167 protein-coding genes, 1 tRNA gene, 1 other RNA gene, 1 pseudogene, 1 CRISPR repeat array, 2 riboswitches and 2 other annotated features are annotated in these 172,587 nt (G+C 35.3%); of the genes and pseudogenes, 118 read left to right on the forward strand and 52 right to left on the reverse strand.

The window, feature by feature from the left end:
- Positions 1–528: 528 nt before the first annotated feature.
- The 6 genes from CBF37_RS03065 (at position 529) to CBF37_RS03090 (ending at position 6,713) form a co-directional block, all read left to right on the forward strand.
- Positions 529–602 (forward strand) — tRNA-Arg (locus tag CBF37_RS03065).
- A 95-nt stretch (positions 603–697) separates the two neighbouring features.
- Entirely contained in the window at positions 698–1,891 is a 1,194-nt protein-coding gene (mtnK, locus tag CBF37_RS03070; protein ID WP_240626651.1) for an S-methyl-5-thioribose kinase, read from the forward strand.
- A gap of 1 nt (position 1,892) precedes the next feature.
- Positions 1,893–2,945 carry a s-methyl-5-thioribose-1-phosphate isomerase gene (locus CBF37_RS03075; protein WP_125983256.1) on the forward strand — a complete coding sequence of 351 codons (1,053 nt, stop codon included), beginning with the start codon at positions 1,893–1,895 and terminating at the stop codon, positions 2,943–2,945.
- Positions 2,946–2,958: 13 nt separating this feature from the next.
- Complete coding sequence (locus CBF37_RS03080; protein ID WP_125983257.1) at positions 2,959–3,621, forward strand: L-fuculose-phosphate aldolase; 663 nt, start codon at positions 2,959–2,961, stop codon at positions 3,619–3,621.
- A gap of 147 nt (positions 3,622–3,768) precedes the next feature.
- Positions 3,769–4,236, forward strand: a complete 468-nt coding sequence (locus CBF37_RS03085; RefSeq protein ID WP_125983258.1) for a CtsR family transcriptional regulator — start codon at positions 3,769–3,771, stop codon at positions 4,234–4,236.
- A 5-nt stretch (positions 4,237–4,241) separates the two neighbouring features.
- Positions 4,242–6,713 (forward strand): ATP-dependent Clp protease ATP-binding subunit, encoded by a 2,472-nt coding sequence (locus CBF37_RS03090; RefSeq protein ID WP_125983259.1) that lies wholly within the window; start codon positions 4,242–4,244, stop codon positions 6,711–6,713.
- 95 nt (positions 6,714–6,808) lie between these two features.
- On the opposite strand, the gene CBF37_RS03095 is transcribed toward CBF37_RS03090, so the two are convergent.
- The 3 genes from CBF37_RS03095 to CBF37_RS03105 all read right to left on the reverse strand — a co-directional run bounded on the left by CBF37_RS03095 (position 6,809) and on the right by CBF37_RS03105 (position 10,629).
- Positions 6,809–7,564 (reverse strand): YibE/F family protein, encoded by a 756-nt coding sequence (locus CBF37_RS03095; protein ID WP_125983260.1) that lies wholly within the window; start codon positions 7,562–7,564, stop codon positions 6,809–6,811.
- Positions 7,561–8,673, reverse strand: a complete 1,113-nt coding sequence (locus CBF37_RS03100) for a YibE/F family protein (RefSeq protein WP_165866620.1) — start codon at positions 8,671–8,673, stop codon at positions 7,561–7,563. The genes CBF37_RS03095 and CBF37_RS03100 overlap by 4 nt, the downstream gene beginning before the upstream one ends.
- A gap of 138 nt (positions 8,674–8,811) precedes the next feature.
- Entirely contained in the window at positions 8,812–10,629 is a 1,818-nt protein-coding gene (locus CBF37_RS03105; RefSeq protein ID WP_125983262.1) for a M3 family oligoendopeptidase, read from the reverse strand.
- A gap of 118 nt (positions 10,630–10,747) precedes the next feature.
- Between CBF37_RS03105 and CBF37_RS03110 the strand changes: the two genes are divergently transcribed.
- From CBF37_RS03110 to CBF37_RS03160, 11 genes are all read left to right on the forward strand, one after another.
- On the forward strand, positions 10,748–11,263 hold the full coding sequence (locus CBF37_RS03110; protein WP_125983263.1) for a VanZ family protein: 516 nt from the start codon (positions 10,748–10,750) through the stop codon (positions 11,261–11,263).
- 70 nt (positions 11,264–11,333) lie between these two features.
- On the forward strand, positions 11,334–12,059 hold the full coding sequence (locus tag CBF37_RS03115) for a YebC/PmpR family DNA-binding transcriptional regulator (RefSeq protein ID WP_125983264.1): 726 nt from the start codon (positions 11,334–11,336) through the stop codon (positions 12,057–12,059).
- A 109-nt stretch (positions 12,060–12,168) separates the two neighbouring features.
- On the forward strand, positions 12,169–13,131 hold the full coding sequence (gene comGA / locus CBF37_RS03120; RefSeq protein WP_125983265.1) for a competence type IV pilus ATPase ComGA: 963 nt from the start codon (positions 12,169–12,171) through the stop codon (positions 13,129–13,131).
- A gap of 28 nt (positions 13,132–13,159) precedes the next feature.
- Positions 13,160–14,140, forward strand: a complete 981-nt coding sequence (gene comGB / locus CBF37_RS03125; protein ID WP_276309131.1) for a competence type IV pilus assembly protein ComGB — start codon at positions 13,160–13,162, stop codon at positions 14,138–14,140.
- Positions 14,137–14,478, forward strand: a complete 342-nt coding sequence (gene comGC, locus CBF37_RS03130; RefSeq protein WP_125983267.1) for a competence type IV pilus major pilin ComGC — start codon at positions 14,137–14,139, stop codon at positions 14,476–14,478. Before comGB ends, comGC begins: the two co-directional genes overlap by 4 nt.
- 9 nt (positions 14,479–14,487) lie before the next feature.
- A complete protein-coding gene (comGD, locus tag CBF37_RS03135) occupies positions 14,488–14,955 on the forward strand; it encodes a competence type IV pilus minor pilin ComGD (protein WP_125983268.1) in 468 nt (155 codons plus the stop codon).
- On the forward strand, positions 14,942–15,238 hold the full coding sequence (locus CBF37_RS03140) for a hypothetical protein (RefSeq protein WP_125983269.1): 297 nt from the start codon (positions 14,942–14,944) through the stop codon (positions 15,236–15,238). Before comGD ends, CBF37_RS03140 begins: the two co-directional genes overlap by 14 nt.
- Complete coding sequence (locus CBF37_RS03145) at positions 15,228–15,668, forward strand: hypothetical protein (RefSeq protein ID WP_125983270.1); 441 nt, start codon at positions 15,228–15,230, stop codon at positions 15,666–15,668. Before CBF37_RS03140 ends, CBF37_RS03145 begins: the two co-directional genes overlap by 11 nt.
- The gene (locus CBF37_RS03150) at positions 15,628–15,993 is read left to right on the forward strand and encodes a hypothetical protein (RefSeq protein WP_125983271.1); all 366 of its coding nucleotides are present in this window, start codon (positions 15,628–15,630) and stop codon (positions 15,991–15,993) included. Before CBF37_RS03145 ends, CBF37_RS03150 begins: the two co-directional genes overlap by 41 nt.
- A gap of 96 nt (positions 15,994–16,089) precedes the next feature.
- Positions 16,090–17,127 (forward strand): class I SAM-dependent methyltransferase, encoded by a 1,038-nt coding sequence (locus CBF37_RS03155; protein ID WP_125983272.1) that lies wholly within the window; start codon positions 16,090–16,092, stop codon positions 17,125–17,127.
- A gap of 3 nt (positions 17,128–17,130) precedes the next feature.
- Positions 17,131–18,321 carry an acetate/propionate family kinase gene (locus tag CBF37_RS03160; protein ID WP_125983273.1) on the forward strand — a complete coding sequence of 397 codons (1,191 nt, stop codon included), beginning with the start codon at positions 17,131–17,133 and terminating at the stop codon, positions 18,319–18,321.
- Between the two features lie 89 nt (positions 18,322–18,410).
- On the opposite strand, the gene CBF37_RS03165 is transcribed toward CBF37_RS03160, so the two are convergent.
- From CBF37_RS03165 to CBF37_RS03180, 4 genes are all read right to left on the reverse strand, one after another.
- A complete protein-coding gene (locus CBF37_RS03165; protein ID WP_125983274.1) occupies positions 18,411–18,887 on the reverse strand; it encodes a universal stress protein in 477 nt (158 codons plus the stop codon).
- 23 nt (positions 18,888–18,910) lie between these two features.
- Complete coding sequence (locus CBF37_RS03170; protein WP_125983275.1) at positions 18,911–19,180, reverse strand: hypothetical protein; 270 nt, start codon at positions 19,178–19,180, stop codon at positions 18,911–18,913.
- Between the two features lie 46 nt (positions 19,181–19,226).
- Positions 19,227–19,416, reverse strand: a non-coding RNA gene (gene ssrS / locus CBF37_RS03175) — 6S RNA.
- Between the two features lie 64 nt (positions 19,417–19,480).
- A complete protein-coding gene (locus CBF37_RS03180) occupies positions 19,481–20,755 on the reverse strand; it encodes a replication-associated recombination protein A (protein WP_125983276.1) in 1,275 nt (424 codons plus the stop codon).
- A 229-nt stretch (positions 20,756–20,984) separates the two neighbouring features.
- On the opposite strand from CBF37_RS03180, the gene CBF37_RS03185 reads away from it, so the two are divergent.
- The 4 genes from CBF37_RS03185 to CBF37_RS03200 all read left to right on the forward strand — a co-directional run bounded on the left by CBF37_RS03185 (position 20,985) and on the right by CBF37_RS03200 (position 26,402).
- Complete coding sequence (locus CBF37_RS03185) at positions 20,985–22,763, forward strand: oleate hydratase (RefSeq protein WP_125983277.1); 1,779 nt, start codon at positions 20,985–20,987, stop codon at positions 22,761–22,763.
- Positions 22,764–22,906: 143 nt separating this feature from the next.
- The gene (locus tag CBF37_RS03190; RefSeq protein ID WP_125983278.1) at positions 22,907–23,866 is read left to right on the forward strand and encodes a Dyp-type peroxidase; all 960 of its coding nucleotides are present in this window, start codon (positions 22,907–22,909) and stop codon (positions 23,864–23,866) included.
- Positions 23,867–24,015: 149 nt separating this feature from the next.
- Positions 24,016–24,417, forward strand: coding sequence for a TMEM175 family protein (locus tag CBF37_RS03195; protein ID WP_240626652.1), 402 nt, complete (start codon positions 24,016–24,018; stop codon positions 24,415–24,417).
- Between the two features lie 404 nt (positions 24,418–24,821).
- Positions 24,822–26,402, forward strand: a complete 1,581-nt coding sequence (locus CBF37_RS03200; RefSeq protein ID WP_125983279.1) for an ABC transporter transmembrane domain-containing protein — start codon at positions 24,822–24,824, stop codon at positions 26,400–26,402.
- Positions 26,403–26,438: 36 nt separating this feature from the next.
- On the opposite strand, the gene CBF37_RS03205 is transcribed toward CBF37_RS03200, so the two are convergent.
- The 5 genes from CBF37_RS03205 to CBF37_RS03225 are packed head-to-tail and all read right to left on the reverse strand — an operon-like array spanning position 26,439 to position 29,981.
- On the reverse strand, positions 26,439–27,035 hold the full coding sequence (locus tag CBF37_RS03205; RefSeq protein WP_125983280.1) for an alpha/beta hydrolase: 597 nt from the start codon (positions 27,033–27,035) through the stop codon (positions 26,439–26,441).
- A gap of 13 nt (positions 27,036–27,048) precedes the next feature.
- Positions 27,049–27,657, reverse strand: coding sequence for a flavin reductase family protein (locus tag CBF37_RS03210; protein WP_125983281.1), 609 nt, complete (start codon positions 27,655–27,657; stop codon positions 27,049–27,051).
- Positions 27,644–28,558, reverse strand: a complete 915-nt coding sequence (locus CBF37_RS03215) for a VOC family protein (protein WP_125983282.1) — start codon at positions 28,556–28,558, stop codon at positions 27,644–27,646. The genes CBF37_RS03210 and CBF37_RS03215 overlap by 14 nt, the downstream gene beginning before the upstream one ends.
- Complete coding sequence (locus CBF37_RS03220) at positions 28,545–29,528, reverse strand: ring-cleaving dioxygenase (RefSeq protein WP_125983283.1); 984 nt, start codon at positions 29,526–29,528, stop codon at positions 28,545–28,547. Before CBF37_RS03220 ends, CBF37_RS03215 begins: the two co-directional genes overlap by 14 nt.
- A gap of 18 nt (positions 29,529–29,546) precedes the next feature.
- On the reverse strand, positions 29,547–29,981 hold the full coding sequence (locus CBF37_RS03225; RefSeq protein ID WP_125983284.1) for a MarR family winged helix-turn-helix transcriptional regulator: 435 nt from the start codon (positions 29,979–29,981) through the stop codon (positions 29,547–29,549).
- Between the two features lie 224 nt (positions 29,982–30,205).
- Here CBF37_RS03225 and CBF37_RS03230 point away from each other — a divergent pair, with 224 nt between their 5' ends.
- Positions 30,206–30,655, forward strand: coding sequence for an ASCH domain-containing protein (locus CBF37_RS03230; protein WP_125983285.1), 450 nt, complete (start codon positions 30,206–30,208; stop codon positions 30,653–30,655).
- Positions 30,656–30,715: 60 nt separating this feature from the next.
- Here the strand turns inward: CBF37_RS03230 and CBF37_RS03235 are convergent, their stop codons facing one another.
- Both CBF37_RS03235 and CBF37_RS03240 read right to left on the reverse strand, forming a co-directional pair.
- A complete protein-coding gene (locus CBF37_RS03235; protein WP_125983286.1) occupies positions 30,716–31,153 on the reverse strand; it encodes a GNAT family N-acetyltransferase in 438 nt (145 codons plus the stop codon).
- A complete protein-coding gene (locus tag CBF37_RS03240; RefSeq protein WP_125983287.1) occupies positions 31,146–31,334 on the reverse strand; it encodes a hypothetical protein in 189 nt (62 codons plus the stop codon). The genes CBF37_RS03235 and CBF37_RS03240 overlap by 8 nt, the downstream gene beginning before the upstream one ends.
- Before the next feature lie 230 nt (positions 31,335–31,564).
- On the opposite strand from CBF37_RS03240, the gene CBF37_RS03245 reads away from it, so the two are divergent.
- Complete coding sequence (locus CBF37_RS03245) at positions 31,565–32,146, forward strand: TMEM175 family protein (protein ID WP_125983288.1); 582 nt, start codon at positions 31,565–31,567, stop codon at positions 32,144–32,146.
- 244 nt (positions 32,147–32,390) lie between these two features.
- Here CBF37_RS03245 and CBF37_RS03250 read toward each other — a convergent pair whose 3' ends face one another.
- Complete coding sequence (locus CBF37_RS03250) at positions 32,391–32,573, reverse strand: hypothetical protein (protein WP_125983289.1); 183 nt, start codon at positions 32,571–32,573, stop codon at positions 32,391–32,393.
- 263 nt (positions 32,574–32,836) lie between these two features.
- Between CBF37_RS03250 and CBF37_RS03255 the strand changes: the two genes are divergently transcribed.
- From CBF37_RS03255 to CBF37_RS03290, 8 genes are all read left to right on the forward strand, one after another.
- On the forward strand, positions 32,837–33,352 hold the full coding sequence (locus CBF37_RS03255; RefSeq protein WP_165866621.1) for a DUF3013 family protein: 516 nt from the start codon (positions 32,837–32,839) through the stop codon (positions 33,350–33,352).
- 18 nt (positions 33,353–33,370) lie between these two features.
- Positions 33,371–34,318: a 50S ribosomal protein L11 methyltransferase gene (gene prmA / locus CBF37_RS03260; protein WP_125983291.1), complete on the forward strand. Its 948-nt coding sequence runs from the start codon at positions 33,371–33,373 to the stop codon at positions 34,316–34,318.
- Between the two features lie 4 nt (positions 34,319–34,322).
- Positions 34,323–35,075 (forward strand): 16S rRNA (uracil(1498)-N(3))-methyltransferase, encoded by a 753-nt coding sequence (locus CBF37_RS03265; protein ID WP_125983292.1) that lies wholly within the window; start codon positions 34,323–34,325, stop codon positions 35,073–35,075.
- Between the two features lie 103 nt (positions 35,076–35,178).
- Complete coding sequence (locus tag CBF37_RS03270; protein WP_125983293.1) at positions 35,179–37,401, forward strand: RelA/SpoT family protein; 2,223 nt, start codon at positions 35,179–35,181, stop codon at positions 37,399–37,401.
- A 12-nt stretch (positions 37,402–37,413) separates the two neighbouring features.
- Positions 37,414–37,860 carry a D-aminoacyl-tRNA deacylase gene (gene dtd, locus CBF37_RS03275; protein ID WP_125983294.1) on the forward strand — a complete coding sequence of 149 codons (447 nt, stop codon included), beginning with the start codon at positions 37,414–37,416 and terminating at the stop codon, positions 37,858–37,860.
- A gap of 467 nt (positions 37,861–38,327) precedes the next feature.
- Positions 38,328–39,812, forward strand: a complete 1,485-nt coding sequence (locus CBF37_RS03280; RefSeq protein ID WP_125983295.1) for an AcpB/EbpR/MafR family transcriptional regulator — start codon at positions 38,328–38,330, stop codon at positions 39,810–39,812.
- A gap of 159 nt (positions 39,813–39,971) precedes the next feature.
- Positions 39,972–41,489: a glycerol kinase GlpK gene (glpK, locus tag CBF37_RS03285; RefSeq protein WP_125983296.1), complete on the forward strand. Its 1,518-nt coding sequence runs from the start codon at positions 39,972–39,974 to the stop codon at positions 41,487–41,489.
- Between the two features lie 28 nt (positions 41,490–41,517).
- On the forward strand, positions 41,518–42,237 hold the full coding sequence (locus CBF37_RS03290; RefSeq protein WP_125983297.1) for an MIP/aquaporin family protein: 720 nt from the start codon (positions 41,518–41,520) through the stop codon (positions 42,235–42,237).
- Positions 42,238–42,393: 156 nt separating this feature from the next.
- Here the strand turns inward: CBF37_RS03290 and CBF37_RS03295 are convergent, their stop codons facing one another.
- Complete coding sequence (locus CBF37_RS03295) at positions 42,394–43,707, reverse strand: N-acetylmuramoyl-L-alanine amidase family protein (RefSeq protein ID WP_125983298.1); 1,314 nt, start codon at positions 43,705–43,707, stop codon at positions 42,394–42,396.
- Between the two features lie 127 nt (positions 43,708–43,834).
- Positions 43,835–44,044 (forward strand) — a binding site (T-box leader).
- Between the two features lie 59 nt (positions 44,045–44,103).
- Here CBF37_RS03295 and aspS point away from each other — a divergent pair.
- The 4 genes from aspS (at position 44,104) to CBF37_RS03315 (ending at position 50,168) form a co-directional block, all read left to right on the forward strand.
- Positions 44,104–45,873: an aspartate--tRNA ligase gene (gene aspS, locus CBF37_RS03300; RefSeq protein ID WP_125983299.1), complete on the forward strand. Its 1,770-nt coding sequence runs from the start codon at positions 44,104–44,106 to the stop codon at positions 45,871–45,873.
- Between the two features lie 46 nt (positions 45,874–45,919).
- Positions 45,920–46,795, forward strand: coding sequence for a YitT family protein (locus CBF37_RS03305; protein WP_420824160.1), 876 nt, complete (start codon positions 45,920–45,922; stop codon positions 46,793–46,795).
- Positions 46,796–46,890: 95 nt separating this feature from the next.
- A complete protein-coding gene (locus CBF37_RS03310; protein ID WP_125983300.1) occupies positions 46,891–48,831 on the forward strand; it encodes an alpha/beta hydrolase family protein in 1,941 nt (646 codons plus the stop codon).
- Positions 48,832–48,947: 116 nt separating this feature from the next.
- Positions 48,948–50,168 carry an ammonium transporter gene (locus tag CBF37_RS03315; protein WP_125983301.1) on the forward strand — a complete coding sequence of 407 codons (1,221 nt, stop codon included), beginning with the start codon at positions 48,948–48,950 and terminating at the stop codon, positions 50,166–50,168.
- A gap of 46 nt (positions 50,169–50,214) precedes the next feature.
- Here CBF37_RS03315 and CBF37_RS03320 read toward each other — a convergent pair whose 3' ends face one another.
- The 5 genes from CBF37_RS03320 to CBF37_RS03340 are packed head-to-tail and all read right to left on the reverse strand — an operon-like array spanning position 50,215 to position 54,597.
- Positions 50,215–51,288 (reverse strand): ABC transporter substrate-binding protein, encoded by a 1,074-nt coding sequence (locus CBF37_RS03320; RefSeq protein WP_125983302.1) that lies wholly within the window; start codon positions 51,286–51,288, stop codon positions 50,215–50,217.
- Between the two features lie 12 nt (positions 51,289–51,300).
- Complete coding sequence (locus CBF37_RS03325; protein ID WP_125983303.1) at positions 51,301–52,125, reverse strand: ABC transporter permease; 825 nt, start codon at positions 52,123–52,125, stop codon at positions 51,301–51,303.
- Positions 52,122–52,931 carry an ABC transporter permease gene (locus tag CBF37_RS03330; RefSeq protein WP_125983304.1) on the reverse strand — a complete coding sequence of 270 codons (810 nt, stop codon included), beginning with the start codon at positions 52,929–52,931 and terminating at the stop codon, positions 52,122–52,124. Before CBF37_RS03330 ends, CBF37_RS03325 begins: the two co-directional genes overlap by 4 nt.
- 17 nt (positions 52,932–52,948) lie before the next feature.
- Positions 52,949–54,037, reverse strand: coding sequence for an ABC transporter ATP-binding protein (locus CBF37_RS03335; RefSeq protein WP_125983305.1), 1,089 nt, complete (start codon positions 54,035–54,037; stop codon positions 52,949–52,951).
- A gap of 17 nt (positions 54,038–54,054) precedes the next feature.
- On the reverse strand, positions 54,055–54,597 hold the full coding sequence (locus tag CBF37_RS03340; RefSeq protein ID WP_125983306.1) for a helix-turn-helix domain-containing protein: 543 nt from the start codon (positions 54,595–54,597) through the stop codon (positions 54,055–54,057).
- A 180-nt stretch (positions 54,598–54,777) separates the two neighbouring features.
- On the opposite strand from CBF37_RS03340, the gene CBF37_RS03345 reads away from it, so the two are divergent.
- Complete coding sequence (locus CBF37_RS03345; RefSeq protein WP_125983307.1) at positions 54,778–55,776, forward strand: YhdH/YhfP family quinone oxidoreductase; 999 nt, start codon at positions 54,778–54,780, stop codon at positions 55,774–55,776.
- 461 nt (positions 55,777–56,237) lie between these two features.
- Here the strand turns inward: CBF37_RS03345 and CBF37_RS03350 are convergent, their stop codons facing one another.
- Complete coding sequence (locus tag CBF37_RS03350) at positions 56,238–57,680, reverse strand: M20 family metallopeptidase (RefSeq protein WP_125983308.1); 1,443 nt, start codon at positions 57,678–57,680, stop codon at positions 56,238–56,240.
- A gap of 214 nt (positions 57,681–57,894) precedes the next feature.
- On the opposite strand from CBF37_RS03350, the gene CBF37_RS03355 reads away from it, so the two are divergent.
- Positions 57,895–59,139, forward strand: a complete 1,245-nt coding sequence (locus CBF37_RS03355) for a chloride channel protein (protein WP_420824157.1) — start codon at positions 57,895–57,897, stop codon at positions 59,137–59,139.
- A 36-nt stretch (positions 59,140–59,175) separates the two neighbouring features.
- On the opposite strand, the gene murB is transcribed toward CBF37_RS03355, so the two are convergent.
- Positions 59,176–60,081, reverse strand: coding sequence for a UDP-N-acetylmuramate dehydrogenase (gene murB, locus CBF37_RS03360; RefSeq protein ID WP_125983309.1), 906 nt, complete (start codon positions 60,079–60,081; stop codon positions 59,176–59,178).
- Between the two features lie 195 nt (positions 60,082–60,276).
- On the opposite strand from murB, the gene CBF37_RS03365 reads away from it, so the two are divergent.
- The 3 genes from CBF37_RS03365 to CBF37_RS03375 are packed head-to-tail and all read left to right on the forward strand — an operon-like array spanning position 60,277 to position 62,415.
- On the forward strand, positions 60,277–61,029 hold the full coding sequence (locus CBF37_RS03365; protein WP_125983310.1) for an exodeoxyribonuclease III: 753 nt from the start codon (positions 60,277–60,279) through the stop codon (positions 61,027–61,029).
- A 13-nt stretch (positions 61,030–61,042) separates the two neighbouring features.
- On the forward strand, positions 61,043–61,870 hold the full coding sequence (locus tag CBF37_RS03370; RefSeq protein WP_125983311.1) for a hypothetical protein: 828 nt from the start codon (positions 61,043–61,045) through the stop codon (positions 61,868–61,870).
- An 11-nt stretch (positions 61,871–61,881) separates the two neighbouring features.
- On the forward strand, positions 61,882–62,415 hold the full coding sequence (locus CBF37_RS03375) for a 3'-5' exonuclease (RefSeq protein ID WP_125983312.1): 534 nt from the start codon (positions 61,882–61,884) through the stop codon (positions 62,413–62,415).
- 22 nt (positions 62,416–62,437) lie between these two features.
- On the opposite strand, the gene CBF37_RS03380 is transcribed toward CBF37_RS03375, so the two are convergent.
- From CBF37_RS03380 to CBF37_RS03395, 4 genes are all read right to left on the reverse strand, one after another.
- A complete protein-coding gene (locus CBF37_RS03380; protein WP_125983313.1) occupies positions 62,438–62,971 on the reverse strand; it encodes a GNAT family N-acetyltransferase in 534 nt (177 codons plus the stop codon).
- Entirely contained in the window at positions 62,961–63,449 is a 489-nt protein-coding gene (tsaE, locus tag CBF37_RS03385) for a tRNA (adenosine(37)-N6)-threonylcarbamoyltransferase complex ATPase subunit type 1 TsaE (protein WP_125983314.1), read from the reverse strand. The genes CBF37_RS03380 and tsaE overlap by 11 nt, the downstream gene beginning before the upstream one ends.
- Positions 63,450–63,540: 91 nt before the next feature.
- A complete protein-coding gene (gene pta, locus CBF37_RS03390; RefSeq protein WP_125983315.1) occupies positions 63,541–64,524 on the reverse strand; it encodes a phosphate acetyltransferase in 984 nt (327 codons plus the stop codon).
- A 157-nt stretch (positions 64,525–64,681) separates the two neighbouring features.
- Entirely contained in the window at positions 64,682–65,368 is a 687-nt protein-coding gene (locus CBF37_RS03395; protein WP_125983316.1) for a uracil-DNA glycosylase, read from the reverse strand.
- A gap of 130 nt (positions 65,369–65,498) precedes the next feature.
- On the opposite strand from CBF37_RS03395, the gene CBF37_RS03400 reads away from it, so the two are divergent.
- From CBF37_RS03400 to CBF37_RS03410, 3 genes are read left to right on the forward strand one after another with little or no spacing between them, the layout of a single operon-like run.
- Positions 65,499–66,368, forward strand: coding sequence for a Cof-type HAD-IIB family hydrolase (locus tag CBF37_RS03400; protein ID WP_125983317.1), 870 nt, complete (start codon positions 65,499–65,501; stop codon positions 66,366–66,368).
- A gap of 52 nt (positions 66,369–66,420) precedes the next feature.
- Positions 66,421–66,936, forward strand: coding sequence for an LURP-one-related/scramblase family protein (locus tag CBF37_RS03405; RefSeq protein ID WP_125983318.1), 516 nt, complete (start codon positions 66,421–66,423; stop codon positions 66,934–66,936).
- A 30-nt stretch (positions 66,937–66,966) separates the two neighbouring features.
- Positions 66,967–67,875, forward strand: coding sequence for a magnesium transporter CorA family protein (locus CBF37_RS03410; protein ID WP_125983319.1), 909 nt, complete (start codon positions 66,967–66,969; stop codon positions 67,873–67,875).
- 33 nt (positions 67,876–67,908) lie between these two features.
- Here CBF37_RS03410 and CBF37_RS03415 read toward each other — a convergent pair whose 3' ends face one another.
- Complete coding sequence (locus tag CBF37_RS03415; RefSeq protein ID WP_125983320.1) at positions 67,909–68,565, reverse strand: Crp/Fnr family transcriptional regulator; 657 nt, start codon at positions 68,563–68,565, stop codon at positions 67,909–67,911.
- Between the two features lie 306 nt (positions 68,566–68,871).
- Here CBF37_RS03415 and CBF37_RS03420 point away from each other — a divergent pair, with 306 nt between their 5' ends.
- Entirely contained in the window at positions 68,872–70,077 is a 1,206-nt protein-coding gene (locus CBF37_RS03420; RefSeq protein WP_125983321.1) for an MFS transporter, read from the forward strand.
- A 65-nt stretch (positions 70,078–70,142) separates the two neighbouring features.
- Positions 70,143–70,328, forward strand: a complete 186-nt coding sequence (locus CBF37_RS03425; protein WP_125983322.1) for a hypothetical protein — start codon at positions 70,143–70,145, stop codon at positions 70,326–70,328.
- Between the two features lie 292 nt (positions 70,329–70,620).
- On the opposite strand, the gene CBF37_RS03430 is transcribed toward CBF37_RS03425, so the two are convergent.
- Complete coding sequence (locus CBF37_RS03430) at positions 70,621–70,881, reverse strand: hypothetical protein (protein WP_125983323.1); 261 nt, start codon at positions 70,879–70,881, stop codon at positions 70,621–70,623.
- Between the two features lie 498 nt (positions 70,882–71,379).
- Here CBF37_RS03430 and CBF37_RS03435 point away from each other — a divergent pair, with 498 nt between their 5' ends.
- From CBF37_RS03435 to CBF37_RS03450, 4 genes are all read left to right on the forward strand, one after another.
- On the forward strand, positions 71,380–72,315 hold the full coding sequence (locus CBF37_RS03435) for a sugar-binding transcriptional regulator (protein WP_125983324.1): 936 nt from the start codon (positions 71,380–71,382) through the stop codon (positions 72,313–72,315).
- 96 nt (positions 72,316–72,411) lie between these two features.
- Positions 72,412–73,086, forward strand: coding sequence for a deoxyribose-phosphate aldolase (gene deoC, locus CBF37_RS03440; protein WP_125983325.1), 675 nt, complete (start codon positions 72,412–72,414; stop codon positions 73,084–73,086).
- Positions 73,087–73,350: 264 nt separating this feature from the next.
- Positions 73,351–74,400 (forward strand): endonuclease/exonuclease/phosphatase family protein, encoded by a 1,050-nt coding sequence (locus CBF37_RS03445; RefSeq protein WP_125983326.1) that lies wholly within the window; start codon positions 73,351–73,353, stop codon positions 74,398–74,400.
- A gap of 172 nt (positions 74,401–74,572) precedes the next feature.
- Complete coding sequence (locus CBF37_RS03450; protein ID WP_125983327.1) at positions 74,573–75,586, forward strand: lipoate--protein ligase; 1,014 nt, start codon at positions 74,573–74,575, stop codon at positions 75,584–75,586.
- A gap of 18 nt (positions 75,587–75,604) precedes the next feature.
- On the opposite strand, the gene CBF37_RS03455 is transcribed toward CBF37_RS03450, so the two are convergent.
- Positions 75,605–76,510 (reverse strand): DMT family transporter, encoded by a 906-nt coding sequence (locus tag CBF37_RS03455; RefSeq protein ID WP_125983328.1) that lies wholly within the window; start codon positions 76,508–76,510, stop codon positions 75,605–75,607.
- Between the two features lie 99 nt (positions 76,511–76,609).
- Between CBF37_RS03455 and CBF37_RS03460 the strand changes: the two genes are divergently transcribed.
- From CBF37_RS03460 to CBF37_RS03525, 14 genes are all read left to right on the forward strand, one after another.
- Positions 76,610–77,266, forward strand: coding sequence for a Crp/Fnr family transcriptional regulator (locus CBF37_RS03460; RefSeq protein ID WP_125983329.1), 657 nt, complete (start codon positions 76,610–76,612; stop codon positions 77,264–77,266).
- A gap of 408 nt (positions 77,267–77,674) precedes the next feature.
- Entirely contained in the window at positions 77,675–78,718 is a 1,044-nt protein-coding gene (gene sppA / locus CBF37_RS03465; RefSeq protein ID WP_125983330.1) for a signal peptide peptidase SppA, read from the forward strand.
- Position 78,719: 1 nt separating this feature from the next.
- Positions 78,720–79,250, forward strand: a complete 531-nt coding sequence (locus CBF37_RS03470; protein ID WP_240626653.1) for an RDD family protein — start codon at positions 78,720–78,722, stop codon at positions 79,248–79,250.
- Positions 79,251–79,252: 2 nt separating this feature from the next.
- The gene (locus tag CBF37_RS03475) at positions 79,253–79,705 is read left to right on the forward strand and encodes a DUF4064 domain-containing protein (protein WP_125983331.1); all 453 of its coding nucleotides are present in this window, start codon (positions 79,253–79,255) and stop codon (positions 79,703–79,705) included.
- Between the two features lie 156 nt (positions 79,706–79,861).
- A riboswitch (Fluoride riboswitch) is annotated at positions 79,862–79,920 on the forward strand.
- A 24-nt stretch (positions 79,921–79,944) separates the two neighbouring features.
- Positions 79,945–81,216, forward strand: coding sequence for a phosphopyruvate hydratase (gene eno / locus CBF37_RS03480; RefSeq protein ID WP_125983332.1), 1,272 nt, complete (start codon positions 79,945–79,947; stop codon positions 81,214–81,216).
- Positions 81,217–81,407: 191 nt separating this feature from the next.
- On the forward strand, positions 81,408–82,577 hold the full coding sequence (locus CBF37_RS03485; protein WP_125983333.1) for a betaine/proline/choline family ABC transporter ATP-binding protein: 1,170 nt from the start codon (positions 81,408–81,410) through the stop codon (positions 82,575–82,577).
- An 11-nt stretch (positions 82,578–82,588) separates the two neighbouring features.
- A complete protein-coding gene (locus CBF37_RS03490) occupies positions 82,589–83,227 on the forward strand; it encodes an ABC transporter permease (protein WP_125983334.1) in 639 nt (212 codons plus the stop codon).
- Positions 83,228–83,229: 2 nt separating this feature from the next.
- Entirely contained in the window at positions 83,230–84,162 is a 933-nt protein-coding gene (locus tag CBF37_RS03495; protein ID WP_276309132.1) for an osmoprotectant ABC transporter substrate-binding protein, read from the forward strand.
- Complete coding sequence (locus CBF37_RS03500; protein ID WP_276309128.1) at positions 84,162–84,833, forward strand: ABC transporter permease; 672 nt, start codon at positions 84,162–84,164, stop codon at positions 84,831–84,833. Before CBF37_RS03495 ends, CBF37_RS03500 begins: the two co-directional genes overlap by 1 nt.
- 272 nt (positions 84,834–85,105) lie before the next feature.
- The gene (gene cas9 / locus CBF37_RS03505; RefSeq protein ID WP_125983336.1) at positions 85,106–89,119 is read left to right on the forward strand and encodes a type II CRISPR RNA-guided endonuclease Cas9; all 4,014 of its coding nucleotides are present in this window, start codon (positions 85,106–85,108) and stop codon (positions 89,117–89,119) included.
- A gap of 9 nt (positions 89,120–89,128) precedes the next feature.
- A complete protein-coding gene (gene cas1, locus CBF37_RS03510; RefSeq protein ID WP_125983337.1) occupies positions 89,129–89,995 on the forward strand; it encodes a type II CRISPR-associated endonuclease Cas1 in 867 nt (288 codons plus the stop codon).
- Complete coding sequence (gene cas2, locus CBF37_RS03515) at positions 89,992–90,333, forward strand: CRISPR-associated endonuclease Cas2 (protein ID WP_125983338.1); 342 nt, start codon at positions 89,992–89,994, stop codon at positions 90,331–90,333. The genes cas1 and cas2 overlap by 4 nt, the downstream gene beginning before the upstream one ends.
- Positions 90,323–90,973: a type II-A CRISPR-associated protein Csn2 gene (csn2, locus tag CBF37_RS03520; RefSeq protein WP_125983339.1), complete on the forward strand. Its 651-nt coding sequence runs from the start codon at positions 90,323–90,325 to the stop codon at positions 90,971–90,973. The genes cas2 and csn2 overlap by 11 nt, the downstream gene beginning before the upstream one ends.
- Positions 90,974–91,101: 128 nt before the next feature.
- Positions 91,102–91,863: a CRISPR direct-repeat array (repeat unit 36 nt; unit sequence GTTTTAGAGCTATGCTGTTTTGAATGCTTCCAAAAC).
- A gap of 460 nt (positions 91,864–92,323) precedes the next feature.
- Entirely contained in the window at positions 92,324–92,530 is a 207-nt protein-coding gene (locus CBF37_RS03525) for a hypothetical protein (RefSeq protein ID WP_125983340.1), read from the forward strand.
- A 387-nt stretch (positions 92,531–92,917) separates the two neighbouring features.
- Here CBF37_RS03525 and CBF37_RS03530 read toward each other — a convergent pair whose 3' ends face one another.
- From CBF37_RS03530 to CBF37_RS03545, 4 genes are all read right to left on the reverse strand, one after another.
- Complete coding sequence (locus CBF37_RS03530) at positions 92,918–93,895, reverse strand: helix-turn-helix transcriptional regulator (protein WP_125983341.1); 978 nt, start codon at positions 93,893–93,895, stop codon at positions 92,918–92,920.
- The gene (locus tag CBF37_RS03535) at positions 93,895–94,425 is read right to left on the reverse strand and encodes a hypothetical protein (protein WP_240626654.1); all 531 of its coding nucleotides are present in this window, start codon (positions 94,423–94,425) and stop codon (positions 93,895–93,897) included. Before CBF37_RS03535 ends, CBF37_RS03530 begins: the two co-directional genes overlap by 1 nt.
- Positions 94,426–94,662: 237 nt before the next feature.
- A complete protein-coding gene (locus CBF37_RS03540; protein WP_125983343.1) occupies positions 94,663–95,964 on the reverse strand; it encodes an L-cysteine desulfidase family protein in 1,302 nt (433 codons plus the stop codon).
- 344 nt (positions 95,965–96,308) lie between these two features.
- Positions 96,309–97,070 carry a DeoR/GlpR family DNA-binding transcription regulator gene (locus tag CBF37_RS03545; RefSeq protein ID WP_240626655.1) on the reverse strand — a complete coding sequence of 254 codons (762 nt, stop codon included), beginning with the start codon at positions 97,068–97,070 and terminating at the stop codon, positions 96,309–96,311.
- A gap of 174 nt (positions 97,071–97,244) precedes the next feature.
- Between CBF37_RS03545 and ulaG the strand changes: the two genes are divergently transcribed.
- Genes ulaG through CBF37_RS03580 form a run of 7 tightly spaced genes read left to right on the forward strand, consistent with a single transcriptional unit; the run spans position 97,245 to position 102,848 of the window.
- Positions 97,245–98,312: an L-ascorbate 6-phosphate lactonase gene (ulaG, locus tag CBF37_RS03550; RefSeq protein ID WP_125983344.1), complete on the forward strand. Its 1,068-nt coding sequence runs from the start codon at positions 97,245–97,247 to the stop codon at positions 98,310–98,312.
- Between the two features lie 22 nt (positions 98,313–98,334).
- A complete protein-coding gene (locus CBF37_RS03555) occupies positions 98,335–98,799 on the forward strand; it encodes a PTS sugar transporter subunit IIA (protein WP_125983345.1) in 465 nt (154 codons plus the stop codon).
- 12 nt (positions 98,800–98,811) lie between these two features.
- The gene (locus CBF37_RS03560; protein WP_125983346.1) at positions 98,812–100,296 is read left to right on the forward strand and encodes a PTS ascorbate transporter subunit IIC; all 1,485 of its coding nucleotides are present in this window, start codon (positions 98,812–98,814) and stop codon (positions 100,294–100,296) included.
- 18 nt (positions 100,297–100,314) lie between these two features.
- On the forward strand, positions 100,315–100,614 hold the full coding sequence (locus CBF37_RS03565) for a PTS sugar transporter subunit IIB (RefSeq protein ID WP_125983347.1): 300 nt from the start codon (positions 100,315–100,317) through the stop codon (positions 100,612–100,614).
- A 14-nt stretch (positions 100,615–100,628) separates the two neighbouring features.
- Positions 100,629–101,267, forward strand: a complete 639-nt coding sequence (locus CBF37_RS03570; RefSeq protein WP_125983348.1) for a 3-keto-L-gulonate-6-phosphate decarboxylase UlaD — start codon at positions 100,629–100,631, stop codon at positions 101,265–101,267.
- A gap of 8 nt (positions 101,268–101,275) precedes the next feature.
- A complete protein-coding gene (locus tag CBF37_RS03575) occupies positions 101,276–102,136 on the forward strand; it encodes an L-ribulose-5-phosphate 3-epimerase (RefSeq protein WP_125983349.1) in 861 nt (286 codons plus the stop codon).
- A complete protein-coding gene (locus tag CBF37_RS03580) occupies positions 102,123–102,848 on the forward strand; it encodes an L-ribulose-5-phosphate 4-epimerase (RefSeq protein ID WP_420824158.1) in 726 nt (241 codons plus the stop codon). The genes CBF37_RS03575 and CBF37_RS03580 overlap by 14 nt, the downstream gene beginning before the upstream one ends.
- A gap of 438 nt (positions 102,849–103,286) precedes the next feature.
- Here CBF37_RS03580 and CBF37_RS03585 read toward each other — a convergent pair whose 3' ends face one another.
- A complete protein-coding gene (locus tag CBF37_RS03585) occupies positions 103,287–104,654 on the reverse strand; it encodes a peptide MFS transporter (protein ID WP_125983350.1) in 1,368 nt (455 codons plus the stop codon).
- 20 nt (positions 104,655–104,674) lie between these two features.
- Positions 104,675–105,559 carry a proline iminopeptidase gene (gene pepI, locus CBF37_RS03590; RefSeq protein ID WP_125983351.1) on the reverse strand — a complete coding sequence of 295 codons (885 nt, stop codon included), beginning with the start codon at positions 105,557–105,559 and terminating at the stop codon, positions 104,675–104,677.
- A gap of 689 nt (positions 105,560–106,248) precedes the next feature.
- Here pepI and CBF37_RS03595 point away from each other — a divergent pair.
- Together CBF37_RS03595 and CBF37_RS11595 are read left to right on the forward strand one after the other, a co-directional pair.
- Positions 106,249–106,812, forward strand: a complete 564-nt coding sequence (locus CBF37_RS03595; protein ID WP_125983352.1) for an LOG family protein — start codon at positions 106,249–106,251, stop codon at positions 106,810–106,812.
- 92 nt (positions 106,813–106,904) lie between these two features.
- Positions 106,905–107,051, forward strand: a complete 147-nt coding sequence (locus CBF37_RS11595) for a hypothetical protein (protein WP_165866622.1) — start codon at positions 106,905–106,907, stop codon at positions 107,049–107,051.
- Between the two features lie 170 nt (positions 107,052–107,221).
- Here CBF37_RS11595 and CBF37_RS03600 read toward each other — a convergent pair.
- Together CBF37_RS03600 and CBF37_RS03605 are read right to left on the reverse strand one after the other, a co-directional pair.
- A pseudogene (locus CBF37_RS03600) lies at positions 107,222–107,536 on the reverse strand (transposase); the annotation flags it as partial.
- Positions 107,527–107,724, reverse strand: a complete 198-nt coding sequence (locus CBF37_RS03605; protein WP_125983353.1) for a transposase — start codon at positions 107,722–107,724, stop codon at positions 107,527–107,529. The gene CBF37_RS03605 and the pseudogene CBF37_RS03600, both read right to left, overlap by 10 nt.
- A 174-nt stretch (positions 107,725–107,898) precedes the next feature.
- On the opposite strand from CBF37_RS03605, the gene CBF37_RS03610 reads away from it, so the two are divergent.
- The 10 genes from CBF37_RS03610 to CBF37_RS03650 all read left to right on the forward strand — a co-directional run bounded on the left by CBF37_RS03610 (position 107,899) and on the right by CBF37_RS03650 (position 115,893).
- The gene (locus tag CBF37_RS03610) at positions 107,899–109,260 is read left to right on the forward strand and encodes an SIR2 family protein (RefSeq protein ID WP_165866623.1); all 1,362 of its coding nucleotides are present in this window, start codon (positions 107,899–107,901) and stop codon (positions 109,258–109,260) included.
- A gap of 302 nt (positions 109,261–109,562) precedes the next feature.
- Positions 109,563–110,090 carry a hypothetical protein gene (locus CBF37_RS03615; protein ID WP_125983355.1) on the forward strand — a complete coding sequence of 176 codons (528 nt, stop codon included), beginning with the start codon at positions 109,563–109,565 and terminating at the stop codon, positions 110,088–110,090.
- Positions 110,091–110,215: 125 nt separating this feature from the next.
- Positions 110,216–110,383 (forward strand): hypothetical protein, encoded by a 168-nt coding sequence (locus CBF37_RS11600; RefSeq protein ID WP_165866624.1) that lies wholly within the window; start codon positions 110,216–110,218, stop codon positions 110,381–110,383.
- A gap of 98 nt (positions 110,384–110,481) precedes the next feature.
- On the forward strand, positions 110,482–110,847 hold the full coding sequence (locus CBF37_RS03620) for a hypothetical protein (protein WP_125983356.1): 366 nt from the start codon (positions 110,482–110,484) through the stop codon (positions 110,845–110,847).
- A gap of 359 nt (positions 110,848–111,206) precedes the next feature.
- Positions 111,207–112,541 carry an FtsK/SpoIIIE domain-containing protein gene (locus CBF37_RS03625; RefSeq protein ID WP_240626656.1) on the forward strand — a complete coding sequence of 445 codons (1,335 nt, stop codon included), beginning with the start codon at positions 111,207–111,209 and terminating at the stop codon, positions 112,539–112,541.
- A 153-nt stretch (positions 112,542–112,694) separates the two neighbouring features.
- Positions 112,695–113,030, forward strand: coding sequence for a hypothetical protein (locus CBF37_RS03630; protein ID WP_125983413.1), 336 nt, complete (start codon positions 112,695–112,697; stop codon positions 113,028–113,030).
- Positions 113,031–113,178: 148 nt separating this feature from the next.
- Positions 113,179–114,156 carry a Replication initiation protein gene (locus tag CBF37_RS03635; protein ID WP_125983357.1) on the forward strand — a complete coding sequence of 326 codons (978 nt, stop codon included), beginning with the start codon at positions 113,179–113,181 and terminating at the stop codon, positions 114,154–114,156.
- Between the two features lie 30 nt (positions 114,157–114,186).
- Positions 114,187–114,459 (forward strand): hypothetical protein, encoded by a 273-nt coding sequence (locus tag CBF37_RS03640; protein ID WP_125983358.1) that lies wholly within the window; start codon positions 114,187–114,189, stop codon positions 114,457–114,459.
- Between the two features lie 47 nt (positions 114,460–114,506).
- Positions 114,507–114,701: a DUF3173 family protein gene (locus CBF37_RS03645; RefSeq protein ID WP_125983359.1), complete on the forward strand. Its 195-nt coding sequence runs from the start codon at positions 114,507–114,509 to the stop codon at positions 114,699–114,701.
- Positions 114,694–115,893 (forward strand): tyrosine-type recombinase/integrase, encoded by a 1,200-nt coding sequence (locus CBF37_RS03650; protein ID WP_125983360.1) that lies wholly within the window; start codon positions 114,694–114,696, stop codon positions 115,891–115,893. Before CBF37_RS03645 ends, CBF37_RS03650 begins: the two co-directional genes overlap by 8 nt.
- A 14-nt stretch (positions 115,894–115,907) precedes the next feature.
- Here the strand turns inward: CBF37_RS03650 and CBF37_RS03655 are convergent, their stop codons facing one another.
- From CBF37_RS03655 to CBF37_RS03670, 4 genes are all read right to left on the reverse strand, one after another.
- The gene (locus CBF37_RS03655; protein ID WP_125983361.1) at positions 115,908–117,518 is read right to left on the reverse strand and encodes a KAP family P-loop NTPase fold protein; all 1,611 of its coding nucleotides are present in this window, start codon (positions 117,516–117,518) and stop codon (positions 115,908–115,910) included.
- Between the two features lie 114 nt (positions 117,519–117,632).
- Positions 117,633–119,180, reverse strand: coding sequence for a glutamine-hydrolyzing GMP synthase (guaA, locus tag CBF37_RS03660; RefSeq protein WP_420824159.1), 1,548 nt, complete (start codon positions 119,178–119,180; stop codon positions 117,633–117,635).
- Positions 119,181–119,220: 40 nt separating this feature from the next.
- Positions 119,221–120,144, reverse strand: coding sequence for a type I pantothenate kinase (coaA, locus tag CBF37_RS03665; protein ID WP_125983363.1), 924 nt, complete (start codon positions 120,142–120,144; stop codon positions 119,221–119,223).
- 24 nt (positions 120,145–120,168) lie between these two features.
- A complete protein-coding gene (locus CBF37_RS03670) occupies positions 120,169–120,702 on the reverse strand; it encodes an acyl-CoA thioesterase (RefSeq protein WP_125983364.1) in 534 nt (177 codons plus the stop codon).
- A 103-nt stretch (positions 120,703–120,805) separates the two neighbouring features.
- Between CBF37_RS03670 and CBF37_RS03675 the strand changes: the two genes are divergently transcribed.
- The 4 genes from CBF37_RS03675 to rpoC all read left to right on the forward strand — a co-directional run bounded on the left by CBF37_RS03675 (position 120,806) and on the right by rpoC (position 129,508).
- On the forward strand, positions 120,806–121,366 hold the full coding sequence (locus tag CBF37_RS03675; RefSeq protein ID WP_165866625.1) for an SGNH/GDSL hydrolase family protein: 561 nt from the start codon (positions 120,806–120,808) through the stop codon (positions 121,364–121,366).
- 4 nt (positions 121,367–121,370) lie between these two features.
- Positions 121,371–121,973, forward strand: coding sequence for a class I SAM-dependent methyltransferase (locus tag CBF37_RS03680; RefSeq protein WP_125983366.1), 603 nt, complete (start codon positions 121,371–121,373; stop codon positions 121,971–121,973).
- Positions 121,974–122,252: 279 nt separating this feature from the next.
- Positions 122,253–125,828 carry a DNA-directed RNA polymerase subunit beta gene (gene rpoB / locus CBF37_RS03685; RefSeq protein ID WP_165866626.1) on the forward strand — a complete coding sequence of 1,192 codons (3,576 nt, stop codon included), beginning with the start codon at positions 122,253–122,255 and terminating at the stop codon, positions 125,826–125,828.
- A gap of 32 nt (positions 125,829–125,860) precedes the next feature.
- A complete protein-coding gene (rpoC, locus tag CBF37_RS03690) occupies positions 125,861–129,508 on the forward strand; it encodes a DNA-directed RNA polymerase subunit beta' (protein ID WP_125983368.1) in 3,648 nt (1,215 codons plus the stop codon).
- Positions 129,509–129,560: 52 nt separating this feature from the next.
- Here the strand turns inward: rpoC and CBF37_RS03695 are convergent, their stop codons facing one another.
- Positions 129,561–130,268: a prepilin peptidase gene (locus CBF37_RS03695; protein ID WP_125983369.1), complete on the reverse strand. Its 708-nt coding sequence runs from the start codon at positions 130,266–130,268 to the stop codon at positions 129,561–129,563.
- 130 nt (positions 130,269–130,398) lie between these two features.
- Here CBF37_RS03695 and CBF37_RS03700 point away from each other — a divergent pair, with 130 nt between their 5' ends.
- From CBF37_RS03700 to CBF37_RS03720, 5 genes are all read left to right on the forward strand, one after another.
- Entirely contained in the window at positions 130,399–130,866 is a 468-nt protein-coding gene (locus CBF37_RS03700) for a Dps family protein (RefSeq protein WP_125983370.1), read from the forward strand.
- A gap of 315 nt (positions 130,867–131,181) precedes the next feature.
- Positions 131,182–132,033 (forward strand): PRD domain-containing protein, encoded by an 852-nt coding sequence (locus tag CBF37_RS03705; RefSeq protein ID WP_125983371.1) that lies wholly within the window; start codon positions 131,182–131,184, stop codon positions 132,031–132,033.
- 127 nt (positions 132,034–132,160) lie between these two features.
- Positions 132,161–134,047, forward strand: coding sequence for a beta-glucoside-specific PTS transporter subunit IIABC (locus tag CBF37_RS03710; RefSeq protein WP_125983372.1), 1,887 nt, complete (start codon positions 132,161–132,163; stop codon positions 134,045–134,047).
- Between the two features lie 32 nt (positions 134,048–134,079).
- Positions 134,080–135,549, forward strand: a complete 1,470-nt coding sequence (locus CBF37_RS03715; protein ID WP_125983373.1) for a glycoside hydrolase family 1 protein — start codon at positions 134,080–134,082, stop codon at positions 135,547–135,549.
- A gap of 90 nt (positions 135,550–135,639) precedes the next feature.
- Positions 135,640–136,491 carry an HAD family hydrolase gene (locus CBF37_RS03720; protein WP_125983374.1) on the forward strand — a complete coding sequence of 284 codons (852 nt, stop codon included), beginning with the start codon at positions 135,640–135,642 and terminating at the stop codon, positions 136,489–136,491.
- A 52-nt stretch (positions 136,492–136,543) separates the two neighbouring features.
- Here the strand turns inward: CBF37_RS03720 and CBF37_RS03725 are convergent, their stop codons facing one another.
- From CBF37_RS03725 to serC, 7 genes are all read right to left on the reverse strand, one after another.
- Positions 136,544–136,912: an iron chaperone gene (locus tag CBF37_RS03725; protein WP_125983375.1), complete on the reverse strand. Its 369-nt coding sequence runs from the start codon at positions 136,910–136,912 to the stop codon at positions 136,544–136,546.
- 100 nt (positions 136,913–137,012) lie between these two features.
- Positions 137,013–139,685 carry a YfhO family protein gene (locus CBF37_RS03730; protein ID WP_125983376.1) on the reverse strand — a complete coding sequence of 891 codons (2,673 nt, stop codon included), beginning with the start codon at positions 139,683–139,685 and terminating at the stop codon, positions 137,013–137,015.
- Positions 139,686–139,805: 120 nt separating this feature from the next.
- Entirely contained in the window at positions 139,806–141,053 is a 1,248-nt protein-coding gene (locus CBF37_RS03735) for a glutamate-5-semialdehyde dehydrogenase (RefSeq protein WP_125983377.1), read from the reverse strand.
- Entirely contained in the window at positions 141,053–141,871 is an 819-nt protein-coding gene (gene proB, locus CBF37_RS03740; RefSeq protein ID WP_125983378.1) for a glutamate 5-kinase, read from the reverse strand. Before proB ends, CBF37_RS03735 begins: the two co-directional genes overlap by 1 nt.
- 22 nt (positions 141,872–141,893) lie before the next feature.
- Positions 141,894–143,138 carry a DUF1015 domain-containing protein gene (locus CBF37_RS03745; RefSeq protein ID WP_125983379.1) on the reverse strand — a complete coding sequence of 415 codons (1,245 nt, stop codon included), beginning with the start codon at positions 143,136–143,138 and terminating at the stop codon, positions 141,894–141,896.
- A gap of 14 nt (positions 143,139–143,152) precedes the next feature.
- Positions 143,153–144,334 carry a 3-phosphoglycerate dehydrogenase family protein gene (locus tag CBF37_RS03750; protein ID WP_125983380.1) on the reverse strand — a complete coding sequence of 394 codons (1,182 nt, stop codon included), beginning with the start codon at positions 144,332–144,334 and terminating at the stop codon, positions 143,153–143,155.
- Positions 144,331–145,410 (reverse strand): 3-phosphoserine/phosphohydroxythreonine transaminase, encoded by a 1,080-nt coding sequence (gene serC, locus CBF37_RS03755; protein WP_165866627.1) that lies wholly within the window; start codon positions 145,408–145,410, stop codon positions 144,331–144,333. Before serC ends, CBF37_RS03750 begins: the two co-directional genes overlap by 4 nt.
- Before the next feature lie 357 nt (positions 145,411–145,767).
- Between serC and CBF37_RS03760 the strand changes: the two genes are divergently transcribed.
- The 13 genes from CBF37_RS03760 to CBF37_RS03820 all read left to right on the forward strand — a co-directional run bounded on the left by CBF37_RS03760 (position 145,768) and on the right by CBF37_RS03820 (position 158,150).
- Positions 145,768–147,735 carry a KUP/HAK/KT family potassium transporter gene (locus CBF37_RS03760; RefSeq protein WP_125983414.1) on the forward strand — a complete coding sequence of 656 codons (1,968 nt, stop codon included), beginning with the start codon at positions 145,768–145,770 and terminating at the stop codon, positions 147,733–147,735.
- A 151-nt stretch (positions 147,736–147,886) separates the two neighbouring features.
- Positions 147,887–148,414, forward strand: coding sequence for a dCTP deaminase/dUTPase family protein (locus tag CBF37_RS03765; protein ID WP_125983381.1), 528 nt, complete (start codon positions 147,887–147,889; stop codon positions 148,412–148,414).
- An 81-nt stretch (positions 148,415–148,495) separates the two neighbouring features.
- Complete coding sequence (gene radA / locus CBF37_RS03770; RefSeq protein WP_125983382.1) at positions 148,496–149,866, forward strand: DNA repair protein RadA; 1,371 nt, start codon at positions 148,496–148,498, stop codon at positions 149,864–149,866.
- Positions 149,867–149,881: 15 nt separating this feature from the next.
- Positions 149,882–150,994 (forward strand): PIN/TRAM domain-containing protein, encoded by a 1,113-nt coding sequence (locus tag CBF37_RS03775; protein ID WP_125983383.1) that lies wholly within the window; start codon positions 149,882–149,884, stop codon positions 150,992–150,994.
- Between the two features lie 91 nt (positions 150,995–151,085).
- Positions 151,086–152,549 carry a glutamate--tRNA ligase gene (gene gltX, locus CBF37_RS03780; RefSeq protein WP_125983384.1) on the forward strand — a complete coding sequence of 488 codons (1,464 nt, stop codon included), beginning with the start codon at positions 151,086–151,088 and terminating at the stop codon, positions 152,547–152,549.
- Positions 152,547–152,756 (forward strand) — a binding site (T-box leader). Its footprint overlaps the gene before it by 3 nt.
- A gap of 54 nt (positions 152,757–152,810) precedes the next feature.
- The gene (epsC, locus tag CBF37_RS03785; RefSeq protein WP_125983385.1) at positions 152,811–153,356 is read left to right on the forward strand and encodes a serine O-acetyltransferase EpsC; all 546 of its coding nucleotides are present in this window, start codon (positions 152,811–152,813) and stop codon (positions 153,354–153,356) included.
- Positions 153,340–154,752: a cysteine--tRNA ligase gene (gene cysS / locus CBF37_RS03790; protein WP_125983415.1), complete on the forward strand. Its 1,413-nt coding sequence runs from the start codon at positions 153,340–153,342 to the stop codon at positions 154,750–154,752. The genes epsC and cysS overlap by 17 nt, the downstream gene beginning before the upstream one ends.
- Positions 154,752–155,159 (forward strand): Mini-ribonuclease 3, encoded by a 408-nt coding sequence (locus CBF37_RS03795; RefSeq protein ID WP_240626657.1) that lies wholly within the window; start codon positions 154,752–154,754, stop codon positions 155,157–155,159. The genes cysS and CBF37_RS03795 overlap by 1 nt, the downstream gene beginning before the upstream one ends.
- A complete protein-coding gene (rlmB, locus tag CBF37_RS03800) occupies positions 155,149–155,967 on the forward strand; it encodes a 23S rRNA (guanosine(2251)-2'-O)-methyltransferase RlmB (RefSeq protein ID WP_125983387.1) in 819 nt (272 codons plus the stop codon). The genes CBF37_RS03795 and rlmB overlap by 11 nt, the downstream gene beginning before the upstream one ends.
- Positions 155,968–155,986: 19 nt before the next feature.
- Positions 155,987–156,508, forward strand: a complete 522-nt coding sequence (locus tag CBF37_RS03805; protein ID WP_125983416.1) for an NYN domain-containing protein — start codon at positions 155,987–155,989, stop codon at positions 156,506–156,508.
- Between the two features lie 91 nt (positions 156,509–156,599).
- Positions 156,600–157,202, forward strand: a complete 603-nt coding sequence (locus tag CBF37_RS03810) for a hypothetical protein (protein WP_125983388.1) — start codon at positions 156,600–156,602, stop codon at positions 157,200–157,202.
- Positions 157,203–157,388: 186 nt separating this feature from the next.
- Positions 157,389–157,640 (forward strand): Veg family protein, encoded by a 252-nt coding sequence (locus tag CBF37_RS03815; protein WP_206168032.1) that lies wholly within the window; start codon positions 157,389–157,391, stop codon positions 157,638–157,640.
- A 51-nt stretch (positions 157,641–157,691) separates the two neighbouring features.
- Positions 157,692–158,150, forward strand: a complete 459-nt coding sequence (locus CBF37_RS03820) for a low molecular weight protein-tyrosine-phosphatase (protein WP_125983390.1) — start codon at positions 157,692–157,694, stop codon at positions 158,148–158,150.
- A 17-nt stretch (positions 158,151–158,167) separates the two neighbouring features.
- Here the strand turns inward: CBF37_RS03820 and CBF37_RS03825 are convergent, their stop codons facing one another.
- On the reverse strand, positions 158,168–158,617 hold the full coding sequence (locus CBF37_RS03825; protein ID WP_125983391.1) for a YueI family protein: 450 nt from the start codon (positions 158,615–158,617) through the stop codon (positions 158,168–158,170).
- 162 nt (positions 158,618–158,779) lie between these two features.
- Here CBF37_RS03825 and CBF37_RS03830 point away from each other — a divergent pair, with 162 nt between their 5' ends.
- The 10 genes from CBF37_RS03830 to CBF37_RS03875 all read left to right on the forward strand — a co-directional run bounded on the left by CBF37_RS03830 (position 158,780) and on the right by CBF37_RS03875 (position 168,302).
- Positions 158,780–159,736 (forward strand): ABC transporter permease, encoded by a 957-nt coding sequence (locus tag CBF37_RS03830; RefSeq protein ID WP_240626658.1) that lies wholly within the window; start codon positions 158,780–158,782, stop codon positions 159,734–159,736.
- Positions 159,723–160,700, forward strand: coding sequence for an iron chelate uptake ABC transporter family permease subunit (locus CBF37_RS03835; protein WP_125983393.1), 978 nt, complete (start codon positions 159,723–159,725; stop codon positions 160,698–160,700). Before CBF37_RS03830 ends, CBF37_RS03835 begins: the two co-directional genes overlap by 14 nt.
- The gene (locus tag CBF37_RS03840) at positions 160,701–161,459 is read left to right on the forward strand and encodes an iron ABC transporter ATP-binding protein (RefSeq protein ID WP_125983394.1); all 759 of its coding nucleotides are present in this window, start codon (positions 160,701–160,703) and stop codon (positions 161,457–161,459) included.
- 22 nt (positions 161,460–161,481) lie between these two features.
- Positions 161,482–162,477 carry a siderophore ABC transporter substrate-binding protein gene (locus CBF37_RS03845; RefSeq protein WP_125983395.1) on the forward strand — a complete coding sequence of 332 codons (996 nt, stop codon included), beginning with the start codon at positions 161,482–161,484 and terminating at the stop codon, positions 162,475–162,477.
- A gap of 111 nt (positions 162,478–162,588) precedes the next feature.
- Complete coding sequence (locus CBF37_RS03850) at positions 162,589–163,215, forward strand: DUF1054 family protein (RefSeq protein ID WP_125983417.1); 627 nt, start codon at positions 162,589–162,591, stop codon at positions 163,213–163,215.
- 118 nt (positions 163,216–163,333) lie between these two features.
- Positions 163,334–165,340: a methionine--tRNA ligase gene (metG, locus tag CBF37_RS03855; RefSeq protein ID WP_125983396.1), complete on the forward strand. Its 2,007-nt coding sequence runs from the start codon at positions 163,334–163,336 to the stop codon at positions 165,338–165,340.
- Between the two features lie 79 nt (positions 165,341–165,419).
- Positions 165,420–166,187 carry a TatD family hydrolase gene (locus CBF37_RS03860; RefSeq protein WP_125983397.1) on the forward strand — a complete coding sequence of 256 codons (768 nt, stop codon included), beginning with the start codon at positions 165,420–165,422 and terminating at the stop codon, positions 166,185–166,187.
- Positions 166,188–166,760, forward strand: coding sequence for a ribonuclease M5 (gene rnmV, locus CBF37_RS03865; RefSeq protein WP_125983398.1), 573 nt, complete (start codon positions 166,188–166,190; stop codon positions 166,758–166,760).
- 1 nt (position 166,761) lies between these two features.
- Complete coding sequence (rsmA, locus tag CBF37_RS03870; protein ID WP_125983399.1) at positions 166,762–167,649, forward strand: 16S rRNA (adenine(1518)-N(6)/adenine(1519)-N(6))-dimethyltransferase RsmA; 888 nt, start codon at positions 166,762–166,764, stop codon at positions 167,647–167,649.
- Between the two features lie 77 nt (positions 167,650–167,726).
- Positions 167,727–168,302 (forward strand): hypothetical protein, encoded by a 576-nt coding sequence (locus CBF37_RS03875; RefSeq protein WP_125983400.1) that lies wholly within the window; start codon positions 167,727–167,729, stop codon positions 168,300–168,302.
- Positions 168,303–168,708: 406 nt separating this feature from the next.
- On the opposite strand, the gene CBF37_RS03880 is transcribed toward CBF37_RS03875, so the two are convergent.
- Positions 168,709–169,815, reverse strand: a complete 1,107-nt coding sequence (locus tag CBF37_RS03880) for an ABC transporter ATP-binding protein (RefSeq protein WP_125983401.1) — start codon at positions 169,813–169,815, stop codon at positions 168,709–168,711.
- Between the two features lie 143 nt (positions 169,816–169,958).
- Between CBF37_RS03880 and CBF37_RS03885 the strand changes: the two genes are divergently transcribed.
- The 4 genes from CBF37_RS03885 (at position 169,959) to CBF37_RS03900 (ending at position 172,417) form a co-directional block, all read left to right on the forward strand.
- Positions 169,959–170,345, forward strand: coding sequence for a methylglyoxal synthase (locus tag CBF37_RS03885; protein WP_125983402.1), 387 nt, complete (start codon positions 169,959–169,961; stop codon positions 170,343–170,345).
- 50 nt (positions 170,346–170,395) lie between these two features.
- Positions 170,396–170,499: riboswitch (THF riboswitch) on the forward strand.
- A 41-nt stretch (positions 170,500–170,540) separates the two neighbouring features.
- Positions 170,541–171,071, forward strand: coding sequence for a folate family ECF transporter S component (locus tag CBF37_RS03890; RefSeq protein ID WP_125983403.1), 531 nt, complete (start codon positions 170,541–170,543; stop codon positions 171,069–171,071).
- Positions 171,072–171,148: 77 nt separating this feature from the next.
- Positions 171,149–171,838, forward strand: a complete 690-nt coding sequence (locus CBF37_RS03895; protein WP_125983404.1) for a YjjG family noncanonical pyrimidine nucleotidase — start codon at positions 171,149–171,151, stop codon at positions 171,836–171,838.
- A gap of 75 nt (positions 171,839–171,913) precedes the next feature.
- Positions 171,914–172,417, forward strand: coding sequence for an LURP-one-related/scramblase family protein (locus tag CBF37_RS03900; RefSeq protein WP_125983405.1), 504 nt, complete (start codon positions 171,914–171,916; stop codon positions 172,415–172,417).
- Positions 172,418–172,587 lie beyond the last annotated feature (170 nt).

The following is a 172,587-nucleotide window of genomic DNA, read 5'->3' on the forward strand; positions in this document are numbered from 1 at the left end:
CTTTTAGGATCAGCGAGTGAATGTGGTGCATAAGGGAGACTTTTTCAGTGAGCCTTTTAGGCTCAGGCCGGCAATAGAGGCTTTCAGCCGAAGAACAAACCTCCAGTTCACACTGGAGGTTTTGATTGTCTTTAAAACTAAGTAATATTCTATATATAATTTCAAAAGCTTCTATATCCGTAAGCTATTCTTTTGATTAGTTTAATTTTATTATATATAACTTTCTATGAGTTCGATAGAAAATGGAATTTGGAGATATTTATCTTGTTTATTTTTAATAGATTTCATTTGTCAAATTAAGCTAGACAAAATATCTGTTTTGAATTGTACTAGACAATATAGTTGATAGGTGTTATTATCAATGAGAAGTAGTTTTATGTTTTTTCATAATGATGTAAAATATTTATTTATTGAAGATGTTAGTATGTTATTGCTTTATTTTAAAAGTAGATGTGATTAATATCAAATAATTTTGAGAAAAATTAATCATTTTGCTTAGTCAAATTTCACTCCTCAACATTATGAACTGCACCCATAGCTCAATTGGATAGAGTGTCTGACTACGGATCAGAAGGTTAGGGGTTCGACTCCTCTTGGGTGCGTTAGGTTTTAGTGTAAAAGCATTTATGTTAAGTTATTCTTAGCGTGGATGCTTTTTTAGTTGTTTGAAATGATTTTATTTGAGAGGGTTGGTAAAATGTCTGAGAAATTTAGTATTGATAGTTTGGAGAGTTATGTAAAAGCTAACACTGATTTATTTGCACCTGATGCACTGTTATTAGTTGAAGAAATTGGCGATGGCAATATTAACTATGTATTCAGCGTAACAGAAGTAAAAACGGATATCAGTTGTATTGTTAAATACTCAGACCAGTATTTGCGTTCATCAGGCCGCCCGTTAAGCATTGACCGTAATCGTATTGAAGTTAAGGCTTTACAGATTGAGCATACATTTGTTCCAAATGCTGTTCCTGAAATTTACTATTATAATGAGGAAGATGCCGTTATTATTATGGAAAATATTTCGGCTTATAAAAATTTACGGCATCAATTAGCAAAGCGATTAATATTTCCAACACTTGCTGAAAAAATCAGCGATTTTTTAGCTGAGACACTCTTAAATACGACGGATCATGCGTGTGTGTCTAAGTTAAAGAAAGAACGCTTGAAAGAATTTATTAATATTGATATGTGCGATATTAGTGAGGATTTAGTATTTACAGAGCCATATAATGATTATAAACAGCGTAATGTGATAACATCTGGAAACGAAGAATTTGTATTGAAAAATATCTATCAGAATACTGAACTAATAAACGAAGTTGCACAGTTGCGTGATCAATATATGAATAATAGTCAATCTTTGCTGCATGGAGATTTACATTCGGGTTCAATCTTTATAAATGAACAAGGTCTGAAGGTAATCGATCCTGAATTTGCCTTTTATGGGCCAGCGGGTTATGATATCGGCAATGTATTAGCACATTTAATTTTTCCTTATATTCAGAATCAATATTATCAAACTGACCGAAAATTTGAAAAATGGTTAGTTATTACAATTAGTGATGTATTTGATTTGGTTTATCAGAAACTTAATCAACTATATCAAGAAAAGGTTAAACTGTCTTTATATCAAAGTACGATTTATCGGCAAAAATATTTAGCTGATGTAATGTCGGATGCTTTAGGGTACACAGGCACAGAAATTATTCGCCGAGTTATTGGTGATTCGAAAGTGGCAGAGTTAACGACAGTACCAGATTCGATTGATAAACTAGCAATGGAACGTAAATTATTGGTGATTGCGACTCAGCTGATTGTTCAGCGGAAATCATTTGTATCAGGACAGGATGTTATCACATGTTTGAATACACAGAAAGAGGGACGATGATATGTTGCGAGCAGATGAAGGGATGCCTTTTTTATTGAAATATGAAAATGTTGCTTGGTACGAAGATGGCAAAGTTAGAATTCTCGACCGACGGATTTATCCGACAGAGACCATCTTTGTCGAATGTCGGACGCATCAAGAAGTGGCACAAGCAATTCATGATATGGTAACACAAAGTGCTGGACCTTATACGGCAGCAGGCATGGGGATGGCTTTGGCAGCTTATGAAGCACGAGGTAAATCAGAACAAGAGCAGATAACCTATTTAACACAGGCAGCTGAAACTATCGGTTATGCCCGACCAACGACGGCAAATCGCATGATGCAGATTACAACCAATTGTTTACATGCGGGGGAGCAAGCTCTTAAGCATGACAAAAATCCAGTTGAAGCAATTGTTGAAACTACCGTGGCTTCGTTAAATCGCCGCTACTCGATTATGGATATTGTCGGACACTATTTGTTAAAACAGATACCTGATAATGGAACGGTTTTAACACAATGTTTTGGTGAAACGATAGTCGGTACGTTACTGCGTGCAGCTAAAAATGCGAATAATGATTTAAAAATTATTTGTGCAGAGACAAGACCTTATTTGCAAGGGGCCCGCTTGACTGCAAGTTGTGCCGCGGATTTGGGATTTGACACAACACTGATTACAGATAATATGGTCGCCTATGCGATGGAAACACAAAATATTGATGTGTATACATCAGCAGCTGATACGATTGCTCGTGACGGTCATATTGCTAACAAAATAGGTACGAATCAAATTGCTTTGTTAGCACAGCATTATGGTATCCCGTATTATGTGACGGGAATTCCGGACCAAGATAAGTATAGCTGTGAAGACATAGTGATTGAGCAGCGGGATCCGCAGCAAGTTTTGACATTTCGGGGTACGCCGATTGCTTTACCTGATGTCAAAGCAATTTACCCATCATTTGATATTACCCCGCCGACTAGAATCAGCGGGGTTGTAACGGACAAAGGAATCTATTCGCCCTTTAGTTTAGGCAGCTATTTTGAAACAGATGTGACACAATTTTATTAAGAGGAAGTGCACTATGAGATACATGGAATTACGAAAGCAATTGGTAGACTACGGAAATAAAATGTTAGATGAAGGGTTGACAACAGGAACTGGCGGAAATCTAAGTATCTATGTTCGAAAAGATAAAGTGATGCTGATCACACCTAGCGGAATTCCCTACCATAAAACAACACCACAAGATATTACTGTATTAACTTTGGATGGGGATGTTATTGAAGGAGATCGAAAACCATCAAGTGAATACGACATGCATCGAATTTTTTATCAAAATACTCACAATGTAAATGCGGTTGTTCATACGCATTCAGAATATGCTACAGTTTTTGCGTGTTTGCAAGAAGATATTTTACCAATCCATTATATTATTGGGTCGATAGGAAAAAGAATTCGTTGTTGTCCGTATGAAACGTTTGGAACACCGGAACTAGCTGAAGTAGTTTTTGATACAATTGGTGAAGACAAAGGGTTATTATTAGGTAATCATGGGACGATTGCTGTTGGAAAAGATTTATGCGATGCATTTTCTATAGCCAAAGATATTGAATTTATGGCAAAGTTGTATTACCGAACAAAAGCCATTGGGACACCAGTGGTATTAACTGACACACAATTAGATGATGTGATTGAGAAGTTTGGGACATATGGGCAGTCACGCACATATGGACAAGAAAATTAAGTAGATTAAGTCAAAAGATCTGTAGTTGGTGTACAGGTCTTTTTTAATAACTATTAAAATTTTTTATAAGCAATCGAATTACTGTTACTTGGATAGGGTTATCTGATATAATAAAGGTCAGATATAGTCAATAAAGGTGGTGTGTTTATGGATAATCGAAATATGTCTGATATGATTGAGTCGTATTTAAAAGAAATTCTAGCAGCCACTAATCAGATTGAAATAAGGCGCTCAGAAATTGCTGAAAGATTTGATTGTGTGCCGTCTCAAATTAATTATGTAATTAATACACGTTTTACGATTCCTAAAGGTTATAAAGTGGAAAGTAAACGTGGTGGTGGCGGTTATATTCGTATTTTAAAAATAGAGTTGTTAGCAAATAGTGATGATTTAACACATTTTACTGAATTAATCGGTTCAGAGTTGACAGAAAGTGATACAAAAGCACTACTGAATCAGTTGTTTATTCACGGTTGGATATCTGCCAGAGAAATGCATTTTTTTATGGTGCTGTTAAATTCAAAAAGTTTGCTTTCGTTAAATGGTGGCAGTACGATGAGAGCACAAATGATGCTGGAACTATTGGAGCATCTTAGTTATGAAGATGGGGAGTGACGTATATGAGAGATGAATTATTTACACAACGCGTAAAACAGGCTTTAGCGTATGCACAAGAATCTGCAAAGATGACACATCAAGATACAGTAGGAACAGAGCATATTCTTTACGGACTTGCTCGAGAAAGTCAAGGTATTGCTGGTAAGGTGTTAGACGATTTTTCAGTAACACCAGATCGTGTTTTGGATATTATTTTTGAAGAAATGCCGTACTCAGATAATAAGCCGATTCGTTTAGGTGAATTACTACCCTATTCACCACGTGCTAAACAGTTGCTGAAGTTTTCTGAAGATGAGTCGCGAAAACTGGATGCCACAGGTATTGGAACAGAGCATGTTTTATTAGCAATGTTAAGTAATGAAATTATTGCTGCGACACAGATATTGATTAATGAGCAAATTAATTTAGGTATGATGCGCAAAGAGTTATTCAAGCGTATTGGTATTGATAAAGAAGCAAATAATGGTCGTCAACGAGTGAAGAAAGATAATATGGGAAATGAAAAAACACCGATGTTGGATTCATTAGCTCGTGATATAACTGAATCAGCTCGTCGTGGTAAACTGGATCCTTTAGTTGGGCGTCAAATTGAACTTGATCGATTACTTCAAGTGTTATCTCGACGCACAAAGAATAATCCCGTATTAGTAGGTGAGCCAGGTGTCGGAAAAACAGCAATTGTAGAGGGACTTGCACAACGTATTGCAGATGGCAATGTCCCTGAAGAGATGTTAGATAAACGATTGATGATGCTTGATATGGGCTCAGTTGTTGCTGGTACCAAGTATCGTGGTGAATTTGAAGGCCGTATGAAAAAGATGATAGATGAAATCTATAATGAAGGAAATATTATTTTGTTTATTGATGAAATTCATACGATGATAGGTGCAGGTGGGGCTGAAGGTGCTATTGATGCATCAAATATCATGAAGCCGGCTTTGGCTCGTGGAGAATTACAAACAATTGGTGCGACAACATTAAATGAATATCAAAAATACATCGAAAAAGATGCTGCTCTTGAGCGACGCTTCGCCAAGATTATGATTGAAGAACCAACGGCAGATGAAACGGAACAGATGCTACAAGGACTACGCAAACGATATGAACAGTTTCACCGCGTACGAATTACAGATGAAGCTGTTCAAGCTGCTGTACACTTGTCTGCACGATATATCACAGATCGTCAATTACCGGATAAGGCAATTGATTTAATTGATGAGGCAGCCGCGCATGCCAAATTACGTTTATCAGCAGAAGAAACACCGGTGCGTAAACAAGAATTATTGGTGAAAGAAATCATCGGGCGTAAAGATCAGGCTATTCGTCAACTTAATTTTGAAGATGCTGCAGCTATTCGTGAAGAAGAGAAAAAAGCTGTTTCTAAATTAGAAAAAATGGTAGAGAAACATGGACCTAAGTCAAATGAATATCAAACGCAAGTAACGGATGAAGATATTGCCAAAGTGGTTTCTCAGTGGACTGGAGTACCGTTACAAGAAGTTGAAAAAACGGAGAGCGATCGTCTTTTAGATTTAGAATCTGTCCTGCATCAACGTGTTGTTGGTCAAGACGAAGCGGTTATTGCTGTTTCAAAAGCTATTCGTCGTTCACGCAGCGGGTTAAAAGACCCTAAACGACCTATCGGTTCATTTATGTTCTTAGGACCAACAGGTGTCGGTAAAACAGAACTGGCTAAAACTTTAGCTGAAGAAATGTTTGGTTCGGAAGATGCGTTGATTCGGATTGATATGTCAGAATTTATGGAAAAACACACAACCAGTCGGTTAGTCGGATCGCCTCCGGGTTATATTGGACATGATGAGGGAGGTCAGCTAACTGAAAAAATTCGTCGTCGCCCTTACTCGGTTATCCTATTTGATGAGGTTGAAAAAGCACACCCTGAAGTCTTTAATGTCTTATTACAAGTGTTGGATGATGGACACTTAACAGACTCGAAAGGACGTAAAGTTGATTTCAAAAACACTGTAATTGTGATGACATCCAATATCGGTGCTACATCACTGCGAGATGAAAAAACAGTTGGTTTTGGTTCTGCTGATGCCTCCCATGATTATAAAGCGATGAAATCACGTATCTTAGAAGAATTGAAAAAAGCTTTCCGTCCGGAGTTCTTAAATCGTGTCGATGAAACAGTTGTCTTCCATCAATTAAGTAAGGAAGAAATTCATGAAATTGTTAAAATAATGAGTCGTTCGATTGTGGACCGATTAGCGGAGCAAGATATTACGCTAAAAATGACAGCCGGAGCAATTGATGTTATCAGTAAAGAAGGATTTGACCCAGAATATGGTGCGCGGCCAATTCGCCGAGCACTTCAAAAAGAAGTGGAAGATCGCTTAAGTGAAGTACTGCTTTCAGGTGAAGTAGAAGCTGGTGATACTATCACTCTAGGTTCTGCCAAAGGTGAGATATATTATAAAGTTAAAAAGAAAAAAGAAGTTGTACTGAGTTAAATAAGATAAATCATCCAGCTATTCAGATTATTGAACAGCTGGATGATTTTGTTTATTAGTGTGTGAATAACAAAAAAATATAAGATAAGGCTACTTCATTCATTATCGGTTGTTTCTTGTTTGGTCATCAGGTAAGTTGTAATCGGAATGGTTAAAATAATACTAATACCACTGATTATAATACTAACCCATTCGGTGACAATCAGTTTAGAGTTGAATAAAGCAGTTAAGGAGTAATTTAAATCAGTGATCCAGATAAAAACAGCCAACTGTCCGCCAACGATAGCAAAGATAAGTGTATTCAGTGTTGACCCTAAAACATCCTTGCCAATCGTTATTCCGGATTGATACCACAATTTTTGCGAGATGCTAGGGGATGTCTTTTTTACTTCTGAAAGCGCGGAAGCAATGGAAATAGCGACATCATTAATAGCACCGACGAGACTCATAATTAGAACGGATACGCTGACTGACACAAAAGACACACCGATATCTAAAGAGTACATGTCCATCTCCATTAGTTCTTCGCTTGGTAACCCCTGCAGATGCATCGTTGTGACGGCTAAATAGATGACTCCGAGCATTAAGAGTAAAACTATCAGGCTGCTGAGAAAGGCATACTTTGTTGCGGGATGATACCCGTTGATAGCAAACAGATTCATGGCGCTGATTAAAATACTCGCTGATAAGGTTATCCAAAAAACAGAAAATCCCCAGTGGATTAAAATAACGGCGGTAAACATGATGAATAGATTAATAATTAAAACAATGAAGGTATTGATACCTGTGCGTCCACCAATCCACCACATCAGACCGCCGAGGACTAACAGCAATAGTAAATTGACACTCATATTTTTCCTTCCTTTACTTTTGAAGATAATATGCGACTTGCTAAAAAAATGGTAATCGGAACGGTTAAAACAATCCCGATACTGCCGACTAATGCTCGAGCCAATTCAAGGGAAAGAACGATGGAAAATGTATAATTAAAAGACATCTGATTTTTTAAAAAAATAATGATTAGGGGGATGGCGCCACTTAAGTAAGAAAAAATCATGATATTTATCATGGGACCAGTGATTTCACTGCCAATTGAATAGCCCGCTTGTTTCAAATCTTGTTGGTTAAGAGCTGAATTATTTGCAGCTATCTCAGTCAAAGATGATGTAATGGTGACTGCGATATCCATTACACCGCCTAAGCAGCCGATAAACAGACTGGTTAGAAAAATTGTATGTGCAGGTCGTGTAATCAATTCCATTTCTTCATAATGCAATCCCTTGTGCTGTAATAAAGTAATAACAATAAAACCAATACAGAAGGTTAAATACGTACCGAAAAGTGTTGCAATCCCGGCGATTTTTGTTTTCTTTGAATAACCGTTTAATAAAAATAATGTGCTGAAAATCAGTACGGGACTAATTATTAAAAATAGAGGAAGTAATAATTGGTCATTTTGACTGCGATATACTAAAAGTGCTGTGCCGATTAATACGCTGTTTAAGCATAAGCTGATAAACGTAAATATGCCTTGTCGACCAGCGACAATGAAAAGCAGTAAGACAAACAGCAAAGTCAATACAAACAGAGATGTATCACGTTTGGCCTCAACAATTGTTAGGCTGGGAAGAGGATTCTGTGTGCCGGTAACGAATAGTTTATTCCCCTTGCGATACTGCTGATTCTTTATTTGAGAAGCGGAAAAGGTATTGGTTATGTCAAATGTCTGATTTTTTAAAGAACCATTAAGCAGTTTAACTGTCAATTGTTGGGTGATATGTGACTCCTTATTCCCTTTTTCGTCAGTGACTGCTTTCGGCGGTTCATTTTTCACGTGGATTACTTGTGCCAGTGTATCTTGCTGGTACAGTTGAGAAGACAGCGAAACAAAAACTAAACCGCCTAAAAAACAGAGAATGACGCTGCTGAAAAAAAGTGTGATGCGTTTATTTTTAGACAAAAAAATTCACTCCTAAACTGTCAAAATAAGTTAGTCAAAGTGTATCATAGTTAGAAAGTTGATGGAAATTTTCCTGACAGTTTTTCAGTGTATTAAAAAAAGTCTGAAAGATATCTTTCAGACTTTTCAGCAGTTCATTTAGTTAATGTAATCGTTGGTTAACTCGATAAACTCAGCGACATCTTTTTTAATCATGTTGATTCCAGCTTGCCAGAAATCAGCTTTAGTTAAATCAACACCTAAATGTTTTTCTGCGAGTTCTTCAGTGTTCATAGACGCAGTATCACGGAGTAAGGCGATATAATCGTCTTCAAAGTTCGTACCTTTTTCTTTCGCAAAGGCATAGATTCCCATACTGAATAAGTAGCCGAATGTGTACGGGAAGTTATAGAACGGTACAGAATCGATATAGAAGTGCAATTTACTTGCCCAGAAATGCGGATGGTAACTTGCTAACGAATCGCAGTAAGATTCTTTTTGAGCTGCAACCATTAATTCTGTGATATCTTCATCTGTCAGTAGCTGTTCTTTACGTTTTTTATGGAAATTATCTTCAAAGATAAAACGTGCATGGATATTCATAAACATGGCAATGGAATTTTGGATTTTAATATCCAATAGATTAACTTTTTCTTCAATTGAAGCTGCTTGCTGCAAGGTAGCGTCGGCAACGATTAATTCTGCAAAAGTACTTGCTGTTTCAGCAACGTTCATTGCATAATCCTGACTGATAGTTGGTAAATCCCACATCACATGAGAATGGAAGGCATGCCCTAATTCATGTGCAAGTGTTGCTACTTCATTGATTGATTCACCATAAGTCATAAAGATACGTGATTCTTGACTTTCTGGGAGTCCGGTACAATAGCCGCCAGGACGTTTGCCAGGACGATCTTCAGCTTCAATCCATGATTGTTCGAACGCTTTTTTTGCAAAATCAGACATTTTAGGACTGAATTTATTAAAGTTTTCAATAATAAATTCAGCGGCTTGGTCAAAAGAGTAGCGCTTTTCTTTAAAGTCACCAATTAAGACAGGAGCATCTTGGTCTTGCCATTCCATACGCTTTTTACCAAACAGGTTAGCTTTGCGTGTTAAGAAATCAACGAAAGGTTGTTTATTTTCACTGATTGCTCCCCACATAGCTTGCAGTGTTTTTTTAGACATGCGGTTATATTCTAAAGGGATTTCCAGATGATCGGTAATACCGTGGAGTTTATTGGTTGTTAAACGGAAACCATCTAAATGATTTAGCGTGTCGGCTAAAATAGGCGCTTCTTTGGCCCAAGCCGCTTCCCATTTATTAAACAGATCTTTACGGACGTTGGCATCGGCATCTCCCATCATGCGGTTGAATGCTTGACCCGCCGATAAGTCCAGTGTTGTACCATCTTTTTCTGTAAAAGGAATGGTTATTTGAGCGACAATTGTATCATAATGTGTGCTCCAACCTGTTAAGCCGTCATTGGTCAATTGGTTGATAATCGTTTCTTCAGCTTCGCTTAATAGCCGCTGACCGCGTGTTCGCATTTCATTTAAATTAAATGCTACACCTTGCTCTTGCAGCAGCGGAATTGCAAGTAGCTGTTTCCAAGCGTCATCAGACATTCCAGTTAATTTTTTAACTAAAATAATATGACTGTTGTCAAATTCGGTAATTTTACCGTAAATTGCTGCTAAAATAGTTCCAGCCTTTTTGTTGGTAACATCAGCAGACTGAATAGCTGTTACGTAGCTGACTAATTGAGATAAGCCTTTTTGTGTTGTTTCGATTGTTGAGAAAATCTGATTGAAATCAGCAAAATTCGGAGTGTCGGCCTCAACATTCCAGTTCTTTACTAAGCCGTCAAATTCTTTTAGTTGTGTGTCAAGTAGTGATAGCCGATCAGATAGTTCTTTTGACTCGACTCCGCCGTCAAATAGTGAATCTAAGTCCCAAGTGATTGAATATGTCATGAATATATAACCCCTTTCTAATATTATTATCATTATACATGATTTTATCTTATCTGCACTAGTCATTGAAATGAGGGAACTGACAGGTTAAGATAGGTATACTATAAGGAGTGACTTGATGAAACATATTTCAAAAGAAAAATTATTTTTACTTATTGCTATGGCTGTGATGATTGTTTTATTTTTTAGTTCGTCACAAACGTATGAACAGCAGTCACAAGTGTCTTTGCTAGCAAAGGTATTAAAAAATGAGCCGTTTAAAGGCTTTTTATCAAAGTTTTCATTTTCATATGGTGGTTCACCTGTGAGCATTGAAGCGGATGGTTATTTTAAATTTGTAGAATTTTTTATTCGAAAAGGAGCACATTTTCTGACATTTTTTGTGTTGGGGGGATCGTTGTGTTTAGTGTTATATCATAAAACAAGAAGTTTATTTATTTCAGGGTTATTCGGCTGGCTGAGTGCAACGGGTTATGCAGCTTTAGATGAGTTTCACCAAATGATTACCGGGGGACGGACGCCGCTGTTTCAAGATGTTGCGTTAGACAGCATTGGAGCGTTAACAGCTTGTGTTCTGGTGATGCTGATTACCTGGCTAAAAACAGGGAAAGTTAAATCAAAGCGTAAATCATAATTTCTGTAATTTGTAGACAAATATATGGTAAAATGTAGAAGAGTCAACTAATTAGAAAGAAGGGATTAGAATGTCAGGACATTCAAAGTGGAACAATATCAAGGGTAGAAAAGGCGCACAAGATGCGAAACGCGGTAAAGTTTTTCAAAAATTATCACGTGAAATCTATATGGCTGCCAAAGATGGAGGCCCTGATCCAACCGCTAACCCTTCGTTACGATTAGTTTTAGATAAAGCCAAAGCGGCTAATATGCCGAATGATAATGTCGATCGGGCCATAAAGAAAGCAACATCATCAGGTGAAGGTGAAAACTATGATGAAGTCATTTATGAAGGGTATGGTCCTGCAGGCGTTGCAATTTTAGTTCATACATTAACGGATAATCGCAATCGGACATCAACTAACGTACGGGTTGCTTTTAGACGACACGGCGGTTCAATGGGTGAGTCGGGCTCAGTGGCCTACATGTTTGACCGAAAGGGTTATATCGCTATTGAACGTGAAGGTCTTGATTTAGATGAAGATGCTATGCTGTCAGCAGTGATTGATGCTGGTGCGGAAGACTTGCTTACATCTGATGAAGTATTTGAAATCTACACAGAACCAGCAGATTTTCCGGATGTACGAGATGCTCTTGAAGTGCAAGGATTAATATTAGCACAAGCTGAATTAACCATGGTCCCACAAAATTTGATAGAAGTCTCTGATGCAGATAAAAATAAAATTGAGGCTATTGTTGATGCCTTAGAAGAAGATGATGATGTGTCAGAAGTCTTTACTTCTGCTGATATTTAACAATTTGATTGAAAAACTCCTTGAAAAAGGGGTTTTTTTATTATCCAATCGATTGATTGAAAAAGAATATCTAAATAATTTCGAATATTTATGATGAAAGGAGGATGTCATGTCGGTAAAAAAAATGGCGCGTCGGATCATCTTACAAGGAGAAAAACAGCGGATCAGTGATATCTATGTTTTACCTGCGGGCAAGGAAGAATATCAAATTTCATTCAGATATCATCAACAGACAAGCCTTTATCAGAAACTATCGGTAGAAGAAGGCGAACGACTAATTTTATACTTTAAGTATTTGGGCGGTATGGACGTGTCTGAAAAACGCCGCGTACAAGTCGGCAGCGGTAAAATAAAATTAACCGAAAAGCATCAATGTCGTATCCGTTTATCTACTGTTGCTGATTTTATGAATCGGGAAACTTTGGTGATCCGCTTGTTGTATGATTGGTCAAAAAAGGCAGACCTCAAGTATCTTTTGCCAAATCAGCGCCAGCAAATTAAACGGGCTGTCGGTTTAAATGGACTGTACCTTTTCTCAGGACCAACCGGTGCTGGTAAATCAACAACAATGTATCTTCTTGCCAAACATTTGCAGCGTGTTGATGGTAAACAGGTTATTACAATTGAAGATCCTGTTGAAATTGAGGATACACAGTTTTTACAGTGTCAGGTGAATGAAGCGATTGGCTTGACTTATTTTGAGTTAATCAAGGTCTGTTTACGACACCGACCTGATTTATTGATTATTGGCGAAATACGAGACAAGGTCACTGCGGAAATGGCAATTCGTGCGGCATTAACTGGACACTTAGTATTTTCAACAGTTCATGCAAAAGATAAGCATCATGTTGTTGATCGTCTAGTTGATTTAGGGGTCTCAAAGCTAGAGTTAACTGAATGTCTGCGTGGCATAATTTATCAAGAATTGATTAAAATGAAAGACCTGTCCTATGCAGTTTTGTACGATATGACATTTGACGGGGTAGAGGTGGCTAATTGGGAAAAAAGTTTACAGCAAGCGTACGATTTGGGGAAAATTACACAAAAAACTCAAACAAGATATTTGGTGTAGAGGCTTAACAGCTAAAGAGCGGCTAAAGCTGATCTGCTTCTTAAGTGAGTTGCTGTTGAGTGGTTTTACACTTGAAAAAAGTTTGGTGTTTATTGAAACGATTCAGCCCAAGCGGAAAAAAGAGTTGATTAGCGTCAGACGGCAGTTGGGCCACGGCTATCCGTTGAGTGTCTGCTTAAAGCGTATCGGCTTTCAAAATAGGGAAACCGCACAACTACAATTTGCCGAAATTCATGGTGAATTTCCTCAGACATTAGAGCGGATTGCGACCTATTTAAAGGATGTACAGCAACAAAAAGATAAAATGAAAAAAACACTGACGTATCCATTGCTATTAGTCACTTTTTTGATTGGCATGATGTTAGGACTACGTTGGTTCATTCTACCACAACTCTCAAGTTTATACGCGGGTAAGCAGTCGACAAATATCGGTTTGATGTTTATTGAGTACTTGCCGTATATCATGGGTGGTTGTGCTATCCTCGGTTTGTTAAGTATCGGAGTGATTCGCTACTATGTAAAGCATACAGATCCAATTCGTAGTACTAATTTATTCTGTCGTTTGCCTATCATCGGCTTGTATTTAAAAGAATATCATACTTCTTTATTTGCAACAGAATGGGGACAGCTCTTGTTAATGGGGATGGAGTTTCGCGAGATAGTCGTCATTATGGAGGGTACCGGATATACTCCGTTAATGCAGGCAATGTCAGTGCAGATAAAACACCGTTTAGAACAAGGCTACTCTATTAGACGGGCAATGAGGGACTGGCAGTTTTTAACACCGGAGCTGTCATTAATTATTCAACATGGTGAGATGAAAGGGCAGTTAGGTCAAGAATTGGTCATATATGGTCAGGCCGCTTGGTACCAGTATATTCAACGAATTGAAAGAAGCATGGTATGGTTTCAACCCATATCTTTCCTGCTTATTGCATTGTTGATTGTTTCGGTTTATGCAGGGCTGTTGCTACCGATTTATCAGGGAATGGAGGGACTTACTGGATGATGGAAATTAAGAAAAAGCGTTATGAAGCATTTACTTTGTTGGAAATGTTGGTTGTTTTATTCATTATTGCCGTTTTATTATTATTATTTGTACCTAATCTAATGAAACATCGTCAACAAATTGTTAAAAATGAGCGTGCAGGTCTGGAAAAGGTGATTGAAACACAAGCAGAAATGTATTTTATGGACACAAAAAAATATCCTGAAAGTTTATCTGCTTTGCAAACTGCAGGCTACTTAACAGAAGAACAATTTAAAAAAGCTGATGAACACAAAATAGTATTGCCTAAAGATACTAAAAACACTGAAGCACCTATTGAACCAAACAGAAAAGAATAACAACTAAATATGAATGACAAATATCAAGGGTTTACTTTAATTGAATTGTTGGTAGTTTTGGTAGTCAGCACTTTTTTCTTACTGTGTCCGTTATTTATGCTCTCGGGCTGGTCAGAGCAATTAACTAACGAACATACGTTGCAGCAGTTTGAACGAAATTATTACCGAACACAATATCATGCGATTGTCACGGGTAGATCAACAGCTATACACGTTGATTTTAAAGGAGAACAGACAATTTTTTTTAGATACCGATTACATGGACAACCAAGTAGCAGTAAAACTAAAGAAACAATTTTAAAATTTCCAACAACATTATTTATTAAAGAAGCTGGATCGGTAATTGATTTATCAGGTTCAGGAGCTCCAAAAACAATTCATAAGTTTGTTTTTAGAGATACAATAAAAAATGAAGATATTATTTATAAAACACAAATCGGCAGCGGAAAGTTAGTGAGACAAAATGAGAAAAACTAATTATCAAGGTTATATCTTATTTGAGGCCTTAGTAGCGTTTAGTGCGTTGGTTGTTTATTTAGGACTACTGAGTTTAGCAGTCACGGGTCAAATTCATCATGAAGAAGAGCAAATAAAGCAGGCAAAGTTGGCTGCTCATGCCTATGATTTAATAAAATTACAAAGAAAAACAGATGTGGTCGATTCAATCAAGCAGCGAGAAAGTATTCAGATCAAGCAGCTGACACCAAAGGCACTTGAAATCAGCCAGTTGAACCGGAAATTAGTGATTTATGAAGAATAATCAAGGGTTTACACTATTCGACTGTTTATTGGCTTTGTTGATTCTTACAATCAGCCTGTTATTTACAGTACCTTTGGTTAAACAAATTCCGCAATTTAAACAGCGGATGCTACGTCGAACTGACATTGACTATGAGCTAGGGAAAATTCAACTGCAGAATATCGTTTACGGGAATCCAATTGCCTCATCAAATAAAGCACAAATAGAATTGATTAATAAGAACCTTCTTAAAGAAAATGAAAAGCTAAAAGAAGAAAAAATAGTCATCAGTTATTATGCTGAAAATAAGACAATTCGTCGGAAACAAGGACAGCATTATTTAATGATGAATATCGAGGAAGTCACATTTAGTCGATTGGATGATGCGGTGCAGGCGGAGGTTAAGACGAATGAAAAAGAAACGCATACGTTTTACTTGTATACAGAATAACCATCAGGGCGGTATTTTTTTAGGTATGCTGTTGCTATTGATACTGCTGAGTACACTGTATTTATTTTTGATTGAAGGAAGTATTGCGCGCCAGAAGTTTTATCGGGATATGGAAAATTATTATCAAGCTATGTGTTTAATCGCTCTTGCGGAGCAAAGAGCAGAAGTCCAGCAAGATAAATTAGTACAGAAATCTGCTGTTGTTTATAATATTGGTAAAATCGAAATGAAACAGCTCGATACTGAAGGAATTGTTCAGATTACGGCTACATTAAACAATGATTTCGTGATTATGAAAAAAATTAGAATAAATTCACAAGAATAAGAAAATATTTTCTTATTCTTTTTCTGTATTTTAAACCTTGAATTATTCGTTTTCATTCGCTAAAATAAAACAGTAAAGGACTTTTGTTATTATGGGATGGAAGAGGTGACAGGTGTGTCTCAAACTGATATCGAAAAAGGCTTTCAATTAATTTGTGAATCAGTTGGAGCGTTACAAGAAGCACTAGACACGTCTTTTTTTGATGCGTATATTGAGAATCAAGAAAATTATCTTGATCAGCAGAGTGTTCGAGTGATTGATAATGTACCAACAAAAGAAGAAACAGCAGCAATAGAAGCGGTTTATCAACGACTTAACAGCTTGTCATTAACGGCCGAAGATAAACGAAAAGTGACACAACTTGTTTTATTACAAGGACTGAAAGAAGAAAAAATCCAGCCAAACCATCAATTAACTCCTGATGGAATAGGTTTTTTGTTTGTATATCTGTTGGAACAGCTGGCAGCTGATAAAAAGAGCCTAACTCTTTTTGATCCAGTAGTGGGTACAGGCAATCTGCTTTATACCATTATGACTAATTTGGCATTAGCTGGTTATCAGACAAAGAGTTATGGTGTCGATGCGGATGAAACATTGTTGAGTATTGGTTCTGTCAATAGAGACTGGTGTGAATTAGATACTGAACTGATTCACCAAGATAGTTTGCACCCATTGCTGATTGATCCGGTTGATTTTGCTATAGCAGATTTACCAGTCGGTTTCTATCCAGATGATGAGCGTGCAGCAGCATATAAAGTGGCGGCGCAATCAGGACACACATATGCGCATCATTTATTAATGGAACAAGCGATGGCGCATGTAAAAGCAGATGGTTTCGGTGTCTTCTTAGTACCGACTAATTTTTTAGAGACTGATCAAGCAGGTGAACTAAAAAATTGGTTGTTGAAAGATGTTTATTTACAAGCAGTCTTGCAGCTACCGGCTGTACTGTTTAAAAATAAAGATACGAGCAAATCAATAATTATTATTCAAAATCCAGGTAAAACAGCTGCTCAAGCCCAAGAAATTTTGCTGGCTGAATTGCCGTCATTAAAGGAAAATCAAGCGGTTATTTCCTTTATTAATCAATTTCGCTCATGGCGAGAAAAAAACATACTAGTTGAGGGAGAATAAGAAATGTCTAAAACAATTGCAGTTAATGCGGGAAGTTCAAGTTTAAAATGGCAATTATACACAATGCCGGAAGAGGTTGTTGTGGCAAAAGGAATCGTCGAAAGAATCGGTTTAAACGACTCTATTTTCACTATTAAATATGGTAGTGGTGAAAAATACGAAGTTATTAAAGATATTGAAGATCATGAAATTGCTATTCATATGCTACTGGATCAATTAACAGAATTAAAAATTATTGAATCATTAGAAGAAATCACAGGTGCTGGACACCGTATTGTTGCTGGTGGCGAACACTTTAAAGAATCAGCAATCATTGATGATGCCGCATTAAAATTGGTTGATGAATTAGCAGAGTTTGCACCATTACATAACCCTGCAGAAGCAAAAGTTATTCGTGTTTTCCAAAAACTATTACCAGATACATTAAATGTTGGTGTATTTGATACATCATTCCATACAACAATGCCAGAAGTAAACTATTTATACAGTATTCCAAAAGAGTATTATGAAAAATTTGCTGCACGTAAGTACGGTGCGCACGGAACAAGCCACCGTTTTGTTTCAAAACGTGCTGCTGAATTACTAGGTAAACCAATTGAAGAAACAAAAATTATTACCTGTCATTTAGGCAATGGTGCTTCTGTTACAGCAGTTGATGGCGGTAAATCAGTGGATACGTCAATGGGCTTCACTCCGTTAGCAGGTTTGACTATGGGAACTCGTTCAGGTGATATTGATGCATCATTATTACCGTACTTAATGGAAAAATTAAATTTAACCGATATTAAAGATATGATTGACATCTTAAATAAAAAATCTGGACTATTCGGCTTATCGGGAATTTCAAGTGATATGCGTGATTTGTTAGCAGCAGAAGAAACAAATAAAGATGCGAAAGTAGCTATTGAAATTTTTGAAGACCGTGTGCGTAAGTATATCGGAAGTTATGCTGCAACAATGAACGGTGTTGACGCTATTGTCTTTACAGCAGGTATCGGGGAAAATGATATTGAGATGCGTGAGAACGTTATTCATGGTTTAACTTGGTTTGGCTGTGAAATTGATAGAGAAAAAAATAATGTTCGCGGTAAAGAAGTTGAAATTTCAACAGCTGATTCAAAAGTAAAAGTATTCTTAATCCCAACAGATGAAGAATTAATGATTGCTCGTGACGTACAAGCATTACAAAAATAATGACTATTTAAAAGAAGTGTCTTTCGGGCACTTCTTTTTTTGTAAACAAAAAAACCTGCAGCTCAGAGAGTACGACAGGCTTTTAAAAATTATTTTTTTGTTCTTTTTTGAAGCAGATGATTGTCTAAATCAGTTCGTACAATTAAAACATCACAATGGGCGTGACGGGCAACGTAACTGGATACAGAGCCGATTAAAATTCGTTCTACAGTATTTAAACCTGTCGCTCCAAGTAAGATAAGGTCGATATCGTGTTCTTGTTGAAGTTCTTTGGCAATTAAAATCTTTGGTGAACCATACTCGATAATATACTCTGCTTGATTAACACCGATTTCTTTAGCATAGTTGATGTAAGAATCTAATGTCTCTTTGGCGATATTTGCTGCTTCTTCAGCCAGTGATTCATCAAAAGAAGAGACAGATTCAAATGCACGAATATCAATGATATGAGCAATAATTAGTTCGGCATTATTCCTTTTAGCGACTTGTGCAGCTTTTTTAAAGGCGAACTCTGCTTCGTTAGATCCGTCGACTGCCACAAGGATTTTTTTGTATTCATTCAACATATTAAACACCCTTTCTTCATCAGTTATTTCCAGTTTTTAGCTAAATTGATACCAAAAACAGCAGAGATAACTAATATTATAATAACATAAATTAAGGAAATTATGCGAGATGTGATGAAAATTCCAAGTGGAATACCAATAATCCCTAGGGTGAAGAAAGTCTGATAAAAAGCTTTAATTGTCTTAGTGTTACTTTGGGTGAATAGGATAAGCAAATCATGCTGATGCCTTTTCATATACCAACCTATTCCTAATAAACATAAGGCTAGGATAAGGATTAATAACTGAATCAAGTTAAGCCACTCCTATATAATTATTTATCATTTTTTGCATAAAAAAAGAATATCCGCAGATGCCGTTATGAGTGTTGTGAGGTTGAACCCGCTGTATATGCAGGTGGGAATCCTGATTACTAGATCAAACTACCAAGAGAAAAGGCATGTTTTCCCATAGCGATACTTAGATTCCCAATGTGTAATGATTTGTTCGGTCAACACTATTAAACACTCGGCGAACATCGCAGATATCTTATGTATTAATACTAACACACGATAAACTATTCATCAATTAATACTCATGGTCTATAATAAATTTTAATTTTTTCGTGCTTGATTTATCTTATCATATTGTTGTGCCAAAACATTTTCATACTTTCCTGTCAATTTTGGTATGTAGTAGTGTGTACCGACTAATTTATCAGGTAGGTATTGCTGTTTGACCCAACCGTTAGTGAAACTATGTGGGTATTGATAACCAATGCTTCGACCTAATTCTTTAGCCCCTTGATAATGACCATCCTTTAAATGACTTGGGACCTCTCCAAATTTTCCATTGTGAATATCAGCTAATGCGCGGTCGATACTTTCAACACTAGAATTCGATTTTGGTGATAGGCATAAATCAATAACTGCTTCTGCTAGTGGGATGCGCGCTTCAGGTAGTCCAAGTTTTTCGGCTGCTTGTACAGCCAAGACGGTACGGCTGCTGGCCCCAGGGTTAGCTAAACCGATATCTTCATAAGCAATAACTAGCAGTCGACGACAAGCGATGACTAATTCACCAGCTTCCACTAATCTAGCCAAGTAGTGTAACGCTGCATCAACATCACTGCCACGTATCGATTTTTGAAACGCGGAGATGACATCGTAATGTGCGTCTCCGTCTTTATCATGGGAAAGAGCTTTTTTTTGAACACATTCTTCCATAATTGGTAGTGTCAAACGGATAATCCCCTCAGAATCAGGCTGAGTTGACATAGCTGCTAGTTCCAATCCGTTTAATGCACTGCGCAAGTCTCCGTTCGTTGCTCGTGTGAGCTGCAGTTCAGCAGCTTCATCAAGTTCGAGTGGTAGTGTACCTAATCCGTTTACTGTATCGGTTAAGGCTCGATTAACGGCAGCCGCAATATCTTCCTCTGTTAATGGCTTTACTTCAAAGATTTGTGTACGGCTGCGAATGGCTGGATTGATTGTTATATACGGATTTTCAGTGGTTGCGCCAATTAAAATGACACGTCCGTTTTCTAAGTGAGGCAGTAAAAAATCTTGTTTCGGTTTATCCAAACGATGGATTTCATCCATTAGTAAAATGACAGTTCCACTCATTTTGGCTTCTTCTACCACAACTTGCAGATCCTTTTTACTGTCAGTTGCAGCGTTCAGCGTACGAAAAGCAAATTTTGTCGAGCCAGCAATTGCACTGGCGATGCTTGTTTTACCAGTCCCTGGAGGACCATACAAAATCATTGAAGATAATCTGTTGGCATCAACCATGCGTCGAATAATTTTACCTGGACCTACAAGGTGCTGCTGACCAACAACATCGTCAATTGTAGTTGGACGCATGCGGTAAGCTAAGGGTTTTTGCATTATGAATCCTCCTTAAATGTAGCTCTAGTATAACATATTCGCTGATGGTTTTTGCTCATGGCAAAACATGTCACGTAAAAAGACAAAAAAAACAATTCAGAACTAAAGGTTCTAGATTAATATATAAAAGAACACAGAAATAGTGTTTTTGTTTGTAAAAAAAAGTCGTGACGTATATAATACAAGTGTATTACGTTACAAAATTCGAGCAATAAATGGAGGCAGAATTATGTATAGAAGTAATGGAAATTATGAAGCATTTGCAAGACCAATGAAACCAGCTAAGGCTGATCAAGTGAATCACGTGTATATGGTAGGGTCAGGATTGGCATCATTAGCAGCATCCGCTTTTTTAATTAGAGATGGCCAAGTGCCGGGAGAAAAAATTACTATTTTAGAAGAATTACCGATTGCCGGCGGATCATTAGATGGTATTGATAAAAACAATTATGGCTTTGTTATTCGTGGCGGCCGTGAAATGGAAGCTCACTTTGAATGTTTGTGGGATTTATTCCGTTCAATTCCATCACTTGAAGTTAAAGATGCATCAGTTTTAGATGAATTTTATTGGCTTAACAAAGAAGATCCAAATTCTTCACATTGCCGAATTATTCATGAACAAGGAAAACAATTAGACACAGATGGTCAGTTATTATTAACTGAAAAGGCTGTTAAAGAAATTTTAGATTTATGTTTAACTAAAGAAGAAAACTTACAAGATAAACGTATTGATGAAGTTTTCTCAAAAGAATTTTTTGAATCTAATTTTTGGACTTATTGGTGCACGATGTTTGCTTTTGAAACATGGCATTCAGCAATGGAAATGCGTCGTTACCTAATGCGTTTTATCCACCATATCGACGCATTGGCAGACTTCTCATCATTGAAGTTTACTAAATATAATCAATATGAATCATTGGTATTACCGCTAATCTCTTATTTACAAGACCACGGTGTCACTGTTCAATACGATACTAAGGTTGAAAATATTTTAGTTAATATGGATGGCGGCAAGAAAGTGGCAGAAACGCTAAAATTGAAAGTCAACGGTAAAGATGAAAACGTGAAGTTATCTGAGAATGATTTAGTTTTTGTTACAAATGGTTCTATTACTGAAAGTTCTACTTATGGTGATAATGATACACCTGCACCTGTTTCTAAAGATTTAGGTGGGAGTTGGAATTTATGGAAAAACTTGGCATCTCAAAGCCCTGAATTTGGCCGACCTGAAAAATTCTGTGACGGTATTCCAGATGCAGCTTGGTTTGTTTCAGCTACTGTGACAACATTAGATAAAAAGATTGCACCGTATATTGAAAATATCAGTAAACGTGATCCTTATGCTGGGAAAGTTGTTACAGGAGGGATTGTTCATGCGAATGATTCAGGCTGGAAGATGAGTTATACATTAAACCGTCAACCTCACTTTAAAAAACAACCTAAAGATCAATTAGTCGTTTGGGTATACGCTTTGCTGTCAAATACAAATGGTGATTACATCAAAAAACCGATTACTGAATGTACAGGTACTGAAATCGCCCAAGAATGGTTATATCAAATGGGTGTGCCAGTCAATGAAATTGATCAGTTAGCTAAAGAATCATGTAATGTCGTACCGACTTATATGCCTTATATTACATCATACTTTATGCCACGTGCTTTAGGTGATCGTCCACTAGTTATTCCTGATGGATCAAAAAACTTAGCATTTATCGGTAATTTTGCTGAAACAGAACGCGATACAGTGTTTACAACTGAATATTCTGTAAGAACAGCGATGGAGGCTGTGTACACATTATTAGACATTGATCGTGGTGTACCGGAAGTATTCGCATCATCTTATGATATCCGCGAATTACTTAAGGCTTCATATTATTTAAATGACAAAAAACAATTAAAGGACGTAAAAGTACCATGGTTAATGCGTCGTTTAGAACATCACGAAATGAAAAAAATTAAAGGTACTTTTGTAGAAGAAATGTTGCAAGATGCTAAATTAGTTGATTAGTCAGTCTAGGTGAAGTAAACACGTTGGAGGAGGATCTCCGGCGTGTTTTTTGTTTTGCTTACAAGTTGAAAGTAAGCGCTTTTGCATTAATATAGGGTAAATAGTAAACTAAATATAAATAACAATGATGGAGGAGTAGAATTATGTCAATTAATCCAAGTAGAGCACAAGATGTATGGAAAGATGTGGGGGAGCATGTTCAGTTTACCGTTTTAAAACTAAATCACACAAATCAAAAGCAAGAACAAGAAGTCATCCAAGAATTCGCTGATAGATCACAAGCCATTATCAGGTCTTTACGAATTCGTGATACTGCATCCGATTTAAAAGTGTCCATTGGTTTTAGCAGTGCCGCTTGGGACTATCTATTTCCGAATAGTCCTAAACCACATGAACTGGAAACGTATACTACTTTAAATGGTCCTGAGTATAGTATGCCGGCTAGTGAAGGCGATTTATTTTTTCATATTCGTGCTGAAAATGAAGCAGTTGTCTACGAAGCTCAAACTCAATTTATGCGTTTTTTAAGAGAAGCAACAACAGTCGTCGATGAGACCAAGGGGTTCCGGTACTTCGAGGGTCGGGCGATTATCGGTTTTATTGATGGGACTGAAGCTCCTGCAGTCGAAGATTCTGCTGAATATGCGATAATCGGCGATGAAGATGCATCATTTATTAACGGCTCATATGCATTTGCTCAAAAATGGCGTCACGATATGGATTTTTGGAATCATTTAAAAAATGAAGAACAAGAAAAAGCCGTTGGACGTGAGAAGTTTACAGATTTAGAATTAGAAGACGACGATAAATTTAAAAATGCACATAATGTTGCATCTAAATACATTCAGGATGGAGAAGAACAAAAAATTATTCGGATGAATGTACCTTTCTCAGATCCGGCATCCGGAAAAACAGGTACTTATTTTATCGGTTATTCACGACATTGGCTGATAACGAAGGGAATGTTAAAAAATATGCTGGACCAGTCTGATTTTTTACTGACATTTTCAACTATTTTATCGGGACAATTATTTTTTATTCCTTCTCGAGATACACTGGCGCAAATTGCCGATGGTGAATTTAACAAAGAGAATAACGACTAATCAATTACGACAGACGGAACACATTGTTCCGTCCTTTTTTATGGAATAACAACAAAATACACATTTTTAAATAGTAGTGTTCGCTTTATTTGTTTTTGAAGTATATAGTGAAACTAAGAGATGTTAAATGTTTTGATAGGGTGTGTGTGATGGTATCAAAGGAACGATTAGGCGGTTTTGTTGATGGAACAATTGCGGTGGTTATGACTATTATGTTGTTAGAAATACACGTGCTGGACAGCGGTTCTTTGAAAGAGTTTTTACATGAGAATGTGGTGTATTTAATTGCGTATGTATTAAGTTTTATTTATGTGACGACCTCATGGTTTAATCAACAGTATATGTTGACCAAAACAGAGACGGTGACACGCCATATTTATATAGCTACAATAAAGTGGCTGCTATCTTTATCAATGCTGCCGGTTTTAGCCGCCTGGACAGGTGCGACAATTAATATTTTTCATAATTTTGGGATTGACAACGATAATGTTTCATTTGATGTTTATTTTGTGGGGAGTATTTTATGTACAAATGACCAAGGCCTATATTAGGGATAACAAAGGGGAAAGAAAATCACTCTTTCGAAATATGGAAGTCTATAAATTATTAAATCATCCTTTTTGGTGGGTGATTATGGTAATAAGTTTAGGCGTTACCTGGATATATCCACCGTTTGTACTAATTTTTACCGCTTGTTCGGCGATGTTTAATATGTTTAACAGTAAAAATAGGGTAGAAGGTTATTGCCGTGAGGAATAGTTAATAATAGGTTTAAAAAGTGCTGTTATTGTTGGATATCAGCACTTTTTTATGTGTATCGCAATTGGTTACAAATAAACATTAGCGTGTTAATTTTCTAAATGTTTCTCGTTATAATTTGACAATATCATAAACCGAGTTTATTGTTAGAAAATAATGATAGAATAATTAGTTTGAAATTAAAGGAGTTGTCAATATGATGATTTTTTCTTATGGCGATAAAAAAGCCTTTTTCTTAACAGCATGTTTATCGATTGTGTCTAGTTTCAGTGCCGTTTTTTCGGCGTATATCATGGGCAGCTATATTAATATTGCGACAAAAGGCAATATAGAGCAGTTACAGAAAATAATTATGGTGACGATTGCTGGACTGGTATTTTTTTATGCTATTAAGCTGGCACTTGGTTATGCAACTAATCAATTAATTTATTCGTGCAATACAACGATTAAAGAAAGACTTTTTCAAGCAGCTTTATCACCAGCAAATCAACAGTCGATTAAAGAACAGATATCACTAATGACAAATGATTTGAAGCAATTAGAAACGAAGGGTTTATTAAGCGAAGTGACTATTTTACAAAATAGTTTAGTCTTTATCTCTGCCATTTCCTACAGTTTTTTCTTGGATATTAAAACAACGATTGCTTTTATTCTAGCCTCAATTGTACCAACGTTAGTCACAAAATTATTTTCTAAAAAAATAAAAAAAACCTCTGAAAATTGGTCGCAGCAAAATGGCAAATACGTGGGGAAATTAACTGATTATTTTTCAGGAATTGATACAATTATAAATTACGGTGCGGAAACTACAGCGAATAAAGATTTTAAAAAATCAATTGTGTCGTTAGAAGGCGCTCTTAAAAAAATGAATAACACTGTTAATGTAAGCTCAACAACAACCTATTCTGTTGCCAGTATCGCTGTTTTCGGCTGTGCGTTCGGTTTTGGTGTGTATCAAGTTATTCAAGGTGGGTTAAGCGTTGGGGCGCTTTTAGCTATTACACAAGTATCTAATTTTATCATTAACCCTTTACTGATTGTGGTAACTGCAGTAAATGATAGAAAGACAGCCGCTGAAACAATGGATAAAATCCGGAAAATCAGAATAACAGAGCAAGAAAAAATGCCTTCAATTGATATTGAACTTTTGCAAGTTGAGGGTGGAGGCATCACGATTGATGATAAAGAGCTGTTTTCCCATCTAGATTTAACTATTGAAAAAGGCGATAAGGTACTGATAGCAGCACCATCGGGATATGGCAAGTCAACGTTATTGAAAGCATTAGCAGGTTTTTCATCCTTCTCTCAAGGGGCCTACTATGTAAATGACGAAAATACTCTGACCACCAATTTGCAAACTAGTTTCTCGCTGATTAAACAGCGGCCGTTTATCTTTGATAATACAATTTTATTTAACTTAACTATGGGTAATGAGTATTCTGAGGCAGATATCCAAGCAGCTGTTGAAGCCAGCGGTATGTCAGACTTTGTATCTGAAAAAGGTCTTGACTATCCAGTGGGTGAGAACGGCAGCAATTTATCAGGAGGTCAATTGCAGCGGTTAGAAATCGGACGCGGACTGCTGTCTCATCGCTCGACTATCTTGGCTGATGAGATCACTTCGGCTTTAGATCCCGAAATGAGTCAAAAAGTGTCGGATTATTTATTAAATTCGAACTTAACATTAATTGAAGTGGCACACAAAGTATCTGCTGAGCAACTGCGTAAATATACAAAAGTTGTTTATTTGGATCAATTGGATTCGTCGCTAATCTAAAAAATCATCGCTCAAAATGTGAGCGATGATTTTTGTTTATAAATGGTCTAGCCAATTTTTAGCCGCTGTGACTTCATCATAAGTCAGCTGATGAGAGATGGTCCATTCTTCAGTAACGGCTGCATGTCGTTCATTAAATAAACTTAGAACATATTGACTGTTGATAACTGATACAATCGGGTCTTGCGTACCCATTGAGGCAAAGATTTTTGTCTTTCGCAGATCATTCTTTTCGGGTACTACGACCGGATACATCGGGTGAAACAGAATAGCCTGACGATAATTGTCGGGATAATCTAAAAGCAGGCGGATTCCGATATTAGCGCCATTGGAGTAACCGATTAAGACGATGTCTTTATTATCTCCAGGTACATCCATCACGATTTTCTGGATAAAATGATGCAGTTCAACGGCCCGTTCAGCTAAGTCTGCTTCATCGTATAACCCTTCTTCTAAGCGTTTAAAGTATCGCGGGTAGCTGTCTTCTAAAACATTTCCGCGGATTCCGATTAGAGTAGCACGGTTGTTGATTGCTTTACCTACATCTAAAAGCGACTCTTCATTTCCGCCAGTTCCATGTAATAGAATAAAAATTGGTTGGTCTTTTTGACCAAGCTGCATAACATATTTCATATAGCAGGCCTCCTTATTCAGGTCTAGTTAGTGTCAGTTGTTTGCCAAGTGCTGCATAATCATTACCGGCTAAGCGACTCATAGGATTTAATAATTCAGGATTGATTCGTCCGTTTTGATATAAGTCATCTGCAATATGATATTTTACTACTTGCAGCAGCAGTAAATCTGCAGTAACGTCTTGACCTAGTGTTATGGGAATATGTTTAAAAAGAGTTGTCTCCATTTTAATTTTTGGTTCGTTCAACATTGGTACTTGAATCATATCTGAAGCAGATAATGTTAATTCAGTTGTTAAAATTTCACTTTCTTCAGGACCTAAATTGGCAGCTGTTTGATTGATATCATTAATATTTTCGGCATCAGCAATATGGACAACAGCTTCACCTGTTTCCACTATATTGCGAGAAGTATCTTTCATGGCACCGGATTTGCGCTGAATAGCCACAGAAAGAATCGGCGGATTAGATGTCACAATATTAAAGTAGCTGAAAGGAGCGGTATTTAAGATCTGTTCACGTGATAACGAGTTGATAACCGCTACCGGTCTAGGGATAACTGAACCAATTAAAAATTTGTAGTTATCCCGTTCACTCATTTCCTGCGGATTAATTGAAATCATAGGTGTCATCTTCCCTTAAAGGCTGTAAACTTTTTTCTAATTGAGCTCTTAAGTAATCATATTGTGGTGGTAGCATCAAACGTTCGCCCAATTTTTCTACAGGCTCGTTAATCGTAAAACCAGGTCCGTCTGTTGCTAATTCGAAGACAATATTTCCCTTTTCAATAAAGTAGATAGCCTTAAAATATTGACGATCTTTAATTTCAGTGACATTATAGCGTTCATCGTAAAGATGAGTTTGCCAATCACGATGGTCAGTGTCAGTCGGTACTGACCATGCAATATGATGAACTGTCCCGGTACCGAATATCCCGCGCGGCAATTTTTCTTTTGGTATGATAATTTGATGTTTTTCATTTCCTGTAGTTTCTAAATGATAGTTTTCGCTGTTTTCGCTGACCATGTTTAAACCTAGGTCATCTTTTAATGTCAACATCGTATCTTTTGGTTGGCTTGATAATAAAGCAGCACCGTGGAAACCGATGATTTGCGGATTATCAGCAGTTGTTTCAGATTCCACTAAAGCAATCGCTAATCCATGAGTATCGTCAAACATCATCGTTGGTTTACCGAATAACTGACTGATGTCAAACGGGATATCGAATGATGTCAAACGTTCGTTCCAATAAGCCATGCTTCCTTTAGGAATGCGAAAGGCGATTCGTCCGCCCTGTCCACTGCCGACGCGTCCTTTTTTACTTGGGTCCCAAGGAAAAAAAGTCATGATAGTTCCCGGGTCTGCTGTGTAGTTACCGTAATATAAATGATAAGTTTCCGGATCATCAAAGTTAATCGTCTGTTTAACTAAACGCAATCCAAGAATAGTTTCATAAAAGGCAATATTTTCTTTTGGATCGCCTACGATTGCTGAAATGTGGTGGATTTTTTTAATTGTTTTCATTAGAATTCTCCGTTCTTTTTGTATTAAATGGTTTAATTGCTTGTTCTATCATATCGCGTTTATTCTCTAAGAAAGGCGGTAATGCGAGTGATTCACCTAAACTTTCATAAGGTTCGTCTTCCATAAAGCCAGGTTCGTCTGTTGCCAATTCAACTAAAATATGACCAATTCGTACATATAAAGATTCAAAGTAAAAGCGGTTAACGTAGCCTGAGTTGGGCAATCCTAAGTCGTCAAACAGTTTTTGCCAAATATTTAAAGAAGAGCGGTCTGCCAAACGAAAGGCAATGTGATGTACCTCACCGTATCCCTGGACACTATCAGGCTTATCAGAATCATCTACCAGAATAACTCTGCCACCATTGCCACCTTCATCAACTTCCATTAAGTAGCGGTTGCCTTCCTGAGCAATTTCTTTAAAAGAAAAAATTGTCTCAAAGAGCGGTTTAAGCTGATCAAGGTAACTAACTGTAATCTCAGCAGTACCTAAGCCATAAATAGCAAATTCTTCAGGGACAGGTCCATTTTTCCATGGCTTACCTGCTTTAATACCCGTATTATTTTCATCAGAAATTAATTGATAACGTTGACCATCGTTGTCTTGAAAGGATAAAACACTGACACCGAATTCCTCAGTGATACCGTCGTGACTGACATTGAACGTATCGAAACGGTCTTTATAATATGTTAACGCTGCATCATTTGGTACACGGAAACCAGATCTAGTAATAGCATTTGTTCCTTTAATACCTTTTGAAATATTTGGAAAATCAAAGAATGTCATAGTCGTTCCAGGTGTTCCATAATCATCGGCATAGTAAGTGTGATATGTATGAATATCATCTTGATTGACAGTTTTCTTAACTAAACGCATACCTAAAATTTCTGTAAAAAAATCGTAGTTCTTTTTAACATCACTCGTAATTGCTGTAACGTGGTGAATACCTAATAATTTATCTTGTTTATTCATCTTAATTCCTCTTTTCATTTAATGTCTATCTAGACGATAATTCAGTTTTGCTAATAATTTTAAAAATTGTTCCAGTTCATCTTCCGTAAAGGTATCAAAACAGTCGGTAATTGCTTGGGCATGTTTTGGGAAAATCTGTTCCATTAATTGTGTACCTTGTTTAGATAAATCAACGAAAGTGACTCTTTTATCGGTTTGGCTGATCTGACGGGTAACATAGCCTTTTTTTTCTAATTGATCAATCACATAAGTCGTGCTGCTGCTTGCGATTAAAATCTTCTGTTTGATGGTTTGAGTTGTTTGTTTTCCCTTATGAAAGAGCAGTTCCATGACAGAAAATTCAGTAATATTCAGCTGGTAACAGGCAACATCATCTTTAACTATTTTTTCAAATTTACTACTGCCTCGCATTAATCCGATAAATGAGTGCAATGCTGTGTCTATTCTGTTCATAGAATGAAGCCCCTTTTAAATATATTTCGAATTCGAGATATTATTTTTTAAAAAAAGTAAGAGATGACTCTCTAACTTGAATCTAGTATAAAATGTTACTTACTAAAAGTAAATAAATATGCTTACTTTTTAGAAGTAAAAAAACAAACTGTTTATTTAACGTTAGTTATCGGTAATAAAGTCAGTAAATCATGTATACTAGATATAAAAAAGAAGGTATCATGATGACGATAGAAAAATATTGGCAAACATTTTTAGAGGCAAACAATTTTCCGACAGAAACAACCTATTTTGAATCTTTTTATTTTGGTAATAGTCGGGAGTCTGCTGAAGAGTTGCTTAAACTAGTGTTAGATGGCCAAAAAACAGCAACCAGTTCGGCACAAGCTGAGTACCAAGTATCTGGTACAAAAGAACCGCAAGTCGGTGATTACTCTATTGTTACAGATTTTGAAGGAAACCCTCAGTGTATTATTCAGACAACAGAGATTTTAAAACTTCCCTTTAAAGATATGACTTACGCTATCTGCAAATTAGAAGGCGAAGATTTGACATTAAAAACATGGCAAGAAAAACATATAGCATTTTTTGATGCTGTTGGTAAGCAAATAGGCTATACGTTTAGTTGGGATATGATAATTATTTTTGAAATTTTTAGAGTTGTTTATCGTTAGTCATTTTTAAGAAATGTGCTATTAGTAAATAGTGACTAAAGAAAAAAAGGTTTATCAAACTTATTTCACATGTTTGATAAACCTTTTTTGTTCTTTATTATTATCGTAGTTAAGTGCTTCGTAAAAGCGGTGAGCCTCTTTGCGCGATACACTGGAATTTAAGCGAATGCCTTCATAATTTCGATTAATTGCCTCTTGTTCTAAAGCTGTCATGAGTGTTTTGCCGATACCTTGTTTTTCGTGTGATTTTGCAACAGCAAGTGCAAGTACGTTGAATAGTGTATCTGAGTATAATGTATCATATACTTCAGCGTGGACGTAGCCGACGATTTGGTTAGTCGCTGTGTCTTCAAATCCTAATAGAAAATGGTGTTGAGTATCAGTTAATAGTGCTGTAAGTTTTTCAGTTGTCCGCGGTAATGTTAGATCATAGCCTAATTGTTCTCGGTTAAGCAGATATATATCTGCAGCATCCCTGACAGTCAGCGGCCTAATCATTAGTTATCTTCTTTAATTTATTTAAATTCTCTTGCGTTAATAAAAGTTTGACTTCACCGGTATCCATGTCAACTTGAGCGCTAATCTCAATATTTTTTGGAAAAACCATAGTATCGTCAGCACAAATTTTTAAAGGAAAACTATTACCATAAGTTACTGTTTTAAAAAGTTTAGTTATCATGCGAACCGCCTCCTAAAATGAAATGTATAAGGTAATATTACGCTGATTTATTGAACAAGTAAAGTAGCTGTCTGATTAAATTGATATAAAGCCAACCTTTTAAGTCGAGCTTTGAATGTGGTAGATACTTTCAAATAAGATTAGTTGAATAATTAAATAATTTTAGATATATTAGGTCTATCATTTTTGCTGAGCTATCAAGCAGTTAATTTAAGAAGGAGTGTGAATGTATGACAAAAAATCGTCTTGAAGCCTTTTCAGACGGCATTGTCGCAATTGTTATTACCGTATTAGTTTTAAACTTAACCATCCCAAATGGTGATTCGTTTAATGATTTGGCTGGAATCAGCCAGAAAATAATTGTTTATATTTTCAGCTTTTCACTAGTTGCAATTTATTGGAATAATCACCATCATTTATTTAGTATTACAACGAAGATTGATACAAAAATTATTTGGACCAATCACTTTTTCTTGTTAGCTTTAACGATGGTACCATTTGCCACGGCATGGATTAGCGAACATCTGTTTAGTCTAATCCCGCAGCTGCTTTATGGCGTGACGATTTTATTAGCTGATTTTATTTACCTGATGTTAGTTAAAACAACGATAAAATATAGTGATGCAGAGAGTTTGTTTATCTTTAAGTCATTGGCAAGAAAGACGACGTTTAGTATATTGGTGAATATCATTGCTATTTCTGCAGGATACTTTATTTATCCGCTGTTAATCAGCATTATTAATTTACTGATGATTTCGCTGTGGGTAATACCGGATAAAAGGATTGAAGCTAAATTTAACCGTGAGAAATAACGAAAATTCGATATAAAGAACTTAAATTTCAGCTACCCAAGGTTCATACAGATATTTCTGTATGGACCTTTTTTTGTTGTGAGAGTTTTATATGATGCACGGTAAAGAATTTATAATTATAAATTTTAAGTTCACGGATTTTGCCTAGAGAGGCGAGTAAAGTGAGTCGACTTCTCATGGTATAAAACAAATAAACCGTATCAGAAATTAATCTGATACGGTTTATTAAATAATTATCAGCTTGTTAAGCTAAATCAAGTACTTCTTCGTAAGCTTCAATTTTAGCGTATAGACGTTGGAGTTGTAGTTCATTTTCAATGTAATCAATTGAATCGCTTAAGTCTTGTTGACGTCTATCTTCTAAACGGTCTACTTCTTTCTTTGCTTCATTCACTAATTTGTTGATTTGATTGTTAAATTCACTCATGTTTTTCACCCTCCGTTATCTTTATTACATGTATAGTGTACACTTATCTAGTGGATATTTAAAACAAAAACCCTTGTAAAATAAAATAAACATAAAAAATATTAGTTTAAATAACTTTTGTTTTGTTTATATCGCATCAAGTTGTACTTGATAGGTATTTTATGATTTAAAATGTATAAAATATATATTAGTTTATGTGGTTGGGGCATTTTGTGAGCCGTGATTCTAACATCAGGTCATTGGCAAAAGGGCAGTTCTCTTGTATGATAGAGAAAATACAGAAGAGAATGAGAGAGACTATGAAAAAAGATAATATACTAACATATTTAGAGACATCCTTGGAAAAGGCTTTAGGCGATATTGATTTTGCTATTGATTGGAATAAACGTCAGCATACAATTGAAGTGATTATTGCTTTATATGCAGAAAACTCTGATCATGAAGCAATTGAAGATGATGAAGGAGTGGTGTCTGAGGAAGCTGTGATTGAATTTCAAGACAGCGTGTTGTTTTACATGGATGGGAAATTACCGGATGTTAACACAGATGATTATTTGACTATGCTGTCTTTTGATAAGAAAAAAGGCTTGCCTAAAGCCTATTTAGATGTGTTCAGTACTTATTTGGCTGAAGTGGCTGTCGAAGGTCAGAGTGATTTATTAGACTTTTTAACTGATGACAGCATTGAAGTCTTTGAGTTGCATTGGGATGATGAAGAGTTTTCTGTACGTATAAATCAAGCGGAATTTACAGAGATGGCCGCTTATCCAAGCTATTAGAAAAGAGGAAACAGCGAGATGAAATGGAATCAAGTATCAGTATTTACAGCAAGCGAGTCTATTGAGGCAATTTCAAATATTATGATGGAGTCGGGTGCGAACGGCGTTGCGATTGAAGATGCATTGGATATCAAAAATTTTGAAAGTGACCCGTTTGGCGAATTAATAGATATCACGACAATTGATCACCTTAAAGAAGGTGCAAAGGTCATGGCGTATTTCCCGGAAACTATCTTTTTGCCAGAAGTAATACCGACTATTCAAGAGCGTATTTTAGAATTAACAACATTTGGTTTAGATATTGGTAAAAATGAAATGGTGATTGAAGAAGTTGCTGAGAGTGATTGGGCAACGGCCTGGAAAAAGTATTATCATCCGGTCGCTATTAGCCGTTATTTGACGATTGTCCCCGATTGGCAAGAGTATACGCCGCGTTCATCAGATGAGCACATTATCACACTAGATCCTGGCATGGCTTTTGGAACGGGAACACACCCGACAACCCGCCTAACTCTGCAAGCACTAGAAGTTGTTTTGCGCGGCGGAGAGACAGTGATAGATGTTGGTACAGGGTCAGGGGTGTTAAGTATTGCCAGCAAATATCTTGGTGCGGGCGAAGTCTACGCATACGACTTAGATGAAGTGGCAGTTAAAGCCGCTCAAGAAAACATGGATTTAAATCCTATCGCTAAAGACGTGCACGTCGGCGCTAATAACTTATTGACAGGAATTGATAAGCAGGCGGATGTGATTGTAGCTAATATTTTAGCAGATATTATCATTTTAATGGTAGAAGATGCATATAAGAATTTAAAAGATGACGGACATTTTATCATTTCGGGTATTATTGAAGATAAAGTTGATTTGATTTTAGAGGCTGTATCAGCTTGCGGTTTTGCTGTAGACCAGACATTTAAACAACGTGATTGGTATGCCTTTATTTTAACTAAAAAAATCGAGGAGTAGACAGATGCAGCGATATTTTTTAGATGATCTTTATGAGAATACCGACAACATAAAATTGACTGGGGAAGACTTTCATCATGCGATTCATGTGATGCGTATGACACCGGGTAGCCAGTGCTATGTGTCGTTTGCGGATGAGGTGACCGTAGTTGCTGAATTGCAATCTGTTTCTGATGATACGGCGTTTTTGACGGAAGTCAGCAAGGAAGAGATGAAGAAAGAATTGCCGTGTCAGGTAACCATCGCTTGTGGCTATACAAAAGGTGATAAACTCGAATTAGTGGCGCAAAAGGGAACGGAACTTGGCATGGCTGAGCTAATTGGTTTTCCAGCACAAACGTCTGTAGTGAAGTGGGACGGTAAGAAGCTAGCAAAAAAAGAACAACGCTTATCCAAAATATGTAAAGAAGCCGCCGAACAATCACATCGTCAGCAACAGCCGAAAGTTAAGCTGTTAGATACGTTTGCCAAACTGTTGAAACTTGCGGTATCGTATGATAAAGTTTTGGTTGCGTATGAAGAATCGGCTAAAACAGGTGAAAAATCTGCCTTTGTTGAGGCTCTGACAACATGTCGTCCTGGTCAGCGAGTCTTAGTTATTTTTGGACCAGAAGGCGGGATTGCGCCAAGAGAAATTGAACAGCTCATGCAAAGAAACGGCACACTTTGTGGTTTAGGACCACGTATTTTACGTGCCGAGACCGCCCCTTTATATGTATTAGCAGCGATGAGTTATCAGTGGGAGCTGTTAGGCTAGTTATTGAAATATTTAATAAATATGAGGTATAATAGACCTACAATTAAAAAATGTAAAAAAGTACTGGTTCAGTACTTTTTTTTATAAGTAAGGGGAGAGGAACATGCCAAAAGAAAAGATTTTAACGGCACAAGAAGTTATTAAAATGGTGTCGACATATATGAGTCCGGAAAATGTTGCATTTGTGCAAAAGGCATGTGACTATGCTGCTGAAGCACATAAAGAGCAGTTCAGAAAATCCGGCGAACCCTATATCATTCACCCGATTCAAGTTGCAGGAATTCTGGCAGATTTAAATATGGATCCACATACGGTTGCTACCGGATTTTTACATGATGTGGTTGAGGATACGGCGACTACATTGGCAGATTTAAGAAAAGAGTTTGGTGATGATGTAGCTATGTTGGTAGACGGAGTTACTAAATTAGGTAAAATCAAGTATCGCTCACACGAAGAACAACTTGCTGAAAATCATCGTAAGATGCTGTTGGCTATGGCGCAAGATTTACGTGTTATTATGGTTAAATTAGCGGATAGAGTACATAATATGCGTACGCTGAAACATCTGCGAGAAGATAAACAGCGTCGAATTGCTAAAGAAACAATCGAAATCTATGCACCGCTGGCTCACCGATTAGGGATTAGTTTAATCAAGTGGGAATTAGAAGATTTGTCATTGCGTTATTTAAATCCTCAGCAATATTATCGGATTGTTAATTTGATGCAGTCAAAACGTGCTGAACGTGAAGCATATATCAATGAAGCTGTTGAAGAAATCAAGCTATCTACAAAAGAATTAGGCATTAACGGCGAGATCTATGGACGACCAAAGCATATCTACTCAATTTATCGTAAGATGACGGATAAGAAAAAAGAATTCAATGAGATTTATGATCTATTGGCGATTCGTGTCGTTGTCGAAACAATTAAGGATTGCTACGCAGTTTTAGGTGCCATTCATACAAAATGGAAGCCTCTGCCGGGTAGATTTAAAGACTATATCGCCGTTCCTAAGACTAATATGTATCAATCATTGCACACGACGGTTATCGGACCTAAAGGAAATCCAGTCGAAATACAAATTAGAACACATGATATGCATGCGATTGCAGAGTTTGGGGTTGCGGCACATTGGGCGTATAAAGAAGGTAAAACAGATAAGCAAGAAAATAAATCTGCCCATCAAATCAGCTTATTGCGTGAAATTATTGAATTGCAAGATGAATCTTATGATGCCTCTGATTTCATGGAAGGTGTTAAAGGGGACATTTTTAGTGATATGGTTTATGTTTTTACACCTAAAGGTGATGTAACTGAGCTGCCAAAAGGATCGGGACCGTTGGATTTTGCATACAATATTCATACGGAAATCGGCAATAAAACGACCGGTGCAAAAGTTAATGGTAAGATGGTGCCGTTAGATTACAAATTAAAAAACGGAGATATCATTGAAGTGTTGACTTCGGCTAATTCATTTGGACCAAGTCGTGACTGGGTTAATCTCGTTGCGACAGCACGAGCGCGTAATAAAATTAAGCGATTTTTTAAGGTCAAAGATCGTGAGGAGAATATCGAAAAGGGCAAATCGGCTGTTGAAAAATATTTGATGGATAATGATTTTGCGCCTAAAGAATTCTTTACTAAGGAAAAAATTGCCGATTTGTTGGATAGATTCAACTATAATCAACTAAATGATCTATTTGCTGGTGTTGGCTTCGGTGAAGTGACAGCACAAGTTGTTTTTAATCGTTTAACTGAAAAAGAACGTCACGAGAGAGGCATCAAGAAACAAAAAGAAGAAGCTGATGAGTTGATGACGCAGACCGTTCAGAAAAAAACATCAGAGCACGAAAAAATGAGGATTCGCCACGAAGGCGGTGTGGTGATTCAAGGAGCAGATAATCTATTGGTTCGGTTAAGCCGTTGTTGTAATCCAGTTCCGGGTGATGATATCGTCGGATATATTACTAAAGGTCGTGGGATATCCATTCACCGTCGTGATTGTCCAAATATGAAAAGTTCACCAGAAGTTCAAGAACGACAGATTGAAGTCGAATGGGAAGACAGTGCTTCTGATAGTTCTCAAGAATATAAAGCTAATTTAGAAATTTACGGGTACAATCGTTCAGGACTATTAAATGATATCTTGTTAGTGGTCAATGCCAATACTAAAAAATTAATGGCTGTTGAAGCTCGTCCTTTAAAAAATAAAATGGCTGTCATTTATTTAACTGTCGGTGCGCATAATTTGTCCCATTTAGAAAAAATTGTTGATAAAATAAAAACAATCCCAGATGTTCATAGTGTTCGACGGACGACTGGATAAAGGAGTGATAATGTGCGCGTTATTCTGCAAAAAGTTACCAGAGGTAGTGTGTCAGCTGATAATCGAATTTTAGGAGAAATTGGTATCGGCTATGTACTACTGGTCGGCGTAAAAGACGGTGACACGCAAGAAGATGCTGATTATTTGGTAAAAAAAATTAGCAAATTGCGAGTGTTTGAAGATACGGAAGGTAAAATGAATTTGGATATTCATCAAGTCGACGGATCGGTGTTGTCAATTTCACAGTTTACGTTATTGGCCAATACCAAAAAAGGCAATCGCCCGAGTTTTACATCATCAGCCAAACCTGATGAGGCTTTATTTTTATACAATTATTTTAACCAAGGATTGCGTCAGCATGGGTTATCAGTTGCAGAAGGCAAATTTGGTGCTCACATGACAGTAGCGATTGAAAATGATGGTCCAGTAACTATTATTTTTGATACAGACCATAAATAATCAAATGTGCGAGTTAGTTTGTGATAAGCTAACTCTTTTTTATTAGAATTCGTTATGTATTTTGTTTAAAAATATATTTTTTGGGTTATTAAAAAATAATGAATAAAATATAAAAAAGATTTTTTATCATTGGTTTTTACAAATGTAAGTAGTAAAAAATAAATCAATAGATATCTTTTCATTTAAATCAATCGTTGAGTGTGTAATGGTTATTTAGTATAAAAAGTGTTTGTTAACGCACTTTTTAATCGTATGTGAGTAATAATGTATGGCAGAAATTTAGGTATAATGTTATATTATTAGTGTATGAATAATTGTTTATGTTTTTTATTAATTGAAATATCTATATGAACAGATAAATAATTAAAACGATTTAGTAAATAAATATTGGTTGACCAAATGGTTAGTCGAAAAAGTTAATAGTAGTAAAAAGAGTTGACGATTTTTCGAAAAGGAAGTTGATTGGGTTGAAATACGATGATTTGTTAGAGAGAAAAGAAGCGAAACAACTACTTTTATTAAAAAAACTGATATTTGCAGGGGGGAAGATGCGTTTTAATGATATGCATGTCTGTTTAAATGTTTCTAAGGCGTCGTTAGAGACCTATGTGTCTGAGTTGATGCTGCAATTAACGAGATATCAGAAGAAGATAACACTTGAATATGATGGAGAATGGTTAGCTGTTATGCTTGTACCGAAATTTTCATTAAAACAGGTTGAAAGAGACTTTTATACAGAGGCGATTCGATATAAAATTTTGATATATTTGTTTTATCATCCGGAGTTTTCAACGGTGCATCTAGCTGAAGAACTTGGTCTAAGCGAATCAACCTTGTTTCGTAAAATAAAAGAATTAAATAATTATTTAGAAGAATTTGGTATGATGATTTGGCAAGGACGTTTAACAGGAGAAGAGCATCAAATTCGCTATTTTTACTTCCAACTTATTTGGTGTATTGACCATAATTTTAAAGAAATAACATGTGATAATCCACATGATTTTATTTGTTTGTTAGAAGAAAAACTGGTTACGTCATTATGTAAAGAAAGTGTTGAAAGGCTACATGTCTGGTTGACAGTTTGTAATCAACGCGCACTTTGTAAAAATAAACGTTATTGTCAGTTGCGAAAATTATTTAAACCATTTGAGATGGATCTTATGTATTTAAATATTCGACAATTATTGAAGGACTATACAGCGCAAAATGCTTTGATCCTTGATGATGAGGAAGCAATGATGCAGTTTATTTTTATCATTTCTATGTCAATTTTGTCAGAAGAGGATGTTGAAAACTACATTTCGATACGATCAAAATATACACCGACAGCTTTAACTGATAAAGTTATTCTGGATAGTATTTTGCAATACTATGCGCCACTGACGTTGTCCAAAGATGCGCAAAATAAGATGTTTTATCACTTGTTCCAAAACCATCCAAGGCTTTATTTTTTTAAAGGTGATATTGAAATTCACTCGACATCTCATCTGTGGGAACTAGAAGAATCGCTTTCCAGCCACAGCATAAAAAAATTATCTAATTTTTTATTGCAGACTGCTAAACGTCACTTAGTGAAGGACTCATCTGTATGTACTAGTCTGGATCAACTGACAGAACTAAAGTATTTAAGTATTCTAATGTTGGTCGATCGACAGATTAATCGTAATGTAAATATAGCTGTTGATTTAAATATGACGTCTCTTTTTAAAGAAATGACGATACAAATGATTAAGCTACAATTAGATAGTTTGAACGGTGTGACATGTCAAGTCTATCAAGCAGATACAGAGTATGACTTGGTTATTACCAATGAACAAGATTACGAATATTCTAATAGTTATTATGTTTTATCTGAGTTAGGCACAAGTTATGACATTAAACAATTAAAACAGTTAATACGTAAAATTTATAGCGAAAAATACATATCTATCTTAACAACAATCTATGAATAGTTGTTTATCGCAAGGATGATAGTATAATAATCAGTCTGAGAGCACATATTGTTTGAAAAGATTTAAATGGTAGTATCTTTCAGACTGTTTTTGTTTATAAAATCAGTTAGATATGATATTATAAGAAAGCGCTATCTTTAATGTATAGGAGGAAAGTCAATGACAAAAAAAGAGTATATTTTAGCTATTGATCAGGGAACAACTAGTTCACGTGCCATACTATTTGATAGAAAAGGGAATAAAGCGGGAGTTTCACAAAAGGAGTTTACGCAATATTTTCCTAAGTCGGGGTGGGTAGAGCATGATGCAAATGAAATTTGGAATTCTGTTCAATCAGTCATCGCAGGAGCTTTAATTGAATCAGGAATTAAACCTTATGAAGTAAAAGCAATCGGTATCACAAATCAACGAGAGACTACTGTGATCTGGGATCGTAAAACAGGTCAGCCGATTTCTCATGCTATTGTGTGGCAATCGCGTCAATCAAAAGACATAGCTAATCAGTTGATTAAAGATGGTCATGAAGATTTAATTCATAAAAAAACAGGATTAGTGGTCGATGCGTATTTCTCAGCAACAAAAGTTCGTTGGTTATTAGATAATATTGAGGGTGCTCAAGAACGTGCTGAAAAAGGCGAATTAGCCTTTGGAACTATTGATACATGGCTGCTTTGGAAGTTGACGAATGGGGAAGTCCATGTAACAGATTATTCTAATGCGTCACGAACTATGATGTTTAATATTCACGATTTGACATGGGATCAAGAAATTTTAGAACTATTGAACATTCCTCAAGCTCTGTTACCGGATGTTAAGAGCAATTCAGAGGTGTACGGATATACTCAAAGTTACCATTTCTATGGTAGTGAAGTACCAATTTCTGGTATGGCAGGAGATCAGCAAGCTGCTCTATTTGGTCAACTAGCTTTTGAACCAGGTATGATAAAAAATACTTATGGTACAGGTTCATTTATTGTTATGAATACGGGTGAAACACCACAGTTATCAGAAAACAAATTATTGACGACAATCGGTTATGGAATAAATGGTAAAGTTTACTATGCTTTAGAAGGATCTATTTTTGTTGCGGGCTCAGCGATTCAATGGTTGCGTGATGGGTTGAGAATGATTGAAACATCTCCAGAGTCAGAGGAAATCGCAAATCGTTCGAAAGGAGACAATAGTGTTTATGTAGTACCAGCGTTTACAGGTTTAGGTGCACCGCATTGGGATTCAGATGCGCGTGGGTCTGTTTTTGGACTAACAAGAGGAACGACGAAAGAAGATTTTGTGAAAGCAACGCTGCAAGCGGTAGCTTATCAGTCAAAAGATGTTATTCAGACCATGCAGCATGATGCAGGTATCGAGATTCCTTTGCTTAAGGTTGATGGCGGAGCTGCTAAAAATGATATGTTAATGCAATTCCAAGCGGATATTTTAGATATCGATGTTCAAAGGGCACCGAATTTGGAAACGACAGCACTAGGAGCTGCTTATTTAGCTGGATTAGCAGTTGGTTTTTGGCAAGATATCAATGAATTGAAAACGTTCAACGGTGAGGGAAAAATATTCAAACCAGAAATGGATGAAAACGAACGCAACTTTTTATACGAGGGTTGGCAAGAAGCTGTCAAGGCAACCAAGATGTTTAAGCATTTACGTAAAGAAGATGTATAACCCATACTAGTAAAAAGGAGCGATTAAAATGAGTGCAAATGGGATTCAAATATTCAGCGAGTTCTTAGGGACTTTGATTTTAATTTTACTAGGTGATGGTGTTGTAGCTGGGGTTAGTTTAGCGAAAAGCAAGGCTAAGGACGCTGGCTGGGTTGCAATCACTCTGGGTTGGGGATTAGCTGTTACGATAGGTGTTTTTGCTGCAAGTTATATGGGACCAGCTCATTTAAATCCTGCAGTAACTTTAGGTATGGCGATGACTGGTAATTTTGAGTGGAGTTTAGTTGTACCATTCATCCTTGCTCAGACGGCCGGAGCAATCGTCGGGGGTATCTTGGTTTGGGTAACTTATTTACCTCATTGGGAGGCAACAGAAAATTCGGATGCTATTCTTGGTGTATTTGCTACTGGACCAGCTATTAAGTATCCAATAGCTAATATGGTGACTGAGTTGATTGGAACATTCGTGTTGGTTTTCTCACTTTTGGCTTTCACACAATCAGAATTTAGTAATGGATTAAATCCTGTTGTGGTTGGTTTGCTGATTGTTTCAATAGGTTTATCTCTAGGAGGACCAACAGGGTATGCAATTAACCCTGCACGAGACTTTGGTCCTCGTTTGGCCCATCAATTATTACCAATCAAAAATAAAGGTACATCCAATTGGGGTTATGCCTGGGTACCAGTCGTTGGTCCGTTTATTGGAGGTGCTTTAGCAGCGTTAATATGGGGAGTTATTCCAATCTAAGCCTTTTTGATGACGGAGATATCAATCCTGTAAGATAAAAAATAAATAGAAAAAACACCCCTCATTGACTTTATATGAAATAAAGTTGGTAAGGGGTGTTTTTTTATTAAGCATTCAGTCCAGTTATACTTACTCATTTTTTGAAAAGCTAGTGAATTAATTAATTGTTTCTTCTTTAAAAGGCTTAAAGAATTCTATTAAGCCACTGTATATCGCCTTAGCAACAAACGTGTGGTATTTTTTGCTTTGTGCATATTGTGCATCAGTATCGTTATTCATGTAACCTAATTCAATCAGAATTGCAGGTTTTTTATTTTCTCGCAGCACTTGATAATCTTGATTACCAAATCCGCGGTTATTTAACGGGAGCTGGCTGGCTAACTCATTGTTAATGAGGTTAGCTAGTTTTTTGTCTTGTGTGTTCCGGTAAAAGGTAGTCGTTCCGGAGCTTTCGTTGGCTTGTTGTGTTGAATCATAGTGCATGCTAATAAAGACGTCTGCGCGACTCTCATTGCTCTTGATGGCAATCTGATGTAATGGTACAAATTCATCTTTATCGCGTGTCATGAACACTGAAAACCCTTGATCTTCGAGATAATCTCGCACAGTTAAAGCAGTAGCTAATGTAACATTTTTTTCAAATACTTTACCGTCATTAGATTCAGCGCCGGGATCATTACCGCCGTGACCGGCATCGAGCATGACTGCATATTCCGCCATTGGAGGGTTTGGGCGTTTGTCTTTAGCAGCTAGTTGATAGTCTGTGACCTCCCATTTTTGGAGATACCCTAGTGTTCCCTTTTTTGTTTGTACGTGGTACCAGTCTTTATCCTCTCCGACATAGGACAGCTTTGCGTTATAGTCCAGTTCGCCTAAAGATTCTCCGTTAAGGTTGCTGGTCTTACGTAAAATGACGCCGTCTAAAGCAACATAGAGCGGTTCGTTTTCTTTAGGTGACGGGTAATGACTTTTGCGAATTGCCAATTCACTTGACTTAATCCAACCGGTCTCATTGTCCTCAGTATGGATGCGAACCCAGCCGTTCAATTCTAAAGTGACATTAACAGCCTGCTTGCGTTTTAATGTGGCGATCGTTTTGCTTTTCTCTGCACGGGATTTTTTCAAGTCGGTATTAGAACTTTTAATAATCCCCGGCAAACTAGTAAATGGCCCTGATTTCCCTTCAAAAATCAACCAATCGGCCACCCAGCCGGTTGATTTATCAGGTAACTGGATTTTATACCAACCATTTTTTTCATTTTTAATTGTCACCTTATCTTCTTGATGGACTTGTGAAATAATTTTTGATTTAACAGTCGGTTGTTCGCGAACGTTTAAGGCGATCGTCTTAACAGTGACAATTTGGCTATTGCCGCGCATAAAGTAAAAACCTAACAGTACGATGCCGATAATTGCAATATTAATTATAAATAAGATAAATGTATTTTTTTTATTTTCAGCATTTCTCACGGTGTGTTCCTCATTTTCGGTTAGTAGTACTATTATAGCAAAAAAAAGATAATAAGAGTAGATTAATAAAACAGAATGATACCTTGACAAATAGACAAAAATTTAGTACTTTATTTAATAATAACTAGTAATATCAGTGAAAGAGCGAGTACTTTTTTTCCATTAAGATTAGAGAGGGATTGCCGTGGCTGAAAGCAATCAAAAAAAGGAAAGACACTCTGGAGATGAATGTTTAAAAGGCATTCCGTTACGAGCGTTAATCGGTTGAGAGAAGGCAGTCAGTCGAATGCCTTAAATATAGGTGGTACCACGTATGTCGTAATCATTCGTCCTTGTTAAGTTAATTTAACAAGGGCTTTTTTTATTAGTTAAAATCAGGTAGGGAGAGATTAGTCAATGGGAAAAAGAACAAATTATTGTGGATTATTATCAGAAGCTGATTTAGGAAATAAGGTTATCCTTAAAGGTTGGGTGCAGAAACGTCGTGACTTAGGAGGCTTAGTATTTATTGATTTGCGTGATCGTGAAGGAATTGTGCAAATCGTATTTAATCCTGAAGATTCAACAGAGGCATGGGCGCTTGCGGATACTTGTCGCAGTGAATACGTTGTTGAAGTTGAAGGAACGGTAATAAAGCGTGACAAATCGGCAATTAATCCTAAAATGAAAACTGGACATATTGAAGTTCGTGGCCAAGCTATTACAATTTTAAACAAAGCAAAAACCCCACCATTTTCATTGGATGGGGCTCAAACAGTGAGTGATGACATTCGGATGAAGTATCGTTATATGGATTTAAGACGTCCAGAAATGTTCAACACCATTAAATTACGTCATAAAACATCAAGTGTTATTCGACACTTCTTAGACGATAACGGCTTTATTGATGTCGAAACACCTTATTTAGCCAAGTCAACACCAGAAGGAGCTCGCGATTATTTAGTACCGTCTCGTGTTCACCCAGGTCATTTTTATGCATTGCCACAATCACCACAAACAACGAAACAATTATTGATGGGTGCGGGAGTGGATCGCTATTATCAAATAGTTCGTTGTTTCCGTGATGAAGATTTACGTGGTGATCGTCAACCAGAATTTACTCAAGTCGATATTGAAACGAGTTTCCTAACGGCTGAAGAAATTCAAACTTACACTGAAAAGATGTTATTCAATGTAATGAAAGAAGTGATGGGCATGGAAATTACCTTACCTTTCCCACGTATGACTTATGATGATGCAATGGCACGTTATGGTAGTGATAAACCAGATACGCGTTTTGGCATGGAGTTAATTGATGTCGCAGATGCAGTCCAAGATGCTGGATTTAAAGTATTTACATCTGCAATCGAATCAGGAGGTACGGTAAAAGCTTTAAATGCGAAAGGAGCTGCCGATAAATATTCGCGTAAAGATATGGATAACCTAGGTAGTTGGATGGGACAATTTGGTGCGAAAGGCCTAGCTTGGGTAAAAGTAGAAGCTGATGGTCTTAAAGGCCCGATTGCTAAATTCTTAACAGAAGTAGAGACAGATTTAATTAAGGCGGCAGATGCAGAAGTCGGTGACTTATTGATGTTCTGTGCTGATAAAAAAGACATTGTTGCAGCTTCTTTAGGTGCATTACGAAGCCGTTTAGGAAAAGAATTAGAATTGATTGATCAAGATAAATTTAACTTTTTATGGGTTGTCGACTGGCCGTTATTGGAATATGATGAAGAGGAAGGAAGATACACAGCGGCGCATCATCCATTTACATTACCTAAAGTGAGCGATATTGAATTGTTGAAGACTGCACCAGAAAAAGTGTATGCTGAAGCATATGACGTTGTTTTAAATGGTTATGAACTAGGCGGCGGATCATTACGTATTTATCAACGTGATGTCCAGGAAGATATGTTTGCAGCATTAGGCTTTACAAAAGAATCTGCACAAGCACAATTCGGATTTTTAATGGACGCTTTAGAGTACGGCTTCCCACCACATGGTGGAATTGCATTAGGTCTTGATCGCTTGATTATGCTATTAGCTAAAAAAGATAACATTCGTGAAGTTATCGCCTTTCCTAAAAATGGTCGTGCGATGGACTTGATGACCGATGCACCAAGCACTGTATCACCACTTCAATTATTTGAGTTGAATCTAGATATTACAGCAGAAGATAAATAGAAACAGTCATTTCTTATGATGAAGGAGACCATACGTCATGATGTCAATCAAAAAATTCAAAGATAGTGTCGTAGGCAGTATTTATATGGAAAAAATATCAATGGCTATTGTCAACGGAATTTTACAGGCGATTGCTTTAAATATGTTTTGGCAGCCAGGTCATATTTATGCCAGTGGAGTCACAGGATTAGGGCAAATTATTGTAACACTGACTGAGAAAGTATCAGGTATCGGCTTGCCGATGGGGGTTGTGTTGTATTGTTTAAATATTCCGTTATTTATTCTCGCGTGGTTTAAAATCAGTAAACGATTTACTATTTTTACAATGATTTCAGTCTTCATGACGTCGTTTTTTATTCAGATTATTCCTATTACAGTAATGTCAAAAGACCCGATTATTTGTGCGATTTTTGGTGGAGCGCTTTGCGGTCTGGGTGTCGGCTTAGCACTTCGTGGCGGCTTATCTTCGGGTGGTTTAGATATTATCAGTGTAACCATTCGCAAGTTGACGGGGCGTAATGTCGGTTCACTGAATATCATTTTTAATGCCGGAATTATTTTGACATCAGGTTTCTTGTTCGGCTGGCCATATGCTTTTTATAGCGCCTTTTCAATTTTTGTTAATGGTAAGGTCGTAGATATGGTTTATACCCGCCAAAAGAAAATGCAGGTAATGATTATTACTACTAACGCTGATAGAGTGATTGATGAATTTCAAACGTGTATCAGGCGCGGTATTACAATTATCAATGACGTGGAAGGTGCGTACAATCATCAAAAAGAGTCAATTTTAATTTCGATTATTACACGGGACCAAATTCCATTACTACAGCAAGTGATGCGTGAAGCAGACTCCAAGGCATTTGTCAGTATCTCTGAGAACGTGACAATCATGGGTAATTTTTATGAACCAAATATATAAAATGAACCAGCTGATTTGAAAATCGGCTGGTTATTAATTTATCAAATATTCATAGCATGTTATGATGACAGCAGTATGATTTAGGAGGTTTATGTATGAGAAAAATGCAGGGAGTAGATTTATTTAATCTAAAAACAATCGGGCAGCCGATTGATACTAAGACACACTTTTTCTTTTTAGAAACTAGTATTAGCCAAGAAGAAAATTCGTATAAAAATGAATTAATCAGTATCCATAAAAAGACAAGAGAACGGACCTTATGGGGGATTGAGGGTACGATTTCAGGACAATTAAAGTTAGCACCTAATCAAAAATGGCTAAGCTTTTTATCAAAGGGCGCAAATAATAAACAACAGATTTATATTATGCCAATTTCAGGTGGTCGGGCTTATGCGGTGACAAAGGAAACCGAATCAATCAGTCATTATCAGTGGTCTAGTACTGGAATGAGTCTGTATTTTGAAACAGAAGTACCGGAAAACAAAGAAAAATCGAAATTTGCAGAAGCTTATGTAACAGATAAATTAGGTTATCAAACGGACGGCAGCGGATTAAAAATAAAGAACTCACAGTACTTAATTAAAAAAATTGATGTTGCATCTGAGCATACATCGATACTTTTGGAGAGTTCGCATAAACGCCGATTAGTTTATGCAGCAGCAGATGAATCCTTTTTCTTATTAGCAGATGATTTGAGTCGAGATGAATGGACGTATGGTAAGACGGTTTATTATTATGATGTTCGTGAGCAAGAACAACGTTCATTGACATCCGAGTATTCTAAGGGTAGTTTTTCATTTGTCGGAGTGTCTCCGGATGGATCAAAGTGTTTACTGGTCGGCAATGATTTTAGGTATTCATTTGTTACACAGAGTAATTTATATGTCTATTATTTTGCGACAGGCGAGCTGGTGTGTTTAACGGACGATTTTGATGAAGAAATCGGTGATGCAATTATTAGTGACACGCAGCAAGCTAATCGAGGAGTTGATTGCCACTGGCTGTCAGATGAAGAGATTCTTTTTCCAGTTACACAAAAGGGCAAGATTGTCTGGTTTAAACAAAATCTGACGATGGAGAGCAGAACAGGTATGGCCTGTAGCGGTAGTTATCATTTTACTGATTCAGCCTTAATTGATGACGAACATCTATTAGTCGGCTATTCAACCCCATCACAACCTAGTGTGTTAGCAGAATTATCGTTAGATACAGGCAAAGTGACTGACATCTACAACCCGAATACCAAGTGGTTGGCAGACGTGACATTAAGTGAATCACAAGAATTCTGGTTTAAAAGTGTTGATGATTGGCAGATTCAAGGTTGGTATCTGCCTCCGGTCGAAGCTGATGAAAATCATCCAGCCATTCTTTACATCCACGGCGGACCGCAAGTGTGTTATGGTGAAAGTTTCTTTCATGAGATGCAAGTCCATGCTGCTAATGGATATGGCGTTATCTTATTGAATCCGCGCGGCGGTGAAGGATATGGTCAGGAATTTGTGTCTTCCATTTTAGGCGACTACGGGAACAAAGATTACCAAGACTTAATGAATGGTATGGATTATATTTTAGCTGAACATCCTGAAATTGATATGTCGCGAATCTATGCGGCAGGCGGCAGTTACGGCGGCTTTATGACCAACTGGATTGTCGGGCATACTAATCGCTTCAGAGCTGCGGTCACCCAGCGTTCTATTTCAAATTGGGTGAGTTTTTATGGAACAAGCGATGTTGGTCCGTTCTTTGTAGAATTTCAATTGAAGCGTGATTTATCTGATGTGGAGGATTTATGGAAGATGTCGCCGCTTGCTTATGTGCATCATGTTAAGACACCGACTTTAGTGCTTCACAGCGAAGAAGATTTACGCTGCCCATTAGAGCAAGGTCAGCAATTTTATATAGGATTAAAAAAAGCTGGTGTTCCGACAAAATTAGTGATGTACCCTGAGTCCAGTCATGGCTTATCGCGAGCAGGGCTACCTAATTTGCGTATTCATCGCTTAATGGAAATTGCGAAATGGTTTGAGACACATTAATAAAAAATTAGATTTAGGTGAGATAATCTAACAAATCTTATAGGCAATAGGTATTTTTGTCTATATACTACCCTTTATATTAGATAGTTGATCTTATCAATGAGGGGGAGTTCAAAATGAATTCAGGAGATATCGCATTTATTCTGATTTGTTCAAGTTTTGTTTTTCTAATGACACCAGCGTTGGCTTTTTTCTATGGTGGACTAGAACGAAGAAAAAATATTTTAAATACGATGATGATGGTTTTTTGTATGTTAGGTATCGCATCATTGGTTTGGGTCATTGCCGGATATTCATTAGCATTCAGCGGTCATGGTTTGTGGGTTGGCGATTTAAGTCGAATGTTTCTAAAAGGTGTTTCAGCAACTGAAGGAAAAGGTATTCCCGATATGCTGTTTGCAATTTTCCAAATGATGTTTGCGTTAATTGCTACTGCGATTTTAACGGGGTCAGTGGTTGGACGGATGAAGTTTTCAGCAATGGTCAGCTTCATCATACTATGGTTAGTTTTAGTTTATGCTCCGATGGCTCATATGGTCTGGGGACATGGATTTTTGGAAAAAATCGGTTCGATTGATTTTGCTGGCGGCAATGTTATTCATATCAGTTCAGGTATTTCCGGCTTGGTTTTAGCGCTTGTAATCGGCCGACGCAAAGACTATATGAAATTAGACAACACACCGCATAACGTACCATACGTTGTCTTAGGTACTGCGTTATTATGGTTTGGCTGGTTTGGTTTCAACGGAGGGTCAGCTCTGGGAGCAAACGGTTTGGCGATTCATGCATTTTTAACAACAAATATTGCAGCGGCCAGCGGGATGATTTCATGGATGATAGTCGAACGATTCTTTGTTGAAAAACCAACGATTGTAGGGGCATGTACAGGTTCAATTGTCGGCCTAGTTGCTATTACACCGGGAGCAGGATTTGTATCGGCTGCTTCAGCTATGATGATTGGCTTAGCCGTTATTCCGGTCTGCTATTTCTTTATTGTAAGTATTAAACGGCGCTTAAAATTGGATGATACATTAGATGCTTTTGGCTGTCACGGTATCGGCGGAATTTTTGGCGGATTGATGGTAGGAATATTCGCTGACCCTAGTTTAGGACATGCGGGTTTATTATACGGTAATACACATTTATTTATTGCTCAAGTTGAAAGTATTATCTTTACAATTGCTTTTTCCGCAATTATGAGTTTTGGTATTGTGATGGTTGTCAAACGCTTCTTACCTTTACGTGCTACCGAAGAAGACGAAGTTATAGGTATGGATTTGGCAGAACATAATGAACGAGCTTATGTAAAAGAAGCAGGCAAAAAGTTATTTAGTTAAATCAAAAAAGAGCTGAAGCAATTAATTGTTTCAGCTCTTTTTTGTATTATTTACGATACATTTTGAATTGTAAAAATAAATCGTTGTAGACTTCTAAATAATTTGACCCTAAGTCTTCATATACTTCTAAATTTTCAATTGTTTTATCATCTGGATAAAACTGTTTGTCGTTAGTTATGCTTTCAGGCAGAATAGCTTTAGCTTTTTTGTTTGGTGTGGAGTATCCGATGTATTCGGCATTAGCGGCTGCATTTTCTGGTTCAAGCATAAAGTTGATGAAATCATAAGCTCCGTTGATATTTTTAGCCGTTTTAGGTATGACCATATTATCGAACCACAGATTAGAACCTTCTTCAGGAATAACGTAATGTAAGTTCTCGTTATTATCCAGCATCTCAGACGCCTCTCCTGAAAAAGTTACGGCAGCAGCGCTTTCGTTATTAATCATGTACATCTTGATTTCGTCCGCAACAATGGCTTTGACATTTGCTGTGAGTCCGGTTAATTTATTTTCAGCATGATTAAGTTGAGTCATGTCTTTACTATTTAATGAATACCCGTCACTATTTAGGGCTAATCCCATTACTTCTCGGGCACCGTCAATCAGCATTAAATTATTTTTTAATTCAGGTTTCCATAAATCGTTCCAGTGATTAATGGTTCCTTTGTCTACAAGTTTATCATTGTAGACAATACCCAAAGTTCCCCAAAAATAAGGGACAGAGTATTTATTTTTTTTATCAAAATCCAAATCTAAAAAACGCCGGTCAATATTATTGAGGCCTTTAATCCGTGAATGGTCTAATGGAATCAGAGCGTCTTGTTTAATCATCTTTTGAATCATGTATTCACTAGGAATAGTTAGATCATATGCTGTTCCGCCTTGTTTGATTTTGGTAATCATGGCTTCGTTGGAGTCGAAGGTTTCGTAGACCACTTTATAGCCGTACTCTTTTTCAAATTTTTTGAGCAGATTAGGATCAATATAATCGCCCCAATTGTAGATAGTCAGGACTTTGCCGCTGGCTGCTCCTTTTGTGTGTTCTAATCGAAAAGAGGCGATACCGAGCAGAAGAATAATAGCAACAATTCCTATCAGCAGTGAATTAAGTTTTTTCATATAATCGCCTCCTTATGACTTAGCTATTCTTTTTTTAAAACGTTTTGGTTTATTGTCTTTGCTGATGAAATAATAGCCGACAACAAGAATCATGGACAGGATAAACAGCAAGGTGCTGAGAGCGTTTATTTCTAGGTTGATTCCTTGCCGTGCTCGCGAGTAGATTTCGACGGATAATGTACTAAAGCCGTTTCCTGTGACAAAGAAAGTTACTGCAAAGTCGTCTAACGAATAAGTGAACGCCATAAAATAGCCGGCGATAATTCCCGGTGTCAAATAAGGTAGTATAATTTGTCGTAAGACTTGCCAATTGCTAGCACCTAAATCTCGAGCGGCATCAATCAGCGATTCATTCATTTCCTGCATTTTAGGCAGTACCATCAGTACCACAATCGGAATACTAAAAGCAATGTGAGACAGGAGTACCGAAGTAAATCCTAACTTAAAGCCGATATACCCTAAAAAGGTAAAGAAGATCAAAAAACTAGCACCAATGATTACATCGGGTGACACAATGAGAATGTTATTTAAACTAAGCAAAACATTTCTCATTTGGCGCCGTTTTGTATAATAAATACCCATGGCACCGAATGTTCCGATAATCGTGGCGATTAGAGCCGATAAAAAAGCTAAGAAAAAAGTATTAAGCGCAATAATTAATAATCGAGTATCTTCAAAAAGAGTTTGGTAGTGGTTTAATGTCACGCCCTCAAACTGCGACATATTATCGCCGCTGTTAAAAGAATAAAAAATTAAATAGAATATTGGAATATAAAGCAAGATAAAAACAGCAATCAGATAAAGATTGGCCCATTTGAATTTTTTGCGAGATGTCATTTCACCCGACCTCCCTTACGTTTTTCGCCTGTCAATAACATGATCACAATCATAGCAATAATTAAGATTACACCAATCGTAGAACCCATTCCCCAGTTTTGGGTCACTAAGAAATGCTGCTCAATGGCTGTGCCGAGTGTGATGACCCGATTGCCACCAATCAGACGTGTTAACATGAACAAGCTCAATGAGGGGATAAAGACGGCTTGAATTCCGCTTTTAACACCTTTCATTGATAGAGGTAGAATTACGCGGCGGAATGTTTCAAGATTACTTGCACCTAAGTCGCGGCTTGCAAAAACTAAGGATGGATTAATTTCTTCCAGTGCATTGAAAATCGGCATAATCATAAAAGGAATTTCAATATATGTAGCAACAAAAATAAAACTGAAATCAGTAAATAGTATCTGCTTAGGACCTAACCCAATAAACGTGAAAAAGTTATTAATCCCGCCGTTAATACTGAAAATTCCGATAAAAGCATAGGCTTTCAAGAGAAGATTAATCCATGTCGGCAATATAATTAACATTAACCAAAGCTGCTTATGTTTCGTTTTGTTTAGTAAATAAGCTGTCGGATAACTGACAAGCAGTGTGAAAACTGTAATCAGAAAGGCATAAAAGACCGAATTGAAGGTCATTTTAAGATATGTTCCAGATGTAAAATACTGCTGATAATTGTTTAATGTAAAGGCACCGTTGGCATCAAAAAATGATTGATAAATTATTAAAAGAACAGGAGCAATTACAAATAGGATGATCCACAGCATATAAGGTACGGCATATAATTTTTTTGTTTTAGCCATTTGTGTGCCACTCCTCCTTAATCTTCATCATAGCTCTCTAAACGAGCATCAAAGTCTTCTTCGGATTCGCCTAACCGCATAACGTGAATGTCTTCAGGTTCAAACATTAATCCGATGTGTTTGCCGGTTTCTGTCCGTTTGGTCGAGTGAACCATCCAATCATTTCCCTCGGAATCACGACAGAAAATTTCATAATGAACGCCGCGGAAGAGCACCGTCTCAACGGTCGCATTTAATTTACCGGTATGTTCCTTAACGATGGTTAAGTCTTCAGGCCGAATAACGATGTCGACTACTTCATCTGGACGCATGCCACTGTCGACACATTCGAATTGCCGTCCGCCAAATGACACGAGATTATCTTCAATCATTGTTCCTTTAACGATATTGCTTTCACCGATAAAATCAGCTACAAATCGGTTGATTGGTTCGTCATAAATGTCAACAGGTGTTCCGCTCTGCTCAATCTTGCCAGAGTTCAGCACGAAGATTTCATCACTCATTGCTAAAGCTTCTTCTTGGTCATGTGTTACAAAAATAAAGGTAATTCCTAATCGCTGCTGCAAGGCTCGTAATTCGGCTTGCATATCTGTCCGCAGCTTCAAGTCTAAGGCTGATAGAGGTTCGTCTAATAATAAAACTTCCGGTTCATTTACCAAAGCTCGGGCAATTGCGACACGCTGGCGCTGCCCGCCTGACATTTCGTTGATACCGCGTTCTTCAAAACCGGATAGTTGGACCATTCGTAGCGCATCATATACCTTTTTTTCAATGTCTAATTTTGACATTTTTTTTATTTTCAGACCAAAAGCCACATTATCGAAAACATTCATATGCGGAAATAAAGCATAGTCTTGAAAAACAGTGTTTACCTTACGCTTATTTGCGGGAACTTTATTGATTAGTTGGTCACCAAAATAAATGGAACCAGCTGACGGCTCAGAGAAACCAGCAATCAAACGTAAAATAGTGGTTTTACCGCATCCTGAAGGACCAAGTAAGGTATAAAATTTACCTTGTTCGATGTCAAAATTGACTTCTTTTAGTACGACAGTGTCGTCAAATTCTTTCATTACGTTCTCAAAACGTATTATGTTGTTTGCCATGTTATCCCACCTTAAAGTTATAAATAGGAGTTTGTCGCAACAATAATTATGCGGCTCTTTCCTTTGTATGCATTGGTTAATTGATGTTTTTTTGATGCATGATAGTAAATAGTTTCTCCTTTATTAGCATAGTACTTCTCAGAACCAATCTCAACCATGATCCTTCCCTCAAGAACAAAACCGAAGGTATCAGACAAGGATGGTTCAAATTCCTTGTATTCTCCTGTAGTAGTTAGTTCTAGTAAAATCGGCTCCATCTCTTTTTCGTTGGAATCAGGGACCAACCAATTTATTACGAAGCCTTTATCAGGTTCGACATAATGCGTATAATCCTCTTTTGTATAAATTACTTGCTGACTTTGTTTCTTTTCGTCAAAAAACTCTTTTGGTGTCACACCCAAAACTTCTAAAATGGAAAAAAATGTTTCCATAGAAGGAGAGCTTAAGTCACGTTCAAGTTGCGAAATATATCCTTTACTTAAATCTGTCCGCTCGCCGAGTTCTTCTTGTGTTAAGGCTTTTTGGATGCGCAAGTCTTTAATTTTTTTTCCTATTAACATGACCAAGTACTCCTTTCAGACTGATTAAAACATTGATTTATCAGAATAAGTTTAAAGATAGTAAACTTAAAGTTTACTAACACGGCGATTATACAAAATTATTAAAAATTTAGCAATGCTATTTGGTGATTTTTAATTTATAATGAGGACATGATAAACAGAAAGGGTTGTTGATTTGATATGACAGAATTTAAAGCGCTTTTATTAGAAGACATAGATGGAGAAATTGGTGCGAAAATCACATCATGCCATACGGAGCAGCTATCTGAAGGAGATACGCTGATTGCAGTTAGCTATTCAGCAATTAATTATAAAGATGCACTGGCAACGCAGCCGGGGGGTGGAGTTGTCAGAAATTATCCGATGATACCGGGCATTGATCTGGTCGGAAAAATCATTGAGACAACTTCGCAAAACTGGCAGGCAGGTGATGAAGTTATTGTGACAGGTCAAGGGACGGGTGTCACACATACTGGAGGATTAAGCGGACTGGCACGTATTCCAAGTGACTGGATGATTAAATTGCCGAGCAAGATGACGGCGCGAGATGCAATGATTTTCGGTACGGCGGGAATTACGGCTATGCGTGCTATCCAACGGTTGGAAAATGAGGGAATGGGTCAAGATAAAGACGTTCCTATCATGGTCAGTGGTGCTTCAGGTGGTGTTGGCAGTTTGGCGCTTATTTTTTTAGCTTCTCTTGGCTATACAAATATCATCGCATTAAGCCGAAAAAATGAAAGCATATCATACTTAAAATCGATTGGTGCACATCGTGTTATGTCGCCAGAAACACTGCATGCAGAGAAGTATCGTCCACTAGAGAGGCAGCAAGTAGCTTATGTTATTGACACAATTGGAGGGTCTTTTGTAGAGAATATTTTACCAAAGGTAGCGTATGGTGGAGCTGTTGCTTTATGTGGAAATGCGAGCGGAATTAAATTTAGTGGTACAGTTTTACCGTTTATTTTACGCGGTATAGCTGTGTTGGGAGTAGATTCTGTTCAATTAAGTCAAGAGGATAAAAAATTATTATGGGAACGCATTGCTGAGCTGACAGATAAGCCATTCTTAGAAAAAATTAAAATAAATGAAGTCGCTTTGACAGATGAGTTAATGATGACGGTATCAGAATTGCTACAAGGGACACATACCGGTCGTACAATTGTAAAAATATAGGGACTTAGTGAGGCAGACCTGATTTAGGCTGCCTTTTTTGCTCATTTAAGAAGCTAAACGTATGAAGCGGATCAGTCGAAAGCAATAAAAGTAAATGCAGTGTTTGCATGATAAAAATAATTATATAAAAGTTCTCAATAAAAAATAATAAGTTAAACATAATGAAAAAAGAGAGATATTTATTTTTTGTGCTGCTCTTTAAAGAAAAGAATATATTTCGAAAGAGTTATCTTAAATATTTAGCCTAATTGAATATGCTAATTAACATGTTTGTAGTCAAACAGTTTAAATTTGGTAACTAATTTTATAACAGTCACTTATTTGACAGGAAGATGGAGTGGTTAGAATTAATTGATGAATCAATTTAAGTTATAAGAACCAATTATGCAAGAAAAAAGACAGCGTATTAATTAAGAATATGTTATCCCTTAATTAATACGCTGTCTTTTTTGCTATCTTTTTTAGAAATTTAAACTATTTGGTTTAACGTCTTCTGGTATTGGATTTTGATATGGTGTTTGGTCGGTTACGGCTTTTAGTTCTGCCTTGGCAGTCTCGATGTAATTTGGTTCTTCGATTACTGTGACAGCCGTTGCTGCCATCACTTTAGCTGCTTGCAGCATGCCTTTTTTAGCAATTCCTGATTTTCCATTTGCTACCCATTGCCAAGAGTGCATTGGTGTATGCTGTACTTCAGTTGTCATGACGCATTGAACAGTTGGTACGACCCAGCTTACATCACCAACATCTGTTGAACCTGGCATGGTGATGTTCCCCATAATCGGATTATAAGGATAAACAAAATCTGCTAATGGTTTACCGGCATTTTCAGCAATTAATTTTTTCTCAACAGGTCCAATTGGTGGGACCATGCGAAATTTCTTTTCATCTTCGGTTAAGTTATCATAAATTTTTTGAGCAAAATCCCAATCAGCTTTGTCGAATTTAGGAGCACCGATTTCTTGCATACACGTTGACATAATTTCCGAGTAAGTTTTATTAGGAATGTAGTTAGAACAAGCTTTGTCAAAATGAACTGTCACTTCTGTTTCAGTCATTATAGCAGCTCCTTCAGCTATTTTGCAGATACGATCATAAATTTCTTTCACTTGATAAACTTTTGGTGCACGAATTAAGTAAAGCACCTTAGCATGTGATTGCACGACACTAGGCGAAATACTACCGCCATCTAAAATTGCATAGTGGAAACGAGCGTCAGAGGTGACGTGCTCACGTAAATAATTAGAACCGACATTCATTAATTCAACAGCATCTAAGGCGCTGCGTCCCATTTCAGGAGAGTTAGCTGCATGTGAACTGATCCCCTTAAATTCGAAAGCAGCTTGAATGTTAGCAAGTGTCTGGCAACCAAAGATGACGTTATCTGTACCAGGGTGCCAACAGATAGCCATATCAAGACCATCAAATACATGATTACGAACCATATAGGTTTTTCCTGAGCCACCTTCTTCTGCCGGACAGCCGAAGTATTTAATAGTGGCATCAATATTGTGTTCTTCGATATATTCTTTTGTTGCAATGGCTGCAGCCAAAGAAGCTGTTCCGAGTAAATTGTGTCCACAACCATGCCCGTTAGTTGAGGCTGCTTCAGGATTTATTTCTTGTATCGTTGTGTCTGCTCTTTGTGATAAATCAGGCAGCGCATCATACTCACCTAAAAAACCGATACTTGGCCCTTTATTTCCAAAAGTACCGATAAAAGCTGTGCTGATGTCAGCAACGTTGGATTGAATTGAAAAACCTTCATTTTTTAAAATAGTCATAATTGCCTCAGCAGATTCATGTTCATGGAATTTTATTTCAGCTAGATCCCAAATCTTGTCGCTGAGATCGTGATACATTTTTTCTTTATCGTCCACATAAGCAGCAATTTTGTTGTGCATTGAGAGACACCTCCATTAAAATAAGTTCAATTTATAGGTTTATAATAGCAAAAAAATACAATGTTTAATAGTTGGGGTTATTAAAAATTGTAGATTTTTAGTGATTGACGAGCTAAATTGAATCAACTATTGAATTTCTAACGTTAAGTAGCTTAAAATAAAGAAGTGTCAAAACAAATTGGAGAAGTGATATAAATTGTTAGGGAGTGGAAAAGTGGATGTTTCAATAGCAGTAAAAAGAGGTAAAGAAGTCGTTTATCTCATTTTGTTTGGTCTAATTATGGGGGTTGTAATTGGTAGCCTGGAGGTATTTTTTGGAAAAGGATTATTAATTGTCAGTGAATGGCGTTTGAAGTATTTTATATATTTAATCTTTCTATTGCCGGTTGCCGGTTTAATTATTGAATTTTTGTATGATCGGTATGGTGGACGCAGTCGTCAGGGAATGGGTTTGATTTTTGATGTTAACTCTGGTGCACAAAAAACAATTCCATTACGTTTGATTCCTATCGTTATTGTCAGTACTTGGCTGACTCATCTTTTTGGAGGTAGTGCTGGACGAGAAGGTGTAGCAATTCAAATTGGCGGCACTTTGGCACATTGGTGTGGTCGGTATTCCTTGGCTAAACATATCAAACAATATAAATTTGAGCAAATTGCGCTGATAACCGGTATGGCTGCTGGATTTTCAGGATTATTTCAAACGCCGATAGCAGCTATATTTTTCGCAATGGAAATATTTATTGTCGGTCGTCTAGACTACCGGGCATTACTGCCTGCAACGGTTGGTTCGTTTACAGCAGCATTTATGTCTCAAAGTTTGGGATTGGAGAAGTTTAATTTTAAATTAACGGCTGTTCCTGAATTAAACCTAAGTATGGCTGTTAGATTAATCGGTATTGGTATTTTATTTGGATTAGCGGGTTTTTTATTCAGTTGGGGTTTGAAGTCAGGTAAGCAATTAGCTGCAAAACTTATCATTAATCGTTATAAGCGCATTTTTGTCGGCGGACTTTTACTGGTTTTTTTGATGCTGGTTCTACATCAAGGACGATATGCAGGATTGGGATCTAATTTAATTATGGCAGCCTTTAATGAAGGAACTGTTTATCCTTATGATTTTATTTTAAAATTAGCATTAACAGTATTGACCTTATCTATTGGTTTTCAAGGTGGGGAAGTTACACCTATTTTTGCGATAGGTAGTGTTTTCGGTGCTGTGTTGGCACCGCTATTCGGGATACCTGTCCCATTAGGTGCAGCTATCGGCTATATTGGTGTGTTCAGTAGCGCAACCAATACATTTATCGCACCGATTATTATGGGGTGTGAAGTATTTGGTTACCAACTACTCCCTTACTTTTTTGTCGCGCTGTGTTTAGCCTATACTTGTAATTTTAATGTATCAATTTATGGTAAACAAACGTCACTTTTCTTAAAAAATGAATTAAATAGATAAATTAAAAACAGGCACTGCCTAATGCAGTGCCTGTTTTTAATTTTTATCTCGTCCAATAATGCGGACTTCAGTTTCTAAGGCGACATCAAATTTTTTTGCGATGACTTCTTGTATGTGAGCAATTAATTCGATGTAATCTGTCGCTGTAGCTTTATTGATATTAACAATAAAACCGGCATGTTTTTCCGATACTTGGGCACCGCCCCAAATCAGTCCTTGGAGTTCCGCTTCTTGAATGAGCTGTCCTGTATAATGACCTTCAGGCCGTTTAAAGACACTGCCACATGATGGGTATTCTAAGGGTTGTTTTGACTCTCGAAGAAAAGTTAACTCGTCCATTTTTTCTTTGATAGCATCGTAATCACCATGAGCCAAATTAAACGTCACACTTAAAACAATGGCTTTCATAATTTGGAGATTACTGTATCGGTAAGAAAAGTCTAAATCATCTTTAGTTAGAGTCATGATATCGCCATTTGCTAAAATGACGTCACATGAATCAAATACATCAACCAGCTCACCACCGTACGCTCCGGCATTCATATAAGCTGCACCGCCAATACTTCCGGGAATACCACAAGCAAATTCTAAGCCAGTCAGATGCTGTTGTAAAGCTGCGTATGTAGTGTCAATCAGTTTAGCTCCGGCTTCGGCTGTAATTTGTGTTCCATGTGTGTGAATCTCTTTCATTTTTGTGAGCATAATGACAAATCCGTCAATCCCACCGTCTTTGACAATTAGATTACTTGAATTGCCGAGACATAACCAGTTGATAGCTTCTTGCTTGCAATAATCAACAATCTCTTTGACTTCAGTGGCCGTTTTTGGAAACAGCAGTACATCTGCCGGTCCGCCGGTTTTTGTATATGTGTAGTTTGATAAAGGTTCATCAAATAAGAGTGTAATGTGCGACAAATGTGATGCGATGTGTGTTTGGTCCAATAGTAAAAGTCCTTTCTGCGTCTACTTATCTAGTGCTACTATTTTAACACACATCTTTGGAAGTAGGTATAGTTAACGGTTAAACTTTTCTTTACTAGATACATCTAACGCTTGTTGTTTATCTATTCTATGGTAAAATAAATTCATCACGTATGTTGTAAACGCAGCTATTATTAGACTAGGAGAGCGAATGAGATGAAATTAATTTCGTGGAATGTTAACGGGCTTAGAGCCATTGTAAAAAAAGGATTTTCAGATATAATCGCTGAACTGGATGCCGATATTGTTTGTTTACAAGAAACGAAGTTACAGGAAGGACAAATTGATTTGGAGCTTCCTGGTTATTATCAATATTGGAATTATGCTGAAAAAAAAGGATATTCAGGGACAGCTATTTTTACTAAACTAATGCCGACTCACGTTACTACAGGAATTAATCAAGAAGAGTTTGATCATGAAGGCCGTGTCCTGACAGCAGAATTTACCGATTTTTATTTAGTTAATTGTTATACTCCCAATGCTCAGCCGGCTTTAAAAAGAATTGAATTTCGGATGATGTGGGAAGCAGCATTTTTAGTATACTTAAAGAAGTTAGAAGAAACTAAGCCGGTTATTTTATGTGGTGATTTAAATGTGGCACATGAAAATATTGATTTAAAGAATTGGAAAACAAATCAAAAAAATCCAGGCTTTTCAATTCAAGAGCGTGAAAAATTCACTAATTTATTAGAAAATGGGTTTGTAGATACGTTTCGCTATTTTTATCCAACATTAGAGGGCGCCTATTCTTGGTGGAGTTACCGGTTTAATGCACGAGCTAATAATGCTGGGTGGCGAATTGATTATTTTTGTGTCTCAAAATCCTTAGTACCTAGATTGCACGATGCTGCTATTTTGTCTGATGTAATGGGAAGTGATCATTGTCCAGTTCAGCTGGAAATAAATTAAAGGGGTCAGATTCATGAGGAAATTTATAAGAATAATAACCTTTTTTATTAGTGTGATAATTATTGGTATCAGTATTGGTGTGACTATAGGGTATGCAGATGATGAAAAGGATAAACCACTAATAACAGATTTACATTATGATAAAGAACGAAAAGTGATTACTGGAAAAACAGCACCCAATGCTAATGTGTGGTTAGACAATGTTGCAGGTGCTATTGTGGCGAATGATAAGGGAGAGTTTGAGTTTCCTGTTCCAGCAGACCCTAAATTATCGACGATTTCTGTATTAGATGCCGAAGGCGATGCATCAACTCACGTTCGTTATAATTTTGAAAAGAATACAGTTGAGACAGGAGAGGCATCAGAAGAAAGTACTGAAACGACTGAATCTACTTCTAGCTCAAATGAAAATAAGATAGATGAAACCAGTGGAATGGCATCAAGTACTCCAGCTTCAAGTTCCGCATCTGAAAGTACCTCGGACTCATATGTAAAAGTGACGGAAGAGAGCTATAAACGACCTACAGAGCCAAAACGAAGTTTGATTTGGTTATGGACTTTATTGGTAATTGTGGTTATCACAATTATGTTGATTGGTGGTTATTTATGGTATAAACGTAAGTTGAAAAAAGAAGAAGAATTGGAACGAAGAAAAGCATCAAAGAAAAGCAGCCATAAAAAATCCTCCAAACGTGTGAAAGAAAACCGTTCAGCAGAGAAGGTCTACACAAGTGCCAGTCGATTGGATGATTTAATCGATTCTGAGTTAGAGTCTGGAAGCACTAAAAAAACAAGCAATAAGAGTAGCGGACGGAAAAAAAATCGAACAAAACGTAAGTAGGAGGTAAAGCTATGAATTTTATAGCTATGGATTTTGAAACTGCGAATCATGAGGTACACAGTGCATGCTCATTAGCTTTAGTGATGGTAAAAAATAGTAGAATAGTTGGAGAGTATTACACTTTGCTGAAACCGGAAACACCTTTTCATTGGAGAAATATTCAAGTTCACGGTATTCATGAGAGCGACGTTGCAGATGCACCAACTTTCAGAGATATCTGGCCAGATATTCAAAATTATTTTGTGCCAGGTCATTTAGTTGTGGCTCATAATGCAGCTTTTGATAATCGTATTTTGAACGGTTGTCTAGCCCATTATAATTTACCGCAAGCTCATTTTTTATCACTTTGTACGGTACGCACTAGTCGTAAGTTATATAAACAACTGCCCAATCATAAATTAAATACTGTCAGTGATTATTTAGCTATTTCTTTAGAACATCATCATCACGCGTTAGATGATAGCCTGGCATGTGCTGAAATTTTATTAGCACAAGAAAGAGATTATGGCGTAGAACCATTAAAAAAATTGGTTAAAACTATTTAATAATCAAAAAAACGACTACTGATTAAGTAGTCGTTTTTTGATTTATCAGGCGGCTCATTAGAACAACGTTTTCTAATTGATTGTCTGCAGACTTAACACCGAGTCGAATTATGCCCTCAGTCTGAAACCCTAATTTTTGATACAATTTAATTGCTCGAGTGTTTCTTTCTTGTACCTTAATTTCTAAGCGTTTCAGATCATAAGTTTGAGCTGCCCAATCAAGAACTTCTGTTAGCAAGGCAGTTCCTAGTCCTAGACCCCAAAAATCTTTTTTAATGCTGATGCCTATTTCACCGATATGATTAATAGAATTATCGGAAGAAGTCGATACAGTAGCGACCCCGATTAAGCGATTGTGAGTAGCAGCTACGAGAATTAGTTGTTTTGGCAAGTGATGCAAAAATTCTATTTCCTCAGCCATTTCACCAGCAGTTAACTGAAGAGCTTGGTTATTAACTAAAATATATGGTGTTTCTTGATTCAATTCTGTGACTAATCGTAGTAGGTTAGCTGCATCTTCTGCTGTTGCTTCCCGCAACGTTATGTCATAATCCATCAAATAACCACCCTTTATCTGTCAAATACTTAACTAAAGAATCTAATTTGTTTTGACTGTCAGGAGAATCTACAGCAATGGAGAAACTTCGGGTAGTTTCGTCAATCTTATCTAAGAAAAATTCAAGATAAGGAACATCAATGTTTTGTTTAATCATTTTCCCCCATTCGATGATACAGACACCATCGCCGTCAAAATAATCTTCTAACCCTAAGTCTTCAGCCCCTTCTGTCAAACGATAGACGTCCATGTGATATAGAGGAATGCGACCGGTATCATATTCGCGAATAAGGGTGTATGTCGGACTTTTAATCATTTGTTGAATTCCTAATCCCAATGCGAACCCTTTAGTAAAAGTTGTTTTTCCGGCACCTAAATCACCAGTTAATAAAAAGACGTCTCTTGGCACAGTAGAAGCGGCGATATCTTGCGCTAGTTTTTTTGTATCTTGTTCGTTATGCAATAATATGTGTTTCATGATTCCCTCCCTGTGTATTAACTGATAAGAGTATAACGCGGCTCAAGCAAAAAAGCCATGCAGATGGCATGGCTTTTTTTGACTAAATAAATTATTTCCCTTGCAGAGCTTGTGAAGCAGTAATGATAGATAATTTATAAACGTCTTCTTCATTACATCCACGAGATAAGTCTGAAATTGGTTTGTTTAACCCTTGCAAGATAGGTCCGATAGCTTGGAAGCCACCTAAACGTTGAGCAATTTTGTAACCAATATTACCTGATTGGATTTCTGGGAAAACAAAGACATTTGCTTGACCGGCTACTTTAGAATCTGGTGCTTTTTGTTGAGCTACAGAAGGTACGTAAGAAGCATCAAATTGTAATTCGCCATCAATAGCTAATTCAGGAGCAAGATCTTGAGCGATTTTTGTTGCTTCAATAACTTTCGTCACTTCTTCAGATTTAGCAGAACCTTTTGTTGAGAAACTTAGTAGTGCAACTTTTGGATCAATCCCAAAAATTTCAGCTGTTTTAGCACTTTCAACGGCAATTTCAGCTAATGCTTGTGCATCCGGATTAATGTTAATTGCACAATCAGAGAAGATATATTTTTCTGAATCACGGTTACCAACCATTAAGAAAGCACCGCTTGTACGGCTGACACCAGGTTTAGTTTTAATAATTTGTAAGGCAGGACGAATAGTATCTCCAGTTGAATGAACAGCTCCACTAACTAAGCCATCAGCTAAGTCCATATAAACTAACATTGTACCAAAATAGTTTTCATCTAGAAGAACAGTACGTGCTTGATCTTCAGTTGCTTTTCCTTTTCGTCGGTCAACAAATGATTGAACCATATCGTCAAATTTATCGTATGTCTTAGGATCGATTATTGTTAAATTATCAATCGTTAGTCCACGAGCTGATGCTAATTCAGAAATACTTTGTGTGTTTCCGATTAGGATAGGTTCAATTAGACCGTCTGATTTTAAGCGTACGGCAGCACCTAATACTCTTTCATCAGTTGGTTCAGGGAAAACGATACGTACATTTTTACCAGAAATATGTTTTTTAAGTCCATCAAATAATTCCACTAAAAAAACTCCTCACATTTTTAAATTAGTTATTCTATACCTATGATACCGTAATCAAAAAAAAAGTACAGTCAATTTGTCTGTTTTTTATATAAAATGTGTATAAATCAGACTATAAAAATAAAAAAATGGATAAAGTAAAACAGATTTTCAGATGTTATATTACAGTTTCAGAAAGTTTCCAAACAATCGTTTTTTTATGTTGCTGTTTTAACAAAGAATTTATTTTAGAAAAGGGTCTGGATCCGAAAAATCCGCGATAGGCTGATAAGGGACTGGGATGTGGAGCTTCTAAAATAAAATGTCGTGTTTGATCAATCATAGCTGCTTTTTTTTGGGCAGGTTTCCCCCATAAAACAAAAATAATCGGATCTTCACGTTGATTTAATGATGAGATAATACAATCTGTTATCTTCTCCCATCCTTTATGCTGATGAGAATTAGCTGCCCCTTTTCTGACAGTCAGTACGGTATTTAATAATAGGACACCCTGTTTAGCCCATGGTTCCAGACACCCAGTATTGGCTGGTGGGATAGATAGGTCATCAGCTAGTTCTTTGTAAATATTACGTAGTGAAGGTGGGATTTTAACTCCCTGCTGTACGGAAAAGCTTAATCCTTCAGCTTGATTGGGCCCATGATAAGGATCTTGTCCTAAAATGACAACCTGGACGGCTTTGTACGAAGTTAGGGCTAACGCATTAAAAATTAAATTTTGTTCGGGGTAAATTGTATAGTGTTCTTGTTCCGAAGATAGAAAAAGTGTCATATGTTCTAGCATATCATCAATGGGGCAATTTTGTAGCAAAATAGCATGCCAATCATTTGGTAAAGTTAGTGTCATAAAGCAGACCTCCTCAATGTTAAGTCATAGTATAACATAACTTGTGAAAGTTTTATCTACAGTGATAAAACGTGTAAGTGTTTTTAAAAGATGATATGATAGAAGCAACCATACTTTTAGGGGGAACATTATGATTAAGTTAATTGCATCTGATATGGATGGTACTTTACTATCATCTAATTTATCAATTTCTGAGGGGAACAAACAGGCTATTTTGGCAGCACAAGAGCAGGGTATTGAATTTATGGTTGCTACGGGTCGAGACCACACAGAAGCTCGTCCGTCCTTAGAAGAAGCCGGGATTAAGTGCGGTATGATAACTGGAAATGGAGCGCAAGCTTTTGATAAAGAAGGAAATTTATTATTTACAGTAGGATTAACATTTGACATTGTTCAAGAAGTTATTACTATCTTGAAAAAAAATAATCTTTATTTTGAATTAATGACGACAGATGGGGTCTATGCAGATAGCCGTGAAGCTCGTTTAGAAAATATTGCATCGCTGGTGGCTGAAAATATACCCCACATTACTTTTAAAATGGCAATTGCTATGGCATCAGCACATTTAGAAACGTTAAAAGTCACATATGTGGAGTCGTATGATGAACTACTCAAGCGTTCTGATGTTGAAGTGTTAAAGATTATAACTTTTTCAGATAAAGGACAGGTCAAATTAGGTCCTGTTGCTGAAGAACTTCATCACAATAAAAATATTTATGTGACATCATCATTTTCTAATAATCTGGAAGTCAATCATCGTGATGCACGCAAAGGTTATGCTGTGAAACATGTGGCTGACATGTTGGGTATTTTGATGGATGATGTTTTAGCAATCGGAGATAACTACAATGATTTGTCAATGTTAGAAGAAGCCGGTGTCAGCTTCGCTATGGGAAATGGTGAACAGATAGTCAAAGATACAGCTAAATATTTAGCAGAGACCAATGTGAATGATGGTGTTGGTAAAGCTATCACACGTGCTATTGAAGAAAACCTATAAATAGTCAAAATATTTTGAAAAACGTGCTGATTACGCGAAGGAAGATGATAATATGCAAATTTTTTATATACAGCAAGCATTGATGTCAGCAAACGTTAGGACAGTCATTAAGGATACTGAAGGTAGTGTAACCTATTTACTAGTTGGAAGATGGGGCATAAAAGGCGATTCTCTAAGTGTTTATAACTTAAATGGAGACCTTTTAGCCAGCGCAAGACAGCGCAGTTATGCATTAAATCAGCAATTTGATTTAATTAAAAAGCACCATATCGTTGGTAAATTAAGTCGATTAATCAGCTACCCAAAGGATGTCTATGTCGTTAAAAAATTAAAATGGGTTATTTTAGGTAATCAAAGAGGACAATATCGTGTGTATTATTTAAATCATCAAGTCATGTCAATTGATAAGGTAAGTTTTAAAAATAAAGAATCATATAAGATTACAGTGGTTGATGAAGAATATACCGAAATTTGTCTATGTATTGCAGCAATTCTTGATTATTGGGCTCGAGTTGGAGAAACAAACCAATATTTTAATATGGACGGAGCTATTGTACCGGAATTTTAAGTCTGCAACAATAGAAAGTGGGTTGAAATTATGTTAGCAGAACATAATATGAATGAAAATTTCAAGTGGTTGGAGACGTGTCAATTAGATAATAAAGAAAAAAGGATCTTGCAAGGTATGTACCAAATTCCTTTAGAAATTATTAATTATGTCACAGATATCTATGAGCAGAGTAGTTATGATGATGATGAGTTAACTGGATTTCGCTTACTTATCATTCATATGCCAATTAAGTTGGATGCTAATTTAAGATATACCACACGTCCTGTCAGCTTCTTAATCCGAGGTAATCGTATTCTAACTTTTCATTCAGGTGGTTCGGCAGACGTATCTCAAAAATTTGCAGATATGAGTGACTGGAAAGAAGAAAATATGACGGTCAATACATTTTTATTAGCAAGTTTATCCGATTTGTTTGAGCTTTTCATGAAGAATGTCAGTTATTTAATCAAAGAACGACATAAACTAGACGAATTGCTACCTAAAGAAATGACTAACAAAAACCTGTTGGAGCTATCTTATCTACAGCAAACACTAGTTTATTTTAGCAGTGCTGCTAAAAGTAATGTGGACGCGGTTAAAGACTTGCTACGATCTGCAAATGGTCAGGCTCTAAATAGCATTGAAAAAGAACGCCTAGAAGATGTTTTAATAGAAGCTGATCAATTAATGCATATGGTTCAGTTAGAATCAGAAGTAGTGGATAAAACGGCACAAATTTTTGATAGCATTATGAACAATAACCTGAATGATACAATGGGTTTGTTGACAATCTGGTCATTAGCATTGGCAATTCCGACTGTAATTACTGGTTTTTATGGCATGAATATTGATTTACCCACGTTTGGATTTCACTACGATTGGATTGTTCTAGTTATTATTTCTGTTATCTTAATAGTGCTATTGGTTTTAGCAATTAGACGAATCAAACGATTTTAAAAAAGCTGTCTCGATTAACGAGGCAGCTTTTTTTTACATGATTATATTATCTTTGATACCTTCTAAATCTCGAATGAATATTTTTCGATCATAAATCTCAATAAAATGATTATCTTTTAACTGCTGCAACATACGATTGACGCTGCTGGCAGAAGTAATTCCGCAGAAATGAGCGATTTCTTCATTAGTAATGACAAAATCAATCAAATGCCCATCTTCAAATGGAATTCCGAATAATTCATATAATTCATAAATTTGTGTGCAAACAGCGCCGAATTTTCCATTCATCAGCATTTGTTGCATCTTTTTAATAGAATTTAATAGACCAACTCGATAATAATCCTTGACATACATTTGCAAACCATCGTCTTCGTTAATATCTTGCCAAAATTTAACGCGATCGATTTTATAAAGTTCAGCTGTTTCAGACTCGATTCGAATATTGAAGGGAGCATCAGTAAATTGTGAGTATTCATCACGTAATAAAGAGACAATTTCTAAACTATTGATATAGCGTAAATTGAATTCACGACCATCATGCGAGATGATGCTAGTTTTTATAATTCCATCTTTTAAAACATAAGCATGACAGTCTCTTAATCCTTCATAGGTTAAGTAACTTTTCTTTTTTTTCACAATAACTGGAAACGAGTGCTGATCTAAATATGTTTGGAGAATCGAATGATCCATTTTATCCCTCTTTATCTTTTTCATTTACTTTCATAACAATATGGAAATACTAATCAACCTAATTCTATTAAATAAGACATTCCTTCAAAAATCAATGACATTTGTTAATAAACAATATTATTTTAATTTGTTTGTATGGTTTTTTATTAACAAATTAAATTTTTTTTTATTAAAAATAGTATATAGTTTCATTAACGAAAATTTTCAGAAAAAAGGTGGTTTAGGCAAAAAAGGAGTTATTTACTGGATTGTTTGTGAAATAAAAAGGATTTAGTTAGGTTAATTTTGAAAGGAAGAAAAGAAAGAATGAAAGAACCCTCAGTCGATAAATTGTTCAATAAAGGATTTATCAGCATTACATTAATTAATTTTGTTGTGTATTTAGTGTATTACTTATTAATGGTTATTATTGCAGTGATTGCCAAAGATCAATTAGGTGCGACAACTAGTCAAGCTGGTTTGGCTTCCGGTATTTATATTATCGGTACATTGTTGGCTCGTTTGTTTATGGGAAAATGGTTGGAACTCGCTGGACGTAAAGCGGTGTTACGTTACGGAGCAATTTTTTATTTAGTTACGACGATGGCTTACTTATATATGCCTAGCATTGCTGTTCTGTATGGTGTGCGTTTGTTAAATGGTTTTGCCTATGGGACAGTGTCGACAGCAACTAATGCAATCGTTACAGCTTACATTCCCTCATCAAAACATGGTGAAGGTATCAATTACTATGGTTTAAGCACAAGTTTAGCAGCTGCGATAGGACCATTTATTGGAATGCTTTTATTAAATTCAACAAGTTTTTATACAATTACTATGGTGTCAATCGTTTTAATTGCTTTAGTCACCGTTGCTTGTTTTGCCTTCCCAGTGAAGAATATTACATTAACAGCGGAACATCGAGCACAATTACAACGTTGGACATTTGATAGCTTTATCGAAAAAAAAGTTGGTTTTATTTCATTTATCGGTTTCTTAATGGGCTTATCATATTCTAGTGTGTTATCATTTCTGTCAACATATGCTCAAGAAATTAATTTAGTAAAAGTAAGTTCATATTTCTTTGTTGTATATGCTTTAGTTGTAACAGCAACACGTCCTTCTGCTGGTCGTCTTTTCGATGTTAAGGGTGAAAATTATGTCATGTATCCAAGCTATGTCTTTTTAACACTTGGTTTGTTCCTATTAAGTTTTACAAATTCAGCTTGGGAATTATTATTGGCAGGTGCATTTATTGGTCTAGGTTATGGAACATTCATGTCAAATGGTCAGGCAGTTTGTTTGAAATCATGTGAAAGCAAACGTATCGGTGTTGCTTTATCAACATATTTCATTGGTTTAGATTTAGGTTTAGGTGTTGGTCCTTATGTTTTAGGAGAATTACATGAAGTCTTATCATTTAAAGGTATTTATATAGTGGCAGGAATTGTTCCGATTGTTTGTGCTGTATTATATGCATTGTTTTACCGAGCTAAACCGGTAAAACGAGAAGCTGTAGTCGTTCAAAAATAAATAAATCAATAACGTAAAGTTGTTATAAGTGATTACTGGTTAAATTGAAAAGGGAGAATATTAAAATGAATACACAAGATAATCAAATTGTAGAAGTTTTAGAAATGATGTTAACCAAATTAGAAGAAGTTAGTGAAAAGTTAGATAATATTGAAGATAATACTCATTCTTTAGAAGAGTATCATACAAGTATTGATAACTATGCTTGTACTATTGAAAATGTTATGGATAATGACAATATCATGGGATAGATAATGGAGTAGCTTTAAAGCTGCTCTTTTTTATATTTTTGTTTTTTTAAGGTCTGTTTTTAAATATGTCTTATACTAAATTAATAATGGTAAATATATGAAAAAACACGGTATAATAATAATTGTTTGACATTCTAAAATCTTAGATATATCATATTGTTATAAGATATGTGTATATCTTTTTCAACTTCGCTTGTTATAAAAATGTATGCCATACATCTTTATAATTAGATGTTGGATCCCCTTCCCAAGTGTTTTGAGAGAGTCTTTGAGAGACTCTCTCTTATTTTAGCTAAGATGGAATTTTACCAAATTTTGTTTCTAGACTATTGAGAATATCGTCATATACTGATAATTTAAATGGCATTTTGGTGAACATCGTGCAGTTTTTTTGCAATTGATTATTATAAGTAAAATCAGTTATGTCGTATCCTGTAATCAGCGCTAAACTAACTGGGGTTAAATGATAAGTTTCAGAATAATAATTTAATGTATCTTCAAAATAGAAAATACGTTTGGTTGTCTGGTAAAGCCAAATAGTAGATAAAAACATTATTGTTCCGCTTAATAATTTGATAAAAAAACTTGGATAGAAAAATAAGGGTATGCCCAGTAAGAATATTTCTATAATATATAGACCGTTATAGATATATGCTATATTTTGTCGAATAATTTCTTTCAAAGGGATCAGCACCTTTCAAAATATGATTGATAAAAGATAACTAAATTATATCAAATGTAAGCGTTATTATAAAGAGAAGTGCGAAGTTTTAATACTCTTGTTTAGAAGTAAAGAATGATAGACGATTTATATATATGTTTTTGTAGCTCTCAAAGAGGAATTTTTTTACTGATAGGCTATTGATTGAGTCATTTTCGCTCTCAGGAATTTCTTATCCTATCTGTTATTAATATAAATAAAGAGTGTAGTTAACAAAAAAATCTATTTAGTTCTCGACATACTATAAGTGAATAAAAAAGTACAGTAAATAAAATAGTTTATGTGAGATTTTATCATGGTAAAATAATATTAATTAAAAGAGGTGATAACATGAATAAAAATCAATTGAGTATCCAAGTTGCCCGTTTGTATTATCAATTAGAATATAGTCAGCAACAGATAGCTAAAGAACTAAATATTTCGCGCCCAACTATTTCGAGATTATTGAAATATGCCAAAGATAATGGATTTGTAAAAATTACAATTACAGATCCTGTGAATGATACTGAAAAATTAGCGCAAACCATAAAAGATAAGTATAAGTTACGGCATGTTATTGTTGCACAGACCCCTAGTGAAAATTATCAATTAATTGTTGAACAGATTAGTCATGCAGCCAGCCGATTCTTAAGTGAACAGATCCAATCGGATGACATTTTAGGAATTGGTTGGGGCATGACTATTTATGAAATAGCTAAAAGAATGAAAGATTCTGATAGAAATGGGATACAAGTTGTTCAATTAAAAGGAAGTGTCACACATTCTCAAGCAACGACATTCGCTTATGAAGCCTTAACACTATTTTCTGAAGCTTATCATACTATCGGGATTTCTTTACCACTTCCCGTTATTTTTGATAATTATGAAACAAAGAGAATCGTAGAACAAGATAGACATATTCAACATATTTTAGCATTGCAGCAAGCAGCTACTGTGGCCTTGTATACAGTAGGAACTGTTCGAGATGAGGCTCTTTTGTTTCAACTGGGCTATTTATCTGAAGCTGAAAAAAATGGACTTCAGAAAGCAGCAGTTGGCGATATTTGTTCGCGATTTTATACTGCTTCTGGAAAAATTGCGGATATGTCAGTAAACGAACGGACAGTTGGTATCGAGTTAAATGCTTTAGCCAAAAAACGTTTGTCGATTCTGGCAGCTGGTGGGGCGCATAAGTTGGCTGCTATACATGGGGCTTTGCTTGGTGGTTATACTAATACTTTAATCACTGATTATTGGACCGCGCAACACTTAGCAACTTGCAATTAATAAGATCCTAATTTTTGAAAATAATTTCATTTTTAATTTTACATTTGTTCTGTTTTCTTTTATAATATAGTTATTAATAAAAAGGGAGCGTTAACAATGGTAGATATGGCGAAAATGATTGATCACACGAAATTAAAGGCTGATGCAACTCAAGAAGAAATTTTAACATTAATTAATGAAGCAAAAGAATATGGATTTTGGTCTGTTTGCATTAATCCAGTATGGATACCTTATGCAAAGTCCCAAATGAGCGATAGTGATGTGAAGATTTGTACAGTGATCGGATTTCCTTTAGGAGCTAATTCTTCAAAACTTAAAGCTTTAGAAGCGAAACAAGCGATTGAAGATGGTGCAGATGAAGTTGATATGGTTATGAATATTGGTGCTATGAAAGCTGGTCAATATGATGTTGTCCTTGCGGATATTAAATCGGTTGTTACAGCAGCACAAGGTACACTTGTCAAAGTAATTATTGAAACGGCGTTACTAACTAAAGAAGAAATCATTAAGGCTAGTGAGTTAGTTGTGGAAGGCGGTGCCGATTTTGTTAAAACATCCACAGGATTCTCTACTGGGGGAGCAACAATTGAAGATGTGACAATAATGAAGCAGACTGTTGGCGATAGAGCTTTAGTTAAAGCATCAGGTGGAGTTCGTACTAAAGAAGATGCTGAGGCAATGATTGCAGCAGGAGCATCACGAATCGGTGCTAGTGATGGTGTGAAGATCATCAAAGGTATCTCAGCAGATTCAGTAACAAGCGGCTATTAATTGAGAATCTAAAAAGCAATAAAATTGTAGCAATTTCTAAAGGTTAGACAAGAAAATCTAATTTTGTGAGGTTGCTATTTATATGACAGCTAAACAATTAAATAATTGATTATTAAATTGTTTTATATGTTTATACTTAATAGGATATCTCTTGTAGATATCTTTTTTTTGCTGAGTTAAATTAAACAACGCAGGAAAGCAGTTATTTATCCTGAACGACATTTAGTATATAATGAACAGATAAATCATAGAAAAGAGTTAATTATGAAAAAATATCTTAAGATTTTAGGTTCTTTTATTGGTTTGATAGTCTTAGCAGCAGTTGGTGTTGTCGGATTTGTCACTCTCACAGAATATCGCCCAGCATCGATTGAATCTCTACCAGTACCGAATAATTCTCAAAAACTGCAATTAGGTCATTCTATCTCATTGTTAACTTATAATATTGGTTATGGGGGATTAGGATCAACGGAAACTTTTTTTATGGATGGCGGTAAAACTGTTCAACCGGAAAGTAAGAAGATGGTGATAACCAATTTATCAGGGATTGCCAAGACCTTAAAGCAGCATCAAACAGATATTGTATTAATGCAAGAAGTGGATCATTTATCAAAACGATCATATATGTATAATCAGGAAAAATATTTTCAAAAAGAATTAGGAAAAAGCAGTGTATTTGCTTATAATTTTAAAGTTGCCTACGTTCCTTTTCCGTTACCTCCAATTGGTCGAGTGGAGAGTGGTGTGATGACTATGACTAATTACCAAATAGCTGAGGCCAAGCGCTTAGCTATGCCGACATCATTTAAGTGGCCGGTCAGCACCAGTAATTTGAAACGAGCTCTTTTGGAAACCCGTATACCGATTGAAGGCAGCAGTAAGGAGCTTGTGGTGTTCAATCTGCATTTAGATGCATATGATAACGGAGCAGGTAAAATAGCACAAAGTAAAATGTTGGCTGATACATTGGAAAAAGAATACGACAAAGGAAACTATGTTATTGCAGGCGGAGATTTTAATCAAATTTTTGAGGGTAGTCGAGTGTTCCCAAAACAGTATAAAAAGGGTTGGAAGCCTGGACATATCAATCATTCAGACTTGCCTAGTTCGTTTCGATTTGCTTTTGCGGATAATTATCCAACTGTGAGGGTATTGAATGCACCTTATACTGGGTCATATGAGACGTCACAAGTCTATGTGGTTGATGGTTTTGTTGTATCAGATAATTTATCCGTATCAAAGACAGAAGTCATAAATACTGATTTTAAGTATACAGATCATCATCCTGTCAAAATCAATTTAGAGTTTAAATAAAACAGGCTGACCGTTTGTTAATATGGTCAATCTGTTTTTTTTCTATTTTTAACACGTTGGTAATTAAACGAGCAGGTAATTATTTATTAGATACCAAGAGAGTCAAATCAATCGATTATTTCAAAAAGATACAGTACACTTAAGAAAATTCTAAGAGAAAGAGGAGTAGCGAATGCAGTATTTTGTGATGCCCTCTCGTGACATACGGGAAAATTTAGCAACAGAGGAATATTTACTAGGTCAGTGTGCGAGGAGTGAACCACTATTGCTGCTGTATATTCAAGAGCCTTGTGTCATTATCGGTCGTAATCAAAATGCTTACGAGGAAGTCAATCTAGCCTATCTACAACAACATAATATTGTATTGACACGCCGGATTTCAGGAGGTGGAGCTGTTTATGATGATTTAGGCAATCTCAGTTTTAGTTATGTGATGCCCAAGGGGGCCAGTGTTTTTGGCGATTATCAGAGTGTTATCGAGCCTATTGCGGCTGCTTTAAATGATATGGGAGTTTTAGCAGAAATAGGTGGCCGTAATGACATGTATATTGAAGGAAAAAAGTTTTCCGGTAATGCGATGTATACCAAAAAAGGCAGTACGTATTCACATGGGACTTTAATGTATGATGTTAATCTGCAGCAGTTGGATAAAATTTTGACGGTATCGCCAGAGAAAATAAAATCGAAGGCGTCGCAATCTGTTCGTAAACAGGTAACAAACATTAAGCCTTACTTAGCTGAAAAGTATCAAAAATTATCAACAGAAGAATTTCGTGATGAGTTGATTTGCCGATTGTTTCAAGTTGCTGATTTAAAAGAAATCGAGACGAAGCGTTTAAGTTTGACATTGGCTGATAAAGTAGCAATTAACGAGTTGGTGAAGGCCAAGTATGCTGCCAATGATTGGATTTTTGGCGAAACACCTATTTTTGATATGCAGTGTCGTCAACGATTTCCGGCGACAGGTATTATTGATTGTCGCTTAAAAGTTGCGCAAGGTAGAATAGAAACAATTAAGTTTTATGGTGATTTTTTTGGAATATTACCGGTTAAGGAACTAGAGCAGCAATTAGTCGGAGAATGGTTTTTGGAAGAATCTTTTGATGTGCTCTTCGATGAGAAAGAAATCGCTAATTATTTTTATCAATTGACTAAGGAAAATTGGCTGGCGTTATTTTTTAACTAAACAACCGACAGCCTATTGTCAGCTATCGATTGTTTGGATATCTTTTGACTTGCGGGTGGCAAGGTGATCCATGACTAAAGTAATTAAAACACCACATGAAATGATGAGTCCGCCGATAAAAGAGCGATCTAAGAATGAGTTTCCCGTCATTACATCAATGATAACGCCTGTTAAAAGTTGTCCGATAAATGTTAAAATTGTAATATTGAAGTTAGAAACTTTAAGAACGGTTATGTTAGCTAGCATAACGACAATTACACCCATCATTCCTCCTAGATAGACCCATAGCGATTGATTCGCAGCTAGATTGAGTGATAAGACTGATTGAGGTATTGTTACTATAGCAATAGCAATACTGGCGCCTAGTCCGACGATATGATTGACGAGAGATCCATTTAATGACCCGATTGATTCTGATAATTTAGCATTAATGGTTCGTGAAATAACAATAGATATGCCAGATAAGAAAGAAAGAACCACAGCAACTATTCCTGATACAACAGATGCGTCTAACATAATGAACATCCCAAAAAGCGAGAAGACTAATCCGATAATTGCTGAACGATTGAGTGGGTGTTTTTTCATCCCGAAAAGACCACATGTATCAATTATTAAAGAAGTGGCCGTTTGTCCAAGTAGGCCAAGTGCAATGATACTGGTCATGCTGATTTTTCCAAACGAAAAATTAAGAAAAATGGTTGTGAATACACCGATTAAACCTCCTGTATAGACCCATCGTGGTTGGATCTTGAATAGCGGTGTCCGGTTGCCGGAAAACAATCGAATCAGCGACGCGAAAATAGTTCCGACAATGTGAATAATAATGGCCGCCAGATAAATGCCGTATATAGATGAAAGGCTGCCGTTTATTGAAATCATTAAAGATAGAATAACACCTGATAGAATTACTAATAGTTGATACATGACAATCCCCCTTTTTGTCAGCTTATCAAGACTCTGTTGGTTTGTATATGACAGATGTCACTGTATAATAAAAGTAATTAATTAGAGACAGGAGTAATTATGGATAAGAGTGGATTTTCATCAAAACAATTAGATATATTGGCAAGTTACTCATTAACAGAATTGCCGAAAGAAGCTTGTCGACTTAACTATTATCAAAAAGGCAGCGTGATTTATTTTGAAGGAGAAACAATTCGGAGTCTAGGGATTATTGTTTCAGGAAAAGCCAAAATCTGTTTGCATTCTCCGGACGGTAAACGTTTAACACTATGCTATTATGAATCGAAAAGTTTAATTGGAGATGTCGAACTATTGACTGAACAAACTGTTACGTCAGCAACTGTGATTGCGATGACTGATATCGAGATGATTGAAGTTCCTTTTAATCGACTTGAAAAGGAATTGTTAGTAAATACAGCATTTGTCCGCATTTTGGGTTCTCGAGTGGCAAAAAATTTAATTAGAAGTTCAGAAAATGCTGAGTTACAATCACTTTATACTGGACAGCAAAGATTGTGCAGCTATATTTTGCGCGAGCGTTCTGGTCTGTCATTTGATCATTCATTGATCGATACGGCTTATTCAATCGGATTGAGCTACCGGCAAACATTACGTTTGATGAAAAAACTCTGCCATCTCCAGGTATTAACTAAAACAAAAGTTGGTTATAATATCGAAAATAACTTAAAGTTAGAGAAATTATCTGGAATGAACTAAAAACACCCGTAACAGCATGAATCCTAAGCGGAGGAAGGTGCTGTTACGGGTGCTTCAGTATATTAGGTAAAATAATGTTTAAAAAAGTTAATTGTTTAAAGACTGGTAAATACGTTTGGGGGACGCTATCTATGTCTACTCTTTAAATACCTAATATAATCAAACTGATAAATTATAATTATAACGTTTCTCCTAGTCATATGGTGGGTAGTTAGAGAGCAAACTAAAAAATTAAAGTATATTAAATGAGTTTTTACATGTTGTAACGTATTAATTAGTTGTTTTTTTATTAGTTGATTAATTCTTGATGATTATAATTGACTATGACGCTAGTAAATGATTTACTTTTTATATACATTAAGTTTTTATTAAGTTGAATGATAAGATGTATAAAAAAAGGAGGAAGTTATGAATAAAAGAAGATGGATAGCAATTGGTATCGCCATTGGACTATTAATATTATCTGTTATTACATCAGGTATTTCATCAATGTTGACACAACAAAAAGAAGAAACATCTCAAAAAACACTGACAGGATTAAATAAATTACTGTATGGTTCGGATGAATTAGAAGAAGAAGTGATTGAACAAGGATCAAGTTCTAAGAAAATTGCTAAGTTATCTGTTGAAGGGATTATCCAAGATACCGGTGGAAGCAACATGTTTAGTCAAGGAACTTATAATCATCAAGAATTTATGCAGCAGTTAAAGCAAATCCAAGAAGATGACTCAATTAAAGGTATTCTATTGGAAGTCAATTCACCTGGTGGTGGTGTGTACGAGAGTGCAGAGATTGCTCATGAATTGAATAAGATAAAAAAATCTAAAATACCGATTTATACTTCATTTGGTAGTATGGCTGCTAGTGGCGGTTATTATATTTCAGCAAATTCTGACAAAATTTTTGCTTCCGAAGAAACTACTACAGGTTCAATCGGTGTCATTATGTCAGGATTAAACTATGCAGATCTTTTGAAAAAAATTGGCGTTGAAGATACAACATACAAGAGCGGTGCATTAAAAGATATGATGTCACCAAATCGTAAACCGACTAAAGAGGATCAGGAAGTTATACAGGCATTTGTTATGAGTGCATATGAACGTTTTGTTAATGTTGTATCAGAAGGTCGAAAAATGGATATCGAAAAAGTTAAGAAGATTGCAGATGGTCGGATTTATGATGGCGGACAGGCACTTGATAATGGATTAATTGATGCTATTGGTTATCCAGAAGATACATTGAATGCACTAAAAAAAGATAAAAATTTGAAAGGGGCAACCGTTATCTCTTATCATACTAGTTCAACTGGTTTTGCATCTACTTGGCTAGGCTCTAAATTAGCCGAGTGGCAAGGACTAAAACCATCGCAAATAGAGCGTATGACGACAATCATTGAGAAATTAGGCACATCTGAATCACCAAAACCAATGTACTATTATGGAGGTTATTAAGATGTATGAACAAATAGAGATGACACCCATTGACAATCACCAACTACCAAAAACAAACAGCTTTCCGGATTATTTTTATGCAGGTTTTTGGATTAGGTTATTTGCTTTTATAGTGGATATTATTATTATTAACATAGTAACTAGTGCTACTTTAGGCTTAGTTTATAATATTCTGGGTTTAGAGAAAGATAAATCGATTATTACTTTATATGGAGCTTTAGCAATGGTTATTTATCTAGGTTATTTTACATTGTTAACTAAATTAAACCATGGACAAACAATCGGTAAAATGATTTTCGGTATTCGTGTAGTCAGTTTGGAAGAGGACAAACTTAGTTGGCAGACAGTATTTATTAGGGAAACAATCTGTCGCTATATTTTACAAACAGGCGTACTGTTAATTGGATATTTACCAGCAGCGTTTACTCCAAAAAAACAACATGTTGGTGATTTATTTACTGGTACTAGTGTAATAACTATTAATGTGCTACAGGCATATCACGAACAGAACAAAAATCAGAGAGGAGAATAATTATGAAAAATGTAAGAAAAACAGAATTTATCCTAACATTATTAGCGGGAATCTTTGGATTAATCAGTAGCGGATTAATGTTTGCAGGTGGGAAAGTCTTCTCATCTATAATGAATAATCCGGATTTTGCCAGCCAAATTGAAGCAGAAATGTCTAAGGAAGCTTCATCAGTCGATGCGACGGCAGCGATGAATGTCTTAGGTGGAAGCATGCAGACACTTGCAATAATTGCTGTTATCATGTCGATTGTGCTGATTGTTCTATCGTTTTTATTAAAGAAAAATACACACACTATTGCTTACGGCGTATCCATTTTGGTGTTTTCTGTCATTCCATTTTTTCTTTTAACTCTTCTATGGGCTATACCAGGAATTTTGGGTGTTATTGCAGGCATCATGATGTTAGTTCGCAAACCACAAAACACGACACCAACAGATGAATTTGAAGATTTTTAAGAATAATTTACGATAAATAAATCATGAGGCAGAGGATTTCTTTTAAAGAAGTCTTCTGTTTTTTATTGCATTTAATATGAATTGTGTTTTCAAAATTAATGAAAATAACAACAAAAAAACATATATCTTTAAAAAGTTTTTCAAAGTGTTAGTATTAAACGTGAGAGGGATGGTGTTCCCTATAACTGCGTAAGGCTGATGACACCTAGAAAATGTGTATTACATGAGGAGGAAATAACATGATAGTTATTGAAAATGTCAAAGCTAGAGAAATATTCGATTCAAGAGGCAATCCAACAGTTGAAGCTGATGTGACTCTGTCAGATGGTTCTTTCGGCAGAGCAGAAGTTCCCTCAGGTGCTTCAACAGGTGACCGTGAAGCTGTTGAGCTTAGAGATGGCGGCGATCGCTTACAAGGTAAAGGAGTTTTAAAGGCTGTTAAAAATGTGAATACTGAAATAAAGGATGCTCTAGTCGGTGTATCACCCTTTAATCAAAGTGAAGTCGATCAGATTATGATTAAGTTGGACGGTACTGATAATAAAGGGCGGTTAGGAGCTAATGCTATTTTAGGTGTGTCTATGGCAGTTGCTCGTGCTGCAGCACAAAGTCAACGAGTTCCTTTATATCGTTATCTAGGCGGTGTGGATTTAGAGTTGCCTCAACCATTCTTTAATGTAATTAATGGTGGTGTTCATGCTGATTCAGGTATTGATGTCCAAGAATTCTTGATTACACCAGTTAAGAGAATTACGTTTAAAGACGGTGTTGAAAAGGTTGCTAATATTTATCACACTTTAAAAGGTATTCTAGCAGATAGAGGACTTGAAACAGCTGTTGGTGATGAAGGTGGCTTTGCACCTAAATTAGGTAGTACAGAAGCAGCTATTGAGGTATTGATTGAGGCAATTAAGAAAGCTGGATACAAACCCGGTGAAGAAATAGCTATCGCGTTAGACCCAGCGTCAAGTGAATTTTACGATGACCAAACAAAACAATACACTTTCGAAGGTAAAGAGCTAACATCTGCTGAATTATTAGGTTACTATAAAGACTTAGTAAAGAAATATCCAGAAGTTATTTCGATTGAAGATGGCTTTAGCGAACATGACTGGGATGGATTCAAGCGTCAAACAGACGAAATGGGTCAAGAAATTCAGTTGGTCGGTGATGATATTTTTGTTACAAATCCAGCTATCTTTAAAGAAGGAATTAAAAAGGGTGTAGCTAATGCTATCTTGATTAAATTAAATCAAATCGGCACAGTTTCTGAATCAATCGAAACAATTAAATTGGCTCGCCTTAACGGCTATAATACGATGATTTCTCACCGTTCTGGTGAAACTGGTGATACGTTTATCGCAGATTTTGCAGTAGCAATGAATGCCGGACAAATTAAAACAGGATCTATGGCAAGAAGTGAACGTGTTGAAAAATACAATCAATTTATTCGCATTGAAGAAGAATTAAATGGTTATGAAACTCTTGCGCATTTTCCAAAACACAAATAAATAACTGAATTAAAATCATAAATGGTAGTTAAAGTCTAAAAAAAGACGATAGATGTTGCATCTGTTGTCTTTTTTTGTTTATATGTTAATAAGAGGTTTACTTTAACACCTGTTTTCAACTATAACTTAGCCTCTAAGATATTGTAAATGAAAGCAAATGGATACAAAGGTGAAAATTTGGAGGAAAAAAAGTGATTGAATTTCAACACGTATCAAAAATATACAAAGGTAAAAAGGTTGCTGTCGATGATGTTAATTTGTCTTTTAATCGGGGTGAATTCATTTGTTTTATTGGAACTAGCGGTAGTGGTAAAACAACACTTATGCGAATGATTAATCGTATGACGGACCCATCAAAGGGGAAAATTTTAATTGATAATCAAAATATTCAAGAAATAAATCCAATAGAACTACGACGTAAAATCGGTTATGTTATTCAAAGTATCGGTCTAATGCCTCATATGACTATTCGTCAAAATATTGTATTAGTGCCTAAATTATTGAAAGTAAATATGAAAGAACGCAATAAAATTGCTGAAAAAATGATTGATCTAGTTCAGTTGCCACGAGAAGTGTTAGACCGATATCCTAGTGAACTATCTGGGGGTCAACAACAACGTATTGGCGTAGTTAGAGCATTGGCTGCTGATCAAGACATTATTTTAATGGATGAACCCTTTGGTGCATTAGATCCGATTACACGTGAATCTTTACAGGATCTAGTAAAAAGTCTACAAGAAAATTTAGGTAAAACTATTATTTTTGTGACTCATGACATGGATGAAGCTATTAAATTATCCAGTCGGATTGCTATTATGAGTGGTGGAAAATTAATGCAGTTTGATACACCAGAGAACATTTTACGCGAACCTGCTAACGAATTTGTAGAAAATCTGATTGGCGGAGATCGTTTGGAACAGGCTAAATCTGATATTGCTACAGTTGGAGAGGTAATGATAAAAACGACTATTTTAATAACACCAGATAGACCGTTGTCCGAAGCGATTAAACTAATGCGTCAAAAACATGTCCAAACATTATTAGTTGTTGAAAAAGAGACTAGGGTTCTAAAAGGATTTTTAGATGTAGAAGACATCCATCATCATCATGGCAATGCCAAAATTGTTGAGGATATTTACAATTCAGATGTATTTTCGGTGAAGGAAACAGATTTATTAAAGGATACCTTACAAGAAACCTTAAAACTTGGTTTAAAACACGTTCCTGTTGTCGATGACGCCCATCGAGTTGTCGGCTTATTAACGCGCGCTCATTTAGTTGATATTGTTTATGATGTGATTTGGGGCGAAGAAGGATTGTTAGGCGAATTAACAAGTGATAGCGATGATGAAAATAAATAGGAGATGTAAAAATGAAAGAGTTTCTTGCAAATAATGGTCACGAGTTACTGATAAAAATTGGTGAACATTTATTGCTTTCTGTGAGTTCATTAGTATTAGGCTTGATTATTGCAGTGCCACTAGGAATTTTTTTAACGCGTACAAAAAAACTCGCAACCGTCATTATTGGTATAACAAGTGCTTTGCAGACAGTCCCCTCATTGGCTTTACTCGCACTAATGATTCCTTTGTTTGGTGTCGGTAAGACGCCGGCAATTATGGCGTTATTCCTATATTCGCTGTTGCCGATTTTAAGGAATACCTATATTGGCATTAAAGAGGTTAGTCCAGATTATACGGATGTAGCCAAAGGTATGGGAATGACAGCGATACAGTCAATTATCCAAGTAGAGCTGCCGATTGCCATGCCGACAATTATGGCAGGGATTCGGTTAGCAACAGTTTATGTTATTGCTTGGGCTACTTTAGCGGCTTATGTTGGCGGTGGCGGTTTAGGGGATTTTATCTTCAGTGGCTTAAACAATTATCAGCCAGCTTTGATTTTTGCTGGGACAATTCCAGTGACTGTCTTAGCTATTGTGGCCGATTTGTCGTTAAGTGCATTAGAGAAAAAATTAACGCCTAAAACCTCTAATCAGGAGGTTAAGTAATGATCAAGACAAAAGTTAAATTAGTAATGACCATTTTAATAAGTACCTTGTTTTTATCTAGCTGTGCTTTGCCGGGTCTGGTATCAAACAAAGATAAATCAGTCATTACGATAGCTGGCGGTATTACATCAGAGGATCAGATTTTAGCTAACATAGTGTCAGATATGATTCAACATTACACAAAAGACCAAGTCACCATTATCAATAATTTGGCCACACCGACAATCAGCCATCAAGCGATGTTAAATGGTGATGCTCAAATATCATCAACTCGTTATACGGGAACAGATTTAACGGCAACCTTAAATATGGAACCGACAAAGGACGCCAAATCAGCATTAAAAACCGTAAAACATGAATTTGAAAAGAGATATCATCAGCAATGGTTTGATTCATACGGCTACGCTAATACATATACGTTTATGGTGACAAAAGAAACAGCAAAAAAATATAATTTAAAAAAAGTTAGTGATTTGAAAAAAATCAGTCAAACTATTCGGGTTGGTGTCGATACTTACTGGATGAATCGCAAAGGTGATGGCTACGAAGATTTTTCAAAAGCTTATGGTTTTGGTTTTGATCATATTTATCCTATGCAAATTGGTTTAGTATATGATGCTGTCGAAGCAGGAAAAATGGATGTTGTCTTAGGATATTCAACGGATGGACGCATTAATAGTTATGGACTCGTGATGTTAGAAGATGACTTGCACTTTTTCCCTCCGTATGATGCGTCTTTAGTTGCAACAGATAAGCTGCTTAAAGAACGTCCAGAGATTAAACCTGTTTTAGATCGGTTAGTCGGAACAATTTCTACCCAACAGATGCAGAAAATGAATTATGAGGCAGATAATAATTTACAGGAGCCCGCAACTGTCGCAAAAAAATTTCTAGAAGAGCATAATTATTTTGAAGCAAAAGGAAGTGAAAAATAATGGATAATCTGCAGAATATGAATATTTTCCAACAATTTTTCTATTATCTTCAAGAGAACGGTAACTATGTTTTTTCTCAGTTTATTCAGCATTTTTTAATTTCTATTTATGGTGTCTTGTTTGCAGCACTCATTGGTATTCCATTTGGCGTTTTAATTTCGCGAAGACGTCAGCTGGCAGGTTGGGTGGTGAGTATTGCTAACCTGATTCAAACAGTACCATCTTTAGCCATGTTATCAATTTTAATGCTAGGACTGGGGTTAGGTGTCAATACAGTTATTGTTACTGTGTCGCTTTATTCCATCTTACCAATTATCAAGAATACATACACAGGCATGATTCAAGTCGATAGTAGTGTCTTAGATGCAGGTAAAGGAATGGGAATGAATAAATGGCAGCGACTTTACATGATTGAGATGCCATTATCTGTATCCGTCATTATGGCTGGCATCCGAAATGCGTTGGTAATTGCTATTGGAATTACGGCTATTGGATCATTTGTGGGTGCAGGTGGTCTAGGAGATATTATTATTCGTGGAACCAATGCAACAAACGGGACAGCCATTATTTTAGTTGGTGCCCTGCCAACAGCTTTGATGGCTATTATTACTGATTGGGTATTGGGAATTATCGAACGACGTTTAGATCCGACAAGTCGTATAAAAAAATAAACAAATAGGACACCTGATAAAGTGTATCATGCACTTTATCAGGTGTCCTATTTTATAATAATATAAAATTAAATAACGATATATAGGTGATTATATGATATAATTTAACCAATAAAAAAAGCACCGAAACAGTGCCACTTAAAAAGTTGATTACGGACTAGCCTTATTTTAACTTGCTATGTTGTTTTGAATGCTACCAACAGCTTAATTGTAACAAAAATTTTAAAATATGCAATCATTTTTTATACGTCTATTTATTGGAGGAGATTTTAGTGGGAAAAGCTTATACGATTGGTTTAGATATCGGTACGAATTCTGTAGGATGGGCGGTTGTTACTGAAAATCATGATTTGATTAAGAAAAAAATGCCGATTTATGGAAATCTTGATCTAACTAAAATTAAGAAAAATTTTTGGGGTGTCCGGTTATTTGATGAGGGAAAAACTGCCGCACAAAAAAGACTGTGTCGGACGACTAGAAGAAGATACACACGACGTCGTCAAAGGATACTTTATCTGCAAGAAATATTTAATGAGGAAGTCATAAAGACTAGTAATAGCTTTTTTCATAGGTTAGATGATAGCTTTTTAATTGAGGAAGATAAGAAGCACGGAAAGTACCCTATATTTGATTCACTACAAGAAGAAAAAGATTATCATTTGGCGTACCCAACCATTTATCATTTACGAAAAAAACTAATTGATTCAACCGATAAAATGGATATAAGACTTGTTTATTTGGCTTGTGCACATATTATAAAATACCGAGGTCATTTTCTGATTGAGGGGAGACTAAATTCTGATAATACATCAATTAAAGCGGCTTTTAGCGAATTTATTTTATCTTACTCCCAATTTTTTAATATGTATTTATCTGATGAAACAGTAAATAAGCTATCTGAGCAAATCGAAAATATTGCTAAAATCAAAGTATCGAGAAGTCAAAAATTTGATGAAATGTTATCTCTATTTGATTCAGAAAAAAAGAGTGGTACATTAGCACAGTTTTTAAAATTAATTGTAGGTAATCTAGGTAATTTTAAGAACATCTTCAAATTATCTGAGGATGTGAAAATTCAATTTTCAAAAGAAGACTATGAAGAAAAATTAGAAGAATTATTTGCAGTAGTAGGGGACACTTCGAGTGATTTATTTGTTCTAGCTAAAAATGTATACGATGCAATCGAATTATCTAGTATATTAGATTCTACGAATACTGTGTCAAAAGCCAAATTATCAACTAGTATGGTTGAACGTTATGAATCGCATCAAGCAGATTTAAAAGCATTAAAGAAATACATTAAAAAGAATGTACCTCAGAAGTATGGTGAAATTTTTAAAGATAAAGGTAAAGATGGTTATGCTGGATATATTGATGGTGATACAACAAGAGAAGGTTTCTATAAATATTTAAAAAAAATATTTAATAAACAAGATGATATGGAGGCTAAAGACTTCTTAAATAAAATTGAACAGGAGATTTTTTTACTAAAACAACGTACTTTTGAGAACGGTATCATTCCGCATCAAATCCAATTACATGAATTAAACCTTATTTTAGAAAATCAGTCACAATATTATCCTTTTTTAAAAGAAAATCATCAAAAAATTACTGCTATATTAACATTTCGTATTCCTTATTATGTTGGTCCATTAGCGCTAAATGATAAAATGAGTAGCTTTTCGTGGGTAAGTCGTAGAAGTAATGAGAAGATAACTCCTTGGAATTTTACTGAACTAGTTGATAAAAATCAATCAGCGACGCGATTTATTGAAAGAATGATTAATCATGATAGTTATTTACCTTTAGAAAAAGTCATGCCTAAAAATAGTCTGGTTTACCAACAATATACGATATTTAATGAATTAACAAAGGTATCTTACCAAAATGAGCAAAACATACGATTTAATTTGTCTAGTTCCGAAAAAGCAGAAATATTTAATGATTTATTTAAAAAAACACGTCGAGTCACAAGAAATCATTTAGTGAATTATTTTAAAAACCAGTATCAGTTAGATGATGTTGTAATAGAAGGAATAGATACAGCTTTTAATGCAACATACAGTACATATCATGATCTTCTTAAGTTAGGAGTTCCAAATGATTTTTTAGAAGATGACACTAATCTAGAAATGATAGAAGATGTCATAAAAATATTAACAATTTTTGAAGATCGCCAAATGATTAGAGAACAGTTGAAAAAATACAACAATAAATTTTCTCCAAATACTCTAAAAAAAATGGAACGACGTCATTATAATGGCTGGGGGCGTTTGTCTGAAAAGTTGCTGAATGGTATACGCGATAAGGAATCAGGAAAAACCATTCTTGAATACTTAAAAGAAGATGATGCACCAAACTGGAACACTAATCGTAATTTTATGCAATTAATTAATGATTCAAAATTATCGTTTAGAGAATATATACTGAAAGAACAATCTCAAGAGATAACAGACGATTGTTTAGAAACGGTCAATAATTTAACAGGTAGTCCTGCTATAAAAAAAGGTATTTTACAAAGTTTGAGAATAGTTGATGAAATTGTAGAAATTATGGGGTATCAGCCCCAAAATATTGTGGTAGAAATGGCTCGTAAAAATCAGGGAACAAAACGCACATCTACTCGACTAAAATTTGTTGAGAAGTGTTTAACTGATTTTCAGAGTGATATATTGAAAAGGCATCCAATAGACAATCGATCGTTACAAAGTGATCGGTTATATCTCTATTATCTTCAAGCAGGAAAGGACATGTATACTGGTGAACCTTTAGATATTAATAACTTATCGAATTATGATATTGATCATATTATCCCACAAAGTTTCATAAAAGATGACTCGATTGACAATAAGGTACTAGTTAATTTATCTGTTAATCGCGGCAACAAAGTAGATGATGTTCCAAGTATTAATATAGTTAAAAAGCAAAAATATTTTTGGAAAAAACTGCAGGATGCCAAATTAATTTCAAGTAAAAAATATGCTAGTTTAACAAAAGCTGAAAATGGTGGGTTAACTTCTAAGGACAAAGAAATTTTTATAAAGCGTCAACTAGTAGAGACTCGGCAAATTACAAAACACGTATCTCAAATATTAGACAGTAAATTTAATCATGAAAAAGATGCTGAAGGTCAGCCAATTAGAAATGTCTTGATAATTACATTGAAATCATCACTAACAAGTCAATTTAGGCAAATGTTTGATCTATATAAGGTTAGAGAAATTAATGATTATCATCACGCGCATGATGCGTATTTAAATGCTGTAGTGGGACAATCACTGATAAAGGTCTACCCTCAGTTAAAAGCAGAGCTTGTTTATGGATTATTTCCGAAGAAAAGATTAATTGATAGATTTAAAGCAACCCAAAAGGTTAATTTGTATACAAATATAATGAAGTTTTTCAAAGCAGATGAACCTGTGTGTGATGAAAATGGTGAGATACTGTGGTCAGAAAAAGATCTTATTCAGGTAAAAAAAGTTCTTTCTTATAAACAAATGAACATTGTAAAAAAAGTTGAGAATGAACGCGGTCAGCTAACAAAAGAAAAAATACTGCCAAAAGGAGATTCAGAGAAATTAATTGCTGTAAAAAAAGATTTGTCTCCCGTGAAGTATGGTGGAAAAATTTCTCCAACTAATGCATATTATCTTTTAATTACACATGAAAAAGGTAAGAAAAAAATGAAAATCACAGAGATTAAGAGTATTCCTTTAATGCGCCAAAAAGAGTTTGAAGAGAATAAATTAAAGTATTTAGCAACATGTGGTTTTCTTAATCCAGTGATTCGTTTTCAATTACCTAAATACTCCTTATTCAGTGACGAAGACGGTCGTAAAAGAATATTGTCAGGTGCTGATGAGTTACAAAAAGGCAATCAAATGGTCTTGCCTGGGCATTTAGTTGCGTTAATTTATCATTCCAAACGAGCATTAGATAAGGAAAAAGAAAGTTTTAATTTCATAGAAAAACATAAAGCATACTATGAGGAATTGATGATGTACATTGAAGAATTTGCTCTGAAATATACTGATGCACCCGCAAATCTGAAGAAAATAAAGGAAACATTTCAAAAAAATAAGGACAATGAAATTATTGAATTGGCAGAAGCTTTTGTTGATTTAATGAAATTTAATCAAATGGGAGCGCCAATTGATTTTAAATTTTTTGATGCTACTATCTCACGAAGAAGATATAAAGGAAATAATGATTTTAAAGTTGTTACAGAAGGAATACTTATTAACCAATCTATAACTGGATTATATGAATCTCGTTGGAAAGTGTAGGTGATTTAGTTGGGATGGCGAACAATAATCATAAATACTCACTCAAAACTATCATATAAAAATAATCATTTAATCTTTAAATCAGTAGATGGTATAGAGAGAATTCATCTATCTGAAATTGATAGTTTAATATTAGAGACAACAGATATTGTGATAACAACAATGCTATTAAAACGCTTGCTCGATGAAAATATCTTAATTATTTTTTGTGATGATAAGCGACTACCCATTGGGAAAATGCAACCGTTCTATGGTCGTCATGATAGCAGCCTCCAACTTTCTAGACAAATCAATTGGTCTGAAAGAGATAAATCAATCGTGTGGACAGATATTATCTCTCAAAAAATAATGAATCAAAGTAAATTTTTAAAACTAAATGATTTTTTTGATAAAGCAGATGCAATTCTTTATTTACATGATGAACTAAAATTATTTGATCCGAGTAATCGTGAGGGACATGCAGCTAGAATCTATTTCAATACTTTGTTCGGTAATAATTTTTCGCGTGATATCAATAACGATATCAATGCAGGATTAAATTATGGCTACACATTACTAATGAGCTTGTTCGCTAGAGAAATTGTTAAAAATGGCTGCTTAACCCAGCTTGGTTTAAAACATACAAATCAATTTAATGATTTCAATTTAGCAAGTGACTTTATGGAACCTTTTCGCATTTTAATTGATCAAATTATTTATGATAGTCGAAATGCTTCTTTTAAGGATATGAAGCGTGACCTATTTAGTATTTTTTCAGAAGTATATTTATATGATGGCAAAGAAATGTATTTGGTAAATATAGTCAGTGATTATACAAAAAAAGTGATTAAAACACTAAACTGCGAAAGAGAAAGGGTTCCTGAATTTAGGATATGAGTTATAGATATATGAGAATGTTAGTTATGTTTGATATGCCAACAGAGACTGCTGAAGATAGAAAAAGTTATCGTCGCTTTAGAAAGTTCATACTAAGCGAAGGGTTTATTATGCATCAATTCTCTGTTTATAGTAAAATTTTATTGAATAATACGGCTAGTAAGGCAATGATTGCAAGATTAAAAAAAGAAAACCCTAAAAAAGGATTTATCACCATTCTGACAGTGACAGAAAAACAATTTTCGAGAATGATCTATCTTAGTGGTGAAAGAGATGAATGCATTGCTAATCAAGATAGTCGAGTTATTTTTTTAGGAGATAATTATGATGATGATTAATTTTCCGGTATTAGATCAACCGTTGTGTATTGAAAATGCGACATATTTAGTCATTGAGAATCAAAAATTGTTCGCACATATTATCCAGCAATTCTATCAGTACGGTGATGATTCTGACATAAGATTATTTAATACAGATTATAAGACAATAAATGCCAACAAACTATTACTAGTAACAGATATTTTAGGGTTTGATATCAATTCTAATTCGGTGATAAAAATGATCTATGGCGATTTAGAAGAACAATTTAATATGAATCCTGAATTAAAAACTAAAATAGAATTATTAGCTAATCAAATTACAAATTTAATAGGATTGGAATTGTTAAATCATGAGTTGGATTTAGAATTTGATGAAATAACAATTTTAGAGTTGTTTAAAGCTTTGGGTATCAAAGTCGAGACAGAAAATCACTCATTATTTGAAAAAATAATGGAAATAGTCCAAATATTTAAATATCTATCAAAAAAAAGCCTATTAATCTTTGTTAATGTGTGTGGATATTTTAGTTCTGATGAATTACAAGAAATAAATAATTATATTTCATTATCAAATTGTGATGTCTTATTTCTAGAACATTATAAAGTACCAGGAGTTAAACAATATATAATTGATGAAGATTTTTTTATAATTAATTAAAATATGTTATTCTATATGAGACAGTTCTTTGAAAAGTGAATAGATTTAAATAGTAAAAAAGAAGCATTCATGACAAGATTCTTGCTATGGATGAATAGCGCGATTACGGGATTTCGAATTTCTACGAGGTTTTAGAGCTATGCTGTTTTGAATGCTTCCAAAACTTTAAACATTTTGACTTGTACTTTGGTTTTGTTTTAGAGCTATGCTGTTTTGAATGCTTCCAAAACGGTTAGTGCAAGAGAATTACATAAGTCATTGTTTTAGAGCTATGCTGTTTTGAATGCTTCCAAAACTCCTAAAGTAATTATTGTCACCGGTACACAGTTTTAGAGCTATGCTGTTTTGAATGCTTCCAAAACATTTGGTGATTATACCAGTCTTAAGTCCTTGTTTTAGAGCTATGCTGTTTTGAATGCTTCCAAAACGGATTGGAATGATACCAAGCATCAACATTAGTTTTAGAGCTATGCTGTTTTGAATGCTTCCAAAACACTCTCTTTTATTATTCCTGCTATATCAGTGTTTTAGAGCTATGCTGTTTTGAATGCTTCCAAAACCATTTTCTTTGATATACTTTTGAAGTGATTGTTTTAGAGCTATGCTGTTTTGAATGCTTCCAAAACTTTGATTATTATGGAAATGACAAACCCGACGTTTTAGAGCTATGCTGTTTTGAATGCTTCCAAAACTGCAGCGGAACAGATTTACAAAGAAGAAGAGTTTTAGAGCTATGCTGTTTTGAATGCTTCCAAAACGCAGAATGATGAGCGAACATGCCCACATTGGTTTTAGAGCTATGCTGTTTTGAATGCTTCCAAAACCTGGCTATTTGTATTTCATGTACAATAGCAGTTTTAGAGCTATGCTGTTTTGAATGTTTCTAACACCGTTAACGGCGGAAATTTAGTTTTAGAGTTATGTTGTTCTGAATGCTCCCAAAGTTTATTGCCTTTATTAAATCTACTATATAAGAATATGATATTAAGGAGACAGCAATTACCAATGAAATTATTGCCTTAAAAGAGTAGTGCATACTTGTTCATAAAACACCTTTTTTTACACTGAAACAAAAAGTATTAAGGATATTAATAAAGCTATTAATACTAATTAAAAAAATTATGGGCGATAGTACTTAAGTGTGTCAGTCATTGTTTGAATGACATAGTCTTGAACATGTTTTGGCGAAATAACTTTGACATTGTTCCTTGACTGACTAGCCACATTTTAATGCCGTACCCATCATTTTATGGATATTTGTTTTAATAAAATTGAAGTATCTTGATAACAGGGTGTGGGAGTAAACCTGAAGAGACTTCCAACAGGTATGAGGTCAATAAAGAGTGTTCCATGAATGATTTGCCTATTTTAATTGAAGTGAATTTAGAAATGGCTACGGCTACATTTACTATTAAGTATTATGATGTTAAAAACACAGGATTTTTAGGAACAACCGTTAATGTGGAAGAGGCCGAACAAATTACGAGCGGTAAAATAGATACAAACAAATTGGTGCTCACTCTGATGAAAAAAGCAGAAAAGACAGACTATAAGTAGAATAAACCACTTGTCGATTTGCGTGATATTAAGAGTTATGATGAATATAAGACGTCGATTAACAATGATATAACCGTGGGACGAGTCACAGTGAGAGTGGTTTCAATAAACATAAAGTTATTGCTAGTCAAATTAAATTTGCCAATGAAGCGTTAGTATTTGGTGATAAAGGCGATTTATTTCAAGCCCGTGTAGAAAGCTATGCTAAATTTACGAGAGAAAACTAAAAAATACTCCTTTGCTGATTTTGGTAGCAGGAGTATTTTTTTATATTAACATGTCGTCGTTGGCATCTGTGGGTCTACCAATTGCTAAGATACCTCCAAATGTATAACATAAAATTATTTTAAACAATTATTTATTCATTATATGACTGTTTACGCAAAATTATTTATAATGATCAAAAGTTTTTTTCATATCTGCTAAAATATAATCTTTCATATGATTAGGGGAGATGACTTTAACCATACTGCCTTGCCCTAACAACCACATTTTGACACCGTATCCGTCATTTGCTTGGATTTCAATACGACAGCTGCCGTCAGTATGATATTTAACTATTTTAGAATCTGGAAATCGATCTAGAACATAAACAGGATCATAAAAAAAGTCGATAATCAGGGTAATTGGATTACCTAAAAAAGGCAAAGCTGTCTGCTTTCTCAAAATACCACCTTCGAACCGTTCTGCATATTGTTTCTTTCCTCGCTGAGGCAACAAGCGTAAATTCACCATATTATTAATACGAAACTTATTGAGTTGATTAAAGTCGCGATCATCTTGAGCACGATGAGAAGAACAAATCATGAAAAAATATAAATCTGAAAAAAATATGTCTTCAGGGACACGTTGAAAAGTTTTGGTGACGTTATTTTTTGTATATTGAAATTCAACTAATCTTTGTGTGGTAATTGCTTCCAAGATAATTGAAATCGGTTGAAGTAAGTCTATATTGGAAACACCATGATAGTAATGCTGCTCGTTTAGCAAAAAAGGGCGGACTTTATTAGGAGAATGAAGTAATAAATATAATTTCTGTGTTAAACAATTAAGTTCTTCTTTTTTAAAAATTCGACTGGCAAAAAGTATTTTCAAAATAAGTAGCAATTCTTCATCTGTCAGCGTGGTGTGCTTGATTGAAGTATCTAGATGGTAATGTCCTTTTGTTTTACGATTAATGGTACCTAAAGAAAGAGTCGAATCTTTAGCATCAGCTAGTTCACCTAAAAATAAATCAATTGTTGCTAAATCACGCTGAATAGTATTGGCACTAACTTGATAAGTATCGATTAAAGTTTGTTTACGTAGGACTTTGCCTTGGATTAAGTCTAAAAAAATAGCGAGTAGTCGTTCTTGAGCATTCATTACGCAGCCTCATTTTTTTGAAATAAATTGCTGAAACGGGGTAGATGAATTAACCAAGAAATCAGCAGACAAGAAATTATTTTATCGAGCAGACTGTCAATAGCTGCACCGCAATAAGCGGCTACTAGAGTCTTAAAGCCTGACGCTTGTATTGAAAAGACAACTAAATCTGTCACTGAGCGGGTATATCCGCCAAATCCACCATATAAAACAAGTCGTATAGGGGCACTGACGACAGCACCTATTAGAGCAAGTAAAATACCGGTGAGTATGGCTTTTTTGTAACCAAAGCCTTTTTTCGCACAAAGATGAGCAACAATTGCCGTTGTGATACTAACTAAAGAAAAAGGGATTGCTAAGGGTCCGTGAATAACAGCTAAAAGCAAGTTTGTACAAAGTCCGGTTAAGATACCATATTTCATTTGAAAATTAACGGCAATAAAGATAGTGCCTAGTGCATCTAAGTATAGAAAAGGAATGTGAGTAAAGGTAATAAAAGATCCTAAGATGACATTGACACAGACAGCCATGGCACATAGCATTAAAATTTTCAGGGTGTGTTGATTTTTCATACAGCTAAAAAGTCTCCAATCGTTTTAACTAAAAATAGGATAACTGACTTGAATCTGTTCATTCCTGTCAGCAGTTATTGTTAATGCAAATTAACAAAACATCCTTTAAGATTTTAACACTCTAAACAAATGCTTGGCAATCATTTTAAAAAATTTAGACAAAAAAAGAGCTGCGACGAGGCAACTCTTGATGGGTTATTTTGCTAACATTACGTTTAAAATTGTTCGGTCGGTTTCTTTTAAGCCATGTGTGACGAGATGACCGAGATTACGGATACTGTCATCAACAGAAGCAGAAACAATTCCATTGCTTGAAGGGATTTCAATCGATCGCAAGGCTAAATTTGCCGCACGGTATAAAGAAGATACAGCAGATGCTACTTTCATGGCACATGAACAACCGGCACCATCGCAGATAACTCCTGGTGCATCGCCAATCATATTGTTGACAGCACGTGCGGTAGTAGCATAATCACCGTTCATCAAATAGCAAATACCTGCAGCTGATCCCATTGCTGCAGAATTGGTTGCACAATAAGCAGACAGTACAGGAAGAAATGAATGAATATAAAGAGCTGTTAAATGTGATAGACAGAGTGCTCGAATAAGCTGTTCTTCTGATGCACTACAGAAATCAGCTGTGATGCAAACAGGGACAGTTGCCGTAATGCCCTGATTGCCTGATCCTGAATTTGACATAGCCGGCAATTGTGCCCCACCCATTCGTGCATCTGACGCGGCGGCAGTATAGGTAATTATTTTGGCAGATAAATCTGTGTTTGCAGGCGTTCCAAAATTAATACTTGATGCTTTATGCATGGATTTTCCAAGAGCTAAACCGTAATCATTGACTAAACCATCTTCAGCCAAAGCCATGTTAAAATTCGCAGCTTGAAGAACAAAAGAAATATTTGATAGGGGCTCAGTTGTCGCAAAATGCCATATTTCCTCTAGAGAACATTTTTGTAATTGCTCTTTTAAGGGGGAGGTGGTGTGAGCATCAGGTCGTGAGCCTTCAAATAAAGGCACATCATTTTTTTCGATTAAAAAAATATTAGTATGAGAACCGGCAATCCAAACAGAAACTGTGTCTATTTCGTCAGAAATTGTTACATGGACGAAGAGATTATCTTCAACATCGGCAATTTTAGTTGAGATGATATCAGAATTAGCTAATTCTTTAATGCTTTCGACATCGGATTCAGGTAAGTCTGTAATAACACCTAATCCTGATGAAGCAACACCAGAAATTGCACCAGCCGCGGCCGCAATTTTCAGGCCTGGTTCCCCTGTTCCAGGAACGATGACAGCCATCGCGTTTTTCATAATATTCGGTGAAACCTCTACTTCAATTTTTTTGATGGCTGTTGTATCTAAATAGTCTAAACACGTTGCAGCAGCAAAAGCGACAGCAACAGGTTCAGTACAGCCGGTTGCTGGGACGACTCCGTCTTTTAAGACATCAATAAAAAATTGTGACTGATTGGATATCGGCATACCAATAACCTCCTTAGATTATATTATAAAGAAAGCGATTCCAATTATTTTTAGATATACTTCTTAGAGAGTAAGATATACCTAAAAATTTATGTTATATGATTATTTTATCGCCCTTTTTTGTAAAAATCAATGTCAAATGAATTCAGATATAGTTGTTTATTTACTGATAATGTCTTTAATCAACTAGTTGCTGGATTAAAGACATTACATAATCTATCAGTAAAAGAAGACGAATTATTGTGATATACACATGAAGAGAGGGTGTTGTTATAGACAAGTAGTTTATGTGATGGTCTATTTTTTTTGAAAGATGTATTTGATTGCTGTCAAAGTAGTGTAGGTTAATCGACTTGGAGAACAGTTACACCTAAACTTCTAACTTCTTCAATAAATGTTTTTGGACAAAATTTATCTGTTATTAAATAATCAAAGACGGCTATTTCTGAAATCTTAAATTTTGAAGTTTGTTCCATTTTTCGATAGTCGGCCACTAAAATTTTAGTTTTAGTGGTGCGATTTATCATTAACTCATTAATCTTTGCTTCATGGAAGACTTCTGTAGTGACTCCATTTTCAATACTGATTCCACTACATCCAATAATGCAGACGTCAGCATTCATTGAGGAGATAGTGGTTACAGCGATATCACCTACCAATACTTCTTTCGGAAACCTCAACTCGCCTCCCGTTAAAATATAATTATATTCATTATTAGAAATATGAGTACCTATTTTAAGATTATTTGTAACAATAGTTAAATGTCTTGCTGTAAAGAAATCCACAGAATTTAAAGCTGTAGAACTAGAATTTATAAATACGGTATTATAGTCTTTAATATAGGTACTGACAAACCGACCAATATTCTTTTTTAATAATTCAGGGCCAGATTCGTCATAATTTGTATTTGTACTATTGTAGATAGAGTAACCATGTTTACGTATAATTTCATTTCTTTCTTCTAAAATATTTAAGTCTCTCCGGATTGTGCTTAAAGATACATTCAGCATTTCAGCTAGTTCTTCAGTATTCAATCGTTCATGTTCTTGTAGGATATTAATTATTTTTTTGTGTCTATTATCTACAACGTGTCTAGATTTTTTCAAAGTATCAACTCCAGTTTCTTAGACTTTATATGGTTTATTATAAATAAAAAACCATAAAATTCCATATAAAAATCATATAAAACTCAAACGATCATAAAAAGTGGTGTTTAATTTGACTAATATGATTTATGATTTATTTAAGAGATAAAAAAATCAATGAAGGTGGAATGAAAAATGTCAATGAATGTAAACGATGTTTCAAAAGAAAAATGGATTTTATCAACATTTCCTGAATGGGGTACTTATTTAAATGAAGAAATTGAGGATACACAAGTAGAAAAAGGCACAGTATCTATGTGGTGGCTAGGTTGTACAGGGATATGGTTAAAATCTTTTGAAGGAACTAACATTTTGTGTGACCTATGGTGTGGAACGGGAAAAAGATCACATGGTAATGGATTGATGAAAAAAGGACATCAAATGATGCGTATGAGCGGAGTACAAAAGATGCAACCCAATTTAAGGACGCAACCCTTTGTAATTGATCCGTTTGAAATAAAAAATGTTAGCGCTTTAGTGGTGACTCATATTCACTCTGATCATTTAGATATTAATACAGCAGCTGCAGTGTACCAAAATTGTCCAGAAGCCAAATTTATTGGACCAAAAGAAGTTGTGGAAACATGGTTATCTTGGGGAATTCCGCAAGAAAAAACTATCATTGTTAAACCTGGAGACGAAATTAAGATTAAGGATATCAATATTGTTGCCCTGGAAGCTTTTGATAGAACTGCACTAGTGACTTGTAATGATCCTGAAAAAGTTTTAAAAGGAGAAATGCCTCAGGATATGAATGAAATCGCTGTCAATTATCTATTTGAAACATCTGGAGGAAATATCTATCATGCAGGTGATTCACATTATTCAAATATGTTTGCTAAACATGGAAATGAATATAAAATCGATGTTTGCTTAGGAGCATACGGAGAAAATCCGAGAGGTATAACAGATAAAGTAACGTCAGTCGATATGTTACGTATGGCAGAATCATTAAATGCTAAGGTAGTTATACCGGTTCATTACGATATATGGTCAAATTTTATGGCTGATCCTAAAGAGATCACAGAAATATGGAAGTTTAAAAAAGATCGATTAAAATATGATTTTAAACCTTATATTTGGCAAGTTGGCGGTAAATTTACTTACCCAACAAATAAAGATGATTTAGAGTTTAATTTTTATCGAGGTTTTGACGATGCTTTTGTTACTGATAATGATACACCATTTACTTCATTCTTATAGACTTTGAGGAGGTTGAACTTAAATGCTTAAATATTTCTATGATAATAATTTAGTAAATTATGTGGACAAAGATGTTTCTGATTGGAAAGATGCTATTCAAGTAAGTTGTTCTGATTTGTTAGATCAAGGTACCATTAATCAAACATACGTTGATGAAATTATAGATTGTGTTCAAGAACATGGACCATATATAGTTATTATCCCACAAGTAGCAATGCCACACTCTTCAGAACAAAGTGCGGGCGTTTTTGGAACGGCAATATCTTTCACAAAATTTAAAACGCCTGTTATTTTCGAAAATACTTTGGATGATGAAATAAAGGAGGCTAGTTTATTTTTTACTTTAGCAGCCAAAAACCCTGATGAACATATGAAAAACATTCAAAATTTATCAGAACTTTTAATGATTGATGGTCTCGTTGATGACTTAGTAGCAACTAAAAATGTTGAAGATTATCAGATAATAATGAATAAGTATAATATTTAGGAGGAAATGGATATGGGTGATATATTACTTGAGATCTGGACATACTTTGCAACGAATATATTAACGCAACCTGCATACTTGATAGGTTTTATCGTATTACTAGGCTATATATTATTACGTAGACCATGGTATGAATGCATTGCAGGTTTTTTAAAAGCAACTGTCGGATACTTTATTTTGACAGTTGGTTCTGCAGGTTTAGTTAATAATTTCCGACCAATTTTAGTAGGGTTAAAGGAAAGATTTAATCTTGATGCTATGGTTACTGATCCGTATTTTGGACAAAATGCCGTAGACGCAGGTTTAATGAAGACATTTGGTCGGACGTTCGGGGATGTTATGATTCTTTTATTAATTGCATTTATTATGAATATCCTTCTTGTCCGTTTCCAGAAATATACTAAATTGCGTGCAGTATTTACGACTGGTAATGTTCAAATTCAACAAGCGGCAACTGCCTTTTGGATCTTACTCTTTTGCTTTCCGGATTTAGGTAGAATTCAGGTGTTGATTTTTATGGGGTTAATTCTGGGTTGTTATTGGGCTGTTGCTTCTAATTTAACTGTAGGTATCACGCAAGAACTTACAGAAGGTGCTGGATTTGCTGTAGCTCATCAACAGATGTTTGGTATATTTATATTTGCTAAACTGGCAGAATTCATGAAAAAAAGGGATATGAAGCGAAATAAATCAAAAAATGCTGATAAAAAATTAGAAGATATCGAACTTCCAGGATTTTTATCAATTTTTAATGAAAACATGGTAGCTACATCTATTTTAATGTTATTTTTCTTTGGAATTATCTTATTAGTTTTAGGTCAAGATTATTTAATTAAAGCAGAGTTTATGGTTGAAGGTCAAAGTTTCTTATTTTATATTTTAACAACATCTTTAAATTTTGCGGTATATTTAGCAATTTTACAATTGGGTGTTCGAACATTCGTAGATGAGTTGACACAGTCATTCCAAGGTATTTCTAATACAATTTTACCAGGAGCTGTTCCTGGTATTGATGTAGCAGCTACTTTTGGTTTTGGCTCACCAAACGCTGTTACTATAGGCTTTTTGTTTGGTGCATTAGGTCAGTTTCTAATGATAATACTATTAATATTATTTAAATCACCAACAATAGTTATTGCAGGTTTTATCCCACTTTTCTTTGATAATGCAGTAATAGCAGTCTTTGCAAATAATAGAGGTGGTTTTAAAGCAGCATGTGTTTTCCCATTCATTTCAGGGATTATTCAAGTTGGTATGTCAGCAGTCTTTGCAACATGGATTGGACTATCAGCGTATGGGGGATATATAGGAATGTTTGATTGGGCAACAGCTTGGCCATTATTTACAGTAATTATGAAAGTTTTAGGTTATGTTGGTGTTGCTGTTGTGGTAATTGGATTATTGTTAATCCCACAATTACAATATCGTAGTAATCCTGAAGGTTACTTTATGGTTGTTGACGATTATGAAGAATATGAATCAAAATTTAAAAAATAATAAGTGGAGGTTTTTATAATGAGAATATTAATATCATGTGCAAATGGATCAGGTACTAGTTTAATGATGATGAGAAGTGCAGAGAAAGCAATGAAGGATTTAGGAATAAAAATCACAAAAATTCATCACTGCTCAATTTCAGAAGGTAAAAGCTCTGCAACACAGTATGATGTTGTTTTTACACCAGTTAACTTTTTAAGTATGTTTGATCAAGCAGTGAAAAAAGGTGTAACAGTAGTAGGAATAAAAAATGTTATGTCAGCAAAAGAGATTGGTGAAAAATTTAGTGAAACAGATTTATATAAAAATAGAAAATAAAGGGGGTGCAGCAGTTGAATCGACCAATGTTACAAATTGCGTTAGACCATAATTGTTTAGAAGATGCATTATCGGATATATTAGCAGTAGGAAATGATGTAGATATTATAGAAGTAGGAACAATCTTATGTTTACAAGAAGGTCAAAAAGCTATCAGTTGTATGAGGAGTATGTTTCCCGACAAAATCATTGTTGCAGACACAAAGTGTGCTGATGCGGGTAGTACAGTTGCAAAAAATGTAGCAGATGCTGGCGCAGATTTTATGACTGTCATTTGTTGTGCAACAATTCCAACAATGAAATCAGCACAAAAAGAAGTAAAAGAGCTTCAGGTTGAATTATATGGGGATTGGACATTTGATCAAGCTAGACAATGGCTAGATATTGGAATTAATCAAGCTATTTACCATCAAAGTAGAGATGCATTATTGTCAGGTGAAACTTGGGGTGAAAAAGATCTTGAAAAAGTTTCTAAATTAATTGATATGGGTTTTAAAGTATCTGTGACAGGCGGGTTAAATGTTGATACTTTAAAATTATTCCAAGGATTGGATGTTTTTAATTTCATTACGGGACGTGGAATCACAGCTGCTCAAGATCCGAAAAAAGCAGCTATTGAATTTAAAGACGAAATTAAAAGAATCTGGGGGTAAATGTAAAAATGGCTCAGGTAGGTATTTATGAAAAAGCTCTACCAAAAGGAATATCGTGGAGAGAACGATTTGATATTACTAGAAATTTAGGCTTTGATTTCATTGAAATGTCAATTGATGAAACAGATGAACGCTTAGAAAGATTGAATTGGACAGAAGAGCAAATTGATAAGATAAGGAAGGAGATGTTTGCTTCAAAAGTTAGAATTAATTCAATTTGTTTAAGTGGACATCGTCGCTTCCCTTTTGGATCAAGTGATAAAAGTAAGCGTGATTATGCGGATGAGATTTTAAAGAAGGCGATTATTTTAGCTCATAAACTAAGTATAAAAGTGATTCAAATCGCAGGATATGATGTTTATTATGAAAAAAAATCAGTATTATCCAGAGAATTATTTATAGACGGCTTGAGAAAAGGTATCGCTTTAGCATCACAGTATGGTGTCATATTATCTATTGAAATAATGGATGATCCATTTATGAGTTCTATTTCAAAATTTTTAGAAATAAAGAGTCAAATTAAATCACCCTATTTGCAAGTTTATCCCGATTTAGGAAATCTCTCAGCATGGCCAGAGAATTCACCAGCAAGTGAATTGGAACAAGGTATTGAGTATATAACATCTATTCATTTGAAAGATACATATTCGGTAACTGAAACTAGCAAAGGTCAATTTAGAGATGTCGAATTTGGTAAAGGTTGTGTTGATTTTTCAGGTTTATTAAAATGTCTGAAACGTTTAAATTATGATGGGACATTTTTAATAGAAATGTGGAGTGAATCAAGCGAAGACTATCAAAAAGAAATCGAAAGTGCTAAAAATTATTTATATCCAATACTAAGAGAGGCGGGTTATGATGTTAATTGAGCGAAATAAAAAAATTAATGAAATGAAGAAACGTGTGTACGATGCCAATTTACTTCTCCCGCAACTTGAATTAGTAAAACTTACATGGGGGAATGTAAGCGAAATAAATCGTGAACTTGGAGTTGTAGTCATTAAACCTAGCGGTGTTGACTACGCTGTGATGGAGCCAGATCAAATGGTAGTTACCGATTTAGAAGGAAATTGTCTTGAGGAAGAGGGTCTTAATCCATCTTCAGATTTAGCCACGCATATTATATTATATAAAGAAATGTCAGAAATTAATTCAATTGTTCATACCCATTCGACTAATGCTGTTATGTGGGCACAAACAGGAAGAAACTTGCCAGCTTATGGGACAACACATGCTGATACGTTTTATGGAACGGTTCCTTGTACTCGACAACTAACTGAAAATGAAATTAACTCAGCATATGAGAGAAATACTGGTAAAGTAATTGTTGAGACATTTACTAAAAGAAACATTTCTCCAATGGCAGTTCCTGCTGTATTGGTCAACGGACATGGCCCATTTACATGGGGGGATAACCCTAAAAAAGCAGTTGAAAATAGTTTGATACTGGATGAAGTATGTAAAATGGCAAGAGAGACTGAAATGATAAACACGCATGTAGATACAATACCAAAGTACTTACTGGATAAGCACTATTTTAGAAAACATGGTAAGGCAGCTTATTACGGTCAAAAAAATTAATAAGATAAGGACAGCGAATATATTTGGATTCGCTGTCTGTTCTTTTGTGTTTATTATCTATTTGTTAAATTAAATTCGATACAATACCTTTGTTTACAAAGCTAAAAAATAATTCTAGAGGTGTCTTTGTAATGTAATGATTTCCTCGATACGTTTTTTTTGGATAATCTATCTTTTTAGTAATTCGTTAGAGTTTTTGTTCAGACCTTTGATGTAAATATTAAGAGAAATATTTATTTTAAAGGATACTTCTAAATAAAAAAGGATTGAGAAATTAAACATCTTCTCAATCCTTCTTTTATAAATTTTGTTAGTGGTCCATTGTGTACAGAATTTTTAACTGAAAAATATTTTTATTTTTTATTGAAGTATTTGACAAAAATTAGTAACGTCTATTAAAGTATCATTGAATCAACACAGTGATAAATTAGGTGATGATTATTCTTCAATTGACTTTTTGTCATCCACTAACATAATTAATTTCTTATTAAATAGGAAGAGCATGCAAGCCGCGATAATTAAAATAATAGGAATAGTAGTGTAAACTTGCATCATATTGAATTTTAAAACAAAAGCATATACGTAACCATATCCCTTACCTGCAATGAATGTTGCAATTGTCCAGACTCCCATCATGATAGATAAAATCCTTTTTGGTGAGTATTTTGTAATAAACGAGTTACCGAGAGGAGAAAAGAACATTTCTCCCATGGATAATAAGATTGAAAAGAGGACAATCCAAATTAGACTTGCTTTTGATGTGTCAGGTGCACCAATGCCCCGCTCTATTTCTGCTCCGATTAACATAAGGTATGAGCTGCCGAGAAATAGCAAGCTAATACCAAGTTTTTTGAAGATGTTCATATCCCCTTGAGCACGATTGGCTAATTTAAGCCATAGCATTCCCAAAATAGGACCCAAGACAATGCACCATAAGCCATTTAGTGAATCAAACCATGCGGTAGGAAAAGTAATAGAACCAATTTGTTTGTTGATAAAATTATCCATGTAATTATAAACTGATAGGTACGACATATACCAAAATAGCCAAAAAATAACAGAAAAAATTGAAATTAAAAAAATAGCGCCAACTCTTTTTTTCTCAATTGTTGTTAATGGCTTCTTGACTTTCTTTTTTTCTTCTTTAACAACGCCCTCTTTAAAAGGACGTTTACCTGCATCTCCTAGAAACTTCCAACCAATCATAAACCAAATACCGCAAATAAAACATAAAATAGCTGCGAATAAAAAGCCTTCTGAAAAGCCAAAAATACCATCAGATTTAAAAAGGTTATAAACAATAATAGGAATAATGGTTGTCCCAAGTAGTGAACCAATATTAATAAAAGAATACTGTACAGAGAAAGCCGTATCTAATTCTTTTTTATCATTAAATAATTGCCCAGTAATTGCAGATAGGTTTCCTTTAAATAAGCCAGTTCCAATAGAGACTAAAAAAATCATTAAATAAATCATCCAAATACTTGTCGCAATAGAGCCTATATAATAACCAATTCCCATAATAAAAGAACCTAATGGAATTAAATAACGTGCACCAATGAATTTATCAGCAATAAGTCCACCAAATACGGGAGCTAGATAGGTATATGCCACTAAATTACCTTGTAGAATAGCAGCTTGACCCTTATCAATACCTAAACCTCCTTTGATAACTTGGACAGTTAAAAAATAATAAAGTAGCCATTTGACTGCATAGTAGGCCATTCTTTCAAAAGTGAATGAAATAGAACAAAAATAAAATGATATTGGTTTTTTTCCAGTTGGTGTTGTAACAGTTTCAGTCATTATCATACCTCTTTCTAATATTAGTCATGCTTATTTAACCAGTCAGATAAAATGGTCAAGTATTCTTGATTTTGGTCAACAAATGGCATGTGGCGACTATGTTGAAACAGTTCCCATTGTGCATTTGGAATGTGGTCATATATTAATTTAGCAATGTAAGGCGTACATAAATCATCTGATCCGCTAGTAATAAGTGTTGGTACGTGAATAGTATGCAGCTTATCAACGTAATAAAAATCTTTCAAGGTACCGCTTGGAGTATATTCATTTGGCCCCCAAGCATAGAGATAACTTTGAGTCCCGGGATTTTTCTTACGTCTTAGAGGCTCTGGCAATTCAGGAGAAGGATTATCAGCTGCATGCCGAACCATAAAATGATCGTTCGCTTTAAGATATGCTTCACTATCAAACTGCCATTTTTCCTCAGCTTCTTGGATGGCCGCTTGATCTTCTTGAGATAAATATTTAATTAAACGGTGCTGTTCCTCCCCCCAAAGTTTAGAAGAAGGGAGCGTACTTGAAAGTATGGCACTTTTGATTCCTTCGGGTTGATAGTCACATAAGTATTCGATAGCCATCATTCCACCCCAAGATTGTCCAAGTAAATGAATGTCAGCTAAGTTTAAATATTTTCTTAAAGCAATCAGTTCTTTAATCCAAATAGTTGAGTTCCAAATTGTTGGATCATCTGGCATAGATGATAAGCCGCAACCGAGTTGATCATACATAATAAGCTGACGCCCATCACTCGCTAAATCATCAAGCATTTCAAAATAATTATGAGTGGACCCAGGACCACCGTGCAGCAAGACAAGAGGCGCCTTATTTTTATTTTTTTCTCCGATAATGCGGTAATATGTTTGATATTTGTCTAAATATGGCATGTAACCTTCTTCAATTTTCATTAAAACATCTCTCCTTAACTAAAATTTTGGAACCGTTTCACATCTACATTATCCTAGTAGTTACTGATGAAAACAACCATAAAAGTAAAAAAAATCGTTATTTTTATAAGAAACAAACGAAAAATTAAATAAGTTGTGATTTTGGAATAAATAACTATTTTAAGTGTAATTTATATAATAAAATTAATCCAGACAACTAAAAAATCATTTGTCGTGCACTCAATTGTATTTCTGTTGAAAGAAAACATTGAGATGCTTACAAATGACCTGAGTATATTTTATTATAGACGAACTTGTTTTGAGTTGAAAAATATTCTTTTGTTAAAGTAGTCTTTAAAAAATTGTGTGAAAATAGCAACTTCTTGTTGGAAGTGCCCACGTTTCATATATTCAATTTTAATTACTCATCTTTAAAACTTTCTTCAAGTTTTATTTTATTTAGTGATATTCAATTATTTCGTCAAGTAAAATTGAAATATTGTATTTATCTGAAATGATGAGTACGTGATCAAATATATGCCTAAGTTTTTCCATTAAAAATCTAAATTTTATGAATCATACTGATATCAATTTCTTTTTTATAAAATTGATGATCCAGGATTTATATTCACTAATTTTATTATTTATAAAATTAGTTTTTTAGTTTATAATAGCATGAAGTATCATTATGCTAAAAGGAGAATTTATAAATGAATGTTGCTGTGTACTGTGGAGCAAGTAATGGAAATTCAGATGAATATAGGCAAATTACTAAAGATTTAGGTAAGTGGATTGGAGATAATCAATATCAACTTATATACGGTGGTGGAAATGTAGGGTTAATGGGAGTTATTGCAGAAACTGTTCTTCAATCTGGCTGTAGAGTTACGGGGGTTATGCCTGATTTTTTAGTAGAACGTGAGCTTGCAAAAGACAATCTTACTTCACTTATTGTTGTACCAAATATGCATGAACGAAAGAAGAAAATGATTGAATTTGCTGATTTATATATAGCATTACCAGGCGGACCTGGAACAATTGAAGAAATCACCGAAGTTATCTCATGGGGAAGGATAGGGCAACATAGCAATCCGTGCGTGTTGATCAATCACAAAGGATTCTTTAACCCACTTAAGCAACAATATCAAGTCATGGTTAATGAGGGATTTTTAACGCAAGAAGATTTTGATAAGATACTTTTTGCAAATTCACTAGATGAAATTAAATCGTTTATTGCTAATTTTGTTCCACCAAAAGTTAGAGAATACAAGTAGATAGTTCAAAAAATAAATCAATTATTACGTATTCATTTTCCAATTTTGTTTTTTTGAATACTTATCTCGCTGACAGGCTCTCTAGTTAGTGCGTGGTTCGTCTTATTTTCTTTGGCGGTTTTTCTAACTCGATGACGGATATTTTAATTTTGGCGATTCGCAGTTCAGGAGTGGCAATGTTTTTGGCTACTTATATTGGAGCTGTGACTGACAGTATCGTTGATAAAATTCTTTTTTGATTTATGACTAAGACGATATCAGGTACAGGACAATATTTAAAAAATAACATCATTTGTTATATTTAATTAATAATAATTTCTTTATTTAGTGGATGGTTGGCTGTATAATTTAGGTGAGTTTTAAATAATGGATCTAGGTCAATATCTTAGACACATTTTTGTAGAGACAGTTAAGCCATTCTAAACTTTTCTTGTGTTTCAAATTCATGTGGTGTTAAGTAGTTAATCGAACTATGGACTCGATTACGGTTATAAAATCCCTCAATATAACAAAATAAGGCGTGATTGGCTTCTTCAAAATCTAAATAGCTTGTTGTGTAAACTTCTTCTTTCTTTAATGACGCATGAAACGATTCAATCCCTGCATTATCATAAGGCATTCCTTTACGACTATAGGAATGTCTTATTTTATTTGTTGCTAACCATTCTTCATATTCGAAAGAGGTATATTGGCTACCTAAATCAGTATGTAGAATCATTCCTTCTGGAATGTCATAAATTCGGCTGCTTCTTTTCCAGTCAATCCAGTGGATTGATTGGGTACATATAAATTTTTCCATTTATAAATAGTTGCTTCAGATATGCCATATTCTTTCGCTAAAAAGCGAACTGAACGTCCAGTTTGATTAAGTTCTACAATCATTCGTTTAAAATCTTCTTCGTATCGGGTCATAAAAAATCATCCTCTCGTAGATAAGTTTAATATATTCTTGTCTCTACGAAAAGTTGTCTAAGATTTGATACTAACACCAACATATAAAGGAAATGAAAAATCTACAGTCATAATACTTTTTCTATGATATATTGTTTAAAAAGAGAAATTTCTAAACTAAAGGAGTTGGTAATTATGAAAAAAATAATAGGTGCAGTTAATTGTGGATGTTTTATGTGCAAAAATAATAATAGTTTTGAGATGCCTAATGAAATTATTGAATCAGTTAAAAAAAATGAATTAGTGTTATTTTGTGGAGCTGGGATAAGTACAGAATCAAAAACGGTTTTGCCTACATCTTTTTACATGGATATATTGACTTTCTTAAATAACGAATATAGTTTAAATTTAGATACAGATATTGCTTTCTCAGAATTGATGAGTAAGTTTTGTAGTACCGTTCCTAATGGAAGAAAACAATTAATAAGAAAAATAAATGAACGTTTTGACAGGATTCAGTCATTTCCAGAACTATATAATTCTGCTACCAGCTTTCATAAAGAGGTTTCGAAAATCCCTCAGATCAAAACTATTGTAACTACTAATTGGGATGATTACTTTGAAAAAGAATGCTTGGCCACTTCTATTGTAGATAATAAAGATGTAGCATTATGGAATACTTTTGACCGAAGAGTATTTAAGGTTCATGGATCAATAAATAATATTGGATCAATCGTGGCTACAACTAATGACTATGATAAATGCTACGAAAGATTGTCTAATGAGCCAATAGGCGATCGTTTAAAAACTCTACTTGGAAGTAATTGTGTAGTTTTTATAGGTTTTTCTTTTGGTGATGAAGACTTGAATAAAATTATTGATATACTTTCTGAAAGATTAGATGATTTTGCTAATCAGTTTTATTTAGTAACAGTTGACAGATCATGGGAAAATAATAGAGATTCTCGCATTATTCCAATAATAACTGATGGCCAGTTTTTTATTCATTCTCTACGAAATATACTCATAGAAGAAGGACACCTTGTAGAAGATGACATATATGATTTTGCAAGATACGCAAGCCAAGTTGCTTCAGATTTTCATACAGATTGGCTTAATGAAATTGATAATTTTAATGAAAAACTTGCTTCTTTTCCAGAGATAATATTATCAATAGCATATCAAGATGGAGTAATACATGCGTACCAAAGATGTTATGCAAATAGGCAAAAAGGTGATTACTTGATTCCGGGCTATTTAAGTAAAATAGTAGTTTCATATCACAATTTAGTAGATCAACATGAAAAGAATAAAAATTATTTGCAAATGTATTACGATTTAGGTTATCTGGATGGACTGATTAATTTAGAAAAATTTTTGGAAACAAATAACCACTTGATACCACCATTGTTTATTTATGAAGGTGAAAATTTTGCTACGGAAAAAGAACTATTTGATTTTATAGTAGCTAATAGAAACTCTGAAATGCACCAGTATTTAAAAGAGATAAGTGTACCAAATGATACAATTCCTCATTTTTATCCTTGGTATTGTTAAGGTTGGTTGCAAAATGGTTGCAATTACAAAAAAAGAACCGTGAAATCCTTTATTATCAAAGGATTTCACGGTTTCTTTAACTATTCCCACTCCACTCGGACACTAAAATAGATAAAGCTAAATAAAGCTATGTAAACAGATTAAAGGAAAAGTAAATCCTTTAAATATACAAAAGATTATGTATGTTCTTTGTAAGGGTGCCCGTTTTGGTGTCCGTTTAAAAATTAGTAGGTTAATAATTTATTTGTGATATTTACTAGTTTTAATGTCCATGGTACAATAAAATATAAGAGGTGATATTAATGGATTATTTTCAAGCAAGAATTTCAAGAGAAACAGCTTGTTTTTTTGAAATGTTAAAAAATAAATACGAAATAGAATCAAATAGCAATTTTACCCAAGCTGCTGTTATTTCTAGAGCTGTAGAAGAAGTATCTGCCATAAATGATTGGGAAAAGATAATCAATGATACAACTACAGTTAAAATAAAAACTGATGTTGAAATTACTGATAAAGATTTAAGGATTAGAGTTCAAATAAGCCCTCAAATTAAAATTTCTATTGAGAACTATAAATATTTTTTTCCTCAATTTGTAGGAACAAGAAGCGTTACTTTAGGTGTAACATTACATCATATTTTTAAAGGAGCTCTTTTAATTAGAGAGAACCCAAGCTTAGTTAACCCAGTTGTAGATGATATTGATGATATATTCGCAAATGGAGAAGCTAAAATGTTAGATTTGATTGCACCAATTAATAGAGAAATATTTAAAAATATATTTAGTGAAATGAAAAATGATGTTAAGAATAAACAGAAGGTTCTCAAATAGAGGCCTTTTTTTTTACTTCAAAAAAAACATTTCAATGTCCGAGTACAATAAAATTTGACTTCTATTTTTTTAATGGTATTATTATGTCAAAGGACATTAAAATTAAAAAGTAAGGAGGTGTTTGAATGAGCTATGAAACAAGCGAAGGTAAAGAAATAAAAATTATAGAGATTGAGATTTCTGAGTTGATACTATTATTTAATAAATATTCAAAACAACTACCTTATGAACTGCTATCTGTGCTAGACAATTTAGAGTATGACTTGGTCAATATAGGAACAGTAAAGGAGTAGTAATTAATGAATATTGATGTGAAAAATCGTTCTCCAAATTTATAGAGAAAGATTAAGGAATAGAAGAATATATTAATAAACGAAAGTGAGAGATTGGAATGAAAAATAATAATTGGTTAGATGTCATGCTTAAACAAGTAGGGGTAAGCAAAGGCGATTTAGTAAATATTTTGGACAATGAAGAAGTAATGCGTGCTCTTCAAAGAAAAAAATTTGATGAATCAGTAGAATTTGAGTTAGATGAGATTTCTGATAGTTTTTTTAGAGATAATTGTAAGTTAAAAGCAGTATCTGTTTTGAGGAAGAAATTAGCAGAACATCTTATCATTGCTGCTTATTGCTTAAGATATCGTAAAACAGGCGAAAGTTTACTAGAGCGCATGATTAAAAATCCGAGTTGGCCGTATAATCCGCAGATGTATATTTGGGTACCGCTACCGAAATATATTGTGGTTGAAGATTAATTAAAAAAAATCAGGGCTAGTAAAATAGCCCTGTGTTAAAAGGAGAAAGGTGTTTATGAGTTGTTTGAAAAGATATTTTTTAAATTTTATAGGAACAGCTTGCTTATATTTTTTGTTTTATTTTGTATTGAATGAATGGAGCCGAAATTATGTATTTTCATTTAAGGAAACAATTATCTTCTTAAATCCAAGTTTTATATACAAAGCTTATTACTTATCATGGAATAAAATATATCTAATTTTCGGTATATTTTTATTATTCTTTCTAACATTTTTCTGTCTGTTTGATTGGTTAATAAGAAAAATTAACCAGAAAAGGAAAGAGCAAGAAGTTATAAATTTTATAGATGGTATTGCTAATGAATAGTTTTAGAAATAAAGTAAGTAGTTTTTTTCAGCCTAAAGATTGGATACTAGTGGAGTACCCCAAAGAACCTAAAATACGAGGATTGATATTGTTAATCCTATTTTTAACAATGAATTTCTATTTTTGGAAATCAATTGGTCAAATAGTTCCTATAATTCCTTATTTTCTAATGATTTATTTAGATGTAAAAATAATTCAAGTGTTTATTAAATCAAAAAATCAAGGTAATAGAGAATTAGAAAATAAGATTAGGTATATCATTCATAGCAATAAGCTCTACGATGAAGAAAATTTCAGTGAAGTTAGAGAAAATAAGAGAATAGTAAGTAAAAAAGAAATTACCCGCGTAATACGAATTTGGTACAAAGAAACAGAAGAAAAAATTTTTCTGAGTATTGAAAGGAACGGGGACAGATTTACGACAAAAGCTACAGAAATCACTGAATTTATTACATCAGGAATTGGATTAGAGCATGAGGAAACAGTTGTTAATATTGATTATGTGGACTTAACATACATGAAAAAACGTCCCAAAAGATTGCATGTAACCAATTCATATAAAGAGCAAATCAATAAAAGTCTTAATATAAACTTTGGCTATGGTATAAATTACTCTCCAGTAGACTGTCCTCATATTTTAGTATCAGGAGGAACAGGAAGTGGGAAAAGTATTTTTATTAGTTTCTTGATAATTGAACTATTAAAAAGGAATTCCAATTTATATATTGCAGACCCTAAAAATTCAGATTTAGGGAGTTTGTCGCACTATTTAGGCATTGAAAGAGTAGCAACAACACCAAACAATATAGCTCGTATTGTAAGGCTTGCTGTGGAGGAAATGAAAAAACGATATGAATATATGAATGATACTAAAAATTTTATATATGGTTCGAATTTTGCAGACCATGGATTTAAGCCTGTGTGGATTTTATTTGATGAAATGGGAGCTTTTCAAGCTAATGCAACAGATAAAAAATCAAAAGAGGTAGTTAGTGAAGTGATGGACGGAATAAAACAAATCATATTGCTTGGACGACAATCAGGGGTTTTTTGCTTGATTTCAGCCCAACAGATGTCAGCAAATACATTAAATACAGATTTACGTGATAATTTAGGATTGCGAATTAGTTTAGGGAGTAATTCACAAGAAGGGTATAGAATGGTATTTGGTTCAGCTGTTCCCGAGATAATACCACCCATTGAAGTGAAAGGTTCAGGATTGTTGTATATGCAAGGAAGTGGGAAAGAATCAGCACAGTATTGGGAATCTCCCTATGTTGATATGAAGAAATTTGATTTTATAGAAGAGTTAAAAAAATATATTTAAAAGAAATAACAGTACCGTAAGATTTTTAATTGAAGAGTGCTTTTCTCTTCAATTAAAATATGAGGTCATCGGCGGTTTGGGTGCCGACTTAACCCAGTCGGATTGAAAATCCGAAGGAAAATAAAAATAGAAAGAGGTAATTTGATAATGGCAATTGAAGTAAATGATTTTTTAGACGTAACACTTTTAGGGAATAAATTTGTAGCAGTAAAAGGATATGAACCTGTACTAGATAGAGAGACAGGTGCAATTACTGATTACCGAGTTAATTTATCTTTACAAGATGAGGGTTCAAAATTTTATTATGAAATGATTAGTGTGAAGGTTAAAACAACAAATCCGACTGTATCAGTTGAACAAATGAAAACAAATAAAGTATGTGATGTTGAACCAGTGGGGCTTAATATGGGACAGTTTAATGGGAAAATTTGGATGACTTGTGATGATATTTTGCCAGTTAATTCTGTAAAGAAAGACCCAAAAATTTAGTAACTAATATCTTTTACAATACTTAATTTATTACAGCAATATCTGCCACGGCGGAGCCTAGTGGCAAGTGGGCGTGATATTGCTGTATTAAATTTTAGTAGTGTAACGAGCATAGCGAGTTTTAAACTAATAGTTTGGGGGAATGAAATTGAGTGAAGAAAAAGAACTGGCTCTATCTAACAGCCAGTTAGAGTATCATAATTCGAACCTCAAAGTTAAAGTTGAAGAAAATTCAGTACAACTTTCAGATTACATAGTAAAATTTGGCTATCTTGGTTGTTATATTGATAGATTGACGATTGTTGGGAATTTAACGGAACAGCTAGAAAATATTTTACTAGATTACAATTCTGAAATTAAATATTATCATTCGAATTTTTTTAAAGGTCAATTATTTGCTGAAAGTGAAGGGAATTTTTTTATTGAACATGATTTAGAAAAAGCTCGTAAAATGGGAATTAGAGATTTTCGTTTAGAATTTAACCCAAGATTATCTAGGCAAGAACAAATGGAATTTATAGAAAGGCTTGTTATACCTAATTTAAATAATGTATCAATATCCCGAATAGATATAGCATTTGATTTTGAAAGAGATTTATCAAATTATGTAATTGATAAGGCGATTAGTAGACGAGTATATTTTGGTAAAGATAATAAAATTGAGACAATTTATTGGGGTTCGCCAAAAAGTGAGTATCAAATCCGTATGTATGATAAATATAAGGAGAGAAAGAAAAAAGGTACTGATTACGACAAATTTTACTATGGAAGCTTTGATTGCTATTGGAGAATGGAATTTCAGTTGAATGGTTCAAAATTTATTGAAAAGCAAATTAGAAATGATTTTCATGTGTTGCAAGAAACAAAAATTACTAAAAGAAATTATGCAGTGCAAGATTTATCAACACAAGAACAAATTTTTTTATTTGTTAAGGATAAATCACCAGAATTATTTTCTCAGCTTGGAAAAGCTTCGAAAGCTAAATATAACAAATTAGCTAAAGATATCAGTGAAGTGGATTTAAGTGATGGCTTTAGAATAGCAATACAAAACATTGAGTATTGTTATGATGTACCTCAAAAGGTCAATTTAGTAGATTTTTGCAAAAAAATTTTGGGAGATTAGTATTAATAAAAAAAAATTGGAGGTTTTTTGATGAAACTTAAATATATTTGCGAGAATTGTGACAGAACGGAGATATACGACAATCCTCAAGTTGCATTTGATTTAGGTTGGGATTATCCACCTAAAATGTATGAATTTAAGATGATAAGTCCCAGAACATGTCCGGATTGTTCAATAGACACAACTATTTGGTGGGCAGTAATGCTTGAAAATAAAACTTTATCCGAACTTTCAGACAAACAAAAAGTATGTTTAAAAAGAATATTGAATGAGCCAGAAAGTATTATTGTTGAAGAAAACTAGTCATTCAAAGAAATATAGACATTAATAGAAAAGTGAGGTTCTTGTATATGACGACAGTGAATAAAGATGACCTAATAGCTTTAGGATTCCCCAAGTCAACAGCTCAATCTATTATTAGACAAGCTAAAGTAATGTTAGTAGCAGAAGGGAAAACATTATATTTAAATAAAAGGCTTGGGGTAGTTCCTAAAAAACAAGTTGAAGAAATCATTGGTGTAAAGTTTGGTAACTTAAATGAGTAAAAATGAGAGAACGAGAAAAACGAAATACACAGGAGTATATCAAAACTTAAATAATAGGACTTTTGGTTATAGAGTGAAGCTAGGAACAGATAGAGCGACAGGGAAATCCATAACGGAACATCGTAGAGGTTTTAGAACTGCAAGCGAAGCGCATGAAGCAAGAACAGCAGTGTTGAAGAAAAAGCATGATTTAGGTGCATTAACCAATGCTCACATGCTTTATGAACAGTTCATGGATAAATACTATATTCCAGAATATAGAAATGGTGTAGAGCCTTCTACGTGGAAATCTAGGGAAGGTGTTTTACTTGAATTAAAAGAGGTGTTTGGGAAAAAGAAACCAAGAGATATTACAACTTTAGATATTTTAGATTATAAAAATAAATTATTGGAAAAACACTCGCAGAATTATGCTCGTTTAAAGTTCGGAATGTTTTCACGTTCTTTGAAGCATGCTAAAAAACATGGATTGCTAAAAGAGAATTTAGTTGAAATTGTGGAAGGTATACCGAAAAAGAAACCCGAAGTAGATTTTTGGACAAAAGAAGAATTTGAAAAAGTAATTGAAACATTCAATATAAAAGATTTTTATGAGCATATGTCATTTACAATGATTTTTATGTATTATATGACAGGGTTACGTGTAAATGAGCTGACAGCATTATATTGGGATGATATTGATTTTATTAATGCTCAAATTAAGGTTTATCATAATTTAGATTTTACAAACAGTGATGTTTGGACGAGAAAAGCTAAAATGAAAACTGAAGCAGGTAGAAGAATAATTTCATTAGATAAAGATACCATATCTATTTTAAGAGAATGGAAAAAACATCAAGAATTTATAGGGAAATATGATTTTGTTATTTCTTATACGGGTGCACCATTAGGAAAGTCAACAATAAATAGGATTGTGAGAAGACATGCTAGATTGGCGCATGTAAAGGAAATACAACCAAAGGGATTAAGACATAGTCATGCGAGTTTACTAATAAATGAGCTAAATGCTAATCCCTTAGCTGTACAAAAGCGATTGGGCCATTCGGATATTCAAATAACATTAGGAACATATTCTCATCTATATCCAACGATAGATAGAGAAGTAGCAGATAATTTAAATGGTTTAATCAGGATTAAAACACTAGATAAGAGTTTAATGGATTGGAATGGCAATCAGTATATTTCAAAATAATTTACATAAATTATCTAGTATTTTGTATATTTTAAAATCTTATTGATTTCACTTATATTTCTATTAAGTGTTTCTATATTTATATCTGGTAATAATTTTATAGTTAATTTCAATAGGTCATCTGAAAAGTCATTAGTTATTACTTTCCGTAATTGATATGAATTTAATTTTGAAAATTGAGTTCGATCTATTATTCCCTTTTTTAAATTATCAAAAATAGAAAAATAGTATTGTAATATGAGAACAATTGAAAATTCAGAGTAACAAAAATTTGTAAATTCCTTATGGTATATTAGTGATAAGTCAAGAAGTTTTTTTACTTCTCTGGGGCTGATTTCTTTAATATTTGATATAAAATCTATCAATTTACTTAAGTCATTTATATCATTCTCAGTAGAGATACCTTCTAAAAGTGAATTTACGTAATTTTTGTAGGATATTACTGAGGGAAGTGTGAAAAATAAGTTGATATATTTTTCAACAAACTCCACTCCTATATTATTGTTAGGGTTCTGTTCTGTCTCTGAAATTCTTGCTACTGCAGGATATACTATATTAGGATTAAATGAAAAAATAAAAATTATTCCTGGAATATCTATGAAAGCATCAATTGAAGAGAAGAAATTTTTTATCGTTTCTTCAGAACATCTATCAAGTTCATCAATCATGATTACAATATTTTTCTGATTAGTTTTTTTTGTTATAATTAAATCTTTGAAAATAGCCAGTTCAGTTCTGACATTATCTCTAGTTCCCAAAAGTTTTCTATAATCAGGGTATTTGAGTTGTTTTAATAGCTGTTCATTTCTTGAAACAAAATATTTTTCTAATGACTGATATGATTTTTTTATAGATTCTAATGCTATGTAGCCAACACCAGTGCTTATTACTGCCAAGAAAGATTGTAAAATAGGATTAGTCTTTGAAAAATCTTTAATTGACATTAAAAAGAATGTTAACAAAATAACAAGAATTAATATAGTGAATAAAGGCATGAAAATAAGTGAGAGTTCTTTTTTTTCTTTTAATACTTTACGAATAAATTTTACTTTTTGTGAAAATTCATTCCCATTAGATAAGTATTTGTTTGAAACAGTGGAAAGAAGAGAATACCAAATTTGTTCTTGGTCGTCATATTGAGAAGCATCAAAATTAATAACAGTATCACTAGGTTCTAGGTTCTTTTTTATTAGATTAAGAAAAGTAGTTTTCCCACTCCCCCATTCTCCTAAAATACCGATACTTAAATTAGAATCCTGTTTTTGTTCCTTAATTAAATTAGCTAAATTTTGAGCTAATTTATCTCTTTCCAGAGAATCAGAATTAATTACTTTTGTAGAATTTTTAACTATATTAGTTAAATTTTCCTCTAAAAAAATATCTCTTTTTATATTACCGAGTTCTTCTTGAACTCTATTTAATTGTTGCACTTTGCGATTATATTCGATTTCTTGAGGATGTTGATTTTGTTGTTTGATATATTCCTCATAACCATCGTCAAATGAAGGTTCATCGAAGGGCCCAAAAAGAAACTCTTCTAAATTAGAAATTTCATTGTTCAGTTCTTTTTCTTTAGCTTCCAAAGATGTAATTAAAGATTTTTGCTCACTAGTATTATCGTTCAATTTTTCATACTCCTTTTACCGTATATAATACGTTATAGTTACCAAAGAAGGTACCAAATAAAAGAAAAAAGCCTAGGAAAGCTGAATTAACAACACCTAGGCTTTCTATTTATACTATTCCCACTCAACAGTTGCAGGTGGTTTGCTCGTAATATCATACACGATACGGTTGACGTGAGCCACTTCGTTCACGATACGAACTGAGATTTTTTGCAGTAATTCCCAATCAATACGAGCGAAGTCGGCAGTCATACCGTCGATTGAAGTAATGGCACGGATACCGATAGTGTAGTCGTAAGTTCGACCGTCACCCATAACACCCACTGAACGAATTCCCGGTAAGACTGTGAAGTATTGCCAGATATCGCGGTCTAAACCGGCGTTAGCAATTTCTTCGCGTAAGATAGCATCGCTGTCGCGTACAATCTCTAATTTTTCATCAGTAATTTCACCGATGACACGGATACCTAGACCAGGTCCAGGGAATGGTTGACGCCAAACGATTGAATCCGGCATGCCCAACTCAGTACCTAAAGCGCGAACTTCATCTTTAAATAATGTGTTCAAAGGTTCGATTAGTTCAAATGCCATATCTTCTGGCAGTCCGCCAACGTTATGGTGAGACTTGATAACTTCGGCAGTGTCAGTTCCGCTTTCAATAACGTCAGTATAAAGCGTACCTTGAGCTAAAAATTCGATACCGTCTAATTTAGCAGCTTCATCATCGAAGACATAGATAAATTCATTACCGATAATTTTACGTTTTTGTTCAGGATCAGAAACACCAGCTAATTTGTTCAAGAAACGTTCTTTAGCATCAACTTTAATAATATTTAAGCCGAATTTTCCGCCTAGGCTTTCCATCACTTGTTCGGCTTCGTTTTTACGGAGTAAACCGTGATCAACGAAGATACAGGTTAATTGGTCGCCGATTGCTTTTTGTAGCAAGACACCGACAACACTTGAGTCGACTCCACCAGATAGTGCAAGCAAGACTTTTTTGTCGCCGACTAAGTTGCGGATTTTATTAATTTCAATGTCGATGAAACTTTCCATTGACCAGTCGCCTTTACAGTGGCAAATATCAAAAGCAAAGTGACGTAATAAGTCATTACCAAATTCTGAGTGGCGGACTTCTGGATGGAATTGAACAGCGTACATTTGTTTAGCGTGGTTTTCCATGGCAGAAATAGGACAGTTAGGACTTGTCGCAACAACTTCAAAGCCAGCAGGAACTTCTGTGACTAAGTCGCCGTGGCTCATCCAGACTTGTTGGTGTACCGGCAGATCTTTGAATAATTCGCTTGTATTAGAAGATATATCAAGCATTGCTTTACCGTATTCTTTGCTGTCAGCACTTGAGACAGTTCCGCCTAACTTGTGTGTCATTAATTGCATACCGTAGCAAATACCTAAAATAGGGATACCTAATTCAAAAATTTCTGGGTCGATTGAGAAGCTGTCTTCATCATAAACACTGTTTGGTCCACCAGAAAAAACAATTCCTTTAGGTGCGATTGCTTTAATTTCTGCGGCAGTAATTTTATGGCTCATTAATTCTGAAAAGACACCAAACTCTCTAATGCGGCGTGTGATTAGTTGATTGTACTGGCTGCCAAAATCAAGAACGATGATTTTTTCCAAGTCTTTAAAGTCTGACATGTTGGTCAATGGTTTCACCCTATCTTTCTGTGTAGTTTAGTTAAAATTTGCGAAGGTAGATTTCGTCAATAACATGGTTCTCTTTTTTATGCATGATGACATCAGCTCGGCTTCTAGTCGGCAAAATATAATCTTCCAAATTCTTTTGGTTAATAGTCTGCCAAATATTTCGAGCAAAATGAATCGCATCGTCACGAGGACCATTCGCATAGTTATAATAATAATTAGTTTTATCATCTTTTGCAAGGTCTAATAATGCGGTGAAGCGCTCTAAATACCATTTTTCGATTTGTTTTGGATCAGCATCAACAAATATAGAGAAATCAAAGAAATCGCTGATATAGATTTGCTGATTTTGTGGAGATTGTAATACGTTAATACCTTCGACGATTAAAATATCGGGTTGTTCGATGCTTTCATACTCTCCGGGAATAATATCATAAATCTCATGAGAATATTTAGGGATTTTAAGATTATCCTCGCCGTTTTTAACAGCATTTAAAAAGTCAATTAGCCGTTCCATATCATAGCTTTCAGGAAAACCTTTGCGATTTAAAATTCCACGCTTTTCAAGTTCAGCTGTGGGGTACAAGAACCCATCAGTGGTGATCATTTGGACATGGTGTCTTTTTAAAGTGCGTGATAACATCATTTGAAGTAGTCGTGCAGTGGTGCTTTTACCGACGGCGACGCTACCTGCGATACCGATAATAAATGGAGCCGGTTGCACAAAGCGCTGCATAAATAATCCTTGTGTTAAATAAAGTGATTCATATTCTTTACGGTATAAATGAATCAAGTGTGTTAGCGGTATATAAATATCTTGCACATCTTGTAGTGATATTTGATCATTTACACTTTTTATTTCTTGTAATTCGTCATCAGTAAGAAGTGGTACGCCGTTTCGGTAAAAACTTTGCCATTCCTTACGGGATATATGGTAGTAATTTAAGGGTTCTCGCATTTTATAAGCTCCTGTATTATTTTGTTAATCGATCACCCAAGGGATGGTTAAAGAGATATGATTAGCGAACTGTTTGTTCTCCTGAAGTAAAGCTAATCGCTGCGCACGTCGTTCTTTATATCCTCTGGTGATCTCTACTTCTTCTGTTGTTTCTGGAATAACTTCTGGTACTGTTGTGAAAGAATTAGTAGGCTTTACTACAACAAAAGTCATAAAACATGTTGCAGCTAAATAGCGCTTACCATTTGTTAAATCTTCACCGATAACTTTGACAAAAACTTCCATCGATTTTGTTCCGGTTCCGGTTACATAAGATTCAATGCAAACGGAATGATTTTCTAACAAAGGGTGCAAAAAGTCTAATGAGTCTGTTGAAGCAGTCATTACATGTTGCCTTGCGTGACGAGATGCCGAAACAGATGCAGAATCGTCAATAAAGTACATTAGTTTTCCACCATACAGTGCACCGAAAGAGTTTAAATCAGCTGGAAAAATTCGATGAGTTTGAATGACACGGGATTCGCGGCACTTTTTTTGATTAAAGGTATGACTTGTCATAGTTATGTTCTCCTTTGTTTTAACGAATATCCTATTATATAATAAGGTCGTAACGATTATATCATAGATGATTTTAGATATCGAAGGTTGGGGGTCAATTTATATGAGGAAAATAATCTTATTTGGTGACAGTATAACAGCAGGATATTATGATGGTGAGATGACGCTTAAATTAAATGACCAGATTCAGCGTTATTTTCCAGATGTAGAAGTGATAAATGCTGGGATACCTGGTGATACTACTCGCCGTGCTCTAGCAAGAGTACAGCAGCATGTGATAAAGTATCACCCAGACGTAGTGACAGTATTTTTTGGCGCCAATGATGCTGCCGATGGTTCAGGTATTGACGAACATGAGTATCGTGAAAATCTCCAAACGATTATTCAAGATATTGGTGCTAACAAAATAGTTTTAGTTGGTCCTCCTTTAGTTCGTCGTATTCAGCATGAGGATGATCGTCCTTTTCGTCGGTTAAATGAGTATAATGGTATAGCGAAGGAATTAGCTATTTTAAATCAGATACCCTTTGTGGATTTATTCAGTCAAATGCAAGAACAAATAAATCTGGATAACCTATGGCAAGCTGATGGACTGCATTTTTCGAATCAGGGATATCTTTTATTAGGCCGACTCTTGGCCAGTGAATTGAGAAAAAGGAGTTAACGAGATGAGTAATCATTATTTTAGCAGTAACCCGGATCAGGCACATGATCGTCAACAATGGACTTTTGAATTAGCAGGGAGAACATTTAAATTTATAACTGACAGTAACGTGTTTTCTAAAGGGACGGTTGATTATGGTTCACGGGTATTAATTAATACATTCAATGATCAAGATTTGCCGGATGGAGGTATTTTAGATGTGGGTTGTGGCTACGGACCAATTGGCTTGGCGTTAGCTGAAAAGACTGGTCGAGAAGTAGATATGGTGGATGTGAATGAACGGGCATTAGCATTAGCTGAGGAAAATGCAGTAGTGAACAACGTTAAGCATGTTTCAATTTATTCTTCTTATATATATGACGACGTGTCAAAAGAAAATTTTGCTGCCGTTGTCAGTAATCCGCCGATTCGTGCCGGAAAAGATGTCGTACATGGGATTATCAGCGGCGCACATGCTAAATTGCAGACTGGCGGAACTCTAACGATTGTTATTCAAAAAAAACAGGGAGCGCCCAGTGCAGAAAAGAAGATGTTGGAAACGTTTGGCAACGCTGAAATTGTCAAAAAAGATAAAGGTTACTATATTATTGTAAGTGAAAAAGAATAATCTGCTTAGCAGTTATTCTTTTTTTCTATTGACAATTATTGTTGTGTAGGATAAAATGGATAGTTGCAGAATGCTTTATGTTATTAACGTTAAAGGGTATGAAATATTGTCCATATTCCTTTAAAATGAATGGGAAACAAAAATAGATAGGTCATATTTGAAAGATCTGGTTCTATTTTTGGTTTTTTTTTTCCTAAAAGAGAAATATTACGTTTAATGTAACGTAATCTTAATATTTGTAATATAAAGTTATTTAAAAAACTCAGAGGGGTGACCAATTTGGCTGGACACGTAGTAAAATACGGAAAACACCGGGAAAGACGTAGCTATTCTAGAATCAGTGAAGTACTAGAATTGCCTAATTTAATTGAAATTCAAACAGATTCGTACAAATGGTTTTTGGATGAAGGCTTAAGAGAAATGTTTGAAGACATTCTTCCAATTACAGACTTTAGCGACAAATTATCATTGGAGTTTGTTGACTATGAAATGAAAGAACCTAAGTACACTGTTGAAGAAGCACGTGCTCACGATGCAAATTATTCAGCACCAATTCATGTCACATTACGTTTAGATAATCAAGTAACTGGTGAAATTAAGTCACAAGAAGTATTCTTTGGTGATTTTCCACTGATGACGGAAATGGGAACATTTATCATCAATGGTGCGGAACGTGTTGTTGTTTCTCAGTTAGTCCGTTCACCTGGAGTTTACTTTAATGGAAAAACAGAAAAGAACGGTCAAGAAGGATTTGGTACAACAATTATTCCTAACCGCGGTGCGTGGATGGAATTAGAAACAGATGCTAAAGGATTATCTTACGCACGTATCGACCGTACCCGTAAATTGCCTTTAACTGTTGTGGTTCGAGCTTTAGGTTTTGGCGATGATAGTACAATTGTAGAAATTTTTGGAGAAAGCGAAAGCCTAATCGAAACAATCTCTAAAGATGTTAAAAAGGAAACTGGTGGTACACGAGTTGAGGAAGCTTTGAAAGAAGTTTACGAACGTCTACGTCCAGGTGAACCTAAAACAGCAGAGAGTTCTCGTAACTTATTAAATGCTCGTTTCTTTGATCCAAAGCGCTATGACTTAGCAAATGTAGGTCGTTATAAAGTAAATAAAAAGTTAAGCTTAAAAACACGCTTATTAAATCAAACATTGGGTGAAACGTTAGTCGATCCTGAAACTGGTGAAATTGTTCTTGAAAAAGGGACAGTTATCACTCACTCAGTGATGGAAGATTTAGAAAGCTACTTGGATGCTGGTATTAACAATGTTACGTTCTACCCTTCAGAAGATGGTGTTGTGACGGAACCGATGACGATTCAAGTCATTAAAGTTGTGTCACCTAAAGATCCAGAACGCATTGTAAATATGATTGGTAACGGTAATTTGGATGCAACGGTTAAAACAGTTCGTCCGGCTGATATCATCGCAACAATGGGCTATTTCTTTAACTTAATGGAAGGTATCGGTAAAGTGGATGATATCGACCATTTAGGAAATCGTCGTATTCGATCAGTTGGAGAGTTGTTACAAAATCAATTTCGTATTGGTTTATCACGTATGGAGCGTGTTGTTCGTGAACGTATGTCAATTCAAGACACTGAAACATTAACACCGCAACAATTAATTAATATTCGTCCGGTTGTGGCTTCAATGAAAGAATTCTTTGGTTCTTCTCAGTTATCACAATTCATGGACCAAACAAACCCATTAGGTGAGTTGACACACAAACGTCGTCTATCAGCCTTAGGACCTGGTGGTTTAACTCGTGATCGTGCCGGATACGAAGTTCGTGACGTTCACTATTCGCATTATGGTCGTATGTGTCCGATTGAAACGCCTGAGGGACCGAACATTGGGCTAATCAACAGTTTATCAAGTTATGCCAAAGTTAATAAATACGGCTTCATTGAAACACCATATCGTCGTGTTGATCGTGAGAGTGGTCGTGTTACCGACCGTATTGATTATTTAACTGCTGACGAAGAAGATCACTATATGGTAGCGCAAGCGAACTCACCATTAAATGATGATGGAACTTTTGCTGAACCAGTTGTAATGGCTCGTTTGCAAAGTGAAAACTTAGAGGTTTCTGTTGACAAAGTTGACTACATGGACGTTTCGCCTAAACAGGTAGTTGCGGTTGCGACTTCTTGTATTCCTTTCTTGGAAAACGATGACTCTAACCGTGCCTTGATGGGTGCAAACATGCAGCGTCAAGCCGTGCCGTTAATTCAACCTCGTTCACCGCTTGTTGGGACAGGTATGGAGTATAAGGCAGCACATGACTCGGGAGCAGCTTTATTATGTAAGCATGACGGTGTTGTAGAATTCGTTGATGCTAAAGAAATTCGCGTTCGCCGCGATAACGGTGCCTTAGATAAATACAATGTGATTAAATTCCATCGTTCAAATGCTGGTACAAGTTACAACCAACGTCCAATCGTTCGCTTAGGAGAACGAGTTGAAGCAAATGATACGTTAGCTGACGGTTCTTCAATGGAAGAAGGCGAAATGGCATTAGGCCAAAACGTCTTAGTTGCCTTCATGACTTGGGAAGGCTACAACTATGAAGATGCGATTATTATGAGTCGCCGTTTAGTTAAAGATGACGTGTACACATCAATTCATATTGAAGAATATGAATCAGAAGCACGTGATACAAAATTAGGACCTGAAGAAATCACACGTGAATTACCAAACGTTGGTGAAGACGCACTAAAAGATTTAGACGAAATGGGTATTATTCGTATCGGTGCTGAAGTCGAAGACGGCGATTTATTAGTTGGTAAAGTAACACCTAAGGGTGTGACTGAATTATCAGCTGAAGAACGTTTATTACACGCTATTTTTGGTGAAAAAGCACGTGAAGTTCGTGATACATCATTACGTGTTCCTCACGGTGGCGGAGGTATTGTTCATGACGTTAAAATCTTTACTCGTGAAGGCGGCGATGAGCTAGCACCAGGTGTTAATATGTTAGTTCGCGTTTATATTGTCCAAAAACGTAAAATTCATGAAGGAGATAAGATGGCGGGTCGTCACGGTAATAAAGGGGTTGTTTCCCGTATTATGCCGGAAGAAGATATGCCGTTCTTACCTGATGGTACACCAGTTGATATCATGTTAAACCCATTAGGGGTACCTTCTCGGATGAATATCGGACAAGTATTAGAGCTTCATTTAGGTATGGCTGCTCGTTCATTGAATATTCATGTGGCAACACCAGTCTTTGATGGTGCCAATGAAGAAGATGTTTGGAGTACAGTTGAAGAAGCTGGTCTGGCACGCGATGCGAAAACAGTTCTTTATGACGGACGTACCGGTGAACCATTTGACAACCGTATTTCAGTCGGGGTTATGTATATGCTGAAACTTGCTCACATGGTTGATGATAAATTACATGCTCGTTCAATTGGACCTTATTCATTAGTAACGCAACAACCTCTTGGTGGTAAAGCACAATTTGGTGGACAACGTTTTGGTGAAATGGAAGTTTGGGCTCTTGAAGCTTACGGTGCTGCTTATACATTACAAGAAATCTTAACGTATAAATCGGATGATGTAGTTGGACGTGTGAAAACTTACGAATCAATCGTTAAGGGTGAACCAATCCAAAAACCAGGTGTTCCTGAATCATTCCGCGTATTAGTAAAAGAGTTGCAAGCACTAGGTCTAGATATGCGCGTTCTTGATGCAGAAAATCAAGAAATTGAATTGCGTGATATGGATGATGAAGACGAGGATTTAATTACAGTTGATGCTTTAGCGAAGTATGCCAAAGAGCAAGAAGAAAAAGAAAAATCTGAAAAATCGTTGAAAGATGCACAAGAAAACCAAGAGTAATGTAAAGACAAAAATGAATGGAGGGACATCTTTTGATCGATGTAAATAAATTTGAAAGTATGCAAATTGGATTAGCTTCAACTGATAAAATTAGAAGCTGGTCTTACGGTGAAGTAAAAAAACCAGAGACAATTAACTACCGTACCCTAAAACCTGAACGTGATGGTCTTTTCTGCGAACGCATTTTCGGTCCTACTAAGGACTGGGAATGTGCCTGCGGAAAATACAAACGTATTCGTTATAAAGGTATTGTCTGTGACCGTTGTGGGGTTGAAGTGACTCGTTCTAAAGTTCGTCGTGAACGTATGGGCCATATCGAATTAGCTGCTCCGGTAACACATATCTGGTATTTTAAAGGTATCCCAAGTCGTATGGGGCTTGTCTTAGATATGAGTCCGCGTGCCTTAGAAGAAATTATTTACTTTGCATCTTATGTAGTAACTGATCCTGGTGAAACATCATTAGAGAAAAAACAATTACTAACAGAACGCGAATATCGTGAAAAACGTCAACAATATGGTCAAGAATTCCAAGCAAGTATGGGTGCTGAAGCCATTAAACGTTTATTAGAAGATGTAGATTTAGAAAAAGAAGTTGTTGAATTAAAAGAAGAATTAAAAACAGCACAAGGCCAAAAAAGAACACGTGCTATCCGTCGCTTGGATATTTTAGAAGCGTTCCGTGTTTCAGGAAATAATCCTGATTGGATGGTTATGGATGTTGTGCCGATTATTCCTCCAGATTTACGTCCAATGGTTCAATTAGAAGGTGGACGTTTTGCAACAAGTGATTTGAATGATTTATATCGTCGTGTGATTAACCGTAATAACCGTTTGAAACGTTTATTAGACTTGAACGCACCTGGTATTATTGTTCAAAATGAAAAACGCATGCTACAAGAAGCAGTTGATGCGCTAATTGATAATGGTCGTCGTGGCCGTCCTGTTACTGGACCAGGTAATCGTCCATTGAAATCTTTATCTCATATGTTGAAAGGGAAACAAGGTCGTTTCCGTCAAAACTTATTGGGTAAACGTGTTGACTATTCAGGTCGTTCAGTAATCGTTGTTGGCCCGTTCTTAAAAATGTACCAATGTGGTTTACCAAAAGAAATGGCAATTGAATTATTTAAACCATTCGTCATGCACGAATTAGTTAAACGCGAAATTGCCAGCAATATTAAAAATGCTAAACGTCAAATTGAGCGTCAAGAGGATGCTGTTTGGGATGTTTTAGAAGATGTTATCAGAGAACATCCAGTATTGCTTAACCGAGCACCAACGTTACATAGACTTGGTATCCAAGCCTTTGAACCTGTTTTAGTCGAAGGCCGTGCGATTCGTCTTCACCCATTAGTGTGTGAAGCTTACAATGCCGATTTTGATGGGGACCAAATGGCCGTTCACGTACCTCTAAATGATGAAGCTCAGGCTGAAGCACGTATGTTGATGCTAGCTGCTCAAAATATCTTGAACCCTAAAGATGGAAAACCGGTTGTTACACCGTCTCAAGATATGGTCTTAGGTAACTACTATCTAACAATGGAAGGATCTGGACAACGCGGTGAAGGTATGGTCTTCCGTAATCTTGACGAAGTTGTTTTAGCGTGGCGTAACGGATATGTTCACCTGCACTCACGTATTGGTTTACAGACAAGTTCAATGCCTGAAAAACCATTTACTGATTGGCAAAGAGAGCGAATCTTGATTACAACTGCTGGTAAAGTTATCTTTAATGAAATTATGCCACCAGAATTCCCTTATTTAAATGAACCGACTGAATACAATTTAACGGTGCAGACACCAGATTCATATTTTGTTGATGCTGCAACAGATATTCCTGCTCATATTAAAGAGCAAGAATTAGTTGGCCCGTTCAAGAAGAAAAATCTTGGAAATATCATCGCTGAAGTCTTCAAACGCTTCAAGATTACTGAAACATCACGCATGTTAGATAGAATGAAAGACTTAGGTTACAAACATTCGACTTATGCTGGTATGACAGTAGGGATTGCCGATATCGTGGTCTTACATGAGAAAAAAGACATGATTGATGATGCACATAAACAAGTAGAAGTTGTAACGAAACAATTCCGTCGCGGTTTGATCACAGACGATGAACGCTATGAACGCGTAATTGGTATCTGGAATGCAACAAAAGATGCTATTCAAAATAAACTGATGGAAAGTTTAGATGCACGCAACCCAATCTTTATGATGAGTGATTCTGGTGCCCGTGGTAATATCTCAAACTTTACGCAGTTAGCCGGAATGCGTGGACTGATGGCCGCTCCAAACGGACGTATCATGGAGTTGCCGATTGTATCTAACTTCCGTGAAGGATTGACGGTCTTAGAAATGTTTATTTCCACTCACGGTGCTCGTAAAGGTATGACGGATACAGCCCTTAAAACTGCCGATTCTGGTTACTTAACTCGTCGTTTAGTTGACGTGGCGCAAGATGTGATTATTCGTGAAACTGATTGTGGGACAGATCGTGGCTTAAACATTGCTGCTCTTAAAGAGGGTAACGAAGTTATTGAAACTCTTGAAGAACGTATGATTGGACGCTACACTCGTAAGTCGGTCATTAATCCAGATACAAATGAAGAAATCATCGGTAAGAATAAATTAATTACTGAAGATATTGCTAAACAGATTGTGGATGCAGGTATTCAAGAAATTTCTATTCGTTCAGTCTTTACATGTAACACTAAGCACGGTGTATGTAAACACTGTTACGGTCGTAACTTAGCGACTGGTTCTGAAGTTGAAGTTGGGGAAGCTGTTGGTACGATTGCCGCTCAATCAATTGGTGAGCCAGGTACTCAGTTAACTATGCGTACGTTCCATACGGGAGGGGTTGCCGGTGATGATATCACTCAAGGTTTACCTCGTATCCAAGAAATTTTTGAAGCTCGTAACCCTAAAGGTCAGGCAGTTATTTCTGAAGTTGCCGGCGAAATTATAGAGATTAAAGAAGATCAAGGAAGTCGTACAAAAGAAATCACTGTTAAAGGCGAAACAGATGAACGTACTTATGAAGTACCGTATATCTCTCGTTTGAAAGTTGCTGAAGGTGATATCATTGATCGTGGGACTCCATTAACAGAAGGTTCGATTGATCCAAAACAATTATTAACAGTTAAAGATGTGTTAACTGTTGAAAATTATCTATTAAAAGAAGTACAAAAAGTTTATCGTATGCAAGGGGTAGAAATTGGCGATAAACATATCGAAGTAATGGTTCGTCAAATGCTGCGTAAAGTTCGTGTCATGGATCCTGGTGCTTCAGATATTTTACCGGGTACTTTAATGGATATTGGTGAATTTAAAGAACGTAATTACAATACTTTAGTTAGCGGTGGCACACCAGCAACAGGTCGTCCGGTCTTACTAGGTATTACTAAAGCATCACTAGAAACAAACAGTTTCTTATCTGCTGCATCATTCCAAGAAACAACTCGCGTGTTAACGGATGCTGCAATCAGAGGTAAAAAAGACCACTTATTAGGCTTGAAAGAAAATGTTATCATCGGTAAGATTATTCCTGCCGGTACTGGTATGCCGAAATACCGTAACATGGAGCCGAAAGAAGTTGGGGTAGCTAGCGAAAATGTCTACAGTATCAGTGATATTGAAGCACAAATGGCTGCTGCCGATGCTTTAAAGGATTCATAAGAATAAAAAATAAAATCACAGGATAGTTAAATGAAACTATCCTGTGATTTTTTTATTGAATAAAAATAATAGACAGCATATATCCTAATGTAATGAATGGGATAAATGGTAAGCGGATGATTTGAGATTTACTGAGAAAATTAAAACATAAAATAAAAATTAAACCACTGAATGAGGCAAAGAAAATCACCCAAATAATTTGATATCCTCCGATAAATAATCCAAGAACAGTGATTAATTTACTATCACCTCCGCCTAAAGAGTTTGGCATTAACCAATGAATGAGCTGAAAAGCTATAAATAAAATTAATGCTGTTAGGGGGTGCAACAAATATGGTGCGGTGAAAAGAAGGCAGATTAATAATATAATTGAGAAGCTATATAAAATTTTAGGTTCAGCTATTCCATAAAGGTAATCAGTCAGACTTAATATCAAGCAGAGTATCAGTAGTATGCCGAGTATTAATTGATGGTACGCTGAAAAATCCCATTTGACATAATAAAAAATTAAGCAACAGCTGCCAACAATTAGTTCAAAAAAACTAAGGTATCGAGGAATCTTACTTGCACAATGAGCACAACGGTTTTGATGAAATAAAAAAAGATAGAGTGGTATTAAATCAAGCGGACTTAATGTGTGCTTACAAGAACGGCAGATGGAACGATTCATTGTGAATGATTCGTTGATAGGAATTCTTTCGGCAAGAACGCCTAGAAAGGATCCCAAGATACAGCCAAGATAAAAAACAAGAATGATCATATGTGGACAACTCCTTTTCGTTAAAGATACGCTAAAATATTACTCTTGTTATCCTGCAATAGAGGATTATATTTCAAATTGTCTAAGAGACGTGGTAAGATTATCTAAGAAAGATGAAGGAGGAATATTCATGAGTAATGAAAAAACAAAAGTAATATTAAATCAAGCAGTTGCAGATTTAAGTCAATTTTCTGTTGTCATTCATCAAACTCACTGGTATATGAGAGGGCAAGGTTTTTTAACAAATCATCCCAAAATGGATGATTACATGGATGATATCAATGATCGTGTTGATATTATGGCAGAACGTTTAATTACTGTTGGAGGCAATCCTTTTTCGACACTGGAAGAATTTGCAAAAAATACAAAGATTAAAGACGAACAAGGAACATATGAAAAAAGTATGACAGAGCGATTTGAAATTCTTCTATCTGGATACCACTATCTGCGTAATTTATGTGCTGAAGGTATTGAGATTACAGAGGAAGAAAATGATTTAGTAACACAAGATATTTTTATTGATATGAAGGGTGATTTTGAAAAAACAATTTGGATGCTTCATGCAGAATTAGGAACGAAACCTGAGTTGAACCAGTAAATGTAGTGATTGCTTTACTTATTACCTCTTTAGTCTATGAAACTTATGGACAAAGAGGTTTTTAGTTTTGAAAAAATTTTAAAGATTTCAATTTGATAATTCAATAATATTTAGTTTGATATTATTGAGTATTAAAAAATTATTTCAGATAGTTGTTGACATCGCTTTCAAATCGTGATAGATTTAGTATAGATAAATGAACACGGAGTGTTACTGATTCGATCAGGCATCACCAAACTTAATGACATCTGTAGTCGTTATGTGTTGGTGTTTTTTTATTGCTTTAATACGATTTTTGATTATTAAGGGGTGAGAATGATATACTCAACTGTTAAATCATTAAATAATAATTTAGTTTTAGCAACAGATCCTCAAGGTGAAGAATTTGTTTTATTTGGAAACGGAATAGGTTTCAGTAAAAAACGAGGGGACGTTATTGAAAATCATTTAGTTCAGAAAATATTTTATGCTAAAAACGATAATCAAGATTTAGTCCAAATGTTTTCGGAAATCTCACCAGACATTCTTGCGGTGACTGAAAGAATAATAGAAATGAGCGAACAGTCATTGGGGAAAGACCTTAATAATAGTTTGATGATAGCATTATCTGACCATATTCAATCAGCATATCAAAGAGTAAAAAATAATGAGACAGAGTTGGAAAATGCGTTACAGTGGGAAATTCCATTTTTATATGTTCGAGAAGCAGAGCTTGGAAAGCGGGCAGTTGAATTAATAAATCAAGAACTGTCGACTTCATTTCCAAAAGTTGAAGAATCTTTTATTGCATTACATCTAGTCAGTGCACAAGATGGACTGACAAGTATGCGAGAAACAATGCTAGTAACAGAAATAACAAAAGAAATGGTTAAGTTGATTCAATCATTGTTTGGTGTATCACTAGATAAAGAAAGCATGACTTATTCTCGATTTGTGACTCATATCAGGTATTTTATAAATCGACAATTTCATCAAGAAGAAAAAAATAATGAATCAAATAATCAAAAACTTTATGAAATTATTCAAGAGCAATATCAAAAGAGTTATGCTTGTGCTTTAGTAATAAGGGAAATGTTATTGAAAAAATATGATTTAGTAATCTCAGATGATGAAATAGTGTATTTAGTAATTCATATTGATCGTGTTGTATCAGAATCAAAAAAATAATAATTTTATTTAGGCGTGTAACAGATGTAAGGCATTAACCTGAATAAATAATAGACCACACTGCAAGTGGCTGTTATTTATTCAGGTTTTTTATTTAAACATTTATAATTTGGAAGGAGCGAAAAAGATGAATAATAAACAGTTAGCAGAACAAATAATTAATTTTATGGGAGGAAAACAAAATATATCACAAAGTTGGCATTGTATCACACGTCTGCGTTTTAATGTAATTGATGCAAAAAAAATAAAATTGGAAGAGATAAAAATGTTGAATGGGGTCTTGGGGGCACAATTTCAAGGGGGACAATTTCAGGTTATCATTGGTCATGAAGTAACCAATGTTTATGCAGAAATCGATACATTATTAGGAGAAAGAGAAGAAACTGGTGAAACTCCAGCAAGCGGGAATATAATTGATCGAATCTTTGATGTGATATCAGGTATTTTTACACCAATCTTGGCCGCAATTACAGGGAGCGGTTTATTAAAAGGTTTAATGGCAATATTAGTGACGTTTAATCTATTATCAGATCAAAGTTCAACTTATCAAGTTCTGAATGCAATAGCCGATTCTGCTTTTTATTTTTTACCATTTTTAGTTGGTTTTTCAGCAGCAAATAAATTCAAAACAAATCCATCACTGGCTGTTGCGTTAGCAGGTATCTTATTATATCCAACGTTTATCAATAATGCAGCTGCTGGCGAAATAAGCAGTTTAAAATTTATTGGCCTCAGTATTCCGATGAATAATTATGCATCGACAGTTATTCCGATAATACTCGGGGTTTGGCTATTAAGCTATGTTGAAAAATATACAAAAAAAATTATACCAAAGTCGTTAAGCATTATTTTTGTTCCATTAATTAGTTTGCTTGTGACAGCACCGATATTATTGGCATTTATTGCGCCATTGGGAGTGACGATTGGTTCATATCTTGAAATAGTTTTTACAACATTATTTAAAGTTGCAGGTCCTTTTGCAGGAGCTTTAATGGGAGGATTAATGCCGTTAATCGTTATCACAGGTATGCATTATGCATTCTTCCCAAGTACGTTTGCTAGTTTTGAAAAATTTGGTTTTGACATCATGCTTTTACCGATGAATTTAGTAGCCAATTTGGCTCAAGCGGGTGCAACCTTAGGAGTATTCATCAAAACAAAAGATGAAAAAATGAAACAGCTTGCTATCTCTAGTTTTATACCAGCACTGTTTGGAATTACAGAGCCTGCAATCTACGGTGTGACAATGAAACTCAAAAAACCATTTTATGCAAGTATGATTGGAGGTGCAGTCGGAGGTGTAATATTCGGATCTTTTGCTGTAAAAACATTTAGTTTTACAGTTCCAGGGATTTTAGCTTTGCCTACATATGTAAATCCAACTGGTGGAAACAATTTCCTTTTTGCCTTAGTCGGTATAGCTTTAAGTTTTATGTTGGGTCTGATTTTGACAATTATTTTATTAAAAGAAAAGCAAGTAGAGTCTATCGAAGAAAGGGATCCAATAATGCCTGATATTGACGAAAAATCACCGACAATTAATAAAAAAATGCCGATTCATTTAGTATCTCCGTTAACTGGACATGCAAAAGTGTTATCAGAATGTCCAGATGAAACTTTTGCTTCTGAAATTGTGGGCAAAGGCATTGGGATAATTCCGACAGTTGGTAACGTTACAGCACCATTTAGTGGAGTGGTAACGATGACGACGCCCACAAACCATGCAATCGGACTAATTTCAGATGATGGAATAGAATTATTGATTCATATAGGAATAGATACTGTCAGTCTTAACGGTGAAGGATTTGAACGGTTTGCGACTGAAGGTGATGTTGTAAAAGTCGGGGAAAAGCTGCTTGAATTTGATATGAATAAAATAAAAGAGAGTGGTTTATCTTTGTATTCACCGATTATAGTAACAAATACACCCAATTTTTTAGAGGTATTACCACTGAGTAATGATGATGAGTCAGTAGAAGCGCAACACTCGCAAATTATTACAGTGATTAATTAATAATATAAAAAAATAGTAGGAGGAATTTTATAATGAAACAATTAAACTCAGGTTTTCCAGAAAACTTTTTATGGGGTGGAGCAACCGCTGCAAATCAAATTGAGGGGGCTTATTTAGATGGCGGAAAGGGATTATCTACCTCAGATTTTGCTGCATATAAAGATCCATATGCAACTGGTAAAGTAGATAATTTTACCTTTAACGTTTCATCGAAAGAATTAGAGGAATACAAGAAAAATGACAGCAACTACCTATTTCCAAAGAGATGGGGAATTGACTTCTATCACCGTTATAAAGAGGATATAGCTTTATTTGCTGAGATGGGATTTAAGACATTCCGATTATCAATTTCGTGGGCGAGAATTTTTCCAACAGGCTTAGAATCAGAGCCTAATGAAGAAGGATTAGCTTTCTATGACCGTGTATTTGATGAATGTGCAAAGTATGGTATCGAACCGTTGGTGACAATGTCACATTATGAAATGCCTATAACATTAACGGAAAAGTTTAATGGTTGGGTGAGTCGAGAATTAGTGTCATTATTTGAAAAATATGCTCGTGTTATTTTGGAGCGTTATAAAGGTAAAGTTAAATACTGGATTACATTTAATGAAATGAATATGAATTTAAACAGTTTGTACACGGGAGCTGGGGTTCTTGAAGATTTAATTCGACCTGAAGATAAATTACAAGTAACCTATCAAGCATCGCATCATCAATTTTTAGCTAGTGCATTAGCTGTAAAAGCAGCACGTGAAATTTGTCCTGATGCACAAGTTGGTTGTATGATTAATCAAATAGAATCATATGCTTTGACTACAAAACCTGAAGATCAATTGCAAGCTTTGAAATCAAATCAGTTAAATATGTTTTATCCAGACGTTCAAGCAAGAGGAGAATATCCTAGTTATATGGCAAAATATTTTGCAGATAATGATATACATATTGTCATGGAACAAGGTGATGAACAAATTTTACAATCTGGTAAGGTCGATTTTGTCGCCATCAGTTATTATATGTCTCATGTCACTGAAGCACGTGAAGATGCAGCGAAATTAGCCGGTTCATTTGATAGTCCGATAAAAAATGAATATTTAAAATTATCGCAATGGGATTGGCCGATTGATCCGATTGGTTTACGAATCTCGTTAATTAAATTATACGACCGATACGAATTACCATTATTTGTTTGTGAAAATGGTTTAGGCGCTAGAGATGAATTAACTGATGATGGTAAAATTCATGACGAATATCGAATCGATTATATAAAGAAACATGTAATACAAATGCGTGAAGCAATCAAAGATGGCGTGGATTTATTAGGATATACGACGTGGGGATGTATCGATTTGATTAGTTGTGGTACTTCACAAATGAGTAAACGATATGGATTTATTTATGTGGATCAAGATGACGAAGGCAACGGAAGTCTGGAAAGATATAAGAAAGATTCCTTTTATTGGTATAAAGAAGTAATTGCAACAAATGGACAAAATTTATAAGAAACAATGAAATAATAGAGAATAGCTTGATATTATCAAGCTATTTATCTATTGTTGACTTATAGTCTAGTATATTTATAGGAGGATAAAATGGATAAAAATAAAAAAAATGTAGCATTTTTTGATTTAGATGGTACGCTATGCGATAGCAGCGGCGAGGTTTTACCTTCAAGTGTGAAAGCAATTCGTCAATTCAGAGAGCAAGGAAATATTGCGTTCATTTGTACCGGACGCTCAAAACCTGAGATTTTAGACAGTATTGTCGATATTGGTTTTGATGGAGTTGTTGGTGCAGGTGGTGGCTATATTGTTGTCGGGGATAAAATAATTCATCACAAACGATTGCCAAAAGATGCTGTTCAAGATATTGTGAAATATTTTGATGAAAATGATGTTGGTTATTATTTAGAATGTAATGATGGTTTATTTAAGAGTGAAAACTGTGAGCGTAAAATTCGCGAAGAATTAAAGCAACACGCAGCAGAAATTGGTGAAACGCCTGAAAATTTAAATCATAAAATGACTTGGTTTTATGAATTATTGGAAAAATATGATGGCTTAGAAGTTGATTACAATAATGTGAATAAAATTAGTTTTATAAATAATACTGTTCCATTTGATGATATTGTAAATCGTTACGGAGAATCACTACAGATTTACCATTCAACGGTGCCGCTGTTTGGTAAATGGAGTGGTGAAATCGGTATAAAAGGTATAAGTAAAAAGGAAGCAATTGAATTTGTCTTGAATTATCTTGGAGTTGATAAAGAGCAGTCAATTGCTTTTGGTGACGGCAACAATGATATTGCGATGTTTGAAGTTGTTGGTTATGGGATTGCCATGGCTAATGCAACACCTGATTTGAAGAAAATTGCTAATGAAATTACTGCAGATTCTGATTCAGATGGTATTGCTATCAGTCTTGAAAAATGGTTGGTGTAAGAAAGAGGAACTCTTTTTAAATAAGAGTTTCTCTTTTTTTATTACTTTTAGGTTAACGCCAAAATTTAGGATGGTCTTTTTTATCTGTTAAGTTAAAGTTGATAAATTGTTTGATTAAATCATAGGGAATATCTTTATCCCAAGGGATTTGTAAGAGTTGTTTTGTATGAGAATATCCTTGAGCATTTATTTCATCAGCAAAAGTAGAGATAACTATTTGTTCTGGCGCAACAGCGATGTGTTTTTTTGAAATGCTGAGTCCTAAAATAAAAGTATCGTGACTGGTAAACATTGGTTGTTTCCAAGCAATACGTGTGTCTAATTCTGGAAAGTTATGTTGAATCCAATTTAATATATGTTCCATGCGTTCTCTTTGTTCAGGTAGTTCAATTGTTTGCAAATAGTCATTAAAATTTTCCATATAAAGCCAACTTTCTTTTTTTATTTTGAGTATACCTGACCGATTGAATAATACCAGAAAAAAGCTTCCTCTACATTTCATTTGTAGAGGAAGCTCTTCTTTATTTTTGACGTCTGCTGCGCCGTGTTGTTAAGTTGCTTGCAGATTGTGTTGGATCTAAAAGAGGCTGTTGTTTTGTATGCAGCGTCCAACGATAATACCCTGTGAAAGCAATAATTCCGCCAAAGAATAAAATTAAACCAGGAATAAACCCTACTGGTAAGTAAGACATTTTTATATCTGAAGTTCCCGCTGGAATTTCAAATGTCAGCAAACCATCCCAGAATGGTTTGGTTTCAACTTTTTTGCCATTAACTTTCACTGTCCAGCCTTTATCATAGGGGATAGTTGTGAAAATAACTTTTTTCTCTGGTGTTTCTACTTTAGCTTTGGCAGATCTGTTGCCAGTTTTGAAGGCAACACCGTTTTGTTTAATTTGTGTCATTGCACTTTGATAATAGTTAGTATCCATCAACATAACCGGCGGATTAATAAAGCTGACATCTTGCGAACCTTGGAAAGTCAGTGTAAACTGAACGGTTGCATCCGATGGAAAGTAGCCTAGGTTATAGTATTGTCCAGTAATACCGATTTGTGCATTGTAGCTGGTTCCTTGAGATTTAACTGTAACTGTTGAGCTACCGAGTTTTCCAAAATCTGAAGGGAATAGGCTGATATAAGCTTGATTGCCACCAGGTACAGCAACGTTGTATGTGATTTCTTTTGCCATGTTTGGTTTAAGTTCTGCATATGTAATATTATTATTTTGATCTTTAGTAATTTTGGTGTTCTTAGAGCTTTCAACAACCGGATTGACAAATTTAAAATAAGCACCCTCAGAATAATTTGCTAATTGGTTGATCAAATCTTTTTGAGCTGTGAGATTGTCATTTGTTGGCTGTTTGATTTTATAAATATCTGTTGTTGTCATAACACCAAGCGGCAGCGCCAAATCATTTTGGAAAAGTTGATATTTTCCGGAACCGCCGTCTGGTTTAAATCCGAATTTGTTGACCGGTTGATTGCTGATATTGTGACGTATCCCAACTAGACTATCCATAAATAAAGTATTATTTTGATAGCGAATATTAAGATTAGTCCCTTCTGAACGGTAACCTAAAGAATCAAGAACAGCTGATGAATGTCTATTACGAATAGATGAAAACATACTGATTCCGCTGAACCCGTAATTAAATGAATCATTTGCAGATATAGGTGCCAATGATTCCAGTCGATAGAAAGTATCGCCATTTTCTGCGGTAGCCTTATCAACTAGCTTTTTATAATCCTTGTATGGCTCTGAATAGAGACTGCGTGATGCATAATTCCAATCTTTTAAAATACCGTTAACCATAAAGTTTGTATTTAAAAATGCTTCACCGATAACTACAAGTAGTAGAAGAAATGATAACTGTTTCATCGGGATTTTTTTAAATTGATAGAAAAGGATTGCGGTTAGATAAATAGCTAGAAATAAAATACTGACTAGCAAAGATTGATACGTAACAAATTCATATTTACCTTCACCAGCTGTCAATTTACCGAGTGAGAAGAGAATGGCTAAGATTAAAACAGTACCGACAAGATAACCCTTGTCGTCTGCTCTAAATTTTTCCCATCCATATCCGGCAAGCATCACAACTAAAAATGAGAAGATAAAACTGAAACGGAAAAGGAACATATTCGGTGCGTGAAGCCCATGCCAAATTAAATTCAGCGGGTCGATATAAAAACTAGCGATAATAATCGCAAAGACAGCACCATAAGCTAATTTATTTTTTAAAGGAATTTTTTTGGTAACAAAATAAAAAATACAAAAGATCAAAGGTAAAAGTCCAACGTAAATAAAAGGAATTGAACCATATTTAGTCGTATCAAAAACGCCAATCATATTTTTATTGATGATATCCCAAAAGGAGGTGGCATCAGTTTTGAAACGTGACATTTCAGTCAACTTTTCACCATTAGTCCGCAAATCCATCACCGCTGGTAGAATCATAACCATTGAACTTAGACCAGCCAAAATAGCTGTTGTAAAGTAAGGAACAATCGTTTGTTTCCATTTAGTTGAATGAATGACACATTGTACTGCATAGTACATCACTGAAAAGAGACCGATAATAAAACCAAAATAGAAGTTGGAAATAAATAATAATAAATAAGAAACAAATAGCACAATGGAACGGCCTTTTTCAAAAATCTGATTAATTCCCAAAATAATCAAAGGGAAGTACATAAAAATATCAAGCCACATAATTAATTCTGACTGAGCTGTGACAAATGACATTAAGGAGTATGCAACAGATAAGGCAACAATAGACCAACGCTCAATTTTAAATGTACGTTTTCCGTAGGACCAGAAAGCTAGACCAGCTGCTCCAATTTTAATCATTGTTAGGAGATATAACGCGTCTGGGATGTTTTCATTTTTAAAGAAAAATACAAGTGGAGTAAAAATACCACCCAAGTAATACGAAATAAGCGACCAATAGTTAATCCCTAGGGATGCATTCCAAGTATAGAAGAGGCTTTGCTCACCATGTAGAGCATTTCTAAAGCTTGCATGGAAATTTGAAAATTGAGAAAAAGCATCACTAGCAAGTACACTGCGATCACTGCCCCAGTAAATACCTAGACTTAAATAAGCAGCAAACATTAGAAAAAAGGGAATAAGAAATGATGCTGCAGCGTAAATACCATCTCGTTTAAAAGATTGTTTCCATTTTGATATCATATTATAAAATTCCTCCGATATTGAATTAACGCTTATTATTTTAACATAAAGCATTAACAAAAACAGTAAAAGAGAGTGTTGTTTTTAATAACACTCTCTTTTTGTTATATAAAATAAGTACTATTGTCTGATTTGTCCTGATCCCAAAATGATGTACTTCGATGATGTTAGTTCATTGAGCCCCATTGGACCTCGAGCATGCAGCTTTTGCGTACTGATACCAATTTCACCACCAAAACCGAAAGCACTTCCATCAGTAAAACGAGAAGAGGCATTGACATATACTGCAGCTGCATCAACTTGCTGCGTGAATATTTGTGAAGTAAAATAATTGTCAGTCACAATAACTTCAGAATGCTGTGTACTGTAAGTATGGATATGCTCTATTGCTTCATCCACAGATGAAACGATTTTAACGGCTAAAATATAATCTAAAAACTCAGTCGCATAATCGTCATCAGTCGCTAAAATACTATCTGTCAACCAGCTCATTCCTTGACTGTCGCTTCTGAGTTCCACGTTAAATGGTGCTAAAGCAGCTTCTAATTTAGGAAGAAAAGTGGTTGCTATTGCTTCATGAACGATAACCGTTTCAGTGGCATTGCAGACAGAAGGACGTTGGCACTTTCCGTTGACCACAATCGAAACAGCCATGTCGATTTGTGCGTCTTGGTCGACATAAACGTGACAGTTGCCGGTACCAGTTTCAATAACCGGTACCGTAGCAGTATTAACAACGGTTTTGATTAGATTTGAACCGCCACGAGGAATCAACACGTCTAGGTAATCTGATAATTGCATAAATTCCCGTGCTGTTTCTCTAGACGTATCTTGAAGCAGCTGGATTGCTTCTTGTGGTATGTGGCACTGGCTGAGAGCTTGCTGCATAAGCTTGACTAAGACCTGATTCGAATGAAACGCTTCTTTCCCTCCGCGTAAAATAATGGCATTGCCAGCTTTAAAGCAAAGACTTGAAGCATCTGTTGTAACGTTTGGTCGTGATTCATAAATAATCCCAATAACACCTAGAGGAACTCGTTGTTTTCCAATTGTCAGGTCATCTTCATTTTTCCAAACATGATCCATCGTACCAATTGGATCGGGCAATGAAATGATGGTTTCAATATCGTGAGCCATTACTTGAATGCTTTTAAAGGTCAGACGCAGACGATCAATCATAGCATCCGTTAAACCGTTTTTGGTTGCTGAATTAATATCTTTTTGGTTAGCGGCGAGTATGATATCTGTTTCTGTGCGTAAAGTATCGGCAATATGTTGCAAGGCTGAATTTTTTTCTTTTGTAGAGCAAGTAGCTAAAAATCTGGCTGCTGTTTTAGCTCGACTGCCTAGTTGATTTAATGAAGTCATTATGATTCACCTCTCGTTGATTGATTTGCAAAAAGTGTCCCAATATTTTTTTCTTCAAGAATATCTAAGATAATTGCTGGATTAGTTCCTTTCGCTAAAACCATTTTTTGATTATTAGCTAAGATTCGTTGAGCAGCTTTTAATTTACTCGACATTCCACCTGTTCCCAATTTTCCTTTGGTACCAGAAGCACTCTTGATCAAAGATGGTGTGATATTTGTAATGTGAGAGTATAATTCAGCTTGCAAATTAATGTTTGGATCATCAGAATAAAAACCCTCAATGTCAGACAACATAATTAATAAGTCAGCATCAGTGATGTCTGCCACAATAGCCGATAGTTGGTCGTTGTCGCCAAACTTTGTTAAATGATCTAATTCATCGACGGCAACACTGTCATTCTCGTTTACGATAGGAATAACATGTAGCTTAAGTAGCTCGTCAAATGTGTTGATAACATTTTGTCGACTGGATGGAAAATCAACAACATCGCGTGTCATTAAAACTTGGGCTGTCTGCTGATTGTAATGGTAAAATCGCTGTGAATAAATTTTTATTAGTTCAGCTTGGCCGATTGCTGAAATAGCTTGTTGTTTAGCAACTGTCTGAGGGCGTTCTGAAATGCCTAAATGATGCATTCCTGTACCAATAGCACCTGAAGAAACTAAGATAATACCATAGTTTTGTGCTGCTAAAGTGCTTAAAGCAAAAGCTAACTGATCAATTGATTTTAAATTAATTTTGCCATTGTCCAAAATTAAACTACTTGTGCCAATTTTAACAACAATACGTTTCACCTGTTGAAAATTTCTAGTCAAAATAGCACCTCCAATTTTAAATTTATCTGTTTGTTTCTAAATCATGAACGAATAAACCACTTAAGAGTTTTGGTTCAAACCATGTTGATTTTGGCGGCATGATATCATCATTATCCGCTACAGTTAACAATTCATCCATTGTCGTTGGATATAAAGCAAAGGCGACAGTATTCTTACCGCTATTAACAGCTGTTTCTAGTTCGTCTAAACCACGAATCCCACCGATAAAATCAATGCGTTGATCTGTACGAATATCTGTGATGTTAAAAATATTTTCAGCAATCAATTTTTGAAATACTGCAGCATTCAGGGCATCTGATGTATTATTAAATGTTATCTCAGGAAGCAGCTGCAGCAAGTACCATTTTTTTTCTACGTACATTGTAAATTCACGTTTGTTAGCAGGTTTGGGCAGTGGTTTGTTTAAAAGTTTGACGTCAAAGAAGTTACTCAGTTGGTCAAAAAAGTCGTGTGGCAAGGGAGCTGAAATTACGCGATTGTAATCATAAATGACTAAATCATCTTTTGGAAAGATAACTGATAAAAAATAATTTGCTTCAGTATCGTCCTTTAAAGTATCGTTTTTCAACTTTTCTTGACCTAACTTGACGGCAGATGCTGAACGATGATGCCCGTCAGCAATGTATAAACTATCTACCTGGTTATCAAAAATTTTTTCAATTTTTTTAATGATTTCAGGTTGGTCAATTTTCCAAACTTTATGTGCTGTTGAATAGAAACTTTCAAAATTATAAAGAGGCGGGTGATTTTCCTTCCAATTGCTGACGAGAGCTGAAATATCAGAATTATCACGATACGTTAAAAAGATAGGACTTGTATTGGCATCACAATAAGTCATGTGTTTAAAACGGTCCAACTCTTTTTCTGGACGTGTTAATTCATGTTTTTTAATTTTATTATTTTGATAATCAGCTATTGCGGTTGTTGCGACAATCCCTGTTTGAGATATTCCATTCATTCTCAATTCATATAAATAAAGTGCGGGTTTATCGTCTTGAACAAGCCAGCCTTTCTCTTGAAAATCTGCTAAGTTCTGTGCAGCAGATTCATAAACTGTATCACTGTGTTCGTCTGTTGCCAAAGGTAAATTAATTTCGGCTTTATCAATATGCAGATAAGAATAGGGATTGCTTTTAGCGATGTCTCGTGCCTCTTGTGAGTTAAGTACATCATAAGGCAGAGAAGCTAGATTTTGAACTACTTCAGTGCTGGGTCTAATACTTTTAAACGATCGAACTGTTACCATAATCAAAAAACCTCCTATATTTTAGTGTTGGTAATAAGTCGTGTGCGTATAACTGCAGAATTCTGCTGAATATCTGAAACAATACTTTGTGCCATATCAAGAGCCGTTTCGTCTAAGTCAACAAGAGTATAGGCAACCTCGCCACGACTTCGATTTGTTAAATTATGGATATTTATATTTTTTTGTGCAACTAATTGAGAAATAGCTCCGATCATATTAGGGATATTTTGATGAAGTACGCTGATTCGGTAAGGGCTGTTAAAAGTCATATCAACAGTAGGCAAATTAACCGAATGACGAATATTACCAGTTTCTAAATAATATTGCAGTGTACGCGCCGCGGATTTGGCACAATTAATTTCAGCCTCCTCAGTGGAAGCTCCTAAATGCGGTAAGAGCGTAATATTTGGTTGATGCAACAGTTCTTCAACTGGAAAATCGGTAATGTATTTTGCGATACCGCCGTTTGCAGCTGCCTTTAAAACAGCTGGATTGTCAACTAGTTCTCCACGTGAAAAGTTGAGTAATACTGTATTGGGCTTCATTTTGGACAATTCTTTTTTTCCGATAAAATGTTTAGTCTCTGGTAAAAGTGGAATGTGTATGGTAATAAAATCGGCTTCTGAAAAGATATCTTGGAGATCAAGTACACGCTGAACTCGACGGGACATCTTCCAAGCAGTATCAATGGAAACATGGGGATCGTATCCGAGTACATTCATACCGATTTGATAGGCATCATTTGCTACACGAGAACCAATAGCGCCTAAACCAATAACGCCTAGAGTCTTGCCTTCAAGTTCAGTACCGGCAAATTGTTTTTTATTTATTTCCACTTCTGACGATATAGCATGAGAATCTAAGTGGTTTATCCATTCAGTTCCTTTTAAGATCGGACGGACAGCCAATAATAGGTTTGCTAATACTAATTCTTTTACTGCATTGGCATTAGCACCTGGAGTATTAAAGACCGCAATTCCTTGACTGGTACATGTATCAATTGGAATATTATTCGTTCCTGCACCGGCGCGTCCAATTGCTAAGACAGAATCGGTCAATTTTTGTTGATGCAGCGAATGGCTTCTCAAAAGTATGGCATCCGGATGATCGCTATCCTCAACTATGTATCCGGCTTGTTTAAGAAAATTTAACCCTTCTGGTGCAATTTGGTTGTATGTTTTTACAGTATATGTCATTGGTTGTTATACTCCTTTTCAAAGGTATCTAGTGCTTGAATTAATGCTTGAACACCTTCAAGTGGCATTGCATTATAAAGGCTGGCACGCATACCGCCAACGGAACGATGCCCTTTCAGGTTAATAAGTCCTTGTTTTTCAGCGTATGCGATAAATTTTTTATCATTATCTGCATTAGTTGAGACGAAGGGAATATTAGTTAATGAACGGCTTGACGGTTTGACGGGTGAAGAAAACATCGGCGATTGATCTAAGTAGTCATAGAGCAAAGCTGCTTTTTTCTGGTTGTATGTCAGCATAGCTGATTGTCCGCCAAAATCTTTTAGCCATTCCAGTACTAAGGACATCATGTAAATTCCGTAAGTCGGCGGGGTATTATACAGAGAGTCATTTTTTGCATGAATGGCATATTGCATCATCGAAGGAACTGATTCAGAACATCTATTTAGTAATTCTTTTTTTATGACGACCAGTGTTACACCAGCAGGCCCAATGTTTTTTTGGGCACCAGCATAGATTAAATCAAAGTCGCTCACGTGATAGTCATTTGATAGAATGTTCGAAGACATATCGGCAACTAAGGGAATTTTTCCTGTTTTCGGGATTTTTGTATAAGCAGTTCCTTCTATCGTATTGTTTGTTGTCACATGAATATAATCTAAATCATCTGGGAAATTTTCTGGTATAGGTGGAATTTCTTGGTAGCTTTTGTCTTGGCTGCTTGCCAAAATGTTTACGTAATTACCAAGTTTTTTTGCTTCAGTGATGGCTTTTTTACTCCAAACACCGGTATCGATATAGCCGACTTTTCCTGTTTGTCTTAAATTGAGTGGAACCATTGTGAATTGCAGACTAGCACCGCCTTGCAAAAATAAAATCTCATAATCATCGGGAATCATCATTAGTTCTTTTAGCAGTTTTTTTGTTTGATGATGGATATTATCATAGATGGAGGAGCGGTGACTCATTTCCATAACTGACATTCCGGAGTTCTGATAGTCTCCTAATTCTTGTTGTGCACGTAATAAAACTGGTTTTGGCAGCATGGCGGGGCCGGCTGAAAAGTTATAAACCATCTAGATAACATCCTTTCTTTTTGTGTAGTGAGATTCATTATAGCAAAAATTAAAAAAAGATTAAATATTAATGAGTGAAAATTTTTGGTAGATTTCAGCGTTATAAGTTTTTTAGATAACTTTTAGTTAATTTATAACAATTAAATAACTGATTATTTACACAAATTAAGAATTGAATGAAAAGTCTAGTATTATTGCTATTAAAGAGTATAATGACATTTGTCTAAATTGGAAATTAGATGGATTCTGTATAAATAAAAGGGTGTTTATTAAGTAGGGTAAGGAGTGTTTAATGTGAGTCGAGCAGCTCAAAAGCAAAGACTTGATAAGTTTACAGTTGGTGGGGCTCTGATTGCTATGGGTGTTGTATATGGGGACATAGGAACAAGTCCTTTATATGTTATGAAAGCAATTATAGACGGTAATGGCGGTTTGGGGCAAATATCTGAAGATTTTGTCTTGGGTGCAGTATCACTGGTTTTTTGGACATTAACTTTATTAACAACGGTAAAGTACGTTATGATTGCACTTAGCGCGGATAATGATGGTGAAGGTGGAATTTTTTCACTCTTTACATTAGTGAAAAAGATGAGCCCGTGGTTGGTATTTCCTGCAATGATTGGCGGTGCAACTTTATTGGCTGATGGTGTCTTAACTCCAGCTGTAACAATTACGACAGCTATCGAAGGACTGCGTGGGATTCCTGTTTTTTATGACACGTTTGGGGAAAATCAACACATTATTATTATTATCACATTGATTATCATTTTGATTTTATTTTCTATACAGCGTTTTGGTACCCAAAAGGTCGGAACAGCATTTGGACCATTGATGTTAGGTTGGTTTACTTTTTTAGGTGCAATGGGCTTATATAATTTTTTTAAAGATATTACGGTTATTCGTGCGTTAAATCCTTACTATGCGTTTGAACTGTTACTGTCTAGTGAAAATAAAATGGGTATTTTTATTTTAGGCAGTGTATTTTTGGCAACTACTGGTGCTGAAGCCTTATATTCAGATTTAGGACATGCTGGTCGTGCTAATATCCGTTTGAGTTGGCCTTACATTAAAGTGTGTTTAACACTTAATTATTTCGGACAAGCTGCATGGATTCTACATGTGAAAAATGATCCGTATTACCAAAGCATCTCTATGCTGAATCCTTTTTTCCGAATGATGCCACAATCTTTTGCTATAGTGGGTGTCTTATTTGCAACAGTCGCAGCGGTGATCGCCTCGCAGTCTCTAATCTCAGGATCGTATACATTGGTTTCCGAAGCAATTAAGCTACGTCTGTTGCCCAGGTTAAACATAGTGTATCCGACTGATCAAAAAGGTCAATTATATATTCCAGCAGTTAACACACTGCTGTTAATCGGTTGTATGGCAATTGTAGTCACATTCAGGACTTCTGCTCACATGGAAGCAGCTTATGGTTTAGCTATTACCGTGACGATGTTGATGACAACTATTTTGCTATTTTTTTATTTAGTACAACGGAAGACACCGAAGATTATCTCTTTTATAATTTTTATTTTCTTTGCAGGGATTGAAGTTATCTTCTTTATTTCAAGTGCTACTAAATTTTTACACGGTGGTTATGTCGCTGTAATTATTGCTTTGATTATTTTAGGAATTATGTTGATTTGGCATCGTGGTAGTGTTATTCAAGAGAAGAGCTCGAAACGTGTGTCATTATGTGAATATATCGACCAACTTGATGAATTGCGTCATGATATGACGATTCCCAAAATACAAACAAATTTAGTCTTTTTAACGTCTAAAATAAAAGGACATCAAGTCGCCGGAGAGTTAATGTACTCGATTTTAGATAAGCGACCAAAACGGGCTGAAGTATATTGGTTTGTTAATGTATTTGTTACAGACGAACCGTACACGCAAGAGTACTATATTGATACGATGGGTACAGACTATATCGTTAATGTTCAACTGCGCCTAGGTTTTAGAATGAATCAAGAAGTTAATGTGTACCTACGTCAAATTGTGAATGAATTAATGGAAGAAGGAATAATTCCAAGACAACCGCAGAAGTATACTATCACACCAGGCAGAGATGTCGGCGATTTCGCATTTGTTTTAATTCATGAAGAGTTGACACGTGTGACGTCATTGAATACTTTAGATACGATGGTTATGCAGATGAAATTAGCAATTAAGAAGATCGCATTTGATCCTGCGCGCTGGTTTGGTTTAGAGTATAGCGATGTCATTGTTGAACATGTACCGTTAGTACTTGGTAAGCAAAAACATGTTGGACGATTAAAACAAGTTCAAGTAAGTGATTTTGATGAAGAGGACGATTAAGACTTTTGATTTAATTATTTGATTTGATTAGAGTAAGTCGAATAACAGCTGTATATCAGGATAATGTACTGAAAACCGCTCGTTATTAACAGACTTACTCTTTTTTATTTGTTATAATAAAGTATTAACAAAAGAAGAGGATGAAGTATTTATGGGGAAAATAAGAGGGTTTGAAAAAGTGACGACATTTGAAAATATTAATTTACCAAAACGCGCGACAATTCATGCAGCAGGTTATGATTTTGAGGCGGCGGAGACAGTGATTATTCCAAGTATTTGGAAATCAGGTATTGCATCAGCATTAAAATGTATACTATCTAATGATAAATTTGCTGAAACTCCAGATCATAAGAAACAAGTAAAACCTGTACTTGTAGGAACCGGTGTTAAAGCGTATATGGAGGAAAACGAATTTCTGCAGTTATGCAATCGTTCAAGTAATCCTTTAAAGAATTTTTTGTTATTAGCAAATGGTGTCGGTGTTATTGACAGTGATTATTATGATAATGAAGCAAATGAGGGGCATATCATGTTTCAATTTTTGAATTTTGGTTTAAAAGATATTGAAATAAAAAAAGGTGAGCGAATTGGTCAAGGAATCTTTTTGCCTTTCTTGAAAGCAGATAATGATGAAACAACGACTAGTCGTACTGGTGGGTTTGGTTCATCGGGAAAATAAACAATTTCAGATATTTTATAACAAATGTACGGGTGTTTTTATGTAGATATGCTAAAATTTAATTATCTAGGAGGTTAGTAAATGGCAAAGAAAAAGCGAGCAGAATTTGTGTGTCAGAACTGCGGGTATATCTCACCTAAATATTTGGGGCGTTGTCCGAATTGCGGTGAGTGGAATTCTCTAGTGGAAGAAGTATCCGATGATAAACCGACACGGCATAGTCGTGTCAGTTTAACAGGAAAAAAAAATAAAGCTGAAAAATTAAATAAAGTTGTTCGCACACGTGAAGCCAGAGTTGAAACAGACCTAGGTGAATTAAATCGTGTGCTTGGTGGCGGAGTTGTACCGGGCTCACTAGTCTTGATTGGCGGGGATCCTGGTATTGGGAAATCAACCTTGCTATTACAGGTATCTCAGCAGTTGAGTAAATTGGAAGGCGATGTACTATATGTGTCTGGTGAAGAAAGTGCGCAACAAATTAAGATGCGTGCTGAGCGATTAGATGATGGTGGTAATGATTTTTATGTTTATTCTGAAACGGATATGAGTTCTGTGAAGCAGACAATTGATGATATTCGTCCGGATTACGTTATTATCGATTCTATCCAAACCATGGTTCATCCGGATATTGATAGTGTAGCTGGGAGTGTCAGTCAGGTACGTGAAACAACTGCTGAATTGATGCAGATTGCCAAGACCAACCAAATTGCTATTTTTATCGTTGGTCATGTAACGAAGGAAGGATCACTGGCTGGACCGAGGATGTTGGAACATATGGTTGATACTGTATTGTATTTTGAAGGTGACCGCCACCATACTTATCGTATTTTACGAGCAGTTAAAAATCGTTTTGGCTCTACAAATGAAATCGGTATTTTTGAGATGCGTGAGCAGGGATTAGTTGAAGTCACTAATCCATCGGAAGCCTTTTTAGAGGAACGAATCGACGGTGCGACAGGTTCAGCAATTGTTTGTTCAATGGAAGGAACCAGACCGATTTTGGCAGAAGTTCAGGCGTTGATAACGCCGTCTGTTTTTGGCAATGCTAAGCGAACAGCTACAGGTTTAGACTATAATCGTGTATCGTTAATTATGGCGGTGCTGGAAAAACGCGCAGGATTAATGCTACAAAACCAAGATGCTTATTTGAAAGCTGTTGGTGGAGTAAAATTAGATGAACCAGCTATTGATTTAGCTATTGCAATGGCTATTGCGTCTAGTTATAAAGATCGTGGGACATCTCCATATGAATGTTTTGTAGGTGAAATCGGGTTAACTGGTGAAATCAGACGAGTTAATCGGATTGAACAGCGTGTTGGAGAAGCACAAAAGCTTGGATTCAAAAAAATATATGTGCCGAAAAACAGTCTCCACGGATGGCGAGTACCTACTGATATTGACGTGGTCGGTGTTGAAACCGTATCTGAAGTATTAAGAAAAGTATTTAATTAGAGGAGGGAAGAAAATTTGATGAAGAAAGTTTATACAACACTTTTAGCCGTTATTGGTTTTGGTATTGGTAGTTCTGTACTAACTAAATTATGGAAAATTTTAGGATTTAATCATTCAACAATACTAACGAGTAAAATTGTGAACGGTACGTTTGGTGCTATTATTTTTATTATTCTTGCAGTATTGTCATACGACCGCTTTACTAAATCAATTAAACATTTAGAAAAATTAATCAATGATAAAAGTCTGCCTGATTTGATTTTAAGTAGCTTGAGTATTATTGTCGGTCTGATTCTAGGTGCTTTAATTTCAGTTCCCCTATATTCAATCAAAATCGCTTACTTAAATACTATATTACCAGCACTGGTGATGTTAGTATTGGGTTATTTGGGGTATAAAGTGGGAACTGCGAAGACAAAGGTTGAAGAATTAAAGAAAATGGTAACTACTCGTAATAATACAAAGAAGGAAGAAACCAGCGAAATTCTAGAAAGACGGGCTGATGATCACTTTAGAAAGTACAAAATACTAGATACCAGTGTAATCATTGATGGTCGTATTTATGATGTTGCTAAAACAGGATTTTTGGAGGGAGTATTATTAATCCCAAACTTTGTTTTATATGAGCTACAATATATTGCTGACTCTGGTGATAGTATGAAGCGTGTCAGAGGGCGCAGAGGGTTGGATATTTTAAATTCGTTACAAAAAGAAGAAGGTATCTCAGTTGAAATGTATGAGGGGGATTTTGAGGATATACAGGAAGTAGACAGCAAATTGATTAAACTAGCAAAATTATTAGATGGTATTGTGGTCACAAATGATTTTAACTTAAACAAGGTTTGTGAGTTTCAAAATGTCCCAGTCTTGAACATTAATGCGCTCGCAAATGCAGTTAAACCCGTCGTTATTCCTGGTGAGACAATGGATGTTGTTGTTATGAAAGATGGGACGGAACGGCAACAAGGAGTTGCTTATTTGGATGATGGAACGATGGTGGTTGTCGAAGACGGCAAACATTTTATGAATAAGAAAATTAATGTAGTTGTCACGAGTGCATTGCAGACTGCAGCTGGACGAATGATTTTTGCTAAACCGTCACATTCACAAACAAGTATAAATGAATAAATTAAGTGATAACCTTTACTAATACTAAGAATGAGGGTAAAATTTAAGTGTGATTATATAAGTAAAAACGTTGATAAGGAAGGTAATTTTAATGACAAAAAAAGTACGTGTAAGATACGCTCCAAGTCCAACAGGACATCTGCATATAGGTAATGCTAGAACAGCATTATTTAATTATTTATTTGCAAGACATCATGGCGGCGACTTTATCATTCGTATTGAAGATACTGATTCAAAACGAAATATTGCTGATGGAGAAAAAAGTCAGCTAGAAAATTTAACATGGTTAAATATCGATTGGGATGAATGTCCAGATAATCCCGGTAATTACGGACCTTATCGTCAATCTGAAAGAGCAGATATTTACTTGCCATTAATCGATCAGCTATTAGCTAGCAACTTAGCTTATAAATGTTATTGTACAGAAGAAGAATTGGAAGCAGAACGCGAAGCTCAAAAAGCACGTGGTGAAGTTCCACGTTATAATGGCAAGTGTGCTAATTTAACACCAGAGCAACAAGCTGCTAAAGAAGCAGAAGGGATTACTCCGGTTGTTCGCTTCCGTGTACCAAAAAATAAAGAGTATACTTTTGATGATATGGTGAAAGGTAATATTACTTTTGAATCAGATAGCGTCGGCGGCGACTTCGTTATTTTAAAACGTGATGGTATGCCGACATACAACTTTGCAGTAGCTGTTGATGACCACTTGATGGACATTACTCATGTTCTTCGTGGGGATGATCACATTGCGAACACACCAAAACAATTAATGGTTTATGAAGCATTTGGTTGGACTCCACCTAGATTTGGCCATATGACATTGATTATTAATACAGAAACGGGTAAGAAACTAAGTAAACGTGATGAAACAATTTTACAGTTTATCGAACAATATCGTGAATTAGGCTATCTTCCTGAGGCAATGTTTAATTTTATTTCATTACTTGGCTGGTCACCAGTTGGAGAGGAAGAAATTTTTAGCCAAGAAGAATTGATTAAAATATTTGATGCTGATCGTTTAAGTAAATCACCAGCGTCATTTGATAATAAAAAATTAGAATGGGTCAGCAATCAATATGTGAAAAAACTTGATCGTCAAGTTATTGCAGACTTGGCAACACCGTATTTAGTGAAAGCTGGACTAGTCGAAGCTGATCCATCTGCTGAAAAACGTGAATGGATCGAAGAGTTAGTCAGCTTATACCAACCACAAATGAGCTATATCGCTGAGATTGTTGAGTTGTCAAAATTATTTTTTAATGATACATTGGAACTATCTGATGAAGCAAAAGAAGTATTAGCAGGTGAAACTGTACCAGCTGTACTAAATGCTTTCAAGCGTCAATTGGCTGAAATGGAAGTTCTGGATGTGCCGACTATTAAAGCTGGTATTAAAGCAGTTCAAAAAGAAACTGATGTTAAAGGTAAAAATCTATTTATGCCGATTCGAGTGGCAGTCAGCGGTCAGATGCACGGACCGGAATTAGCAGAAACAATTATGCTGTTAGGTAAAGATAAAGTATTAAATCATATTGAACAATCAACTAAATAAGCGACATTGATGAAAAGAGCGATCTTTTAATTTGATATAAGAGAGTCTGCGGTTGGTGCAAGCAGAACAAATATTGATCGTGTGCATTTCGGAGTCTTTTTGACGATATGTAGTCAAAAACGGGAAGATAGCCGTTATACTATGCTAAAGGTAGGGTTTTAGCAGACTCTATAAATAAAAGTGGAACCACGTTTGAGCGTCTTTTAATCAATTGACTAAAAGGCGCTCTTTTTCTATCGATTAAAATAAGGGGGCATTTCTATGGGAATTAGGGAAGATATTCAAGCTATACGGGATAAAGATCCAGCGGCGAAAACAAACGCTGAAGTATTTTTGACATATCCGGGCTTGCATGCTGTAGCTGCACATCGGTTGTCTCATTATTTTTATAAGAAGAAACGTTACTTTTTTGCTAGGTGTCATTCCCAATTATGGCGCTTTATTACAGGAATTGAGATTCATCCTGGTGCAGTATTAGGCCGGCGTATTTTTATTGATCATGGTATGGGAGTGGTCATAGGCGAGACAGCTATAATAGAAGACGATGTAACATTATTTCATGGTGTGACGTTAGGCGGCACGGGTACTCATACAGGCAAAAGACATCCGACAGTCAAACGTGGTGCGTTTATTTCCGCACATGCACAGATTTTAGGACCAATCACTATCGGTGTAGAGGCAAAAATTGGTGCAGCTGCTGTTGTTTTAAAGGATGTTCCAGATTATGCGACAGCTGTTGGTGTTCCTGCTAGAATTGTACAGAATAAAGATAAAGGGGAGAAAAAAACAAATTATGTTAATTTATAATACACTGACGCGAAAAAAAGAAGAGTTTAAAACGATTGAACCTAATAAGGTAAAAATGTACGTTTGCGGTCCGACTGTTTATAATTATATTCATATTGGAAACGCACGAAGTAGTATCTCTTTTGATACGGTGCGTCGGTATCTAGAATATCGTGGATATGAAGTAGACTATATTTCTAACTTTACTGATGTTGATGATAAAATCATACGTACAGCTAAAGAAGAAGGTATTTCAACGAAAGAACTTGCTGATAAATATATTGAAGCGTTTAAAGAAGATACTGGAAGGCTTAATGTTAAGCCAGCATGTTTTCATCCCCGTGTGATTGACCATATTGAGGATATCATTTTATTTGTAACGGATTTAATTGATAAAGGCTATGCATACGAATCAAATGGTGATGTTTATTATCGCGCGCGTAAGTTTAAAAATTATGGGCACCTAAGTAATAAGAGTATTGATGAACTTGAGGTAGGTGCGAGCCAGAGAACAGGAGCTGAGCAAGCACAAAAAGAAGATCCGCTTGATTTTGCATTGTGGAAAAATGCAAAAACCGGTGAAGTTTCTTGGCCATCTCCTTGGGGTGAAGGCAGACCGGGTTGGCATATTGAATGTTCAGTAATGGCAACCAAACATTTAGGCAATACAATCGACATTCACGGTGGTGGTCAAGATTTAGAGTTTCCGCATCATGAAAATGAAATTGCACAAAGCGAGGCCAAAACAGGTCAGGCATTTGCTAACTACTGGATGCATAATGCTTATTTAACTGTTGGGGATTCTGGCGAAAAAATGAGTAAATCACTAGGAAATTTTGTAACTGCACACGATTTGATGCAGCAAGTATCACCTGAAGTGATTCGTTTTGCATTAGCTTCCACACATTATCGTCGACCAATGCCGTTTAATAAAACGGTTTTAGAAGAGGCAGAGATAAACCTTAATAAAATAAAAAATGCTTACGAGAAAGCTAGTTTTCGTTTGGATTCAGCTGAGGAGTACATTTTGTCCGATGCTGATGATATTGAAGTATTGGAGGCGTTACAAGCAGATTTTATTAAAGGAATGGATGATGATTTTAATACAGCAAATGGTATTACGGTTGTGTATGCTCTAGTAAAATGGTTAAATACTTATTTAGAGCAGCCTAAAGTGTCGTTACCTGTTACTGCTACTGCACAAACTATGTTAGTAGAATGGATGGGAATATTTGGTATTGAATTGATTGTTGAGCCGGAATTGCTGGAGCACGATATTGAGGTATTGATTGAAGAACGGACTAAAGCTAGAAAAAAACGTGATTTTAGAAAAAGTGATGAAATCCGAGATATTTTATTAGAACGAGGTATTCTATTGAAAGATACACCTCAAGGAACGAGATGGAGCAGAAATTAATGAGTGAAGAAAAAGACTATACGTTGTTAAGCGGTCTAACGTTAGCATACATTGGCGACGCGGTATATGAAGTTTATATTCGTGATTTTTTAATTCGAACAGGTCAGACACGACCAAATCAATTGCATCGATTAGCAACAAACTATGTCTCAGCAAAAGCACAGCATTTTATTATTGAGAATATGATGGCTGATGACTTTTTAACGGAAGAAGAAATAAAAGTGTATAAACGTGGTCGTAATGCTAAGAGTCATACAAGTGCAAAGAATACATCGGTCTTCATTTATCGGTCATCTACAGGTTTCGAAGCATTGGTCGGGTTTTTACATTTGACTGGACAAAAAGAACGTTTGGATGAATTTGTAAAGACAGCTATTCAAAAGGTAGGAGAGAAAAATGACACATAATAAGAAAGAAATCAAAAGACAAATTAAAGAACGACCTAACTGCAAAAAAAGAAGGAGTGTTGCTTCTCAAGAAGAAAATGCTGATTTAGATGATGTGGTCTTTGGCAGGCATGCAGTTACTGAAGCACTAAATGCAAAACGCGGTAATAAATTATTTTTACAAGAAGATTTGAAGAGTGATCGAGCAGAGGAGTTAAAAACATTAGCCGCTTCTCATGCGGTTGCCATTAAATGGGTAAAAAAAGTTAAACTTGATGACATGACCAATAAAGAAAACCACCAAGGGATTGTTTTAAAAATTACACCCTATGAGTATCTTGAATTGGATGAATTATTAGCGAAAACTGTGAATAAAAACAATCGTTTATTTTTAATTTTAGACAGTATTATGGATCCGCATAATCTAGGTTCAATCATGCGAACAGCTGATGCGACAGGTGTTGATGGGATTATTATACCGAAACATCGTGCGGTAGGTATTACACCAGTTGTAGTTAAAACGTCTACTGGAGCTGTTGAGCATGTGCCAGTAGCCCGCGTGACTAATTTGGTTCAAACCGTAAAAAAAATGAAAAAACAAAATATTTGGGTTTTTGGTACAGACATGAAAGGAACTGATTATCGTCAATGGAATGTGTCTGGTGATATCGCACTTGTTATCGGCAATGAAGGGAAGGGCATGAGCCAAGCTTTAACAAAAGAAGTAGATGAAATGGTCACTATCCCAATAGTTGGACATGTTCAAAGTTTGAACGCTAGTGTTGCTGCTAGTTTGCTGATGTACGAAGTTTTAAGAAAGCGAATTTGATATGGCACACAAAAACGGTCTGAAACGCCAAGTTCTTTTTGTTGATGGATATAACATGATTGGAGCGTGGCCTGAATTACAGAAGTTAAAAAAACAGGATCGGTTAGAAGATGCGCGCGACTTGCTTTTGTTTACTTTGTCTAATTATGCAAAATATCAAGGGATAGACATTATTGTTGTTTTTGATGCACAGCTTGTGCCGGGAATTCAGCAATCATATGACAAATATGGCTTGACAGTCATATTTACAAAAGAAGATGAAACCGCGGATACTTATATTGAACGTGAAGCGGGTTTAAAAATTAATCCATTAACACATGTTCGCGTAGCAACTAGTGATTTGGCGGAGCAATGGGTAATTTTTTCTCGCGGTGCACTAAGAGTGTCTGCACGTGAATTATACAAAAATATTGAAGAATCTGAAGCTAGTATCAAGAACGACACGGCAAATTATCATTTTTCAGATTTTAGACGAAATTCACCATGGTCAGCAGAACAGTTATCTGATTTGAAAAAATATTTTGATGATATTCATAAATAATAAAAACAGTTAAAAGAACTTTCGTTCTCTTTTCTGTTTTTTTGTTTAATGATATCATACATGTGAAGAAAGACACAATAGGAGTTGTTTAATGAAAAATAAGAAATTAAAATTATTTATCAATGAAATACAAGAAGGAAACGACGAACATTTTGAAAACGTATTCTTAATGTATGAACCGCTTGTCTATAATATTAAACATAAATTTATTCTACAGAATTTTGATCTGGATGATTATTCTCAAGAATCACGTTTTGTTTGTTATCAAGCAATTTTAGGTTATGATTGTAAAAAACCGGTTACTTTTGGCTTATATTATAAAATTATGTTAGAGCGACATTTTATCAGTCTGCTAAGACGACAAGAAGCTAAAAAAAGACTTAGCAATAAATTCATAGATTCTATTGATGATATCGGTGGTAGTAAAGGAAAAGTAAATGTTTTGGATGATTTACAGGCTGCAAGGGGTTCTGATATTGCCAACTGGGAAAATTATATTTATATCAGAGAAAATATTTTGACAATTTGGGAAAAATTATCTGAATTGGAATATCAAGTGTTTCTTTTGTATTTATCTGGTTTGGATTTAGATGAAATTGCTATAAAATTAGCCGTAGATTTATCGGTAACCCGCAATGCATTTAGTCGTTCTAAAAAAAAATTCAAAGAGTTATTGAAGGAAAATAATCTGTAAGATAAAGCCGTGCGATTGATAGCTACATTAAATAAAGTGCCTTTCTTCAATTAAATAAAAAATTAACATTAAAAATAGCTTATATAGGTTGAATAGTATAGTTTAATATGGTAAAATTTGTGTTTTTTGAAAATATATGTTATAATTAGCTATGACGGAGAGGTGAGTTTTTTGGCGACAAATATAATGAATATAAAGAGCCATTTAGAAAATCGGATTGGAAGTCGGATTACGCTAATTGCTCAAGCAGGCCGTAAGAAACAAAGCGAACGTAGTGGGATTTTAGCAGAAACGTATCCTTCAGTTTTTGTAGTTGATTTAGATCAAGATGAGAACGCATTTGAACGTGTATCATATAGCTATGCGGATGTGTTGACTAACTCAATTGAGTTGCAATTTTTAGAAGAAGATGTGTTAAATGAATCATTTGGTTCCTAGTCTTAGTCAAGCTAAGTTAGGAATTTTTTTATTACTCATAGGAGGGACAAAATGAAAGTTTTATTTGTATGTCTAGGCAACATTTGTCGTTCACCAATGGCCGAGGCTTTAATGCGAGATAAGGTGAAAAAAGCTGGCTTATCTGACTATATCAGTGTATCGTCAGCGGCTACAGGTTCTTGGAATTTAGGAGATTTTCCACACGAAGGGACACAGGCTGTTTTAAATGATCATCATATTGATTTTAATGGGATTCGTGCCAAAAAAATAAATGTACAAGATTTTGTAAGCTATGACTTGATTATCGGCATGGATGCTGAAAATATCAATAATCTCCATGCTATAGCTCCAACTGAAGAATCAGCTTGTAAGATACATCAGTTATTAGAAGATTTTGATAGCCAAGAAGTGCCTGATCCATATTATACAGGAAATTTTGAGTTGACTTATGAATTGATTAATAAAGGGACTGACTATTGGTTAGACAAAATAAAAAAGACAATCGACTAGTGCGATTGTCTTTTTTATTAAATTAATTTTTTAAACTCATCTTTTAAATGATGATGTTTTTTTTGTTCCGCCTCTTTTTGAGATAAATAGTTGTTTGGGACATAGACATCATCTAAGTTAATTGGTGTATCAACTGCATAAACTAATCCGATTGTTTTATCAGGTCCATTATCAATATCTGTGTCAACCATTCTGAAATTGCGTTCATAAGATTGTGCCATTTTCATGTAATGGTTTTGCGCATCAGGATTTGTATTGGCGTTAATTAAAAAATGCCCCTTGCTGAAAGTGTTGATTCGTTCGACAACTAAATCATCATATTTCATGGTATTCATTTCACTAACAGTTAAAGCTAGTGCGACACGTTCACGAAAAGTACCTAAAAACAAGCGTTGCTCATCTGGTTTGACTTGTGGTGTACCAAATAAGCCTTTATCCAAATAATCTTGTACATCTTTTTCAGACATAGTATCACTCCTAAAAGTCTAACATTAATCATTATTTATTATACCATACTTTTAATTATTTGCATGAGCATGAAAAAGTATTGATTTTGTGAAGTAAATTCGCTAAACTGTTAATTGTGAATGAAAATCATTCTCAATAAAAATCGTTTGGAGAGAAAGCGCTTGAAAAAGAGCATTCCAATTATTAGTTTAATTCTATTAGGATGTGTGTCTTTATTTATTGGTGTTCATAGTATTCCGTTCCAAGATATTTTAGATCTCTCAGAGAAACAGCAGCTGGTTTTATGGAGTACCAGAGTACCGCGGACAATTAGCTTAATCGTTGTCGGTGCTATCAGTAGTGTCTGCGGCTTGATTATGCAACATCTGACGCAAAATAAATTTGTGGCACCTACAACTGCGGGAACGATGGACAGTGCCAGGGTGGGCATGTTGGTTGTGATGTTATTTCTGCCTAATGCTTCTATTTTTATGAAGTCAGGAGTGGCTTTTATTTTTGCATTTGTGGGCACTATGCTTTTCATCCAACTAACTAAATATTTGCCGGCGAACAATCAATTAATGATTCCTTTGGTTGGTGTAATGTTTGGCAATATTATCGGGTCATTTGTTACTTTTTTTGCATATCAATTTCAACTGGTTCAAAATATGACTTCATGGCTTCAAGGTAACTTTTCGATGGTAGTGAGAGGCGATTATGAATTGATTTATGCCACTCTGCCAGTATTGATTATCTGTTATCTATTTGCTTATCGCTTTACCTTAGTTGGTATGGGTGAAGACATGGCAACCTCGATTGGTCTAAATTATCAGCGAACACAGCGCTTAGGACTGCTGCTCGTTTCATTAGCCAGCAGTTTGGTACTTGTTACCATCGGCAGTCTGCCTTTCCTAGGTGTTATTGTTCCTAATATTGTTTCTTACTATTTTGGAGATCAGATAAAGAATACTTTATGGATAACAGCAGTATCAGGCAGTATCTTTTTAGTGATTTGTGATATTTTATCGCGAATATTAATTCAGCCCTACGAGGTTCCTGTCAGTTTAATAGTAGGTATTATTGGTAGTGTTGTCTTTATCGTTTTGTTATTAAGGGGGCAGCGTTATGCGATTAAATGACCTGAAGCAACCAAGTTTGCCGCTGAAGATTTTATTTTTAGTGGGTTTGACTATTGCTTGTATTGGGCTATTTTTGACGTATCAAACATACGGTAATTGGGAATTTGCCTTACTGTTAAGAGGAAAAAAGCTGGCAGCGTTTGTTTTGGTTGGGTTGTTGACAGCTTGTGCGACAATCAGTTTTCAAACATTGACACATAATCAGTTTTTAACACCTAGTATTTTAGGGTTTGATTCTTTATATGTCTTAATACAGACGGTCCTCTATTTTTTCTTCGGTTCAATGACGGGCTTTTTAGTTGAACATCGAGGGTCCTTTTTCTTGATGAATGTTAGTTTGATGGTTCTGATAAGTGTCATGTTATTTACTTTTTTATTAAAAAGAGAACAGCATAACTTATTTTTGCTATTGATGATTGGAATGATTCTTGGAACTTTATTTAGAAGTATCAGTACTTTTTTGCAAGTTGCAATGGATCCAAATGAGTACGATAAATTACAAGGGAAATTATTTGCTAGTTTCAATAATGTCGATGTCGATTTGGTAGTTAAATTATTGCCTGTTATTGCCATTATATTTATTTGTTATTTACTACTTGCTTCTCGGTTGGACGTTCTGCATTTAGGTGTAGATCAAGCCATTAATTTAGGATTAAATGTGTCACGTTTAAGAATGATATTATTAGTTTTAATTAGTCTATCAGTAGCAATCTCGACAGCTTTAATTGGTCCGATTACCTTTTTAGGTTTTATTGTGGCCAACATCAGTTATCGGTGGTTAGCAACATTCCGTCATATTTATTTGTTTATAGGCGGAACATTATTAAGTATCTTCATGTTAGTCGCAGGCCAATTTTTGGTTGAACAGGTCTTTCATATGAATACTACGTTAAGTGTTGTTATCGAATTCAGCGGCGGATTATATTTTATTTGGAAGATTATCAAAGAGCGGGGGGGATCATAGGTGCAAATACAGAAGGTATCAAAAAAGTACGGTGAGTCTTTGGTTGTAGATGGCGTTGAAGTCGATATTAAAACGGGCCATTTAACAGCATTTATCGGACCAAATGGTGCAGGTAAAAGTACTTTGTTATCCATGATGAGCCGCTTAATTGAGAAGGATTCCGGCGGTATATATGTTGAAGGTTCAGAAGTGAAAACGTGGAATCAAACAGAACTGGCTAAAAAATTATCAATTTTAAAACAAGCAAACAGCGTTCAACTAAAGGTAACGGTAAGAGAATTGGTATCATTTGGTCGATTTCCGCACAGCAAGGGACGCATGACACAGTTTGATCGGGATAAAGTAGAAGAAGCTTTAAGCTACTTAAGTCTGGAAGACTTGGCAGACAAACACATCAATACACTTTCCGGCGGACAGTTGCAGCGTGCTTACATAGCCATGGTATTAGCACAAGATACGGATTATATTTTTCTAGACGAGCCATTAAATAATTTGGATATGAATCATGCAGCGACACTGATGAAGGTGATGAAAAAGCTGGTTTTAGAAACTGGGAAAACAGTTGTCATCGTTTTGCATGATATTAATTTTGCCGCAAGTTATGCTGATGATATTGTTGCTATGAAGAATGGTCGTGTCTTTAAATCTGGACCGACAAGTGAAATTATTACAAAAACTGTTTTAGATGAATTGTACGAGATGAATATTAGGATTTGTGAATTGGAAGGCACTAGATTTTGTTTATATTTTAATGAATAAATAAAAAAAAGGAGAATTAATCATGAAAAAAGGAAAATTAGGTTTGTTAGTCTCGGCGGCAGCGCTGATTCTATTATTAGGAGGTTGCGGAACAAAAGCGGCTGACACAAAATCATCAACACAAGAAACAGCTAAAACTGAGAAAACGTCGGCAGCAAAAGATGAAGTAAAAGCGGGCACTAAAATCAAAGTAAAAGACGGTGAAGGTAAAGAAGTAGAAGTACCTGCAAAACCGTCAAAAGTGGTAGTTTTTGATATGGGGTCTTTAGATACAATTAACGAGTTAGGCGGTAAAAATACAGTTGTTGGAGCGCCAACCAAAACAATGCCTAACTATTTAAAAGAATATAAAAGTGTTGAATCAGCAGGCGGTATCAAAGAACCTGATTTTGAGAAAATCAATGCAATGAAACCAGAGTTAATTATCATATCCGGTCGTCAGCGAGATGCAAAAGAAATGTTGGAAAAAATTGCACCAACATTATATTTAGGTGTTGATGCAGCAAAAACATGGGAGTCAACGAAACAAAATATCAAAACACTAGGCACTATCTACGGTAAAGAAGCTGAAGCAGATAAAAAAATCAGTGAATTAGATAAAAAAATTGCTGATTTACATAAAAGAGCGACAGATAGTCAATTAACAGGATTAGTGACTTTAGTAAATGAAGGATCTTTATCAGCATACGGTAACGGATCACGATTTGGTATTGTTTATGATACATTTGGTGTGAAACCAGCAGACGATACAATTAAAGCATCGACACACGGTCAAGAAATTTCATATGAATATGTGTTAGAAAAAAATCCAGATATTCTTTATGTTGTCGACCGCACGAAAGCAATCGGCGGTGATACTAGCAAGAATAATGTTGCTGATAATGAATTGGTGAAACAAACAAAAGCTGGGAAAACAAATAAAGTTATCTCATTAACACCAGACGTTTGGTATTTAGCAGGTGGCGGAATCGAGTCTACTAATATTATGATTGATGACGTATCAAAAGGATTTAAATAAACAGAAAGCTGTTCACTTGTTATGAGTGATCGGCTTTTTTTGTTGTATTGTGAGTTTAAAGCCGGTAAAGTAGTAAGAATAAAGAAATAGGAGAGGATGTTATCGTTGGAAATGTTTGGTCAAAAGGAATTTTCTTGCTTTAAAATTGAAGGTTTGGAAGAACGCATGGCAGCAATTCGTCAAGATATTCAACCAGTATTTCAAGAATTAGATACTTATTTTGTTAACCAATTAGCAAAAAATCTGGATGGAACAGTGTTGCCGATTCATATCGCACAGCACCGCCGACGCACAGCATATGCACCTGATTTTACTTGGAGTGCAATGGGTGGCGATAAAAGGGGCTACAAAAAATATCCACATTTTCAATTAGGAATAACTGGGGAGTACATAGTGATGTGGTTGTCTTTCATTGACAATCCACAGTTTGAAAAAGAGATAGCTCAAGATTTTTTAAATCATTTAGACCTTTTCACTGATTTGCCGGAAGATACTGTCATCAATTTAGATCATACTAAAAATAATTATGAGCTAATGACAACTGAAAATTTAAAATATGGCTTAATACGTTGGCAAAATGTTAAGAAAGGCGAATTTCAAATTGGGCGTATTCTTAAAAAGGAAGATCCGTTATTAGATAATCCAGAAAAAGCGCGTGCTTATATGTTGTCTACGTTTATTGCGTTGATCCCGATTTACCAACAGGCAATGGATATTCGATTGTCCTATTTAATTTAGTCATCAAACTGTAACTAAAATTCGGTAAAAATTACCTTTCAATTATGATATAATGAAGCGGAATTCATTCAAAAATTAAAATAAATAAAGAGTATTTTTTCAAGGAGGTAGTTTTTAAGTGGAGGAGAAAAAAACATTTTATATCACAACGCCGATTTATTATCCAAGCGGCAAACTGCATATTGGAAGTTCTTATACTACCATTGCATGTGATGCGATGGCTCGTTTTAAACGTTTAAAAGGCTTTGATGTCTTTTATCTAACTGGTTTAGATGAGCATGGACAAAAGATTGAACAAAAAGCTGAGGATTTAGGAATTGAACCGCAAGAATATGTGGATAACATGGCAGCTGATGTAAAAAAACTTTGGAAGCTTTTGGATATTGATTACACTAAATTTATTCGTACGACGGATACTGATCATAAAGAATCCGTTCAAAATATTTTTCAACAATTATTAGATCAAGGTGATATCTATCTTGGTGAATACGAAGGTTGGTATTCTGTTTCTGATGAAGAGTATTTTACTGAAAATCAGTTAGCAGAGGTTTACCGTGATGAAGACGGTAAAGTTATTGGTGGCAAAGCGCCTAGCGGTCATGAGGTGGAACTTGTTAAAGAAGAAAGTTATTTCTTTAAAATGAGTAAATACGCCGATAGATTGTTAGAGTATTATGAAACTCATCCGGATTTTATTGAACCAGTTTCTCGTAAAAATGAAATGATTAACAATTTTATTAAACCAGGTTTAGAAGATTTAGCAGTCAGCCGCACGTCTTTCAGTTGGGGAGTCCCGGTAAAAAATGATCCGAAGCATGTTGTTTATGTCTGGATTGATGCGTTATCCAACTACATCACAGCACTGGGGTATGGAACGGCTGATGATACAAACTTTAAAAAATATTGGCCGGCCGATGTCCACATGGTAGGTAAAGAAATTGTTCGGTTCCATACAATTTATTGGCCGATTATGTTGATGGCTTTAGGATTACCGTTACCTAAACAAATTTTTGCACATGGCTGGCTAGTTATGAATGATGGCAAGATGTCTAAATCAAAAGGAAATGTTGTTTATCCTGAGATGTTAGTTAAACGTTATGGATTAGATGCATTGCGTTATTATCTGATGCGCGCTATACCTTTTGGTTCTGATGGTGTCTTTACGCCAGAAGACTTTGTTGCACGTGTAAATTATGACTTAGCCAATGATTTAGGCAATTTGTTAAATCGTACTATTGCGATGATTAATAAGTACTGTGATGGTGTCGTACCAAATTATGCATCACAAGTAACGCCGTTTGATAGTGAATTATCAACAACAGCAGCTGATATTATTGGCAAATATAATAAAGCGATGGAAAAGATGGAATTTAATATTGCATTGAGTGAAATTTGGAAACTTATTTCTCGTGCTAATAAATACATTGATGAAACAGAGCCGTGGGTTTTAGCTAAAGATGAGTCTCGCAAAGCAGAATTAGACAGTGTGATGGTTCATTTAGCAGAAAGTTTGCGGATTTCTGCCATTCTATTACAGCCGATTATGACAGAAACTCCTAAAGCTGTCTTCTCACAACTCGGATTGTCAGATGATACTGTATCAATGTTAGATATCCGTTTCGGCGATTTTCCATCTGATACAAAAGTTGTTGCTAAAGGTACGCCTATCTTCCCACGCTTAGAAGTAGATGAAGAAGTGGCATACATTAAAGAACAAATGGCTCAATCAGTAAAAGCACCAAAAGAAGAAAAAGCATTTAATGCTGAAGACACAACGCTGGTTTCCATAAAGGACAAACAGATAAAATATGATGATTTTGATAAAGTTGAAATTAAGGTCGCAGAGGTCCTTGATTGTCGTAAAGTAAAAGATGCTGATAAATTATTGCAGTTCCGTTTAGATGCTGGAGACGAAGGTTACCGTCAAATTCTATCAGGTATTGCAGAGTTTTATCCGGAGCCGACAGACTTAGTAGGAAAAAAAGTCTTAATCGTCGCTAACTTAAAACCCCGCAAAATGCGTGGTGAAATCAGTCAAGGTATGATCTTATCTGCTGAATCTGAGGGTAAATTATATGTAGTTGAAGCACCAAAAGGCGTTAAAAACGGTTCAATCATAGCGTAAATTTCAGAAACGATTGAAAGTATAGTCCTTTCAATCGTTTCTTTTGTGTTAAAATGATTCATGACAGGAGTGACAAAAAATGATATTTGATACACATACACATTTAAATGTACCTCAATTTAAAGACGATATTGAAGAAGTTATTATAAGGGCGAAAGAGTTGGATGTTACAGAAATGGCGGTAGTCGGTTTTGATACTGAAACGATAGTAAAATCGCTTGATTTAAGCCATAAGTATCCATTCATTTACAGTATTTTAGGATGGCATCCAACTGAAGCAGGAAGTTATTCATCAACCATAGAGGACAAACTGATGCAGCAACTTCAAGACGAACGAGTTGTGGCACTAGGCGAAATTGGTTTAGACTATCATTGGATGGAAGATCCAAAAGATGTTCAAGAAAAAATCTTTCGTCGTCAGATTGCGATTGCTCGTGAAATGAACTTACCGATTAGTATCCACACAAGAGAGGCAATAGAAGATACATACAAAATATTAAAATCAGAGAACATTACAAACATAGGTGGTATTATGCATAGTTTCAGCGGTAATCGTGAATGGGCAGATCGTTTTCTTGATTTAGGTATGCATATTTCTTTTAGCGGTGTCGTTACTTTTAAAAAGGCTTTGGAAGTCCAAACAGCAGCAAGCCATGTTCCCTTAGACCGGTTATTGATTGAAACGGATGCACCTTATTTGGCACCTGTTCCCTACCGCGGTAAACGCAATGAACCAGGTTATACACACTATGTTGCACAAAAGATTGCAGAACTGAGAGAACTTTCATATGAAGAAATTGCTAAACAAACCAGCAGAAATGCGCATAAATTATTTAGGATAGATTAGATGACACAGAAAAAAATTAAAATTGAAGAAATTATTGTTGTTGAAGGAAAAGACGACACCAAAAGAATTCAAGAAGTGGTTGACGCAGATACGATAGAAACAAATGGGTCTGCAATTAATGAAGAAACCCTCGGAAAAATCAGTCATGCACAAGAAGTAAGAGGCGTTATTATCTTTACAGATCCTGACTTTTCTGGTGAAAAAATACGAAAACAGGTAGCAGAAGTTGTTCCTCAAGCACAACATGCATTTATCAATCGCAAGAGCAGTGTTCCAAAGAAGAAGCACGGCAGCTTAGGTGTAGAACATGCAAGTGATGAGGTTATTTTAGAAGCTTTGCGGCTTGTATCGACTCCTGCAGCGACGACATTTACATCCGATATACCAACTGAGTTTTTAATCCAATCGGGCTTGATAGCGGGACCAAATGCTAAACAGCGTCGTGAACTGTTAGGTGATTATTTACGTATTGGTTACACGAACGGCAAACAGCTGCGCAAGCGATTGGATATGTTTCAAGTTAAACGAGAAACATTTGAAGCAGCATTAAAAAAAGTATTAGCGGAGGAATAAGATGACAGATTACCGTGATATCGCCACACCAAGCCGAACGAAAGAAATTTTAGAACAGCACGGCTTTTCGTTTAAAAAGAGTCTTGGTCAAAATTTTTTGACAGAACCAAATATTCTTCGAAATATTGCAGCAGCAGCAGATTTGACACGAGAAGATAAAGTAATCGAAGTAGGTCCGGGTATTGGTGCATTGACCGAACATTTGGCTCGTGAAGCGGGCAGTGTGCTGGCCTTTGAGATTGACCAGCGCCTGATTCCAGTATTGGAAGATACACTGGCACCATATGACAATGTGACGGTAGTGAATACAGATATATTAACAGCAGATGTTGTAAGTGAATCGAAAAAAGTTTTTGGTAATGATGTAACAGATGTAAAAATAGTGGCCAACTTACCATACTACATTACGACACCAATTATGATGCACTTATTAATGTCGGACTTACCTATTAGTACGATGGTCGTGATGATGCAAAAAGAAGTAGCTGATAGAATGACAGCTAGTCCAAAAACAAAGGCTTATGGCTCATTATCTATTGCCGTTCAATACTATATGGAGGCAAAAGTAGCCTTTATTGTGCCGAAGACAGCTTTTATTCCACAGCCGAATGTAGATTCTGCCATTATTAAGTTAACACGTCGTGAAGTACCTTTAATTGAAGTGATTGATGAAACATTTTTCTTTCAACTGACACGAGCATCATTTGCACAGAGAAGAAAAACATTATGGAATAATTTAATCAGTCATTTTGGTAAGACAGAAGATATCAAAGAATGGCTGAAAAAATCACTAATGGAGTCAGCAATTGATCCGAGTCGACGGGGAGAAACGTTAAGTATCCAAGAATTCGGCAAACTAGCGAACGCTTTATTAACGAACAAACAATGAACTTGACGTATTAATGTTTGTTGACAACTGAACTCTTTTAAGATATATTTTGTTCAAAAGATAACGGAGTTGAGAATATGGAAAATTCACGTTCGATCAGTCAGTTAACATATGCAGCTATTTTAATTGCCCTAGGAATTATGATACCAATGGTAATGCCGGTTAAGGTAGTTATAGGTCCAGCATCATTTACACTTGCTAGCCATGTCCCAGTGTTTTTAGCGATGTTTGTTTCACCGCGAGTAGCAGCTATGGTTTCATTAGGAACAGCGTTTGGTTTTTTTATCACGCTACCTGACCCGATTATTGCTTTTAGAGCCTTGAGTCACATTGTTTTTGCAGTTTTCGGAGCAGTGTATCTGCAAAAAAAACCTGATACGATAGCTTCAGTTAGAAAGTACATGGGGTTTAACGGTGTAATGGCTTTAATTCATGCGGGTATGGAAGTTATAGTTGTTTCGTTTTTTTTCATGAGTGGCGGGTTGTCAGAAGCCAGCTATAGTTCTGGTTTTTTTGTAGCTGTTTTTATGCTAGTCGGTCTTGGCGGTATAGCTCATAGTTTAGTAGATGGTTGGTTAGCTTATCTAATTGGAAAAAAAATAGGATACCGCTTCAAATTTCCAGTTTTTATTGCTGAGAAATCAAAAAGTTAAATAAAAACAGCCCTATCGATTTGATAGGGCTGTTTTTATTTTAAAAGAATCGGTAAAAAAAAAGGATATTATGCAAATGATGTATAATAAAAATATTTTAGAATAAATATTTAAAAAAATTAAAGTTAATTTAATAGTCATTATGCTAATTATAACATGGACCTTGAACCGGAGAAAAAACGTAAGCAGGTAAATGCCACAAAACAAAGAGTAAAGCAATCAAAGTACCAACTAATCAAAAGGTAGTATTAATTTTTCTGATCTTCTGTCAGTAGTGCTAAATTCAAAAAATATTTACCAAACAACATTAGAGAATGCTTAAAAATATCAATAATTAGGTTAGTTGACTAAAGTGGTTTTTGGATAAAAAAACCATTCGTATTTTTATAGAATGGTTTTAAATTACTTATTTAATGACTAATTCAGTTTCCGGATCAAAGAAATGGCTTTTATTTAAGTTAAAAGCAAGTTCAATTATTTCTCCAGGTGAATATGCAGAACGTGCATCAACCTTAGAAATAAATTCAGTATTTGCCGTCCGTGTGTAGAGCATTGTTTCAGCACCTAATAATTCTGCAACAACTACTTCTGATTGGACAAGCCCATGAGGAGCAGCATCTTTGGCGATTTCTTCACTGTGAATATCTTCTGGTCGAATACCGAAAATAACTTGTTGTCCAACGTAGCCTTTCTCACGAAGTACTTTGAATTTACCTTCAGGAACCTCCAAACGTAACTTGGCATTATCAGTGATATAACCATCTTCCCCTAGTGTGACATTAAAGAAGTTCATGGCAGGTGAACCGATAAAACCTGCAACAAAAACATTAACGGGTGTATCATAAACTTCTTTAGGTGTACCGATTTGCTGTACGAATCCATCTTTCATGATAACAATCCGATCTGCCATTGTCATGGCTTCAGTTTGGTCATGAGTTACATAAATAGTTGTTGTTTCTAAACGACGGTGTAATTTAGCAATTTCAGCCCGCATGGCAACACGCAATTTAGCATCCAAGTTTGATAAGGGTTCATCCATTAAGAAAACTTTGGCATCACGGACGATGGCACGACCCAAAGCGACACGTTGACGTTGTCCGCCAGATAATGCTGCAGGTTTACGTTTTAAATATTCAGTCAATCCTAAAATTTCAGCAGCGTTATCGACACGTTTTTTGATTTCGGCTTTATCATATTTACGAAGTTTTAGTCCGAAAGCCATATTATCAAAAACAGTCATATGTGGGTATAGAGCATAGTTTTGAAAAACCATAGCAATATCTCGGTCTTTAGGAGCGACGTCATTAACCATACGGTCACCAATCCACAATTCACCTTCAGAAATATCTTCAAGTCCTGCAATCATACGCAGTGTGGTTGATTTACCACATCCGGAAGGTCCGACAAAAACGATAAACTCACGATCAGCAATATCTAAATTAAAATCAGTTACTGAATAATTAGGGTTATTTTCATATTTTTTATGTATGTGTTTTAAAGCAATTTCTACCATAGTCTTATATCCTACTTTCTTTTCATCTATTTGATAAATAGAGTATAATAAAATAAGAGTACGCTTACAATGTGCAAAAGCACCAAACTATTTCGGCATATCTACGAAAACGCTTGCGTAAAAATTGAAAGGAGTAAGTGAAAATGAAAATTGCTTTGATAGCACATGATAAAAAGAAAAAGGAAATGATTCAACTTGCTAAACAACATGAAGATATCTTGGCTAGATTAGATTTATTTGCAACAGGTACTACAGGAACTAAAATTATGGAAAATACTAAACTAGAAGTACATTGCTTTAAGTCTGGGCCTTTGGGAGGAGATCAGCAAATCGGTGCAAGAGTATCTGAGCAGCAGATGGACATGGTCATTTTCCTTAGAGATCCTCTGACAGCACAGCCGCATGAACCAGATGTCAATGCTTTAATACGTCTATGTGATGTTTATGAGGTACCTTTAGCAACTAATAAAAGTACGGCAGTCTTATTAATAAAAGAATTAGCGAATTTATTGGATGCAGGTCAAGTTTGATAGTATCTTACAAGAATGTATGATACAATAATCTTCGTGAAATAATTAAAATCAGAGTAGGAAGTATAGCGTTAAGTGCTGGAAGGATGGGATGTTGCCTTTTAGACGAAAAGTATCTTTTGATATTTGCGATTATATTTTTGCATTCGCTGCATATTTTTTTATGTAGCAGCTCTAGGAAAAGGAGATGCTAAGATGACAGAAACAAATACACATTTCACAGCAAAGCGCATTGCATTAATGGGAATATTAATGGCTTTGCAAATAATTTTATCGAGGTTCGCAAGCATTAACACGCCGTTCGTTAAAATTGGATTTACCTTTGTCGCCATTGTTTTAATGGGGATGTTCTTTAATCCGTTAGTTGCTGGATTTTGCAATATGCTAGCTGACTTTATCGGAATTACATTACTGCCGGTTGGAGGAGGTTTCTTTTGGGGTTTTTCAATCTCAGCTTTTTTGACGGCAGCATTGTACAGTTATTTCTTTTATAAAAAAGATATGACAATCACACGAATTATTATTGTCAACTTAATTGTGGGTATTATCTTACACATGGGCTTGAATACATTGTGGCTTTATATGTTGCAAGGGACAAGTGTTTATGCGTTTATTCCGATTAGATTTAGTAAGGAAATTATTTTGATAGTTGTTCAAATTGTAGTTACAATTGCAATGAGCAAGTCGCAATATTTAAAGAAACAGTTAATTCGATTTGATTCTTAAACATAAAATGACGTAGAATAAAAGATAACTCTAACGGGTTATCTTTTTTAATTTAATAAGATAGGAATGAGTTGACTATGAATAAATACGATTATATTATTTTTGATTTAGACAATACACTTTTAGATTTTAGTTTATCTGAGAAATATGCATTAAATAAATTATTAACTAAATATGGCGTTATCCCTAACGAAGAGAATGTTAATGTGTATAAGGAAATTAATCAAAAATTGTGGGATCAACTAGAACAAGGGAAGATAAAAAAAGAAACGCTATTGGAGAATCGGTTCAAATTGTTTTTTCAATCATGTGGAGTTGTTGTAGACGGGACTAAAGCAGATGATGAATATAGGAGTTTTCTTGAAGAGCGAACTGATACAATTGAGGGTGCACATGAGGTATTGGAGTATTTAAAAGATAAGGGGTATAAATTAGTTGTTGGAACAAATGGTATTGGTCGTACTCAACGTGTGCGTTTGAAGAATAATGATATGAAAAAATATTTTGATGCGGTATTTATTTCTGAAGAGATAGGATTTGATAAGCCTGATGTTCGCTTTTTCGACCACTTATTAAATTCTTTAAATATTACTGAAACGTCACAAGTACTAATGGTGGGTGATAGCCTATCTTCGGACATTTTAGGTGCTTATCGTTCAGGAATTAGTTCTGTTTGGTATAATAAAAAACACGATATTAAGAAAGAGTTTGTTAATTATAATTACGATGAAATACTGATACTAAAGGATTTGTTAGATAAATTGTAAACCATAGATAATTTAATTATTCATGTTATACTATACTTAACTTAGTTATTAAATTCCTTAAGGAGGTCTGCTAAAGTGAAACAGTTATATGTAAAAAAAGGATTGTTTGAAAACAAAGAAATTTTAGTGATGAATCGTAATGAGGATATTGAGTATAACTTAATATTGACACCATTAGCTAGTGGAGCTAAAGTCGATATATTTAATAAACAAAATCAAAGTGTTGCAGTAATTACTGCATCAATGGTTTCAAGCGGTATCAGTATTGATGTGACAGCCAATGGTAATGCTATGGCTAAAATTGATTTTAAAAAAAATAGAAATATGGAATATCGAGATTTGGTAGAAATGGATGATTTGACAGTTATCAATGATTGGCAATCATATAAATTTGAATTATTAAGAGGATATCGTAAGGTCGCTAAAGTTCGTCCTAAATGGATGGAGTGGGGATCAACATATGAACTAACTATCTTTGAAGATGAGTATACGGATGCGGCTATCGGAATGATAGTTGGTATGGTACTTCTTGATCAGTTAGTGGATAATCCGGAGTGTTTAAGTGTTGCAGTGATTTAGTAGGATAAAAAAATAAGGTTTGCCAATTAATGGCAAACCTTATTTCAGATTGAAGACAAACTAGTTACTCAACAGGAGTAATTGGTTTGTTTTTTTGTTTTTCATTATTAATTTTGAAAAACACTCAAAAATAGACAAAAAAATAGAGCCCCCAAGGTCTCTTAGTTTAA

The organism is Vagococcus vulneris (assembly GCF_003950515.1).
GTDB lineage: Bacteria > Bacillota > Bacilli > Lactobacillales > Vagococcaceae > Vagococcus > Vagococcus vulneris.

Coding starts and splice junctions, on each gene's coding strand:
- CBF37_RS03810 (WP_125983388.1), top strand. CDS start 156,600: ATGAAAAATAAGAAATTAAAATTATTTATCAATGAAATACAAGAAGGA.
- CBF37_RS03155 (WP_125983272.1), top strand. CDS start 16,090: ATGGAAGAGGTGACAGGTGTGTCTCAAACTGATATCGAAAAAGGCTTT.
- CBF37_RS03815 (WP_206168032.1), top strand. CDS start 157,389: ATGAATATAAAGAGCCATTTAGAAAATCGGATTGGAAGTCGGATTACG.
- CBF37_RS03345 (WP_125983307.1), top strand. CDS start 54,778: ATGACAGAATTTAAAGCGCTTTTATTAGAAGACATAGATGGAGAAATT.
- CBF37_RS03565 (WP_125983347.1), top strand. CDS start 100,315: ATGAGAATATTAATATCATGTGCAAATGGATCAGGTACTAGTTTAATG.
- comGC (WP_125983267.1), top strand. CDS start 14,137: ATGATGGAAATTAAGAAAAAGCGTTATGAAGCATTTACTTTGTTGGAA.
- CBF37_RS03835 (WP_125983393.1), top strand. CDS start 159,723: ATGCGATTAAATGACCTGAAGCAACCAAGTTTGCCGCTGAAGATTTTA.
- CBF37_RS03645 (WP_125983359.1), top strand. CDS start 114,507: ATGACGACAGTGAATAAAGATGACCTAATAGCTTTAGGATTCCCCAAG.
- CBF37_RS03320 (WP_125983302.1), bottom strand. CDS start 51,288: ATGAAAAAACTTAATTCACTGCTGATAGGAATTGTTGCTATTATTCTT.
- CBF37_RS03625 (WP_240626656.1), top strand. CDS start 111,207: ATGAATAGTTTTAGAAATAAAGTAAGTAGTTTTTTTCAGCCTAAAGAT.
- CBF37_RS03845 (WP_125983395.1), top strand. CDS start 161,482: ATGAAAAAAGGAAAATTAGGTTTGTTAGTCTCGGCGGCAGCGCTGATT.
- pepI (WP_125983351.1), bottom strand. CDS start 105,559: ATGAAAATTGAAGAAGGTTACATGCCATATTTAGACAAATATCAAACA.
- CBF37_RS03640 (WP_125983358.1), top strand. CDS start 114,187: ATGAAACTTAAATATATTTGCGAGAATTGTGACAGAACGGAGATATAC.
- CBF37_RS03670 (WP_125983364.1), bottom strand. CDS start 120,702: ATGACAAGTCATACCTTTAATCAAAAAAAGTGCCGCGAATCCCGTGTC.
- CBF37_RS03245 (WP_125983288.1), top strand. CDS start 31,565: ATGACAAAAAATCGTCTTGAAGCCTTTTCAGACGGCATTGTCGCAATT.
- CBF37_RS03375 (WP_125983312.1), top strand. CDS start 61,882: ATGAATTTTATAGCTATGGATTTTGAAACTGCGAATCATGAGGTACAC.
- CBF37_RS03500 (WP_276309128.1), top strand. CDS start 84,162: ATGGATAATCTGCAGAATATGAATATTTTCCAACAATTTTTCTATTAT.
- CBF37_RS03580 (WP_420824158.1), top strand. CDS start 102,123: ATGATGTTAATTGAGCGAAATAAAAAAATTAATGAAATGAAGAAACGT.
- CBF37_RS03620 (WP_125983356.1), top strand. CDS start 110,482: ATGAAAAATAATAATTGGTTAGATGTCATGCTTAAACAAGTAGGGGTA.
- CBF37_RS03240 (WP_125983287.1), bottom strand. CDS start 31,334: ATGATAACTAAACTTTTTAAAACAGTAACTTATGGTAATAGTTTTCCT.
- CBF37_RS03365 (WP_125983310.1), top strand. CDS start 60,277: ATGAAATTAATTTCGTGGAATGTTAACGGGCTTAGAGCCATTGTAAAA.
- radA (WP_125983382.1), top strand. CDS start 148,496: ATGGCAAAGAAAAAGCGAGCAGAATTTGTGTGTCAGAACTGCGGGTAT.
- CBF37_RS03200 (WP_125983279.1), top strand. CDS start 24,822: ATGATGATTTTTTCTTATGGCGATAAAAAAGCCTTTTTCTTAACAGCA.
- CBF37_RS03210 (WP_125983281.1), bottom strand. CDS start 27,657: ATGATTTCAATTAATCCGCAGGAAATGAGTGAACGGGATAACTACAAA.
- CBF37_RS03745 (WP_125983379.1), bottom strand. CDS start 143,138: ATGGTAACAGTTCGATCGTTTAAAAGTATTAGACCCAGCACTGAAGTA.
- rnmV (WP_125983398.1), top strand. CDS start 166,188: ATGACACAGAAAAAAATTAAAATTGAAGAAATTATTGTTGTTGAAGGA.
- CBF37_RS03370 (WP_125983311.1), top strand. CDS start 61,043: ATGAGGAAATTTATAAGAATAATAACCTTTTTTATTAGTGTGATAATT.
- CBF37_RS03290 (WP_125983297.1), top strand. CDS start 41,518: ATGAGTGCAAATGGGATTCAAATATTCAGCGAGTTCTTAGGGACTTTG.
- CBF37_RS03145 (WP_125983270.1), top strand. CDS start 15,228: ATGAAGAATAATCAAGGGTTTACACTATTCGACTGTTTATTGGCTTTG.
- CBF37_RS03615 (WP_125983355.1), top strand. CDS start 109,563: ATGGATTATTTTCAAGCAAGAATTTCAAGAGAAACAGCTTGTTTTTTT.
- CBF37_RS03700 (WP_125983370.1), top strand. CDS start 130,399: ATGAGTAATGAAAAAACAAAAGTAATATTAAATCAAGCAGTTGCAGAT.
- CBF37_RS03895 (WP_125983404.1), top strand. CDS start 171,149: ATGAATAAATACGATTATATTATTTTTGATTTAGACAATACACTTTTA.
- CBF37_RS03875 (WP_125983400.1), top strand. CDS start 167,727: ATGGAAAATTCACGTTCGATCAGTCAGTTAACATATGCAGCTATTTTA.
- CBF37_RS03085 (WP_125983258.1), top strand. CDS start 3,769: ATGGATAATCGAAATATGTCTGATATGATTGAGTCGTATTTAAAAGAA.
- CBF37_RS03330 (WP_125983304.1), bottom strand. CDS start 52,931: ATGGCTAAAACAAAAAAATTATATGCCGTACCTTATATGCTGTGGATC.
- deoC (WP_125983325.1), top strand. CDS start 72,412: ATGGTAGATATGGCGAAAATGATTGATCACACGAAATTAAAGGCTGAT.
- CBF37_RS03405 (WP_125983318.1), top strand. CDS start 66,421: ATGCAAATTTTTTATATACAGCAAGCATTGATGTCAGCAAACGTTAGG.
- prmA (WP_125983291.1), top strand. CDS start 33,371: ATGAAATGGAATCAAGTATCAGTATTTACAGCAAGCGAGTCTATTGAG.
- tsaE (WP_125983314.1), bottom strand. CDS start 63,449: ATGAAACACATATTATTGCATAACGAACAAGATACAAAAAAACTAGCG.
- CBF37_RS03450 (WP_125983327.1), top strand. CDS start 74,573: ATGCAGTATTTTGTGATGCCCTCTCGTGACATACGGGAAAATTTAGCA.
- CBF37_RS03575 (WP_125983349.1), top strand. CDS start 101,276: ATGGCTCAGGTAGGTATTTATGAAAAAGCTCTACCAAAAGGAATATCG.
- csn2 (WP_125983339.1), top strand. CDS start 90,323: ATGATGATTAATTTTCCGGTATTAGATCAACCGTTGTGTATTGAAAAT.
- CBF37_RS03315 (WP_125983301.1), top strand. CDS start 48,948: ATGAATTCAGGAGATATCGCATTTATTCTGATTTGTTCAAGTTTTGTT.
- CBF37_RS03705 (WP_125983371.1), top strand. CDS start 131,182: ATGATATACTCAACTGTTAAATCATTAAATAATAATTTAGTTTTAGCA.
- CBF37_RS03425 (WP_125983322.1), top strand. CDS start 70,143: ATGAATACACAAGATAATCAAATTGTAGAAGTTTTAGAAATGATGTTA.
- CBF37_RS03150 (WP_125983271.1), top strand. CDS start 15,628: ATGAAAAAGAAACGCATACGTTTTACTTGTATACAGAATAACCATCAG.
- CBF37_RS03430 (WP_125983323.1), bottom strand. CDS start 70,881: ATGTTTTTATCTACTATTTGGCTTTACCAGACAACCAAACGTATTTTC.
- CBF37_RS03475 (WP_125983331.1), top strand. CDS start 79,253: ATGAAAAATGTAAGAAAAACAGAATTTATCCTAACATTATTAGCGGGA.
- CBF37_RS03105 (WP_125983262.1), bottom strand. CDS start 10,629: ATGACATATTCAATCACTTGGGACTTAGATTCACTATTTGACGGCGGA.
- CBF37_RS03760 (WP_125983414.1), top strand. CDS start 145,768: ATGGGTGTTGTATATGGGGACATAGGAACAAGTCCTTTATATGTTATG.
- CBF37_RS03890 (WP_125983403.1), top strand. CDS start 170,541: ATGACAGAAACAAATACACATTTCACAGCAAAGCGCATTGCATTAATG.
- rsmA (WP_125983399.1), top strand. CDS start 166,762: ATGACAGATTACCGTGATATCGCCACACCAAGCCGAACGAAAGAAATT.
- epsC (WP_125983385.1), top strand. CDS start 152,811: ATGGGAATTAGGGAAGATATTCAAGCTATACGGGATAAAGATCCAGCG.
- CBF37_RS03675 (WP_165866625.1), top strand. CDS start 120,806: ATGAGGAAAATAATCTTATTTGGTGACAGTATAACAGCAGGATATTAT.
- CBF37_RS03730 (WP_125983376.1), bottom strand. CDS start 139,685: ATGATATCAAAATGGAAACAATCTTTTAAACGAGATGGTATTTACGCT.
- coaA (WP_125983363.1), bottom strand. CDS start 120,144: ATGCGAGAACCCTTAAATTACTACCATATATCCCGTAAGGAATGGCAA.
- CBF37_RS03885 (WP_125983402.1), top strand. CDS start 169,959: ATGAAAATTGCTTTGATAGCACATGATAAAAAGAAAAAGGAAATGATT.
- CBF37_RS03715 (WP_125983373.1), top strand. CDS start 134,080: ATGAAACAATTAAACTCAGGTTTTCCAGAAAACTTTTTATGGGGTGGA.
- CBF37_RS03435 (WP_125983324.1), top strand. CDS start 71,380: ATGAATAAAAATCAATTGAGTATCCAAGTTGCCCGTTTGTATTATCAA.
- CBF37_RS03610 (WP_165866623.1), top strand. CDS start 107,899: ATGAAAAAAATAATAGGTGCAGTTAATTGTGGATGTTTTATGTGCAAA.
- CBF37_RS03220 (WP_125983283.1), bottom strand. CDS start 29,528: ATGAATAAACAAGATAAATTATTAGGTATTCACCACGTTACAGCAATT.
- CBF37_RS03585 (WP_125983350.1), bottom strand. CDS start 104,654: ATGACTGAAACTGTTACAACACCAACTGGAAAAAAACCAATATCATTT.
- CBF37_RS03205 (WP_125983280.1), bottom strand. CDS start 27,035: ATGAAATATGTTATGCAGCTTGGTCAAAAAGACCAACCAATTTTTATT.
- CBF37_RS03460 (WP_125983329.1), top strand. CDS start 76,610: ATGGATAAGAGTGGATTTTCATCAAAACAATTAGATATATTGGCAAGT.
- CBF37_RS03265 (WP_125983292.1), top strand. CDS start 34,323: ATGCAGCGATATTTTTTAGATGATCTTTATGAGAATACCGACAACATA.
- CBF37_RS03270 (WP_125983293.1), top strand. CDS start 35,179: ATGCCAAAAGAAAAGATTTTAACGGCACAAGAAGTTATTAAAATGGTG.
- CBF37_RS03095 (WP_125983260.1), bottom strand. CDS start 7,564: ATGAGTGTCAATTTACTATTGCTGTTAGTCCTCGGCGGTCTGATGTGG.
- CBF37_RS03215 (WP_125983282.1), bottom strand. CDS start 28,558: ATGAAAACAATTAAAAAAATCCACCACATTTCAGCAATCGTAGGCGAT.
- CBF37_RS03595 (WP_125983352.1), top strand. CDS start 106,249: ATGAATGTTGCTGTGTACTGTGGAGCAAGTAATGGAAATTCAGATGAA.
- CBF37_RS03165 (WP_125983274.1), bottom strand. CDS start 18,887: ATGTTGAATGAATACAAAAAAATCCTTGTGGCAGTCGACGGATCTAAC.
- CBF37_RS03340 (WP_125983306.1), bottom strand. CDS start 54,597: ATGTTAATAGGAAAAAAAATTAAAGACTTGCGCATCCAAAAAGCCTTA.
- CBF37_RS03110 (WP_125983263.1), top strand. CDS start 10,748: ATGAAACATATTTCAAAAGAAAAATTATTTTTACTTATTGCTATGGCT.
- CBF37_RS03880 (WP_125983401.1), bottom strand. CDS start 169,815: ATGGTAGAAATTGCTTTAAAACACATACATAAAAAATATGAAAATAAC.
- CBF37_RS03225 (WP_125983284.1), bottom strand. CDS start 29,981: ATGAACAGAATAGACACAGCATTGCACTCATTTATCGGATTAATGCGA.
- CBF37_RS03395 (WP_125983316.1), bottom strand. CDS start 65,368: ATGACACTAACTTTACCAAATGATTGGCATGCTATTTTGCTACAAAAT.
- CBF37_RS03310 (WP_125983300.1), top strand. CDS start 46,891: ATGAGAAAAATGCAGGGAGTAGATTTATTTAATCTAAAAACAATCGGG.
- CBF37_RS03735 (WP_125983377.1), bottom strand. CDS start 141,053: ATGACTTCATTAAATCAACTAGGCAGTCGAGCTAAAACAGCAGCCAGA.
- comGD (WP_125983268.1), top strand. CDS start 14,488: ATGAATGACAAATATCAAGGGTTTACTTTAATTGAATTGTTGGTAGTT.
- CBF37_RS03190 (WP_125983278.1), top strand. CDS start 22,907: ATGTCAATTAATCCAAGTAGAGCACAAGATGTATGGAAAGATGTGGGG.
- CBF37_RS11600 (WP_165866624.1), top strand. CDS start 110,216: ATGAGCTATGAAACAAGCGAAGGTAAAGAAATAAAAATTATAGAGATT.
- CBF37_RS03725 (WP_125983375.1), bottom strand. CDS start 136,912: ATGGAAAATTTTAATGACTATTTGCAAACAATTGAACTACCTGAACAA.
- CBF37_RS03380 (WP_125983313.1), bottom strand. CDS start 62,971: ATGGATTATGACATAACGTTGCGGGAAGCAACAGCAGAAGATGCAGCT.
- CBF37_RS03325 (WP_125983303.1), bottom strand. CDS start 52,125: ATGACATCTCGCAAAAAATTCAAATGGGCCAATCTTTATCTGATTGCT.
- eno (WP_125983332.1), top strand. CDS start 79,945: ATGATAGTTATTGAAAATGTCAAAGCTAGAGAAATATTCGATTCAAGA.
- gltX (WP_125983384.1), top strand. CDS start 151,086: ATGACAAAAAAAGTACGTGTAAGATACGCTCCAAGTCCAACAGGACAT.
- CBF37_RS03255 (WP_165866621.1), top strand. CDS start 32,837: ATGATAGAGAAAATACAGAAGAGAATGAGAGAGACTATGAAAAAAGAT.
- CBF37_RS03140 (WP_125983269.1), top strand. CDS start 14,942: ATGAGAAAAACTAATTATCAAGGTTATATCTTATTTGAGGCCTTAGTA.
- CBF37_RS03825 (WP_125983391.1), bottom strand. CDS start 158,617: ATGTCTGAAAAAGATGTACAAGATTATTTGGATAAAGGCTTATTTGGT.
- CBF37_RS03530 (WP_125983341.1), bottom strand. CDS start 93,895: ATGAATGCTCAAGAACGACTACTCGCTATTTTTTTAGACTTAATCCAA.
- comGA (WP_125983265.1), top strand. CDS start 12,169: ATGTCGGTAAAAAAAATGGCGCGTCGGATCATCTTACAAGGAGAAAAA.
- CBF37_RS03525 (WP_125983340.1), top strand. CDS start 92,324: ATGAATGATTTGCCTATTTTAATTGAAGTGAATTTAGAAATGGCTACG.
- CBF37_RS03230 (WP_125983285.1), top strand. CDS start 30,206: ATGACGATAGAAAAATATTGGCAAACATTTTTAGAGGCAAACAATTTT.
- glpK (WP_125983296.1), top strand. CDS start 39,972: ATGACAAAAAAAGAGTATATTTTAGCTATTGATCAGGGAACAACTAGT.
- CBF37_RS03710 (WP_125983372.1), top strand. CDS start 132,161: ATGAATAATAAACAGTTAGCAGAACAAATAATTAATTTTATGGGAGGA.
- CBF37_RS03490 (WP_125983334.1), top strand. CDS start 82,589: ATGAAAGAGTTTCTTGCAAATAATGGTCACGAGTTACTGATAAAAATT.
- CBF37_RS03555 (WP_125983345.1), top strand. CDS start 98,335: ATGCTTAAATATTTCTATGATAATAATTTAGTAAATTATGTGGACAAA.
- CBF37_RS03650 (WP_125983360.1), top strand. CDS start 114,694: ATGAGTAAAAATGAGAGAACGAGAAAAACGAAATACACAGGAGTATAT.
- CBF37_RS03335 (WP_125983305.1), bottom strand. CDS start 54,037: ATGGCAAACAACATAATACGTTTTGAGAACGTAATGAAAGAATTTGAC.
- CBF37_RS03850 (WP_125983417.1), top strand. CDS start 162,589: ATGTTTGGTCAAAAGGAATTTTCTTGCTTTAAAATTGAAGGTTTGGAA.
- CBF37_RS03115 (WP_125983264.1), top strand. CDS start 11,334: ATGTCAGGACATTCAAAGTGGAACAATATCAAGGGTAGAAAAGGCGCA.
- CBF37_RS03445 (WP_125983326.1), top strand. CDS start 73,351: ATGAAAAAATATCTTAAGATTTTAGGTTCTTTTATTGGTTTGATAGTC.
- CBF37_RS03470 (WP_240626653.1), top strand. CDS start 78,720: ATGTATGAACAAATAGAGATGACACCCATTGACAATCACCAACTACCA.
- CBF37_RS03695 (WP_125983369.1), bottom strand. CDS start 130,268: ATGATCATTCTTGTTTTTTATCTTGGCTGTATCTTGGGATCCTTTCTA.
- mtnK (WP_240626651.1), top strand. CDS start 698: ATGTCTGAGAAATTTAGTATTGATAGTTTGGAGAGTTATGTAAAAGCT.
- CBF37_RS03080 (WP_125983257.1), top strand. CDS start 2,959: ATGAGATACATGGAATTACGAAAGCAATTGGTAGACTACGGAAATAAA.
- CBF37_RS03605 (WP_125983353.1), bottom strand. CDS start 107,724: ATGACCCGATACGAAGAAGATTTTAAACGAATGATTGTAGAACTTAAT.
- CBF37_RS03185 (WP_125983277.1), top strand. CDS start 20,985: ATGTATAGAAGTAATGGAAATTATGAAGCATTTGCAAGACCAATGAAA.
- serC (WP_165866627.1), bottom strand. CDS start 145,410: ATGGTTTATAACTTTTCAGCCGGCCCCGCCATGCTGCCAAAACCAGTT.
- CBF37_RS03560 (WP_125983346.1), top strand. CDS start 98,812: ATGGGTGATATATTACTTGAGATCTGGACATACTTTGCAACGAATATA.
- CBF37_RS03420 (WP_125983321.1), top strand. CDS start 68,872: ATGAAAGAACCCTCAGTCGATAAATTGTTCAATAAAGGATTTATCAGC.
- rlmB (WP_125983387.1), top strand. CDS start 155,149: ATGACACATAATAAGAAAGAAATCAAAAGACAAATTAAAGAACGACCT.
- CBF37_RS03075 (WP_125983256.1), top strand. CDS start 1,893: ATGTTGCGAGCAGATGAAGGGATGCCTTTTTTATTGAAATATGAAAAT.
- CBF37_RS03160 (WP_125983273.1), top strand. CDS start 17,131: ATGTCTAAAACAATTGCAGTTAATGCGGGAAGTTCAAGTTTAAAATGG.
- CBF37_RS03455 (WP_125983328.1), bottom strand. CDS start 76,510: ATGTATCAACTATTAGTAATTCTATCAGGTGTTATTCTATCTTTAATG.
- sppA (WP_125983330.1), top strand. CDS start 77,675: ATGAATAAAAGAAGATGGATAGCAATTGGTATCGCCATTGGACTATTA.
- CBF37_RS03540 (WP_125983343.1), bottom strand. CDS start 95,964: ATGCCGATATCCAATCAGTCACAATTTTTTATTGATGTCTTAAAAGAC.
- CBF37_RS03250 (WP_125983289.1), bottom strand. CDS start 32,573: ATGAGTGAATTTAACAATCAAATCAACAAATTAGTGAATGAAGCAAAG.
- CBF37_RS03750 (WP_125983380.1), bottom strand. CDS start 144,334: ATGACATATACTGTAAAAACATACAACCAAATTGCACCAGAAGGGTTA.
- CBF37_RS03860 (WP_125983397.1), top strand. CDS start 165,420: ATGATATTTGATACACATACACATTTAAATGTACCTCAATTTAAAGAC.
- CBF37_RS03180 (WP_125983276.1), bottom strand. CDS start 20,755: ATGCAAAAACCCTTAGCTTACCGCATGCGTCCAACTACAATTGACGAT.
- CBF37_RS03090 (WP_125983259.1), top strand. CDS start 4,242: ATGAGAGATGAATTATTTACACAACGCGTAAAACAGGCTTTAGCGTAT.
- CBF37_RS03820 (WP_125983390.1), top strand. CDS start 157,692: ATGAAAGTTTTATTTGTATGTCTAGGCAACATTTGTCGTTCACCAATG.
- CBF37_RS03195 (WP_240626652.1), top strand. CDS start 24,016: ATGGTATCAAAGGAACGATTAGGCGGTTTTGTTGATGGAACAATTGCG.
- CBF37_RS03680 (WP_125983366.1), top strand. CDS start 121,371: ATGAGTAATCATTATTTTAGCAGTAACCCGGATCAGGCACATGATCGT.
- CBF37_RS03415 (WP_125983320.1), bottom strand. CDS start 68,565: ATGGATCATTCGATTCTCCAAACATATTTAGATCAGCACTCGTTTCCA.
- CBF37_RS03410 (WP_125983319.1), top strand. CDS start 66,967: ATGTTAGCAGAACATAATATGAATGAAAATTTCAAGTGGTTGGAGACG.
- CBF37_RS03400 (WP_125983317.1), top strand. CDS start 65,499: ATGATTAAGTTAATTGCATCTGATATGGATGGTACTTTACTATCATCT.
- CBF37_RS03795 (WP_240626657.1), top strand. CDS start 154,752: ATGAGTGAAGAAAAAGACTATACGTTGTTAAGCGGTCTAACGTTAGCA.
- cas2 (WP_125983338.1), top strand. CDS start 89,992: ATGAGTTATAGATATATGAGAATGTTAGTTATGTTTGATATGCCAACA.
- CBF37_RS03235 (WP_125983286.1), bottom strand. CDS start 31,153: ATGATTAGGCCGCTGACTGTCAGGGATGCTGCAGATATATATCTGCTT.
- CBF37_RS03765 (WP_125983381.1), top strand. CDS start 147,887: ATGGGGAAAATAAGAGGGTTTGAAAAAGTGACGACATTTGAAAATATT.
- aspS (WP_125983299.1), top strand. CDS start 44,104: ATGGGAAAAAGAACAAATTATTGTGGATTATTATCAGAAGCTGATTTA.
- CBF37_RS03535 (WP_240626654.1), bottom strand. CDS start 94,425: ATGGCTGTCTGTGTCAATGTCATCTTAGGATCTTTTATTACCTTTACT.
- guaA (WP_420824159.1), bottom strand. CDS start 119,180: ATGTCAGACTTTAAAGACTTGGAAAAAATCATCGTTCTTGATTTTGGC.
- ulaG (WP_125983344.1), top strand. CDS start 97,245: ATGTCAATGAATGTAAACGATGTTTCAAAAGAAAAATGGATTTTATCA.
- CBF37_RS03720 (WP_125983374.1), top strand. CDS start 135,640: ATGGATAAAAATAAAAAAAATGTAGCATTTTTTGATTTAGATGGTACG.
- CBF37_RS03350 (WP_125983308.1), bottom strand. CDS start 57,680: ATGCACAACAAAATTGCTGCTTATGTGGACGATAAAGAAAAAATGTAT.